General features: G+C 61.0%; 214 protein-coding genes, 14 tRNA genes and 1 pseudogene (2 of these 229 cut by a window edge). 126 read left to right on the forward strand and 103 right to left on the reverse strand.

Features of this window, described 5'->3' with window-relative positions; all coding sequences use genetic code 11:
* Both MRK42_RS05125 and mscL read right to left on the reverse strand, forming a co-directional pair.
* A protein-coding gene (locus MRK42_RS05125; protein WP_338611854.1) for a diguanylate cyclase crosses the window boundary here: on the reverse strand, positions 1–270 show its 5' end (the start). 1,269 nt of this gene lie to the left of the window's left edge; the window shows 270 of its 1,539 coding nt (coding positions 1–270); it begins with the start codon at positions 268–270; its stop codon lies beyond the left edge, outside the window.
* A gap of 167 nt (positions 271–437) precedes the next feature.
* Positions 438–851, reverse strand: a complete 414-nt coding sequence (gene mscL, locus MRK42_RS05130) for a large-conductance mechanosensitive channel protein MscL (RefSeq protein ID WP_026458293.1) — start codon at positions 849–851, stop codon at positions 438–440.
* A 275-nt stretch (positions 852–1,126) separates the two neighbouring features.
* Here mscL and MRK42_RS05135 point away from each other — a divergent pair, with 275 nt between their 5' ends.
* The 4 genes from MRK42_RS05135 to MRK42_RS05150 all read left to right on the forward strand — a co-directional run bounded on the left by MRK42_RS05135 (position 1,127) and on the right by MRK42_RS05150 (position 5,382).
* Positions 1,127–1,822 carry a disulfide isomerase DsbC N-terminal domain-containing protein gene (locus tag MRK42_RS05135; protein ID WP_354688917.1) on the forward strand — a complete coding sequence of 232 codons (696 nt, stop codon included), beginning with the start codon at positions 1,127–1,129 and terminating at the stop codon, positions 1,820–1,822.
* Entirely contained in the window at positions 1,785–3,515 is a 1,731-nt protein-coding gene (gene recJ, locus MRK42_RS05140) for a single-stranded-DNA-specific exonuclease RecJ (RefSeq protein WP_338611856.1), read from the forward strand. Before MRK42_RS05135 ends, recJ begins: the two co-directional genes overlap by 38 nt.
* Before the next feature lie 150 nt (positions 3,516–3,665).
* A complete protein-coding gene (locus MRK42_RS05145; protein WP_338611857.1) occupies positions 3,666–4,847 on the forward strand; it encodes a MerR family transcriptional regulator in 1,182 nt (393 codons plus the stop codon).
* A gap of 31 nt (positions 4,848–4,878) precedes the next feature.
* Entirely contained in the window at positions 4,879–5,382 is a 504-nt protein-coding gene (locus MRK42_RS05150) for an N-acetyltransferase (protein ID WP_338611858.1), read from the forward strand.
* A 93-nt stretch (positions 5,383–5,475) separates the two neighbouring features.
* On the opposite strand, the gene lnt is transcribed toward MRK42_RS05150, so the two are convergent.
* The 5 genes from lnt to miaB form a co-directional block, all read right to left on the reverse strand.
* Entirely contained in the window at positions 5,476–7,020 is a 1,545-nt protein-coding gene (lnt, locus tag MRK42_RS05155) for an apolipoprotein N-acyltransferase (protein ID WP_338611859.1), read from the reverse strand.
* Positions 7,021–7,152: 132 nt separating this feature from the next.
* The gene (gene corC / locus MRK42_RS05160) at positions 7,153–8,037 is read right to left on the reverse strand and encodes a CNNM family magnesium/cobalt transport protein CorC (RefSeq protein ID WP_026455931.1); all 885 of its coding nucleotides are present in this window, start codon (positions 8,035–8,037) and stop codon (positions 7,153–7,155) included.
* 99 nt (positions 8,038–8,136) lie between these two features.
* On the reverse strand, positions 8,137–8,601 hold the full coding sequence (gene ybeY / locus MRK42_RS05165; RefSeq protein WP_042025711.1) for an rRNA maturation RNase YbeY: 465 nt from the start codon (positions 8,599–8,601) through the stop codon (positions 8,137–8,139).
* Positions 8,598–9,641 carry a PhoH family protein gene (locus tag MRK42_RS05170; protein WP_042025710.1) on the reverse strand — a complete coding sequence of 348 codons (1,044 nt, stop codon included), beginning with the start codon at positions 9,639–9,641 and terminating at the stop codon, positions 8,598–8,600. The genes ybeY and MRK42_RS05170 overlap by 4 nt, the downstream gene beginning before the upstream one ends.
* A 55-nt stretch (positions 9,642–9,696) precedes the next feature.
* Positions 9,697–11,130 carry a tRNA (N6-isopentenyl adenosine(37)-C2)-methylthiotransferase MiaB gene (gene miaB, locus MRK42_RS05175; RefSeq protein ID WP_042025709.1) on the reverse strand — a complete coding sequence of 478 codons (1,434 nt, stop codon included), beginning with the start codon at positions 11,128–11,130 and terminating at the stop codon, positions 9,697–9,699.
* A gap of 263 nt (positions 11,131–11,393) precedes the next feature.
* On the opposite strand from miaB, the gene MRK42_RS05180 reads away from it, so the two are divergent.
* Positions 11,394–12,557, forward strand: coding sequence for an FAD-dependent oxidoreductase (locus tag MRK42_RS05180; RefSeq protein WP_338611860.1), 1,164 nt, complete (start codon positions 11,394–11,396; stop codon positions 12,555–12,557).
* A 115-nt stretch (positions 12,558–12,672) separates the two neighbouring features.
* Here MRK42_RS05180 and MRK42_RS05185 read toward each other — a convergent pair whose 3' ends face one another.
* Both MRK42_RS05185 and MRK42_RS05190 read right to left on the reverse strand, forming a co-directional pair.
* Positions 12,673–12,900 (reverse strand): DUF333 domain-containing protein, encoded by a 228-nt coding sequence (locus MRK42_RS05185; RefSeq protein WP_042072319.1) that lies wholly within the window; start codon positions 12,898–12,900, stop codon positions 12,673–12,675.
* A gap of 84 nt (positions 12,901–12,984) precedes the next feature.
* Positions 12,985–13,890: a LysR family transcriptional regulator gene (locus MRK42_RS05190; protein ID WP_338611861.1), complete on the reverse strand. Its 906-nt coding sequence runs from the start codon at positions 13,888–13,890 to the stop codon at positions 12,985–12,987.
* Between the two features lie 111 nt (positions 13,891–14,001).
* Between MRK42_RS05190 and MRK42_RS05195 the strand changes: the two genes are divergently transcribed.
* Together MRK42_RS05195 and MRK42_RS05200 are read left to right on the forward strand one after the other, a co-directional pair.
* A complete protein-coding gene (locus MRK42_RS05195) occupies positions 14,002–14,247 on the forward strand; it encodes a hypothetical protein (RefSeq protein WP_338611862.1) in 246 nt (81 codons plus the stop codon).
* Positions 14,244–14,894, forward strand: a complete 651-nt coding sequence (locus MRK42_RS05200; RefSeq protein WP_338611863.1) for an HAD-IA family hydrolase — start codon at positions 14,244–14,246, stop codon at positions 14,892–14,894. Before MRK42_RS05195 ends, MRK42_RS05200 begins: the two co-directional genes overlap by 4 nt.
* Before the next feature lie 243 nt (positions 14,895–15,137).
* Here MRK42_RS05200 and MRK42_RS05205 read toward each other — a convergent pair whose 3' ends face one another.
* Positions 15,138–16,586, reverse strand: a complete 1,449-nt coding sequence (locus MRK42_RS05205; RefSeq protein ID WP_338611864.1) for a diguanylate cyclase — start codon at positions 16,584–16,586, stop codon at positions 15,138–15,140.
* A gap of 248 nt (positions 16,587–16,834) precedes the next feature.
* On the opposite strand from MRK42_RS05205, the gene MRK42_RS05210 reads away from it, so the two are divergent.
* On the forward strand, positions 16,835–18,370 hold the full coding sequence (locus MRK42_RS05210; protein ID WP_338612434.1) for a diguanylate cyclase: 1,536 nt from the start codon (positions 16,835–16,837) through the stop codon (positions 18,368–18,370).
* Between the two features lie 199 nt (positions 18,371–18,569).
* Positions 18,570–19,055, forward strand: a complete 486-nt coding sequence (locus MRK42_RS05215; protein ID WP_338611865.1) for a YMGG-like glycine zipper-containing protein — start codon at positions 18,570–18,572, stop codon at positions 19,053–19,055.
* A gap of 59 nt (positions 19,056–19,114) precedes the next feature.
* Here MRK42_RS05215 and MRK42_RS05220 read toward each other — a convergent pair whose 3' ends face one another.
* The 5 genes from MRK42_RS05220 to MRK42_RS05240 all read right to left on the reverse strand — a co-directional run bounded on the left by MRK42_RS05220 (position 19,115) and on the right by MRK42_RS05240 (position 24,009).
* Positions 19,115–20,071 carry a D-2-hydroxyacid dehydrogenase gene (locus tag MRK42_RS05220; protein WP_338611866.1) on the reverse strand — a complete coding sequence of 319 codons (957 nt, stop codon included), beginning with the start codon at positions 20,069–20,071 and terminating at the stop codon, positions 19,115–19,117.
* A gap of 139 nt (positions 20,072–20,210) precedes the next feature.
* Complete coding sequence (locus MRK42_RS05225) at positions 20,211–20,963, reverse strand: DUF3530 family protein (protein WP_338611867.1); 753 nt, start codon at positions 20,961–20,963, stop codon at positions 20,211–20,213.
* A 121-nt stretch (positions 20,964–21,084) separates the two neighbouring features.
* Complete coding sequence (gene efp, locus MRK42_RS05230) at positions 21,085–21,651, reverse strand: elongation factor P (protein ID WP_225633183.1); 567 nt, start codon at positions 21,649–21,651, stop codon at positions 21,085–21,087.
* Between the two features lie 45 nt (positions 21,652–21,696).
* The gene (gene earP, locus MRK42_RS05235; RefSeq protein WP_338611868.1) at positions 21,697–22,872 is read right to left on the reverse strand and encodes an elongation factor P maturation arginine rhamnosyltransferase EarP; all 1,176 of its coding nucleotides are present in this window, start codon (positions 22,870–22,872) and stop codon (positions 21,697–21,699) included.
* Between the two features lie 93 nt (positions 22,873–22,965).
* Positions 22,966–24,009 (reverse strand): GMP reductase, encoded by a 1,044-nt coding sequence (locus tag MRK42_RS05240; protein ID WP_338611869.1) that lies wholly within the window; start codon positions 24,007–24,009, stop codon positions 22,966–22,968.
* 379 nt (positions 24,010–24,388) lie between these two features.
* On the opposite strand from MRK42_RS05240, the gene MRK42_RS05245 reads away from it, so the two are divergent.
* Positions 24,389–24,889, forward strand: a complete 501-nt coding sequence (locus MRK42_RS05245; RefSeq protein ID WP_338611870.1) for an ATP-dependent zinc protease — start codon at positions 24,389–24,391, stop codon at positions 24,887–24,889.
* An 88-nt stretch (positions 24,890–24,977) separates the two neighbouring features.
* Here the strand turns inward: MRK42_RS05245 and MRK42_RS05250 are convergent, their stop codons facing one another.
* From MRK42_RS05250 to MRK42_RS05280, 7 genes are all read right to left on the reverse strand, one after another.
* Entirely contained in the window at positions 24,978–26,417 is a 1,440-nt protein-coding gene (locus MRK42_RS05250) for an ATP-binding protein (protein WP_042025698.1), read from the reverse strand.
* Entirely contained in the window at positions 26,414–27,100 is a 687-nt protein-coding gene (locus MRK42_RS05255) for a response regulator (RefSeq protein ID WP_026457848.1), read from the reverse strand. The genes MRK42_RS05250 and MRK42_RS05255 overlap by 4 nt, the downstream gene beginning before the upstream one ends.
* Positions 27,101–27,221: 121 nt before the next feature.
* Positions 27,222–27,848 (reverse strand): tetratricopeptide repeat protein, encoded by a 627-nt coding sequence (locus tag MRK42_RS05260; protein WP_338611871.1) that lies wholly within the window; start codon positions 27,846–27,848, stop codon positions 27,222–27,224.
* Position 27,849: 1 nt separating this feature from the next.
* Complete coding sequence (locus tag MRK42_RS05265) at positions 27,850–28,683, reverse strand: SDR family oxidoreductase (protein ID WP_225633178.1); 834 nt, start codon at positions 28,681–28,683, stop codon at positions 27,850–27,852.
* Between the two features lie 28 nt (positions 28,684–28,711).
* Entirely contained in the window at positions 28,712–29,365 is a 654-nt protein-coding gene (locus tag MRK42_RS05270; protein ID WP_026457851.1) for an iron-containing redox enzyme family protein, read from the reverse strand.
* On the reverse strand, positions 29,362–30,879 hold the full coding sequence (locus tag MRK42_RS05275; RefSeq protein ID WP_354688918.1) for an AMP-dependent synthetase/ligase: 1,518 nt from the start codon (positions 30,877–30,879) through the stop codon (positions 29,362–29,364). Before MRK42_RS05275 ends, MRK42_RS05270 begins: the two co-directional genes overlap by 4 nt.
* Positions 30,876–31,547 carry a thermostable hemolysin gene (locus MRK42_RS05280; RefSeq protein WP_061475613.1) on the reverse strand — a complete coding sequence of 224 codons (672 nt, stop codon included), beginning with the start codon at positions 31,545–31,547 and terminating at the stop codon, positions 30,876–30,878. The genes MRK42_RS05275 and MRK42_RS05280 overlap by 4 nt, the downstream gene beginning before the upstream one ends.
* A 213-nt stretch (positions 31,548–31,760) precedes the next feature.
* Between MRK42_RS05280 and MRK42_RS05285 the strand changes: the two genes are divergently transcribed.
* From MRK42_RS05285 to MRK42_RS05295, 3 genes are all read left to right on the forward strand, one after another.
* A complete protein-coding gene (locus tag MRK42_RS05285) occupies positions 31,761–32,402 on the forward strand; it encodes a class I SAM-dependent methyltransferase (protein WP_026458782.1) in 642 nt (213 codons plus the stop codon).
* A gap of 66 nt (positions 32,403–32,468) precedes the next feature.
* The gene (locus MRK42_RS05290; protein ID WP_338611873.1) at positions 32,469–33,692 is read left to right on the forward strand and encodes a winged helix-turn-helix domain-containing protein; all 1,224 of its coding nucleotides are present in this window, start codon (positions 32,469–32,471) and stop codon (positions 33,690–33,692) included.
* Positions 33,693–33,790: 98 nt separating this feature from the next.
* Positions 33,791–34,540 (forward strand): hypothetical protein, encoded by a 750-nt coding sequence (locus MRK42_RS05295; protein WP_338612435.1) that lies wholly within the window; start codon positions 33,791–33,793, stop codon positions 34,538–34,540.
* Positions 34,541–34,607: 67 nt separating this feature from the next.
* Here MRK42_RS05295 and MRK42_RS05300 read toward each other — a convergent pair whose 3' ends face one another.
* From MRK42_RS05300 to MRK42_RS05310, 3 genes are read right to left on the reverse strand one after another with little or no spacing between them, the layout of a single operon-like run.
* Positions 34,608–35,732, reverse strand: coding sequence for a M20 family metallopeptidase (locus MRK42_RS05300; protein ID WP_338611874.1), 1,125 nt, complete (start codon positions 35,730–35,732; stop codon positions 34,608–34,610).
* A gap of 34 nt (positions 35,733–35,766) precedes the next feature.
* Positions 35,767–36,234 (reverse strand): YjiG family protein, encoded by a 468-nt coding sequence (locus MRK42_RS05305; RefSeq protein ID WP_026457021.1) that lies wholly within the window; start codon positions 36,232–36,234, stop codon positions 35,767–35,769.
* On the reverse strand, positions 36,231–36,962 hold the full coding sequence (locus tag MRK42_RS05310) for a nucleoside recognition domain-containing protein (RefSeq protein WP_042025688.1): 732 nt from the start codon (positions 36,960–36,962) through the stop codon (positions 36,231–36,233). The genes MRK42_RS05305 and MRK42_RS05310 overlap by 4 nt, the downstream gene beginning before the upstream one ends.
* Before the next feature lie 40 nt (positions 36,963–37,002).
* On the opposite strand from MRK42_RS05310, the gene MRK42_RS05315 reads away from it, so the two are divergent.
* Positions 37,003–37,230, forward strand: a complete 228-nt coding sequence (locus MRK42_RS05315; protein WP_156476441.1) for a hypothetical protein — start codon at positions 37,003–37,005, stop codon at positions 37,228–37,230.
* On the opposite strand, the gene frdD is transcribed toward MRK42_RS05315, so the two are convergent.
* The 7 genes from frdD to mscM form a co-directional block, all read right to left on the reverse strand.
* Positions 37,231–37,587 (reverse strand): fumarate reductase subunit FrdD, encoded by a 357-nt coding sequence (frdD, locus tag MRK42_RS05320; protein ID WP_026457019.1) that lies wholly within the window; start codon positions 37,585–37,587, stop codon positions 37,231–37,233.
* Positions 37,588–37,597: 10 nt separating this feature from the next.
* Positions 37,598–37,996 carry a fumarate reductase gene (locus MRK42_RS05325; RefSeq protein WP_026457018.1) on the reverse strand — a complete coding sequence of 133 codons (399 nt, stop codon included), beginning with the start codon at positions 37,994–37,996 and terminating at the stop codon, positions 37,598–37,600.
* A 16-nt stretch (positions 37,997–38,012) separates the two neighbouring features.
* Positions 38,013–38,747, reverse strand: coding sequence for a succinate dehydrogenase/fumarate reductase iron-sulfur subunit (locus MRK42_RS05330; protein ID WP_026457017.1), 735 nt, complete (start codon positions 38,745–38,747; stop codon positions 38,013–38,015).
* Positions 38,740–40,524: a fumarate reductase (quinol) flavoprotein subunit gene (gene frdA, locus MRK42_RS05335; RefSeq protein WP_026457016.1), complete on the reverse strand. Its 1,785-nt coding sequence runs from the start codon at positions 40,522–40,524 to the stop codon at positions 38,740–38,742. Before frdA ends, MRK42_RS05330 begins: the two co-directional genes overlap by 8 nt.
* Before the next feature lie 511 nt (positions 40,525–41,035).
* Positions 41,036–42,913, reverse strand: coding sequence for a methyl-accepting chemotaxis protein (locus MRK42_RS05340; protein ID WP_042072293.1), 1,878 nt, complete (start codon positions 42,911–42,913; stop codon positions 41,036–41,038).
* 132 nt (positions 42,914–43,045) lie between these two features.
* Entirely contained in the window at positions 43,046–43,753 is a 708-nt protein-coding gene (locus MRK42_RS05345) for a glycerophosphodiester phosphodiesterase family protein (protein WP_338611875.1), read from the reverse strand.
* A 28-nt stretch (positions 43,754–43,781) separates the two neighbouring features.
* Positions 43,782–47,054, reverse strand: a complete 3,273-nt coding sequence (gene mscM, locus MRK42_RS05350) for a miniconductance mechanosensitive channel MscM (protein ID WP_223380086.1) — start codon at positions 47,052–47,054, stop codon at positions 43,782–43,784.
* Positions 47,055–47,209: 155 nt separating this feature from the next.
* On the opposite strand from mscM, the gene MRK42_RS05355 reads away from it, so the two are divergent.
* Complete coding sequence (locus MRK42_RS05355) at positions 47,210–48,547, forward strand: MATE family efflux transporter (RefSeq protein WP_338611876.1); 1,338 nt, start codon at positions 47,210–47,212, stop codon at positions 48,545–48,547.
* A 63-nt stretch (positions 48,548–48,610) separates the two neighbouring features.
* On the opposite strand, the gene MRK42_RS05360 is transcribed toward MRK42_RS05355, so the two are convergent.
* Entirely contained in the window at positions 48,611–49,435 is an 825-nt protein-coding gene (locus tag MRK42_RS05360; protein ID WP_338611877.1) for a M23 family metallopeptidase, read from the reverse strand.
* 228 nt (positions 49,436–49,663) lie between these two features.
* Between MRK42_RS05360 and MRK42_RS05365 the strand changes: the two genes are divergently transcribed.
* Complete coding sequence (locus MRK42_RS05365; protein WP_124239839.1) at positions 49,664–50,440, forward strand: BPSS1780 family membrane protein; 777 nt, start codon at positions 49,664–49,666, stop codon at positions 50,438–50,440.
* Between the two features lie 46 nt (positions 50,441–50,486).
* Here the strand turns inward: MRK42_RS05365 and MRK42_RS05370 are convergent, their stop codons facing one another.
* The gene (locus tag MRK42_RS05370; protein WP_225633166.1) at positions 50,487–51,386 is read right to left on the reverse strand and encodes a LysR family transcriptional regulator; all 900 of its coding nucleotides are present in this window, start codon (positions 51,384–51,386) and stop codon (positions 50,487–50,489) included.
* A 123-nt stretch (positions 51,387–51,509) separates the two neighbouring features.
* Between MRK42_RS05370 and MRK42_RS05375 the strand changes: the two genes are divergently transcribed.
* The 4 genes from MRK42_RS05375 to oxyR all read left to right on the forward strand — a co-directional run bounded on the left by MRK42_RS05375 (position 51,510) and on the right by oxyR (position 55,957).
* On the forward strand, positions 51,510–52,370 hold the full coding sequence (locus MRK42_RS05375) for a Vmh family MBL fold metallo-hydrolase (RefSeq protein WP_338612436.1): 861 nt from the start codon (positions 51,510–51,512) through the stop codon (positions 52,368–52,370).
* Between the two features lie 84 nt (positions 52,371–52,454).
* Positions 52,455–53,093 (forward strand): DsbA family protein, encoded by a 639-nt coding sequence (locus tag MRK42_RS05380; protein ID WP_338611878.1) that lies wholly within the window; start codon positions 52,455–52,457, stop codon positions 53,091–53,093.
* A 168-nt stretch (positions 53,094–53,261) separates the two neighbouring features.
* Complete coding sequence (locus MRK42_RS05385) at positions 53,262–54,902, forward strand: methyl-accepting chemotaxis protein (RefSeq protein ID WP_026456064.1); 1,641 nt, start codon at positions 53,262–53,264, stop codon at positions 54,900–54,902.
* A gap of 155 nt (positions 54,903–55,057) precedes the next feature.
* Entirely contained in the window at positions 55,058–55,957 is a 900-nt protein-coding gene (gene oxyR / locus MRK42_RS05390) for a DNA-binding transcriptional regulator OxyR (protein WP_338611879.1), read from the forward strand.
* 47 nt (positions 55,958–56,004) lie between these two features.
* On the opposite strand, the gene MRK42_RS05395 is transcribed toward oxyR, so the two are convergent.
* On the reverse strand, positions 56,005–58,467 hold the full coding sequence (locus MRK42_RS05395) for a PBP1A family penicillin-binding protein (RefSeq protein WP_338611880.1): 2,463 nt from the start codon (positions 58,465–58,467) through the stop codon (positions 56,005–56,007).
* Between the two features lie 303 nt (positions 58,468–58,770).
* Between MRK42_RS05395 and tapM the strand changes: the two genes are divergently transcribed.
* The 19 genes from tapM (at position 58,771) to MRK42_RS05490 (ending at position 77,042) form a co-directional block, all read left to right on the forward strand.
* Entirely contained in the window at positions 58,771–59,835 is a 1,065-nt protein-coding gene (tapM, locus tag MRK42_RS05400; RefSeq protein WP_302056872.1) for a PilM family type IVa pilus assembly protein TapM, read from the forward strand.
* The gene (tapN, locus tag MRK42_RS05405; protein ID WP_026455955.1) at positions 59,823–60,398 is read left to right on the forward strand and encodes a PilN family type IV pilus biogenesis protein TapN; all 576 of its coding nucleotides are present in this window, start codon (positions 59,823–59,825) and stop codon (positions 60,396–60,398) included. The genes tapM and tapN overlap by 13 nt, the downstream gene beginning before the upstream one ends.
* Positions 60,395–60,991 (forward strand): PilO family type IV pilus biogenesis protein TapO, encoded by a 597-nt coding sequence (tapO, locus tag MRK42_RS05410; protein ID WP_026455954.1) that lies wholly within the window; start codon positions 60,395–60,397, stop codon positions 60,989–60,991. The genes tapN and tapO overlap by 4 nt, the downstream gene beginning before the upstream one ends.
* The gene (locus tag MRK42_RS05415; protein WP_042072277.1) at positions 60,991–61,524 is read left to right on the forward strand and encodes a pilus assembly protein PilP; all 534 of its coding nucleotides are present in this window, start codon (positions 60,991–60,993) and stop codon (positions 61,522–61,524) included. Before tapO ends, MRK42_RS05415 begins: the two co-directional genes overlap by 1 nt.
* Before the next feature lie 16 nt (positions 61,525–61,540).
* Complete coding sequence (locus MRK42_RS05420) at positions 61,541–63,754, forward strand: type IV pilus secretin PilQ family protein (protein WP_338611881.1); 2,214 nt, start codon at positions 61,541–61,543, stop codon at positions 63,752–63,754.
* A gap of 191 nt (positions 63,755–63,945) precedes the next feature.
* Entirely contained in the window at positions 63,946–64,464 is a 519-nt protein-coding gene (gene aroK, locus MRK42_RS05425; RefSeq protein ID WP_042025672.1) for a shikimate kinase AroK, read from the forward strand.
* A gap of 14 nt (positions 64,465–64,478) precedes the next feature.
* Positions 64,479–65,558, forward strand: coding sequence for a 3-dehydroquinate synthase (gene aroB, locus MRK42_RS05430; protein WP_338611882.1), 1,080 nt, complete (start codon positions 64,479–64,481; stop codon positions 65,556–65,558).
* Positions 65,551–67,110 carry an AAA family ATPase gene (locus tag MRK42_RS05435; protein ID WP_338611883.1) on the forward strand — a complete coding sequence of 520 codons (1,560 nt, stop codon included), beginning with the start codon at positions 65,551–65,553 and terminating at the stop codon, positions 67,108–67,110. The genes aroB and MRK42_RS05435 overlap by 8 nt, the downstream gene beginning before the upstream one ends.
* A gap of 70 nt (positions 67,111–67,180) precedes the next feature.
* Positions 67,181–68,053, forward strand: a complete 873-nt coding sequence (locus MRK42_RS05440; RefSeq protein ID WP_338611884.1) for a Dam family site-specific DNA-(adenine-N6)-methyltransferase — start codon at positions 67,181–67,183, stop codon at positions 68,051–68,053.
* 183 nt (positions 68,054–68,236) lie between these two features.
* Entirely contained in the window at positions 68,237–68,911 is a 675-nt protein-coding gene (gene rpe / locus MRK42_RS05445; protein WP_354688919.1) for a ribulose-phosphate 3-epimerase, read from the forward strand.
* The gene (locus tag MRK42_RS05450) at positions 68,898–69,566 is read left to right on the forward strand and encodes a phosphoglycolate phosphatase (protein ID WP_042025667.1); all 669 of its coding nucleotides are present in this window, start codon (positions 68,898–68,900) and stop codon (positions 69,564–69,566) included. The genes rpe and MRK42_RS05450 overlap by 14 nt, the downstream gene beginning before the upstream one ends.
* A gap of 42 nt (positions 69,567–69,608) precedes the next feature.
* Positions 69,609–70,613, forward strand: a complete 1,005-nt coding sequence (gene trpS / locus MRK42_RS05455) for a tryptophan--tRNA ligase (protein WP_026455947.1) — start codon at positions 69,609–69,611, stop codon at positions 70,611–70,613.
* A gap of 120 nt (positions 70,614–70,733) precedes the next feature.
* Complete coding sequence (locus tag MRK42_RS05460) at positions 70,734–70,949, forward strand: hypothetical protein (protein ID WP_026455946.1); 216 nt, start codon at positions 70,734–70,736, stop codon at positions 70,947–70,949.
* A 21-nt stretch (positions 70,950–70,970) separates the two neighbouring features.
* Entirely contained in the window at positions 70,971–71,552 is a 582-nt protein-coding gene (locus tag MRK42_RS05465) for an aminodeoxychorismate synthase component II (RefSeq protein WP_042025665.1), read from the forward strand.
* A gap of 276 nt (positions 71,553–71,828) precedes the next feature.
* On the forward strand, positions 71,829–73,046 hold the full coding sequence (locus MRK42_RS05470) for an aspartate aminotransferase family protein (protein WP_042025664.1): 1,218 nt from the start codon (positions 71,829–71,831) through the stop codon (positions 73,044–73,046).
* A 75-nt stretch (positions 73,047–73,121) separates the two neighbouring features.
* Positions 73,122–74,141 carry an arginine N-succinyltransferase gene (astA, locus tag MRK42_RS05475; RefSeq protein ID WP_124239825.1) on the forward strand — a complete coding sequence of 340 codons (1,020 nt, stop codon included), beginning with the start codon at positions 73,122–73,124 and terminating at the stop codon, positions 74,139–74,141.
* A gap of 70 nt (positions 74,142–74,211) precedes the next feature.
* Complete coding sequence (gene astD / locus MRK42_RS05480) at positions 74,212–75,681, forward strand: succinylglutamate-semialdehyde dehydrogenase (protein WP_338611885.1); 1,470 nt, start codon at positions 74,212–74,214, stop codon at positions 75,679–75,681.
* A gap of 64 nt (positions 75,682–75,745) precedes the next feature.
* Positions 75,746–76,543, forward strand: coding sequence for a DUF1338 domain-containing protein (locus MRK42_RS05485; protein ID WP_338611886.1), 798 nt, complete (start codon positions 75,746–75,748; stop codon positions 76,541–76,543).
* 238 nt (positions 76,544–76,781) lie between these two features.
* Positions 76,782–77,042, forward strand: a complete 261-nt coding sequence (locus tag MRK42_RS05490) for a hypothetical protein (RefSeq protein ID WP_223380099.1) — start codon at positions 76,782–76,784, stop codon at positions 77,040–77,042.
* A 64-nt stretch (positions 77,043–77,106) separates the two neighbouring features.
* Here the strand turns inward: MRK42_RS05490 and MRK42_RS05495 are convergent, their stop codons facing one another.
* Complete coding sequence (locus MRK42_RS05495; RefSeq protein ID WP_338611887.1) at positions 77,107–77,703, reverse strand: beta-phosphoglucomutase family hydrolase; 597 nt, start codon at positions 77,701–77,703, stop codon at positions 77,107–77,109.
* Between the two features lie 168 nt (positions 77,704–77,871).
* On the opposite strand from MRK42_RS05495, the gene MRK42_RS05500 reads away from it, so the two are divergent.
* On the forward strand, positions 77,872–79,236 hold the full coding sequence (locus MRK42_RS05500) for an MDR family MFS transporter (protein WP_338611888.1): 1,365 nt from the start codon (positions 77,872–77,874) through the stop codon (positions 79,234–79,236).
* Positions 79,237–79,308: 72 nt separating this feature from the next.
* Here MRK42_RS05500 and MRK42_RS05505 read toward each other — a convergent pair whose 3' ends face one another.
* The 3 genes from MRK42_RS05505 to MRK42_RS05515 all read right to left on the reverse strand — a co-directional run bounded on the left by MRK42_RS05505 (position 79,309) and on the right by MRK42_RS05515 (position 82,756).
* On the reverse strand, positions 79,309–80,448 hold the full coding sequence (locus MRK42_RS05505) for an MFS transporter (RefSeq protein ID WP_338611889.1): 1,140 nt from the start codon (positions 80,446–80,448) through the stop codon (positions 79,309–79,311).
* Positions 80,449–80,460: 12 nt separating this feature from the next.
* Positions 80,461–82,008 (reverse strand): ABC-F family ATP-binding cassette domain-containing protein, encoded by a 1,548-nt coding sequence (locus MRK42_RS05510; protein WP_338611890.1) that lies wholly within the window; start codon positions 82,006–82,008, stop codon positions 80,461–80,463.
* Between the two features lie 427 nt (positions 82,009–82,435).
* A complete protein-coding gene (locus MRK42_RS05515) occupies positions 82,436–82,756 on the reverse strand; it encodes a DUF1622 domain-containing protein (RefSeq protein ID WP_026456474.1) in 321 nt (106 codons plus the stop codon).
* A gap of 233 nt (positions 82,757–82,989) precedes the next feature.
* On the opposite strand from MRK42_RS05515, the gene MRK42_RS05520 reads away from it, so the two are divergent.
* Positions 82,990–84,663 (forward strand): molecular chaperone HscC, encoded by a 1,674-nt coding sequence (locus MRK42_RS05520; protein ID WP_338611891.1) that lies wholly within the window; start codon positions 82,990–82,992, stop codon positions 84,661–84,663.
* On the opposite strand, the gene MRK42_RS05525 is transcribed toward MRK42_RS05520, so the two are convergent.
* The 7 genes from MRK42_RS05525 to pnuC form a co-directional block, all read right to left on the reverse strand.
* Complete coding sequence (locus tag MRK42_RS05525) at positions 84,660–87,431, reverse strand: J domain-containing protein (RefSeq protein WP_338611892.1); 2,772 nt, start codon at positions 87,429–87,431, stop codon at positions 84,660–84,662. The two genes, MRK42_RS05520 and MRK42_RS05525, sit on opposite strands and share 4 nt — an antisense overlap.
* A gap of 3 nt (positions 87,432–87,434) precedes the next feature.
* Entirely contained in the window at positions 87,435–88,184 is a 750-nt protein-coding gene (locus MRK42_RS05530; protein ID WP_338611893.1) for a DUF1266 domain-containing protein, read from the reverse strand.
* A gap of 75 nt (positions 88,185–88,259) precedes the next feature.
* Positions 88,260–89,180 (reverse strand): alpha/beta hydrolase, encoded by a 921-nt coding sequence (locus tag MRK42_RS05535; protein ID WP_338611894.1) that lies wholly within the window; start codon positions 89,178–89,180, stop codon positions 88,260–88,262.
* An 86-nt stretch (positions 89,181–89,266) separates the two neighbouring features.
* A complete protein-coding gene (gene yqfB, locus MRK42_RS05540; protein WP_338611895.1) occupies positions 89,267–89,593 on the reverse strand; it encodes a N(4)-acetylcytidine aminohydrolase in 327 nt (108 codons plus the stop codon).
* Between the two features lie 31 nt (positions 89,594–89,624).
* Positions 89,625–90,296, reverse strand: a complete 672-nt coding sequence (locus MRK42_RS05545) for a Crp/Fnr family transcriptional regulator (protein ID WP_042025642.1) — start codon at positions 90,294–90,296, stop codon at positions 89,625–89,627.
* 104 nt (positions 90,297–90,400) lie between these two features.
* On the reverse strand, positions 90,401–91,126 hold the full coding sequence (locus MRK42_RS05550) for a nucleoside phosphorylase (protein ID WP_338611896.1): 726 nt from the start codon (positions 91,124–91,126) through the stop codon (positions 90,401–90,403).
* 3 nt (positions 91,127–91,129) lie between these two features.
* A complete protein-coding gene (gene pnuC / locus MRK42_RS05555; RefSeq protein WP_026457987.1) occupies positions 91,130–91,846 on the reverse strand; it encodes a nicotinamide riboside transporter PnuC in 717 nt (238 codons plus the stop codon).
* Between the two features lie 260 nt (positions 91,847–92,106).
* Here pnuC and MRK42_RS05560 point away from each other — a divergent pair, with 260 nt between their 5' ends.
* A complete protein-coding gene (locus MRK42_RS05560; protein WP_338611897.1) occupies positions 92,107–93,939 on the forward strand; it encodes an SLC13 family permease in 1,833 nt (610 codons plus the stop codon).
* 166 nt (positions 93,940–94,105) lie between these two features.
* Here MRK42_RS05560 and MRK42_RS05565 read toward each other — a convergent pair.
* The 15 genes from MRK42_RS05565 to lolB all read right to left on the reverse strand — a co-directional run bounded on the left by MRK42_RS05565 (position 94,106) and on the right by lolB (position 102,414).
* Positions 94,106–94,189 (reverse strand) — tRNA-Leu (locus tag MRK42_RS05565).
* 7 nt (positions 94,190–94,196) lie between these two features.
* Positions 94,197–94,273 (reverse strand) — tRNA-Met (locus MRK42_RS05570).
* Positions 94,274–94,312: 39 nt separating this feature from the next.
* A tRNA-Gln gene (locus tag MRK42_RS05575) sits at positions 94,313–94,387 on the reverse strand.
* A 44-nt stretch (positions 94,388–94,431) separates the two neighbouring features.
* Positions 94,432–94,508: transfer RNA gene (locus MRK42_RS05580), tRNA-Met, on the reverse strand.
* 39 nt (positions 94,509–94,547) lie between these two features.
* Positions 94,548–94,622, reverse strand: a tRNA-Gln gene (locus tag MRK42_RS05585).
* A 41-nt stretch (positions 94,623–94,663) separates the two neighbouring features.
* Positions 94,664–94,738, reverse strand: a tRNA-Gln gene (locus MRK42_RS05590).
* A 146-nt stretch (positions 94,739–94,884) separates the two neighbouring features.
* A tRNA-Gln gene (locus MRK42_RS05595) sits at positions 94,885–94,959 on the reverse strand.
* A gap of 8 nt (positions 94,960–94,967) precedes the next feature.
* A tRNA-Met gene (locus MRK42_RS05600) sits at positions 94,968–95,044 on the reverse strand.
* Between the two features lie 713 nt (positions 95,045–95,757).
* The gene (gene ychF / locus MRK42_RS05605) at positions 95,758–96,849 is read right to left on the reverse strand and encodes a redox-regulated ATPase YchF (RefSeq protein WP_026457962.1); all 1,092 of its coding nucleotides are present in this window, start codon (positions 96,847–96,849) and stop codon (positions 95,758–95,760) included.
* Between the two features lie 61 nt (positions 96,850–96,910).
* Entirely contained in the window at positions 96,911–97,501 is a 591-nt protein-coding gene (gene pth / locus MRK42_RS05610; protein ID WP_026457963.1) for an aminoacyl-tRNA hydrolase, read from the reverse strand.
* A gap of 201 nt (positions 97,502–97,702) precedes the next feature.
* Positions 97,703–99,691: a bifunctional metallophosphatase/5'-nucleotidase gene (locus tag MRK42_RS05615; RefSeq protein ID WP_338611898.1), complete on the reverse strand. Its 1,989-nt coding sequence runs from the start codon at positions 99,689–99,691 to the stop codon at positions 97,703–97,705.
* Between the two features lie 101 nt (positions 99,692–99,792).
* The gene (locus tag MRK42_RS05620) at positions 99,793–100,740 is read right to left on the reverse strand and encodes a ribose-phosphate pyrophosphokinase (RefSeq protein WP_026457470.1); all 948 of its coding nucleotides are present in this window, start codon (positions 100,738–100,740) and stop codon (positions 99,793–99,795) included.
* 171 nt (positions 100,741–100,911) lie between these two features.
* Positions 100,912–100,986 (reverse strand) — tRNA-Gln (locus tag MRK42_RS05625).
* Between the two features lies 1 nt (position 100,987).
* Positions 100,988–101,836: a 4-(cytidine 5'-diphospho)-2-C-methyl-D-erythritol kinase gene (gene ispE / locus MRK42_RS05630; RefSeq protein WP_338612438.1), complete on the reverse strand. Its 849-nt coding sequence runs from the start codon at positions 101,834–101,836 to the stop codon at positions 100,988–100,990.
* Positions 101,836–102,414, reverse strand: a complete 579-nt coding sequence (gene lolB, locus MRK42_RS05635) for a lipoprotein insertase outer membrane protein LolB (protein WP_338611899.1) — start codon at positions 102,412–102,414, stop codon at positions 101,836–101,838. The genes ispE and lolB overlap by 1 nt, the downstream gene beginning before the upstream one ends.
* Before the next feature lie 126 nt (positions 102,415–102,540).
* Here lolB and hemA point away from each other — a divergent pair, with 126 nt between their 5' ends.
* The 6 genes from hemA (at position 102,541) to kdsA (ending at position 108,037) form a co-directional block, all read left to right on the forward strand.
* Positions 102,541–103,800, forward strand: a complete 1,260-nt coding sequence (hemA, locus tag MRK42_RS05640) for a glutamyl-tRNA reductase (RefSeq protein ID WP_042025634.1) — start codon at positions 102,541–102,543, stop codon at positions 103,798–103,800.
* 51 nt (positions 103,801–103,851) lie between these two features.
* Complete coding sequence (prfA, locus tag MRK42_RS05645; protein WP_026456914.1) at positions 103,852–104,940, forward strand: peptide chain release factor 1; 1,089 nt, start codon at positions 103,852–103,854, stop codon at positions 104,938–104,940.
* A 61-nt stretch (positions 104,941–105,001) separates the two neighbouring features.
* On the forward strand, positions 105,002–105,853 hold the full coding sequence (gene prmC / locus MRK42_RS05650) for a peptide chain release factor N(5)-glutamine methyltransferase (protein WP_338611900.1): 852 nt from the start codon (positions 105,002–105,004) through the stop codon (positions 105,851–105,853).
* Positions 105,854–105,912: 59 nt separating this feature from the next.
* Positions 105,913–106,296: a SirB2 family protein gene (locus tag MRK42_RS05655; RefSeq protein WP_042072238.1), complete on the forward strand. Its 384-nt coding sequence runs from the start codon at positions 105,913–105,915 to the stop codon at positions 106,294–106,296.
* Between the two features lie 12 nt (positions 106,297–106,308).
* Positions 106,309–107,109, forward strand: coding sequence for a tetratricopeptide repeat protein (locus MRK42_RS05660; RefSeq protein ID WP_338611901.1), 801 nt, complete (start codon positions 106,309–106,311; stop codon positions 107,107–107,109).
* 73 nt (positions 107,110–107,182) lie between these two features.
* The gene (gene kdsA / locus MRK42_RS05665) at positions 107,183–108,037 is read left to right on the forward strand and encodes a 3-deoxy-8-phosphooctulonate synthase (protein WP_026456910.1); all 855 of its coding nucleotides are present in this window, start codon (positions 107,183–107,185) and stop codon (positions 108,035–108,037) included.
* Positions 108,038–108,176: 139 nt separating this feature from the next.
* Here kdsA and grcA read toward each other — a convergent pair whose 3' ends face one another.
* Complete coding sequence (gene grcA / locus MRK42_RS05670; RefSeq protein ID WP_042025630.1) at positions 108,177–108,557, reverse strand: autonomous glycyl radical cofactor GrcA; 381 nt, start codon at positions 108,555–108,557, stop codon at positions 108,177–108,179.
* A gap of 565 nt (positions 108,558–109,122) precedes the next feature.
* Here grcA and ung point away from each other — a divergent pair.
* Together ung and MRK42_RS05680 are read left to right on the forward strand one after the other, a co-directional pair.
* The gene (gene ung / locus MRK42_RS05675; protein ID WP_042025629.1) at positions 109,123–109,791 is read left to right on the forward strand and encodes a uracil-DNA glycosylase; all 669 of its coding nucleotides are present in this window, start codon (positions 109,123–109,125) and stop codon (positions 109,789–109,791) included.
* Positions 109,792–109,870: 79 nt separating this feature from the next.
* A complete protein-coding gene (locus MRK42_RS05680; RefSeq protein WP_042025628.1) occupies positions 109,871–110,422 on the forward strand; it encodes a hemerythrin domain-containing protein in 552 nt (183 codons plus the stop codon).
* Between the two features lie 101 nt (positions 110,423–110,523).
* On the opposite strand, the gene MRK42_RS05685 is transcribed toward MRK42_RS05680, so the two are convergent.
* From MRK42_RS05685 to MRK42_RS05695, 3 genes are all read right to left on the reverse strand, one after another.
* Complete coding sequence (locus MRK42_RS05685) at positions 110,524–111,348, reverse strand: helix-turn-helix transcriptional regulator (protein ID WP_338611902.1); 825 nt, start codon at positions 111,346–111,348, stop codon at positions 110,524–110,526.
* A gap of 11 nt (positions 111,349–111,359) precedes the next feature.
* Complete coding sequence (locus MRK42_RS05690) at positions 111,360–111,896, reverse strand: YbhB/YbcL family Raf kinase inhibitor-like protein (protein ID WP_338611903.1); 537 nt, start codon at positions 111,894–111,896, stop codon at positions 111,360–111,362.
* Between the two features lie 197 nt (positions 111,897–112,093).
* Positions 112,094–113,350 (reverse strand): adenylosuccinate synthetase, encoded by a 1,257-nt coding sequence (locus tag MRK42_RS05695; RefSeq protein WP_042072231.1) that lies wholly within the window; start codon positions 113,348–113,350, stop codon positions 112,094–112,096.
* A gap of 171 nt (positions 113,351–113,521) precedes the next feature.
* Between MRK42_RS05695 and MRK42_RS05700 the strand changes: the two genes are divergently transcribed.
* Positions 113,522–114,454 (forward strand): LysR family transcriptional regulator, encoded by a 933-nt coding sequence (locus tag MRK42_RS05700; protein ID WP_338611904.1) that lies wholly within the window; start codon positions 113,522–113,524, stop codon positions 114,452–114,454.
* Positions 114,455–114,519: 65 nt separating this feature from the next.
* On the opposite strand, the gene MRK42_RS05705 is transcribed toward MRK42_RS05700, so the two are convergent.
* Both MRK42_RS05705 and MRK42_RS05710 read right to left on the reverse strand, forming a co-directional pair.
* Positions 114,520–115,806 carry a TAXI family TRAP transporter solute-binding subunit gene (locus MRK42_RS05705; protein WP_338611905.1) on the reverse strand — a complete coding sequence of 429 codons (1,287 nt, stop codon included), beginning with the start codon at positions 115,804–115,806 and terminating at the stop codon, positions 114,520–114,522.
* 65 nt (positions 115,807–115,871) lie between these two features.
* Complete coding sequence (locus MRK42_RS05710; protein ID WP_338611906.1) at positions 115,872–117,017, reverse strand: PatB family C-S lyase; 1,146 nt, start codon at positions 117,015–117,017, stop codon at positions 115,872–115,874.
* Positions 117,018–117,201: 184 nt separating this feature from the next.
* Here MRK42_RS05710 and MRK42_RS05715 point away from each other — a divergent pair, with 184 nt between their 5' ends.
* Positions 117,202–118,374: an MFS transporter gene (locus MRK42_RS05715; protein WP_061475592.1), complete on the forward strand. Its 1,173-nt coding sequence runs from the start codon at positions 117,202–117,204 to the stop codon at positions 118,372–118,374.
* A gap of 4 nt (positions 118,375–118,378) precedes the next feature.
* On the opposite strand, the gene MRK42_RS05720 is transcribed toward MRK42_RS05715, so the two are convergent.
* Positions 118,379–119,269: a LysR family transcriptional regulator gene (locus MRK42_RS05720; RefSeq protein ID WP_026457839.1), complete on the reverse strand. Its 891-nt coding sequence runs from the start codon at positions 119,267–119,269 to the stop codon at positions 118,379–118,381.
* A gap of 107 nt (positions 119,270–119,376) precedes the next feature.
* On the reverse strand, positions 119,377–120,132 hold the full coding sequence (locus tag MRK42_RS05725; protein WP_338611907.1) for a YciK family oxidoreductase: 756 nt from the start codon (positions 120,130–120,132) through the stop codon (positions 119,377–119,379).
* Positions 120,133–120,353: 221 nt separating this feature from the next.
* On the opposite strand from MRK42_RS05725, the gene sohB reads away from it, so the two are divergent.
* Complete coding sequence (gene sohB / locus MRK42_RS05730; protein WP_201976888.1) at positions 120,354–121,361, forward strand: protease SohB; 1,008 nt, start codon at positions 120,354–120,356, stop codon at positions 121,359–121,361.
* Positions 121,362–121,553: 192 nt separating this feature from the next.
* Complete coding sequence (locus MRK42_RS05735) at positions 121,554–122,777, forward strand: MFS transporter (RefSeq protein WP_338611908.1); 1,224 nt, start codon at positions 121,554–121,556, stop codon at positions 122,775–122,777.
* Positions 122,778–122,781: 4 nt separating this feature from the next.
* On the opposite strand, the gene MRK42_RS05740 is transcribed toward MRK42_RS05735, so the two are convergent.
* Positions 122,782–123,864 carry a diguanylate cyclase gene (locus MRK42_RS05740; RefSeq protein WP_338611909.1) on the reverse strand — a complete coding sequence of 361 codons (1,083 nt, stop codon included), beginning with the start codon at positions 123,862–123,864 and terminating at the stop codon, positions 122,782–122,784.
* Between the two features lie 181 nt (positions 123,865–124,045).
* Positions 124,046–124,399: a DsrE/DsrF/TusD sulfur relay family protein gene (locus MRK42_RS05745; protein WP_338611910.1), complete on the reverse strand. Its 354-nt coding sequence runs from the start codon at positions 124,397–124,399 to the stop codon at positions 124,046–124,048.
* A 163-nt stretch (positions 124,400–124,562) separates the two neighbouring features.
* Between MRK42_RS05745 and MRK42_RS05750 the strand changes: the two genes are divergently transcribed.
* On the forward strand, positions 124,563–124,958 hold the full coding sequence (locus tag MRK42_RS05750; protein WP_042024771.1) for a DUF1090 domain-containing protein: 396 nt from the start codon (positions 124,563–124,565) through the stop codon (positions 124,956–124,958).
* Between the two features lie 56 nt (positions 124,959–125,014).
* Here the strand turns inward: MRK42_RS05750 and MRK42_RS05755 are convergent.
* The 8 genes and pseudogenes from MRK42_RS05755 to astB form a co-directional block, all read right to left on the reverse strand.
* Positions 125,015–125,095: pseudogene (locus MRK42_RS05755) on the reverse strand (ferredoxin); the annotation flags it as partial.
* A gap of 27 nt (positions 125,096–125,122) precedes the next feature.
* Positions 125,123–125,371 carry a YfhL family 4Fe-4S dicluster ferredoxin gene (locus MRK42_RS05760; protein ID WP_017787727.1) on the reverse strand — a complete coding sequence of 83 codons (249 nt, stop codon included), beginning with the start codon at positions 125,369–125,371 and terminating at the stop codon, positions 125,123–125,125.
* A 1-nt stretch (position 125,372) separates the two neighbouring features.
* Entirely contained in the window at positions 125,373–126,737 is a 1,365-nt protein-coding gene (yegQ, locus tag MRK42_RS05765) for a tRNA 5-hydroxyuridine modification protein YegQ (RefSeq protein ID WP_338611911.1), read from the reverse strand.
* 257 nt (positions 126,738–126,994) lie between these two features.
* Positions 126,995–127,276 (reverse strand): hypothetical protein, encoded by a 282-nt coding sequence (locus MRK42_RS05770; protein ID WP_042072218.1) that lies wholly within the window; start codon positions 127,274–127,276, stop codon positions 126,995–126,997.
* Between the two features lie 140 nt (positions 127,277–127,416).
* Positions 127,417–127,501, reverse strand: a tRNA-Tyr gene (locus MRK42_RS05775).
* A 31-nt stretch (positions 127,502–127,532) separates the two neighbouring features.
* Positions 127,533–127,617 (reverse strand) — tRNA-Tyr (locus MRK42_RS05780).
* A 31-nt stretch (positions 127,618–127,648) separates the two neighbouring features.
* Positions 127,649–127,733, reverse strand: a tRNA-Tyr gene (locus MRK42_RS05785).
* A gap of 242 nt (positions 127,734–127,975) precedes the next feature.
* The gene (astB, locus tag MRK42_RS05790) at positions 127,976–129,313 is read right to left on the reverse strand and encodes an N-succinylarginine dihydrolase (RefSeq protein WP_338611912.1); all 1,338 of its coding nucleotides are present in this window, start codon (positions 129,311–129,313) and stop codon (positions 127,976–127,978) included.
* 343 nt (positions 129,314–129,656) lie between these two features.
* Here astB and topA point away from each other — a divergent pair, with 343 nt between their 5' ends.
* Entirely contained in the window at positions 129,657–132,278 is a 2,622-nt protein-coding gene (topA, locus tag MRK42_RS05795) for a type I DNA topoisomerase (RefSeq protein WP_061475589.1), read from the forward strand.
* Between the two features lie 97 nt (positions 132,279–132,375).
* Positions 132,376–132,540 (forward strand): hypothetical protein, encoded by a 165-nt coding sequence (locus MRK42_RS05800; RefSeq protein ID WP_167335334.1) that lies wholly within the window; start codon positions 132,376–132,378, stop codon positions 132,538–132,540.
* A gap of 18 nt (positions 132,541–132,558) precedes the next feature.
* Here the strand turns inward: MRK42_RS05800 and MRK42_RS05805 are convergent, their stop codons facing one another.
* From MRK42_RS05805 to MRK42_RS05855, 11 genes are all read right to left on the reverse strand, one after another.
* Positions 132,559–132,912 (reverse strand): MGMT family protein, encoded by a 354-nt coding sequence (locus MRK42_RS05805; RefSeq protein ID WP_338611913.1) that lies wholly within the window; start codon positions 132,910–132,912, stop codon positions 132,559–132,561.
* A gap of 65 nt (positions 132,913–132,977) precedes the next feature.
* Entirely contained in the window at positions 132,978–134,531 is a 1,554-nt protein-coding gene (locus tag MRK42_RS05810) for a PAS domain-containing methyl-accepting chemotaxis protein (protein WP_338611914.1), read from the reverse strand.
* A 209-nt stretch (positions 134,532–134,740) separates the two neighbouring features.
* The gene (locus tag MRK42_RS05815) at positions 134,741–136,606 is read right to left on the reverse strand and encodes a beta-N-acetylhexosaminidase (RefSeq protein ID WP_338611915.1); all 1,866 of its coding nucleotides are present in this window, start codon (positions 136,604–136,606) and stop codon (positions 134,741–134,743) included.
* Positions 136,591–137,463: a BadF/BadG/BcrA/BcrD ATPase family protein gene (locus MRK42_RS05820; protein WP_338611916.1), complete on the reverse strand. Its 873-nt coding sequence runs from the start codon at positions 137,461–137,463 to the stop codon at positions 136,591–136,593. The genes MRK42_RS05815 and MRK42_RS05820 overlap by 16 nt, the downstream gene beginning before the upstream one ends.
* Positions 137,464–137,679: 216 nt before the next feature.
* Positions 137,680–139,395: a glycoside hydrolase family 9 protein gene (locus tag MRK42_RS05825; protein ID WP_338611917.1), complete on the reverse strand. Its 1,716-nt coding sequence runs from the start codon at positions 139,393–139,395 to the stop codon at positions 137,680–137,682.
* 104 nt (positions 139,396–139,499) lie between these two features.
* Entirely contained in the window at positions 139,500–140,492 is a 993-nt protein-coding gene (locus MRK42_RS05830) for an ABC transporter ATP-binding protein (RefSeq protein ID WP_338611918.1), read from the reverse strand.
* Positions 140,493–140,503: 11 nt separating this feature from the next.
* Positions 140,504–141,523 carry an ABC transporter ATP-binding protein gene (locus tag MRK42_RS05835; protein WP_338611919.1) on the reverse strand — a complete coding sequence of 340 codons (1,020 nt, stop codon included), beginning with the start codon at positions 141,521–141,523 and terminating at the stop codon, positions 140,504–140,506.
* The gene (locus tag MRK42_RS05840) at positions 141,520–142,440 is read right to left on the reverse strand and encodes an ABC transporter permease (protein ID WP_338611920.1); all 921 of its coding nucleotides are present in this window, start codon (positions 142,438–142,440) and stop codon (positions 141,520–141,522) included. Before MRK42_RS05840 ends, MRK42_RS05835 begins: the two co-directional genes overlap by 4 nt.
* Position 142,441: 1 nt before the next feature.
* The gene (locus tag MRK42_RS05845; protein WP_338611921.1) at positions 142,442–143,425 is read right to left on the reverse strand and encodes an ABC transporter permease; all 984 of its coding nucleotides are present in this window, start codon (positions 143,423–143,425) and stop codon (positions 142,442–142,444) included.
* Positions 143,426–143,543: 118 nt separating this feature from the next.
* The gene (locus tag MRK42_RS05850; RefSeq protein ID WP_042024783.1) at positions 143,544–145,229 is read right to left on the reverse strand and encodes an ABC transporter substrate-binding protein; all 1,686 of its coding nucleotides are present in this window, start codon (positions 145,227–145,229) and stop codon (positions 143,544–143,546) included.
* A gap of 415 nt (positions 145,230–145,644) precedes the next feature.
* Positions 145,645–149,076: an ATP-binding protein gene (locus tag MRK42_RS05855; protein ID WP_338611922.1), complete on the reverse strand. Its 3,432-nt coding sequence runs from the start codon at positions 149,074–149,076 to the stop codon at positions 145,645–145,647.
* Positions 149,077–149,325: 249 nt separating this feature from the next.
* Here MRK42_RS05855 and MRK42_RS05860 point away from each other — a divergent pair.
* Together MRK42_RS05860 and MRK42_RS05865 are read left to right on the forward strand one after the other, a co-directional pair.
* Positions 149,326–149,401: transfer RNA gene (locus MRK42_RS05860), tRNA-Gly, on the forward strand.
* 57 nt (positions 149,402–149,458) lie between these two features.
* Positions 149,459–149,532, forward strand: a tRNA-Cys gene (locus MRK42_RS05865).
* 52 nt (positions 149,533–149,584) lie between these two features.
* Here MRK42_RS05865 and MRK42_RS05870 read toward each other — a convergent pair.
* Positions 149,585–149,878: a hypothetical protein gene (locus tag MRK42_RS05870; RefSeq protein ID WP_042024785.1), complete on the reverse strand. Its 294-nt coding sequence runs from the start codon at positions 149,876–149,878 to the stop codon at positions 149,585–149,587.
* Positions 149,879–150,091: 213 nt separating this feature from the next.
* Here MRK42_RS05870 and MRK42_RS05875 point away from each other — a divergent pair, with 213 nt between their 5' ends.
* From MRK42_RS05875 to MRK42_RS05920, 10 genes are all read left to right on the forward strand, one after another.
* Entirely contained in the window at positions 150,092–150,292 is a 201-nt protein-coding gene (locus MRK42_RS05875; protein ID WP_042024786.1) for a YbfA family protein, read from the forward strand.
* A 222-nt stretch (positions 150,293–150,514) separates the two neighbouring features.
* The gene (locus MRK42_RS05880; protein ID WP_225633117.1) at positions 150,515–150,847 is read left to right on the forward strand and encodes a DUF6506 family protein; all 333 of its coding nucleotides are present in this window, start codon (positions 150,515–150,517) and stop codon (positions 150,845–150,847) included.
* An 18-nt stretch (positions 150,848–150,865) separates the two neighbouring features.
* Positions 150,866–151,678 carry a helix-turn-helix domain-containing protein gene (locus MRK42_RS05885; RefSeq protein ID WP_338611923.1) on the forward strand — a complete coding sequence of 271 codons (813 nt, stop codon included), beginning with the start codon at positions 150,866–150,868 and terminating at the stop codon, positions 151,676–151,678.
* 374 nt (positions 151,679–152,052) lie between these two features.
* Positions 152,053–152,316, forward strand: a complete 264-nt coding sequence (locus MRK42_RS05890; RefSeq protein WP_026457179.1) for a DUF2282 domain-containing protein — start codon at positions 152,053–152,055, stop codon at positions 152,314–152,316.
* A gap of 64 nt (positions 152,317–152,380) precedes the next feature.
* The gene (locus MRK42_RS05895; protein WP_338611924.1) at positions 152,381–153,223 is read left to right on the forward strand and encodes a DUF692 domain-containing protein; all 843 of its coding nucleotides are present in this window, start codon (positions 152,381–152,383) and stop codon (positions 153,221–153,223) included.
* The gene (locus MRK42_RS05900) at positions 153,216–153,968 is read left to right on the forward strand and encodes a DNA-binding domain-containing protein (protein WP_338611925.1); all 753 of its coding nucleotides are present in this window, start codon (positions 153,216–153,218) and stop codon (positions 153,966–153,968) included. Before MRK42_RS05895 ends, MRK42_RS05900 begins: the two co-directional genes overlap by 8 nt.
* A complete protein-coding gene (locus MRK42_RS05905) occupies positions 153,965–154,408 on the forward strand; it encodes a DoxX family protein (protein WP_338611926.1) in 444 nt (147 codons plus the stop codon). Before MRK42_RS05900 ends, MRK42_RS05905 begins: the two co-directional genes overlap by 4 nt.
* A 118-nt stretch (positions 154,409–154,526) precedes the next feature.
* Positions 154,527–154,940 carry a GNAT family N-acetyltransferase gene (locus tag MRK42_RS05910; RefSeq protein WP_338611927.1) on the forward strand — a complete coding sequence of 138 codons (414 nt, stop codon included), beginning with the start codon at positions 154,527–154,529 and terminating at the stop codon, positions 154,938–154,940.
* Between the two features lie 177 nt (positions 154,941–155,117).
* Entirely contained in the window at positions 155,118–156,413 is a 1,296-nt protein-coding gene (locus tag MRK42_RS05915; RefSeq protein ID WP_338611928.1) for a PAS domain-containing methyl-accepting chemotaxis protein, read from the forward strand.
* 151 nt (positions 156,414–156,564) lie between these two features.
* Positions 156,565–157,119 (forward strand): DUF3332 domain-containing protein, encoded by a 555-nt coding sequence (locus tag MRK42_RS05920; protein WP_026458250.1) that lies wholly within the window; start codon positions 156,565–156,567, stop codon positions 157,117–157,119.
* A 76-nt stretch (positions 157,120–157,195) separates the two neighbouring features.
* Here the strand turns inward: MRK42_RS05920 and MRK42_RS05925 are convergent, their stop codons facing one another.
* From MRK42_RS05925 to MRK42_RS05950, 6 genes are all read right to left on the reverse strand, one after another.
* The gene (locus MRK42_RS05925; RefSeq protein ID WP_338611929.1) at positions 157,196–158,254 is read right to left on the reverse strand and encodes an FUSC family protein; all 1,059 of its coding nucleotides are present in this window, start codon (positions 158,252–158,254) and stop codon (positions 157,196–157,198) included.
* Positions 158,255–158,318: 64 nt separating this feature from the next.
* Entirely contained in the window at positions 158,319–160,064 is a 1,746-nt protein-coding gene (locus tag MRK42_RS05930) for a bifunctional molybdopterin-guanine dinucleotide biosynthesis adaptor protein MobB/molybdopterin molybdotransferase MoeA (RefSeq protein ID WP_338611930.1), read from the reverse strand.
* On the reverse strand, positions 160,061–160,705 hold the full coding sequence (gene mobA, locus MRK42_RS05935; RefSeq protein ID WP_223380146.1) for a molybdenum cofactor guanylyltransferase MobA: 645 nt from the start codon (positions 160,703–160,705) through the stop codon (positions 160,061–160,063). The genes MRK42_RS05930 and mobA overlap by 4 nt, the downstream gene beginning before the upstream one ends.
* Positions 160,677–161,372 (reverse strand): energy-coupling factor ABC transporter ATP-binding protein, encoded by a 696-nt coding sequence (locus MRK42_RS05940; protein WP_338611932.1) that lies wholly within the window; start codon positions 161,370–161,372, stop codon positions 160,677–160,679. The genes mobA and MRK42_RS05940 overlap by 29 nt, the downstream gene beginning before the upstream one ends.
* 43 nt (positions 161,373–161,415) lie before the next feature.
* On the reverse strand, positions 161,416–162,117 hold the full coding sequence (locus tag MRK42_RS05945) for an ABC transporter permease (protein ID WP_042024799.1): 702 nt from the start codon (positions 162,115–162,117) through the stop codon (positions 161,416–161,418).
* 55 nt (positions 162,118–162,172) lie between these two features.
* The gene (locus MRK42_RS05950; protein WP_042024800.1) at positions 162,173–163,003 is read right to left on the reverse strand and encodes a substrate-binding domain-containing protein; all 831 of its coding nucleotides are present in this window, start codon (positions 163,001–163,003) and stop codon (positions 162,173–162,175) included.
* A 251-nt stretch (positions 163,004–163,254) separates the two neighbouring features.
* On the opposite strand from MRK42_RS05950, the gene MRK42_RS05955 reads away from it, so the two are divergent.
* Positions 163,255–164,613, forward strand: a complete 1,359-nt coding sequence (locus tag MRK42_RS05955; protein ID WP_026457779.1) for a sigma-54 dependent transcriptional regulator — start codon at positions 163,255–163,257, stop codon at positions 164,611–164,613.
* A gap of 25 nt (positions 164,614–164,638) precedes the next feature.
* Complete coding sequence (locus MRK42_RS05960; RefSeq protein ID WP_201976912.1) at positions 164,639–166,792, forward strand: cache domain-containing protein; 2,154 nt, start codon at positions 164,639–164,641, stop codon at positions 166,790–166,792.
* 89 nt (positions 166,793–166,881) lie between these two features.
* On the opposite strand, the gene MRK42_RS05965 is transcribed toward MRK42_RS05960, so the two are convergent.
* Positions 166,882–167,748, reverse strand: a complete 867-nt coding sequence (locus MRK42_RS05965; RefSeq protein ID WP_026458090.1) for a helix-turn-helix transcriptional regulator — start codon at positions 167,746–167,748, stop codon at positions 166,882–166,884.
* Between the two features lie 75 nt (positions 167,749–167,823).
* On the reverse strand, positions 167,824–168,681 hold the full coding sequence (locus MRK42_RS05970) for a formate dehydrogenase accessory sulfurtransferase FdhD (protein WP_338611933.1): 858 nt from the start codon (positions 168,679–168,681) through the stop codon (positions 167,824–167,826).
* A 297-nt stretch (positions 168,682–168,978) separates the two neighbouring features.
* On the opposite strand from MRK42_RS05970, the gene MRK42_RS05975 reads away from it, so the two are divergent.
* From MRK42_RS05975 to MRK42_RS06020, 10 genes are all read left to right on the forward strand, one after another.
* Entirely contained in the window at positions 168,979–169,569 is a 591-nt protein-coding gene (locus MRK42_RS05975) for a hypothetical protein (protein ID WP_338611934.1), read from the forward strand.
* A 388-nt stretch (positions 169,570–169,957) separates the two neighbouring features.
* The gene (locus MRK42_RS05980; RefSeq protein ID WP_338611935.1) at positions 169,958–170,512 is read left to right on the forward strand and encodes a DUF3305 domain-containing protein; all 555 of its coding nucleotides are present in this window, start codon (positions 169,958–169,960) and stop codon (positions 170,510–170,512) included.
* Positions 170,505–171,071 (forward strand): DUF3306 domain-containing protein, encoded by a 567-nt coding sequence (locus MRK42_RS05985; RefSeq protein ID WP_338611936.1) that lies wholly within the window; start codon positions 170,505–170,507, stop codon positions 171,069–171,071. Before MRK42_RS05980 ends, MRK42_RS05985 begins: the two co-directional genes overlap by 8 nt.
* 104 nt (positions 171,072–171,175) lie before the next feature.
* A complete protein-coding gene (locus MRK42_RS05990) occupies positions 171,176–172,897 on the forward strand; it encodes a 4Fe-4S binding protein (RefSeq protein WP_338611937.1) in 1,722 nt (573 codons plus the stop codon).
* 8 nt (positions 172,898–172,905) lie between these two features.
* Positions 172,906–173,538 carry a molecular chaperone TorD family protein gene (locus MRK42_RS05995; protein WP_124240481.1) on the forward strand — a complete coding sequence of 211 codons (633 nt, stop codon included), beginning with the start codon at positions 172,906–172,908 and terminating at the stop codon, positions 173,536–173,538.
* A 77-nt stretch (positions 173,539–173,615) separates the two neighbouring features.
* On the forward strand, positions 173,616–173,819 hold the full coding sequence (locus MRK42_RS06000; RefSeq protein WP_026457913.1) for a transcriptional initiation protein Tat: 204 nt from the start codon (positions 173,616–173,618) through the stop codon (positions 173,817–173,819).
* A gap of 23 nt (positions 173,820–173,842) precedes the next feature.
* Positions 173,843–176,722: a formate dehydrogenase subunit alpha gene (locus tag MRK42_RS06005; RefSeq protein WP_216992801.1), complete on the forward strand. Its 2,880-nt coding sequence runs from the start codon at positions 173,843–173,845 to the stop codon at positions 176,720–176,722.
* A gap of 4 nt (positions 176,723–176,726) precedes the next feature.
* Positions 176,727–177,386, forward strand: coding sequence for a formate dehydrogenase FDH3 subunit beta (gene fdh3B / locus MRK42_RS06010; RefSeq protein ID WP_026457829.1), 660 nt, complete (start codon positions 176,727–176,729; stop codon positions 177,384–177,386).
* A complete protein-coding gene (locus MRK42_RS06015) occupies positions 177,383–178,354 on the forward strand; it encodes a formate dehydrogenase subunit gamma (protein ID WP_026457830.1) in 972 nt (323 codons plus the stop codon). The genes fdh3B and MRK42_RS06015 overlap by 4 nt, the downstream gene beginning before the upstream one ends.
* Before the next feature lie 244 nt (positions 178,355–178,598).
* Complete coding sequence (locus MRK42_RS06020; RefSeq protein ID WP_042024810.1) at positions 178,599–180,314, forward strand: NAD-dependent malic enzyme; 1,716 nt, start codon at positions 178,599–178,601, stop codon at positions 180,312–180,314.
* A 77-nt stretch (positions 180,315–180,391) separates the two neighbouring features.
* Here the strand turns inward: MRK42_RS06020 and MRK42_RS06025 are convergent, their stop codons facing one another.
* Together MRK42_RS06025 and MRK42_RS06030 are read right to left on the reverse strand one after the other, a co-directional pair.
* The gene (locus tag MRK42_RS06025; protein ID WP_338611938.1) at positions 180,392–180,733 is read right to left on the reverse strand and encodes an RT0821/Lpp0805 family surface protein; all 342 of its coding nucleotides are present in this window, start codon (positions 180,731–180,733) and stop codon (positions 180,392–180,394) included.
* The gene (locus MRK42_RS06030) at positions 180,730–181,902 is read right to left on the reverse strand and encodes a hypothetical protein (protein WP_338611939.1); all 1,173 of its coding nucleotides are present in this window, start codon (positions 181,900–181,902) and stop codon (positions 180,730–180,732) included. The genes MRK42_RS06025 and MRK42_RS06030 overlap by 4 nt, the downstream gene beginning before the upstream one ends.
* A gap of 305 nt (positions 181,903–182,207) precedes the next feature.
* On the opposite strand from MRK42_RS06030, the gene MRK42_RS06035 reads away from it, so the two are divergent.
* Positions 182,208–183,446, forward strand: a complete 1,239-nt coding sequence (locus tag MRK42_RS06035) for a uracil-xanthine permease family protein (protein WP_338611940.1) — start codon at positions 182,208–182,210, stop codon at positions 183,444–183,446.
* A gap of 116 nt (positions 183,447–183,562) precedes the next feature.
* Here the strand turns inward: MRK42_RS06035 and MRK42_RS06040 are convergent, their stop codons facing one another.
* Positions 183,563–184,009, reverse strand: coding sequence for a GNAT family N-acetyltransferase (locus MRK42_RS06040; RefSeq protein ID WP_338611941.1), 447 nt, complete (start codon positions 184,007–184,009; stop codon positions 183,563–183,565).
* Positions 184,010–184,160: 151 nt separating this feature from the next.
* Here MRK42_RS06040 and MRK42_RS06045 point away from each other — a divergent pair, with 151 nt between their 5' ends.
* On the forward strand, positions 184,161–184,661 hold the full coding sequence (locus tag MRK42_RS06045) for an SRPBCC domain-containing protein (protein ID WP_042024815.1): 501 nt from the start codon (positions 184,161–184,163) through the stop codon (positions 184,659–184,661).
* A 196-nt stretch (positions 184,662–184,857) separates the two neighbouring features.
* Here the strand turns inward: MRK42_RS06045 and glk are convergent, their stop codons facing one another.
* Positions 184,858–185,826, reverse strand: a complete 969-nt coding sequence (glk, locus tag MRK42_RS06050) for a glucokinase (protein ID WP_061475575.1) — start codon at positions 185,824–185,826, stop codon at positions 184,858–184,860.
* A 352-nt stretch (positions 185,827–186,178) separates the two neighbouring features.
* On the opposite strand from glk, the gene MRK42_RS06055 reads away from it, so the two are divergent.
* From MRK42_RS06055 to MRK42_RS06265, 43 genes are all read left to right on the forward strand, one after another.
* Complete coding sequence (locus tag MRK42_RS06055; RefSeq protein WP_167334817.1) at positions 186,179–187,033, forward strand: MurR/RpiR family transcriptional regulator; 855 nt, start codon at positions 186,179–186,181, stop codon at positions 187,031–187,033.
* 162 nt (positions 187,034–187,195) lie between these two features.
* The gene (pyk, locus tag MRK42_RS06060) at positions 187,196–188,635 is read left to right on the forward strand and encodes a pyruvate kinase (protein WP_026456067.1); all 1,440 of its coding nucleotides are present in this window, start codon (positions 187,196–187,198) and stop codon (positions 188,633–188,635) included.
* A 227-nt stretch (positions 188,636–188,862) separates the two neighbouring features.
* On the forward strand, positions 188,863–189,642 hold the full coding sequence (locus MRK42_RS06065) for a hypothetical protein (protein ID WP_354688920.1): 780 nt from the start codon (positions 188,863–188,865) through the stop codon (positions 189,640–189,642).
* Positions 189,643–189,791: 149 nt separating this feature from the next.
* On the forward strand, positions 189,792–190,175 hold the full coding sequence (locus tag MRK42_RS06070; RefSeq protein WP_224211297.1) for a hypothetical protein: 384 nt from the start codon (positions 189,792–189,794) through the stop codon (positions 190,173–190,175).
* Positions 190,176–190,298: 123 nt separating this feature from the next.
* The gene (fliE, locus tag MRK42_RS06075; RefSeq protein WP_026456070.1) at positions 190,299–190,616 is read left to right on the forward strand and encodes a flagellar hook-basal body complex protein FliE; all 318 of its coding nucleotides are present in this window, start codon (positions 190,299–190,301) and stop codon (positions 190,614–190,616) included.
* Positions 190,617–190,627: 11 nt separating this feature from the next.
* Positions 190,628–192,331, forward strand: a complete 1,704-nt coding sequence (fliF, locus tag MRK42_RS06080; protein WP_042024819.1) for a flagellar basal-body MS-ring/collar protein FliF — start codon at positions 190,628–190,630, stop codon at positions 192,329–192,331.
* A complete protein-coding gene (gene fliG, locus MRK42_RS06085) occupies positions 192,324–193,385 on the forward strand; it encodes a flagellar motor switch protein FliG (RefSeq protein WP_026456071.1) in 1,062 nt (353 codons plus the stop codon). Before fliF ends, fliG begins: the two co-directional genes overlap by 8 nt.
* 69 nt (positions 193,386–193,454) lie before the next feature.
* On the forward strand, positions 193,455–194,258 hold the full coding sequence (gene fliH, locus MRK42_RS06090; protein ID WP_354688921.1) for a flagellar assembly protein FliH: 804 nt from the start codon (positions 193,455–193,457) through the stop codon (positions 194,256–194,258).
* Between the two features lie 56 nt (positions 194,259–194,314).
* Entirely contained in the window at positions 194,315–195,646 is a 1,332-nt protein-coding gene (gene fliI, locus MRK42_RS06095; RefSeq protein ID WP_354688922.1) for a flagellar protein export ATPase FliI, read from the forward strand.
* Positions 195,647–195,671: 25 nt separating this feature from the next.
* Positions 195,672–196,112 (forward strand): flagellar export protein FliJ, encoded by a 441-nt coding sequence (fliJ, locus tag MRK42_RS06100; protein ID WP_026456074.1) that lies wholly within the window; start codon positions 195,672–195,674, stop codon positions 196,110–196,112.
* Between the two features lie 66 nt (positions 196,113–196,178).
* Complete coding sequence (locus MRK42_RS06105) at positions 196,179–198,143, forward strand: flagellar hook-length control protein FliK (RefSeq protein WP_354688923.1); 1,965 nt, start codon at positions 196,179–196,181, stop codon at positions 198,141–198,143.
* A 57-nt stretch (positions 198,144–198,200) separates the two neighbouring features.
* The gene (gene fliL / locus MRK42_RS06110; RefSeq protein ID WP_354688924.1) at positions 198,201–198,722 is read left to right on the forward strand and encodes a flagellar basal body-associated protein FliL; all 522 of its coding nucleotides are present in this window, start codon (positions 198,201–198,203) and stop codon (positions 198,720–198,722) included.
* Between the two features lie 7 nt (positions 198,723–198,729).
* Positions 198,730–199,800: a flagellar motor switch protein FliM gene (gene fliM, locus MRK42_RS06115; protein ID WP_042024822.1), complete on the forward strand. Its 1,071-nt coding sequence runs from the start codon at positions 198,730–198,732 to the stop codon at positions 199,798–199,800.
* Between the two features lie 49 nt (positions 199,801–199,849).
* Positions 199,850–200,242 (forward strand): flagellar motor switch protein FliN, encoded by a 393-nt coding sequence (fliN, locus tag MRK42_RS06120; protein ID WP_011705280.1) that lies wholly within the window; start codon positions 199,850–199,852, stop codon positions 200,240–200,242.
* Positions 200,243–200,354: 112 nt separating this feature from the next.
* Complete coding sequence (gene fliO, locus MRK42_RS06125) at positions 200,355–200,738, forward strand: flagellar biosynthetic protein FliO (protein ID WP_042024823.1); 384 nt, start codon at positions 200,355–200,357, stop codon at positions 200,736–200,738.
* On the forward strand, positions 200,725–201,474 hold the full coding sequence (gene fliP, locus MRK42_RS06130; RefSeq protein WP_042024824.1) for a flagellar type III secretion system pore protein FliP: 750 nt from the start codon (positions 200,725–200,727) through the stop codon (positions 201,472–201,474). The genes fliO and fliP overlap by 14 nt, the downstream gene beginning before the upstream one ends.
* A 27-nt stretch (positions 201,475–201,501) precedes the next feature.
* Entirely contained in the window at positions 201,502–201,771 is a 270-nt protein-coding gene (gene fliQ, locus MRK42_RS06135) for a flagellar biosynthesis protein FliQ (RefSeq protein ID WP_026457793.1), read from the forward strand.
* Positions 201,768–202,565, forward strand: a complete 798-nt coding sequence (gene fliR, locus MRK42_RS06140; protein WP_354688925.1) for a flagellar biosynthetic protein FliR — start codon at positions 201,768–201,770, stop codon at positions 202,563–202,565. Before fliQ ends, fliR begins: the two co-directional genes overlap by 4 nt.
* Positions 202,558–203,688, forward strand: a complete 1,131-nt coding sequence (gene flhB, locus MRK42_RS06145) for a flagellar biosynthesis protein FlhB (RefSeq protein WP_026457795.1) — start codon at positions 202,558–202,560, stop codon at positions 203,686–203,688. The genes fliR and flhB overlap by 8 nt, the downstream gene beginning before the upstream one ends.
* A gap of 107 nt (positions 203,689–203,795) precedes the next feature.
* A complete protein-coding gene (flhA, locus tag MRK42_RS06150) occupies positions 203,796–205,898 on the forward strand; it encodes a flagellar biosynthesis protein FlhA (protein WP_042072158.1) in 2,103 nt (700 codons plus the stop codon).
* 16 nt (positions 205,899–205,914) lie between these two features.
* Positions 205,915–207,339, forward strand: coding sequence for a flagellar biosynthesis protein FlhF (flhF, locus tag MRK42_RS06155; RefSeq protein ID WP_224211300.1), 1,425 nt, complete (start codon positions 205,915–205,917; stop codon positions 207,337–207,339).
* Position 207,340: 1 nt separating this feature from the next.
* Entirely contained in the window at positions 207,341–208,216 is an 876-nt protein-coding gene (locus MRK42_RS06160; protein WP_354689042.1) for a MinD/ParA family protein, read from the forward strand.
* Positions 208,209–208,928 carry an RNA polymerase sigma factor FliA gene (locus MRK42_RS06165; protein WP_042024829.1) on the forward strand — a complete coding sequence of 240 codons (720 nt, stop codon included), beginning with the start codon at positions 208,209–208,211 and terminating at the stop codon, positions 208,926–208,928. Before MRK42_RS06160 ends, MRK42_RS06165 begins: the two co-directional genes overlap by 8 nt.
* Before the next feature lie 111 nt (positions 208,929–209,039).
* The gene (gene cheY, locus MRK42_RS06170; RefSeq protein ID WP_026457229.1) at positions 209,040–209,423 is read left to right on the forward strand and encodes a chemotaxis response regulator CheY; all 384 of its coding nucleotides are present in this window, start codon (positions 209,040–209,042) and stop codon (positions 209,421–209,423) included.
* A 12-nt stretch (positions 209,424–209,435) separates the two neighbouring features.
* On the forward strand, positions 209,436–210,176 hold the full coding sequence (locus MRK42_RS06175) for a protein phosphatase CheZ (protein ID WP_026457228.1): 741 nt from the start codon (positions 209,436–209,438) through the stop codon (positions 210,174–210,176).
* 11 nt (positions 210,177–210,187) lie between these two features.
* The gene (locus MRK42_RS06180) at positions 210,188–212,389 is read left to right on the forward strand and encodes a chemotaxis protein CheA (protein WP_338611947.1); all 2,202 of its coding nucleotides are present in this window, start codon (positions 210,188–210,190) and stop codon (positions 212,387–212,389) included.
* A gap of 32 nt (positions 212,390–212,421) precedes the next feature.
* The gene (locus MRK42_RS06185; RefSeq protein WP_026457227.1) at positions 212,422–213,540 is read left to right on the forward strand and encodes a chemotaxis response regulator protein-glutamate methylesterase; all 1,119 of its coding nucleotides are present in this window, start codon (positions 212,422–212,424) and stop codon (positions 213,538–213,540) included.
* Between the two features lie 2 nt (positions 213,541–213,542).
* The gene (locus tag MRK42_RS06190; protein ID WP_042024832.1) at positions 213,543–214,280 is read left to right on the forward strand and encodes a flagellar motor protein; all 738 of its coding nucleotides are present in this window, start codon (positions 213,543–213,545) and stop codon (positions 214,278–214,280) included.
* Positions 214,281–214,282: 2 nt separating this feature from the next.
* On the forward strand, positions 214,283–215,200 hold the full coding sequence (locus MRK42_RS06195; protein ID WP_338611948.1) for a flagellar motor protein MotB: 918 nt from the start codon (positions 214,283–214,285) through the stop codon (positions 215,198–215,200).
* Positions 215,201–215,204: 4 nt separating this feature from the next.
* Positions 215,205–215,999 carry a ParA family protein gene (locus MRK42_RS06200; RefSeq protein WP_026456541.1) on the forward strand — a complete coding sequence of 265 codons (795 nt, stop codon included), beginning with the start codon at positions 215,205–215,207 and terminating at the stop codon, positions 215,997–215,999.
* On the forward strand, positions 215,996–216,862 hold the full coding sequence (locus MRK42_RS06205) for a chemotaxis protein CheW (protein ID WP_338611949.1): 867 nt from the start codon (positions 215,996–215,998) through the stop codon (positions 216,860–216,862). Before MRK42_RS06200 ends, MRK42_RS06205 begins: the two co-directional genes overlap by 4 nt.
* A 69-nt stretch (positions 216,863–216,931) precedes the next feature.
* Positions 216,932–217,420 (forward strand): chemotaxis protein CheW, encoded by a 489-nt coding sequence (locus MRK42_RS06210; protein WP_026456542.1) that lies wholly within the window; start codon positions 216,932–216,934, stop codon positions 217,418–217,420.
* Between the two features lie 18 nt (positions 217,421–217,438).
* The gene (locus tag MRK42_RS06215; protein WP_026456543.1) at positions 217,439–217,825 is read left to right on the forward strand and encodes a DUF2802 domain-containing protein; all 387 of its coding nucleotides are present in this window, start codon (positions 217,439–217,441) and stop codon (positions 217,823–217,825) included.
* 165 nt (positions 217,826–217,990) lie between these two features.
* Complete coding sequence (ccmA, locus tag MRK42_RS06220; RefSeq protein WP_201976933.1) at positions 217,991–218,626, forward strand: cytochrome c biogenesis heme-transporting ATPase CcmA; 636 nt, start codon at positions 217,991–217,993, stop codon at positions 218,624–218,626.
* Positions 218,627–218,630: 4 nt separating this feature from the next.
* The gene (ccmB, locus tag MRK42_RS06225) at positions 218,631–219,299 is read left to right on the forward strand and encodes a heme exporter protein CcmB (RefSeq protein WP_026456545.1); all 669 of its coding nucleotides are present in this window, start codon (positions 218,631–218,633) and stop codon (positions 219,297–219,299) included.
* A gap of 170 nt (positions 219,300–219,469) precedes the next feature.
* Positions 219,470–220,210: a heme ABC transporter permease gene (locus MRK42_RS06230; protein WP_026456546.1), complete on the forward strand. Its 741-nt coding sequence runs from the start codon at positions 219,470–219,472 to the stop codon at positions 220,208–220,210.
* A 2-nt stretch (positions 220,211–220,212) separates the two neighbouring features.
* Complete coding sequence (gene ccmD / locus MRK42_RS06235) at positions 220,213–220,419, forward strand: heme exporter protein CcmD (RefSeq protein ID WP_005298845.1); 207 nt, start codon at positions 220,213–220,215, stop codon at positions 220,417–220,419.
* Entirely contained in the window at positions 220,416–220,907 is a 492-nt protein-coding gene (gene ccmE / locus MRK42_RS06240) for a cytochrome c maturation protein CcmE (protein WP_026456547.1), read from the forward strand. Before ccmD ends, ccmE begins: the two co-directional genes overlap by 4 nt.
* A gap of 76 nt (positions 220,908–220,983) precedes the next feature.
* Positions 220,984–222,939 (forward strand): heme lyase CcmF/NrfE family subunit, encoded by a 1,956-nt coding sequence (locus tag MRK42_RS06245; RefSeq protein ID WP_338611950.1) that lies wholly within the window; start codon positions 220,984–220,986, stop codon positions 222,937–222,939.
* Complete coding sequence (locus tag MRK42_RS06250; RefSeq protein WP_026458715.1) at positions 222,936–223,466, forward strand: DsbE family thiol:disulfide interchange protein; 531 nt, start codon at positions 222,936–222,938, stop codon at positions 223,464–223,466. Before MRK42_RS06245 ends, MRK42_RS06250 begins: the two co-directional genes overlap by 4 nt.
* An 11-nt stretch (positions 223,467–223,477) precedes the next feature.
* Positions 223,478–223,957 (forward strand): cytochrome c-type biogenesis protein, encoded by a 480-nt coding sequence (locus MRK42_RS06255; RefSeq protein ID WP_201976935.1) that lies wholly within the window; start codon positions 223,478–223,480, stop codon positions 223,955–223,957.
* Positions 223,954–225,219 (forward strand): c-type cytochrome biogenesis protein CcmI, encoded by a 1,266-nt coding sequence (gene ccmI, locus MRK42_RS06260; protein WP_338611951.1) that lies wholly within the window; start codon positions 223,954–223,956, stop codon positions 225,217–225,219. The genes MRK42_RS06255 and ccmI overlap by 4 nt, the downstream gene beginning before the upstream one ends.
* Before the next feature lie 83 nt (positions 225,220–225,302).
* A protein-coding gene (locus MRK42_RS06265) for a VacJ family lipoprotein (RefSeq protein ID WP_338611952.1) crosses the window boundary here: on the forward strand, positions 225,303–226,006 show its 5' portion. Its footprint extends 106 nt past the window's final position; 704 of the gene's 810 nt are visible here — the first part of the coding sequence; the start codon lies at positions 225,303–225,305; its stop codon lies beyond the right edge, outside the window.

The raw sequence follows: 226,006 nt of genomic DNA on the forward strand, positions 1-226,006 counted from the left end.
CTTCATCTCCGGCGGGAGCATACCGTCATAGGCGGCGAGATCGGCCGCCAGAATGTTGAGCTGCTCTTCGACCGAACTCAGCGCGTTGTCCCACTGCTGGGTCGTGCTGCTGCTGAAAAACTCCATGCGATCGCGCACGACATTCTGTTGTTTGATGGCAAACAGGTAGAAGCTGCTGGCTGTCATCAGCAACAGGGGCAGGGAGAGCAACAGCAAATAGCGCAGAATGAAACCATGTTTCGGTCTGGTCTTCACTGTCGGGGATGTCATGGCGATGACTCCTGTAGATTTTGCATGTATTCGATCACGATGTGGCGCGAGAGCCGCGAGCGTTTAGCCCCAGGCTGAATTGTGCCGTAGTCTACGGTGTTGTGGCCTAGTGTCAGCAAAAAAACCGCCGAAAGGCGGTTTTTTGTACACACGACAGGGGCGGGTGCTTATTTCTCCTGCCGGGCCTTGAGCAGATCGCGGATTTCGGCGAGCAGTTCCTGATCCTTGGTCGGGCCGGCCGGTGCCGCTGCGGCTTCTTCCTCCTGCTTGCGCTTGAGGGTGTTGATGGCCTTCAGCCCCATGAAGATGGCGAAGGAGATGATCAGAAAGTCGATGATGGTCTGGAGAAACTTGCCATAGGCGATGACCACGGCCGGGGCCGATCCTTCCGCCGCCTTGAGAGTGATAGCCAGATCGCTGAAATCCACCCCTCCCAGGATCAGACCTATGGGGGGCATGATGACGTCGCCGACGAACGAGGAGACGATCTTGCCAAAGGCGGCCCCTATGATGATACCGACCGCCATGTCGATCACATTGCCTCTGGATGCAAAGGCTTTGAACTCCTGGATAAGACTCATTATTTCCTCCGAAACCGAACAAGATAGAGTGTGGATCGCGTGGGCGATCCGCATCAGGAAAACGGAGGCCACGCCGCGTTGTTCCTGTCGTCTTCTCTAGCTTGCTGAGGTTGCATCTCCTTGGCAATCGGGGAACGCGGATTTTTTGGTGCCAAGGGAGTATTAACAATCAAGCAAATAACGGATTGAATAACAGGTGCCATCCATATTAGTGTGTTGGATTCAATCATTTATGCTGCAAGAGTAAAACAGTGAAGCATTTTATATTGATGGCAATGCTTCTATGCACATTTGTTGCCTATGCCGGGGTGAACCCGCAAACCCTGAAGGAGACGGTCTCCAGCCGGTTGGGGGTGCCCGTCTATCTGGTGGATCGCACCCCGATCCCCGGGCTCTACATGGTGGGCACCTCTCAGGGCGTGCTCTATAGCGATGCCAACGGAGACTATCTGGTGCAGGGGGTCATGCTGGACATGACCCGCGACATGAAAAACCTGACCCTCTCCGGCCTGCGTCATCAAAGGCGCATGGCGCTGGCGCAGATAGGTGAGCCTCCCATGCTGCTTCGGGCAACGAAAGAGACGCACCGGATCACCCTCTTTACCGATGACGCCTGTACCGATTGTCGCCGGGCGCTGGATCAGTTGCCCCGCCTGCAGGAGTTGGGTGTCACGGTGCAACTGCTGCCGATCGTGTCGCCCGCCGGCGAGCAGGATCGGATCTCGCCGGAGCAGTGCGAGGCTGGCGCCTGGCGTCACCCCCAATTCAGTGAACATTTGCCAGTGGCGCGCTGTAGTGAGATCCTCTCCCACTATATCGGCCTGAGCCAGTGGCTCGGGATCAAGGCACTGCCGAGCTGGGTCCTGCCAAATGGCGACCTGCTGCGCGGTTATCAGAGCCCTGAACAACTGCTCAAGATACTGGATCACATCGATGCCCCTGCTAATCCGTCGTCGTCCGCGCGTGGATGATTCCCATCTGCCCGCCACCCTTCATCCCTTGCTGCGGCAAATCTTCGCCAGCCGTGGCGTAGCAGATCCCGCCCTGCTGGAGCGCAGCGCCAATCAGCTGCTGCCACCCCAGCGCCTGTACGGCATGGCGCAGGCAGTGCCGCTGCTGGCCGACGCGCTGACGGCGCAAAAGCGTATTCTCATCGTCGGCGACTTCGACTGCGACGGCGCCACCAGCTCGGCCCTGTGCGTGCTGGCCCTGCGCGCCATGGGGGGCCGCCACATCGACTTTCTGGTGCCCAACCGCTTCGAGTTCGGTTATGGCCTCACCCCCGAGATCGTCGAACTGGCGGTGGTCCGCGGCGCCGAGTTTCTCATCACGGTGGACAACGGCATCTCCAGCCTTGCCGGGGTGGCGGCGGCCAAGGCGGCCGGCATGCAGGTACTGGTTACCGATCACCATTTGCCGGGCCAGGAGCTGCCTGACGCCGACGCGATAGTGAACCCCAACCAGCATGGCTGCGACTTCCCCTCCAAATCGCTGGCCGGGGTCGGGGTTGCCTTCTATCTGATGGCGGCCCTCAACACCCATCTGCGTCAGAGCGGCTGGTATGAGCGCCAGGGGCTGCGTGTACCCAACGTGGCGGATTACTTGGATCTGGTGGCCCTCGGCACTGTGGCCGACGTGGTGGCGCTCGATGGCAACAACCGCATCCTGGTCCATCAGGGCCTGCAGCGGATCCGGGCCGGCCGCTGCCGCCCCGGCATTCAGGCGCTGGTGGACGTGTCGGGTCGGGATGGCCGCCGCCTCACCGCCGCCGATCTGGGCTTCGCGCTGGGGCCACGCCTCAACGCGGTAGGCCGCCTTGATGACATGTCCCTCGGGGTCGCCTGCCTGTTGTGTGACGACCTCAACCTGGCGCGCCAGCTGGCGTCCGAGATGGATAGCCTCAACCAGGAGCGCAAGGAGATAGAGCAGGGGATGCAGCAGGAGGCCCTCGCCACCCTGGAGCAGATCCGTTTTCGCGATGGTGAAGTGCCATCGGGGATCGTATTGCATCGGGACGAGTGGCATCAGGGGGTGGTGGGGCTGGTGGCCTCCAAGGTGAAGGAGAAGTACTACCGCCCCGTCATCGCCTTTGCCGAGAGCAGCGAGAGCGAGCTCAAGGGTTCCGGGCGCTCCATCCCCGGCGTGCACCTGCGCGATGCGCTCGAATTGCTCGATACCCGCCACCCGGGGCTGATGGGCAAGTTCGGTGGCCACGCCATGGCGGCGGGGCTGACCCTGCCCAAGGCCAATATCGAGGCGTTCGGTCGTGCTTTCGAAGCGGTCATCAGCGAGCTGGTGACACCTGAGCTGCTGACCGGGGTACTGCTCACCGATGGCGAGCTCTTGCCGGACGAGCTCAACCTCGAGCTGGCGGAGCTTATTCGCGCCTCCGGCCCCTGGGGTCAAGCCTTCCCCGAGCCGCTGTTTGACGGCGAGTTCGTGCTGGTGCAACAGAGGTTGGTGGGGGAGAAGCACCTCAAGATGATGCTGACGACCGACTCTGGCCATGCGGTGGATGCCATCGCCTTCGGGGTCGATTTGCAGCGCTGGCCCGATGCCTCAGTCAAGCGGGTGCGGCTGGTCTACCGACTCGATGTCAACGAGTGGCGCGGCAATCGCAGCGTGCAACTGCTGGTGGAGCATCTGGAGGCCGCCGGCCTCTGATCCCGTGAGTCTCTCTTGCTGCCGATGACGGCCACCTCAGGGTGGCCGTTTTTTTATGGTATGAACCCGGATTTTGCCGTTGACCCGTCTATTGCTTCACAGTTTAAGCTTCCCTTCATCGGGTCACGGACCCCACTGCGAGTCGCTGTCATGAAAATATCCGAACTGGCCAGGCGCTGCGGCCTGGCCCGCTCCACCCTGCTCTATTACGAGAAGTTGGGGGTGATTGCGGGCACGAGAGGTGCCAACGGTTATCGCCACTACGACGATGAAGATCTGCAGCGGCTGCGGATGGTGCAGGCCCTGCAGGCGGGGGGGCTCAGCCTCAAGCAGTGCCTCGCCTGTCTGGCGGGCGAGCTTGATCAGACAACGCTGGCAGCCCGGGTTAGGGAGCTGGATGAAGAGCTGGCGCGGATGCAACGCGCCCGGGATCTGCTGGCGGATCTCGCCGGTTTGCGTGCGCACTCCGGCGACGAGTTCAAGGCCTGGCAGTTGCAACTGCAGCGTGAAGCGCCAGAGGCCTACTTCGACTGGGTGATGAAGCAGGGATTCAGTGAAAAGGAACGCTACCACTTGCAGTGGCTCAGCAAAGACATGAATGAACATGAGCGCTACATCCGCGATTTCAAGCTGCTGCTAGACGACATGAGCTATTGGGGGCCGGGCGATAGCCTCTTCACCCAGCAGCAGTTTGCCGCGCTGCCCATGGCGCCTCGCCGGATCCTCGACATGGGCTGCGGGCGCGGCGCCGCCACAATGGCGCTGGCACAGGTGACGGATGCCGCCATCGTGGCCATTGACCTCGACGAGGAGGCGCTGGCCGCCGTGGCCAGATCGGCCAGCGCGGCTGGCTTTGAGCAGGTCACTACCCTGTGCGCCAACATGGCGGCGCTGCCGGTGGAGCTGGCCCCCGCCGACCTTATCTGGGCCGAAGGGAGCGCCTACACCATAGGGGTGGCCAATGCGCTCAAAGCCTGGCGGGCGCACCTTGCCGGCCCTGATGCCTGCATCGTGCTGAGCGACCTGGTGTGGCTGACGGACACGCCGCCAGAGGAGGCGTTGGCGTTCTGGCAGCGGGATTATCCCGCCATGCATACCCTGGCTGGCCTGCTGAAGACGGTGCAGGAGGCGGGGTATCGTTGCCTGTGGCACACCCAGTTGCCGCAAAGGGCCTGGCACAACTATCTGGATCCCATCGAGCGCAATCTGGCGCGCCATCGCGCTGAGCTGGGGGATAGCCCAGCCTGGCAGGATCTGAGCCGGGAAGTGGCCATCCATCGCCAGTACCTGGGCAGCTATGGCTATGTGATCTGTTGCCTGCAGGTGGCCTGATCATCCCATCAAGCGAGAGAGAAAGAACAACATGAACATAATTATTCGACCCGAAACGGATGCTGACTATAATGCCATCGAAGCGGTGACCGTGGCCGCATTCCTCAAGGCTCCCCATACCGATCACAACGAGCAGCTGATCGTGCGCGACCTGCGCCAGGCCGGGGCACTCAGTCTGTCGCTGGTGGCGGAGCAGGCGGGGCGGGTGGTCGGCCACCTCTGCTTCTCGCCGGTGACCATCACGGATGGCAGCCAGAACTGGTTTGGCCTTGGTCCCATCTCGGTACTGCCCGAGCTGCACGGCAAGGGGATAGGGTCACACCTGATGGCGGAAGGGCTGGCCGCTCTCGAGGAGCAAGGTGCGGACGGTTGTGTAGTGCTGGGGGATCCAGGCTTCTACGGCCGCTTTGGCTTTGAGCAGAACCCGGCGTTGGTGTTACCCGGTGTGCCACCCGAGTACTTTTTGGCCAGGTCGTTTGGTGCAGCCAGTGCCCGTGGTGAGGTGAGCTACCACCCGGCTTTCAATCAGGGATAACAAGACAGAATTGCGGTCAGCTGCCGCCGTGTCTGGATAAAAAATGAGGCGCCTTATGGCGCCTCTTGTCTATGGTACTTCCTTCACGCGGGATCAGCGCTCGCCGGCCCAGGGGTGAGCTTTGGGGCGCAGCGCCAGTGCCAGCACCAGCAGCAGGGCGATCAGGCCGTACAGGGGCCAGTTGCCAAAGCGCAGGTAGGGAGTCTCGCCATGGGCGGGGCGCACTTCGCTGCGCAGCACCGCCGCCTCGAACTGCGGGATCTGGCCGATGATGCTGCCGTCGATCTCGGTGACGACCGTGATGCCGGTGTTGGTGGCGCGTAGCAGCGGTCGGGCCAGCTCGAGGGCACGCATCCGGGCGATCTGCATGTGCTGCCAGGGACCGATACTGGTGCCAAACCAGGCGTCGTTGGAGACGGTCAGCAGGAAGTCGGTCTCTGGCGTGACATTGCGGCGCACCTCTTCCGGGAAGATGATCTCGTAGCAGATAGCCGCGGCGAACTTGAGCCCCTTGGCGATCAGGTTGGGCTGGATCGCATCGCCCGGACTGAAGGAGGACATGGGCAGGTTGAAGAAGGGGGCGATGGGGCGCAGCAGATCTTCAAACGGCACGAACTCGCCGATGGGCAGCAGGTGATACTTGTTGTAGCGATTCGGGTGGTTGTAGAAGTAGGACTCCTTGCTGTCCGCATCCTGAACTCCCATGCCGAGCACGGTATTGTAGAAACGCTGCTGCTCCTGGTCGTAATGAATGATCCCTGCCAGCAGGCCGGTCTCGTTCACCTTCATCGCCTTGTCCAGATTCTCCAGATAGGGGCCCATCTGCTGCTCGAGGGCCGGGATCGCCGACTCCGGCCAGACGATGATGTCGGCATCCTGATTCTCGCGACTGAGATCCTGATAGGTGCGTACCGTGGGGGCCAGCGCCTCCGGATCCCACTTGAGGGACTGGGCGATATTACCCTGCACCAGCGCCACCTTGACCGGCTCGCCCCGGGTGACCCAGTCAATCTGCATCAGGCTGTGACCACCTGCCACCAGGGCGGCGGGCAGCAACAGCCAGAAGGGAGAGCGGGACTTCCACACCATCCAGAGGGCGGAGCTGGCGAGCAGCAGCGCGAGCGTGATGCCCTGGACCCCCAGAATGGGGGCGAAGCCCTTGAGGGGGCCATCGATCTGGGTGTAGCCGAACCAGAGCCAGGGAAAGCCCGTCATTACCCAGCCGCGCAGCCAGTCTGCTACCAGCCAGAGTGCCGGAAAGGCGAGCAGCCAGCGGCTCCAGTGACGGCCGCCAAAGAAGCGGGCGAAGACCCAGCAGGCCAGCGCCGGATAGAGCGCCAGATAGGCGGAGAGCAGGGCCAGCAGCACGAAGGCGACCGGCAGTATGATGCCGCCAAATTCCGTCATGCTGACGTGGATCCACCACAGCCCCGGCAGAAACAGCCCCATGGCGTAGCCAAAGCCGCGCCAGGCCGCCTGGCTGGGGGTTGCCTTGTCCAGCAGGGCGTAAAGGCCGAGCAGGGAGGGGATCACCAGCGGCCAGTAGTTGAAGGGGGAGAAGGCGAAGACGGCGCAGGCTCCGGCTGCCAGGGCACTGATACTTAACAGGATTTTGGATGTCACGGGTGATGTTTTCACGGGTGATGGATGCTCGTCTTGGGCTGCTGGGTTGAATGGGCGGTATCTTACCCCGTAAGGCGGGTGACCGCGAGCCTGCAGATAGCACAACGCCCCGTGGTCGGGGCGTTGTTGGTATCATCCAAAGCGGCGTTATTGCGGCTCTGATTGGGCCACCGCGTGGTTCTCCGGGATCTTCACCTGCAATTGCTGCAAACGGCGCCGGTCGGCGTGCATCACCTTGAACAGGTAGCCATCCAGCTCGATCTCCTCGCCTTTCTTGGGCAGGTGGCTGAAGGCGTGCATCACCAGACCGCCCACCGTATCCACCTCTTCATCGCTGAACTTGGTGCCGAAGAAGTCGTTGAAATCCTCGATCTCGGTGAGGGCGCTGATGGAGAAGACCCGCTTGCTGAGACGACGGATCTCTTCGGGCTCGTCCTCGATATCGTCAAACTCGTCATCGATCTCGCCGACGATGAGCTCCAGTATGTCTTCAATGGTCACCAGACCGGAGACGCCACCAAACTCGTCGACCACGATGGCCATGTGGTAGCGCTCTTCGCGAAACTCCTTGAGCAGGCGGTCGACCCGTTTGCTCTCGGGCACGATCACGGTGGGGCGCAGAATGTTCTCGAGCTGCAGCGGCTCCTTGGCCAGATCGCCGCCGAAACCGAATGGCAGCAGATCCTTGGCGAGCAGTATACCCTCGACGTGATCCTTGTCTTCGTTGATCACCGGGAAGCGGGAGTGGCCGGATTCGATGATCACCGGCAGGATCTCGTCCACCGGCTGGGATTTCTCGATGGTCACCATCTGGGAGCGGGGGATCATGATGTCGCGTACGCGCAGATCGGCGATCTCCAGCACCCCTTCGATCATGTCCTTGGTGTCCTGATCGATGAGGTCGCGCTCTTCGGCATCGGCTATCACGTCTACCAAATCATTGCGGTCTTTTGGCTCGCCCTGGAAGAGTTGGCTGAGTTTGTCGAGCCAGGTTTTCTTCGGCGAGCCGGTACTAGGGTGATCGTCGGTCATTTTTTCTCTTGGTTACTCATTGAAGATACTGATGTTTTGTCTTTGCTATATGAGGATGGCCAACATCCGTTTCAAGCTGCCGGCCCGCCCCTTTCGCTATTACACTTCGTCGTTCAGATAAGGGTCGGCGTAGCCGAGTTCCTGCATGATGTCGCGCTCGAGCTGCTCCATCTCTTCGGCTTCCTCATCCTCGATATGGTCATAACCTAGCAGATGCAGACTGCCGTGCACAACCATGTGCGCCCAGTGAGCCTCCAGCGGCTTGCCCTGCTCACTGGCCTCTCGCTCCACCACCTGGCGGCAGATGACGAGATCGCCGAGCAGCGGCAGCTCGAGGCCAGGGGGCGCCTCGAACGGGAAGGAGAGCACATTGGTGGGCTTGTCCTTGCCGCGATAGGTGAGGTTGAGCTCGTTGCTCTCCGCCTCGTCGACGATGCGTACCGTCACCTCGGCCTCGGTCTGAAAGCCGAGGATGGTGCCGTCGAGCCAGCCCTGCAGCTGGGTTTCGCTCGGCAGCCCATCGGTGCTGGCACTGGCAAGTTGCAGATCCAGAGTCACGCTCATTGTTCGTTCTCCTTGCGGGTGTTTGCCGCGCTCTTCTCGGCTGCCTGAGCGGCATCGAATGCCTCGTAGGCTTGCACGATGCGGGCCACTACCGGGTGGCGCACCACGTCGGTGGACTGGAAGAAGTTGAAGGAGAGACCATCGACATTCTGCAGCACTTCCAGGGCATGGCGCAGGCCGGACTTGGCGTTGCGCGGCAGGTCGATCTGGGTGATGTCGCCGGTGACCACCGCCTTGGAGTTGAAGCCAATGCGGGTCAGGAACATCTTCATCTGTTCCGTGGTGGTGTTCTGGGCTTCATCCAGAATGATGAAGGCATCATTCAGGGTGCGACCGCGCATATAGGCGAGCGGCGCTACCTCTATGATGTTGCGCTCCATCAGCTTCTCCACTCGCTCGAAACCCAGCATCTCGAACAGGGCGTCGTAGAGGGGGCGCAGGTAGGGGTCCACCTTCTGGGAGAGATCGCCGGGCAGGAAGCCGAGCTTCTCACCCGCTTCCACCGCCGGACGGGTCAGCAGAATGCGACGGATCTCCTGACGCTCCAGGGCATCCACCGCCGCCGCGACCGCCAGATAGGTCTTGCCGGTACCGGCCGGACCAATGCCGAAGCAGATGTCGTGGCGCACGATATTGGCGATGTACTGGGCCTGGTTGGGGCTGCGTGGCTTGATGAGGCCGCGCTTGGTCTTGACCGTCACTTCCTTGCCATAGGGGATGCTCGGCGTCGGCTCGTCATCCTGCTCCAGCACCCGCGACTCCAAAATGGCCAGATGAACCATGTCGGGGGTGATGTCGGTCACCTTGCCCCCCTTGAGGGGCTGGGTCTCGACGTAGAGATGCTTGATGATGACGGCAGCTGCATCCACCTGGGCCTGCTTGCCCAGCAGCTGGAAGTGGTTGTCGCGATAGCTGATCTCGATGCCGAGGCGGCGCTCCAGCTGCTTGAGGTTGTCATCGAACGGGCCGCAGAGGCTGGCGAGGCGCTGGTTATCGGCGGGCTCCAGATGCAGATTCAGGGTCGAGATGTGTCGGCTCACGGTATCCTCGTCTCAAGGCGCTCCCCCTGCGTCCGGGCACAGGGGGAGGAGGGGATTAATGGGGAGTGAAGGCGGCCACGCCCAGCTCGTCCGGCACGTTGTCAGGACGACGGGCCAGGATCTCGCTCGGGGCGGTGGCGATGCGCAGGTTCATCTCGCTCTCGCCGCGGATGAAGGTGCCGCGCAAGGAGTTGGGCAGCACCTCGGTGATCTCCACGTCGGCAAAGCCACCGATCAGGGTATGCGGGCCTTCGAAGTTGACCACCCGGTTGTTCTCGGTGCGACCACACAGCTCCATGGGGTTGAGCTTGGAGGGCCCCTCCACCAGGATGCGCTGGGTGGTGCCCAGCATGGCGCGGCCAATCTGCATCGCCTGGTTGTTGATGGCGTGCTGCAGGCGGGACAGACGGGCTTTTTTCACCTCCATGTCGACATCGTCGGGCATGTCGGCGGCCGGAGTGCCGGGGCGCGGGCTATAGATGAAGCTGAAGCTCATGTCGAAACCGACATCCTCGATCAGCTTCATGGTGGCCTCGAAATCCTCGTCCGTCTCGTTCGGGAAACCGACGATGAAGTCGGAACTGATGGTGATGTCGGGACGGGCGGCGCGCAGGCGGCGGATCTTGGACTTGTACTCCAGCACTGTATGCGGGCGCTTCATCATGGTCAGGATGCGATCAGAGCCGCTCTGCACCGGCAGGTGCAGGAAGCTGACCACTTCCGGCGTGTCCTTGTAAACCTCGATGATGTCGTCGGTGAACTCGATGGGGTGGCTGGTGGTGTAGCGCACGCGGTCGATGCCGTCGATGGCCGCCACCAGGCGCAGCAGCTCGGCGAAGGTGCAGATGCCGCCATCGAAGGTTGCGCCGCGATAGGCGTTGACGTTCTGGCCGAGCAGGTTCACTTCGCGCACACCCTGCTGGGCGAGCTGGGCGATTTCGTAGAGCACGTCATCCATCGGCCGGCTCACCTCTTCACCACGGGTGTAGGGCACCACGCAGAAGGAGCAGTACTTGGAGCAGCCTTCCATGATGGAGACAAAGGCGGTGGCCCCTTCGGCGCGCGGCTCGGGCAGGCGGTCGAACTTCTCGATTTCGGGGAAGCTGACATCCACCTGGGCGCCACGGCCCTCCTGAACCTGTTTGATCATCACCGGCAGGCGGTGCAGGGTTTGCGGACCAAACACGATATCCACGTAGGGCGCGCGGCTGCGAATGGCGTCGCCCTCCTGAGAGGCAACGCAGCCACCCACACCGATCACCAGATCGGGCTTGCTTGCCTTGAGCTTCTTCCAGCGCCCCAGCTGGTGGAACACTTTTTCCTGCGCCTTTTCGCGAATGGAACAGGTGTTCAGCAGCAAGACGTCTGCCTCTTCGGGCTCTTCGGTCAGCGTGTAGCCATTGCTGGCATCCAACAGGTCAGCCATCTTGGACGAGTCATACTCGTTCATCTGGCAACCCCAGGTTTTAATGTGAAGTTTCTTGCTCATTGCTTCTCTTGACTGGTTTTGAAATCGGCATGGTCAAAGGACCGCGCATTTTACTCCGCAATCGGGGTGCTGACCAGTTAATATCCAGTCGCCATGGTGGCCGAAGTGGCCCATGCCGGTCCGGTAGTTCATCCCTTTCCCCTTGATTTGACGCGGCAATTCTCCATTTGCCTCACTGTTTCCGGCGCGTCCTTGCGTTATGATGCCCCCATCAGGTTCAGGCCCGCGTCATCGTCGGGCCACCCCTCTTCAGGAACAACGTTATGGAACACTGTGATATTGCCATCGTCGGTGCCGGCATGGTGGGCGCCGCCACCGCCTGCCTGCTGGCGGCCCAGGGCCTCTCGGTGCGGGTTATCGAGACCCGGCTGCCGGAATCCTACGACCCGGCGCAGCCGCTGGATCTGCGAGTCTCCGCCATCAGCCAGGCCTCGGTGGCGCTGCTGGAGCAAGCCGGCGCCTGGCAATACCTGCAGCAGATGCGGCTGTGTCCCTACCGCCGGCTGGAGACCTGGGAGCTGGACGGCTTCGCCACCCGCTTCAACGCGGCCGACCTAGGCCTGCCCCAGCTCGGCTACATCATCGAAAACCGGCTGGTGCAGCTGGCGCTGCTCAAACGGATGGAGGATTTTCCCAATATCCAGACTCATACCCCGGCGGCGGTGCTGAGCCTGCGCCAGAGTACCGACGATGTGATGCTGCAGCTGGACGATGAGACCACCCTCTCGGCGCGCTGGGTACTGGCCTGTGACGGCGCCGAATCCCATACCCGCAAGCTGGCCGGCATCGGCGTATCGCGATTCGAGTATCGTCAGCACTGCATGCTGATCAATATCGATACCGAATTTGCGCAAGAGGACATCACCTGGCAGCAGTTCACCCCGAGCGGCCCGCGCGCCTTTCTGCCGCTGCCGGGCCAGCATGGCTCCTTGGTGTGGTATGACAGCCCGGCCCGCATCCGGGCGCTGGCCGCCATGAGCAACGAGGCGCTGACCGCCGAGGTGCGTCGCCACTTCCCAGCTCGCCTCGGTGGTTTCACCGTAATGGCTAAGGGGAGTTTCCCGCTGGTGCGTCGCCACGCCAACGACTATCACGCCGGGCGGGTGGTGCTGCTCGGCGATGCCGCGCACACCATCAACCCGCTGGCTGGGCAGGGGGTCAACCTCGGCTTCAAGGATGTGGCCTGCTGGGCGGATTTGTTGCACAGTGCCGGTACCGGGTGGCACAAGCCCGAGCTGGTGACCCGTTATGAACGGCGCCGACGCCCGGACAACCTGCTGATGCAGTCGGGGATGGATCTCTTCTACGGCGCATTCAGCAATGAGATAGGCCCGCTCAAGCTGGCCCGCAACCTGGCCCTCAATATGGCGGACAAGGCGGGGCCGCTCAAGGAGATGGCGCTGCGCTACGCGCTGGGCCTGGTCTGAGACAGATTGGCAATAGATAGGTCGGGGCAGTTATCGCCAACATGGCCACAACGACAAGGGGGTCGGTTCTGGTGAACCGACCCCCTTGTGTATCAGGCCTGTCGTTGCTGCAAGATTACGGATGAGCCGCGCGATAGAGGGTCCACTCCTCGACCACCTGGCCATCCGGCAGATGGCAGTATCCCACGGCGCCATCGGCTTCCTGCTTGATGATGACCTTGCCTCCCTGCTCAGCGCAGTAGACCGAGGCCGGATTGGCCATGCCGACCGGGGCAGGCGCTTTCTCGCTGGCGCAGCCGGCCAGCAGCAGAACGGGTAGTAGCGCAATAACCGTTTTTATCATGTTGATCTCCCTTCATATGTTGACTGGGTACTTGCTGCCCCATCTTATGCCTCCCTCAGTGGCAAGGCAAAAGATGAGTCCGGCTTATCGTTTGGTCGCGGCGCAGACAGTCGGGTGAGCCTCCAGGACCAGTTGCAGGAAGCGATCCCGGATGGGATCGGCAAATTCCGGGTTCCACACCAGACTGATTTCCCACTCCGAATAGGGACCCGAGAGGGGGTAGAGGGTCACATCCGGGCCTGCGATGAAGCTGACGCTGCGCGGCAGTATGGCGTTGCCGATACCGGCGGAGACCAAGGCGACCAGGGTCTGGACATCTTCCGTCTCCTGGATCATGCCGGTCAGCCGGTTGGCGCCGAGGAAACCGGCGATCTGCTGGCTAAGGCCGGGGCAGCGATGGCCGACCATCTGCAACAACGGCTGGCTGGTCAGAGCCCGTTCGACGTCGAAAGTGGCCGGATCCGATCCCGTGACCTGGGTGGGAACGGCCAGCACCAACCGGTCGGTCAACAACCTGTGCTCCTGCAGTTGCGGCGCCTGGGGCCGACGCATGAAGCCCAGTTGCAGTTGGCCACAGAGCAGCTGTTCGTGCTGAATGGCGGAAGGCATGTCTTGCAGATGGACCATCACCTCGGGAACCAGCTGCCTGAAGCGGGCTACCAGGGAGGGGGCCAGCGCGAAGCTGGACAGTCCGAAACCTATCTTGAGTCGCCCGGCGATGCCGCCCGCCAGCGCCAGGGCATGGCGCTCGAATCCCTTGCCGTGTTCGACCAGGGCGTTGGCCTGGGTAAGCAACTGGGCGCCAAGGGAGGTCAGCTCGGCGCCGTGCCTGCCCCGGTGGAACAGGGTGCAGCCAAGGGCCTGTTCCAGCCCCTGGATCTGCTTGGTGAGGGCCGGCTGGGTGATGAAGAGCCGGTTGGCGGCCTCCCGGTAGTTGGCAGTCTTTGCCAGCATCACGAAAGCCTGCAGTTGCCTCAAGTCGAATTTCATTCCAGTTGGTTATCCAATATGGCGATTTATTGATTATAAATTATCACACCTCCTTGCTGTAATGGATGTGCGGCGGGCCTGTTGCCCGTCCGGCACACAAGGAGTCACGCCATGTCTAGCGAACGCTATCTGTTCTTAATCAAGGGATCCCTGGTGATGGCACAGCCACTGGCTGCCCCCGAAACGGGAGAGCTCTTGACGAGTCTGCTGCAACAGGGTTTTGCGGTTGGTCCCCTGCAAGTCTGGGCAAATAACGCCGAGCAGGCCCTCGCCTGCTATGAGCGAGCCGCCCAGCAGCGGGCCTTCGGCGATATCCTGGCGGGGGCCGAACCCGCCGTGGCAGGCGTTTTGTCATGAGCAGGCTAACCCTGCGGGCCGCTGCCCTGCTGCTGGACATGGATGGCACCCTGGTGCACTCCACCGGTGAGGTAGAGACGGTGTGGCGGCTCTGGTGCCGCCGCCACCGGCTGGCTCCCGAGCCCGTACTGGCCATCTGTCACGGGGTGCGCTCGCGGGAGGTGATCCGCACCCTGACCCCGCAGCTGGACCTGGCGCAGGAGGTGGCCCTGCTCGACGAGTTGGAGATCCATCACACCGGCCAGGCTGAGGCCCTTTCCGGCGCCCGTACCCTGCTGGCAAGCCTGCCGACTGAGCGTTGGGCGCTGGTGACCTCGGCCAGCCAGCGGGTGGCCCGTCATCGGCTGCAGAGCGCCGGCTTGGCGTTGCCCACCCTGCTGGTGGGGGCTGACGATGTGGTAAACGGCAAACCGGATCCCGAGCCCTATCTGCTTGCGGCAGAGCGGCTGGGAGTGGCGGCCGCTGATTGCCTGGTGTTTGAGGATGCACCGGCTGGCATCACCAGTGCCCTGCGGGCCGGTTGCACCGTGGTACAGGTGGGTGGGAGACAGTGGCTGGAGCCCGGCGTCAGTGCGCTGATCCAGGATTGGCGTCAGGTGAGCATGGTGGAGTCAGATGACGGCCTGCAGCTGACGTTGTTGACCTGAGCGGTCATAAAAACCCCCGGCGAACGGGGCAGGCAGAAGGGTAGCCTGTTGAGTGATGGCTGTCTGCTGTGTGGGAGACTTTGTCACCCTGTTGTTTGGATGGGGTTCCTGATGTCGGCCAGTGATGGATGTCTTTTGTCGCGCTCGCAACAAGCCTCCTTGGCTGAAGTTTGCGGAGAGCTCATGAGCTTCGCGCTTCCCAACACGCGATATTACCTGCGGGTGTGCCGGGTTTTGCCCGGCTCAGCGGCCATACTCCTGACTGCAGGTCGTGTCCTGATACCACTCTACCCGGTTGCGACCGTTGTGCTTGGCGCGATAGAGCGCCGCATCGGCGTGGGAGAGCAGCTGTTCCAGGTTGAGATGGCCGGGCTCCCGATAGGCGAGCCCTATGCTGACCGTGATCGTAACGGGGCGCATGGCCTCGTCAATGACTTGCAACTGCGCCACCTCGCTTCGCAGCCGATCGACCAGCTCCCAGGCCTGGGACGGCGGCACATCGGGCAGTAGCAGTGCAAACTCTTCGCCACCGAGCCGTCCGAGCAGAGTGCTGCCGGGCATCCCCTGGCTGATGGCCATGGTGAATGCCTTGAGCGCACGATCCCCCGCCTCATGGCCGTGGTTGTCATTGAGTTGCTTGAAGTTGTCCAGATCCAGCATGCAGACGGCGATCGGTTTATGTTGCTGATCCAGCTGCGCCAGCATTTGTTGGGCGCTCGGCCAGAAGCCTGCGCGATTGAGGGCGCCGGTCAGGTGATCGTGGTGGGCCATGTACTCCATCTGGCGCAGCAGGGTGTTGCGGGTCGCCATGATGCTGGCTGCCGTGAGAGGGGTGAGGCCGATCAGCATGATCCCGATCCGCACCGAGAACATCCAGTACTGGGTCTGGGCGTCGTGGTTGATGACGAGATAACCGCCGGAGATGGCAAGCAGGGTCAGGGTTGTAAAGCCGAGCGACAGCAGGGTGGTGGTAAAGAGCGAATAGCTGACGGCGCACCACAGCAGGGCAGGAACCGGGAAGGCGAGGGAGCCCGGACCCGAGACGATCTCCGCCAGCAACAGGGAGCAGATAAACATCAGCAAGGGCAGCACTCTTGCCCAGGAGACGTGCGGCAGCCACAGTGCCTTGAACCAGGTTCGTATCGCGCCGGCATGGGGCAGCGTCAGGAGCACCGGCAGTAAGGCCATGTAGTTGACCAGTTCGCTTGCAAACCAGAAACCCAGTCCGTGCAGCGAGCGGCCATTGAACAGGATGGGGTTGATCAGGGCGCCGACCAGTCCGGCGGCAAATGAGGCGGCCATGCTGATCAGCAGCAGGTAAACGATGGCGTTGGGGTGCCTGAGGCGCACATTATCCCTGCCCAGTCGTCGGTAGAGCAGATAGCCGACCCCGACTCCCACCAGGTTGCCCAGGGTCAGCAGGCCGGTTTTCAGCAGCGAGTCATCGGTGAAGAGGGCCGCCAGCAGATAACCGGCTATTCCGCCCAGCCAGCCGGCGGGTGAGGCCAGAATGGGATAGCGGATCATGATGCCGAGGAACACGGCGTTGGCGGGCCAGAAGGCGGCCAGCATGTCGGGAGGACGGGTGAAGATCCCGGCCAGTGAAAAGAGGCATATCAGGGTGGCCATACCCAAGAAGGCGCAAGGAGGGGCGCGGAGTAGGTCTATGTACGAGGGTTTTATCTCTTCCATGAGAGACTCCTGATGGCGACTTTGGCCATGGCGGTGTATGGAGATGGCTGCGAAAGAATCCATAAAAGCATAGAATAATCATTGCGTTAGGCAACTGTTGATTTCACTGTTATTTAGAGTGGAATGCTGATGCCGGTCAATGATTGATTGTATTTATTGCTTTTAGAATGAGGGTCTCTCCATGGTCATCCAGAGGTACATGTGTGAGTCTCGCTCCTCCCTGCAAACGGTATTACTTGCTGGTGCCCATGACCCTGCTGCTGGGTGGCCTGGTGCTCATCACGACACTGATATTGGGCGTGCAGGGGTTGCTGCGCGATATCGACAGGACGATCGCCAGCTATGGCCGCATCGCCGCCTCCATCGAAGCCACCCTGATCCATGAGATGATACAGGTCAGTGAGCGCCAGATTACGGTGCTCGACGATTCGCTGGACAGGGAGGCCATCGCCCGTGGCGAGTCGGCCCTGAACCCTTACTGGACCATAGCGCACCGGATCCAGCCCGATGATCACTTCATCTATTTCTATAACCTGCGCCATGATCGCATCGATACCTATCCCGCCTGGGAGCGTCCGCCGCAATTCAAGGCCACCGAGCGACCCTGGTATGCCGCAGTCACCCAGGCCGGGGAAGAGCCATTATGGCTGGGCCCCTATCCGGAATATGACACCAGAGTCCAGACCCTCACTCTGGTCAAACGGGTCATGGACAAGGAGGATCGCCTGCTGGGACTGCTGATGGTCGACATGCAGTTCGCATCCCTGCAGCGGGCGCTGCAAAACTCCCTGGGCGATGAGCAGGCGGTGGCCATCTATCTGACTCCTGCCGGCGGTGATGATGTCATCGTTGCCAGCAACCTCGACTTGCTTGCCCGGCGCGGGGAGAGGCCCGAGGGTATCTGGAGCTGGCCGGGCTTCGGCGTGCTTGGCAACGGGGTGCATCTCACTCATCCCTTGCAGGACATAGGATGGGATCTGCATATCTATCTCTCCGCCCCCCTCTTTCGCGCCATCCTCGGGGAAGATCTGCGGATGCTGGTGTTGCCCCAGCTGCTGCTTGCCGTCATCTGGCTGCTGAGCCTGCTCGTGCTGGTCAGGATCTTCCGGCTGGAGCAGCGTCTGGTGGCAGGCTCCCTCAGCGAGATCTCCCGGGATGTCAAAAGTGGCCGGCGCTTCCCCGGTCACAAGACCTGGTTTGTCGATGACAGCCTCTCCAAGGTGGATCTGGTCAGGGCCAATCTGCTGCGAGGACAGGATGCCCTGCACCACGACCCTCTCACCGGGATCATGAACCGTCGGGCGTTCGATGCCAGGCAACAAACCCTGCTGAAAGAGGGGCTGCCTCATTGGCTGCTCCTGCTCGATGTGGATTTTTTCAAGAACATCAACGACTCCCATGGTCATGCCTGCGGCGATCAGGTGTTGCGCCGGATAGCGGCTCTGCTGGCCGAGCAGTTGGGCGAGGGGAATGTCTATCGCTTTGGCGGGGACGAGTTTGCCGCCTTGCTGACCATGGAGCGGGCCGATCTGGAGGGGAGATTGCGGCAACTCTTCATCCGGGTGCGCAATCAGCAGTGGCGCGAAAAGCGGATCGCCGTCACTCTGAGCGCAGGGGGAGTCCACTATCCGGAGGAGCGCCACAACCTGTTCGAGCGGGCCGATGAGTACCTCTACCAGAGCAAGCGGCTGGGGCGTGATCGCTGGTCCCTGCCAGCACAGATCCAAAATGAGCAGAGTAACGCGGATAGTGCTGACAAATTCTGTCCGAGCGATGATGGCTAAATGCTCCCTGCCTGTCGGAGGACCTTGCCCCCAACCTCTTGCCAGCTTTCTGATAAAGTTATTTTTTTATTTAAATTCAATAAATTATAAACTCATTATCCAGTGCAAGAGAGGTATCTGTCGCTCTCCTGCGACACTGGCACATCCTGTCGTAAATCGTATAGTTCGGGAAAATTAATCAGCGTTGACAGGAGTATCCATGGGGATGAACAAGCGTGGCCTGAGTGCCCTGGCTCTGTTGGGTGGCTTGTTGTTGGGAAGTTCGGTGGCACACGCCTCCGAGACGCTCAACACCATCCTGGGGGGCGGTGCCGGCGGCGTGGCGGGCACCATGATCGGCAAGGAGCTCGGTGGCGACACCGGGGCACTGGTGGGGGCCGCCATTGGCGGTGCGGCCGGTGGTGCCGCAACAGCCAACAGAGGCAACAAGAATGAAGCCGCCCTCGGCGGCGCCGTCGGAGCGCTCGGTGGCGCCGCCATCGGCAAGAGCGTCGGCGGTGATACCGGTCGGCTGATCGGGGCCGGGGTGGGCGGTGCCAGTGGCTCGGCCATCGGTGCCAAGACGGGGGATGGCCACAAGAGCCGGGACCGTTATTACGACGATGATCACCATCATCACCGCCACGACTACAAGAAACACAAGAAGCACAAGAAACACAGATGGCACGATGACGACGATGATTGATGCCCATCCGGTGCGTGTGAATGAAGACGGGGCCTGCAGGCCCCGTTTCTGTTTCTGGCTCACACCAGCCGGTGTTGGCGCCGCCCGGCGGCGAAGGCGTTGATGTTGTCGATCAGCTGATCCGCGAGGCGCTGCATCGACTCCTCGCTGGCCCAGGCCACATGGGGGGTCAGGATGAAGTTGGGATATTGCAGGGCCTGCATCAGGGGGTGATCGGGGGGCGGCGGCTCGACACTCGCCACATCGAATCCGGCGCCGCCGAGGCGGCCGTTGGCCAGCGCCCGCAACAGGGCGGCTTCATCCACCAGACCGCCGCGTCCCACGTTGATCAGCAGAGCGCCCGGTTTCATCAGCCCCAGTTCCCGCTCGCCGATGAGGTTGCGGGTATAGGGGGTGAGCGGGCAGTGCAGGCTCACCACATCCGAGCTTTGCAGCAGGTCATCCAGCGGCAGCCGGTCGTCATCCGCGTTGCCTCCGATCTGGCTCTGGGCGTAACGCACCTCCATGCCTATCCCTTTTGCCCGCTCACCCAGCGCCTGGCCGAGCGTGCCCTTGCCGATGATGCCAAGTCGCTTGCCGTGCAGATCCGCAATGGGGTGATCGAAGAAGCAGAACTGGCCGCTCTGCTGCCAGCGTCCCTCCAGCAGCGACTGGCGCCAGGCAAACAGGTTGCGCGACAGGGCCAGCATCAGTGCCATGGCGTGTTCCGGCACTGAGGGACCCGAGTAGTTGCGGATGTTGCACACGCCGACGCCGGCGGCGCGGCAGGCCTCCAGATCCACGTTGTCGCTGCCGGTGGCCGCCAGCGCGATGAGCTTGAGTTGGGGCAGCCGGGCCAGCTCCCCGTCCCCGATACGCACCTTGTTGATGATGGCGATGCTGGCCTCCTGGAGCCGCTCGACCACCTGCTCTGGCGTCGTACTCGGATAGCTCTGCCAGTGATGGGGGAAGTCGGGATGGTGCAGGGTGATGCCTGCATCCAGGGTATCGCTGTCGAGAAACACAATCTGCTGCATGGTCCTTCCTGCCATGAACGGGGCCGAACGGTCATGATGCCAAAGAGGATGCAGCCAGAGCCAGTGCCGCGGGTAGTGAAGGGGGGCTTTCTGCGGCAGATGTGACCGTGCCCGCGCTTTGGCGTGCTGGGGGCTTGTGTTAGAGCCAGCCCAGGTGGTTGAGCCAACCCTGAATGCGGGTTGGCGTCTCCGCCAGTTCCATCAGGGCGTAGGGGCGATAGTTGAGCTTGTGGCTGCGACGGGTCTCGCTCCGGCGCTCTGCCGCCGCGAGCTGCGGCCATCTGCCGCCCTCTTCCTGATAGAGATCCAGGGTGGGGATGGTGGCCTGGGCCACCTGCTTGGCCAGGGTCTGGTTGCTCTGTTGATTGGGGAAGAAGCCGTCGAGCAGTACCAGCGCATCGGGGGCGGGCAACTGCTCGCTGGCGATGAGGTTGGTGGTCCAGGCAGCCCCTGTGCCCTGGGCCAATATCAGCTTGAAGCCGCCATCCTGCAGCTTGGCCTCGGCCAGCTTGCTGATCCGCTCGGCAAACTGCTTGCGAAAGGCGTCGCTGTTTTTCGCTTTCTTCTCGGCGGCCGGGTCGATCTCGGCCTGTTCTGGAGAGGGAAGCAGCAGCAGGGTATCGAAGCCCAGCAGACGAAGATCCCGGGTGAGTTGCCATAGCTGGCCGCTGCGTTGCCAGTCCGGCAGCAAGATGGCGAGCCCCAGATAGTTTTCGCTGTCGTGCTTGGCAAACAGCACCGTCTGCTTGTCGATGCGGGTGACGTCGGGCAGCCCTTGCCAGTCGCTCTCCTGCCAGTGATCGACGGGGGCGGGCGGCGTGACCTCGATGGCTTGCGCGCCATGGCTGGCCAGCATCGTCAGTAACAGCAGTGATAAGGATAATCTGGCCATAGTGTGCTCCCCCGGTTATCTGGGTTAGCGGCCACGGCGTCATTTTCTGAAGGTGCGAGCAAGGGGCAATAAAAAAGCGAGCCGGTGGCTCGCTTTTTTGCATCCAGTTCAAGGGGTCAACTTAGTTGACGCGACGCTTGAATTCACCGGTGCGGGTATCGATTTCGATCTTGTCACCGATCTCTACGAAGGCTGCCACAGACAGCTCGTAGGTGGAGCCCTTCAGACGGGCAGGCTTGGTCACTTTACCGGAGGTGTCGCCACGGGCAGCCGGCTCGGTGTATTCCACTTCGCGAACGATGGTGGTCGGCAGTTCTACGGAGATGGCTTTCTCGTTGTAGAAAGTCACTTCGCAGATGTCTTCCATGCCGTCTACCAGGTAGTTCAGCACGTCACCCAGGTTGTCTTTCTCTACGTCGTACTGGTTGTACTCGGTGTCCATAAAGACATACAGGGGGTCGGAGTAGTAGGAGTAGGTGCACTCTTTACGTTCCAGCTGAACCACGTCCAGCTTGTCATCGGCCTTGAAGACGGTCTCGGTGGCGCTGCCGTTCAGCAGACCCTTCAGCTTCATTTTGACCACGGCGGAGTTACGGCCGGATTTGTTGAATTCAGCCTTCTGGACCACCATCGGCTCGCTGCCGATCATGACTACGTTACCAGCGCGGATTTCCTGTGCGGTTTTCATGTAAAAAATTCCTGTTCGTGAAACGGACGGATAAAAACTGCCAGATTATATACGGCTTTCCAGAAATTTCACCAATCGTGTGACGAGATCCCCATCGTGCTGCAACTTCTGTGACCAGCTTCGCCCATGTTGCTGCCAAATGGCGCTATATCGTGGCCAGTTGGCCCAGAATACGCGGCAATCCTCGCCCCGATTGAGGGCGAGATTGAAGTCGCGCAGCCACTGGCCGCACTCGGCGGGCAAGTCTGCCAGATAGTGGTCGAGGAAGTGCGCCAGCTTGATCAGATGGGCCTCTTCCTCCTGTTGGTAGATGTGCCACAGGAAGGGGCGGGTGGCCCACTGGGCGCGCACGAAGGAGTCTTCCCCGCGCACCAGATTGAGATCGCAGCTCCACAGCAGCCGATCGTAGCCAGCCTGATCCGTCATCGGCAGCAGCTTGATGGCGAGGTTGCCCGAATGGAGCAGATCGCCCGCCCTGGCCGTAGGGATGGCATCTTCCAAACCTGCGCCACGCAGCACGTCGTGCAATGAGCGCCCCAGCGGCAGCAGCAAGGTGACCGGCGTGGCGCTCTGGCACCAGCTTTCGACCAGGCTCACCAGCGCCTCGCTCTCGTAGGTAAAGAGGCTGACTCTCAGCTCTCCCTTTTGCTTGGGTGGCAGACCCAGGCTCGCCCAGTAGGCGGCAAGGCCAGCTTCATCCTGTTGCCAGCGATCCCGCTCGGCCAGCAGCGCCCGCTCGCAGAGCAGGCCGCCGGTTCTGGCGCTAAAGCCCGGGAAGAAGAAGTATTTGTCGAGGCTCCGGTTGCCCACCCGCTGCGGGGAGGCGAGGCCGTGGCAATCCTCGACCCAGCTCTCGGCCGAGAGGTACTCCAGATTGATCCAGCAGGGGGGCGGGCTCTGCTCGGCCATGCGTTCGACAAAGGGGGCGGGCAGCTCACAGGCAAAGGCCTCGATGACGACCCTGGCCGGGGTGATGTCGGCGGGCAGGGTTTTATGCCAGTGCTGGATATGGATACCCTCGACCCACTGGCCGTCCAGCTCGGGGTTGAGCCCCGGGCAGATGCGGGCGAAGCTGGTCAGATCGTCCACCCAGAGCCGCACCGTACCATGCCCCTCCTGCTCCAGCTGGCGGGCGAGTCGCCAGGTGACGCCGATGTCACCGAAGTTGTCCACTACGCAGCAGAAGATATCCCAGTCGAACCGGGGTAGGGGGCTTGTCATATCGGGGATCCAGATGCAAAAAAACCGGTGCGCAGGGTAGCACACCGGTGGACAGGCTTCTAACCGTTAGCAGGTCGCGGGTGGTCTGGCAGATCACTCCTTGCCGTAGACGTTGTTCTCCTGCTCGCGCACCCGGATAAAGGTGGTGCGCTTGGTGAGCTCCTTGAGCTGGCTGGCTCCGACATAAGTGCAGGTGGAGCGCACGCCCCCCAAGATATCGCGCACGGCATTCTCCACCGGGCCGCGATAGGGCAGCAGCACTGTCTTGCCCTCGGAGGCACGGTATTCGGCGACGCCGCCGGCGTGCTTGTCCATGGCACTCGACGAGCTCATGCCGTAGAACTTCATGAAGGGTTCGCCATCCACATCGATGATCTCGCCGCCACACTCCTCATGGGCCGCCAGCATGCCCCCCAGCATCACGAAGTCGGCGCCGCCGCCGAAGGCTTTTGCTACATCCCCCGGGCAGGTGCAGCCGCCGTCGCCGACGATCTGGCCACCAAGGCCGTGGGCCGCATCGGCACATTCGATGATGGCGGAGAGCTGGGGATAGCCGACACCGGTCTTGACCCGGGTAGTGCAGACCGAGCCCGGGCCAATGCCCACCTTGACGATGTCGGCGCCGGAGAGGATCAGCTCCTCCACCATCTCGCCGGTCACCACGTTGCCCGCCAGGATGACGTGGTTCGGGCAGGCTTCACGGATTTTGCGCAGGAACTCGACGAAGTGCTGGGAGTAGCCGTTGGCCACGTCCACGCAGATGAAGCGCAGCGCCTCGGACATGGCGAGGATCTGGCGGGTCTTGACGAAGTCTTCGTCCGAAGTGCCGGTCGATACCATCACATGACCCAGCAGGGCCGGGTCGGTTTCGTTCACGAAGGTTTGCCACTGCGCGAGGCTGTAGTGCTTGTGCACCGCCGTCATCATCTCGAAACCTGCCAGGGCGCGGGCCATGGCGAAGCTGCCGACGGTATCCATGTTGGCGGCGATGACGGGCACCCCCTGCCATTGGGTCCGGGTGTGCTTGAAGGTGAACTGACGGGTCAGGCTGACTTGGGAACGGCTCTTGAGAGTAGAGCGCTTGGGGCGAAACAGGACATCCTTGAAACCGAGCTTCAAGTCTTCTTCGATACGCATTGCAAATTCCTTATTGAGCCTTGAGTGATGCGTCACTGTTGCAGTGGCAAATTTTCGGCAGGCACAAAAAAACCGGGGGTTTTCAGGGCCTCCGGTTTACAACAGTGTAGGCAAAAATCCCCCCGGAACAAGACTGATATTTCACCAACTGTTGTGGTAGCCTTTGGCGTCACAACCTGAGGTTGGCCGATGGTTTCATCCAAGGCTAACCCGGCGTTTCTCTTACCCCGCCATTTCCCATCGCCAGACATTGGTTGTCGCCTCGTCATCCCCCTCCGCCCTCCTGGGCTACCGCCCGGCACAAAGCGATGTCCCCTCGCAAGACAGTGTGATAAGTCTGGGCCTCACCTTGTGAAGATGAGACGGCTGAGGTTGTGGTATGAGCAAGTGGATAGCAGGCACGGCACTGATATTGGCCCTCTGCGGCAGCGCACTGGCGGCGCCGCAGGAAGGGTATGGCTGGGTGGAGAAGGGGCTGATCCTCCCCACCGGCGTGGCAGTCAAGATGAAGCTGGATACGGGGGCGCGCACCTCTTCAATGGATGCTCAGGATCTGGAGCAATTCACGCGCGATGGCAAACCCTGGGTACGCTTCTGGCTGCGGGTGACCGATGCCGACAGCGGCAAACAGGTATCCCGGCAGTTTGAACGGCCGGTGGAACGTCACGTGACGGTGCGCGGCGCCGGGGGCAAGGAGAAACAGAAGCGGCCGGTCGTGACCATGTCCGTCTGTGTGGGGAGCCGGATCTATGAGGGTTGGTTTACCCTGCGGGATCGCAGCAAGATGATCTATCCGGTGCTGCTGGGGCGCCGTATGCTGGAAGAGATGGGGCCGGTGGATGCAGGTCGCACCTTCACTCGCCAGCCGGATTGTCGCTAAATCTGCGCTGCCGATGTGCAGCCAAACAGATGTACAGCCAAACAGAGGGGCCGCAGCAAGCGGCCCCTCTGTTTATCTACCGAGTAATTTATTTGGCGCTGGCCGACAGCGGCAGCCAGAGACTCACTTCTAGACCCCTGTCCGGCAGGTTGTGTACATCGAGATCGGCACCATGCAGCTGGGCGATGCGCGAGACGATGGCCATGCCAAGGCCGACCCCGTCCCCCTGCTGGGGATTGACCCGATAGAAGCGCTCGCACAGCCGTGACAGGGCGTGGTCCGGGATGCCGGGCCCGTTGTCGCTCACATCCACTCTCACCCGGCTTCCCTCCCGCCGCACCTGCACCCGGATCTCGCCACCTGGCTGGGTGTAGCGCAGAGCATTGTCGATGAGGTTGCCAAACAGCAGCTCGAGCAGGGTGGCCTGCCCCATTACCCGCAGTGGCGTATCGCTCTCGAGCGACAATTGCTGATCCTTTTGCAGGGCGATGGGAGCCAGGGTCGCCAGGGTACCTTGCAGCAGGTGGCCTATCTCCAGTTCGACCAGCACGACCTCCTGCTGGTTGTCGATGCGCGCCTGGGTCAGCAGTTGGCGGATCAGGCGATCGCTGCGATCCAGGGCCTGCAGCATCTTGTGCAGCGACTGGCGGCGGCTCTCCTCATCGTCCGCCGCCAGGGCGTTTTCGCTGTGGATCCTGAGCACCGCCAGCGGGGTGCGCAGCTCGTGGGCCGCTTCGTTGGTGAACTGTTTCTCCCGCTCCAGGGTTTCGGCCAGCGCCTGCATCAGGCGGTTTATCTCGTTGACCAGCGGCGTCAGCTCCTGAGCGTCCGCCTTGAGGTTGAGGGGAGTCAGGTTGGCGGGGTGGCGCTCGCTGATGGCCTGGGCCAGCTGACGCAAGGGGGCCAGGCCATGGGTGATCAGCCACCACAGCAACCCCAGCAGGAAGGGCAGGGTGATGAGCAGCGGCAGCATGGCGAGGGTCGCCATCTTACTGGCCAGCTCGCTGCGCTCGTCATCCCGCTCCGCCACCACCAGCCAGGTTCGCTCCTCCTCGTTGTAGAGGGTGAAGGTGCGCCAATGGTGGTGATCCTTTTCCACCGTATCGAAGCCGCGGGTCAGAGTGACCAGCGGCTGGCGCGGGGCGCTAGGGGAGCTCAGCAGCAGATTTCCCTGCTCGTTCAGCAGCTGAAAGTAGAGGTTGCGTTCGAACTCGTGACCATAGGGGGTGATCTCCCTGTCCTCACCGGTGATATTGAGGCTCTTGTCTTTCTGCCAGCCATCGGGATTTTGCTGCTCCCACTCTTGATAGATGGTGCCATCCAGGGGGAGCGGCCCCTCCTGTGCCATGTAGCGGGCCAGCAGCTTGTTGGTGATGCGGGCCGACTGGGCAAGACGAGCGTCGAACAGCTCCTCCATCTCGTGGCTTGCCTCCATGTAGCCGATGAAGGTGCTGATGGTGAGGCTCACGCTCACCAGGGTCAGGATGCCGGTGAGCAGAAAGCGGCGAATGGAGCTCGAGCGTCTCATCGTGCCTGGGTCCGTCCTGCCTGATCGAGCTGGGGAATGATGTAGCCGACCCCGCGGATGTTGCGGATAAGGTCGCTGTAGAACTTCTTGCGCAGGTGGTGGATGTGAACCTCCACCGCATTGCTCTCGGCCCCTTCATCCCAGCCATAGAGGCTCTGCTGCAACTGCTCCTTGCTCAGCACCCGGCCGCTTTGGCTGAGCAGCTCCAGCAGCAGCTTGTACTCGTGGGGAGTGAGCTTGACCGCTTCCCCCTGATAGGTGACCTGCTGGGATTCGGGATAAATGAGGATGTCGCCATACTCCACCATCGCCTGGGCCTGCCCCTTGCTGCGGCGCACCAGGGCACGCAGGCGGGCGTTGAGCTCCTGCAGGGCGAAGGGTTTGACCATGTAGTCGTCAGAGCCTGCATCCAGCCCGATCACCCGATCGTCGAGGGCATCGCGGGCGGTGAGGATCAGCACCGGCAGCTGGTGTCCCTCCCGGCGCAGCTTGCGCAGCAGGCTGAGGCCGTCGATGTCCGGCAGGTTGAGGTCGAGGATGAGGGCGGCAAATTCGTCGCTCTTGAGGGCCGCCAGGGCGGGCAACCCCTGCTGCAACCAGTCCACCGTGTATCCGCTGTGGCGCAGGGCATCCTGCATGCCATCGCCCAGCATCACGTCATCTTCTACCAGCAGGATGCGCATCTCTCTCTCCATCACGTCAGGGAACAAGCCGGTTACCCGGCTTTACGACATAAACGACTCTGCCCACCAGTATGCAAGCTGGTGGGCAGAGTTTAAATAGCTGTCTGATCAGGCTGGCTTTTTACAGCTTGGCGAGGCGTTCGCGAATTTCGCTGCGGCGACCCTCGTCGGCCAGCTCGCGCCCCGGGCGGGCTGGGGCGGTCAGCGCCTTGTCCAGATAGGTTTTTGCTTCTGCCTTGCGCCCCTGATCGAGCAGGAAGTCGCCATAGAAGAAGTTGGGGTCGATGCCGGCGGGGTTGATAGCGAGCGCCTGCTTGAGCAGCTGCTCCGCCTTCTCGTCATCGCCAAAGCCGACCGGCCAGCCGGGCACCTGATAGTAGAGGGAGCCCAGGCTGGTGTAAGCCGAGCCGTCGAGGGCCTTGGGATCCTGCTTGAGGGCCAGCTCCAGCTTGGCCTTGGCCTCCTTCACCAGCCCGAGCGCCCCCAGGCCGCCCTTGGCGCCGGCCCAGGTGCTCTTGACGATGGCCGACCAGATCAGCAGATCGGTGCGAAAGGGCTCCTTGGCACTGGCCTGTTCGGCCTGGCCGCTCAGGGTCTCCAGGCAGCGCTCCTTGGCCTTGTCGACCTGCTGGTACTGGCAGACGGCCCATTGCTGCTGGATGGGGATCAGGGCATCGTCTGCCGCCTGGGCGCCGGCGGCCCCCAGCAGGATGGCTAGGACGCCGTATTTGCAAGCAATCCGGGTCATATCAGGACTCCTTCTTGGTCGGGATGGAATGGGGCAGCGCCTCGTGCGGCAGATGTCGGGCATAGCGTTCGATGATGGGCAGCTGCTTGGCCAGCGCCTTGTCGACGATGCCGGGCAGCAAGGCGTTGAGACGTACGAACAGCTGCTCCGGCCAGCCGAGCCAGCGGCGGCGGGTCTCGTTGCACAGGGCGATAACCGCCTCTTCGGCCACCTCCTGGGGGCTGTCGGTGTGGGTGCCGAGCTCGGCATTCAGATCAAAGGCGGCCTCCGAGTTGAGACGGGTGCGGGTGGCGCGGGGGGCAAAGTGCAGCACCTTGATACCGCTTCCCTCCAGCTCCCGTCCCAGCGCCTCGCTAAAACCACGCAGGGCGAACTTGCTGGCGCAGTAGACGCTGTAGCCGGGGTAGCCGATGCTGCCAAAACTCGACCCCACGTTCATGATGATGCCGGGTTTGCGCATCTGCGGGAGCAGGGTCCGGGTCAGCTGGATGGGGGCCTCGATGTTGAGCCGCAGCTGCCGTTCCACCTGTTCGCTGCTCTGATCCTCGAGCCAGGCAAACTGGTTGCAGCCTGCGTTGTTGATCAAGACGTCGATCCCCTCTTCCAGCAGGGGATGCTGCAGCAACCTGGCCCGCTCCTGGGACGATCCCAGATCGGCGATCAGCACCTGGTGGCGCTCCGGATGGGGCAGGGACTTTCGCAGCCGCTCCAGTGCCGGACCTCGTCGTCCGTTTAACAGCAGATGGGCCCCCTGGGCCGCCAGCTCCTGCGCCAGCTCTTCCCCTATGCCGCCGCTGGCTCCGGTGAGCAGTACGCGTTTCCCTTCAAGTTGCATAGTATGTGCTTCCTTCACTGTGGGCGGTTCACGCCCGGGCGGTCAGGTTGTAGAGCATCTCGCCATAGAGGCGGTAGACCACGCGGGCGGCATGGATGATGGCGGCCTGGTCGGCAGGGTTCTCCACCCGGTTCATCAGGGATTCGAAGAACTTGAGATGCTCCTGATCCAGGGCACCATGGGAGCTCAGGTAGCTCATCGCCTGGGGAGGCAGTCCGAGCCCGCTCTTGATCTGATCCGCCACCGTCAGGGCGATGGCGACGCTGGTTCCCTCCAGCACCTGCACCATGCCGAAGAAACCCATGGGATTGCCCCGCTGGATCTGGTCGTAGAGGAAGGCCACCATCAGCTCGATAGGCAGACCGGGCTGGCCGTGGCGCACCGCCTCGGCATCCCCGCCGCAGGCGCGGATGTCGCTTAAGATCCACTCCTGATGGCCGTACTCCTCCTCTATGTACTCCTTGATGGCCGCGCGTACCCACTCGTACTCCTGACCCAGCTTGCCACCAGTTGCCATCAGCAGGGGAACCGTGTGGCGCACGTGGTAATAGGCTTCGGTCAGGAAGGCGAGGTAGGTCTCGCGCTGGATGTCGCCACGGCGGCAAGCCTCGATGATGGGCGCATTGAACAGGTGCTCGCGCTCCTGGGAAGTGGCTTGTTGCAGGGTCTGGTAGAAGCTCATGCTGATTCTCCTGTGAGGCCTTCGCTGAGGCACTGGCTGATCTGCCGGGAAAAGTGTTGATAAATCTCGTTGCGACGGGGCCGACCGTTGGCGGTCAGCAGCCCGGGGGACTGATCCAGTGCTACCGGCAACCAGTGGTGCAGGCGAGCGTAGTCGGGCAGCCGGCTGTTCAGCTGCGCGATCTGGCGGGGCAGATCCGCTTCGCTGCCGGGCAGGGGTTGGATCAGCGCCACGTTGGCCGGCTGGCCGTCGCCAAAGACCACAATGCGGGCAATGGCGGGGCAGAGCTGGGCCTCGGCCTCTACCCACTCGGGGGAGAAGTTGCGACCAAAGGCGGTGATCTGGACATTCTTCTTGCGCCCGGTGATGTGCAGGTATCCATCCTCATCCAGGTAGCCGAGATCGCCGGTGGCGATGGTGGCGGCCTCATCGTGGGCGGCATCCCCATGGCCGAGATAGCCCAGCATGGCGTTGCCGCTCACCAGGATCTCGCCATCTCCGGCGATGGTGACCCGGCAGTGAGGCAGGGGGCGACCGACGCTGCCGGGCCTGTCCGCCTGCGGGTTGTTGAGCGCCACCACGGAGCAGCATTCGGAGAGGCCATACCCTTCATAGACGGGCAGACCGGCGGCGCGGGCGCGAGCGATCAGCTCGGGGGCCACCTTGCCCCCCCCGACGGCGATAAAACGCAGCCCCTGCAACTGGCGCAGCAGCGCCGGGTTGTTGCCGGCCAGCACCAGCAGCAGGCGCAGCAGCTCGGGCACCAGCACCAGGCTGTGGCTGGGCCAGCGCAGCAGCGCCTGGGCCAGCATGGCCGGGTTGAGGGCACTGGAGCCGGAGAAGCCGATTTCCCCGAGTGACGGGATGCGGCTGCAGGCATCGGTCAACAGGGGCACGTAGAGGCCGGTCAGGTTCTCGAGCAGGGTCGCCAGTGGCAACAGGGTGAGATGCTGCTCCACCCGGGCCGGGGCGACCCGCTCTGCCAGTGACTGGCAGACCGCCATCATCCGGGCCAGGGAGAGGCAGACCCCCTTGGGTTGCCCCGTGGTGCCCGAGGTGTAGGTGATCTTGGCGGTGCCTGCGGGCAGGGCCGGCGGGTTGAGCGGGACGTGCCGCCACAGGGGGATGGTCAGCTCGCCGGGCGTACCGTCGGCGAGGGAGGTCACCGTCAACACCAGGGGGGCGGCCGGGTGCCAGTCAGGATGGGCCGGGCCTACCAGGGCATCGGCGCCGCTGCTCTCGAGCAACCACGCCTGCTGGGCCTGGCTGAAGAAGTGGGGGACGGGGATCACCACGATTCCCGCCCGGGTGCAGGCCAGATCGATCAGCGCCCAGGGCAGGCCGTTATCCAGTTGCAAGGCCAGGCGCCGGATCTGCGCCTGTTGCAGCTCGTCGGCCAGGTGCAGGATCTGCTGCCACAGCTGGCGGTAATCCAGTTGCTGCCGGCTATCCATCAGGGCCGGCTGTGTCGGGTTCTGCTTCGCCGTGCTGGCGATGGCATCAAACAGCGTCATTGGGCGCACCTTTTATCACGAGCCATACGGCAGGCCTCTCGGGAGTCGTCGAACAGGGCGGGCATGGGGGCCAGCAGGTTGAGCAGCAGGCTGCTCTGGGCGAGCACCTCGCGCCCCTGATTGAGGTCACCCACCATCACTCTGGGCTGGCAGCGGTAGTATTCTCCCCAGGCGGCGGCATCTTCTCCCACCTGATGCGCCTGGGCGGGAGCCAGCTCCACCGGATCGAGGCGCAGGCGATGAAAGCTGTTGCGCAGCTTGGCGGTACCGGTGAACACCACGTAGTCGAGGGCGTTGTCACACAGCAGGCGACAGAGCGCGGCAAACATCAGGCGGGCATTGCCCGGCTCGCTGCAGGCCAGATTGCCCACCTCTATGATGCGCTGGCGCTCCGGGCGTACCCCGAGGCGGGTCTCGATGGCCGCCTCTACGGGGTGCTCCAGATATTGCTCCAGATAGAGCGCCCCCGCGCTGGCCAGGTTGAGACCACAGGCACCGACCAGCACGCCGTCGGCACGGTAGAGCCCAAGCAGGCAGGGCAGGAAATGGGGAATGCGGGCGTTGAATTCCTGGGTGTAGGCCGCCTGGATATAGGCCTGCAACGCCATGACCTGCTGCGGGGAGTCGGCCAGCATCAAGCGGTAGGGTGCCTGGATCTCTGTGGTCATGGAATGCTCCTTCTCTTGCGATGAGTTGAGCCTAAAAGGGCAAACTTAAGAAAGCCTTAAGGGGCGCAAAAAGTTGCCATGACCGGATGGCGGTCATGACGGCTGGCAAGGGCTGCTGGTCTCGATATGCAGTGGCCTGGCGGCGATAAAACAGTTGCCAGCGGCGGGGCGGGCAGGCAATCTGCCCGGCTGTCACTTGCCAGAGGTATCGTCATGTCATCCACCCCCTGCTGCCCCCTGTGTGCCAGCCATCAGGCCTACCCCCTGCCGGTGGCGGGCAAGCGTTATTACCGCTGCGAGCGGTGCGAGCTGGTCTGGCTGGATGCGGCGGAGCATCTGGATGCCGAGGGGGAGAAGGCGGTCTATGACGGCCATGACAACCGGGTGGATGATCCCCGTTATCGTGCCTTTTTGATGCGGCCCTTTGGCGAGGTGCTGGCCCGGGTGCCGACGCCTGCCAGCGGCCTCGATTTTGGCTGTGGCCCGGGGCCGGCCCTGATCGCCATGGGCCGGGAAGCGGGCTATGTGATGGCGGGGTATGACAAGTTCTACGCCGACGAACCGGCGCTGCTGGCACAGCAGTATGACTTCATCACCAGCACAGAGGTGATCGAACACATCGCCGAGCCACGGGTTGCACTGGATCTGCTGTGGCGCTGCCTCAAGCCCGGCGGCATTCTGGTGTTGCAGACCCAGCGGGTGCTCGGTGACGAGCGCTTCAAAACCTGGCGCTATCGCCACGATCCGACCCACATCGTCTTCTTCGCCGAGGCGTCGTTTCGCACCCTGGCGGCCAGCTGGCAGGCAGAGGTCGAGTTTCCCCACGCCGATGTGGCCCTGTTCACCAAACCCTGACCCCGCCATTTTCATTTGACGATGAGTTGGGCATGCTGATGATCTGATACCAAGGAGCGGTGATCCATGTCCATTCCCCATCTGTCGTTGCAGGATGCCCGTCATCTGCAACTGGCAGCCCAGGGCCTGCTCGCCCCGCGCCGCAGCAAGGCGCGCCCGGCGGATCTGCTGGCCACCATCCGCCGCATGGCGCTGTTGCAGATAGACACCATCTCGGTGGTGGCGCGCAGCCCCTATCTGGTGCTGTTCAGCCGGCTCGGACACTACGAACCCGGCTGGCTCGAGCAACTGCTGGCCGACGGCGACATTTTCGAATACTGGGCCCATGAGGCCTGCTTCATTCCCCGCGAGGATTACCGGCTGCTGCGTCATCGCATGCTGGATCCTGCCGCCATGGGCTGGAAGTTTTCGGCCCACTGGCTCACCACCCATCAACAGGACATTGACCGGCTACTCGAGCAGATCCGCCAGCAAGGGCCGGTGCGAGCGGCCGACTTTGCGCGCCAGGGGGAGAAGGGCAACGGCTGGTGGGACTGGAAGCCGGAGAAGCGCCATCTCGAGGTGCTCTTCACCGCGGGGCGTCTGATGGTGCGCGAGCGGCGTAACTTCCAGCGGGTCTATGATTTGGCAGAGCGGGTCATGCCCGGCTGGTGCGACGAGCGGGATCTGCCGAGCCCGGAGACGGCGCAGCGAGAGATGGTGCGTGCCAGCTGCCGGGCGCTGGGGCTGGTCAAGGCCGGCTGGGTGGCCGACTACTACCGGCTGCGACGTGGCAAATACGATGCCTTGCTCCATCAACTGGCGGATGAAGGGGAGCTGTTGCCGGTGCGGGTGGAGGGATGGCAGCATGGCGCCTTCGTTCACGCCTCGCTGGCTGACGAGCTGGCCAAGGCGCAGGCGGGCAGCCTCAGGGCGACCCATACCACGGCCTTGTCGCCCTTTGATCCTCTGGTGTGGGATCGCAGGCGGGCCCGCGAGCTGTTCGAGTTCGACTACCGCATCGAGTGCTATACCCCGGCGCACAAGCGCCAGTATGGCTACTTCGTGCTGCCGCTGCTGCATCGCGGCAAACTGGTGGGCAGGATGGATGCCAAGGCCCATCGCCAGCAGGGGATCTTCGAGATAAAGAACCTCTATCTGGAGGCGGGGGTCAGGGTGACCCGCACCCTGGCAGGGGAGCTGGGGAAGGCGCTGCAAAAGCTGGCGCAGTGGCATCAGACACCGATCCTGGCCTATGGCGATATTCCGCCCCCCCTGTTGGCGCTATGGCGCCCGGGGCAGGGGCTGTGAGGGTAGCACAGAGGGCAAGACGCTCTGCACTCAGGGGATTGGCACATGGGAGAAGAGGGATGAAGGGATTCTGGCTGCTGTCGGGCGTGATCCTTGCCATGCTGATGCCGGTCGCCTCGGCACAGGAGAGTGACGCGCCGGTGCGGATCTGCCTCGGCAATGGCAGTGAATGGCCTCCCTACACTTATTGGGTGCGCCACAACGGCGTGCCGGAACCCGAACGGCTGACCGGGGCAGCGGCGACCCTGGTGCTCGATGCCTTGCGCCAGAATGGCCTGTCTCACCAGATCCGCTACCTGCCATGGGCCAGGGTCAAGCAGGAACTGGTCGACTATGGCCAAAACGGCCTGTGCGAGCTGACCTGGGATGCCAGCTACAAGCCGGAGCTGGCGGCCCATGTTTACTACAGTGTTCCCCTCTATCACACCCGCCTCGGCCTCTTCTACCTCAAGCACCGCTTCCCCGAGGCACCGGATCTGGAGGTGGCCAGCCGCGGCCGGATGTGCGGTCTGCTCGGCTACAACTATGCCCCCTATGGCATCAACAAGAAGCTGCGGCGGGTCAAGCGGTTGCAGCAGGCACTCGACCTGCTGGCGCGGGGGCGCTGCGATTTTCTGCCAAATTCGGTCGAGCCGCTGCTAAGCGGCCTCAGCCTTGGCATCTACCAGAGCGAGCCCGGCTTGACCCATCTGCGCCTACCCAATCGCAAGGGGTTCTATCTGATCGTGAGCAAGGGATCGCCACGGGCCCGGGAGCTCATTACTCAGCTGGATCAGACGCTGGTGGCCTTTGAGGAGGAGGGGCATACCCGCGAGGTGATGGCGAAGTTTCTGCCGCCGCTGGAGTGACGGCGTCGCCGGATATAAAAAAGGCCAGCCGGTGCAAACCGGCTGGCCTTGGTCATGAATGTGGATATTACGCGGTCAGACGGGTCAGCACCTTCACCAGCAGCTCGATGCGCGGGGCAATGCTCGCCAGATCCAGATACTCCTCGTCACTGTGGAAACCGGCGCCGATAGGGCCCAGACCATCCAGGGTCGGAATGCCGAGGGCGGCGGTCAGGTTGGCATCCGAGCCGCCACCGACCTCTTGCCAGCGGATGGGCAGACCCAGATCCTGACCACACTCCTCCACGATGGCCATCAGGGCCTTGGTTCCTTCTGACGGCACCATGGCCGGTTTGTGAGCCTCGCGAGTCAGCTTGATGGTGACCCCTTCCAGATGAGGGTGCTCGGCCAGGGTCAGCAGCCGGTCGTTGACCTGGCTGTACTCCTGATTGTCCCAGAAACGCACATCTACCACGGCGCTGGCGTGGGCCGGCACTATGTTGGCGCCATTGCCCCCCTCGACGATACCGATGTTGAGGGTGGTGCCGCTCTCGAAGTTGGTGAGGGCATTGATGGCCAGGATCCAGTGACCCAGCTCGGTGATGGCGCTGCGCCCCTTTTGCGGCTCGTTGCCCGCGTGGGCCGCCTTGCCGGTGAAATCGAGGCGATAACGGGCCATCCCCTTGCGCGCCTTGACCAGGGAGCCGTCGGCACGGGCCGCTTCGGCCACCAGCACCTGACGGGCCTGTTTGGCTACCGAGGTCAGCCAGTCGCTGGAGTGCAGGGAGCCAATCTCTTCGTCCGGGTTCATGCAGACGCAGATGCTCAGGCTGTCGCGCACCTCGCGGGGCAGGGCGCGCAGGGCATAGACGATGTTGAGCAAGCCGGATTTCATGTCGGAGACGCCGGGGCCGTAGGCCCGCTCGCCATCGACGCTCATCGGGCGGGCGGCGGCGGTGCCGAGGGGGAAGACGGTGTCCATATGGCCAATCAACATCACATCGATCTGCTCGGCATCAGGCTGGTTGCGAATTTCCAGTCCCACCCCGGCTACCCCGCAGTCGACCCGCTTGATGTGCCAGCCACCCATGGCCTCGTATTTGGCGGCCATCAGATCCGCCACTGCGGTTATGCCAGGTTGGTGCAATGAGCCGCAATCCAGGTTGATGAGAGGGGCCAGCTCGGCCAGGTATTCATCCAGAGAAAAAGTCATCGGTTGCTCCACGTGTGTGGTTGTACGAAAAGGGTCAGAGAAGGATGTTCATCACCAGCATGGCGCCGAAGGCGTTGAGCACTGAGATGGCGACCATGATGGGGATGTAGCGCCCTTCGGTGCCGATGCAGCCGAGGATGCGGCCCATGTACTGCACCTGGGAGCCCATCAGGTAGATGGCGGGGGCCAGGATGGCGATGTGGGTACCGTTGAGGATCCCCTGATCGAACAGGGTGATGACCACGCCGACCGCGCCGCCCATGGACATCCAGGCGCCGATCAGCACGGCAGCTGCCTCACCGGGCAGACCGAACACCGCCATGATGGGAGAGAAGATGGCTCCCATGGCGTCCAGGGCACCGGTGATCTGCAGCGCCTTGATGATGACGAAGGCCATCAGCACGTTGGGGACGGTGGAGGTGGTGGCGATGACCCATCCCTTCTTGGCCCCTTCGACGAAGATATCGGTGACGATGGGTTTCTTGACGTTGGCCTGGCTCATTTGGCTTGCTCCTGGGTGCTGGGGGTCGTGGCGTGCTGGGTGTTGTCGCTGTTTTTGCCTTCGGTCAGGTTGAGGTAGACCCGAAACAGGTTGGCACCGACAAATTTGAAGGCAAACATCACCACCACGGCGAGACCGATGGAGGAGCTGACCGCCGGGCTGCCATCGGCCAGGGTCAGGGTGAACAGCACGGCGCCGGAGGAGAAGAAGTTGACTATGGTGGCACCGGCGGAGAACTGGAACATGGTGAAGACGTCGGTCTCGCGCTTGGTGATGAGCCCTTCATCCTTGAGCTGGCGGGTCATGGCGGCGCCGGCATCGGTACTCTGCAGGGAGGCGATCAGCGCCAGGCCCGTGTTGCCCGGGATCCCCATCAGCGGGCGCAGCAGCGGGGTTAGCAGCTTGCGGGCGGCATCCAGGGCGCCGTAGTGTTCCAGCACATTGATCATGCCGAGGGCGAACATCACGGTGGGGATCAGGGTCAGGGCAAACAGGAAGCCGTCGCGGGCGCCGTTGCCCCCCTTGCCGCGCATGTCGGTCATGGCAGTCTTGAGGCCGTCGCCGTTCTCGCTGACGCTCTGTACCATGGTGCCGAACGAACCGTTCAGTGTGGTGAAGTCGAACACTCCGTACCACTGGTTGGACTGCAACAGCCCCGAAAAGAAGACGATGGCGAACGCCAGTGCCAGGTAACTGCCTATCGTTACCGAGCGTGATTTGTCAGTCATGATTTAGCTCCATCTGAATAAATATTTAATCGCTCGCAGTATGAATGATGCAATTATCAGTAAATTGATGGCGGTCAAACTGGCGCACTGTCTTTGGTGTTTGTTGTGGTTTTATGTGATGGCGATCGTTGCTTTGATGGATAAAAATCCGGTTTTTACAGGGATTTTTGAATGGCGGCGTTATGTGGGTGGTATGACAGGGGCGCCGGATGGCGGAAAAGAAAAAACCGGGCGCGAGGCCCGGTTTGGTCATGCAAGTCGGTGGTGATTACTGGAATACCAGTACCATCAGCAGACCGATGGTGATGGCGGACACCAGGAAGGCGAAGCCATAGAACACATAGTGGTGCAGCTTGGTGGTGTGGATCCCCAGGTCATGCAGACCGTGGTAGATACGGTGCATGCCGTGCCAGATGGGCAGGGCGATGATCACCAGCAGGATGCAGGCACCCCACCAGGAGCTGGCGAAGGCGTGCACGCGATCGTAGCTCATGGTCTCCACGTCCATGATGCCCATGGGCACCAGCAGACCGGTAATGAGGACAATGACCGGCAGCAGCATGGCGACGACCATGCCGCCTGCACCAAACAGACCCCAGTAAATTGGTTCGTCAGAACGTCTCATTGTTTTCTCCTCAAGCCACGATGATCAGGACAAGCAGGGATACCACCGCCAGCGCCACATACTGGGCCAGCACGATCGGTTTCTCCGGCACCAGGTCTTCACCCCGGAAGATGCGCATGGCTTTCGGCGCCAGGGCAAACCAGGTCTTGGCGTGGAACAGGCAGGCCGCCAGGGCAATCACATGGAACAGGATGGCGATCGGGCTTTGCAGGGATTCCAGCCAGCCGTTGAACGCTTCCTGACCCTGTACCAGACGCATCAGACCCCACATCAGCACGACGGCATAGATGGAGACGAAGATACTGGTACCCTCGCGGATCATGTAACCGGTGTAGAAGGCATTCTTCAGCCACCAGTCTTTCTTCATTTCGCGGACGTAAGGCTTACGTTTGCTTTGGGTGTTGTTCATGGTCTCATTCCTGATCTCAATCTGGCTTGAACATGGCGATCATGTAGTCCTTGGCGCTCTCGACCTTGCCAAGCTGGATGGCTGCGGCCGGGTCCACGCCTTTCGGGCACACTTCGGAGCAGTAGCCCACGAAGGTACAACCCCAAACACCTTCGTCCTGGCTCAGGATCTTCATCCGTTCCTTGGACGCGCTGTCGCGGTTGTCGGCGTTGTAGCGATAGGCCAGAGCCAGTGCCGCCGGACCGGTGAACTTCTTGTTGATGCCATATTGCGGGCAGGCTGCGTAGCACAGACCGCAGTTGATGCACATGGAGAACTGGTGATACTTCGCCATGTCAGCCGGAGTCTGGGTGTACTCGCCATCGCACAGGCTGCGCGGCTCGCTCGGGATGATGTAGGGCTTGATGCTCTCCAGCTTCTCGATGAAGTCGGACATGTCGACCACCAGATCGCGCTCGATCGGGAAGTTGTTGAGCGGCTCGATAGTCATCTTGCCCGGCAGGTAGTCGCGCAGGAAGGTCTTGCAACCCAGCTTGGGTACGCCGTTGACCATCATGCCGCAGGAGCCGCAGATCGCCATCCGGCAGGACCAGCGGAAGCTCAGGGTAGAGTCCAGGTGATCCTTGATGTACTGCAGGGCATCCAGCAGGGACATCTCTTTGAGGTAAGGCACCTGGAAGGTCTGCATCCAGGGCTCGTTATCCTGCTCGGGACGGTAGCGCAGGATTTCAATTTCGATCATCTCAGCCATTCTTCTTAGCCTCGTCTTGTTTCTCACCCTCGGAACCGTACACGCGTTTCGCCGGTTGGGATTTAGTGATCTTCACATCGGAGTAATCGATGGTCGGGGCCCCTTCATCGTTATAGAAGGAGAGAGTGTGCTTGAGGAAGTTCACGTCATCACGCTCCTCATAACCGTCCAGACGCTGGTGGGAACCACGGGACTCTTTACGGTTGATGGCGGAGTGAGCCATGGCTTCGGCCACGTCCAGCATGTAGCCCAGTTCGATGGCGTACAGCAGGTCGGTGTTGAAGACAGAGGACTTGTCGTTGATCTTGATTTTCTTGTAACGGGCTTTCAGCTCGTTGATCTTGTCGATGGTGCCCTGCATCAGCTCTTCGGTACGGTAGATACCGACACCGGCTTCCATGGACATGCCCAGTTCGTTGCGAATATCGGCCGGGTTTTCGGTGCCGTCGATATCGAGCAGGGAGAGGTGCTGCTTGATGAGCGCCTCGGCCTTGGCGACCAGCGCTTGGGTGTTGCCGTGCTGCTGGGTGGCGGCAAATTCGGCAGCCTGTTCACCGGCCACTTTACCGAATACCACGATCTCGGAGAGGGAGTTGGAACCCAGACGGTTGGCACCGTGCAGACCGACGGAGGCACACTCACCGGCGGCGTAGAGGCCGGCCAGACGGGTGGCGCACTTGCCGTCAGTTTCGATACCACCCATGGTGTAGTGGGCAGTCGGACGTACCGGGATTGGCTCCTTGACCGGATCCACACCCACGTAGGCCTTGGCCAGTTCGCAGATGAAGGGCAGACGCTCTTTCAGGTACTTCTCGCCGAGGTGGCGCAGGTCGAGGTGCACCACATCGCCCATCGGGCCCTGGATCACGCGGCCTTTTTGCTGCTCTTGCCAGAATGCCTGGGAGAGACGGTCACGGGGACCCAGCTCCATGTGCTTGTTCTTCGGCTGGCCAACCGGAGTTTCCGGGCCCAGGCCGTAGTCTTGCAGGTAGCGGTAGCCATCCTTGTTCAGCAGGATGCCGCCTTCACCACGACAACCTTCGGTCATCAGGATGCCGGTGCCCGGCAGACCGGTCGGGTGGTACTGGACGAACTCCATGTCGCGCAGCGGTACGCCGTGACGATAGGCCAGGGCCATGCCGTCACCGGTGACGATGCCACCGTTGGTGTTGTAGCGGTAGACACGACCGGCACCGCCGGTAGCCAGTACCACGGACTTGGCCTGGATGAAACGGGTGATGCCGTTCTGGATATCGAAGGTCAGCACGCCCTGGACGCGGCCATCTTCCACGATCAGATCAAGGCAGAAATGCTCGTCGAAACGCTTGATGCTCGGGTACTTGATGGAGGTCTGGAACAGGGTGTGCAGAATGTGGAAACCGGATTTGTCAGCGGCAAACCAGGTGCGCGGGATCTTCATCCCGCCGAAACGACGGACGTTGGCCTTGCCATCCGGCTTGCGGCTCCAGGGGCAGCCCCAGTGTTCCAGCTGGATCATTTCGTTGGTGGCGTTTTCGACGAAGTATTCCACCACGTCCTGTTCACACAGCCAGTCACCGCCAGAGACGGTATCGTTGAAGTGGTTTTCCAGGGAGTCATCATCACGGACGACGCCGGCGGCACCACCTTCGGCAGCAACGGTATGGCTGCGCATCGGATAAACCTTGGAGATCAGCGCGATCTCCAGTTCCGGGTGGGCTTCAGCAATGGCGATTGCGGCACGCAGGCCACCACCACCGGCGCCGATGATGGCAACATCGGTCTTGATAATATCCACATCTGCCTCCTTAGGGATAGATTTGCTGGGCACGATTTTGCTCTATGAAAAAAATTCAAGTTTGATACAAGTCAAACAGCTTGGTTTTATTCCATTTTTACTAGTGATTTTTCTATCAAACACCCTGTTCCCTGGATGAAAATGTTGCAATTATCGCCGGTTTTCAGTGTTACTGAGCAATCGAACACACAGCCGCGAAAACTTTAACTACCGGATTGTACGTAGTTTTCTTTCAACAAAATGAGAATTACCTCTCTTTTTGGGTATCCGCAAAAAAGTTTTTAAGTTTTTTATTAAAAATGTTTATTGAGAATTATTACCAGTCACAATTTTGGATTAGTAAATCTAATTTATATTGTGGGTGTGTGACGAGGTGACCGGGTGTGATGCCGTCCCGGGAATCGGTAAGGGAAGGGGGAGAGGTAAATCTGGCTGGTATTGGATTAATCACTGAAAAATAAGGGCTATTATGAAATGAAAGGGGGCCGGTGTGGCCCCCTTTTTAGCGCATTCAGATGCGGAACATACCCACCTGATTGTTCAGTTCACCCGAAATATTTTTCAGTTGTTCCGAGAGATGACGCGAGCTGTCGGCGTCCACCGCCAGTTCGTCAGAGACATCTTTCACCGCCTGAATGTTGCGACTGACCTCGTCGGTCACGGCCCGCTGCTCTTCGGCAGCGCTGGAGATCTGGGTTGCCATGTCGGAGATCTGGTTGATCGAGAGGGTGATCTGCTCGAGCGCCTGGGTGGCGTTGTTGGCATCATCCACGCTGTTTTGCGCCAGCAGCTGGCCCTCGTGCATGGTGCTGACCGCGCCCTGGGTGTTGCGTTGCAGGGTTTCGATCATGTTGCGGATCTCGACGGTGGAGCTGTGGGTGCGTTGTGACAGCACCCGCACCTCGTCGGCCACCACAGCGAAACCACGACCCTGCTCACCGGCACGGGCAGCCTCGATGGCGGCGTTCAGAGCCAGCAGGTTGGTCTGCTCGGCGATGCCCTGAATAGTGGAGAGGATGGTGTTGATCTCCTGGGCGTTCTTCTCCAGTTCCTGAATGATGTTGGAGGCCTGCTCGACCTGGGTTGCCAGATCCGTGATGGAGCGCTGGTTACGGGCGATGACCTGCTTGCCGTGCTCGCAGCTGCTGGAGGAGGAGCGCGCCGCCTCGGCGGTCTGTTCGGCATTGCTGGCCACTTCCACTGCGGTTGCGGACATTTCGTGCACGGCGGTGGCAATCTGGGAGATCTCGTTCTGCTGGCGTGCCAGCCCCTGACTCGATTTCTCGGCCATGTTGTGGGAGGACCTGGCCTGCTGGTTGAGCTGGGTGGAGGAGTTGGAGATATCCTGCACCATGGTGTGGATCCGATCGATGAAGGTGTTGACGTGCTTGGCTACAGTTCCCACCTCGTCGTCCCGCTCGATCTTGATGCGGCGGGTCAGATCGCCATTGCCACGGGAGAGGTCGGCAATGGCCTCACCCAGGGTTTTCAGCGGTGCCAGGGAGCCGTGGATGGCCACGTAGGAGAAGCCGGCCACTATGATGATGGTGATCAAGCCTTGCAACAGGGCCGAGGTGACCATGCGTCTGACTGACTGATAGGCCACCGCATCATCCACCACTATGCCGTAGTACCAGTTGGTGTTGGGGATAAGGTTCAGGTCGAACACGCTCAGCTTGCCGCTGATATCCATCTCGGAGATGGTGCCGTCATTGGCAATCCGGTTGACGCCGGCAGCTGTCAGCTCGGGGGAGAGCTCGGTGGCCGGTTTCAGGGTCAGCGAGGTGTCAGGGTGGGCGATGATGGTGCCATTGCTGTCGATCAGCACGGCGTAGGTGCCCTCGGTGTTGACCGCCAGAATGTCGGAGACCAGACCGCTGATGGAGACGTCACCGGCGATCACCCCCTGGGTGTTGCCGCGCTGGAATGGCTCGGCGATGGTGATGATGAGCTGGCCCGTGGTGATGTCGGCATAGGGAGAGGTGATGGTCATCTTGCCCGCAGTCGTGGCGTCCTGATACCAGGGGCGCTTGCGGGGATCGTAACCGGCTGGCAGGTCGGTCGGTTTGCTCTGGATCATCCGGCCATCTGTGGTGCCCACATAAACCAGATCGAAGCCGCCTGCGTTCATGGATTGGGCGAGATGGCTGATGGGCTCGTCTTCCTTGGCAAAGGCTTCCTTGGTGGAGCTGACCATGTTCACCCTGGCGTCGAGCCAGCGGGAGATCCCCTTGACGTTGGCAGCAGAACTTTCGTCGATGAAGTTCCAGATCAGTCGTTGAGTCTCGCTGCGCAGTTGCGAGGTGTTGTACCAGACCTGCAGACCGGTGATCACCAGAATGATGACCCCGATGGCGAGGACGAGTTTGTTTTTGATCGACAAGTTCATAATTACATCCTTGTGAGCGTCAGTCTGAAGTAGGTGTATTGCGTTGTTATTGTTGTGAGCCAACTCTTATCGGCCGAGTTTGAACTTTTTGTATCCCGATCAGCTTTCTAAAGTTAGTGCTGATCGGGCGTCTTAGCCATCTACAGGGTCAGGGTGGCCGGATGGGATGAAGCGATCCGGACGATTGGTGAAAATACCGTCGACGCCCCACTGCGCCAGCCGCTGCTGATCGGCGAGATGATCCACGGTATAGACCAGCACCTTGAGCCCCCGTTGGTGGGCATCCTCAATCAGCATTTCGTCGACAAAATCCACATCGCAGTTGATGGACCAGGCCCCCAGGCGTTCGGCGAACAGGGCCAGGTTGAGGGGCAGGTTGGCAGTGAGGGCGCCGAGGCGGATCTCGGGCCGCAGGCCGGCAAAGCTGGCCAGCTCGGGGTGATGAAAGGAGGAGACAACCCACTGGGCGTTGGTAAAACCAAGCTCGGCCTCTGCCTTTTTGGTCAATGCCGCGACGGGCTTGGCGGTATTGGCCCCCTTGAGCTCGATATGCAGCTCGCAGCGGCCTCTGATCAGGCTCATCACCTGCCACAGGGTCGGGATGGGCTCGCCGTCACCGGCATCCAGACTCTGCAGATAGGCGCAGGATTGCTCGCTCAGTACTCCCTCGCCATTGGTACAGCGTTCCAGCCGTCGGTCATGGAAGACCCACAATTCGCCGTCAGCGACCTGCACGTCGATCTCGATGGCCTCAGCTCCCTGTGCCAGCGCCAGGGCGATCGCCTTGAGGGTGTTCTCGGGCGCCAGTCCGCTGGCTCCCCGATGGGCAATGATCTGCATGCTTGCTCCTTTTGCGTGCCGGGCCGGGTCAGCCCCGGGTCAGGTGAATGTCTATCTGCTGGTGGGGCAGGGTGAGCCCCTGCTGCTGCAGTTTATCCAGCACCAGCGAATGGACCTCGTGAGTGATGGGCATCCGGTGATCCATGTTGTTCACGTAGAGACGGATCTCGTAGATCAGCGCCGAATCGGTGAACTCGACCAAGAACACCTCCGGGGTCGGGCTCTCCAGCACCAGGGTCGATGCCTGTATCGACTCTTCCAGAATGCGCTGCACCAGCTTGGGATCCCGGGTCAGGCCGATGCGGATGCGCAGCTTGACCCGGGTGATGGCATCCGACAGCGACCAGTTGATGAACTGCTCGGTGATGAATGCCTTGTTGGGGACGATGATCTCCTTCCTGTCCCAATCCACTATGGTGGTGGCCCGGGTCTTGATCTTGGTGACGGTACCGGTCAGATCCCGGATGGTGACGGTGTCGCCGAGGCGGATCGGTTTTTCGAACAGTATGATGAGGCCGGAGACGAAGTTGGCGAAGATCTCCTGCAAACCGAAACCCAGGCCCACCGAGAGGGCCGCCACCAGCCACTGGGTCTTGGACCAGTCGATGCCGAGCATGGAGAAGCCGGTGAGGGCGCCTATCAGGATCACCAGGTACTTGCTGACGGTGGTGAGAGCAAAGCCGGTCCCCGGTGAGAGGCTCAGGTGCTGGAGCAGGGTTAGCTCCATCAGACCAGGCAAGTTGCGGGCCGTCACCACCGTCAGGATAAAGATGAAGGCCGTCATCATCAGATCCTGCAGGGTGATGGCGGAGAGCTGCTCGATGCCGCCTATCTTGTTGCTCACCTGCCACACCTCGATGTTGCTCAGGAAGCTGAAGGCGGAGTTGAGATCCGACCATTGCACCAGCAGCAACATGGTGAAGCCCAGCATCAGCAGGGTGCGGACCAGCCCGAGGGACTGGGCGCTGATGGTGTCGAGATCCAGCTCCGCCTCTTCCACCACATCGGGGATCTCCGAACTGAGATCGCTGTTGGGATCGTCCCGCTGGGCGAGGATCTCGGCCCGTTTGCTCTTGGCCCGTTCGAAGGCGAGGCGGCGGCGCTGGATCAGCATCCAGCGTCTGGCCAGGTAGTAGACGAGCAGGGCGCCGAGCCCCATCAGCAGACTCAGCTCCAGCTGCCTGAGCAGGGTGCGGGAGGTGTAGAAGTAGCCGAACAGGGAGCCGATCACCGCCAGCAGGGGGGCCAGCATCAGGCTGTTCCAGATAAAGTGGTGCAGCAGATGGGGCTTGCTCATGTCGCTCTGGCCCCAGGTCAGCGGCAGCCGCTCCCGGTTGAGGCGGGCGAAAAACAGCAGCAGCCAGAGGGCGCCGATGATGAAGGCCAATCTGCCGAGGGAGTCGTAGAAGGCGTGCTCCTGGTAGCTGTTCGCCATCCCCTGCACGAAGAAGCTCGGGATCAGCACCAGCAGCAGGGTACGAAATTGCCCCCAGACTCGCTGTACCCGCTCTTTGGACCAGCGGAAATGGTGGATCAGGATCCCTTTCTCCAGAGTGAGGTGGCGCGCCATCATCAGGGCCAGCAGCAGGAACCAGATCTCGCCAAGCCCCCGGCCCACCGCTACCGCGAAGGGATATTGCCAGACCCCCTCGAGCAGGCCGCGCACCATCAACACCATGGCCGGGAACGGCAGCGAGGCGATCAGGGTACGCAGTAGCAGGCGACTGGTGAGGCTGAACTTGTCCTGGGTGACCTTGCCGATGCGCGGCGCCACGTGTTCGCAGAAGCGGACCAGGTGACCGGCCAGCTTGAACCAGCTCCAGGCCAGCACCAGCAGGCCGAGGCCGGCCATCGTGAGGGTCAGGGGATTGTTCTCGGCGATGGCGCGGGGCAGTTGCAACCAGTTGTTCGGGTTGAAGGCCAGCGCCAGGGCGGCGGGGATGCCGAGGATGACCTGGGGGGTGAAGGGGCGCACGTCCGGTAGCCAGAACAGGTGGCTGGCGCTGAGCTCGCGGATCTCGTCGATCTTGCTGTTCTGGCGGCTGTAGAGCAGCTTGAGCCGGGTCTGCTCCTGGATCAGGGTATCGGAGGCATCGTTGAGACGGGTCAGCAGCTGGCGGCGGGCCTTGAGCAGGTTGTCGAGTACCGCCAGTTGCGAGCGATCCAGAGTCACTTCTTCGCCGGCCAGCAGTTGTTCGCGCAATTGGCGGGGATCGGCGAGGTCATCCTGCTCGGTCTCGTACTGGTATTTGGCCCTGCGGGCGTTGACGATGGCCGACTCCAGCTTGTCCAGCGGGAAGTAGGCGGGCAGATCCGCCAGCTTGCTGCGCAGGTTCTCGCCGTAGGCATTGCTGATCTGCAGCCACTCCAGCTGTTCGCGCACCGAGTTGACCAGCTCGTTGAGAGTAAACAGGTTCTTGTCGATGGTGCGCTGCTCGTCCTGAACCCGCTCTATCTCGTCTTCGAGACCACTGAGTTGCAGGGAGAGGGCCTGGTTCTGCTTTTGTTGCTCCAGCAGCAGCGGCATGTCGGAGGTGAGCTGTTTGCGCAGCCGCTCGCTCTCCGCCAGCGCCTGTTCCGTTTTCTCACGGCGCAGCTGGTTTTGCTGGTTCAGCAGGCTGGTCTGCCACTCATCCTCATCGGCGATGGCCAGGTTGAGCTCCTGCAGCTTCAGCTTGCCAAGATCGTTGCGTTGCTGAGCCGAGAGCTGCTCCAGCTCCAGCATCTGGATCCGGTCAGAGAGGCTTTGTTCCTTCATGCGGGTCACCAGCTGCTGGGCTTCCAGCAGCCGATCCGACTCGCTCCCCAGACTCAGGCGATCCAGCTGACTGCGAGTCAGCTGCAGCTGCTTGCGCAGGTCGTCCACCCGCAGGTGATACTCCTGGCCCGTGCTTTCGAGCTGATTGAGGCTGTCCATCACCCCCTGGCGCTCCTTGCGCAGGTTGAGCTGGCGGTTGTTGCTCAGGCCAATGGCCTGGCGCAGGGTCTCCTCCTTGAGGCGGGAGAGGGGAGGCCGGGCGGCGGGTTGATAGTTGTGCAGGCTCTCCTTGAGGCGGCTCGACTCCTGGGGATAGTCGATGAGGATCTGCTGGTAGGCCTTGCTCTGCTCCCGGTAGCGTTCGGCCTCTCGGGCAAACTGCAGTGCCTGCTGATAGCTCTCGCGCAGCTTCTGGTTTTCGGGGGTATCGCTTTTGGGAACGCTTTGCAGCAGGGCTTCGGCCTGGGTGACGGCGTCCTCGGCCCAGGCGGATGACAAGGGGACAAGACAGAACAAAAAGAGGGTGAGCAGGCGTTGCAACATGAGGCTCGTTTCTGGTCATGAAGGATGGCCCTAGCCTAAAGCAGTGAAGGGCGGTGGGTAAAGGTGGTTACCCTTAATGATTCATCACATAAATAACAGGAACTCATTCGGACGTTCCGCTATGATGCCGCCGCTTTCTCCTCTTTGAGCCGATTATGTCAGCCGTTGATCTGGGCACAGCCCCCCTCTCTCGCCTCTTCTGGCGTTACGTTACCCCGACCGTGGCCACCATGCTGGTCACCGGCATCTATGTCACCATAGACGGCATCTTCGTCGGCCATGTGCTCGGGCAGGATGGCCTGGCCGGTCTGATGCTGGCCTATCCCATCTGCGCTGTGCTCTATGCGGTGGGGGCCCTGATTGGCATGGGGGCCTCCTCGCTGGTCTCCTTCCATCTGGGGCGGAGCGACCCGGCCAGAGCGCGCCGTATCGTGGGCAACGCGCTGGTGCTTGTGGTGCTGGCTTCGCTTTTGCTCAGCGTTATCGGGCTGCGCTATGGCGGCCCCATGCTGGCCTGGATGGGGGCCGAGGGGGAGATCTTTACCGCAGGCCTCGCCTATCTGCAGGCTTATGCCTGGCTGGGCGGCTTTGCGGTGCTCTCGATGACGTTCAACTCGCTGCTGCGCAATGACGGGCGACCCGGCTTCGTCAGCCTCATCATGGTGCTTGGTAGCCTGATCAATGTGCTGCTCGACTATCTGTTGATGGTGGTGTTTCCGTTTGGTCTGGCTGGAGTGGCCACGGCTACCATGCTGGCCCAGGCGGTTACCGGTCTGTGCTGCCTGTGGCACTTCTTCACCCCCCGCAGCCAGCTGCGCATCGGTCTGGACAGCCTGCGCCCCGACCCGGCACTGATGGCCGACACTTTGAGGCTCGGTGTCTCCAGCTTTCTGATGTACCTCTATCTGTCTGTGGTGTTGGCGCTGCACAACAAGGCGTTGCTCTCGGTCGGCACCTCCCTCCATGTGGCTGCCTACGGGGTGATCAGCTACACCGAGGCCTTCTTCTATCTGGTGTTCGAGGGGATTGCCATGGGCATCCAGCCCATCGCCAGCTTCAACGCCGGGGCCGGCCACTGGCAGCGGGTGTTGCGCATACGCAATCTGGCGCTCGGGGTGACCCTGGGCATCGCCCTGTGTGGCATGGTGCAGCTCTACCTGTGGCCGGAGGCGGCTGTCTACCTGTTCGCCGGCGACAACGCGGCTCTGCTTCCGGTAGCGAGCCTCGGGATCTGGCTTTACTTCTGGGGCCTGCCGATGGAGGGATTGTTGCTGGTGGGGGCCACCTATTTCCAGGCCATCAACCGGGCCCGTATTGCCTCCCTGCTGACCGGTGGCAAGCTGGTGCTGATCGGTCTCTTCTTGTGGGGATTCTCCTCCTTGTGGGGTGTGCCCGGGGTCTGGCTGGCGCTGCCCAGTTGCAGCACCTTGCTGGTGCTGCTGATGTGGCGTGCCATGCGCGGGGAGGCCAGTGCTCACGGGGTGGCGAGCTAGCCGTAGTGATCGGATGGTAGACAACAAAAAGGCAGCCATTGGCTGCCTTTGTCGTCGTGGGGCTTAAGGTTTGAAAGCCCCGATAAAGATGGCGGGATCGACCCGGGTGTCGTTGAGGCTGACGTTCCAGTGCATATGGGGGCCGGTGGCACGACCGGTGGCGCCCACCCGGCCGACGATGCCGCCGCGGGGCAGGCTCTGGCCCAGCTTCACGTCGACCCTGGACATATGGCAGAACATGCTGATGAGCCCCTGGCCGTGATCGACGAAGACGGTGTTGCCGTTGAAGAAGTAGTTGCCGATGAGGATCACCGTGCCCGCCGCCGGTGACTTGATGGGGGTGCCGGCACCCACGGCAAAGTCGAGGCCGGAGTGGGGATTGCGCTCCTCACCGTTGAAGAAGCGGCGCAGGCCAAACGGGCTGGAGAGGGGGCCGTTGACCGGCTTATCGAACAGCAGGTTGCTGGGCTGGTTGGGGCTGAAAGTCTGGTAGGCGCGGGTCTGCTCCGCCAGCTCGCGGTTGATGCGCACCATGTCCTCGGCCAGCGGATTGACCTGGCGACCGTTCTTGAGCTTGATGTGCTGCTCGCGGTAGTGCTTGGGGGTGACGGTGAAGTTGAGGGTTCGACCATCATTTACCTGCAGCTGGTGGGCACCTGTCTTGCTCTTGAGGGAGATGCCGACGATGGCGATCCAGCGCTTGCCCTCTTCACGCACCACCAGCACCGGCTTGCCCTGATAGCGGGCAGTCGGTGCCTGCGCTTCACTGCCCAGCGGCACCACGGCGACACCGCCCGGCACCGGATGGTTGAGCAGACGGCTGATAAAGCCTTCGGCCAGTGCCGACTGGCTGGCCAGCAACAACAACAGACAACAAACAACTCTCATGACGATACCACTCGCGATCAAAACAGGGGGAAACGGAACTGCTGCAAGGGGCTGATTGTGCCTCGTTCCCACCGTGACGGCCAGCCTGTGAGCCTGCCCGTGCCGGTTTTGTGGCGCTGCTGCGTCAGGTTTGTGTGATGAGGGCAGGGCGTTGCCATTGAGTCGTATCCGCCCTGCCTCTAGAATCGGCATCCAGTACTGATGCCCACGATACACAGAGGAGATGACATGAACGGATTACCCACTTTGCGCACAAACCCGGCACGCCACCCGATCGGCCGTGGCTGGGTCTGGGTCCGCAGCGGGTTCGATATCTTCAACAAGGGGATGGGCGTCAGCGTGGCCATGGTGCTGGTCTGGTTTGTGGTCGGCATGGTGCTGGATCAGTTGCCGGCGGGCAGCCTCATCTCCCAGCTGCTTTATATGGTGTGGGGGGCAGGTTGGGCCGTGGTGGCCGCCCGGGGCTATAGGGGTGAGGCCCTCAACTTTGCCGATCTGTTTGCCGGATTTCGCCACAAGCTGACCCCGTTGATGCTGGGGGGCCTCCTGGTGCTGGGGCTGTTCAGCCTGATCGGACTGGTGTGTCTCGGACTGCTCTCCAGCTGGGGATTGCTTTCCGTGCTGAGCCAGGATCCAGAGACCATGGTGGTATCGCCCGGCCAGCTGCAACAGCTGTTGCTGGTGCTGCTGGTGGGCACGGCGCTGCTCATTCCGGCGCTGATGGCGGTGACCTTTGCCCCGGCCCTCATCTATTTCCATGATGTGGGCATTGTGCAGGCCGTGCGTCTGAGCTTTGCCGGCTGCTGGCGCAATATGTGGCCCTTCTTCTGGTGGGGGGCTCTGTGCGCCATCCTGCTGCTGTTCGGCGCCGCCTTGATGCTGGTCGGTCTGCTGGTGGTGATCCCGGCGCTCAACTACTCCATTTATGTGGCCTATCGGGATATCTTCCTCGATGAGAGCGAAGAGGCGCAACCGCCCGTCACACCGTTCGGCTTCGAAGCCTGATGCAAGATAAAGAAGGGGCCTCAAGGCCCCTTTTTCATTGTGGTGGTTACTCCTGCCAGAGAGGATCGTCCGCCATGCGCGCCACCAGAAAGTCGAGGAAACTGCGCAGCAGCGGCGACATCTGCTTGCGGGTTGCATAGACCCCGTAGACGCCGAGCCGCTTGGGCTGCCACTGGGGCAGCAGGGCAATCAGCTCGCCCCGTTCCAGATAGGGCTGCGCCGAGTAGCGGGGCTGCAGGCTGATCCCGGCGCCTTTCAGAGTCGCTTCCAGCAGCAGGTTGGAGATATTGGCGCTGAGGTTGCCGCTGACCGGCACTGACTCCGGGCCGTCCGGCCCACTGAACTCCCACAGGCTCTTGCCGAAATAGGTGTAAGTCAGGCAGTTGTGCAGCGCCAGATCCTGGGCCTTGTGTGGGGTCGGGTGGCGAGCCAGGTAGTCCGGGCTGGCGCACACCACAGAGTGGCAGGTGCCGAGACGGCGTGCTACCAGATTGGGATCCAGATCGTTGGTGATGCGTACCGCCAGATCGATCCGCTCCTCCACCAGGTTGACGGTTCTGTCGAGCAGCAGGATGTCGACGGCAGTGCCCGGATAGCGGGCCAGGTAGTCATTGGCCGCCCCCACCAGCAGCGCCTCGGAGAGGGAGTAACTGCTGGTGATCCGCAGCTGTCCCTTGGGGGCGTCATCCCCCCGTATGGCGACCTGCTCCATCTCCTCGCCCAATGCCAGCATGAGGCGGGCGCGGCCCAAGGTCTCTTCCCCCGGGCCGGTCAGGCTCAGACGCCGGGTAGTGCGGTGCAGCAGGCGTGCCCCCATCCAGTGTTCCAGTTCTGCCAGATAGCGGGAGACCATGGCCCGCGACATCTCCAGCTTTTCGCCTGCCCCGCTCAGGCTGCCCTGCTCCACGACGGTGACGAAGACCCGCAATGCGGTCAGTCGATCCATGTATGCCCCTCAATATGCTCGATATACGCAACAGTGATGCGCGTTACACGCTGTATTTGCAACTTAATCGTTCCAATAGACTGTGTCCATCCAATGACCCGAATGATGAATGAGGAAAACATGATGAACAGCACCCTGATCCGCAACCTGACCCTGGCCACCACCCTGTTGAGCGGCGCAGCCCTAGCCGGCCCTTTGAGCGTGACCGTTTACAACCCGGGCGAGCAGGGGATCTTCCCCGTCTCCTCCTCCCTGGTGGCGGGCGACAAGGAGGCGATCCTGATCGATGCCCAGTTTGACGTAGAGAATGGCCAGGCACTGGTGGATCTGATCAAACAGAGCGGCAAGAAGCTGACCACCGTCTACATCAGCGGCGGCGACCCGGATTTTTACTTCGGCCTGGAGCCCATCAAGGCGGCCTTCCCCGACGTCAAGGTGCTCGCCGATCAGCATGTGGTGGATCACATCAACAAGACCAAGGATGACAAGCTGGCCTACTGGGGCCCGATCTTGGGTAAGGGGGCCCCGAAAAGCCTGACCGTGCCCGAGGTGATGACCGCTAACCATCTGACCCTCGAAGGGCAGCAGATCGAGGTGCGGGAGATGAATACCCCGAATGCCTACCTGTGGGTGCCCTCCATCAAGACGGCGCTGGGCGGCGTGGCGGTATACGGTGGAGTTCACGTCTGGATGGCGGATAGTCAGACCAAGGCGGCCCGCACCGGCTGGGTCGAGGCCCTGAACGGCTTGTTGGCGCTCAAGCCCGAGCGCGTGGTGCCGGGCCACTTCCTCGGTGCCGAGCCCAAGGGTAGCGATGCAGTGACCTTTACCCGCGACTATGTGCAGCGTTTCGAGCAGGAGCTGTCGCAGGTCAAGCACTCAGGCGAGCTGGTCGAGCGTCTGCAGAAAGCCTACTCCGCCCTGCCGGTCGATGACGGCCTGGCCATCGGCGCCAAGGTCAATACCGGCGAGATGAAGTGGTAATACACCGAGCCGTTTCCCTGTGTTTTTTACCGGGTCCTGGGGCCCGGTTTTTTGATCCAGACGATATTCAAGGAAAATTACGCCATGAATGAACACACTCTCACTCTGCATTACGTCTATGACCCCCTCTGTGGCTGGTGCTATGGGGCCGCCCCCCTGCTGGCGGCCGCCGCAGGCATCCCGGGGATTGCCATCGAGCTGCATGCCGGCGGCCTCTGGCTGGGGGCTCGCCGCCAACAGATGGGGGTGGCGCTGCGTGACTATGTTCGCCCCCACGATGAGCGGATTGCGGCCTTGACCGGTCAGTCCTTTGGCGAGCGCTACTTCAACGAACTGCTGCTGCGGGAGGGGGGAATGCTGGACTCAGAGCCTCCCATTCGCGCCATTCTGGCGGTGATTGCCCTGGGGGGAGATGGACTTGCCATGTTGCACCGGATCCAGCAATCCCACTATCGGGACGGCATCTGGGTTGGTGCCCTCGCCACACTGGCCGCCTTGGCGGCGGAGCAGGGCATATCGCAAGAGGCATTTATCGGAGCTTTTCACCGCGCGGATCTGGTCGCTCATCTGGCGGATAGCCAGGGCTGGATAGACCGGCTGGGTGGCCAAGGGTACCCCACTCTCGGAGTGGAGCAGAATGGCCGGATCCTCGGCATTCGGGTCGCCGATTTTTACGGGGATCCGGAGAGTCTGCGCCGCCAGTTGATGGCCCTGATGCGCTGATCCCGCAGGCTCGATTCAGAGACGCGGAAGAGAGTTTTTTTCATGTGAAATAACATGATGGCAGAAGCGCTATGAGGGACTTCTGTTTTCTGCATGCGGGCTATGCTCTATATGACCATTTCCGGGAGATATTTCGGGAGTGAAGACTCATATCAAGGAAGCCCTCATATGTTCAAAAACATGTCTATTGGCCAGAAATTGAGTGCCGGATTCGCCATTCTGGCGTTGCTTGTCCTTGGGTTGGCCTGGTTTTCCAGCAGTCAGCTGGCGCGGCTTTATGATGATACCGAAACCATCACCAGCAACCTGTTGCCATCGACTCGTCTGGCCGCCCAGATGCATGTTTCCATTCTGGATGCCCGTCGCTCTGAACTGGCCCAGGTGATCGCCAGTCTCAACAAGGATGATGAGGAAGTGAACGAGCGGGCCCGTACCTTTGATCAGGCGAAACAGGAGTTCGAGAAGGCTATTCAGGCATATGGCGCCCTCACGTTCAGTACCAGCGAAGAGAAACAGGTCTATGAGCAGGCGAAGGCGGCCGGAGCCAAGTATTTTGCGGTGCATGACGAGTTAATGAAGGCTTTTGCCGCCGATGATCTGCAGAAGGTCAAGAGTTTGCGTCGTAACGAGACCCGGGTCGCATTGGAGGAAGTCGGAGCCAAGGCATTTCAGTTACGGGAGATCAATACCGAAATAGCCAACAAGATGACCCAGAATGTGGCTGCACTCTACAGCAGTGCCAAGACCATGAGCATCATCGTCAGCCTGGTGACCCTCGGGTTTGTGGTGGCGATAGCCTGGTTGTTGACGGGACAGGTCCGAAATCCAGTGATGGCACTGCTTGAGCAAACCCGCAAGGTGTCGGCGGGGGATCTCACCTCGCACCTCGACATGCATAAATTCAACAACGATGAACTGGGCACTCTGGCCAAAGGGTTTGGCGAGATGCAGGGCAATTTGCGAACCCTGGTCAGCGAAGTGTCGGGCTCTGTTGTGCAGCTGAGCTCCGCCGCCGAGGAGATAAGCTCGGTAGCCAGCCAGTCCGCCAACAACATGAATGCCCAGCAGCATGAACTGAACCAGCTGGCGACTGCGATGAACGAGATGCAAGCCACGGTACAGGAGGTTTCTCGCAACACCAGCGATGCGGCGAGTGCCGCCACCTCGGCCAGTGAAACGGCCGAGCTTGGCGCAAGAACGGTGAATGATTCCATCCAGCGCATCGAGCGGGTGGCCGGCGCCATCGAAAGCACGGCCGTGGTGATCCGCCAACTGGGGGATGACAGCCGCAATATCGGCATGGTGCTGGAGGTGATCCGCGGCATTGCCGAGCAGACCAACCTGCTGGCACTGAACGCGGCCATCGAAGCCGCCCGAGCCGGTGAACAGGGGCGCGGGTTTGCGGTAGTAGCCGATGAAGTGCGTACCCTGGCCAAGCGTACCCAGGATTCCACCTCCCAGATCAACACCATCATCGCCGAGCTGCAACAGCGCGCCGAGCAGGCGGGCACGACCATGATGCAGAGCCAGGAGCTGATGAATGCGACGGTCGCGACGGCCCGTGAGGCCGGTGAGTCCATCTCACAGATCAGTGGCTCGGTCAGCAGCATCTCCCACATGAACATCCAGATCGCCACGGCAACCGAGGAGCAGGGGGCGGTGAGCGAGGAGCTCAATCGCAACGTGGTCAATATCAGTCACGCTTCGGAGGAGGTCGCGGCCGGCGCCACCCAGATGGCGCAGGCGTGCAACGAGCTCAACCATCTGGCCACCCAGTTGCAGGATATGGTTCGCCGCTTCCGTGTTTGAGGACACATGAAGGCAAGCCCGGTTACCGCGAGGTAGCCGGGCTTTTGTTATCTGGAGATCGGGAACTTTCCCTTGATGACCTGGGGGCCATGCTTGTTCCAGAGGCCAATCTTGTGCATGCTGATGGCTCTTTTGCCAGTCAGGACTCTTGTTGTATGAATCTTCGCGATCTCGAATATCTGGTGGCACTGGATGAGGAGAAACACTTTCGCAAGGCGGCGGAGCGCTGCTTTGTCAGCCAGCCGACCCTCAGCGGCCAGCTGCGCAAGCTGGAGGATGAGCTGGGGGTGATCCTCATCGAACGCACTTCACGCAAGGTGCTGTTCACTCCGGCCGGTGATGCCATGGCGCATCAGGCCAGGCGGGTACTCAAGGAGGTGCGTGAACTCAAGAGCATAGGTCAGCACTTCTCCGACCCCATGTCGGGAGAGATCCATATCGGTTTCATCCCCACGGTGGGACCTTATCTGCTCCCTCGCATCATCCAGACTTTGCGTGAAAGCTTTCCCCAGCTCGAGTTTTATCTCTATGAAGAGCAGACTCACGTACTGCTGAAACGGCTGGAAGAGGGAGAGCTGGATTGCGTCATCCTGGCCGAAATAGAGGGGATGGAGGGATTTGGTGCCATCCAGCTCTACCATGAGCCGATGTGGTTGGCCGTCCCCAGCCACCACCCGGAGGCCCAGGCCAGACAGGTACCGCTCGGCAATCTCAAGGGCAAGAAGTTGTTGATGCTGGAAGATGGCCACTGCCTGCGGGATCAGGCGATGGGCTTCTGTTTTGCCGGTGGCATAGGCGAGGATCAGCGCTTCAAGGGCACCAGTCTCGAGACCTTGCGCAACATGGTGGCGGCGGGCAGTGGCATGACCCTGATCCCGCAACTGGCGGTACCGCCCAATCATGATGAGGGTGGGGTAAGTTACCGCCCGGTGATAGAGCCTGTGCCCGGGCGAACCATCGCCATGCTCTATCGTCACTACTCGGTGCGCCGGCCTTGTTTCAACGAGCTGGCCGCCCGCATCATCAAATTGATGGCTGGGCAGTTGACCAAATAAAAAAACCGGCAGCCAAGGCTGCCGGTTCTGTTTTTGCTATGCGGGGATCAGAAGATATCGTCGGTCGAGACGGGGCCTTCGCTGTTTGTGTTGTCACCACCATAGACCTGGTTGCCGTCCGAGCTGGGAGAGGCATAACGGGTCGGTTCTGTCCCCTCCTTGAAGTACTCATTCGTACCGCCACCAGCGGCCAGCAGGCCGGTTTCACTGTCGATCCTGACCGTCATAATCCCCTCTGGCACGGGCATCTTGTGCTCGGGTACTCCCTTGAGGGCAACTTTCATGAAGTCGATCCACATGGGTTGGGCAGTTCCGCCCCCGAACTCACCACGGCCAAGGCTGCGCTGATGGTTGTCAAAACCGATCCAGGAGGTGGCCACCAGCTCAGGGGTATAGCCGGAAAACCAGGCATCCCTGGATTCGTTGGTGGTCCCCGTCTTGCCGGAAATATCGTGACGCTTGAGGTCACGGGCAGCACGCCAGCCGGTACCACGCCAGCCATTACCACCCCAGATGGCGCTCGTCAGGGTGTCGGTGATGAGGAACGCGCTCTCGGCACTGATGGTGTGGGGCGCCAGCATGGGGGCAAGGGGCGCCGGATGAGCGTCAGAGCCGGGCTGTTGTGTTGGCTGCGACTCGGGCAGCAGAGCTGCTTGTTGTTCGCAATCGGCACAGGCAATCACGGGGTTGGCCTGATAGAGGATGTGTTCCTGGCTGTCGGCCACCTTGTCGATAAAGTAGGGGGTGACCAGGAAGCCGCCGTTTGCCAGCACAGAGTAACCGCGCACCACCTCGAGCGGAGTAAATTCGGCAGCACCCAGTGCCAGCGACTCATGCGGGGAGATGAAGTCACGCGGGAAGCCGAATCGGGTCAGCCCGTCGATGTAGGTATCCAGACCGATGGCGCGCATCAGGCGTACCGACATGACGTTCTTTGACTTGGCCAGCCCTATGCGAAGGGGGGTGGGGCCTTCATAGATGGCGGGCGAGTTTTTTGGTTGCCACATGGGGCCCTTGGACGGATCCCACTGGTTGATCGGGGCATCGTTGATCAGGGAGGCCAGGGTATAGCCGTGCTCCAGCGCTGTGGCGTACAGGAACGGCTTGATGTTGGAACCGATCTGGCGGCGTGCCTGATCGACCCGGTTGAACTTGGACAGCTCGAAGCTGAAGCCACCGACCACGGCCTCAAGGGCGCCATTTTTCGGATTCATGGCGACCAGTGCCCCGTTGACGTCCGGGATTTGCGCCAGCAGCAGCTCTTCGCCCTGCTCGCGAACCCAGATCTGGGCACCCACTTTCAGGACATCACGAGCCGATTTCGGTAGATAGCTCTGGCGATCGTCGGTGATGAAAGAACGGGCCCATTTGATGCCATTCCAGCCAAGTTCTGCCTCCTTGCCATTTTTCAATACCAGAGTGGCATTGCGATCCCCGAGCTTGGTCACCACAGCGGCCATCAGCGGCTCGTAGGTGGGCTGCTTGGCAAGGTGTGCCACTATCTGCTCATAATCCCAGGCCGGTTCACCCGCTTTCCACAACTGTGCAGCCGGGCCGCGATAGCCGTGGCGCATGTCGTAGTCAAAGACGCCGTCGATCAATGCCTTTTTGGCTGCCCGCTGACGCTCCGCGCTGACCGTGGTGTAGACATGCAGACCCATGGTGTAGGCATCTTCGCCAAACTGTTCCACCATCTTCTGGCGAACCATCTCACCGAGATAGGGAGCGTTGAGGGTCACCTCGGCGCCGTGATAACGAGCCTTGATCGGCATCTGGGATGCTTCATCAAACTGGGCACGGGTGATCTTGCCAGTCTCCAGCATCCGGCCCAGCACCACGTTGCGGCGAGCAAAGGCGCGTTCGGGGGAGCGGATGGGGTTCAGCATGGAGGGCGCCTTGGGCAGACCGGCAATGATGGCGATCTCGTCCAGCCCCAGATCCTTGACCTCTTTGCCAAAGTAGACCTGAGCCGCAGCCCCGACTCCGAAGGAGCGGTAACCGAGGGGGATCTTGTTGAGGTAGAGCTCGAGGATCTCGTCCTTGGTGAGGTTCTGTTCGATCCGCCAGGCCAGGAACACTTCCTTGATCTTGCGAACGAGCGTCTTCTCGTTGCTCAGGAAAAAGTTGCGGGCTACCTGCTGGGTAATGGTACTGGCACCTTGGCGAGCCTGGCCCGAAATGGCCCAGACAGAAGCAGCACGGATTATGCCAATCGGGTCAATCCCCGGGTGCTCATAGAAACGGGCATCTTCGGTTGCCAGCACGGCATCGATCATCTGCTGGGGGATTTCGTCAAGGCGCAAGGGAATACGACGAATTTCGCCATATTGGGAGATCAATTCACCATCGCGGCTGTAGACCCGCATCGGGGTCGCCAGCTTGACGTCACGCAGGGCGGTGACATCGGGCAATTGGGGTTTGATATAGAAATAGATACCGATGAGGCTGGCAACACCCAGCACTGCACCCAGCATCATGACAATAAACAGGCGAACGAGCCATTTCAGCATGGAAGAACTACCAATCGTCTTAAAATTAGCCAACGGGCGCAGAGTATAGCCCTTTTGCCATCTGGAATTCGAGGTTTTCCTGTGGCCAGCGACCCACCTAAGAAGGGAGGCGAGAGGTTAGCATTACGGGGAACAATAACCAAGAATGGGATCCCCCGGGCCAGAAAGCGAGGTGGGTCACTTTTCGGTATAAACTTTATGACATTGATACTTAGAGCATTTAGGATTAATCAACCCGTCCTCTTGTGACGAGTGTCCTACACTCAATTCGGGAACAGAACCCCATAACGCATGGATGTGTATATGTTTGGGCTATTTAGCAAAGGCTCCCTCCTCCCCTTGGTGGGCGTTGATTTTGGCAATCAGACCATCAAGGCCGTCACCATCAGCGGACGTCCCGGCAAACTGCACATAGATGCGGTGGCCGATATCGTTACCCCGAAAGGGACTTTGGTCGATTATCAGCTGCAGGATATCGAGCGGGTCAGCCAATCCCTCAAAAACCTCAAACGCCAGCTCTCGGGCCACAGCGACTATGCCGCCACGGCGGTGACGGGCTCCAACGTAATCACCAAGGTGATCCAGATTGATGCCAGCCTGAGTGATAAAGAGCTGGAAAATCAGGTTCAGCTGGAGGCCGAACAGATCATCCCCTTTCCCCTTGATGAAGTGAGCCTCGATTTCGAGGTGCTGGGCACTACCAGCAACAATGAAGATCGCCAGGATGTGCTGCTCAGTGCAGCCCGCACCGAGAGCGTCAATGGCCGGGTCAGCGCCCTTGCCGAGGCCGGTATTGTCGTCAAAGTCGTCGATGTGGGAGCCCATGCGTTGGGGCGTGCCGTGTTGGCCTGCTTGCCTGAGTTGAAGGAGAGCGATCGGCCGGTCGGGGTGATCGATATCGGTGCCAGCGCCATGACCTTCGCCGCTTTGGTCAAGGGGGAGGTGATCTACTCCCGTCTGCAGAACTTCGGTGGGGATCAATACAGTCAGGCGCTCTCCTCTTTTTATGGGATGGCGCTGGATGAGGCGGAGCAGGCCAAGATCAAGGGAACCCTGCCGGTCGACCACGAACTCGATGTACTGATGCCTCATATCAATGCATTGCTGCAACAGGTTCGTCGCAATATCCAGCTGTTTTGCAGCTCTTCCGGTTATCGCGAGATTTCGAAGCTGGTGATGACCGGTGGGGGCAGCCTGCTGCCGGGTCTGTCACTACAGGTGCAGGAAGAGGCCAATTGCGAGGTGTTGCACCCGGATCTGTTTGCCCTGTTTGGCAAACCCAAAGGGGAAGCCGAAGCGACCCACGGCGCTAAATATATGACGGCATTCGGGTTGGCTCTGAGGAGTTTCACGCCATGTCAAATATAAACCTGCTGCCATGGCGTGAAGCCAGGGCCCAGCGGCAGAAGAAAGAGTTTGGCGCCCTGCTGGGGGCATTTGTGCTGGTGACGGTGGCATTGGGATTTGGCGCCGACTGGTTGGTCAATCGTCAGGTCAGCGCCCAACAGCAGCGCAATCAGCGACTGGTGCAGGAGATGGCTATCCTGGATGCCCAGTTGGGCGAGATCCGCCTGCTCAAGGAGCGCCGCAAGGAGTTGATCGACCGGATGCAGTTGATCGAACAGCTGCAGATGCGCCGCAACCTGCCCGTCCGCCTTTTTAATCAGTTGCCCTCCCTGGTGCCCAACGGGGTTTACCTCAACACGCTCTCCATGCAGAACAACATCATCGATGTGAATGGCAAGACCGAGGCCTATGGTCGGGTTGCCAGCATGATGCGCCGTATCGATGGCTCGGGCTGGCTGAGCCAGTCGAAGATCAGCACTATTTTTGCGGCGGATGTCGCTCCCGTATCCCTGAGTCAATTCTCCATGATGTTTCTGGTGGCCAAGGCCTCCGCGACTGACGATGCGGCCAAGGAGGGCAAATGAATCTTCAGCAATTGAACGAGCTGGATATCAATGACATCGCCAGCTGGCCCAAATGGGCCAAAGGGATCTTCATCTTCTTTTGCTGTGCGTTGACGGGAGGCGCCCTCTATTACTATGTGATCGCCAATTCGCTGACCCTGCTGACCCAGGAGACCGACAAGGAGACCGAGCTGAAAGCCCAGTTTGAAAGCAAGGCGATGCTGGCGGCAAACCTGGGTGCTTACAAGGAACAAATGGTGACGCTCGAGCAGATGGTCGATACCCAGCTCAAGCAACTGCCCAATACCCATGAAGTGGCGGGCTTGCTGGACGATATCAGCTTTATCGCCACCGACAATGGTTTGAAACTCAACCGCATCAACTGGGAACCCGAGGTCAAGCATGAGTTCTCGACCGAGCTTCCCATGCGTATCGAGGTGGTGGGCAGTTACCACGAGATCGGCAAGTTCACCGCGGACATGGCGGCCTTGCCCCGTATCGTCATTCTCGACTCCTTTACTTTGGGGCAAAACAAGGATGCAGGGGATCTGATCTCGATGTCGATGCTGGCCAAGACCTACAAGTACAACGGCAAGACTGGGGAGGCGAAGTAATGAGACGCATCTGCTGGTTGTTGCCTGCCTTGCTGCTAGCTGCCTGTGGTGGCCAGGAGGACATGGACGCTTATGTGGCTCAGACCAAGGCACGCCCTCCCGTCCCTATCGAGCCTCTGCCAGAACTCAAACCCTTTTCTCCCATGGCATACCAGCAGAGGGAGCTGCGCAGCCCCTTCATGGCACCGCAGCCGGAGGCGGCTGGCGGGGGGGACAACAGTGCCAAACTGCAACCGGATTGTGCGCTGGTGGTGAAGGACCGTGAAAAGGAGATGCTGGAAAATTACTCCCTTGCCAGTTTGTCGATGCAGGGTTCTTTGGGCAAAACAGGGCAATTGTGGGCTCTGATCCGTACGCCGGATGGTCAATCGGTACGGGTAGGCCTCAACCAATATATGGGTCTGGATCAGGGGCGCATTATCAAGATCTCCGATACAGCGGTGGATTTGCTGGAAACCATTCCGGATGGGAAGGGGTGCTGGGTAACAAGAGAAACCCAGTTGGCCATGGCCAATATGCAAGAAAAACAATAATCAGGGACGAACAGCAATGAAAACAACAAGAGAGTGTGTAACCAAAGTGGCTCTGCTGTTTTGTGCCAGTGCCTTCTTCGGCCAGGCCTGGGCGGTGGCAACCCTGCAGGAAGTGAAGGTGAATCCCTTGCTTGCAGACCAGTTACAACTGGAACTCAGTTTTAGCGAGCCTGTCAGCGGTTTTACCGATCGCCTCTCCTACCAACCCAACCAGCTGTTGCTGCATGTGCCCGGTGCGGTGGGTGCATTGAAAGTGAACCCCTTGCCGATCCAGCGCCAGGGGGTTGACAGCATCAAGGTGGAAGGCAAGGGCGCCGGGCTCGACATCAAGATTGCTCTCGATCAGCTGGCGCCCTATCAGGTCAGGCAGCAAGGCAGCAAGTTGCTGGTGTCGCTGGGGGAGGGGGCATCTTCCTCCTCTCTTGGCAGCAATGACAGTGCATTGCTGGCACCCGCAGTCACCGCTTCGACGCCCGCTTCCTCTCCGTCGGCACTCATCAATACCCAGGTAGTCGCCAAGTCGATGCCGGCGACAGCGCCGGTGGCTGCCCCGACAGCCTCCAAACCCGTGCTCAACAGTTATCAGAGCAACGGCGGCGGAGCCTATTTCAACTCGGTAACCGGTGTGGATTTTCGCCGCGGCAAGGATGGCCAGGGTGAATTTCTGGTGACGCTGGACAACAGCTCGGCCGCCGTGGATGTGAGCAGCCGGGGCCAGACGGTGCTGGCTAAATTCCACGGCACCCGGGTGCCGGATGGCTTGCTCAATCTCATCAATGTGCAGGATTTCGCGACGCCGGTCTCCCAGGTGGAGGTGTCGCGTCAGGGCAACGATACCCTGTTTGAGCTGTCGGTGAATGGCCAGTTTGACTATCGCTACGATCAGGCTGACAAGCTCTTCATCATCGAGGTGAAAAAGCGTGCAGCTACCGCTGCCAAGCAGTATCAGGGCAAGCCCATCTCCTTGAACTTCCAGGATATTCCCGTTCGTACCGTGTTGCAGTTGATCGCCGATTTCAACAATCTCAACCTGGTGACGACCGATTCGGTCGGGGGCAACATCACTCTGCGGCTGGATGGCGTGCCCTGGGAGCAGGCCCTCGACATTATCCTGAAAGTGCGGGGGCTGGACAAGCGGCTGGATAACAACATCCTGCTGGTGGCTCCTGCCGACGAGATTGCGACCCGGGAGAAACAGCAGCTTGAGAGCCGCAATCAGGTGGCGGATCTTGCCCCGCTCTACACCGAATATCTGCAGATCAACTACGCCAAGGCATCCGAGGTGGCTGCCCTGCTGTCATCCGACAGTACCAAGCTGCTCTCCCCCCGTGGCGCCGTGAGCGTGGATGAGCGCACCAACGTGTTGGTGGTCAAGGATACGGCGGATGTGATCAGCAGCATCAAGCGGATGCTCGACATTCTCGACATTCCGGTCAAGCAGGTGGTGATCGAAGCCCGCATGGTGACCATAGATGATGGCTTTGACGAGGCCCTCGGGGTGCGCTGGGGGGTAACCAAGAACGACGGGCACGGCAACAGCACCTCGGGCTCAATCGAGGGCAACGATGGTTCAGGAAATGGAAGCCTTAATGATGCCGGAAATATCATTACCAACATGACTCGCCCCAGCGCCGATGACAGGCTGAACGTCAATCTGCCGGTGACCAATGCGGCCGGTACCCTGGCCTTCCAGGTGGCCCGTCTGGCCAATGGCACCCTGCTGGATCTCGAACTCTCTGCCCTTGAAAAGGAGAGCAAGGCCGAGATCATCGCGAGTCCCCGGGTCACCACGGCCAACCAGAAACCGGCGCTGATCGAACAGGGTACCGAGATCCCCTATGTGGAATCCTCCTCCAGCGGGGCGACCTCTGTCACCTTCAAGAAGGCAGTGCTGAGTCTGAAAGTGACGCCGCAGATCACCCCGGACAACCGCGTCATTCTCGATCTGACCGTGACCCAGGATACCAAGGGTGAAACCGTACCGACCGGCACCGGCGATGCCGTCTCCATCAACGCCCAGTCCATCACCACCCAGGTGCTGGTCAATAATGGCGAGACGCTGGTGCTCGGCGGCATCTATCAGCAGACCATCAAGAGCGATGTGACCAAGGTGCCGCTGCTGGGGGACATCCCGGGGTTGGGGGCACTGTTTCGCAAGACCACCAGCGAAAATAAAAAGCGCGAGCTGCTGATTTTCGTGACGCCCAAGATAGTGACCGACGCTTTCTGAAGGCTTTACATGTGAAGGTAAAACACATATAACCTTACGCCCCAATGAGGCTGGGGCGTAAGGGCTGCGGTTGCCAGTCCTGATTTCTATTGAGATAATCCCCCTCCTGATCCATCGCAAGATAAGGTTCATAGGTACCCCGATCCAGTATTTATCGGGGTCGTACAGTTTGTAATTACTAACGAAAAGACATGGCTGAGAAACGCAATATTTTCCTGATAGGTCCCATGGGTGCGGGCAAGAGCACCATAGGTAGACATCTGGCAGAACAACTGCATATGGAGTTTTTCGACTCAGATCATGAGATTGAGCGCCGCAGTGGTGCTGATATCAGCTGGGTGTTCGATGTTGAAGGCGAAGAGGGTTTCCGTATTCGCGAAGAGAAGGTGATCGGCGAGCTGTCGGAGCAGCAGGGTATCGTGCTGGCGACCGGTGGCGGTGCCATCAAGAGCCGCGAAACCCGCAACAAGTTGTCTGCCCGCGGGATCGTGGTCTATCTCGAAACCACTATCGAAAAGCAGCTGGCGCGCACCCAGCGTGACAAGCGTCGTCCCCTGCTGCAGACCGAAGAGCCGGCACGTGAAGTGCTCGAGCGTCTGGCAAAAGAGCGCAATGCCCTGTATGAAGAGGTGGCCGATTTTGTGGTGCACACCGACGACCAGAGCGCCAAAATCGTTGCCAATCAAATTGTAAAACTGATCGGTATGTAATCTAGAGGACGTCCATGGAACGGTTGAAGGTCGAACTGGGTGAACGCAGCTATCCCATCGAGATAGCCGCAGGCTTGTTGCAGCGCCCCGAGGTGCTGGCATCGGCCATTAAGGGAAAGCGGGTGATGATAGTGACCAATACGGTCGTCGCCCCTCTCTATCTTGAACGGGTCAGAGCCCTGCTGTCGGATTTTCAGGTAGAACACCTGATCCTGCCAGATGGCGAGGCCTACAAGAACCTGGCGACCTTTGAGCAGATCATGTCTGCTCTGCTTGAAACCAACCATGGGCGTGATACCACGCTGATCGCCCTGGGGGGCGGTGTGATAGGGGATGTGGTAGGCTTTGCGGCAGCAAGCTATCAACGTGGCATTCCTTTTATCCAGATCCCGACTACACTGCTCTCCCAGGTTGACTCCTCCGTCGGCGGCAAGACCGCCGTCAATCATCCCCTCGGCAAGAACATGATCGGGGCTTTCTATCAGCCCAGACAGGTCATCATCGACACCGAGTGCCTGAGCACCCTGCCTGCGCGTGAATTTGCCGCCGGAATGGCCGAGGTGATCAAATACGGCATCATTTGGGATGCCGAGTTCTTCAGCTGGCTGGAGCAGAACATGACCCGTCTGCAACGGCTGGACCCTGCCGCCCTCTCCTATACCATCAAACGCTGCTGCGAAATCAAGGCCGATGTGGTCGGGCAGGACGAGACCGAGCAGGGGGTACGTGCACTGCTCAATCTGGGTCATACCTTTGGTCATGCCATCGAAGCCGAACAGGGTTATGGCAACTGGCTCCATGGCGAGGCCGTTGCGGCCGGCACCATGCTGGCGGCCGACACTGCGCTGGCCAGGGGTGAGATGACCGAATCACAGGTGGCACGCGTTCGCGCCTTGCTGCTGGCGGCCAATCTTCCCATCAAGGCCCCGGCCGAGATGGATTTTGCCGCCTTCATTCGCCATATGCGCCGTGACAAGAAGGTCCTCGAAGGCAAGTTGCGCCTGGTATTGCCGGTGGGTATCGGCCATGCACAGGTGGTGGCCGATGTCTCCGATGCCGAACTGTTGGCGGTGATCGAGTCTGGACGTGACTAATAATAAGCTGCTTAAGCTTCCTTCCCAGCGGCAGCTGGTTGACCGGCTGCTGCATCTGATTGAATTCAATCACCCTTTCATTTTTCTCTCCGGCAAACCGGGCAGTGGTCGCGGCACTCTGTGCGAGACCCTGATCAGCCAGTTGCCGGAAAAGGTACGTGTCGTCAGCCTGATTGGCACGCCGGCCATGAAGATGGCGGATGTGCGTCAGCTGCTGCTGCCCCAGGTGGTGGCCCGTCCCCTGTTCAATCCTCAGGACGCGCTGGCAGACAGCTTCTTTCGCATGCTGGAGGGGGCCAAGCCGGCGACACTGCTGCTGATCATCGAACGGGCCGATGAGCTGCCCGCCGACGTGCTGGGAGAGCTGTGGGCCATCAGTCGTCACAACGACACCCTGGCGGCGCCGCACCAGCTGGCCATCCTGGTCTCGGGCAGTGACACCTGGTGTCGTAGTCAGCGGCCACTGCTCAAGGGACGCGCCATGCCGCCCCTCGAGCTGGAGGTCCAGCCTCTGAGTCCGCCGGAGCAACGCATCTTCTTGTACGAGAAGGCCAAGGAGCTCAAGATCCCGACAGCCCTCTTGCCCAAAGTGAAAGTGGAAGAGATCCTGACAACGGCAAGTGGACACCCGTCCACCATCATGCAGTTACTGGAGGATATCATGACCGACAGAAGGCCCAAGAAGCGTCAGGCAGAGCTGCCTGTCAAAAAGGTTGCCCTCTCTATTGCCGCGCTGGCGGCTGGCCTGCTGGCCCTAAGCTATCTGCTGCCGGCCCTGTTTGGTGGCGACACCTCCACCACACCTCAGGAGTCGACTCAAACGACGGCCCTGCCGCCTCCGGTTCCGGGCGATTCTCCCGTCACTACGGGGGGCGTTGATGACGGAGCCGCCAAGGGACAAGATGAGGGTGCGGCAACCAATCCCAACGCCGTGGTCAAGGATTGGCAGCCGGAGGCAAAAGTACTGCCCAAGTCGGTAGAGAGTGACACTGTCACTACCGAGTCCACCAACTATGAAGGGCGCCGGGTGGTGATCTCCGATGAAGTCGTCCAGAAGTTGATGACGGATCCCGGCGTGAGCGGTGCCCTGCCGACCGAGGTGGTCGACGAGCTGACCGGCAAGAGCACAGTAGCCAGCGGCGTCGTTGCCAGCGCGGCAAGCGGCGCACAGCAAAAGCCTGTCAAGGCAGCCGAGCCTTCGGCCACTACGAGCCAACCGGCCGTTCAACCGGCGGCTATGCCGGCTCCCAAGGTGGCCCTGACCCCGGTGGCGACCCTGAACAAGAAGGCACGCAACCACTACAGCATCCAGCTGATGGGGGCGAGCAACACCAAGGCGGTGGATCAGTTTGTTGCCGAACATGGTTTGTCCGGCAAGGTCTGGGTTTATCAGACCCAGTTCCGTGGCAGCCCCTGGTTTGTGGTGCTGCAGGGGGACTACGCGACCCTGACCCAGGCCAAGAGCGCGATCCGCAAGCTGTCGCCAGCCCTGCTGAAAGGACAACCCTGGCCCAAGTCGTTTGCTCAGGTACAAAAAGAGCTGAAGCAATAGCCTTGATACCGGATAAGGGGGTAGAATCATCCCCCTTTTTGGGTCTTGCCTTCTTACACACCGGATTTCCATGAAGAAAACACGCGCTTTTTTAAAATGGGCCGGGGGAAAATACTCCCTGGTTGAAGAGATCGCCGAGCGCTTGCCGGCCGGGCGTGTGTTGCTGGAGCCCTTCGTCGGGGCCGGGTCCGTGTTTCTCAACACCGACTACGACGCCTATGTGCTCAACGACATCAATCCGGATCTCATCAGTCTCTACAATCATCTCAAGCTGACGCCGGATAACTTTATTGACGAGGCGCGCAAGCTCTTTGTAACTGAACACAACCACAAGGCGGCCTATTACCGTCTGCGCACCCAGTTCAACCACACCGAAGACACCTTCGAGCGGGCATTGCTGTTCCTGTTCCTCAACCGTCACGGTTTCAATGGCCTGTGTCGCTATAACAAGAAGGGCGGTTTCAACGTGCCTTTCGGTTCCTACAAGAAGCCCTATTTCCCGGAGAAGGAGCTGTGGGCCTTCGCCGAAAAGGCGCAGAAGGCGACCTTCATCTGCGAAAGCTACGCCGATGCCATCAAGCGGGCTGAGGAGGATTGGGTGATCTACTGTGATCCCCCTTACGCGCCGCTCTCCACCACGGCGAGCTTTACCACCTATGCGGCCGGTGGCTTTACCCTGGATGATCAGGCGGTGCTGGCCCGTCTGGCGCGCCACACCGCAGCCCATAAAGGGGTGCCCGTGCTCATCAGCAACCACGATATCGAACTGACCCGCGAGCTCTATCGCGGTGCCCGTCTCGACGAGATCCTGGTCAAGCGCACCATCAGCCGTAACGGCGGTACCCGCAACAAGGTGGCCGAACTGCTGGCGCTTTATCCGCCCGGCATAGAACCCGAACAGGGGCATTACCCGAGCGACAGCGAGCTGCTGCCGCTGAGCTGATAAAACGGCGCCCGAGGGCGCCGTTTTTTGTTGGCGTTTTGTCATCCAACAAGGTGGCATTGGGATCGTGGAGAGGATGGCGGGAATGATTGCCCCCTTTCTCGGCCTTTCGAGTCGTTTTCACCGGATATTTACGCTAAAATTGCGCCGTTTTTTCTCCCTGGCTGCCAATGGATGATGCTGATGAAAGACTTTCTGATTGCCCCCTCGATCCTCTCCGCCGATTTCGCCCGTCTGGGTGACGATGTTGCCAAGGTACTGGCTGGCGGTGCCGACGTGGTTCACTTCGACGTGATGGACAACCACTATGTGCCGAACCTGACTATCGGCCCCATGGTCTGTCAGGCCCTGCGCGACTACGGCATCGAGGCGCCCATCGACGTCCACCTGATGGTCAAGCCGGTGGATCGCATCATTCCCGATTTCGCCAAGGCCGGGGCTTCCCTCATCACCTTCCACCCGGAAGCCTCCGATCATGTTGACCGCTCCCTCGGTCTCATCAAGGAGCAGGGCTGCCAGGCTGGCCTGGTGCTGAATCCGGCCACCTCTCTCTCCTGCCTCGAGTATGTGATGGACAAACTGGACGTGATCCTGCTGATGTCGGTCAACCCGGGCTTCGGTGGCCAGAGCTTCATTCCTGGTACCCTCGACAAGCTACGCCAGGTGCGCCGCCTGATCGACGAGAGCGGCCGCGACATCCGCCTCGAGATTGACGGTGGTGTCAAGGTCGACAACATCCGCGAGATCGCCGAGGCCGGTGCCGACATGTTTGTGGCCGGTTCCGCCATCTTCGGCAAGCCGGACTACAAGGCCGTTATCGATCAGATGCGTGCGGAGCTTGCTGATGTCCGTCGTTAATCGTGAATTTGATCTGGTGCTGTTCGACCTGGATGGCACCCTTATCGACAGTGCCGCCCAGCTGGCACTGGCGGTCAACCGTACTCTGGCCGACCTGGAGCTGGCCGAGGCCGACGAGGCGCTGGTGCGCACCTGGGTCGGCAACGGTGCCGACAAGCTGATCCAGCGGGCGCTTGCCCATTGCGAAGCCGATCCGGCGCTGTTTGCCAAGGCCCGTGCCCTGTTTGACGGTCACTATCAGGCTTGCCTGCTGCAAGGACTGGACATGTATGAGGGGGTGGAGCAGAGCCTGCGCCGCCTGCAGAAACTGGGTTACCGCCAGGCGGTGGTAACCAACAAACCGAGCCAGTTCGTGCAGCCCATTCTCGATGCCCTCGGCATTGCCGATTGCTTCGCACTCTGGCTTGGCGGCAACTGCGTGCCCCAGAAGAAACCCAATCCGGAGCCCCTGCTGCACGCCTGCCACGAACTGGGGGTGAGCCCGGCTCGCACCCTGATGGTGGGCGACTCCGAAAATGACGTGCTGGCTGCCAAGGCGGCCGGCATGAAGGTAGTGGGGCTCACCTACGGCTACAACTATGGCCGCCCTATCGCCGATTCCCATCCTGACTGGGTATGCGAGCAGTTTGCACAGCTCGATGCACTTTTGGTCTAATAGCGCAGCTGGGCTGGCTGAATAACAAGGATTACTACTCTCATGACTAAACCTATCGTATTGAGCGGCGCACAGCCCTCTGGCCAACTGACTATCGGCAACTACATGGGAGCCCTGCGTCAGTGGGTCAACATGCAGGATGAGTACGATTGCCTCTACTGCATCGTCGACCTGCACGCCATCACCACCCGTCAGGATCCGGTGGCCCTGCGCAAGGCCTGTCTCGATGCCGCCGCCCTCTATCTGGCGGTGGGGATCGATCCCAAGAAGAGCACCGTTTTCATCCAGTCCCACGTACCGCAGCACGCCGAGCTGGGCTGGATCCTCAACTGCTACACCCAGATGGGTGAGCTGTCGCGCATGACCCAGTTCAAGGACAAGTCCGCCCGTTTCGAGAACAACGTCAACGTCGGTCTGTTTGGTTATCCGGTGCTGATGGCGGCCGACATCCTGCTCTATCAGGCCAATCAGGTGCCGGTCGGCAACGACCAGAAGCAGCACCTGGAGCTGACCCGCGACATCTGCACCCGTTTCAACAACCTGTACGGCGAGGTGTTCACCATGCCGGAGCCCTTCATTCCGACCGAAGGGGCGCGGGTGATGAGCCTGCAGGATCCGACCAAGAAGATGTCCAAGTCAGACGACAACGAGGCCAACTTCATCGGCCTGCTGGAAGACCCCAAGCAGATCGTCAAGAAGATCAAGCGTGCGGTCACCGACTCCGATGATCCTGCCGTGGTGCGTTTCGATCCGGAGAACAAGCCTGGTGTCTCCAACCTGCTGACCCTGATGTCCGGGGTGACCGGCCGCTCCATCCCGGAGCTGGAGCAGCACTTCGAAGGCAAGATGTACGGTCACCTCAAGACCGAAACCGCCGAGGCCGTGGTGGCCTTGCTGGAGCCCATCCAGGCCCGTTTCCACGAACTGCGTCAGGATGAGACTCATCTGATTGCTATTTTGGCGGAAGGCGCACAAAAGGCGCGCGAAAGAGCTGAAAAAACCCTGACCAGCGTATATGATGTAGTCGGCTTCGTTCCTCGAGCCTGACATACTGGGAAGGTGTAGTAGAAGAGAGCTGGGTATTTGCCTGGCTTTCTTTATTTTCCCTGCTGTTAATTGTTTAATTATTTCCCTTTTTCAACCCGGGTTATTTCCCCAAGAGCAAGTATGTCCGTTCAATCAAATGTCTCCGTTGAAGAGCTGAGTGACAAGGGTCACTGGCTGCGTAAATTCCGCAAGGCTAAAAACCTCAATACCCTGCAACTGATGGTTTCCAATGCCATCGACAAGCATCACAAAACTCCCGCCATCGCTGCCGCCATCTATCTGGCCGAATGCCAGCGTGAACGGGAAATGGAACAGGGTCGTTTTCTCGACCGTTAATTCTCGGCCACTGGTTATCACATGCTGTTATTGATCGATAACTACGATTCCTTTACCTGGAACCTGGTGCAATATTTTGGCGCCCTGGGACAAGAAGTAGTGGTCAGGCGTAATGATGAGCTGACTCTGACCGACATTACGCAATTATCTCCCCGCTATCTGGTTATTTCTCCCGGCCCCTGCACGCCCAACGAGGCGGGTATTTCCCTCGCCGCTATTACCCATTTTTCCGGCCGATTGCCTATTCTCGGTGTCTGCCTTGGTCACCAGTCCCTGGCACAGGCGTTTGGCGCCCGCGTGGTGCGAGCCCGTCAGGTGATGCATGGCAAGACCTCGCTCATTCGCCATCGGGGCGAGGGGGTCTTCAAGGGGCTCAAGGATCCGCTGCGGGTGACCCGCTATCACTCGCTGGTGGTAGAGCAGGCAACGCTACCCGATTGCTTCGAGATCACCGCCTGGAGCGAGCATGCCGATGGCTCGTTTGACGAGATCATGGGGCTGCGCCACAAGACGCTTGATGTCGAAGGAGTTCAGTTCCATCCGGAGAGCATTTTGAGTGAGCAAGGCCACCAGTTACTGGCCAATTTTCTCGCTCGTTCGTAAAAATTCGTGATCACCCTCTCAGAATCGAGAGAAGGCAAAAAAAATTTCCCTGATAGTTTATTCACTGCCCCTCCTGCCCAAATTATCTCTTGCCAAGCCCCCTTGATACGTTATGCAATGCGGTTGCCTAAAATCTCAAGGCTAATCGAAGATTGTTCCCCATAGTCCGTTTTGTTACAGACTTTTTACTTTATTTCTGTGATAATCCCGTCACGTTTACACGGATTTAACTTTTGGGCGGTGGATTATTCTGCTGCCAGTTCGAAGGAGAGCTATATGTCAGAGTTGTTGGCAGTGACACGTGAAGTGTTTGATGAAGTGATGGTTCCCAACTATGCGCCGGCCAAGATCATCCCGGTGCGTGGTGAGGGGTCGCGTGTCTGGGATCAGGAAGGCCGTGAATATATCGACTTTGCCGGCGGTATCGCGGTCAATGGTCTGGGTCATTGTCATCCCAAGCTGGTCGACGCCCTGAAAACCCAGGGCGAGAAGCTGTGGCATCTCTCCAACGTGATGACCAACGAGCCGGCCCTGCGTCTGGCCAAGAAGCTGGTCGCCGCCACGTTTGCCGACAAGGTCTACTTCTGCAACTCGGGCGCCGAGGCCAACGAGGCGGCCCTCAAGCTGGCCCGTCGTTACGCCATCGAGAAGTTTGGTCCCCACAAGACCCAGATCATCGCCTTCCATCAGGGTTTCCACGGTCGTACCTTCTTTACCGTGAGCGTGGGTGGCCAGGCCGCCTACTCCGACGGTTTCGGTCCCAAGCCTGCCGACATCACCCATGTGACCTACAACAATCTGGAAGAGCTGGCTGCCGTCATTTCCGACAATACCTGCGCCGTGGTGATGGAGCCGCTGCAAGGTGAGGGTGGCATCATTCGTCCCACCGACGAGTTTGCCAAAGGGGTGCGCGAGCTGTGCGACAAGCACAATGCACTGCTGGTTTACGATGAGGTGCAGTCCGGTGTCGGTCGTACCGGTGAGCTCTACGCCTATATGGGCCTGGGCGTGACGCCGGACATCCTCACCAGCGCCAAGGCCCTTGGCGGCGGCTTCCCCATCGGCGCCATGCTGACCACTACCGAGATCGCCTCCTACCTGAAAGTGGGCACTCACGGCTCTACCTACGGCGGCAACCCGCTGGCCTGTGCCGTCGCCGAGGCAGTGCTCGACGTAGTCAACACCCCGGAAGTGCTTAGCGGCATCAAGCAGCGCGAGCAGCTGTTCCGCGACGGCCTTGAAGCCATCAATGCCAAGTACCGTTGCTTTAGCGAAGTGCGTGGCCAGGGCCTGCTGCTGGGCGCCGTGCTGAACGAAGACTACAAGGGGCGCTCCCGCGATTTCCTGCTGGCCTCCATCGATCAGGGGTTGATGGCGCTGGTCGCAGGGACCAACGTGGTGCGTTTCACTCCGTCTCTGGTGATCCCGGAAGCGGACATCAAGGAAGGGTTGGCCCGCTTTGAGAAGGCGGTTGCCCAGGTGGTTAACGCCTGATCCAAATTGAGGTGGGGAGTCCTCCCGGCTGGAGCCGGGGCCCCACCTGTCGTCAATGAAAGGGAGTTGTCATTTATGTTGGTTATCCGTCCCATCGAGCAAAAAGATTTTGCCGGGCTCAAGACCTGCGCCGTCGAGTCCGGCACCGGCATGACCTCGTTGCCCGTCAACGATGAGTTATTGCAGCGCAAGATCGATGCCTCGACCCAGACTTTTTCGGACAAACCGGCGGGCAAGGGGGATTGCCTCTACTTCTTCGTGGCCGAGGATCTGGAGACCGGCGAGATGGTCGGTACCTGTGCCATCGACGCCGCGGTCGGCCTGTCCCAGCCGTTTTACAACTATCACATCGGCAAGGTGGTGCACTCTTCCCCCAAGCTCGGTGTCTACAACGTGGTGGAGACCCTCACCCTCTCCAACGACTACACCGGCAATTCCGAGCTCTGCACCCTGTTTCTGCGTGAATGCGCCCGCGAGGGGCTCAATGGCCGCCTGCTCTCCAAGCACCGTTTCCTGTTCATGGCCGAGCACCCAGAACTGTTTGACGAAACCGTCTTCGCCGAGATGCGCGGCGTTTCGGACAGCGATGGCCACAGCCCCTTCTACGAGTGGCTGCAGACCCACTTCTTCTCGATGGATTTCCCCACCGTCGACTATCTGACCGGTATCGGCAAGAAGCGCTTCATCGCCGAGCTGATGCCCAAGTACCCCATCTACGTCAACTTGCTGAGCAAGGAGGCGCGTGCCGTCATCGGCCAGACTCACGAGAAGACCCGCCCGGCCATCAAGATGCTGCAGGACGAGGGGTTTGTGAACCGTGGCTACGTCGACATCTTCGACGCGGGCCCGGCGGTGGAGTGCGAGCTGAAGAACATCCGCAGTGTGCGCCGCAGCCAGAAGCTGCGCGTGCTGATCGGCGAGCCCATCGGTGGTCACCCTTACCTCCTTTGCAACACCCGCTTCGAGCAATACCGCGCCTGCTACGGCAATATCCGGGTCGATCACGACAAGCAGGAAGCCATCATTCCACCCAAGATGGCGGCGGCGCTCAAGGTGCAGGATGGCGACATGGTGCGAGCCGTCGATCTCGACTGATCCGGCTGGCGGCAATACCGAATATGAAACAGGCAGCCTCGGCTGCCTGCACACCACAGGGAGTGAATGGATGAGTCATTTAGTGCAGTTTATCGATGGCCAGTGGCTGGCCGGTGAAGGCAAGCCGTTCGAATCAAGGGATCCGGCCAAGAATGAAGTGATATGGCAAGGGGAGGCCGCCAGCCCGGCCCAAGTGGATGCCGCCGTCAAGGCCGCCCGCACCGCCTTCTACCATTGGTCTGATCTGAGCCTTGAGGCGCGTCTGGACGTTGTGCGCCGCTATGCCGACCTGCTCGGTGAGCACAAAGAAGCACTGGCGCTGACCATCGCCCGCGAAACCGGCAAGCCGCTGTGGGAGACCCGCACCGAAGTGGCGGCCATGCAGGGCAAGATCGCCATCTCCATCCGCGCCCATGACGAGCGCACCGGCACGGTCGAGAATCCCATGCCGGGTGCCAAGGCCTTCGTGCGCCACAAGCCTCACGGCGTAGTCGCCGTGTTCGGCCCCTACAACTTCCCAGGCCATCTGCCCAACGGTCACATCGTTCCGGCTCTGATCGCCGGCAACACAGTCGTGTTCAAACCCTCCGAGCTGACCCCCATGGTGGCCGAGGCCATGGTCGAGGTGTGGCAGGAGGCGGGTCTGCCCAAGGGCGTGCTCAACCTGGTGCAGGGTGAGGTCGAGACCGGCAAGGCGCTGGCGGGCAACCCCGGCATCGACGGTCTCTTCTTTACCGGCTCTTCCCGCACCGGCCACCTGCTCCATCAACAGTTTGCCGGCCAACCCGGCAAGATCCTGGCCCTCGAGATGGGCGGCAACAACCCGCTGATCGTGAAAGACGTGAGCGACATCGACGGTGCCGTTCATGCCATCGTGCAATCCGCCTTCATCACCTCCGGCCAGCGCTGCACCTGCTCGCGCCGCCTGTTTGTCGAGCGCGGTGAGCGGGGCGATGCCCTGGTCAAGCGGTTGGTGGATGTCGTCGGCCAGATCAGGGTCGGTCACTACGATGATGCGACTCAACCCTTTATGGGCGCCATGATCAGTGAGCGCGCAGCTTTGGGCATGGTCGAGGCACAAGCCAACCTGCAAGCGCTGGGGGGGGAGAGCCTGCTCACCCTCAAACATCTCGAAGCTGGTACCGGCTTCGTCTCCCCGGGCATCATAGACGTCACCGGCGTCGCCTCCCTGCCGGACGAGGAGTACTTCGGCCCGCTGCTGCAGCTCATTCGTTACGACGACTTCGATGCCGCCATCGATCAAGGGAACGCCACCAGCTTCGGCCTCTCGGCCGGCCTGCTTGGTGACAAGGAAGCGGACTGGCAGCACTTCTTCAAGCGCATCCGCGCCGGCATCGTCAACTGGAACAAGCCCATCACAGGCGCCTCCAGTGCCGCGCCGTTTGGCGGGATCGGAGCCTCCGGCAACCACAGGGCAAGCGCCTATTACGCCGCCGACTATTGTGCGTATCCGGTAGCCTCCGTCGAAGACAGCAAGGCGAGCATGCCGGAGCAGTTGTCTCCCGGCCTGAGTTTCTGACAATAACGAAAAAGGGGCACTCTTTGGGTGCCCTTGTCTGTACCCGCAATCAAAGGAAAGAGAGATGCAAAAGGATATCGATACCCTGTTCAGTCATCTGTGGGACAACTACATCAAGGTGACGCCGAGCGCCCTCAAGGTGCACGCCCTGCTGGGTGGCGGCGAGCCCATCATCAACGACCACGTGGCGTTTCGCACCTACAACTTGCCCAAGCTGGGGTTGGAGAAGCTGGCGGCCCACTTCCTGGCGCTCGGTTACGAGCAGAAGGGGGAGTATGAGTTCAAGGCCAAGAAGCTCTACGCCAAGCACTTTGAGCACAAGGATCCGGATGCTCCCAAGGTGTTCATCAGCGAGCTGAAGGTGGAGGAACTCTCCGGGCAGGCCCAGGCCATCATTCACAAGCTGGTGGATCAGGTGCCCGACCATCTGACAGACACCCATGCCTTCCTCTATGCCGGTGCCCCCTGGCAGGTCTCCTGGGCCGACTACCAGACCCTGCTGGCGGAGAGCGAGTACGCCGCCTGGATGGCTGCCTGGGGTTATCGCGCCAACCACTTCACCGTCAATATCAATCAGCTCAAGGAATTCGACACCATCCAGCAGGTGAATGCGGCGCTGAAAGCAGCCGGTTTCGTGCTCAACAGCGTGGGTGGCGAGGTGAAAGGGGACCCGCAGGTGATGCTGGAGCAATCCTCCACCATGGCGGACAAGGCCGAGGTGGCCTTCAGCGACGGTGTGCACACCATCCCGAGCTGCTTCTACGAATTTGCCCTGCGTTACCCGCAGGCCGACGGCACCCTCTACCCGGGTTTCGTCGAGGCGTCGGCCGACAAGATTTTCGAATCCACCAACGCCATGTAACGATGCTCTCGTCGCCCATGCGGCGATAGCCAGAGTGACATAAGCAACGCCTCCTTTCAGGAGGCGTTTTTATTGCTGGCGATAGAATGGGGACCGTTGTCGAGAATGGGAGAGAGGGAAAGGCTCCTGCAAGTATGTCCATTTTGTTGGCCAAATTGTGAAGGGGATCACCAATTGCGTCCCGGGCAGGGATGGGAAAAGGGGTAGAATGGCGCTTTCTTTTTAGGGGGGTCGTTCGATGCCTTATTATCATTTTTTCAAGCAAGGTCAGGCTCTTACCTATCTCGATGCCAATGCGCCCAGCTATGGTGACGAGCGTGGCCAGCTGATTGAGCAGGGTTTTTCTCCCCTTGCGGCCCCTACCTTTGCCGACAGCCCGGCAGCCGCCCTGGCGCAACTGCAAGGTCAGGAGGAGATGGAGAACGCGCTCGGGGCACATGACGACTTTTATGTGGCCAACACTCACCCTGCTACCATAACCGGCGTGTCGGGAGTCTGATCCCACCTTCCCGGCCAACAGCCGCTCTTTTCCTCGCTTGTGGGGAGCATTCGCTCAATCTGTACTATCGCGGATCCGGCTCTCCCTCAATCACCAGCACGGTTTCCATCCCCGCCGCCTTGCCGGCTTCGATCCCGATCCGGGTGTCCTCAAAGACCAGGCAGTTGGCCGGATTGACCCCAAGTTGTCTGGCCACCTCCAGGAAGGTGTCCGGATGTGGCTTGTGGTTACTCACATCATCGGCGCTCACCACCACCTGGATATAGGCATCAAGCCCGGTGCTCTTTAAGATCGACTCCGCCTGATTGCGCGGCGACCCTGTGCCAATGCCCATAGGTATCTTGCCGTGGCATTGCCGGACCAGCTCCCACATGGCAGGAAAGACGCTGACCCGGTCGATCTGTTCCAGATAGAGGGCAATCTTGCGCCGAGCGAAGGCCTCGACGTCGACCGTCAGCCCCTGCTGCTCGGCCAGCATGGCGATGATCTTGCGGGTTGGAATGCCACCATACTGGTAGAGCTGCTCGCGCTCGAAGGGGATGCCGAATTCGGCGCAGGTGAGCGCCCAGGCGTCCAGATGCAGGGGCATGGAGTCCACCAGAGTGCCATCCATGTCGAAGATCAGGGCGTCGTAATGAGCAAAGCTGTCGTAGGCATGCATGGTGGTTCCTCGGAGCAAATTGAGCAGACTAGCAGATTGGGCACGGCATGAGTGGGATCTGCTTCATGGTTGTGCGGAGGAGGGCCATTTTTGTCCTCTTGCTGATTTGTGTGACAATGATCCGTCCGTGATAGGCCGAGTTGGCCAGCCTGAATAGTGAGTCGTTCCATGTCCCCAAAAACCATCTTCTCGAGCGTGGCGTTGGTGATCGCCCTGGGCTCACTGGAAAAGAGCATAGTCACCACGCCGCTGCCCATGATAGGCGCCGAGCTGAACGCCGGTGCCGCTCTCACCTGGGTGGTCACCGCCTACCTGCTGGCAGCCACCGCAGTGCTCCCTCTCTACGGCAAGCTGAGCGATCAGTTCGGCCGGGTGCGAATGCTCAACATCGGTATTGGACTGTTTCTGACAGGTTCCGTCGCCTGTGCTCTGGCCCAGGATCTGCCGACCTTGCTGGCCGCGCGAGTGCTGCAGGGGATGGGAGGAGGGGGGCTTATCGCGCTCGCCTTCACCGTCATCGCCGACACCATACCGCCGCGGGAGGTGGGCAAATATCAAGGCTATATCTCGATGGTCTATGCAGTTTCGAGCATCGCCGGGCCCCTGCTCGGCGGCTACTTTACCGAGCAGCTGAGCTGGCGCTGGATCTTCTGGATCAACCTGCCACTGGGGGCACTTGCCCTCTGGCTCATCAACCGCAATCTCAAACAGCTCAATGTGCGTCGCCACAGCCGTTTCGACTGGAAGGGGGCGGGCCTGCTCATCACGGTCACCACCCTGACTCTGTTGCTGCTGTCTCCCGAAACCGCCCTGCCCGCCATCTGGCTGGCGGCCGCCCTGGCGTTCGCCCTGTTGTTGCTGATCCTGATCGAACGCCGTGCCCACGACCCCATACTGCCGGCCCATCTGGCGCGGCTGCCCGGTTATCTGGTGAGCGTGCTGCTGGCGATGCTCTCTCAGCTGCTGATGTTCGCCATGCTGGTCTATCTGCCCCTCCAGATGCAGTGGCAAAAGGGGATGAGTGCCAGCGAGAGCGGGGTGAGCCTGGTGATCTTCATGGTTTGCATCACCGTCGGGGCCTTCGTCGGTGGCAAGCTCATTAGTCACACCGGCCGCTACAAGCGCTTCGTGGTGATCGGGTTTGCCCTGGCGGCGCTGGCTCTGTGGCAAATCCACTTCGACGCCTGGGTCAGGCTGGCCCTCGGCTTTGCGGGTCTGGGATTGGGACTGGTGCTGCCTGCCCTCTCGGTGGTGGTGCAAAATGCCCTGCCACGGGAGGATCGCGGCATCGGCATGTCGTTGTTCAACTTTGGCCGGGAGCTGGGGGGCGCGGTCGGGGTTGCCATCTGCGCCGTGCTGTTCCATTCCGCCCTGCCAACGGGCACCAGCCACAATTTGGCCAGCCTGAGCCCGACCGTGCTGGCCCCGGGTTTCAGCACCACCTATATCGGCATGGCGCTGATCGCCAGTGCCGCACTGCTCATCACGCTACTGGCCCTCAAACGCCACGAGTTGGCCGACATGCACGCCTGATGGCAAGGCAATAGATAAAAAGGGCTCCCGCGGGAGCCCTTTTGTTATGGTGTCGGCACCAGGCTGTTGCACTCAGCCGGCCAGCCGCACCGGGCGCAGGGCGAAGATGGCCCCGCCAAACAGCAGCAGGGCCAGCAGGGCCATGGCCATGGGGCCGGCGCTGTAGGCAAAGCCGGCGACGGCGGACCAGAGCGCCACCCCGAGGTGCATCAGGGTCATGGCCAGCGACATCAACATGCCGCGCTGGGCCGGGGCGAGCTGGGCGATGTAGCCCTGCAGTGCCGGCGAGCCGATGCCGCCGGCCAGCGCCCACAGGCCCAGCGGCAGGGCGAGGCTGGCCAGGCTGTCGGCCGGATAGAGGTAGAAGAAGGCGCTGACCAGAGCGCACACCACCAGGGCGCCGCGCATCAGGGGGCGGCCGCTCTCCACATAGCCGGCCAGGCGCGGCATCAGCACGTTGCCGACCACGCTGATCACGCCAAGGGCGCCGTAGAGCAGCCCCACCGACCAGACGGGCAGCCCCTGACTGTCGTGCAGGTGCTGGCCGACCAGGTTGAACAGGCCGATGCCGCCCCCCAGTCCCAACCCCATGGCGAGCAGGGCGCCGAGCGCCCCCGGAATGGCCAGCACCGAGCCTTGCGGCGCGGGGGGCGTGCCGCTGGCATGAGCCTGCGGCGTGCGCGCCGTGAGCCAGGCCAGGGCCGCCGCCACGGCCCAGGCGCAGAGGCCGAGCACGATGAAGGGGGTACGCCAGCTGCTGAGCTGGGCCAGCAGGGCGCCCACCGCCGGGCTCGAGATCATGCCGAGGGTGAGCCCCGACTGCACCCAGGCGATGCGCTTCATGGCATCGGCCGGTACGCCGTCTGCCGCCATGGCGAAGGCGATGGGGAGCATGCCGGCGCTGGCCAGCCCGGTGATCACCCGGGTCGCCAGCCCAACCTCGAAGTTCGCCACCAGGCCGGTGGCCACCGAGGCGGCGCCAAACAGCAGGGAGGCCGGCAGCATCACCCGCAGCCGGCCGTGGCGATCCGACAGACCGCCGAGCAGGGGAGCGATGAGGGCCAGCGCCACGCTGTAGGCGGTGATGAACAGGGTCACCCGCTCCGGAGCGACCCCCAGCTCGGCGCCGATGGGGGCGAGCAGGGGGCCCAGCATCAGCTCGTCGGCTCCGACCAGAAATGCAATCAAAAACAGCAGTACTTTCAGTAACATAATATTTATTCCTTAAGCTTGGGTCGACACGGCGGCGAACTGCTGGATGTCCACCACCCGATCCGGCCAGTCGGCCACAAAGGCCGGTTCGTGGCAGACGGCGAGCACGCTGCCCGGGTAGTCGCACAGGGCCTGGCGCAGGGCGGCCTTGGTGCCGGCATCCAGGTGGGTGGTCGGCTCATCCAATATCAGCAGATGAGTGGGCTGCAGCGCCAGTCGGCACAGCTTGACCCGGGTCTGCTCACCGCCGCTCAGGGCACTGATGGGCTGGATGGCCAGCTTGCCGCCGATGCCAAGGCGCGCCAGCTGCTGGCGGGCACCCTTGTCATCCAGCCCGGGGGCGACGGCCTTGACCAGAGCCAGCGGGGTGGCCGCGGGATCGGGCCAGTGCAGCGCCTGCTCGAAGTAACCCGACTTGAGGCCGGGGGCCAGGGCCAGTTCACCGGCGAGCGGGGCGAGGCGGCCGGTCAGGGTGTTGAGCAGTGTCGACTTGCCGATGCCGTTGAAGCCGGCGATTACCACCTTCTCGCCGCGGCGCAACTGCAGGCTGAGCGGCGCCAGCAGGGGCTGGTGGTAGCCGATCTCCAGCTCGCTCGCGGTCAGCAGCTGCGGGTGGTCCCCCTGGGCGGCACGAAAGCTGAGGGTGACCGGTTTGGCCTGCTCGGGGGCGGCCAGTCGCTCGATGCGCGCCAACTGTTTCTTGCGGCCGTTGGCGATGCTGGCGTTGACCCCGGCCCCGTTCTTGGCGATGAACTGCTCGAGCCTGTCGATCTGCCGCTGCTGTGCCTGGTATTGACGGGCGTGCAGCGCCTCGGCGGCGCCCTTCTGGGCCAGCGCCTGGTCGAGGTTGCCGCGATAGGTGTGGATCTGCTGGCGGTCGATGTCGGCGATGGCGGTGGCGATGCGGTTGACGAAGGCCCGGTCGTGGGAGACCACCAGGAAGGCGCCGGGGAGGCGCTCCAGATAGCCTGCCAGCCAGTCGACGTGGGCTGTGTCCAGATAGTTGGTCGGCTCGTCGAGCAGCAGCACCTCGGGCGTGCGCAGCAGCAGGCCGGCCAGCATCACCTTGTGGCGCTGGCCGCCGCTTAGATTGGCGAGCAGGGTCTGCATGCCGAGCTGGGTCAGGCCGAGGCCGGCTGCCACCTCGTCGATACGCGGATCCAGCCGGTAAAAACCCTGGCTCTCCAGGTGCGCCTGCAGATCGGCCGCCCGGGCCAGCTGCCGCGGCCCCAGTTCGGGGTCGGCGTAGAGGGCCAGCATCTCGGCTTCCGCCTCATAGAGATCGGCGAACACCGACTGCAGGTAGCCCCGCAGGGTGAGGTGGCCATCCCGCGCGGCGTGCTGGTCGAGATAGCCCGCCTTGATGCCTTGCTGCCAGAGGATGTCGCCGCCGTCTGGCAGGCGCTCCCCCTGGATCAGCTGGAGCAGGGTGCTCTTGCCGGCGCCGTTGTGGCCGGTGAGGCAGACATGCTCGCCGGCGTTGAGACGAAAGCTCGCCTGCTGGTACAGGGTCTTGTCGCCGATGTGATAGGTCAGGTTGTGGATAGTGAGCACACTCATGGTTGTAACATCCATAAAAAACGGGGGGCAGGTACGCGACGTACCGGCCCCCCGTCTCAGCAAGGTGAAACGCTGCCAAATGGCAGAGACAAAAAGGCCGGCGATGAAGCATCTCGCCGGCCTGTGTCTCCTGTTTTCATCAGATGCGGGGCAGCCTCCCAAAGAGAGGGCATTCGCGCAGCTGATGAAGATTCAGTCGATGGGCTCCGGGCAACACTTCATCGTGTTAGTGCACGGAGCACAGCCTCCTGACCGAGCATTTGAACAGGATGTACAACATTGAAAAACGGTCCAACAAAAATTCTGGTCGCAAAATACCCAGCTTGCGCCCGCACGTCAACCCGTGATCTTTTTCGCCGCCATACTCGTGGCGGCAAGGTTTGTGGCCAGCGCCAGGCTTCATCCCGACAACCGGCGCGCCGCCATATCAGGCTTTCTGCTGCTCGCGCTGCTCCTCGAGTTCCTTGCCGAGGAAGTAGTTGAGAAAGGTGCGGATCACCGCGATCACCGCCAGACGGATCAGCTCCTCCTGGCTCGGGGCTATGGTGGTGGCCAGGATATCGGCGGCGAGCTGGAACTCCAGCGCCAGAATGAGCCAGCTGCCGAAACAGAGGCGAATGCGGGGAAAGCCGGGTTCATGATCCCGCACCCGGGCCGCCAGCCAGAGGGTTTTGCCAAGGCCGATGACCACGCAGGCCACCGAGATAAGTTCGAGGGAAAACTGAACCAGCTCCACGCCGTGCAGCATGCCCTCCTTCCACTGGGCTAACGCCAACCAGTCTGTCACTTGGCATCCTCCTGATAAAAACGAGTCCCATGTTATTAACATATTGATCCATAAAGGCCAAATGCGTGTGGCTCGGAAATGGACAATGAGGATGAGCAAAAGGGCTCAAAGATAGAGTTCCACTTGACTGCGAACAATCTCCATCGCGACAATCCAGATTCTGAAATGGACTCAACATACGTAGAGGTATCGTCATGACAGCGGTTCCGACGCCGGCCATCGGCATCGATCTGGGGACAACCAACAGCGCGATTGCCGTGTGGCGGGAGGGCAAGGCCCACCTTATTCCCAATGCCCATGGGGAGGAGCTGACGCCATCGATCGTCTGTATCGGTGAGGACGATACCTTGCTGGTGGGCCAGGCAGCAGCCACCCGCCTGTTGACTCATCCCTCCAATACCGCCTCCCACTTCAAGCGATTTCTCGGCAGCGAGCGGCGCTACCGGTTGGGCAAGGAGCAGTACAATCCGACCGAATTGTGCGCCTTGATACTGGGCAGTCTGAAGGCGGATGCCGAGGCCTGGCTTGGCCACGGGGTACGCGAAGTGGTCATCTCGGTGCCAGCCTATTTTGGCGATCAGCAGCGCAAGCAGGTGCGGCTGGCGGCCGAGCTGGCCGGGCTCGATGCCGTGCGCCTTATCAACGAGCCGACGGCCGCCGCCATGGCTTACAGCCTGCACGAGCAGTACAGCCGCCGCTTTCTGGTGTTTGACCTGGGGGGCGGCACCTTCGACGTGACCGTGGTGGAGTATCAGGATGGCATCATGGAGGTACGTGCCTCGGCGGGGGACAACCGGCTCGGTGGTGAGGACTTTACCCAGGATCTGGTCGATGCGGTGCTTGGCAGGCTCGACATCGATCGCGGCGAACTGACGCTCTCCCAACTCGGGCAAGTTTATCTGGCCTGCGAGCGGGCCAAACGTCATCGCAGTGGTAGCGGCCTTGAGGTCGAGCTTGGTGCGGAGTGGAACCGGACGCTCGGGTTTTCCGAAAGCGAGCTGGCCGACATCTGGCGCGAGACCCTCAACCGGCTGCGCAAGCCGCTGAGCCAGGCGCTCTCCGATGCGCGCCTGCGGCCCGACGAGGTCGACGAACTGATTTTTGTCGGTGGGGCGAGCCGCCAGAGCGAGGTGCAGCAAACAGCGGTGCGCCTGCTTGGTCGCTTTGGCCGCCACGAGCTGGATCCGGATCGGGTGGTCGCCATGGGGGCCGCTATCCAGGCAGCCTGCCGCCTGCGCGACAGCGCGGTGGAGGAGCTCATCATGACCGACGTCTGTCCCTTCACGCTGGGTATCGCAGTCAGCCAGGGTGACCAGCACGGTATCTTCAGTCCCATCCTGGAGCGCAATATAGTGGTGCCGGCCTCACGGGTAGAGCGCTACCACAGCTGCCATGAACAGCAGAGCTCGGTGTGCATCAGCATCTATCAGGGGGAGCGGTTCTGGGTGCGCGACAACTTGCATGTGGACGATCTCGAGATCCCGCTGCCGACCGGCAAGGGCATTCAGGAAGTGGACGTGCGCTTTAGCTACGACATCAACGGCATGCTGGAGGTGGACGTGACCCTGGTGAGTTCGGGTGAGCAGTTCCAGAAGGTGATAGACAGAAGTCCGGCAGGCGTAACCGAAGAGGGCAAGCGGGAGAGTCGCGAGCGTCTGGCCCGTCTCAAGCAGCATCCGCGCGATGCGTTGCCCAATCTGACCCTGAGCGAGCGATTACAGCAACTCTATGAAGAGAGCATCGGCGACGAGCGGCGCCAGGTCGAACAGTGGCTGCTGCAGTTTGAGCGGGTCCTGGCCAGCCAGGACCCGCAAGTCATCAACTCGTTCCGCCAGCAGATGAACAAACTGCTCAAGCAGTGGCACTAGTCGAGGATGTCGCTCAGCGACATCCTGCCCTGCTTGTAGAACTCCCTGGGCCAGCCACGGCGCAGTGCGCCCGGTCTTAGCCGGCTGCTCATGACGAGGTGGCCGAGCCACAGGGGGACCGCCAGCCAGGCGCTGTTGATGTAGAACGCGATGGCTAGCCAGATCAGGCTCCAGATCAGATAGTTCCGACTGGTACGCGGACGTGTCTGGGCCCGGCAGATATGCCACATCAGATAGAGATTCATGAACAGCATCGCCGCCATATCCAGACCGAGGGAATAGTATTCCACCCAGTAGGGTGAGCCGGAGGCGAGGACTTCGCGCAGGGATGGTTCCAGTGGAAACACGAAGTAGGGCAGGATGGCGGACAGTATGCTGACGAACATCAGCTGTGCACCGCTTTGTAGCCTGAAACGCTTTCTGGCGTGTGCCCTGTCATGTTCAAGCTGGGCGTTGAGCTTGTCCTCCAGATAGCCCTGCACCAGAGAGCGCACCTCCTGCTGGGCTGGTGTGAAGTCGTCCCGTTGCTTGTAAAGCGGGTCGAGATGACGGGCCTGAAAGCCATTTCTGCCAAAATCATGAGCCAGCATGGCCAGGGCATAACAGACGGGATAGACAAACTTGGCCGCCGCGTCGTTCGGGTGGTGTTTCTCAAGTTCTTCCAGCGTGGTGATATTGTCGGGGTCCTGTTGCAGGTAAGCGTAAATCAGCGACTCTTCGGCGTAGGGGTAGACTTCCAATGCCAATCCCTGTGCCTGGCGCAGTTTTTCGAGCCGTTCGCGCAGCGGTGTCAAAATGTAGCCATAGGACTCGTTGCTTGCCTTGTGGCTAAGCAGCAGGTTCCACAGCACTATGGTGCAGGCCAGATCCGGTTCGTTATCCAGTCGTCGGTCGATCAGGGCTGCCAGGGCGGGCAGTTCGTTCAGGCGGGCGCGTTCGAGAAGCGCCTCGTCGCCGACATCGGAGCGTTTGAGGAGTTCGGTCTGGTTGCGCAGCTCCAGCGACAACACGTACTGCTGCGACCAGCGGGCGCAGGCGTCCATGATGGCTGCCTGGTATAGGGTGGGCTGGGCACAGAGACGCAGGAGGGTGGAGAGCGGCGTGTCCTCTTGACTGGTTGGCAGTGAGCCCATCGACTGGCGAATGGCGTCGAGATGCTGTTTCGGCGTCCAGGGCCGGGCATAGTAGAACTGCGCCCAGCGAAAACAGCCGGGCCAGCTCTCGCCCTGCCAGGCATCGCTGAGCACCGTATCGCTGTAGTAGCGTTGATGGGAGAGACGGGCGCCCAGATGCATCCCCTGCATCATCCGCTCATCCCATCCTTCATTGTTGGCGCGCTGGGCGATGGCCTTGAACCAGGCGTCGGGCAGCAGCGGATAGCGGCGCAGGCACTCGAGCCACTGCTCCGGCGTTGCGCAGGCAATCTGTTCGGCACTGGGTGGCGAGGTGGCGAGCCAGTCATCGCTGCCATAGCGGGCAAGCAGTACGTCAAGCAGGGGCAGTGCTGGCCGCTCGGCCAGTTTGCGGTGAGCGTGGCGTTGCAGCAGGCGTGCGAGGTACTGCCAGCCGCCCTCGGCCTCGGCCAGCTCGGGCTGTGTCAGTGCCGCTTCCAGTGCCTGCCAGGTGCCGTATTCGCTGTGCCACCAGAGGCGGGCCAGGGCACCGCGTGTGCCGGGTAGCGCGTCCAGCGCCAGGGCGGTGAGCGGCATATTGTCAAACCCCAGCATCTGGTCGTGCAGCCACTCTTCCACGGGGTCCGGTTGCTGCCAGGGCAGCATCAGCCACTGGGGCTCCCAATAAGCGCTGCGCGAAGTGGGCCACTTCTGGGCGGTGGCAAATGCCTGCAGCCAGCGGGACAGCGCCTGATCGCTGCCCAGGTGCCACTGGATAAGGTGATTGGCGAGCAGCGCCTCGTGGCCCTTTTCTTCCAGTGCCCCGGCAACCTGCATCACCAGCTGTTCCTTGCCGCAGCGCAGGCTGGCGTCGGAGAGCAGGTGCCAGTCATCTTCGCTGAGGTGATCCTGCTCGAGCAGAGCCAGGGTGAGCGCAAGACGGTGGGTGGCATCGCCGTCAGTGCCAGCGGCATGGAGCGCGCGCAGCTGCAGCCGGAGCAGAGCCGGGTGATCACCGACGATGGGCAGGGCATAGTGATAGATGAGCCCCAACACGCCGTTGCGATCGCCGGCCTCGAGCGATAGCAGCAGTGGCTGATAGAAGGCCAGCACGGCGCGCTGGCGGGCATGATCCAGGGTGGCAAGCCACTCCAGAGGGGCTGCCAGCTGCGCCTGACGCCACCAGTCGAGAAACTCCCCCTTCTTTTGCATGTCGCCGGCGAGGCGCAGCAGTGACGCCCAGTCGAGCGCTTGCCAGAGCCGCTCGATCACCGGTGCCGGCAACCATTGCCATTGAAAGATGCGTTGCAGTACCTCGTCCGACAGCTGGCTCTGCTGGACCAGCGAAAGCGATTGCAGCGATGTCTGCCACTTATCCCACTCGGTCATGACAAAGCGCCGGCTGGCATCGCCAAGCAGTTCAAACAGGGTGGTCAGTTCAGCGGCGTCGGCCGGACGAACCAGCTCGGTCTGTGGCTCAGAGTCGTCACTCATGGATGGACGCGGCCGGCTGGCCTCTTCATAAGCATCACGCAGCAGGCGGAAGCCTTCGGGATCGTCTTCCGGGTGGCAGTCACGCAATTTGATATGGTAGGCGCGCTTGATGGCGGCCAGATCGTCGGTCTCTTGAAGCCCGAGTCGTTGCCAGATATCCATGATTTATTCCTGCGGCTCGCTGTTGAGGAGGTCAATGAGGCTTTGGGGCTGCTCTATGTCGGGTAGGGGGACCTCGTACCAGCTCTGTCCGTGGATCGGGTTCTCCTTATCCCTGAGCGCATCGGCCAGCATTGTCCTCATCTCCCTGGCAATCCAGCCGTGCAGCAGAGCCTGGGCGGCTTGCTCCGGCTCCCCCTCTTCATGACTGAATTTCCATAGGCAGCGGCCGGCATACCAGGCCTGGGTGTACTGTTCCCAGGAGTGGTAACGCCGACGAGCCTGGTGGGCGAGATGGTTGTGGATAAAGCCGAACTCCTCCTCGCTGACCCAGCCAAAACGCAGCCCCTCCCGGGTGAGGTACGAGGCGCGCCCATAGTCCCATGCCTGCACACCATGGGGGCCGATATAGGGGGCGGTACGAGCCACGAAGTCGAGTGAGGCGCGGTGACGCGGCGAGGTTGCGCGCTCTCGCATGGCTTGCCACTGGCTCGGTTGCAGGCAGTGAAAGGCGCCGTACTCCTCGAGCATGAGATGCCCGTGACAGTCGCCAAAGGCCAGCTGACGGACCTGCCGGTGCAAGTCGAGACGATTCTCAATGCCCCAGTCGTCGGCGAGTGCATTCCTCTCCTCCAGGCCATCTCGCAGGGAGGTGGGTTTGAGATACTCGCGCCACTCGGTCTGGAAGGCGATCTGCGGCGAGGTCAAAGTCAGCCACCATCTTTCGTGGGGAGCAAGGTTGGCATTATTAAGCATGGTCGGAAGCTAGTCGCGTTTGGAACAAGCTGTAGACTATAAAGTCGGACCAAAATGGATGCAATTGCAGCTGTTTTATAACTCCTTTATCAGTGCCGCGAGCCGGGCGATAAGTTGGCGAGCCGCCGGACTGACTCCTGCCAGCTGGAAGAAACCATGAATCACTCCGAGTTGCCGTTGGCAAGTGGCGCTCACTCCTGCTTGCAGCAGCTTGCGATAGAGGGCCTCTCCTTCGTCCCGCAGGGGATCGTATTCGGCGGTCACTATATGGGTCGGTGGCAGGCCTTGAAGGGCAGGGTAGTGGAGCGGACTCGCCTGCAGATCGCTGGCGGGCAGTTTGCCCAGATAGGCCTGAAAACCGCTTAACAGCATGTCGCGGGTGATGAGGTAGTGGTCACCGAATTGGCGATAGCTTTCGCTCTCTCCCAGGGCATCGAGCATCGGATAGATTAGGATCTGGGCGGCCGGCAACGGGGCGCCTCTCTTCTTGAGGCGCAAGGTGGTCACGAGGGCAAGATGGCCGCCTGCACTGTCCCCGGCGAGCACGATGCGGTTCGGGTCTCCCTGCCACTTTGTGATATCCCCCATGATGGCAAGGGTTGCCGCCAAGGCATCATCATGGGCGGCCGGATAGGTATGCTCGGGGGCGAGGCGGGTGTGTATGGCAAACACCAGCGCATTGGCCCGGTTGCACAACATCCGCATCTGGCGGTCGTGGGTTTCGAACTCTCCACTGACAAAGCAGCCGCCATGAAAGTAGATCAGCGCAGGAGAAGGGGAGCGTGAGGGAGCGACGGGCTGATAGAGGCGGATGGCATAATGCTCTGCCTGCCACTCTTCGATGCAGCCTACTTCCTCCCGTTCGCCACCCAGTTCGGCAGAGGCGAGGTAGCCTGCTCGCCTCTCTTCCCAGCTCAGATCACTCGCTTTGGGGCAACCCGCTGCAATGAAGTCTGCCACCATGGCTGCAATGGCCGGTTCAAGTTGTTTCTCCATGATGCACAATGCCTGTATATAAAAACAGGCATTGTGCGCTTCCTATTCGGGAGCACAAGTGAAGCGGCATGCGGCGGTTCACAAAATCAGGCTTCAACCAGTTTGAATTCAATTACATAGAGTGGCGGCAGCTCGGGATAGATGGCGCGGATCACCTCTTTCAGTTCGGTCAGGGTCATATTCTCCTGGCGGGCGTGTGCCTCGCTCAGGGCGTCGAAGGCCACCGGCATGACTGAGAGTACCTCTATGGTGCCAAACGGCTGGTGCTCCGGGTTGGTGAAAAGAGCGAGGTGCTGGCCGGGTTGCCAGCCCGCTTCGCTCTCGTCGCGGATGGTGATGGTCTTGCGGCCCGCCTGGATATCAGTCACGAAACGGCTGAAGAAGGTGAACTCGGGGTAGCAGGAAACAGACATGGGGACTCCGATGGTGAGTAACAAATAAAGGTCAGAGGTCGAGATAGGCGCGCAGCTTGTCGAGATCGGCGATGGCGGGGCCGTCGGGCCCCTCGCTCAGGATCCCCTGCTCGATCAGCTCCTTGAGAGCGCGGCGATAGACCCGCTCCGTGGTGCCGAAACGCGCCGCCTCACGGGCCCGTTTGCGCGACCCCAGCATGGGGGTGCGCTGGCGCTCGCGCCATAGCTCGAAGGCGATGTTGTAGGCGATGGGGTGCAGCAAGCGGCTGGTGGTGATCTCCAGGGTATCCAGGTAGTCACTGGCCAGGGCCGAAGCGAAGAAGAGGGTCAGTGCAGGTTCGTCCAGCAGCCGCTGGGCCAGCTTGTGAGCGCAGATCACGCTGGCATCCAGCTCGGTCTCGGCCACCACGCTCCACTGCACCGGGGTGGCGCTGAAGAACTCCATCTCGCCGAAGATCTGGTGATGGCAGGCGATTTCCCCGAGCTGGAAGATGCGCCCCGAGTGCACTGTGCTGTTGAGGGAGACTCGCCCACTCTCCACCAGATAGAGGCATTCGCTCTGCTCCCCCTGGCACATGATGGGTTCCCCCGGCAGATAGCGGCGCAGATGCAGGCTGCACTCGGCCAGCGCCGCGGCAAAGCGGGGTTCGAGGGCCTTGAGTTCGGCGTGAAAGCGCCCGATGGGGTAGGGCTGTCGCTGCATGGCAAACCTGATGAACCGGATGAAGGGGCATGAGGCTAGCAAGAGCGCGGGCCGGATACCAGCCCGCGTCAGGCGGGATGTGCCGCAGTTAACGGTTTGCGGCGTTATTGCACCAGTGCCTCAAGGGCGGCGGTGGCGGCGAGCCGCTCGGCAGCCATCATGGCCTGCTCGGCGCTGGCGTAGTCGCCCACCCCCTGCTGCACATCCTGTTCGAACGGTACCACGTTGCAGAGCACGGCGGCGACCCGCACCTGGCGAAGTCGTCCCACCGTCAGGAGCGATGCGGTCTCCATGTCGGCGCCGAGCACGCCCCGCTGATGCCAGTAGCGGCACACTGCCAGCTCGTCATCCCGGTAGAAGCTGTCGTGGGAGCGAACCAGCCCGTGCCAGTGGGGGTGGCCGCTGGTGGCGATATGGTCGAGCAGGGCGGCTTGCAGCCGAATATCGGCGCAGGCGGGGTACTCGGCGGGCAGATAGGCCAGGGAGGCGCCGTCATGACGAATGGCCCCTTCCACCACGATAAGATCCCCCAGCGCTATCTTATGCTGCAGGGCACCGGCGGAGCCGACCCGGACTAGAGTGCGAGCGCCGGATTGCACCAGCTCCTCCAGGGCGATGATGGCAGAAGCCCCGCCGATGCCGGTACTGCAGACGGTAATGGCTTGCCCCCGGTAGTGACCGTTGATCAGGCGAAATTCCCGATGCTGGCCGAGCGATTCGCACTGCTCTAGCTGGCTGGCGATGCGGTCGACCCGGGCCGGGTCGCCGCACAGCACCACCCGTTCGGCAATCTGATCCGGGCGGCATTGCAGATGAGGTAACAGGGTCATGGCTCAGGCCCCTTGTTGCTGGCGTTTGGCGGCCAACACCCAGAGGCGGGTGCCGTTGGCGGCGATGAACAGCAGGATCAGATACTCCAGGGACATGGCGTAGACCCCCTGGGCGGCGTAGATGCCGACGCTGATGATGTTGATGACGACCCACAGGATCCAGTTTTCCACGTACTTGCGAGTCATCAGGATCTGGGCGACCACGGAGAGCACCGTCATGGTGGCATCCCAGAACGGGAAGGCGTCGGGCTGTGGCTCCGGCAGCGTCAGACCGGCGCCGAAGGCGTTGAGCAGGGAGACAGAGGTGCGCGCCAAGGCGGCAAAGACAGGGTCGATATAGCGGGTCAGCAGGGCGATGGCCAGAACGCTTACCAGCGCAGTGGCGATGAGCTTGGGTTTGCTGAGCCAGCGGATCTGCAGGTGGTCACCCTGATCGTTGGTCGGGCGGGTCCAGGCGTACCAGCCATAGAGGTTGGCGCAGAAGAAGAACAGTTGCAGCAGCAACAGGCCGTAGAGCTGGATCTGGAAGAAGATGATGGCGAACAGGGTGACATTGATGAGACCAAACAGGTAATTGATGGTCTTCTCCTGGCTGGCCAGCCAGATGCAGGCCAGGCCGAACAGGGTGCCGATGGCCTCGATCCATGACATGGCGTAGCCACCGCCCAGGGGGATGGTCACCAGGGTGTGATTGATACTGAACCACTCGAATATGCTCATTTGCTTGTCCTTGGCAGTGTGGAATGACGCGAGGTGGCCATTCTAGGGCCGATGCGGATCGCGGGGCAGGACTTTTGTCCGCCCCCGGCTTGCGTCATATCAAAGAAATCGCCAGTGATGTCCCTATTCAAGCTTTGATGAGTTATGGCTCATCAGGGGCCGGGGTTTATTGATGTGCAGCAAGACGATAGCGCTCAGGCTGTGGTCTGATAGAGTCCACTCTTCGGGAGGATAAACCGGGCGGTAAAAAGGAGGTGTCATTGAATTCCGAGTTGATCTGGGTGCTCTGCCTGCTGGCCGGGGCTATCTATCTCTTCATGACCAACAAGGTGCGCATGGATGTGGTCGCCCTCGGTGTGGTCATCCTGTTCGTGCTGAGCGACACCCTGACTCTGCAGGAGGCGCTGGCGGGCTTCAGCGACCCCAACGTCATCCTGATCGCCGCCCTGTTCGTGGTGGGGGAGGGGCTGGTACGCACCGGCATCGCCTATCAGGTGGGTGACTGGCTGGTGAAAGTGGCGGGAAACAGCGAAACCCGCTTGCTGGTGTTGCTGATGGTGGCAGTGGCGACTCTCGGTGCCGTGATGAGTTCGACTGGCGTGGTGGCCATTTTCATTCCCGTGGTGCTGAGCGTGGCGAACCGGATGGAGATACCGGCGGGCCGGCTGATGATGCCGCTTGGCTTTGCCGGCCTTATCAGCGGCATGATGACGCTGGTGGCGACGCCCCCCAACATGGTGGTCAACAGCGAGATGATGCGCCATGGCATCCACGGTTTCACCTTCTTCAGCTTTACCCCCCTCGGGGCCCTGATTCTGGTGTGCGGCCTGGGTTACATGTTGCTGGTGCGCGGCTCCCTGGTGCGGCAGGGGGAGTCCGGCGTCAGCAAGGGGCCGGGGCGGCGGACCCTGCGCGATCTTATCCGCGATTATCGCCTGACCGGTCGGGCTCGCCGGCTGGGGCTGAGACCCGATTCCCCCCTGATTGGCCATACCCTGGACGAGCTGCAGCTGCGCGCCCGCTTTGGCGCCAACGTCATCGGGGTGGAGCGCTGGCGCAAATTCCGGCGGGTGATGGTGCCCGTCTCCGGCATCAGCGAGTTTCAGGCCCGGGACGTGCTGCTGATCGACATGTCTGATCCCGGGGTGGATGTCCGTCACTTCTGCAGCGAGGCGCGGCTCGAACCCATGATACTGCGCGGCGAATACTTCTCGGATCAGGCGCGGGAGGTGGGTATGGCGGAGGTCTCCCTCATCCCCGAATCCAATCTGCTGGGCAAGAGCATCCGCGAGGTGGCGTTTCGCTCCACCTATGGCCTGAGTGTGGTGGGGATCCGCCGCGACGGGGAGGCGCTGGCGGGCAAGCTGGTGGACGAGCCGCTGTTGATGGGGGATACCCTGCTGGTGTTGGGCAACTGGAGCCATATCCGGCAGTTGCAGACCCATAGCCGCGATTTTCTGCTGATGGGGCTACCGGCCGAGGTGGACGAGATGGCGCCCGCCCGCAGCCAGGCCATTCACGCCCTGATCGCGCTCGGGGTGATGATACTGCTGATGGTGACCGATCCCGTGCCAAACGTGATTGCAGCCCTTATCGCCTGCCTGTTGATGGGCAAGTTCCGCTGCATCGACATGGAGAGTGCCTACAAGTCGATCCACTGGCCAACCCTGATCCTTATCGTCGGCATGCTTCCCTTTGCGCTGGCACTGCAAAAAACCGGTGGGGTGGATCTTATCGTCGATGGTTTGATGGCGCTGGTGGGCAACATGGGGCCCAGGGTTATGCTGGCCAGCCTGTTTGCCCTGTGCGCCGTGATCGGGTTGTTCATTTCCAACACGGCGACGGCTGTGCTGATGGCACCCATTGCGCTGGGGACGGCCCAGCAGATGGGGGTTTCGCCCTATCCGTTTGCCATGACCATTGCCATTGCCGCCTCGGCAGCCTTCATGACGCCGGTCTCGTCACCGGTCAACACCCTGGTGCTGGGGCCGGGCAACTACAGCTTCGCTGACTTCATCCGCATCGGCGTTCCCTTCACCCTGCTGGTGATGGGGGTGAGCGTGGTGGCGATCCCCTGGTTTTTCCCGTTCTGAACTGGAACCTGAACGATGGCGGCCTGCGGGCCGCTTTTTTATGGGCAAGCCGGACGATGGGCGTAGTGAAAATCGAAAAGGAGAAAAGAGAGAACTGGGGGGGGAAGAGGCAAATGCCAGATACAAAAAAACCAGCCTGAGCTGGTCTGTTTGATGACGCTTTCAATGGTGCGGAAGGAGAGACTCGAACTCTCACGCCTAGGGCGCCAGAACCTAAATCTGGTGCGTCTACCAATTTCGCCACTTCCGCAAATTGATGGTGGCTATGACGGGATTCGAACCTGTGACCCCCGCATTATGAGTGCGATGCTCTAACCAACTGAGCTACATAGCCGTTTGTTATCGACCACCTAAGTGGAAGAGAACAGAAAAATGGCTGGGGTACTAGGATTCGAACCTAGGGATGGCGAGATCAAAACCCGCTGCCTTACCGCTTGGCGATACCCCAACAGCGTTCTTCACAATCATGAGATTGAAAGGAACATTTTAAAATGGTGGCTATGACGGGATTCGAACCTGTGACCCCCGCATTATGAGTGCGATGCTCTAACCAACTGAGCTACATAGCCGTTTGTTATCAACCACCTGAGTGGAAGAAAACAGAAAGATGGCTGGGGTACTAGGATTCGAACCTAGGGATGGCGAGATCAAAACCCGCTGCCTTACCGCTTGGCGATACCCCAACAGTGATGCCTGACAGAGACTATCAAACATCTTTAAAAAATGGCTGGGGTACTAGGATTCGAACCTAGGGATGGCGAGATCAAAACCCGCTGCCTTACCGCTTGGCGATACCCCAACAGTGATGCCTGACAGAGTCTATCAAACATCTTTTAAAGATGGCTGGGGTACCAGGATTTGGACCTAGGCACATTGATGAGTTCAAAACTCATCATGGCTTACCTCAACCTGTCACCGACACTTATATGCCGACAACTGAAATAATGGCTGGGGTACTAGGATTCGAACCTAGGAATGGCGAGATCAAAACCCGCTGCCTTACCGCTTGGCGATACCCCAACTAGAGATGGTGGCTATGACGGGATTCGAACCTGTGACCCCCGCATTATGAGTGCGATGCTCTAACCAACTGAGCTACATAGCCAACCTTGCTTCCGGTGAGTCGTTACCTCGTCACCGTGCGGGCCGAATTATGCGTATCTGGCTCTGGGGCGTCAACCCTTTTTTTGCCAGAAAAACTCAATTTGAGTGCGTTTGACCAGTTATTGGCCTCTGTTGCGCAAAAGCCCAACAATCTGCATTTTTTTAAATCATTCCCACTCTTTCGGTAAGCAGGATACAGTAAAACTCGGGCGTGGAATTGCTGCACTGTCATGAGGTTAGGGTGAAGAGAGCGAGCTTGCAGCCATTTGCCATGGATTCTGTCGTCACAATGATCATTCTCCATGAGTTGCATCGTTTAAAATCAGCCGTTTGGTGCCTCCGGCTGGAAGATAAATGCGCTTTGTATCGGGTTGCTGGAGGCAAATATGCTGTGAGGCCGTTTTTGCCTGCTTCAATCGAGCAGAGGGGGAGGGGATTTTCGCTGCTCCTCTGGGCAAGGTAATAGAGGGCTCAATGGCAGGGGGAGCGGACTCCGTGCTGGCCTGCTGTTGGATGTCGCGCTCATCCGTAGGGCCGTCCTCACAGTAAACGCAAGGTAGCAGGGGTTGCTCAAGGGGCTGGGGGATAGGGAGGATGGAGAAGAAACAGGGGGAATCGCTAAAGAAGAAGCCCATCCGTTGCCGGATGGGCTTCTGGTTGTCTGCCGTATCACCTTGGTCCGGGCCTGTTGACCCGTGGCAAAGGTAAACGCGATTAGACGTTGAACAGGAAGTTCATGATATCGCCATCCTTGACGATGTAGTCTTTCCCTTCGGCGCGCATCTTGCCCGCTTCCTTGGCGCCCTGCTCACCCTTGTAGGTGATGAAGTCTTCAAAGGCGATGGTCTGGGCGCGGATAAAGCCCTTCTCGAAGTCGGTGTGGATCTTGCCTGCCGCCTGCGGGGCAGTGGCGCCGACCGGGATGGTCCAGGCGCGAACCTCTTTCACACCGGCGGTGAAGTAGGTCTGCAGGTTCAGCAGCTGGTAGCCGGAGCGGATCACCCGGTTCAGGCCCGGCTCTTCGATACCCAGATCCGCCATGAATTCGGCGCGGTCTTCATCATCCAGCTCGGCGATGTCCGCCTCGATGGCGCAGCAGACTACAACCACGACCGCGTTCTCGGCGGCGGCGATTTCACGCACCTTGTCCAGATAGGGGTTGTTCTCGAAACCATCTTCCGCCACGTTGGCGATGTACATGGTGGGCTTCAAGGTCAGGAAGTTGAGGTGGCTGACGGCGGCCAGCTCTTCCTTGTCCAGCTTCATGCCGCGGATCATCTGACCGTTTTCCAGGGCCACCTTGATCTTCTCCAGCACTTCCACTTCCAGCTTGGCATCCTTGTCGCCGCCTTTGGCCCGCTTGGCCTGACGGTGGATGGCGCGCTCGCAGGCATCCAGGTCGGAGAGGGCCAGCTCGGTGTTGATCACCTCGATGTCGTCGGCAGGGGAGACCTTGCCGGCAACGTGAATGATGTTTTCGTCGTCGAAGCAGCGCACCACGTGGCCGATCGCTTCGGTTTCACGGATGTTCGCCAGGAACTGGTTGCCCAGACCTTCGCCCTTGGAGGCACCGGCAACCAGACCGGCGATGTCCACGAATTCCATGGTGGTTGGCAGGACACGCTGGGGCTTGACGATCTCGGCCAGGGCATCAAGACGGGGATCCGGCATCGGCACCACGCCAGTGTTCGGCTCGATGGTGCAGAACGGGAAGTTGGCGGCTTCGATACCGGCCTTGGTCAGCGCGTTGAACAGGGTGGATTTGCCTACATTGGGCAGGCCCACGATACCGCATTTAAAACCCATGGATTGTTACCTTACTTGATGGATGCTGTAAGGGACGCCCGCAGGCGGCCCGTGTCATGCTTTATTCGGCCTTGAAGCTGTGCAAGCGGTTCATGGCCTTGGTCATATCTTGTTTGAACAGGATGTCGGTGGCGCGCAGGGATTCATCCAGCGCGGCATCGATCAGGTTCTGTTCGCTGCTCGGTGCCTTGGTCAGCACGAAACCGGCAACTTGCTCCTTGGCGCCGGGATGACCGATCCCGAGGCGCAGCCGGAAGAAGTTATTGTTGTTGCCCATCTTGGCGATGATGTCCTTGAGGCCGTTGTGGCCGCCGTGGCCACCACCCTGCTTGAACTTGGCGATGCCGGGGGGCAGGTCAAGCTCGTCGTGGGCAACCAGAATGGCTTCCGGTTCAATCTGATAGAAGCGTGCCAGCGCGGCGACCGCCTTGCCCGAGAGGTTCATATAGGTGTTCGGGATGAGCAGTCGCACATCCTGCCCCTCGACCTGGATACGGGCTGTGTGGCCGAAGAACTTGGGTTCTTCACGCAGGCTGGCATTGTGCCAGCGGGCCAGTTGCTCCACGTACCAGGCACCCGCATTGTGGCGGGTCTTGGCATACTCCGGGCCGGGATTGCCCAGACCCACGATCAGTTTGATTTGGCTTGTCACGCTTGATGTCTTCACTCGCAGCTGTCCTGGGTACCCTACCCAGGGCAATAGGACGCAATATTCTAGCCGCCGAGTGGCGATCACTCAACCGATGTGCACGGGGTGCCCATGAAATGGCGGGATCTGCCCGCGATTTGGCGGCCAACGTTTGGCAAACGGGCCTCTTGCAAGAGGCCCGTGCCGATTCATCTCGTGGCGCCTTTATTTGGCGCGCAGCAGGGTGACCGTCTCCTCGTCTAGGGCGGTCAGGTTGGGGCGAGCCTCGCGCACGTACTGCACGAAGGAGGCGGCATCTGTGCCGCAATCCACCCCTTTTGCCTTGCAATCGAGCGCCTTGCCGTCGGCATAGATGGTATTGAGCCGCTCGCCGCTCTGCTCCACCTTGAGCACCGGGAAGGCGGCCAGCTTGCCGTTGACGCTGGCGATGTCGACCCGTTCGCTCTGCTGGCGCTGGGCATCGGCCAGGGCCTGCCAGCCATCATTGCCGTTGGCGCTGTAAGCATTCATTACCACCCGGTAGCGCTGGTCATCCATCAGATCCTGCCACTGGCCATCGGCCGTCTGGTATTGCAGTTGGGTGAGGGTGCCCGCCTTGCCTGTCTCTGTCTCCTGGAAGGTGTAACGCAGGTGGCCGCCATAGGGGAACTTGCCGGCGTGGGCGCTGGCGGGCAGGGTGGCAGTGATGGTTTCGCTCAAGAGGGCACGCACATCGGCACCGGTCAGGCTCAGCACCGCGAGCTGGTTCTTGAACGGCAGCAGGGTGAGGGCACTGTCCCCTTCGCGCCATTCGCCGGCCGGCAGATCGGCGCGCACGCCACCCACCGCCACCAGGGAGAAGTCCACCGGACCACCGGTCAGGGCTTGCACCGCCGGGGTGTTGGCCCAGTAATACTGCCCTTCGGCGACCAGGGGGGCGACATCCGAGCCGTGGCTGTCGCTGCCGTTGTCGCCGGGGCGACGGGCATTTTGCAGCTGGGCGGGGATGGTGCCGATCACCGGGCCATAGGCTTTATCCAGTGCCGGTTTGTAGTGGCTGTCGATGATGCCGCGCAGGCGCGGATCCTCATCTACGGTCACCAGGTTGGGCTGGTTGTCGATGAACTGGCTAGCCTTTTTACTGCCCTGCTTGTCGAGGGGTTGGCTGCGGGCCGGATCGGCGAAGAAGTCGTGGCTGGCCAGCAGGCTGTTGTTGCCCTGGCAATCCTGCACCTGCCCCTGGCTGTCGAAACTTACCTGGGCCAGACCGATGGCCTGGGCGTAGGAGCCCGCCTGCACCACGCAGGTCTTGCCGATGCCGTCCGGATTGGTCACCAGCTTGGCGTACTCGCCGGTTTTGCCCCAGCCGATATTGCGAAAATCGCCGAGCAGGCTGTGGGAGTGGCCGCCGACGATGGCATCAATACCGTTGACCTTGGCCGCCAGCGCCAGATCCCGCTCGTTGCCGATGTGGGTCAGGGCGACGATCTGGTGAATGCCTTTGGCCTGCAGCATGTCGACCGTGGCCTGGGCCGAGGCCACTTCCTTGTCAAAGCGCAGTTTCCCCACGTTGGGGGCGATATTGCCCATGTCTTCCAGCACCAGTCCCATCACGGCGACCAGTTGCTTGCCTTGCGGCAGGTTGTTGAGATCGGTGACCGGGCTTTTCTGGTTGCCGTCGAAGGCATAGACGACAAAGGGCTTGAGATTGCTGACCTTGCTCAGGGCCGGATCGTCACGGGTATCCAGGTTGGCAGCCAGCACCGGGAAGTTGACCCCCTCGATGAAGCGGGCCAGCTTCTGGTTGTCGAGATCGAATTCGTGGTTGCCGAGCGCCATGGCATCAAGGCCGAACTGGCTTAGCAACTCGGCGTTGGCCATCCCCTCGTTGAGCTTGAAGTAGCCGCTGCCCTGCCAGGCATCGCCGCCGTGCAGCAGCAGCAGGGGCTGGTTCTTGGCCAGCGCTTCGGCCTGGTAGGCCTTTGCCATGGTGAGCAGGCGCGGATAGCCGCCAAAGCGGGTGTAGAGGGTGTCCGTCTCCTCGTCCTTGTTGAAGATATGTCCCGTCAGCTCGGCGTTGACCGGATCGAACTGGGAGTGGGTGTCGTTCATGTGTGCCAGGGCCAGCACGAAGGGCTGGTTCTCTTTGGCTGGCTGACAGGCGAACAGGGCGGAGGTGAGGGTTGCGAGCAGGAGAGGACGCAAGCAATTCATGGACAAATCCTTAATCCTGCCGGGGGCAGGGTAGTACCAGATATCAGGGTGCTAGAAAGACGAAAACCGCCGGTAGGCGGTTTTCGTTGATACAGCATCCATCAATGCTCGAACATGGCAGAGATGGACTCTTCGTTGCTGATGCGACGAATGGCTTCGGCCAGTACGGTCGAGAGGGTCAGTTGCTTGACCTTGCCAACCGCCTTCATCTCCGGGGTGAGCGGGATGGAGTCGGTGATGATCAGTTCGTCGATCACGGAGTTCTTGATGTTGTCGACGGCGGAGCCGGAGAAGACCGGGTGAGTCGCGTAGGCGAATACGCGCTTGGCACCACGTTCTTTCAGGGCTTCGGCGGCCTTGCACAGGGTACCGCCGGTGTCGATCATGTCATCGACGATGATGCAGTCGCGGCCGGCAACGTCACCGATCAGATGCATGACCTGGGAGACGTTCGGGCGGGGACGGCGCTTGTCGATGATGGCGATGTCGGTGTCATCCAGCAGCTTGGCGATGGCACGGGCACGGACCACGCCGCCGATGTCCGGAGAAACGACAACAGGGGCCTCGAGGTTCTTGGACTTCATGTCTTCCAGCAGCACCGGGCTACCGAACACGTTGTCTACCGGAACGTCGAAGAAGCCCTGGATTTGCTCGGCATGCAGGTCAACGGTCAGCACGCGATCCACACCGACGCTGGAGAGGAAGTCGGCGACAACCTTGGCGGTGATGGGCACACGGGCGGAGCGGACGCGGCGGTCCTGACGGGCATAACCAAAATAGGGGATAACGGCAGTGATACGGCCAGCTGAAGCACGACGCAGTGCATCCACCATGACGATCAATTCCATCAAATTGTCGTTGGTCGGGGCACAGGTGGATTGAATGATGAAGATATCGCCACCACGTACATTCTCGTTGATCTGTACGCTGATCTCGCCGTCGCTAAAGCGACCTACGGCAGCATTGCCGAGTTTGATAAACAGGCGATCTGCGATCTTCTGGGCTAGTTCCGGCGTTGCGTTACCAGCAAACAGCTTCATGTCAGGCACGGTTTGAAACCTCGGGGTTGCATCCAGTATGTGGGGGAGTCTGAAATCAGACCCGGATCGTTTGGGGGCAAACGATTTATCAAGATAACGAGCAAGATGTCTGCCGCAGTGAAACGGAGCACTTCAGGTCGGTGGGCGAGCACGACATCGCCCACGCTTCCTCGCTCAAATTGGCTGGGGTACTAGGATTCGAACCTAGGAATGGCGAGATCAAAACCCGCTGCCTTACCGCTTGGCGATACCCCAATCATTTGAACTGTTGCAAAGTGACAAAGAGTGGTGATATGTTCTCGCCCTTGGCGACAAACCCATCCAGCCCCTTCGGCACTTTGGCCAACACTTCCCGAGCAGTCACTTCGTCTTCAAACTGAGCAAAGACGCAGGCTCCTGTGCCCGTCATTCTTGACGGCGCGTATTCTAGCAACCAGCCGAGCGCATTGGCAACCTCGGGGTAGCGCTTTTTCACCAGTAATTCGCAATCGTTTTTCCACTCCCCTTCCAGCAGATTGTGCAATGCCATCTTCGGGGTATCTCTCGGCAGGTCCGGATCCTGGAACACGGCCGCGGTCGCCACATGGCAATCTGGCTTGAGCACCAGATACCAGGCAGAGGGCACTTCGACGGGTTGCAGCCGCTCGCCCACTCCCTCGGCAAAGGCGGCTCTGCCGCGCACGAATACCGGCACGTCGGCCCCCAGCTGGACGCCGAGATCCGCCAGCTCGTCTTCGCTCAAACCGGCCTGCCAGAGATGGTTGAGGGCCACCAGGGTAGTGGCCGCATCCGATGAGCCGCCGCCGATGCCGCCGCCCATGGGCAAGACTTTTTCCAGCCGGATATGCGCTCCCTGCGGGCTCGGCAGTTTTGCCTGCAGCAGGCGGGCGGCGCGAATGATGAGGTTCTGTTCATCGGGTACGTCGGGAATGGCCGGGCTCAGGGTCAGCAGATTGGTGCCGGGGAGCGGGTCGAATTCCAGCCAGTCGCCGTGATCGAGGAAGATGAACAGGGTCTGCAGTTCGTGATAGCCGTCCGGACGACGGCCATTTACGTGGAGAAACAGGTTGAGTTTGGCCGGTGCCGGCCAGCGGGTCGGGTTCATCAGCGAGCGAGAGTCCATTGGTTGATCTGAAGCTTGAGGCGGCTGCCCTGGCCGGTCATGGTGAGCTGGTGTGGCAGACGGTAGCCATCCTGATCCCGATAGTCGCCATAGGCTATCTGCCACTGACCGTCACGGATGCTGGCCAGGCTGGCGTCGGGATTGAGCTCGAATTCGGCCTGGCCCGGCAGCCCCTTGATCCACTCCGGCAATCCGGCGACCGGGATGTGCCAGCCGGTGAGCTGATAGACCAGCGCCTCGGCATCCTGGCTCTGGTGGCGGTTGCCATCGCTGTCCAGCAGGGTGATCTCGCCCTTGTTGCGGGAGAGCTCCAGAATGCTGGTGCCGATCAGGCTGGTGAGGTTGAGGCGATAGTCATCGCCGTCCTGCTGCCAGTTGAGGCGGGCGCTGCCCTTCTGCTGGGGGGTGATGATGGCCATCTTGCCGGAAAGCTGCCAATGGGTCAGCTGCTCGAGCCGGGTACGCTCCTGGTTCCAGTTCACCTGGTCCCGCTGGGGCTGGGTGGTGGCACAGCCGCCGAGGATCAGCAGGCAGGCGAGGGTGAAAATACGTAGCAGCAAGGCAAGGCTCCAGAGAGGGGAATTTGCCACAGTATACGGGGCGGCCGTATTGCTTTTAAAGACTTACCCTTTCTCGTACAATTGGCAGCCTTTGCACCCAGCGTATGAAATGACCGTCGCCCACTCATGAGTTTGCTTGCCCTCGGAATCAACCACAACACCGCCAGTGTCGCCTTGCGAGAAAGGGTCGCCTTTGGCCCGGACTGCATCGATCGCGCCCTGCGTGAGCTGGTGAGCCAACCCGGCGTCAGCGAGGCGGTGATCGTCTCCACCTGCAACCGGACCGAACTTTATTGCAATCTGGACGGGGAGCAGCAAGAGGCAGTATTGCGCTGGTTGCAGCAGTTTCACGGGCTGGATGCGGCCGAACTGGTCAGCGCCATCTATCAGCACCATGACGAAGAGGCGGTGCGCCACCTGATGCGGGTGGCCTGCGGTCTCGACTCCCTGGTGCTGGGAGAGCCGCAGATCCTGGGGCAGATCAAGCAATCCTACGCCCATGCCCAGCAGTCGGAAGCGATCAAGGGAGCGCTGGAGCGCCTGTTCCAGAAGTCCTTCTCGGTGGCAAAACGGGTGCGTACCGATACCGAGATCGGGGCCAGCGCCGTGTCGGTAGCCTTCGCTGCCGTCAGCCTGGCGCGGCGGATCTTCTCCGATCTCTCCCAGACCAAGGTGCTGCTGGTCGGCGCCGGCGAGACCATCGAACTGGTGGCCCGCCATCTGCGCGAGCAGGACGTCACCCAGATGATGGTGGCGAACCGCACCCTGCAGCGGGCCCAGACCCTGGCGGCCGAGTTCGGCGCCCAGGTGATGACCCTCGAAGAGATCCCGGATTACCTGCACGAGGCGGACATCGTCATCAGCTCGACCGCGAGCCCCTTGCCCATCATCGGCAAGGGCATGGTGGAGCGGGCCCTCAAGGCGCGCCGCTTCAAGCCCATGTTCCTGGTGGATATCGCCGTGCCGCGGGATATCGAGGCCGAGGTGGACGAGCTTTCTGACGCCTATCTTTACACCGTGGACGATCTGCAGGGGATCATCGAGCAGAACCTCGAGACCCGCAAGCGGGCGGCCGCCGAGGCGGAACTCATCGTGCAGGAAGAGCGCGACGAATTCATGGGCTGGTATCGCGGCCAGAATTCGGTGGATCTCATCCGCGACTATCGTCAGCACTCCCAGCAGGTCGCCGACGAGGAGCTGCAGCGGGCCCTGCAGGCCCTGGCCCAGGGCGAGAGTGCCGAGCAGGCGCTCAAGGCGCTGGCCCATCGCCTCACCAACAAGTTGATCCACGCGCCGACCCAGGCCCTGCGCCAGGCGGCCTCCCAGGGTGACGAGAGCGCCCTGTCCCGGTTGCGCCAAGCGCTGGGGTTGTCACAAGAGTCATAGTGTTCGGGCGGCCAGCCGGTCGTCCTCTCCTCCATTGAGATTGCAAGAGTTATGAATCCGTCACTGATCAGAAAGCTGGAAGGCCTCATCGAGCGCCACGAAGAAGTACAGGCCATGCTCGGCGAGCCGGACGTGGTCTCGGATCAGGAGCGTTATCGCGCCCTGACCCGGGAATATGCCCAGCTGGAGGATATCGTTCACGCCTTCCAGCGTTTCCGTCAGGCCCAGGAGGATCTCGAGACCACCCAGCTGATGCTGGAGGAGGAGGATGCCGACCTGCGCGAGATGGCGCAGGAGGAGCTGCCGGTCGCCAAGGCGGCGCTGGAGGCACTGGAGCAGGAGCTGCAGGTGATGCTGCTGCCTAAGGATCCCAAGGATGACAACAACTGCTATCTGGAGATCCGCGCCGGGGCCGGTGGTGATGAGGCGGCGATCTTCGCGGGCGACCTGTTTCGCATGTATTCGCGTTTTGCCGAGCGCCAGGGCTGGCGCGTCTCCATCGTCAGCTGCAATGACGGGGAATATGGTGGCTACAAGGAGGTGATCGCCAAGATCGATGGCGAGCACGTCTACGGTCGTCTCAAGTTCGAGTCCGGTGGTCACCGGGTGCAGCGGGTGCCGGAAACCGAATCCCAGGGGCGAGTACATACCTCCGCCTGTACCGTCGCCGTACTGCCCGAGGTGCCGGAGGCCGAACAGATCGAGATCAACCCGTCCGAGCTGAAGATCGACACCTTCCGCGCCTCCGGTGCCGGTGGTCAGCACGTCAACAAGACCGACTCCGCCATTCGCATTACCCACCTGCCGACCGGCCTGGTGGTGGAGTGCCAGGACGAGCGCTCCCAGCACAAGAACCGCGCCAAGGCGATGTCGGTGCTCTCCGCCCGTCTGCAGGCGGCCGAGGATGAGCGCCACCGCGCCGCCGAGCAGAGTACCCGTCGCAACCTGGTGGGGTCGGGGGATCGCTCCGAGCGCATCCGCACCTACAACTATCCCCAGGGGCGTCTCTCCGAGCACCGGATCAACCTCACCCTCTATCGCCTCTCCGAGATCCTGGAAGGGGATCTGGACTGCGTCATCACCCCGCTGGTGCAGGAGTATCAGGCCGATCAGCTCGCTTCCCTGGCCGAGAGCAATTGATGCAAATGCAGATCCGGCAAGCTCGCATTCAGAGTGGGACGAATAAGGTGGGGGGAAACTGATGCAAATCCAGCAAGCCCGCGCCCACATCATGGCGACCCTGGCGGGGGGCGAATCTCCCCGCGCCGATGCCGATGTGCTGCTCTGCCATCTGCTGAAGTGCCGGCGCAGCTACCTGATGACCTGGCCCGAGCGCGAACTCGATGCCGCCCAGCAGGCGACCCTGCAGGGCTGGCTCGTCCGTCGCCTCAATGGCGAACCCATCGCCCACCTGGTGGGGGAGCGGGAGTTCTGGTCGCTGCCCCTCAAGGTGAGTCCGGCGACCCTGATCCCGCGCCCCGATACCGAGGTGCTGGTCGAACAGGCGCTGGCACGGTTGCCCGACGGCCCCTGCGCCCTGCTGGATCTGGGCACCGGCACCGGCGCCATTGCATTGGCGCTCAAGTCCGAGCGGCCCGATGCCGATGTATGGGCGGTGGACAGGATGGCGGATGCCGCGGCCCTGGCCCGCGAGAACAGCGCCGCGCTGGATTTGCCCATCACGGTTCGCGACGGCAGCTGGTTCGCGCCGCTTTGCGATCCGCTCTTGGGTAAGGCCCCCCGTTTCGCGGTGATTGTCTCCAACCCGCCCTATATCGACGGCGCCGATCCTCATCTCGAGCAGGGGGATGTGCGCTTCGAACCCCGTTCGGCCCTGGTGGCCGACGAGGCGGGGCTGGCGGATATTCGCCACATAGTGGCCGAGGCGCCTGGCCATCTGCTGGCGGATGGCTGGCTACTGCTGGAGCATGGCTGGGAGCAGGGCGCCGCCGTGCGTCAGCTGCTGCTGGCGCGTGGCTATCGCGCCGTGACCACGGTGCGCGATTACGGGGACAACGAGCGGGTAACCCTGGGCCAGTGTCCGGCCTGCTAAATCCTTTACAACCGGTTTGACGAGTCGCTGGGTGATGACCCAGCGGCCAAGGATTGAATATGTATTTTGTGCTCAAGCATCTGCACCTGACCCTGATTGCCGGGGCCGTGCTCTTGTTCATGGTTCGCTTTTACTGGGTTCAGGCCGGCTCTGACCGGGCCTATAGTGCCCCCGTGCTGAAGGTGAGCGGCCTGCTCAATGGCCTGGTAGTCCTCTCGGGCGTGCTGCTGTGCATGGTGCTGGATCTCAACCCCTTCAACAACGGGACTCCCTGGCTCAGCGAAAAGCTGATGGGCATCCTGGTGCTGGTGTTTCTGGCCGCCATGGCGTTGCGGCTGGCCAAAAGCAACCTGGTGCGCTGGTGCTCCTTTCTCGGAGCACTGGGATGGATCTATTTTATTGCCAAGCTGGCACTGCTCAAACAGGCGAGTTTGTTCGGTTAAGGCATGAAGACGATGTTACGTATAGACGAATGGACCGACTTTGAAGCCCATGATCTCACCGAGCTGGCGCTGGCGGTGAGTCATGAGGTATATGGCTCGGCCGGGCAGGGGCTGCGCGAGCTGGACTTGCTCGAGGAGTGGCTGGATGAACAGATAGCCGAGGGCACCTGCGACGAGGTGCGCCAACAACTGCTGGAGGGCTTCTACCACAGCCTTGGCTTTTACGGCGACTGGCAGGGTTATTTCTCGGCGCAGAACTGCGACATCAACCAGGTGCTGATGCAGCGCAAGGGGATCCCGGTCAGTCTCGGTATCCTCATCATCCAGCTGGGACGCAAACTCGGGCTGGATGTGGAGGGGATCTGCTTCCCCGGTCACTTCCTGGTGAGCTTTGCCGGTGGTGAGGGGGAGGTCTATGTCGATCCCTTCACCGGTGACGAGCTGACCCTGGCCCGTATCGAACTGCTGCTGCGCGGCGCCCTGGGTGATCTGGCAACCCTGACCCCGGACTATTTGCAGCCCTCCGGTCAGTGGGAGATCATCGAGCGGCTGCTCAACGTCAGCAAGGGAGCCCTGCTGCGGGAAGATCGCATGGCCGAGGCCCTGCGCTGCAGTGAACTGCTGCTGCGGATGAAACCCGGCGATCCCCTGGAGACGCGGGATCGCGGCTTCATCTACGAGCAGCTCGATTGCCCCCGCCAGGCGGCGGAAGATTTTGAATATTTCATTGAACAATGCCCGGATGATCCGGTGGCAGATGTGCTGAAGGCGCAGCTGGCCGCGCTGGATCTGACTCCCAAGCCCCTCCATTAAGGAGGCCTGGGAATTGAAACAGAAGAATATCAAGGCCGGTGTGCCCAAGCCTCTTCACTTAAGGATGCCCGAGATGGAACAGAAGAATATCAAGATCAACCAGATCGACGTCGCCAACGACAAGCCGTTCGTGCTGTTTGGTGGCATGAACGTGCTGGAATCCCGCGACATGGCGATGGCGGTGTGCGAGAAGTACGTGGAAGTGACCAGCAAGCTGGGCATTCCATTCGTGTTCAAGGCGAGCTGGGACAAGGCCAACCGCTCCTCCATCCACTCCTACCGCGGTCCGGGTCTGGAAGAGGGGATGAAGATCTTTGAGGAGCTGAAAGCGACCTTCGGCATGCCGGTCATCTCCGATCTGCACGAGCCGTGGCAGGCCAAGCCGGTGGCCGAGGTAGTGGATGTCATCCAGCTGCCCGCCTTCCTGGCGCGCCAGACCGATCTGGTGGAAGCCATGGCCCGCACCGGCAACGTCATCAACATCAAGAAGCCGCAGTTCCTCAGCCCAAGCCAGATGAAGAACATCACCGACAAGTTCGAGGAGTGCGGCAACGATCGCCTGATCCTGTGCGAGCGCGGTGCCAACTTCGGTTACGACAACCTGGTGGTGGACATGCTGGGCCTGGGCGTGATGAAGAAGAGCACCGGCGGCTACCCGGTCATCTTCGACGTGACTCACTCCCTGCAGTGCCGCGACCCTCTGGGCGCCGCATCCGGTGGCCGCCGCGAGCAGGTGACCGAGCTGGCTCGTGCCGGCATGGCGGTCGGTCTGGCGGGTCTGTTCATCGAATCCCACCCGGATCCGAAGGTGGCCCGCTGTGATGGCCCGAGCGCCCTGCCGCTGGAGAAGCTGGAAGGTTTCCTCAAGCAGATGAAGGCTATCGACGATCTGATCAAGGGTTTCGAGCCCCTCGATACCTCTGCCTGATACTGGCAATGGATAGCAAAAGGCCCCGCGATGCGGGGCCTTTTTGTTTGGCGAGTCTGGCTTGTGGCCATGAAAAACGGCCCCCGGGGACCGTTTTTGAGGGCAGGCTGTGCAGCCCGCCGTCACGACAGAGTGTGGATCACAGGCTCTGGGTGAAGGTACGGGTTACCACGTCACGCTGCTGTTCCGGGGTCAGGGCGTTGAAGCGCACTGCGTAGCCGGACACACGGATGGTCAGCTGCGGGTATTTTTCCGGGTTGGCGATGGCGTCTTCCAGGGTTTCGCGACGCAGCACGTTGACGTTCAGGTGCTGGCCACCTTCAACGGCCGGCTCGGCCTGAACCGGCAGCTCGCGGTATTCGAACTGGCCCAGCTCGGCGATCTGGACTTCCTGATCGGCAGCGAAGGCATCGCCTTTGGCGCAGATGCAGCGAGCCTGTTGCTTCTCTTCGTCCAGCAGCCAGAAAGAGTTCAGCAGAGCGGTGTTGGCGGCCTGGGTGATTTGAATGCCTTTGATCATGGTATGACTCCTCAATGGGAAGCGGATCCGACTGTAAGGAAATTACCCTGATGTAGTTAAGCTACCGCGAATGTCGATGGCTTAAAGGGGCCTTGCCTTACACCTTTACTTTGATGGGGTCATATATACCACGGTGGGATTATTACGAAAATTGATCCAAATCAATAAAATCCCACTTAGCTTGCGCCAAGTAGGATTAAATTATTGAGTTGAATCAAAAATAGGTCATTTTTCTGATTTCGTAAGATATCCAAATCATACATCTTTTATCTATTTAATCTAGTAATTTAACTACATGTTTTATCTTGTTTTTAAGATAAACGGGTAGCCGGCAGATGACTGATGGAAAGGAAATTGACGGTGAAGGAAACGGTTGCAGCGCGCGACTCCATCTGCAGCGGTTACCAGGGAGAAAACCCGATATATCCTGATCGGGTGGGCCTGTGTGTGGTGGTGTCATGTGATCGCAGGCAAGTGATGCTGTCCATTATGCCTTGTCGCGGTTGCGTCTTGCGGGCTGGCCCCCTATCCTGAGCCCTTCGCCGTATCAAGTGAGGAGTTCGGGGTGCTGACCTGGAGTGATGTGATTGGCTCGGAAAAAGAGCAGGACTATTTCAAGAGTACGCTGGCGACGGTGCGCAGTGAGCGGGAAGCGGGCAAGGTGATCTATCCACCCGCTGCCGATGTCTTCAACGCGTTCAAGCTCACCGAACTGGATCAGGTCAAGGTGGTGATCCTGGGTCAGGATCCGTACCACGGCCCCAACCAGGCCCATGGTCTCTGTTTTTCCGTGCTGCCCGGGGTGCGCACCCCGCCCTCACTGGTCAACATCTATAAAGAGATGCAGCGGGATCTGCCAGGGTTTGTCACACCGGATCACGGCTTTCTCGAATCCTGGGCCAAACAGGGGGTGCTGCTGCTCAATACCGTGCTGACGGTGCAGGCCGGCCAGGCCCACTCCCACGCACATCTGGGCTGGGAAACCTTCACCGACCGGGTGATCGAGCAGATCAATGCCAGCTGTCAGGGCGTAGTCTTCCTGCTCTGGGGCGCCCATGCCCAGAAGAAGGGGCGTTTCATCGACCGGCAGCGCCATCACGTGCTGACCGCCCCCCATCCCAGCCCGCTTTCTGCCCACCGTGGCTTCATCGGTTGTGGCCATTTTTCCGAGACCAACCGGCTGCTGGAACAGCAGGGCAAACAGCCCATCCAATGGAATTCAGTCTGCGGCTGACTTGATTGAGTGCAAAGTTTGGCCGGCAGATGACCGTATACTCAGGGAAGTGACAGTTTATTTCAGCGAAGGAGTGCCTATGTTATCCAGTCTGCACAAGGATCATCTCAACATCGCCCGGCTACTTGGGCTGCTCAAGCACAAGCTGGCAGCCATTCAGGCCGAGCAGCCCATCAGCTACTTTCTGATCCGCGATGTCATCGACTATCTGCGGGAGGTGTCTGACAAGTACCATCACCCCAAGGAAGACATGATCTACGAGTACTACCTCAAATACCGGGTCGTGGAGGGGGAGGTCGCCAATCGTCTGCAGGAGGAGCACGCCAAGCTGCTGGAGGCGGGCACCGAACTCAAGGAGATGGTGGAGATGATCCTGATGGATGCGGTGATCCCGCTCGACCAGTTCACCGGCAAGCTGGAACGTTTCGTAGCGCTGCAGGAGGCGCACATGAACTACGAGGAGGGGGTGATCTTCCCCCTGCTGCGGGACACCCTGACCGAAGATGACTGGCGTCATCTGGAGCAAAACTGGCAGAACCGTGCCATCGGTGATCCCCTGTTCGGGGCCGAGGTGAGCCAGAACTTTCAGGCGCTGGCCCAGCGTCTCTCGCTGCCTCCGGTGAGCGTGTAATAAGGCCAGATTGCACCATCAACAAATAGATAAACGGCAAAAGGCCTCCATCCGGAGGCCTTTTCATATCTGGCAAACACCCTGCAGCTTGGCCATTTCGACTACCCATGTGCTAGCCGGGGGCGTCTTTCTCGGGGCCGGATTGCGGGGGAGGGACAGGTTTGTCGATATTGGTGCGGGGTCAGGCCGAACTCCTGCTTGAAGCGGGCGGCGAAGCGACTGGGGGAGTCGTAGCCGCAGGCGAGGGCAACCTCCAGCGGGGTGAGGGATTGCTGCAGCAAGGTGAGGGCATGGCTCATGCGCACCTGGGCCAGCAGTTGGCGAAAACTGCGACCTTCACTGGCCAGCTTGCGCACCAGGGAGGCACGGCTCATGGCGAAGTGGGGAGCAACCCCCTCCAGGGTATGGTCGGCGCCGGGCTCCACGCCGAGATAGCGGGCCAGCCGCTCCCCCAGCGTCATGGTGCGGGCCGGATAGAGCAGATCGAGGGCCCGGGCGGCGTGCAGTTCGGCATAAAAGCCCTGTAGCAGCTCGGCCTGGGTTGCCTCGCTCACTCCCCGCTCGGCCATGGTGGTGACCAGCTCGAAGCAAAATGCCAGCCCGGGGGTCACCTTTACCCTGGGTTCTCGCTGCCCCTTTGGAGCCGCGGCGGTGGCCGATAGCCAGGCATCGGGCGGCGGCGCCAGCAGAGTCAGGGCATGGGAGCGAAATGTGCCCTGCTCCGGCTGGTTGACGAAGGTGAGCTGGTGGCCCGCCGGGATCAGCAGCCAGCTCCCCCTGTCAAACGTCAGGCGCCGCTCTTTCCACCACAGCTGTTTGTTCCCCTGTTTCACCCAGATGAGGGTTGGGGCATAGATGAGCACCCGGTGCAGGGGCTGCTGGCGGATCCCGAGGTAGTGCTGCTGTTGCAGCAGGGGCGTGCTCATCCGTCGGGCTCCTAGTGGGTGACGAAGGTGGCGGTCAGGGTAGCCTTGCCAAGGGCCATGGCGTTGAGCTGGTAGCCTACCATGGCGGGCGGGGTATCTGCCTTCACCTCCAGATCCTGGGGTAGGGCCCAGGCGGTGAACTGGTAGCGGTGCATGCCGTGGCCTGCGGGCGGGCAGGGGCCGCCGTAGCCCTGGCTGCCGAAGTCGGTTCTCAGCTCCAGCCCCTGCTTGAGCTTGCCGGAGGCGTTGGTCGGCAGCTCGCTCTGGCTGGCCGGCAGATTGACCACCAGCCAGTGCCACCAGCCGCTGCCGGTGGGGGCATCCGGATCATAGGCCGTGATGGCGATACTCTTGGTGCCGGCGGGCAGATCCTGCCAGCTCAGCTGGGGCGAGCGATTCTCGCCGCTGCAACCAAAGCCGTTGAAGCTGAACACCTTGTCCATCGGCTGGCCTTCGCGGATGTCGGTGCTGCTCAGGGTCATGGCGCCGGCAGGCAGGGCGGCCAGACAGAACAGGGGCAGCAAAGCGGAACGCAGGGGTAATCTCATAAGGTGACTCCTCGTGTGGTAACGGGTTCACTTTAGCCAAACAGGGATAAATGGAAGTCACGTAACGGCTCAATGAGGCGTTATCCAGGCCATTATATGAGTCGATATGTTGTTTGTGAGATTAGTGAGGGGGAAGAGAGAGATAAAAAAACCGGCATCCAGGATGCCGGTTTTTATGTGCCGAGAGGGCGGGCGACTTAGCGCAGGATCATCTCGTCACGACCCGGGCCGACGGAAACCATCGGAACAGGTACGCCGAGCAGCTCTTCGATGCGCAGCACGTACTGCTGGGCAGCCTTGGGCAGCTCTTCGAAGGTGCGGCAGCCGCTGATGTCTTCGCTCCAGCTCTCCATCTGCTCGTAGACGGGCTTGAGGGCGGCAGTTTGTGGCCAAATCGGGTTTTCGGTGTGGGCACCTTCGTAAGCCACGCAGATCTTCAGATCCGGCAGACCGGTCAGGCAGTCCAGCTTGGTCAGGGCCACTTCGGTGGCAGCCTGCAGCTCGACACCGTTTTTGGTGGCGACGGCGTCGAAGTAGCCGACGTCACGGGGACGGCCGGTGGTCGCGCCGAACTCGTTGGTGATCTTGCGGAACTCGTCCTGGTTCTCCATGGCGGTCAGCAGGGTGCCGGTACCGACGGAGGAGCTGAATGCCTTGGCCACGGCGATGACGCGCTCCGGGCGCAGACCCGGCAGGCCGCCACCGATGCCGGCGTAGGCACCGGAAACGTGGGAGGAGGTGACCCAGGGGTATTCGCCGTAGATGAGGTCACGGCCGGCGCCCAGCTGTGCTTCGAACAGCAGGGTCTTGCCTTCGGCCTGCAGGGCCTTGAGCGGCATGCTGACGTTGCAAACGGCGTCGATCCAGGAGGCGGAGACTTCCAGCAGCCAGTCGGCCATTTCCTGGGCGGTCTGGGCAAATTCGAAGTCCGGATAGAGAGCCTTCATCTGCGGCAGTTTCCAGTCCAGCATGAACTGGATGCGCTCGACCAGCACGTCCGGCTGTTTCAGCCAGCCAACCAGGATCGCTTTCTTCATGACGCGATCGCCGTAGGCGGGAGCAATGCCCTGACGGGTGGAGCCATAGGCACCGTCACCCAGACGCTGCTCTTCCAGGGTATCTTCCAGTGCGTGCAGCGGCAGGCACAGGGTGGCGCGGTCAGAGATGGCCAGCTTGGGAGTGATGCCGGAGGCTTTCACTTCGTCGAGTTCGACGGTGAGCTTCTCGGGGCTGATCACCATGCCCGGGCCGAGCACGACCAGGCAATCCGGGTTGAACACGCCACTCGGGACCTGGTGCAGCTTGAAGGTGCCAAGATCGTTGACCACGGTGTGGCCGGCGTTGTTGCCGCCCTGGAAGCGAATGCTGGCACCGGCTTGGCCTGCCAGATAATCCACGATGCGGCCCTTGCCTTCATCACCCCAGTTGGCACCTACGACTACGATAGACGACATGACTCTTTCTCCTAAGACGTTAGGCATCCATCCTAGGAGCCTGATGTGGATTAGAAAAATTAATTATCTTTATAATTCCGATAATAAAACCATATAATTGTGGCCGTTTTAGCGGCAACTGCTCACTCTGTTGCCGTGCAAAACCCCGCGAGACGGGAGTTGAGGAGTCACATGCTGGATATTCACTGGCTGCAAACCTTTGTCACTCTGGCCCGGTTGCAGCACTTTGGCCAGACCGCCACCGAGCTGCACATGACCCAGCCCAACGTCAGCCTGCACATCAAGCGGCTGGAGCAGGCGACCCGGGTACGACTCATCGAGCGCAGCCCGTTTCGCCTGACCCAGGCGGGGGAGCGACTGCTGCAAAGCGCCGAGCGCGCCATCGCCGAGTTGCAGCTGTGCCAGTCCGACCTCAATGCGCTCAATCAACTAAGCCAGGGGACGCTCGCCATCGCTGCCAGCGACATCATCTCCCGCCTGTTGCTGATTCAGCCGTTTCAGCGCTTCAAACGGGAGTTTCCCGGCATCGACCTCACCCTGTTCAACACCACTTCAGATCAGGCGGCGGAGCTGGTCAAGGCGGGCAAGGCGGATCTCGGCTTCGTGATGGCGCAAAAGCGCAGCGAGCCGCTCTTCTATACCGAGCTGCAACAGGTGACCTGGTGCGCGCTGGGTCACGGGCTGGCCCGTTGGCAGGCGCGGGCGCAGGCCGGGGTTGGGGGGGATGAGAGAAAGAGCGATCCCCTCGATGAGCCGACCCTGATCCTGCTGGGGCACGACACCCGCACCAGGGCGCTTATCGACCCCTCCCTGCCGCTGCTGGGGTTGCCCCCCTGTCGCATCATGGAAGTTGGCAGCGTGGATGCCCAGCTGGATTGGGCCGAGGCGGGGTTTGGCGTGGCCATAGTGCCCGACTTCTCGCTGCACCCCAGGCTCAACCTGACCGCTCCCGTCACCAGTCTGACCGATTTTCCCGGTACCAGCCTGGGTTACGTGGTGCGCCAGAACCAGGTGCTGTCGCGGGCCATCAAGCAGTTGCTGGTCTGGGTGGAGGAGGAGATCCAAAAACCCAACCCCTATCTGGCGCGGGAAGCCTCGCAGTGATGCGAACGTCATAAATCAAAGGGGCAGCTGCGGCTGCCCCTTTGATTTTGTTGGGTTTGCCCGTTTCAGGGCTGCGACGGCGTCGTGTCGCCGGCGGCCGCTTCCGGCACAGATTCATCTGCTGGAGTCGTCCCTTGCGCCGCGCTGGTGGTTGCTTGTTCCCTGTTATCCGGTGTGACGGCCTCTGGCGGCGTCGCTGCCGACACCGTATCTGGTGATTCGGTATTCGGGGTTGCCGCATCCGGGGTCGCCCGGGTTGGTGAGGTGTCGCTGGCGGGTTCGGTGGCAACGGCGGCGCTGGCGACATTGTCTGCGTCGGCAGGGGGTTCTGTGGTGGCCGGTTCGGGAGTATCCCTTTTCGGGGCATCCTGCAGCGAATCATCCGGCATCAGCAGTTCAGGGGCCAACGGCAGGGGCTCGGGCGCCTGATCCGACATGCCGGCATGGAGGGGCAGCTCGGTCTGCGCCTGCAGACGCTCCACTGTGATCTTGCTGAGGGCCGGGTGCAGCCGGCTGAACTGCTTGACCCGTGCCAGCAGGGTGTCGCGCACGGTGCGCACTATGGGATCCGGCAGGCTGGCCAGCGCCACCAGTTCGGCGCTCATGCCGATGTTGTTGATGGCGGTGATCTGCCCCGGATAGAGGTTGGCAGCGATGCGGCTGCGCTGGTAGTAGGGATGCTCCTTGAGCAGGCGATCGATCTGCTCCCCTTCAATGGGGATGAGGCGCACCTTGCAGCGGCCGGCCAGATCGCCGATCGCCAGGCTGGGGTGCCCGGCGACGATAAAGGCGGCATCCAGACTGCCATCGCACAACCCCTCCAGCGGATCCCGGCCCGGGGTGAGCTGATAGGCGGCAAACTGGCCGGAGTGCCACCCCATGGCGTTCATCAGGGCCTGGCTGGTAGTGGGCTCGCCGGCGCCGGGTTCACCCGGATAGACCCGCTTTCCTTCGATATCCGCCAGGGTGGTGATGCCGCTGGTGGGGCTGGCCAGCAGGGTCAGCGACTCCTGATAGAGGCGAAACAGACTGCGCAGTTTGTGGTTGGCGCCTTGTCCGCTGAAAGGTCCGGTACCGTGCAAGGCGTGGTGGAGGATATCGGACTGCACCAGCGCCAGCTGCACGTCCCCCTCTTCCAGCGCCTTCAGGTTGGCCAGAGAGCCGTGGGTACTCTGTACCGTGCAGCGATCGCCGCGCAGGGCATGGTCTGCATTGAGCACCCGACAGATGGCGCCTCCGGTGGGGTAGTAGACGCCATTGACCGGCCCTGTACCTATAGTCAGCGCCTGGCTGGTGACAGGCAGCAGGGCGCAGAGGGGGAGCAGAAGGTGACGCAAGATCCGTAAATGCATAGTTGACCGTCAACTGGGGAGTGGGATGAAAGGGATGGGCCATGCCCATCCCGCTTGCTGGGGTATCAGGCTTTGCCGCGACTCAGGATCGCTTTTTCCATTCGGGCCAGCGCCTTGGTCAGGGTGGCACGGGTACAGCCGAAGTTGAGACGCACGAACTGGCCGTCGCCAAACTGGGCGCCCGGCGAGAGTCCGACCCCGGCCTGCTCGAAGAAGGCGATGGGATCATCGAGCCCAAGGCCACTGACGTCGAGCCAGGCCAGATAGGTGGCCTGATGGTTCGCCAGGGTGACACCGGGCCAGCGGGCGACGGCCTGTTCGATCAATGCCAGGTTGGCGGCCAGATACTCGATCTGCTCGCTGAGCCACTGCTCACCGCCCTCGTAGGCGGCCTCGGCTGCCACGAAGCCCAGCAGGTTCACGTCGGCGCTGATGCCGCGCATTGCCTGCTGCAGCTTGAGGCGCAGACGGGCATTGGGCACCACGGCAAACGAACAGCACAGACCCGCGATGTTGAAGGTCTTGCTCGGGGCCATCATCACGGCCGAGCGTTCGGCGGCGTCCGGGCTGATGGCGCCGTAGGGGATGTGGCGGGCGTTTTTATCCAGCAGCAGGTCGCAGTGGATCTCATCGGAGCAGATCACCAGATTGTGGCGCGCGGCGATGGCGTCAATGGCCAACAGCTCCTCGCGGGTGAAGACGGTGCCCCCCGGGTTGTGGGGGTTGCACAGCAGCAGCAGATCGGCGGAGGGGGCCTGACGCTCCAGCTCCTCCAGATCCAGCACCCAGCGGCCCGCCTCTTCCACCATGGGCACGGTGAGCAGGGGACGGTCATTGAAACCGGGAGCCTGCAGGAAGGGGTAGTAGACCGGCTTGGGGGTGATGATGCCACGGCCATGCTGGCTCCAGGCCTTGCAGGCGAGGTTCAGTCCCGGCACCACGCCGGGCAGGAACACCAGCCACTCTGGTTGTATGGTCCAGCCGTAGCGGGTTGCCAGACGTTCGATGATGAGTTCGATCAGGCGGGGCGAGGGGCGTGAATAGCCGAAAATGCCGTGGGCGACGCGCTGGGTGAGCGCCTCGATGACGGCGGGAGGGGCGGAAAAATCGGTGTCGGCAACCCACATGGGCAGCACGTCCTGACCCTTGTACTTGTCCCATTTCAGGCTCATGGTGCCACTGCGGTCTATTTCCCGATCAAAATCAAACATGCGAACTCCTTGTGCTGGCCGGATGGGCTTTCACTCTACGGGGTCGCGGCCTTGCTCGCAAGGCGCAAGCGGCGGGAGGCCAGCCTTGAGTCGGTTGTTGATAATGGCATAAGATGACTGGCGCTATTTTGAACGGCGATAGTCGTGAATCCCTTCCTTACATTCTCCAGCCAGTGGTAATGCTATGAGCTTGTCGATAGCGGCGGTTAAGCGCCCGGATCCCGTTTCCCTCTCGTTTCTGGCCGTGACCTTCATGACCGGGGTCGCCGTCGCCCTGCAGGTGCCGACCCTGAGCCTGTTTCTGGCCGAAGAGGTGCAGGTGCGCCCGTTTTTGGTGGGGGCGTTCTACACCGTCAATGCGGTGATCGGCATCCTCATCAGCCAGTGGCTCGGCCATCGCTCCGACAACAGGGGGGATCGCAAGCAGCTGATCCTGCGCTGCTGCTTCGCCGGCGTGGCGCTCTCCTTGCTGTTTGCCTGGAACCGCAACTACTGGCTGCTGGTGAGCCTGGGGGTACTGCTCGCCAGTCTGGCCGCCACCGCCAGTCCCCAGTTGTTTGCCCTGGCGCGGGAGTATTCCGACAGCCGCAACAAGCGGGCCGACATGTTCAGCTCGGTGATGCGGGCCCAGTTTTCCCTGGCCTGGGTGATAGGGCCGCCCATCGCCTTTGCCCTGGCCATCGGCTATGGCTTTGAACTGATGTACCTCGCCTCCGCCCTGGCCTATCTGCTCTGTGCCCTGGTGGTGTGGCGCTGGCTCCCCTCACTGCCCCTGCCTGCCGCGAGCAGTGACCAGGAGCGGGTGAGCAGCTGGCGGGATCCGGCGGTGCGCGCACTCTTCATCGCCTCCACCCTGATGTGGACCTGCAACAGCATGTACCTCATCAACATGCCGCTCTACATCACCCGGGAGCTGGGGCTGGACGAGAAACTGGCCGGCATCCTGATGGGCACGGCGGCGGCGCTCGAAATTCCCTTCATGCTGCTGGCGGGTTACTACACGACGCGGCTGGGCAAGCGCCCCATGATGCTGCTGGCGGTAATGGCTGGCGTCGCTTTTTACGGTGGACTGGTGACCCTGTCCGGTCAGTACGCCCTGATTTCGCTGCAGCTGTTCAACGCCATCTTTATCGGGATCGTCGCCGGGATCGGTATGTCCTACTTTCAGGATCTGATGCCGGGGCGGGCGGGGGTGGCGACTACCCTGTTTGCCAACAGCATACGGACCGGCTCCATCATGGCGGGGGCCATCGCCGGTACGGTGGCGGAGCTGTGGGGTTTTCACGCCGTCTTCATGGTGGCGCTGGGATTGGCGCTGACGGCGCTCGCCGCCTGCTGGCGGGTACCCGAGGTCTGAGGCTTCAGCCCTCTTGCCGGGCGTCGCTCTGGTATTCACTGCGCAGGCAGCGCAGCAGCAACTCGGTGGCGGGGCCCAGGGAGTCGGGAGAGAGGGTCAGCAGATAAGTATAAAGATGGCGCTCGCCGCCATTTTCCAGATCCAGCTGTACCAGGGATCCTTCGCTTAGTTCGCGTTCCACCAGATGGCGCGGCAGCCAGGCATAGCCCAATCCCTGATGCAGCATGGCGATCACCTCGTGGTAGTGGGTTGCATTCCAGCCGGTATCGTCTGCATCGTTCCAGTCCACCGAGCGGTGAATGGGCGGATGCAGGCTGATCCGGTTATGACCGGTCAGGGCATCGTTGCCCAGTGGTTGTGGCAGCGTGGCCAGGGGGTGATGGGCGGCGCACAGAGGTAGCAGGCAGATCTCATCGAGCAGCAGACCGGTGCGATCGCCGGGCAGGTGCTCTGAAATCATCAGATCGCCGGGTTGCAACGCATTGAAGTGACAGTGAATACGCTCATGCAGGTTGACGCGGCAGCCGCGGCTGCGGGGGTAGAAGTGGGCCAGTGCCCGGTAGAGCCGCTCCCTTGGCTGCAGCGCCGAGACGTAGAGGTTGATCTGCGGCTCCCACTGGCGCTCCAGGTTGTTGGCCAGGTTCTCCAGCTCCTCCACCTGCTGGCTCAGCTGGCGGGCACGCTTGAGGAAGATCTCCCCCGCCGCGGTCAGCACCGCCTTGCGCCCGCGCACCTCCAGCAAGGGCACCCCCAGACTCTGTTGCAGCTTGGCGACTGCATGGTTGAGGGAGGACTGGCTCTTGTTCAGGGCTTCTGCGGCCTGGGCGTAACCACCACAATCGACCACTGCCTGAAAGATCCGCCATTGCTCAAAGGTGCTTTTGGGACGAAACATAGTTCAACCTGGTTGGGATGGAGTTGCCGGGGAAATCACACAGGGGGCCGTGACCCCCTATGGAATTTAACCCCTGCAACAAGTATGGCTCCGGATATTGTATTGATTTATTTGGGTTGGGCCACGAAGGTCTGGCCGGTTTGACCACGACTGTCCGGCCCCATCAGATAGAGATAGAGCGGCATCAGGTCGGCCGGGGTCTTGAGGGTCTGCGGATCTTCCGCCGGGAAGGCGCTGGCTCGCATCCGGGTGCGGGTGCCACCCGGGTTGAGGCTGTTGACCCGCACCTGGGTGTTCTCCAGCTCGTCCGCCAGCACTTCCATCATGCCCTCGACGGCGAACTTGGAGATAGCGTAGGTGCCCCAGTAGGCTCGTCCCTTGCGCCCCACGCTGGAGGAGGTGTAGACGATGGAGGCATCGCCGTGCTCCTTGGCGGTCTGGCGAATGAGGGGCAGCAGCGCCTGGGTCAGCAGGAATTCGGATTTGACGTTGACCTGCATCACCTCGTCCCACTCCTTCTCCTGGATGTGTTCGAACGGTGACAGGGTTCCCAGCAGGCCGGCGTTGAACAGCACGCCATCGAGGCGACCAAACTGCTGGGCAAAGGTCTCGGCCATGCCGCGATAGTGGGCGGCGGTGGCCCCTTTCAGATCCACCGGAACGATGGCGGGCAGGGGATAACCGGCGGCTTCAATCTGGTCATACACGGCCTCGAGCTTGGCGCTGGTGCGGCCGAGCAGGATCACGGTGGCGCCGTGAGCGGCGTAGGTGAGGGCCGCCTCGCGGCCGATCCCGTCTCCGGCACCGGTGACCAGAATGACCCTGTCCTTGAGCAGATCGCGGGGTGCCTGATAATCGAGCATGACAACTCCTGTTAACAAATTCTGGGCATAAGTGCATGGCAATCGGGGGCAAGTGTACTGATCCGGGCGCCTGTTTGGCCAGTCGATGACAAGAAAAATGTGAAGAAAATAGAGAGGTTGTGTTGGTCAAGTTGGTTTTTTGACGCGCTGGCCCAGAGTTTTTGCGCCGCTCCCGCAAACTCCCTAGAATGTGACAAAACCGATCCCTTCTGGAGTCCACAGTGACATTTTTGACCGAATATGGCCTGTTTCTGGCCAAGACAGTGACCTTCTTGCTGGCCATCGGTGCCATCATCCTGATGATCGTTGCCAGCCGTCAGCCCAAGGCGCGTAAGGGGGAGCTGGAGGTGACCGATCTCTCCGCCGAGCTGGAGCGTGGGCGTTTTCAGCTCAAGAGCGCCCTGGCCGGCAAGGCGGAGCGCAAGTTGCTGGAGAAGCAGCAGAAAGAGGAGCAGAAGCAGCGCGCCAAGGCTGGCGATGAGCGTAGCCGTCTGTTTGTGCTCGATTTCCATGGCAGCATGGATGCCAAGGAGGTCGCCTCCCTGCGCGAAGAGGTGAGCGCCGTGATAGGTGTGGCCCAGCCCGGTGACGAGGTGTTGCTGCGACTCGAGTCCGGTGGTGGCGTGGTGCACGGGTATGGCCTTGCGGCCTCCCAGTTGCAGCGTCTGCGCGACAAGGGCATCAAGCTCACCGTGGCCATCGACAAGGTGGCAGCGAGTGGCGGCTACATGATGGCTTGCGTGGCGGATCAGATCCTGGCTGCTCCCTTTGCCATCGTTGGTTCCATCGGGGTGATCGCCCAGATGCCGAACTTCAACAAGCTGCTGAAAAAGCACGATATCGAATTCGAGATGCACACTGCGGGTCAATACAAGCGCACCATCACCATGTTCGGTGAGAATGACGATCTGGGGCGCGAGAAGTTTCGTGAGGAGCTGGCCGCCATCCACGAGCGCTTCAAGGCGTTCGTGGCCGAGCACAGACCCGCGCTCGAGATCGACAAGGTCACCACGGGCGAGCACTGGCTAGCGAGCCAGGCCAAGGGGCTGGGACTGGTGGATTCCCTCTGCACCAGCGATGACTATCTGCTGGCGCAGGCCGGTCACCACAAGGTGGTGGGCATTCGCTATCGCAAGCCCAAGAGCCTGACCCAGAAACTGGGTCAGCAAGGCGCGCAGGCGCTGGAAGCGGGCCTCGGCCGCCTCTGGCAGCAGAGTCCCTGGCGCTAGCTCGGGTGCTTTGCGTGTGCGTCTGAGGGACGGACACGCGGGCCAACCAGCAGGCCAGTCGGAGAGATCCGGCTGGCCTCTCTTTTTATTGAGGGAAAGCTGGGAATGAAGTTGCCTCCATTGAATCCCCTTGCTACAACTGAACGCTTTCCCCTCTTCATCGTTGCCCCCGTGGGGCAGGGAGCATAGGCCATGCAATGGAGCACCTTCAGGCAATTTACCCCTCTGGTCTGGATCGTCATCCTGGGTACCTTCATGGTGCGTACCAGCTACTACATGGTGTGGCCGTTTCTCTCCATCCTGCTCTATCGGGACTATGGGTTGTCGGCCACCCTGATAGGTTTGCTGCTGGGGGGCTCGATGGCGCTTTCGACCCTGGTCAGCTTCTACGGCGGCTGGCTGTCGGATCGCTTCGGGCGGCGCAACATTTTACTGGCGGGCTGTCTGGTGGCGATGCTCTGCTTCGGGCTGCTCGGCTTCTCCCACGCCGTCTTCTGGCTCGGCGTCGGGGTGATGGGCAGTGGCCTGGCATCAGGGCTCATCGATGCCCCCGGCAAGGCGCTGATGGCCGACAGTCTGGCGTCGGCCAAGGCGCGGGAGCTGGCGCTGCATCTGCGCTACTTCCTGCTCAACCTGGGGGCGGCACTGGGGCCGCTCCTGGGGGTGACCCTCGGCATCAATGCCCAGCAGGAGACCTTCGTGGTGCTGTCGCTGAGTTATCTGCTGCTGGGGCTGGCCTTTGTCTGGGGGTTTCGTCAGGTGGCCGCCACCGGCAAGTGCAGCATGGGCGGCCCGGGTCTGCGCGATGCCATCAGGGTATTGTTGGCGGATCGGGCCTTCCTGCTGCTGGTGATGGTCAACCTCCTGATGGTGCTCATCTATTCCCAATACCACTCGCCACTGGTGCAGTATCTCACCCGCGCCGGCATGCCCGAGGTGGCGGAACTGGTGGCCCTGCTGGTGACCACCAATGCCTTGACTGTGGTGCTTCTGCAGTTTCCGCTGTTGCGGCTGCTCTCCCGCTGGCCAGTGCGGGTTCGGTTGCATATCGGTATGGCCCTGTTTCTGGCCGCCCAGCTGCTGTTTGCCATGGGGGATCCCCTGGTGCGCAGCCACTGGTTTGCGGCCGTGCTGCTACTCAGTCTCGGTGAAACCATCCTCTTTCCGCTGCTCAACGTGCTGATCGATCAGATGGCGCCCGGCCACCTCAAGGGGAGCTACTTCGGGGCCAGTGCCCTGGCGGGGTTGGGCGGTGCGGCGGGAGCCTTGCTGGGGGGCTGGATCATCGAGCGGTGGAGCGGGCAGTGGCTCTACCTGCTGATGACCCTGCTCTGTGTCGTGACCTTCATGCTCTATGAATGGGGAGCCAGGTTGCAGGGGCGCAGGCCGTCGTCCCCCGTGCTGGAGCAGGGTTAAGAGATCAGTGGGTGTTGCCCGGGGTGACCTCCTTGAGCGCCTTCTTGGCGGCATACATGCGTTCGTCGGCAAGGCGGATGAGACTCAGGCCATCGTCGTAGCGCTCCGGACCTGTCTGCACTATGCCGATGCTGAGGGTGATGTCTTCCAGCTGTTCCTTGAGAGTCTTGGTGAGCCGCTTGAGGTAGATGTCGCGGGCCTGTGATTCGCTGCAGTTGGGCAGGATCAGGCAGAATTCGTCCCCGCCATAGCGAAAACAGCTGTCTTCGGTGCGAGAGACTTTGCGAATGCAGTTGCCCACGACCCGCAGGATCTCGTCCCCCCGCTGGTGCCCCTCCGTGTCATTGATTTGCTTGAAGTTGTCTATATCGAGATAGGCGATGGCCACGGGCTCGGCCCGGCGCTGGCAGGTGCGCAGGGTCAGTAGCAAGCGCTCCTGCAGATGGCGCACATTGAGCAATCCGGTCAAGGCATCGGTGCGATTGAGCTCCTCCAGCTGCTGGGTACGCTCGCGCACCTTCTCCTCCAGTAGTCTGGCGTAGTTGTCCGATTTCTCCTTGGAGGATTCGATCTCCGATACCAGGCTGCGGATATAGGTCTCGAATACCAGAGTGATGTCGAACAGAAACAACTTGTCGAGAGCGGTCAGCATGGCGACGCGATCCGCCTCTTCGCTTATCTGGTCGAAGATGTCTTCAATGAGCAGCGCCTTGAGGGTGTTGATGGCGGCAAGGTAGAGCTTGGGTTCCACCCCTATCCGCTTGTGTACCAGTCCGATCCGCAGCCGGTTGTTGACGTACTCCAGATCGTAGAGGCCGCTGAACAGGTCGAGGATGTAGCGGCGCTGGGCCGTGCGCAGCCGGGTCAGGGTATCGGCGTCGCCGATCAGCAGGGCAATCTCGGTGATGGCAGTTTGTTGCTGGTAGAACTGATCCACCAGGGTATCGATACGGGGTTCTATATTGCCGTGATAGCTGCCGAGCAGGTTGGCATCCCGTTCGGTGAACAGCAACAGCGCTTTGCGATGGGCAATTTCGAATTCGGTGATGCGCATCTGTTCGAGCAGGGTCTGTTCGGTTGGATTCATTGTTGTCCTCTGTCCATGGCGACGCCGTCGTCCGGCGGGGAATGCGGTGCAGATAAAGCTGTGATGGCAATTGATATTGTAGTCAGTTGAATGAGAAGGGGCCTTAATGACCCCCAAACTATGAGGGCCATGGTGTGGACTATGAGTCGATGGAGGATAAAAAGTAATTAAAAACAGAGCATTAGAAAGTAAGGACCTTGTCGGCGGCGAGCGTCCACTGGGCCAGCATCGGCAGGGTGCCCACCTCGATCCCTTCGATGAGCGGCAGCGCCGTAATGCCGCGCGCATCGGTACAGGTTTTGCACAGCCGTATAATCACCCCCTGGGCCAGCAGGATCTCCAGCATCTGGCGCAGATTGTACCCCTCGGCCGGGGCCTGACCCGCGAGGGCTGCGCTCACCGCATCCGACATCAGAAACAGTTTCAATGTGGCGCCACCCTGTTCATTGAGGGCGATGACCAGTCGCAGGGCATTGAACAGGGATTCACTGCCGTAGGGGGCACCGTTGGCGATTACGACAATATCTTGCTTCATAACAGACTCCAGTTCTTAAAGAGCGACATTGTAGAACCTACGGGAGAGGGATGGCGTGACTCAGTACAACTTCTGTCGCACCTGTTTCCCGTCGTCTTGACCCGGCCCCGGATCGAGGTTTTTATGGGCAGCTCGAAAAGCAGATATAACCGGGTGGATCCTGATGTGGAAGATGATAGGTGCGAGCCTGCTGTTGCTGGCGGGCCAGGCCTATGGCAGCCAGGCTGTCGGCTGCAAGGCTCGTTTGAAGGCGGTCGATGAACAACTGGTTGAGGCTAAAGCTCAAAAAAATGGCGACAGAGTAGCTGGGCTGGAGCGGGCAAAACGCAATATTCAGGCCTACTGTAGCGACGAAGGGCTTTACCGGGAGCAGCAACAACGGGTGGCAAAGATGCAGCAAGAGGTGGATGCGTATCTGAGTGAATTGCAACAGGCGCGTGTTGCCGGCAGACCTGACAGGGTAGCCGACAAGCAGGGTAAGCTCGATGCCTCCCAGCTTCGCCTGCTGGAGGCTGAACGCGAGCTGCTGGCGCTGCAGCAGCTGATTGGAAAGTCCTGAGCAGTAGCCGAAAGACACAATGAACAAGGCCGGGATATCCCCGGCCTTGTTGCATTCTATTGCCTGTGCATCCGCACAAACTTTTCTATCAGCTGATCTTCGGTCTCCACATGGGCGGGGTCCCGGATGATGCAGTCCGTGAATTGCAGACGCTGATGAAGGCGTTACTGCCGGTGCATCCGCACGAACTTCTCCATCAACTGATCTTCGGTTTCCACATGAGCTGGATCCCAGATGATGCAGTCGATAGGGCAGACGCTGATGCAGGTCGGCTTCTCGTAGTGACCGACGCACTCGGTGCAGCGACTGGGGTCGATCTCGTAGATCTCCTCACCCAGGCTGATGGCCTGGTTCGGACACTCGGGATCGCACATGTCACAGTTGATGCACTTGTCGGTGATGAGCAGGGACATCTCAGGCGGCCGAGTGGGGCTGACGGGTGTCCTCGCGCTCGCCGAGGTTGCGCAGCAGGATGCCGTAGTTCACGTCCACTTCCTTCGGTACCGGCACGTAGACCACGTGGCCGTTGCCCGGCGCTGTGTCGATAAGCTCGCCCTTGCGGTTCTGCATCTGCTCCAGATTGAAGCTGAGGTTGCCCTGCGGGGTCATCAGCTCCAGGCTGTTGCCCACCAGGAACTTGTTCTTCACCTCGACTTCCACCATGTCGCCGTTGCGACCGGTGATCTCGCCGACGAACTGCTGGGTGTCGGAGACGGAGTAGCCGTAGTCGTAGTTCTGGTATTCGCTGTGGTTGTGACGGCGCAGGAAGCCCTCGGTGTAGCCACGGTGGGCCAGGTTTTCCAGGGTGCCCATCAGGCTGCGGTCAAACGGCCGGCCAGCTACCGCATCGTCGATGGCCTTGCGATAGACCTGGGCGGTGCGCGCGCAGTAGTAGAAGGACTTGGTACGGCCTTCGATTTTCAGCGAATGGACGCCCATCCTGGTCAGGCGCTCAACGTGCTCGACGGCGCGCAGATCCTTGGAGTTCATGATGTAGGTGCCGTGCTCGTCCTCGAACGCGCTCATGTACTCGCCCGGGCGGTTGGACTCCTCCAGCAGCACCAGCGCATCGCTCGGCTTGCCCATCCCCAGAGTCGGATCAACCTTCTGCACGGCGATCGGCTCCTGGCGGTGGACGATCTGGCCCACCTCGTCTTCCTTGCCCTCGTGCACCTTGTACTCCCAGCGGCAGGAGTTGGTGCAGGTGCCCTGGTTGGGGTCGCGCTTGTTGATATAGCCCGAGAGCAGGCAGCGGCCGGAGTAGGCCATGCAGAGGGCGCCGTGGACGAACACCTCGAGCTCCATCTCAGGCACCTGCATGCGGATCTCCTCGATCTCGTCCAGCGACAGCTCGCGAGAGAGGATGGCACGAGTCAGGCCCATCTGATGCCAGAACTTGACCGTGGCCCAGTTGACCGCGTTGGCCTGCACCGAGAGGTGAATGGGCATGTCCGGGAAGGCTTCACGCATCATCATGATGAGACCGGGGTCGGACATGATCAGCGCATCCGGGTTCATCTCCACCACGGGGCGCATGTCGCGGATGAAGGTCTTGAGCTTGGAGTTGTGGGGCTGGATGTTGGCCACCACGTAGAACTGCTTGCCGAGGGCATGGGCCTCGTTGATGCCGAGCTGCAGGTTCTCGTGATCGAATTCGTTGTTGCGTACCCGCAGGCTGTAGCGGGGCTGGCCGGCATAGACGGCATCGGCGCCATAGGCGTAGGCATAACGCATGTTCTTGAGGGAACCTGCGGGGGAGAGCAATTCTGGTTTAAACATGTCGGACTCTTATATCTGATTGCAAATCAGGACGGCGCCACCTGATGGCGTCGTATGGGTTGAGCGGGGCTCGAGCAGCTTCTCGATGCACCACGACCCGGCGGTGTCTCCATGCTGCACGTTCACAGGGGAGGCACCGGATACACGGGGTGCGAGATTGTACTCGTCCCTACGTCATCATGCAATTTAGCAGGGGACGCCGGGAAGGCGCGAGCTGGCATGCTTGCCGCGTTCTGGGGATAGATCCTGGGGGCAGATCAGTGAGCGAGGTGCACTCGGGGAAAGTGGCTGTTCATGAAGTGGCGGGGGACGCGGCCATTGCCGGCCTTGGCCAACCATTCCCAGTTCAGCTTCGGGGAGCCCGCCTTGAAGCGCTGGTAGGCAACCCCCTGATGCACCGTCAGGAACAGGGTGGTAGGCAACCCCAGCTTGTTGCTGTAACGCACCATCAGATCCCCCTGATAGCGGCTGACCCTGAGCTTGAGTGCCTGCAATGTGAGTCCGTTGGCATGACCATCCTGGTCCCAGACTTCAAACATGATATGAAGACTCCAATGAAGATGTATCCACGATGCGCAATAGCCAGGGTTTTGACAAGTGTCAGATCTGACAGCAAGCAGAGGATAGGCGAGGAGCCAAAAGGCGAAAACCCGGCGCAGGGCCGGGTTTTCTTGAATGATGGTGGAGGGAGAAGGATTCGAACCTTCGAAGGCAGAGCCGTCAGATTTACAGTCTGATCCCTTTGGCCGCTCGGGAACCCCTCCACAGGGGCACTACACAAATTGTTCAGGAAGATGGTGGAGGGAGAAGGATTCGAACCTTCGAAGGCAGAGCCGTCAGATTTACAGTCTGATCCCTTTGGCCGCTCGGGAACCCCTCCACGGGGTATTTTCCTGATTGTTGCACTTGAATGGTGGAGGGAGAAGGATTCGAACCTTCGAAGGCAGAGCCGTCAGATTTACAGTCTGATCCCTTTGGCCGCTCGGGAACCCCTCCCCAAGTGCGAGGCGCATACTAACAGATCCTTGGGCTTTGTGAACCCCTTGTGCACCCTTCTGGCGGTAAAAAGTGACTGTTCGCCGATTTTTTGATACATCCCGCTCAAATTTCATGCTTATCAGCAAGTTGTGTGCTGTTTTTCTGCACAATGCGCATCGGTTACCTGTTCTGCGGGAATGAAAAACAGCATAAAAAAACAAGGCCGCCCTTAATCGGCGGCCTTGTGCTGCGAGGCAGGCTCAGCGCTGGAACGGGTAGACGGAGCCGAGTTTGAGGATCTGGGTCAGCTCGTCCAGTGCATTGCGGGACTCCAGCACCAGGGCCGGATCCCGCAGATCGTCCAGGGTCAGGCGATCGCGATAGTGACGCTCCACCCAGGCGTCCAGACGGGCGAACTGGGTATCGTTGATGAGACAGGCCGGATTGACGGCGGCCAGTTCCTCGTCATTCATGGCGACCCGCAGTCGCAGGCAGGCGGGTCCGCCGCCGTTGCGCATGCTCTGCTTCACATCCATGTAGTGCACCTGCTTGATCGGGGTGCCCTGGGTCAGCAGCTTGTCCAGATAGACTGACACCGCCGGGTTGTCGCGACACTCGGTGGGAGCGATGATGGCCATTTCACCCGAGGGCAGGGTCAGGATCTGGGTGTTGAACAGATAGGATTTAACCGCATCCAGAACCGAAACTTCCGCAGTCGGCACCTCGATGAAGTGCAGCTCTCCCTCGCCAAACTTGGTGCGCACCTCGGCCAGCGCCGATTCGGTATTGAGGAACGCCTGCTGGTGGAAGAAGAGCACGTTCTGGTTGCCCACCGCGATCACGTCGTTGTGGAACACCCCCTGATCGATCACATCCGGGTTTTGCTGGATGAACACCACGCTCTCGTCACCAAGGCCATGGAGGCGGGCGATGGCCTGGCTCGCTTCCAGGGTCTGACGGGCCGGGTAGCGCTTGGGCGCGGGGTGGGAGAGATCAAAGGCGCTGCGACCGTAGACGAACAGCTCGACCCCCGCCTCGCCATAGGCGCGGCACAACCGGGTGTGGTTGGCGGCCCCTTCATCGCCGAAGTGATCGTTTTCCGGCAGGTGGAGGTGGTGGCTGAAGTGGCGCTCGTTGTTGAACACGGCGCGCAGGATCCGGCCGGTAACCTCGGGCTCCAGGGAACGGTGGAATTTGTTGGTCAGGTTGGCAGGGGTGAAGTGGATGCGGCCATCCTGGGTGTCGGCACTCGGTGATACGGTGGCGGCGTTGGCCGTCCACATGCTGGAGGCCGAATAGCAGGCCGCCAGTACGGCAGGGGCCTGTTTGGCAGCCTGTTCCAGCACTCTGGCATCGTTGCCGGTAAAACCTAGGCGGCGCAGGGTGGCGAGATCCGGCCGCTCCTGCGGGGCCAGCACCCCCTGGGTCATGCCAAGTTCGGTCAATGCCTTCATCTTGCGCAGCCCTTGCTTGGCCGCCTCCTTGGGATTGGAGGCTTCCTGGGCATTGCTTTGGGAGGCGACGTTGCCGTAGGAGAGGCCGGCGTAGTTGTGGGTCGGGCCGACCAGACCGTCGAAATTGACCTCGAAGTGCTTCATTGAGTACATCCTTTCGATTTTTATGATGGGTAGCGGTTCCTTCCGCGCGCAATGCGTCGGGGTGGGGCCATTATAAAGAGATTTTATGTTTTTGTAACAACCCGATAACCATCCTCTGTTTTTATGTCGTTTCAGATATAAAAAGAGGAGCGGTATGGCAGAAAATTGAAAAAGCGGTTGCGTCTGGCCCGCACCCTTCGCATTAATAAATAAAGAAGCATGGTAGTTCGGGCTGGTCTGGCAAATTTGTTCACAAGATTGCTTTTTCTCGTCAAATCTCTTATACAGCCCCACAAAACCGCACACCAACCCCGTCGGGTGCAATGAGGATAATAGTTACAGCATGGGCAAATCACTGGTCATAGTGGAGTCTCCGGCCAAGGCCAAGACGATCAACAAATATCTGGGCAAGGACTACGTGGTGAAATCCAGCGTCGGTCATGTTCGCGATCTGCCTACCAGCGGCAGTGCCAGCACCGAGCCCAAGAAACCTGTCATTCGCGGCATCAAGTTGAGTGAATCCGAGAAGGCGGCCAAGGAGCGCAAGGCCCTGTTCGCCCGTATGGGTATCAATCCGACCGCGGGCTGGCAGGCCAACTACCAGATTTTGCCCGGCAAGGAGAAGGTGGTCAGCGAGTTGCAGAGTCTGGCCGAGAAAGCCGACACCATCTATCTCGCAACCGACTTGGATAGAGAGGGGGAAGCGATCGCCTGGCACCTGCGCGAGATCATCGGTGGCGATGACAGCCGCTACAAGCGCGTGGTGTTCAACGAGATCACCAAGAGCGCCATCCAGGAGGCCTTTGCCCAGCCGTCCGAGCTCAACATCGATCGCGTCAACGCCCAGCAGGCCCGTCGTTTCCTCGACCGGGTAGTGGGTTACATGGTCTCTCCGCTCTTGTGGAAGAAGCTTGCCCGCGGCCTCTCCGCCGGCCGGGTGCAGTCGGTCGCGGTGCGTCTCATTGTCGATAAAGAGCGCGAGATCAAGGCCTTCGTACCGGTCGAATTCTGGGATCTGAACGCCGATCTGCTGACCGGTGATAAAGCCGATCTACGGATGGAAGTGGTCAGCCGCAATGGCGCCGACTTCAAGCCGGTGACCCAGGCCGAGACCTTCGCCGCCGTGGCCGCCCTGGAAGGGGTCGACTACAAGGTGGTGAACCGGGAAGACAAGCCGACCGGCTCCAAGCCGTCCGCTCCCTTCATCACCTCCACCCTGCAGCAGGCGGCCTCCACCCGTCTGAGCTTCGGGGTGAAGAAGACCATGATGATGGCCCAGCGTCTCTATGAGGCGGGTTACATCACCTATATGCGTACTGACTCCACCAACCTCAGCAAAGAGGCGGTCGACGCGGTGCGTGAATACATCGGCGAGCAGTATGGCGCAGCCTATCTGCCGGCCGAGCCGAATCTGTACGGCGCCAAGGCCAATGCCCAGGAAGCCCACGAGGCGATCCGTCCCTCCAGCGTGCAGGTGACTGCCGAGATGCTGGAAGGGATGGAGCCGGACGCCATGCGCCTCTACGACCTCATCTGGCGCCAGTTTGTGGCCTGCCAGATGACACCGGCCCAGTACGACTCCTCGACCCTGACCGTCAAGGCGGGCGAGTTCGAGCTCAAGGCCCGTGGTCGCACCCTGCGCTTCGCCGGTTGGACCAAGGCACTGCCCCCCATGGGCCGCAAGGGTGAAGACAGCCAGCTGCCGGCGGTAACCGTGGGCGAGGTGCTGAAACTGGTCAAGCTGGATCCGCGCCAGCACTTCACCAAGCCGCCCGCGCGCTTTACCGAAGCGGCGCTGGTGCGCGAGCTGGAGAAGCGCGGCATCGGCCGTCCTTCCACTTACGCTTCCATCATCTCCACCATCGTCGATCGCGGTTATGTGCGGGTCGAGAGCCGCCGTTTCTTCGCCGAGAAGATGGGGGAAATCGTCACCGACCGTCTGGTTGAGAACTTCGTCGAGCTGATGAACTACGAGTTCACTGCCAAGATGGAAGACAAGCTCGATGGCATCGCCGAAGGGAGCCTGGAGTGGAAGAAGGTGCTGGATGCCTTCTACGCCGAATTTACCCAGGAGCTGGCGCAGGCTGACAAGGCACCGGAAGAGGGGGGCATGCGTGCCAACCAGATGGTGCTGACCGACATCGATTGCCCGGATTGCGGTCGCAAGATGGGCATTCGCACCGCCACCACCGGCGTCTTCCTCGGCTGCTCCGGTTATGCCCTGCCGCCCAAAGAGCGCTGCAAGAAGACCATCAACTTGGTCTCCGCCGACGAGTTCGTCTCCGCTACCGATGGTGACGAGGCCGAAACCGATGCCCTGCGCGCCAAGCACCGCTGCGGCGTTTGCGGCACTGCCATGGATGCCTACATCATCGACGACAGCCGCAAGCTGCACGTCTGTGGCCGTAACCCGGATTGCGACGGCTACGAAATAGAGAAGGGCCAGTTCAAGCTCAAGGGCTATGAAGGGCCGAGCATCGAGTGTGATCGCTGTGGTTCCGAGATGCAGCTCAAGAACGGCCGCTTTGGCAAGTACATGGGCTGCACCAACGAGACCTGCAAGAATACTCGCAAGATCCTGAAAAATGGCGATATCGCACCGCCGAAAGAGGATCCGGTGCCGCTGCCCGAGCTGAAATGCACCCAGTCCGACGCCCACTTCGTGCTGCGTGACGGGGCGGCCGGTCTGTTCCTGGCGGCCAGCAACTTCCCCAAATCCCGCGAAACCCGCGCGCCCTTGGTGGAAGAGCTCAAGCGCTTCAAGGATCGCATCTCGGCCAAGCACAAGTACCTGGCTGAAGCACCGCAGACCGACCCGGACGGCAACCCCGCTATCGTGCGCTTCAGTCGCAAGACCAAGGAGCAGTACGTGATGAGCGAGGTCAACGGCAAGGCGACAGGCTGGACCGCCCACTACGACAACGGCACCTGGCAACAGAGCTTGCCAAAAGCTAAGAAAGCCTGATGAGCAAGAGGCCCCGATACGGGGCCTCTTTGTTTATTGGAGGCGATATACTGAGAGCCGGCTGCAAGGAGTGCAGCGTTGGAACAAGGAGGTTGTGATGGAGATTAGCGAGATCCGTCCGGGCATGAATTATCTGACCCGGGAAGGGACAGCTTATGTGCTGGAAGTGGACAGGCAGAGCCTGCTGGTGCTGGTGCAGCGCGAGGATGAAACCATTCCGGTGCAGGTGCGCAGCGATGCCATCCTGGCCCTGCTGGAGTAGTGTCGCCCCGTCGTCTCGTCAAAACGGTAACAGAAAGAGCAGCTCGGCGAGATCGGGCTGCCACTGCCACTCCCGCATCCTGACTCGCCCGCCTATCACCACGACTCCCTCCTCTTGCAGGCGCCCGGTCTGCTCTGCAAATCCGTTAGATCCTTTTGGCAGCGAAATGGTGCCGCCGGCCCCTATCACCCTGTGCCAGGGCAACACCTTGTCGGTTTCCCGCAGCACCTTGCCCACCAACCTGGCGCGCCCTGGCAGGCCGGCCAGATCGGCGACCTGACCGTAGCTCGCCACCTTTCCCGGCGGGATCAGGGCGATGATGGCCTCGATACGGGCGACCTTGTTGGTAGGCAAAGTGGCGGTCATGGACATGGTGTCAGGTTCCAAAAAAGCAGAAGCGCCATTGTGGCGCTTCTGCTGCTTGCCTGACAAGCCGCTCAACCAAAGGTCTGGCTGATCCGCTTGAGCTGCTTGGCCCGTTCCAGCAGTTGCTGGCTCGATGCGTCCACGCACTGGATCTGCTCGCTATTGGCCCGGGAGTACTGGGAGATCTGGTTGATGCTGCGGCTGATATCTTCCGCCACCGCCTGCTGCTGCTCGGCGGCGGCGGCGATCTGGGCCGAAAACTCCGATACCTGCTCAATTTCATCAAGTACGTCGTGCAGGCTGCTGGAGCCCTGGCGGGTCATTTCGGCACAGCGCCGGGTCTGTTCCAGATTGCTCTGCATCATGACTTTCCACTGTCCCAGGGTTTGCTGGATCTGGGTGATGCTGCCCTGGATCTGCTCGGTCGCCTTGTGAGTGCGGGTCGAGAGGGTGCGTACCTCGTCGGCAACCACCGCAAACCCGCGCCCCTGCTCGCCGGCGCGTGCCGCCTCGATGGCGGCGTTGAGGGCCAGCAGATTGGTCTGATCGGCGATGCCCTGGATCTCCACCATCACGGTACCGATCCGCTCAGACTCGCTGGCCAGCTCCACGGCGGAGTGGAAGGCCTGCTCGGCCTGGCGAGTGAGCTGTTCTATCTGCTGTTCGGTCTGGCCGAGCTGTCGATCGGTATCCATGCAGTGGTTGCGGGCCTCGCTCACCTGCTGATTGGTATCCTGGATGTTGCGGGCGATCTCTTGGGCTGTGCTGGCCATCTCGGTCATGGCGGTGGCCATCTGCTGGGTCTGGGCATCCTGCTCCGTAATGTCGTGATAGGCCTGGTGGGAGGCCTGTTGCAGGTTGGTTGCCAGGGTTTGCAGCGGATGGGTGGCATCATTGACCCGCCCCAGCACGGTCCGGATGCGGGCCTGCCACATCTTGAGGTGGAAGTCGGCGATGGCGCCGGGTTTGTCCCCCGAATAGATGAGCCGGGTCAGGCTGTCATATTCGTGCTCCAGCTGACGCAGGTAGCGGGGCAGGGCGAACAGCTCGCGCCAGTAGGCGACGGAGAGGAGCAGCAGGGGCAACAACATCCACAAAGCACCCAGCCAGCCCTGCCAGTGGACGGCCGCCGCCAGGATGGCCAGCAGCAGGGCGGGCACCAGCAGATGACGCACCTTGGTCAGCGGGACGTTCAATTTGGCATGACCCTGTTCGCTTCTGAGCAGGTTGCGATAGGTGAGGGTGGCAATCTCCTTGTGACGGGGATCCGGCCGGGTGCGTACCGACTGGTAGCCGCAGATCTGATCCCCTTCGTAGATGGGAGTGACATAGGCGTCGACCCAGTAGTAGCGGCCATCCTTGCAGCGATTTTTCACCATGCCGCGCCAGGGTTTGCCCTCCTTGAGACGCAACCACAGATCGGCAAACGCCACCTTGGGCATATCGGGATGACGCACCATATTGTGATTCTGGCCCAGCAACTCTTCGCTGCTGTAGCCGGCGATCTCGCAAAAAGCGGGGTTGGCGTAGGTGATCACGCCGCGAAGATCAGTCGTGGAGACGAGCTGCACATCGGCAGGAACGTCCACTTCGCTATCCACTGTGTGGATCTCTCGGTGAGTCATGATCATGCACCCCTTTTGTTATTGATAATGAAGTTTTTTAAGTGTGGCATATCCGACCCGGAGTGCTTCTTTTCCATATGAAGGGTAGGGTGGTTTCGTTGGGCGCCGAATTTTGTCAGGATATGGTGAGAAAAGGTAGAGGAAAGTTGTATTTTTGTTGGTGGTTTATAAAAAAAGGCGGCCAGCAGGCCGCCCAAAAAGAGACAACATTACCTCTGTGGCATCCTGTAGCGCACCTGCTGCTGGTCGAGGATCTGCAACTGTCCCGGCAGACGGGCAGCGAAATGATCCCATGCCTTGTGGGCCGGATTGCTCCAGGCCACTTCGGCAGTCGCCAGCATGCGCGGAAACAGCATGTAGTCGAGACGATCACGGGAGGTGATCAATTCTGACCACAGGGGGCTCAATACCCCGAGGATGTTATCGTTGGCATGGAAATCTGCCGGAGCCGGGTCGCATGCGTAGACCTGCTCCAGATTAAGGGTGCCCGCCCAGTAGAGGCCAGGCTCGTGAATGTCCTGGCTCCAGGCCAGATCGAGATAGAGATACTGGGCCGGCGCCATGACCACCGGATAACCGGCGGTGGCGGCATCGAGCCCTGCCTGGAAGCTGGTCCAGGCGAACACGGCGGCATCCCGGCTCACCTTGTCGCCATGCAGTATCTCCTCCCAACCCAGCATCTGCTTGCCCTTGCCGGCCAGATAGCGCTGGCAGTGGCGCAGCAAATGGCCCTGCAGCTCGCGGCACTCCTGGTATCCCTGTTGTGCCATCAGTCGCTGGCAGGCCGGGCTGTCGGTCCAGACGCCGGTTGGCACCTCGTCTCCGCCCATGTGTACCTGAGGGCCCGGGAACAGCTCGCACACCTCGTCGATCACCGTCTCCAGGAACTGGTAGGTACCCGGCAGCGCCGGGTTGAGCACGTTGTCGTCGAAATGCTGTACCGACAGGTAGCGGGAGCGATCCTCTTCCTCAGTCAGCAACTCGGGCAGTGCCTTGATGGCCGCATGGCAGTGACCCGGAATGTCGATCTCCGGGATGATGGTGATGCCGAGCCCGGCGCCGTAGGCCACCAGTTCGCGCACTTCGCTCTGGGTGTAGTAGCCACCGTAAGGTTCGGGGCCGCCGCTCAACTGGGGATCCACCGCCAGCCCATGGCCCCGCCAGGCACCCTGTTCGGTGAGCGCCGGGAAGGCCTTGATCTCGAGGCGCCACCCCTCGTCATCGGTGAGATGCCAGTGGAAGCGGTTGAACTTGTAGAGACTCATCAGCTTGAGCAGACGCTTGATGGTCGCGGTGCTGTGAAAGTGGCGGGCGCAGTCGAGAAAGATGCCGCGAAAGCCAAAACGGGGGGCATCCTCCAGCTTGACGCAGGGCAGGCTCTCCCCGTGTTGCAGGTACCACTGGGCCAGGCTGACCAGACCGTGACGCCAGCCCGCCTCACCCGCTGCACTGATCACTATCTCCTCTGGCGTGATGGCCAGATGATAGGCCTCGGGGGGGAGGGGGGCCTCGATGAGGCGGATCCCGGCATCGTGATCCTGATCCAGGGCCAGCCCGGTGAGCTCGTTGAAGTGGGCCAGCAGGGCGCTCAGGTTGCCCGGTCCGCTGACGTGGGCACGCTCCGCCAGCCTGAAATTCCCCTCCAGCAGGGCGAGCTGGGCCGGTTGCGGTACTATGCCGCACAGGGGCTCCACCGGTGGCAGGTCGGGTTCACTGACGGCGGGGGCATCCAGCGCAATATCCTGCCCGGCCAGGGTGACAGGCTGCAGGCTGGCGCCCGTGGCGGCCTCCGGCAGGCTCAGGAAAAATCCCTGCGGCATGTCGGAGAGCCGCTTGATGGGGGTATTGCGGCAGCAAAAAGTCAGCTCGCTGTTGCCCCCTTGGGGCGCCAGCACCTTGTAACTGCCGCTCTGGCGCTCAAGCCGGCCCCCCTGTACCGACGCGGGGTCGATGTGACGTGCCAGGCAGAAGTGGAGCTTCCACTGGGCGTCTGGCAAGTGAGACAGATTGAACTGGAACCAGACATCTTCGCCATCACGTCGGACGACCTGGGTGTGGATCAGGGGTGTAGACATGGATATTCCTCCGATTGGGCAAACAGGATGGCGCCGTCAAGGGCATCGGCCTTGGGGGTCGCAAGGTTGAAACGGGCGAGGCGGGGGGCGAGACGCATGCCGATGCCACCAAGCAGGGCGATCCGGTGCGCGCCAAGCTGCTGCATGCCATCCAGCAGCTGCGCCAGCTGGGTACAGGTTTCGTCAAGCAGCTGGCAGGCGAGCTCGTCGCCATCGCTGGCGGCATCAAATACCCAGGGGGCGAAGTGGCCATATTCGGCCGGGATGGCGCGAGCCGCCCAGCGCACCACCTGGGCCTGATCCCGCTTGAAGTGATCCATCAGTCGCACCGCCAGGGTGCTGGGGGGCAGAATGCCGTCGTGGCAGAGCAAGGATTGCTGGAGGGCACGCAGCCCCAGCCAGGCACCGCTGCCGAGATCCGAGATGGGAAAACCCCGCCCCGAACAGGTGCGGATCTGCCTGCCCTGATAAATGAGGCCGGCCGAGCCGGTGCCGGCGATGAGGATGGCCCCCTCCTGGCCGCCGAAGGCACCGAGACAGGCGCCGAAGGCATCGGAAGTCAGCTTGACGCTGGCAAAGGGAAAGGGCATGGCCAGCATGGCGTGATAGCAATCCGCCAGCTCGGCGGAGGCGAGCGCGAGGCCCACTCCCATCTGCTGTTCGCACTCGGGGCCAAGTCCGGCCGTCTGCCGGGCGCTGGCGATGGCTGCCAGTACGTTGGCGTGGGCATGCAGGATGCCGAGCTCCAGATTGGAGCCGGCGGCCCGTCCCTCGCCCAGGAGTTTGCCCGCCCGGTTGCGAATACGAGCGCGGGTGTGGGTGCCACCGCCATCTACCCCGACCCAGTACTCAATCATGGTGACCTCCCAGCACGCTCTGCCAAGTGATGGCTAGGGCGAACCAGGCTGGCTGTATGGAGAATCCACGGCTCTCCCCAGTACCAATGATGCTTGAGCCGAGCTCAATCATGGTGGCCTCCCTGCACGCTCTGCCAAGTGATGGCCAGGGCAAACCAGGCTGGCTGTATGGAGGATCCACGGCTCTCCCCTGTGCCAATGATGTTCGAGCCGAGCTCAATCATGGTGGCCTCCCTGCACGCTTTGCCAAGTGATGGCCAAGGCGAACCAGGCGGCGTGGGGGATCCACTGCTCGCCCCAGCGCCAGTTTTGATCGAGCCGCTCCTTGTACTCTTGCGGAATAAAGGCGACGTCAGCCTCGTCGTCGAAGCCGGCGGTGATGCCGTTGCAGATCCCGCCCTGCGCATTGGGGTAGCCTGCGGTGTAGCTCGGGTTGTTGATGCCGTGGCCCGCCAGCATGCAGGCATTGAAGGGGTTTTGTCCCAGGATCCAGTCGAGCTGGTGCTGACCGAAATTGAGCAGGAGCTTGCGCTGGCGAGGCAACTGGGTGGCGGCGGCAAAGGCCATGGTGGCTAGAGAGGCCAGTCGGGCGTTCTCCCCCTGCCACCAGTAACCGGATTCGTTGTGGTGGGGCATAAAGAAGCTGATACGCGGCACTTCGCCAACCCCTTTCACATACTGGCGAGCGAGGGAGAAGGGGTTGCCCGCCTGGGCGCACAGCGCCAGCTCGGCGGCCAGTGCCTGCTCGATCACGCTCTGCACAGCGGCCTTGCGCTCCCGATCCGGTTCTACCCCCAGGTATTCAAGCAGCGCCAGCACCGGCAGGCCCGCCTCGGCGGCGTGGTAGTAGGGACGCGAGCCATCCTGGTTGGCGGACCAGTAGTGGCCGAGATCCGGGTGGCAGTGCTGGCGGGCGCACAGCTTGCCGGCCCGATCCCGCGCCTCGCCGAGCCACTCGGGCCCCAGCGTTTTGGTCAGCTCGACCGCCGCCAGCAGGGCGCAGTAGTCGTCGATGATGTTCTCGCAGCCATCGTCCAGATAGGCGTGGTTGTGCTCGCGCAGGTGCAGGTAGCCGCGCCGCGCCGCCTCGGCATAGCCGCTTGCATCGATATCGCCGCTGATGCTCTCGCGCGCGGCCCGGGCTAGGGCGGCGATGGCCATGCCCCCGCCCTGACGAAAGCCCGCCTGCCAGTCGGCGGATTTGATCCCCTGCTGGGTGGCGTAGGCACACAGTTCCCGCTGCTCGGGATCCTTGCTCCACTTGTCGAACAGGGTCATGTAGAAAAAGCCGTTCTCGTCCTGCATGCGGCAGAGGAAATCGGCGCCGTGCAGCGCCTCGTCATTGAGTCGCTTGCACAGGTTGATGCCGTCGATGTCGCGACGTGTCGCCAGCAGCTCGCGGCACTTGAGCAGGGCCCACACTACCATGGGGGTCTGCTGGGGATTGAGGTAGTTGGCGTAGGAGAGGTGGCTCAGATACTTGCTCATGTCACCGCTGGCGTCGAACCAGCCGCCGTGCACATCCCGGCGCTTGTCAGTACCAAACAGGCGGGCGTTGCGGTCGGCCCGATCGAAGGTGCCGCTGGCGCGCTGTCCCTTGAAATAGTGAATGACATCGGAGAGGCAACGGCTCGCCAGCAGATCGGGGCCGATGGCAAAGCGGGCGGAGCGTACTATGCCCTGGGCGGTGATCGCCTCCAGCCGGTAGTGACCGGGCTCCTTGCAGGGGGAGAAATCAGCTTTCCAGTAGGTCCGCCCCTGCCACCCATCCACCCGACCGGCCGGTTGCAACGGGGTTTCAAACAGAGTCTGGCCATCATTGAGGCGCTGCAGCCGGACATAGCCGCCAAGATCGTGAGGAGAGCTGGTTTGCAGCAGGGCGATCTTCTGGGCGTCGCAGTCGTAACCCACCTGATTGATCAAAAGTTCCATCAAGGTTTACTCCAAAGGTTCTGCGGTCGGGGGGAAGCATGGCCCAGGGCCAGAGTCCCCGAATCGAGGCAGGCCGGGCAAGGCTGCCCGGCCAGGGTGGCACATCATTCGTACAGGTAGCAGCGGACAAAATGGTTGCTGGCAAGCCGGGTGATGGGGGGCAGGCTCTCCTTGCAGCGGGGCATGACCTGGTTGCAGCGCCCGGCGAACGGGCAGCCGCAGGATTCCGGCGTCCAGAGCGGGATCTCCCCCTTGCGACCCCCCTCCAGCTCGGCGTGGATGCTCTTCTCGGGATCCGGCACCGCCGAGATGAGCAGCTGGGTGTAGGGGTGCTGGGGGTGGTGCAAAATTTCGTCCACCTCACCCCACTCCACCATGTGGCCCACATACATCACCGCCAGATCCTCGGCCACGTAGCGAGCGGTGGCGATATCGTGGGTGATATAGAGCATGGAGACGCCGAGCTCGTTCTTCATCTGCTCCATCAGGTTGAGAATGCCGATGCGAATGGAGACGTCGAGCATGGAGGTGGGCTCGTCCGCCAGCACCACTTCCGCCTCCACCGCCAGGTTGCGGGCGATGTTGACCCGCTGGCGCTGGCCGCCGGAGAGCTGGTGCGGGTACTTGGCCGCCGTCGCCTTGGCCGGGGTCAGCCCCACTTTTTCCAGCAGGGTGTAGACCATCTCCGGCAGATCTTTTTTGTCGATCACCTTGCTGTGCAGCAGCAGGGGACGGGCGATGTGGTGGTAGATGGTGTGGGTCGGGTTCAGTGAACCGAACGGGTCTTGCCATACCATCTGGACGCTCTGGCGATAGTCGAGCAGGGCGGTGCCCTTGTTGAACTCCTCCAGATCCCGGCCGCGATAGAGGATGCGACCGGCGCTCAGCTTGTACATCTTGGCGATGATCTTGGCGATGGTGCTCTTGCCGGAACCCGATTCACCCACCACTGCCAGGGCGCGGCCCCGGTGCAGGTTGAAGGTGATGTCGGAGAGGGCCCGCATCTTGCCACTCTTGATGGCATTGGAGTTGATGGGGAAGTCCTTATAGAGGTGCTGGACTTCGATGATGGGGGCATCGGTGTTGGCGATTTGCATGACAGACATCCTTAACAGCCAGCGGCCTTGTCCAGATAGAACACGGGCTCTTGTTGTTCATCCTGCACCTCATGGAGGTGGCAGGCAGTTTGTTGACCGGGACGGATCTCGGCCAGCCGGGTGTACTCCTGGCGGCAGCGGTCGTGCACCTTGCTGCAACGGGCCTGGAAGCGACAACCGACTGGCACCTCAAGCAGGTTAAGCGGGGTGCCCGGGATCCCCTCCAGCACCTTCTTCGGCCCGTGCAGGGGCGGGAAGGAGTTGCCGAGCCCTTTGGTATAGGGGTGCAGCGGCGCGGTCAGGATTGCCTTGGACGGGGCCACTTCTACCAGCTCGCCGGCGTACATGATGCCGATGCGATCGCAGAACTCGACCATGAGTGAGAGGTCATGGGTGATGAAGAGGATGGAGAAGTTGAACTTCTCTTTCAGCGCATAGACCTTCTGCAGGATCTCCCGCTGCACCACCACGTCCAGCGCCGTGGTCGGCTCGTCCATGATGAGCAGCTCGGGATTGAGGGCCATGGCGATGGCGATCACCAGTCGCTGGCGCATGCCGCCGGAGAACTGGTGCGGGTAGTCCTTGAGCCGGCTCGGGTGGATGTCGACTATGGTGAGCAGCTCCTGGGCGCGTTTTATCGCTTCGTAACGGGTCATGCCCCGGTTGTGGGCCAGCAAGACGTCGCAGAACTGCTCCTCCATGCGCAGCACCGGGTTGAGCGCATTCATGGCGGACTGGAACACCACAGAGACCTGGCGCCAGCGGTAGGAGCGCAGCCGCTCGTCACCGTAGTGGAGGATGTTCTCCCCCTTGAACAGGATCTCGCCGCCACTGATGTAGGCGGGCGGCTTGTGCAGTCGGGCCACCGAGAAGGCGACGGTGGACTTGCCGCAGCCCGACTCGCCGGCGAGACCGAAGATCTCGCCCTGCTTGATATCGAAGCTCACCGAGTTGACGGCGCGCACGTCGCCGTTTTCGGTGATGTAGTCGACGCAGAGATTGCGTACCGACAGCAGGGGTTGCTGGTTCATGCTGTCTTCTCCTGTGTTGTGGCAACCGGCGTGGTGACCGGGGCCGCGAGTTTCTTCCAGCGGCTCAGTCCTTTGTGGGAGCGCAGCTGCGGGTTGGCGATTTCATCGATGGCGAAGTTGAGCATGGCCAGACCCGCGCCCAGGGTAGCGATGGCAAAGCAGGGGGCCAGGATCTCCCACCAGGCGCCGATCAGGATGGCGCTCGAGGTCTGGGCGTTGTAGAGCATGATGCCCCAGCTCACCACGGTGGGGTCGCCCAGACCCAGGAACTCCAGGGTCGCCTCGGTGACGATGGCGTAGATGATGGAGCCGATGAAGCTCACCCCGATGATGGAGATGAGATTGGGCAGGATCTCCACCAGGATGATGCGCCAGGCCGGCTCCCCCAGCACTTCGGCGGCGATGACGAACTCTTTCTCCCGCAGGGCCAGGGTCTGGGCCCGGATGACCCGCGCGCCATAGGCCCAGGAGGTTAATCCTATGATGACGGCAATCACCGTCGGTGACGCCTCCCCGATAAAGCTCGCCAGTACCAGTAGCAAGGGGAGGTTGGGGATCACCAGCACCACGTTCATCAGGAAGGTGAGGCACTCGTCCACCAGGCCGCCGAAGTAGCCGGCGGTGATGCCGATGGCGACCGCCAGGGCGCAGACCAAGAGACCCGCGCTAAAGCCCACCATCAGGGAGACGCGCGCCCCGTTGGTGAACTGGGCCCAGATGTCGTGGCCCATGCGGGTGCTGCCCATCACGAACTCGGCACTGGGGGGCTGGTGGGGGCGTGCAACCCGCTTGGTCGGCTCGTTGCTGGCCAGCAGGGGGGCAAAGATGGCCATCAGTACGAAGGTGACGACGATGGCGAGGCCGAAGGCTGCCTTCTTGTTGCCCAGTAAAATCTTGAGAATGGTCGGCATACGCATCTTATTTGCCTCCTGTACGCAGACGGGGATCCAGGAAGACGTAGAGCACGTCGGCCAGGAAGTTGAAGCTGAGCATGGTGATGGTCATGATGAGCAGCTGCCCCTGAATGAGCGGGTAGTCACGGGCCAGAATTCCCTGATAGAGGGTCAGGCCCAGCCCGGGGTAGTTGAAGATCACTTCGGTGATGAGGGAGCCACCGATGACGAAACCGAGCGCCATGGAGAGGGCGGTGACGCTGGGCAGGATGGCGTTGCGGGCGCCGTAGTTGAAGATCACCCGGTTGCTGGAGAGCCCCTTGGCCTTGGCCATGGTGATGTAGTCTTCGCCCAGCAGGTTGATCATGTTGTTGCGCATGGTGATGAGAAAGCCCCCCACCTGCACCATGGCCAGGGTACCGACCGGCATGATGGCGTGGAACAATATGCTCTTGATGTGCTCCCAGCCCCAGTCAGGCTTGATCTCCGGACTGTAGGCGTAGCCGATGGGCAGCCACTCCAGGCTCACCCCGAACAGGAAGAGGGCGAGCAGGGAGACCACCACCGGGGGGATGGCCTGCATCACCAGGGTGAGCGGCGAGAGGATGCTGTCCATCCGGCCACCGCGATACCAGGCGGCGAAGATGCCGACGATGGAGCCGATGGAGAAACTCAGAATGGTGGAGGTGCCCACCAGAAACAGGGTCCAGCCGATGGCGCGACCCAGCACGTCAGAGACCTGCTGCGGGTAGAAGCGCACCGAGGTGCCGAGATCCCAGGTGAAGACGCTCTTCACATAGGTCAGAAATTGGGTGCCGATGGGGCCATCCACGAAGCCGAAGGTGGCTTTGAGGGCCTCCAGGGCGGCCGGTTCCATCATGGCGCCGGCGCGGGCAAACATCACGGAGACTGGGTCGCCTGGCATGGCGCGGGGTAGCAGGAAGTTGATGGTGGCGGCTACCAGGAAGGCAACCAGATAGAAGGAGAAACGTCTCAGTATGAATCCCATGATAGTACCTTTTACTGCAAGCCTGCCCCGCATCGGGTATAGCTACCCCAACCCCGACAGAACCGGGAGAAAGGGGGATGAACGGGGAAGAGGGCCCCCCGCAGGGGGCCGGGATTGATTAGCTGTTTGGCTTGAGGGACAACACGTGCAGCAGACGCTCGGGTGTGTCCGGGTGGAGCTGGGGTTTGGCAACCGGGTTGTCGGCACTGAACCAGCCATTGAAGCGCTTGGTGCTGTACTCGTACCAGGTCGGGTTGTTGAATACCGGGATGATGGTCTGGTTGGCACCGACCTTCTCCTGGATGGCGAACATGATCTCCTTCTGCTTGGCCGCATCGGCGGTCTGGGTGAAGTCGTCGATCAGCTTGTCCAGTGCCGGATCCTTGTAGCGGGGGGCCGCGAAGCGGTTGCCACGCTCACCCATGTTGCGGGAGTGGAACGCGGTCTCGAAATACTTGTGCGGGTTGGCACCGGCAAAGTAACCCTGCAGCGCCACGTCGAAGTCGCCGGTGATCAGGTTCTCGGTCCACACGGTGGCTTCCGGGGTGGCGGTCTTGGCATTCAGGCCCAGTGCCTGCAGCCCTTCCACGCCGATCTGGACGGTATTGACCCAGTCGGTCCAGCCGTTCGGTACCAGCACCTTGAACTCGATCTTCTTGCAGCTCGGGGTGTCGAGGAACTTGTCGCCGTCACAATCCTTGTAGCCTGCTTCCTTCAGCAATGCCTTGGCCCCTTCCAGATCGAACTTGTTGTACTTGCCGTACTTCTTGTCCACTTCCGGGTTGTTCCAGGAGTCAAATGCCTTGCCAAGGCCTGACGGGTATTCGTTGACGGTCGGGTAGCCGTAGCCCGCGATGTCCACCATGGACTGGCGATCCATCGCCATGGAGAAGGCGCGGCGGAAGTTGATGTCGTTGAAGGCTTCGTGGTTGCCCGGATTCTTGGTCTGGAAGTTGACGTTGAACGCCACTGTGCCGGAGGCCGGGAACCAGTATTTGTTGTTCTTCGGATCGTTGCCGACGTAGAGACGCTCGATGTCCGGTACGAAGGAGCCGAACCAGTCGATGTCGCCCTTCATGACGGCGGCCAGCACCTGGTCGTTGGTGGCCATCTGCGGCATGCGGATACAGTCGATGGCGAGATTGTCGTTATCCCAGTAGTGCGGGTTGCGGCACTGGGTGTAGAGCTGGGCGGAGAAGTTGTCCACCTCGGTGAACGGGCCGGTACCGACCGGCTTGTCGTTGGTGAAGGCGACCGGGTCTTTCACCGACTTCCACTGGTGCTCGGGCACGATGGGCACCAGCACTATGTCGTTCACCACGTTGGTGTTGACCTCGGTCAGGTCGAAACGGACCTTGTTGGGGGCCAGCTTCTCGACATTCTTGATCTGGGTCCAGATAGAGCGCTCATCCAGGGCCTTGTTGGCCTTCACCAGATTGAAGGAGAACAGGATGTCGTCTGCATCAAAGGCTTCGCCGTCAGACCACTTCACCCCGTCACGCAGATCGAAGGTGACGGATTTGAGGTCATCGCTGAACGCATAGTTGGTGGCCAGACGATAGACAGGTTTGCCACCCTGCATATCGTTGAAGATCACCAGCGGCTCATAGATGAAGTGACGGGTGGTGTGCAGCAAGCCCGCTTGCAGGAAGGGGTTGAAGTTCTTGACCCAGGCGGTTTCCTGTTGCGCGACCATGGTCAGCACGGTTTTGTTTTCTGCGGCCATGGCGTTGCCGGCGGCGCCGGCGAGCATCATGGTGCCCAGCATTACAGCGGTAGAGATTTTGGATACTTTGGCAAGCATATGTTTTCCTTTCTTATTTTTTGGCATTCCTGAGGGATTCGCCTTGTTTTGTGTGAGCACCGGCTTCGCATGCTGAGGAAGTCGGCCCTCCATGTTGGTCGGGCTGTGCACCCTTGTCGTTCTGTTTTCCAACGCTCTTAGCAAAACAGAGTTAACAGGAAAACAACAACTATTGATTTCGTCGTTTTCGTAAAAATTGACGGGGTTACGTCAATTTCGTCAAAACACGTTTTTATCTGATTAATATCATATGGTTATGTTATTTGGTTTCGCGTAAAAAGTGCCCGTTGCCAGGCCGGTTATGACAATTTTGTGAATTGGATCCGCTCGCTGTGGCGGTGTGGGCGGAACCTTTAATTTGTGCAAAAAAGAAACGGGATGGGCCGGTGTGAGCCGGCTCACATCCCGTCTTCCATCACGGCTTGCGATTGGCCAGCTGGCGCAGGGTCTGGGCGCTGTGTTGCAGCTGCTGGCGCTGCTGTTCGTTTAGCGGGCAGTGCCCCAGCACGAATTCCGTGGTGGCCACGACCGTCTTCCAGCGCGGGGATTTTGGCAGGGTATCCAGGCTCAGGTACTTGTCGAGGGTACGGGTCTGCGGGCTGGATCTGTCCATATAGACTCGCCACAGCTTGCTCTTCTCCGCCAGCACAATCTTGCCCTTGCCGGTGCCCTGCTGCCAGGCGTCCAGCGTCAGCTGCATGGTCTCGACCAGGGCGCGGCGCAGGGGCTCGTCATCCTGTTGGCGAATAAGGTTGTCCGCCAGGGAGCGGAACTCGCCGCCGAGCCGGCTCAGCTCGCCAAGCAGTTGATCGTCCTCGATGATGGCCTGGCGTGACAGGTTCTTGAGGGCGTTTTCCAGCGCCATCACCCGGTTGTCATCCTGGCGCTGGCCTGTGCTGAGGGTGAGGGCGATGGCCGCCTGTCCCCCCAGACTGATGGGCAGGGCGCGGGCGTTGAGCCTGTCCTCGACCCCCGCCACCAGGAAGGTCAGATCCCGCTCGCCGGCCGGTTCCGGCCACTGCTGCTTGAGCGGGCTTGCCAGCCACTCGTCGAGGGCATGCCCCTCCATGGCTTCGGGCTCCTGGCCCAGCAAGCCGGCCAGCACCCGGGAGGCAAACAGCACTATGCCCTGCTGGTCGATGAAGACCATGGGGTCGGCCCCTTCCCCGAGCAGGGTCAGCAGCCGCTGCTGATCCTGATGGAGCCGCTCCTGCAGGGTGAGGCGGTGCTCTATCTCTTGCTTGAGCAGGCGGTTCTCCACCAGAGAGGCGCGCCCCGCCTTGGCCTCCAGCAGCGCCTTGACCCGGGCGAACAGCTCCTCCTTGCAGAAGGGTTTGACCAGATAGTCGTTGGCCCCGGCGCCAAACCCCTCTTCGATATCCTTGGGCTGGTTGAGGGCGGTGAGCAGTAGCACCGGCAGCTTGTCCTTGGGGTGCTGTTCGCGCAGCCGGCGGCAGACATCGAAGCCGGAGAGGGTGGGCATCATCACGTCGAGCAGCACCAGATCGACGGGCTCCCGGCCCAGCTTGGCCAGCGCGTCGTGGCCATCGCCGCTCGGCAGGATGCGGTAGCCACAGGGTTGCAGCAGGTGGCGCAGGATGTGCAGGTTGATGGGCTCGTCGTCCACCACCAGGATGAGGGGGGCATCCTGCGGGGGCGGGGGCAGATCCTCGCTATCCCACTCAGGCAGGATCAGGGGCTGCTGGCGCACCAGCTGGTGCTCAATCTGGCGATTGCCCTGCAGCTGGCCGGCGGTCTGGCCGATGGCGAGCGGCAGGGTGAAGGAGAAGGTGGAGCCGACGCTTGACTCGCTTTCTACCAACAGTTCTCCGCCCATCAAATGCACCAGCTGGCGGGTGATGGAGAGGCCAAGGCCGGCCCCCTGCTTGCCTGCCTCCGGGCTCATCTGCACCAGCGGCTCGAAGATGTGTTCCAGATGTTCCGGTGCGATGCCGATGCCGGTATCGGTCACCTTGATGCGCAGCATCTGCTCCTCGACGACCGCACTCAGCACCACCTTGCCCTGAGGCGTGTATTTGATGGCGTTGCCCACCAGGTTGTAGAGCACCTGTTCGAGGCGCTGCTCGTCGGCCAGCACAGGTGGCAGCTCGGCGGGGCTGATGTCCACCAGGGTAAGGGGCTTGGCCTGCACCAGATGCTGGCAGAGATCCAGCACCAGCCGGATGACCCCTTTCGAGGAGACGGGCTGGGGGTGGATCTCCAGCTGGCCGTAGCGCATCTGGTGGTAGTCGAGCAGATCATCCACCAGTCGGGCCAGACCGTCGGCACTCTTGATGATGAGGCCAAGCTGTTTCTGCTGGCCTTCGGTCAAATCCTGCTGGCTGGCGAGCATGGATTCTGCCATCCCCTTGATGCCGTGAATGGGGGTGCGCAGCTCATGGGAGGTGTTGGCCAGCAGCTCATCCTTCAGCTTGTCGGCCTGCTGCAGGCTGAGGTTCTGCCTGTGGGTCAGCTTGACCTGCTGTTGCAACTCCTGGGTTTGCCGCTCGATGAGCTCGATCTTCTCCTTGACCGAACGCTGCATATGGCGAAACGACTGGGCCAGCCGGTCGATGTCGTCGTCGGTGCGGGCGATGGTGATGGGGTGATCCAGGGCGCCATCGGCCACTTGCTCCGCCGCCGCAGTTAAAGAGCGCAGCTGCGCCGTGATGGAGTGGGAGAGCCAGCGGGAAAAAAGGATGAGCAGCAGCAGGGAGCCCGCTCCCAACAGGACCACCAGTGCTTCGAGCTGGCGGATGGGGGCATAGGCTTCCCGGGTCGAAATCTCGGCGATAAAGGCCCACTCGGTATCGAATACCTTCACCTGGGTGTAGGCGGCCAGCACCTCGTCTTCATGGTAGGAGAGAAACTGGCCAACTCCCTGCTCGCCGGAGAGGGCCTTGGTGACGAGGGGGGTCTGCAGTGGCCGGAAGTGGGGGCTGAAGCTGTTCTCGACGCTGAACTCGGGGGCCAGCCAGGCATCGGCGCGCATCCGTTTGTCGGGGCCGATGAGGATGGTCTCACCGGTCTCCCCCAGTCCTTCCCGTTCCGCCATGATCTGGTTGAGCTTGTCCGGCAGCAGCTCGAAGATCACCACGCCGCGCACATAGTCGTACTGCATCACGGGGGCAGCCAGGTAGGCGACCACCTGGCCGGTCAGCTCGTTGCGACCAAAATCGGTGAACTCGAAGATCTGTTGCGGCTTCTGGCCGCCGTCGAGGCGACGCTTGATCTTGGCGAAGGTCTGGCCGAGGCCGCTGCCCTGATAGGGACCGGAGAGCAGATTGGTGGCGAAGTTGACCTGTTTGGTGACCGAATAGACCACATCACCATTGAGGTCCACCAGAAAGATGTCGCTGTAGTCGGATTTGCGCACCATGTCGGCATAGCCGCGGTGAAAGCGCTGGTGGACCCGGCCATACATCTCGTCGGCCAGGATCAGGGCGCTGATGGAGGGCTCGGTATTGACCTTGGGGTCCGGTTTTTGCAGTTGATCCCAGGATCCGGGCACATAACGGGACTGGGCCCGGGTACGCGCCTCCTGGGAGCTGGTACCCAGCTTTTCGAAGGCGCCGGTAAAGCCGTAGAAGCGGCCGATACTGTTGCCCGCGAAGTCCTGCTGGGAGAAGTTGATGATCTGCTCTTTGAGGTTTTTGAAGTAATCCTCGAGCTGACTCTTCTTGATGTTGCGAACGGAGACCAGATGGTTGGAGGTCTGGGTGGTGAGATCCTTGCCGTGGCTGTAGAGGAAGAAGAGAGTGATGACCAGGAAGGGCACCATGCCCAACATGAAAAAAGCCAGCATTAACCGCGGTCTGAGTCCACGCAGCGTGAAGATCCATTTCATCTTGTGATTTTCAATTGAGAATCCGGTTACTAAGCTGTGCCAGTCTCGAATGAAAGCATAATCATTTCAATGGCTTTATCCCAAATTCGCTTGTCTGGTCACAGCCTGACGGGGAAAATTTCAGCAACCCGTTTAAACCCTGAGCAAACAGTCGCAGGCGGGGTTAAAAGTGCGAAAAAAGGGTTGTGCTGACGCTCGGGGTACGTATAATGCGCCTCGTTGTCAGGCAACTGGCACGAAAGCAGTGACGCGGGAATAGCTCAGTTGGTAGAGCACGACCTTGCCAAGGTCGGGGTCGCGAGTTCGAGTCTCGTTTCCCGCTCCAATCTTCCATCGCACCAACGATGGATATCACTCTCAAGACAATCAGTCTTGTCAGCATGGCGCGTTAGCAAAGCGGTTATGCAGCGGATTGCAAATCCGTTTAGTCCGGTTCGACTCCGGAACGTGCCTCCATCTTCTTCCTGTCTTATCTTTATCGCACCATGCCGCGATAATCGATCCAAGCTCAATACCCTTGTTGCATCAGCAGCTGTTCGCAGCCCATCTGCTTCCACTCGCGCTGCAGGTAGTGAGTCACCTCCGTCATATCCTGTCCCCGATATTGAAACTGTATGTCTGCCCTGTGCGCATCTATATCCGCCATTCGCTGTTTCAGGGTGCCGCATTGCCATACGCTGACGGCGGGAGCGCCCTTGTAGGCGAGCTCGATGGCGTCATCCCGGTTCAGTTGCCACTCCTGCCACTCTGACCAGAGCAAGATGCCCATGATCCCAATCATCACCACTTCTGCGGGTTTCATCGTACCAACTCCATTTTGACGACCAGCATATTAACTCTGGTCAAGGGTGGCTGTTTTGTCAGCTTTTGTTGCTTTTAGGTTAAGCAATGTAACTTAATTCCAATTTGTCATTTATGGTGCATTAATTGAGAAAAAATGAACAAATTGATGTAGTAATCCTACAAATTGTGGAGTAATCTTTACCCAGTGGTCTTACCAGTGAGGCGTCATATCATGTTTCATCCTTATTCCCTGACTCAGATTATTCTTCGTCGCACCTTTGTGCTGCTGGTTGGCATCCTGGCGTTTCCCGTGATGTTGTTTCGTCGCGATCGTGCGCGCTTTTACAGCTATCTGCACCGGATCTGGAGCAAAACCAGCACCAAGCCGGTATGGCTCAAGATGAGTGAGCGGGGCAACCGGATCTTCTACTAAGGCCCCACCTTGATGACAAAAGAGACAGCTTCGGCTGTCTTTTTTGCATTTATGGCCTCTGGAAGCGCAAATAGCCTCCAAAAGGGCGAAATGAGGTCTGTATGGCGCCCTTGAAGCGTTTGGATCTATGTCTGGTAGAGGCGTGCGAGTGGCGCAGCGGTACAATCCGGCCTGCGGGATCCTGGGTAGAGTGGCGACTCATTCATCCGAGGAGCTTTTTATATGTCCGATATTTTCAAGGCCGCATTCATCTTCGTCGCCCCGGGGGCAGATCCTGCCGAGCACACCTCCTGGGTCAAGACGGATAAGGTCCATGTGAAGACGATCGCCGTGCCCGATTACCAACGAGGCTGTGAACTGCTCGATGAGCTCTATCGGGAGGGGATCCGGGCGGTGGAGCTGTGCGCCGGGTTCGGCCACCTGGGGGTTGCTGGTATGGTCGAGGCGGCTGCAGGGCGCATGGAGATCGGCGTGGTGCGCTTCGATCGCCATCCCTGTCTCAATCATGTCAGCGGTGATACCCTCTTCCTGTCCGCGTCTGAACCGAGCCAGTGAGAAACATCGCCTTCCATCATGCAGTGCCGTAAATTTCAGCCCGCTCCCGATCTGGCTCCCTGGTTGGCGCAAGGTTGGGAGTGGCGCCTTGACCAACACCAGCCGATGCCGGAGATCTTCCCCGGCACCGGAGCCGAGATCCTGTTCAATCTGGGGGATCCCCTTACCATCACGAGCCTCTCGCCATCAGGTTTGCCCCGCACAGTTGCCGTGGCCACGGGGGTGGCCGTGTTGCTCTGCCCGCGGCATGTACGCCTGCGCTTTGCCGCCCATGGTCAAATTCATCTGCTGGGGCTGCGGCTGCGCTCTTCGGCCTGCTTCGACCTGTTTGGCGTGCCTATGGAGCATCTTTGCGATCAGGTGCTGTCGCTCGATGAGCTGGGGATTGTTGCCCCTGAGGTTGAGCCCTTGGTAGAGCAGGGGCATGGGGCATTGGGCCACTGGCTACGCCAGCGAGTCGCAAGGCGCTTGGAGCGGGATCTTGCGCTGGTGCGAGCCATAGAGCGGCTCTATTACGGCACGCCGGCGACCGAGTTGCAGCAGCAACTGGGGATGAGCCTGCGCACCTTTCAGCGGCGCTTGCGCAACCATGTCGGGGTGGATGCCCGCTATTTTCTGCGCACCGCCCGCTTTCAAAGAGCGCTGCGCCAGCTGCTATCGGGCGCTCCGTCGCTCGATACCCTGCTGGAGCAGGGGTATTGCGATCAGTCCCATTTCATCAAGAGCTGTCACTTCTTTACCGGTCGCTCGCCCGGGCAACTGCTCACCCTGGAGCACAAGCGTCTTAACCACTACAACCCGCAAGTAAACCGGCTGGCCGGTTATCTTTGAAAGCGCTGATCGTTCGGTGCTTTCCCGTATGTGTCATCTTGCCCGTTCGTTTTACCTTGTGACCTTGTCACCTCTATTCGCACTGCGCTTGCCAGGATGTGCTGGCAGACCCGTTTTGGGATGGTCGGGGATGCCGTCCTATTTACCATCCCGGTGGTAATGCCAGCACCTTGGGGGCCGCTTTCTTGTGAACGGCCCGGAGCAATGAGAAATCAGCATATTCCTTTTAAAACAGCGTGTTGCTTATTGTGTTTTTTGTAGATGTCTTTGTTTTGCATTTTTTTTGAAATCTTTTGCCCGCCACGCCGGTTCTATTGCAGGTAACCGGTCACGACAGGCTGGAGACATCACACTCAACAACAAGGAATAGCAACATGAACGTTAAAAAAAGCACTGCCATTGCCTCTGCCATGACTGGCTTGCTGGTACTCGGAACCCAGTTCATCGCGGCCCCGGCGATGGCGGCCGAGGCAAAGGAGAAATGCTACGGCGTGGTCAAGGCCAGCAAGAATGATTGCGCCACCAAGACCAGTTCTTGCGCCGGTACGGCCAAGGAAGACGCCATGGGTGATGCCTTCGTGGTGATGCCAAAAGGGCTGTGCGAGAAGCTGGTCGGCGGTTCGCTGCAACCCAAGTAAGCGCCATGCGGCAGGGGGCTTCGGCCCCCTGCGTTTTCTCTGGCAGGTGAAAGCGAGTGTTGCCATGAATCCTTTGATTGGAATCGGATTGAGAACCCCCCATTACGACGGGATCCGGCAGACACTGCCGGCAGTCGGCTGGTTGGAGGTTCACAGTGAAAACTACTTCGAGCGCCACAGCCACGGCTTTCAGGTACTAAGCGAGCTAGCCGGGCACTATCCTGTCAGTCTGCACGGGGTTGGCATGTCCCTGGGCTCGGCCGACCCGCTCGACCGGCGCCACCTTGAGCAGCTTGCGGAGCTGGCTGCGATCATCAAGCCGGTCAGGGTGTCCGAGCATCTGAGCTGGGGCAGCATAGACGGGCGTTATTTCAATGACTTGCTGCCAGTGCCCTATACCCGAGAGGCGCTGGCCAGGATGAGCGACAAGATCCAGCAGGTGCAGCAGACCCTGGGCTGCCAGCTGCTCATCGAAAACCCTTCTTCCTACCTGCAACTGGCGGGCGAGATGAGCGAATGGACGTTTCTGGCCGAGCTGCAGCGGCGCAGCGGCTGCGGCATCCTGCTCGATCTCAACAATCTCTACGTCAGTGCCTTCAACCACGGCTTTTCCTGTGACGACTACCTGGCGGCCATCGACCTCGACACAGTGGGCGAGATCCACCTGGCCGGGTTTACCGAGAAAAAGCTGCCCGAGGGCTCTCTTTACATAGATACCCACAGCGCCCCCGTGGTTGCCCCAGTCTGGGAACTTTACCGCGATATTTGCCGCCAGCGGGCCATTCCGACCCTGATCGAATGGGATTTGGCAATCCCGCCGTTGCCGCAATTGTTGGCAGAGGCCCAACGGGCCAGCGACATACTGGCGCAAACCGTGACGGCCGCCCGGGAGGTGTGTCATGGCTGAGCTGGCGCAGGTGCAACAGCTGTTTGCCGAGGGCCTGCTGGGGGAGGCGAAGGGGATTTCGCCCCATATCTCGTCGCGGCTCTTTTCGGCCGAGTCGGTACTGCAGGTTTATCGCAACCACTTCATCCTGAGCCTTGGCGAGGTGCTCGCCAGCAGCTACCCCGCGGTCAAGGCCATGGTGGGGGAGGAGTTCTTTGCCGCCGCTGCCCGCGGTTTCGTGCTGGCCGAGCCGCTGGAGGAGGGAAGCGTGATGCATTATGGCGCCGGTTTTGCCGACTGGCTGGCCGCCTTGCCGACTACAGCGGCCCTGCCCTGGCTCGGAGAACTGGCCCGTTTCGAGTGGTTGCTGGAGCGGGGGAGTCTGCTCCCGCTCGACTCCCGTAGCTGGCCCGCCGACCGTATCGCCAGCCTGAGTGAGCGCGACTGGGAGAGGCTGGTGTGCCTGCCTGCCAGCGATCTGTTGCTGATGGCGAGCGATTATCCGGTGCTGGATCTCTGGCAGATGGCCATTCATGAGGGGGCGGAGGTGATTGCGCTCGATGCGCCGGCCTGGCTGGCGCTCAAGAAGCAGCCTGACTGCCGGGTCATGCCGCTGTCGCTGGCCGCCGGTGAGTGGTCCCTGTTGCAGGGGTGCCTCACGGGCCGGCGGTTGATTGAGCTGCTCGAAGACGATCCCGGGGCGAGCGAACATCTGGCTCGCCTGATCACCCTTGGCCTGCTGGTCGACGTGGAGGTGTTGCCATGATGGCAAAGAAATGGATGCCGATCGCGCTGGGCGATCGGGAGTTACCCGGCTGGCTGATCGGTGTCGTGCTGTTGCTGGCCAGATGCTGGGTGGCCCTGGTGTTTTTCAACGCCGGCTGGCTCAAACTGACGAGCTGGGACTCCACCCTCTATCTGTTCGAGTTCGAGTACCAGGTGCCCCTGCTGCCCTGGCTGTGGGCGGCCTGGCTGGGCACGACGGCGGAGCTGGTGCTGCCGCTGTTTCTGCTGGCCGGCTTGCTGACCCGTCCGGTTGCCCTGCTGCTGTCTGGCTTAAACATCATGGCGGTGATCTCCTATCCGGCCTTGTGGGCCGGGGGCTTTCACGATCACCAGTTGTGGGGCTGGATGTTGCTGACGCTGGTGATCTGGGGAGGCGGCAGCCTGAGCCTGGATAGCTGGCTGAGCAGACGCAGGGGGTGACCCTTCTCACAATTCTGCCATGACAAAGGGCGCCATCAGGCGCTCTTTGTCATGATGGCGCGGGCGAAAGAGGCGCCAGGCAAGAGCGGCGGACATTCCCGCTTTGGTGAGGCTGCGCATGGCGCTGTTTTGCGAGGTGGGGGAGCTCATCTCACCCGACGCGGATCCTTCTCTCTTTCACGCCACCTTGGATTATTTCACCCGTGCCAGTGAGGAGGGGTGCGCCCTCTCCTGGGTAGCTGAGTTCGATCATCAGATAGTGGCCGCCGGCACCCTGGTGTTGTTCGTGCGCCCGCCCTATCCCGGCAATCTGGCGGGCAGGGAGGCTTATCTGCTCAACATGTATACCCTGCCGGCGTGGCGAGCACGGGGGATCGCCACCGCTCTGCTCGACGCCATGACGGCCCATGCCCGGGCAATGGGACTTGGCAAGGTGTGGCTGCATGCCAGCGATGCCGGGCGCCCTCTCTACGAGCGGATCGGTTTTGTTGCCAATCCGGCCTATATGGAGTGGCAATCGCCCGCAATATGAGGTATCAAGCTCCCCCTTGTTTCCCGTGGCGCTGGCGGTTGGCACGACCTTGCAGGCAAGGTACCGGGGTGAGGGGGTGACTATGCTCATGGAACAAACTGCCACCCTCTTCTCTATCCATTGCGATATCCACTGAGTGGTTTGGCCGGGTGGGGCCAGTCTGGAGGATAATTTTCGATGTTCAATAGCAAACTGAAAGCCGAGCTGCAGCAGTGCCGGGAGCAGCTGCTGGAGCAGCAGGGATTTTTCGAGGCGGTGCATGGCAGCGTGGCCACCATCACCTTCACGCCGGAGGGCACTGTGCTGGCGGCCAACGATCTCTTCCTCGACGTAATGGGTTTTGCCGAGTCAGAAGTGGTCGGTCAGCATCACAAGATGTTTTGCGACAACCAATATGCCCAGAGTACCGAATACCAGCAGTTCTGGGCCGAGCTCAAGCAGGGTCGCACCCGTTCCGGGGTATTTATGCGCCTCAACCGGCGGGGTGAGCCGGTGTGGCTGGAGGCGACCTATTTTCCGGTCAAACTGCGGGGTGTGGTGACCCGGGTGATCAAGATCGCCAGCGACGTGACCGAGCAGCAACTGAAGCTGCAGAGCCAACAGGCGGTGGCGTCGGCCCTCGAGCGCTCCCTGGCTGTCATCGAGTTCTCCCCGCAAGGGGAGGTGCTGACTGCCAACAGCAATTTCCTGCACACCATGGGCTATACCCTGGCGCAGCTCAAGGGCAAGCATCACAGCCTCTTCTGCGACGATGCGTTCTTGCGCGAGCAGCCCCATTTCTGGGATGAGCTGGGCCGTGGCCAGTTCAAGTCCGGCCTCTTCTGCCGCCTGAACAGCCAGGGTGACAAGGTGTGGCTGGAGGCAACCTACAACCCGATCCTGGACGAGCGGCGCAAGGTGGTGAAAGTGATCAAGTTTGCCAGCGACATCACGGAGCGGATCAACAAGAGCCACGCCGTGCGCGAGGCCACCATGCTGGCCCATGATGCGGCGCACGAGACCCTGAGCTGTGCCGAGCGGGGAGCGAGCCTGCTCTGTGGGGTAGTCGATACCTCGAACCTGATCGCCAGCCAGCTTGCTCACAGCATAGAGCTCATCAATCGGCTCAACGAGCAGTCGCGCAGCATAGAGGCCATCGTCGCCACCATCAGCAGCATTGCCGATCAGACCAATCTGCTGGCCCTCAACGCGGCCATCGAGGCGGCCCGGGCCGGGGATCAGGGGCGAGGCTTTGCCGTGGTAGCCGACGAGGTTCGCCAGTTGGCGGCGCGCACCTCTCTCTCGACTGACGAGATTGCCAAGGTGGTGCAGAACAACCGCGATCTGACCAGCCGGGTCACCGCCGAGATGAGCGGGGTGGCCGATAGCGCTGAACTTGGAAAGCAGCAAGTCGGCGAGGTCAACCAGGTGATGAGCGAGATCCGCCGGGAGGCGAACAACGTCTCCCGCACCGTCTCGGATCTCGCCATCTGATCCCGTCTCCGGATTGAGGGCTGGCCAAAAAAACATCGGTCAGCCCCTCAATCTGAACGCCTCCTGTATCGCCTCCTGATTGAGAATTGTCCTCCTGCCATGGCTTGATTAGGCTTGCGTCCTCATTAATCCGGAGCAGGAGAAGCACAAGATGGCGTTACAACGCAAAGGGCGGGCAATGGCCCTGTTGGCAGTGGTTGCAACCATGGGGCTGAGTGGCTGCATGGGGCAGATGGGTCTGTCCGGCATGGTGACCAAGGGCAACCTGAGTGTGGTGGATAACCGCTACGGCCGTGCCGGCGTCTTCATCCTGCTCTCCCCTGTCTATGGTCTGGCGGCCACCGCCGATCTGTTCGTGTTCAACACCATCGAATTCTGGACCGGCAAGAACCCCATCACCGGCAAGTCGCCGGCCCTGGTGGATCAGAAGCTGGATGCGGTGATCAAGGTGAACCAGCATCTGGACTCCTCCCTCAAGACGGTGCCGCTGGCCATGCTGCCGCAAGGGGTGAGCGAGGTGGAGATAAGCTATCTGGACGAGACCACCGCCCAGATGGAGGTGCGCTATCTGGATGGTCGCAGCAGCATGATGCGCGGTGAAAAGCGCGGCGAGCAGCTGGATATCTACTTCGATGGCCGTCTGGTGTCGACCCTGAGCCAGGCCGAGCTGGAGAAGATGAGCGCTGCCCAGAAAGCCGCCGCCTGATCCCGGCACGAGCCGACAAGCGGGCACCGAGCCCACCAAAAAACGCCCCGCTGTTGCCGGGCGTTTTGCATGGTGACTAGCGGGTCTGCTTGCGGTGGGGCGGGGTGAGGATCAGCCCCAGCAGGCGGCGCAGATGGGTGAGCTGTTCGGTCAGCTGGACATTGAGCCAGAGGTAGCCATTGATGGCTGCTTCGTCGTTGGCGGGCAGGGCTATCTCGCGAGCCACCTGGTGCAACCGGGCGATGGCGGCCTCGGCGCCGCGGCCATCGCCGCTTTTCACCATCAGGGAGAGCTGGTGGAGCACCTCCTCGGTGGCCTGGTGACAGGTCTGCAGCTGGGCCGTGCTCTGCATCAGAAAGTGGCTCTGGCGATCGTTCCAGTAGGTGTTGGCCAGCATCTCCAGGGTGCAGAGCAGGTTGCGCATGCTGGTCTGCACCGCCTCGAACAGCGGGGCACCGAGGCGGGTCTCCTTGGCCGCCGGAGCCAGCAGGGGGCGCAGCCCGACCATGGTGGCCAGCAGCTTGGAGTGACTCTGCTTGAGCCTGGGTCGCTCCAGCACGTTGGGGGAGAGGTGGGTGTGATAGAGGCGACCGGATTGCTGCAGGATCTGGTGCATCTGCAGTCGCCAGTGGCTGTAGGCGCGCTGGGGGTAGATGCTGCAAAACAGCAGCGCCAGCAGGGAGCCGAGCACCACGTCGCCGCTGCGCCACAGGGCGGTCTGGATCTCCCCCGGCTGGGCCCCGATGGTGACCGCCAGGGTGATGCCGATGAGCAGTCCCACATAGGGGCGTTTGCCCAGCGCCAGATAGCCGCACAGGAACATGATGGCGCCGCACCAGGCCAGGGTCAGCGGCAGGGAGTAGATCTCCAGATAGAGCGCCACCACCCCGCAGCTGGCGCCGAAGATGGTGCCGATGACCCGTTGCAGAGCGCGGGCCAGCACATTGCCCCAAAAGGAGATGGGTCCCATCACTACCACCAAGGTGATGAGGGGCCAGGTGCTTTCGGGCAGTTCCAGCTCGCGGGTCAGCAGGAAGGTGAGCATGAAGGCGAGCGCAATGCGCAGGCCGTGGACGATGCGATAGTGGCCATAGACCAAGATGTCGAGGCGGGAGAGGGGAGTATCAAGACGCACTGTCAGTCTCGTATCAGGTTGATGGCGGGGCCCGGCTCCTCCCTGCTGCGGGCCCCGCAATTGTTCAGGCCAGTCGGCCCTGGAGCGGGTGGATCCAGACCCGTTCCCCGATGGCGATCCCGGGTTGGGAAGGTACGATTTCGATGAGGCAATTAGCCTCGGCCATAGAGCTCAGGATGCCTGAGCCCTGGGGCCCTGTGGTGCGTACCCGAAGCTCTCCATTGCCATCCTGATGGAAGACGCCGCGCAGGAACTCGGTGCGCCCCGGTCGGCTTTTCATCCGCTCGCTCGCCAGGGCTGACAGGCGCAGCGGTTGCCAGCTGCGCCCCTGCAGGCGGGCGATGGCGGGCTCGACAAACTGCAGGAAGCAGATCATGGCCGCCACCGGGTTGCCCGGCAGGCCGAAGAAGGGGGTATCCCCCAGCTTGCCAAAGGCCAGCGGGCGGCCGGGGCGCATCTGGATGCGCCAAAAATCAATTTGGCCCAGCTCTGCCAACACCCCCTTGATGTAGTCGGCGTTGCCCACCGAGACCCCCCCCGAGCTCAGCACCAGATCGGCACTGGCGGCCGCCTCGGCGAGGCGCTGGCGCAGCACGGCCTGATCATCGGGGATGATGCCAAGATCCATCACCTCACAGCCGGCGCCGCGGATCTGTGCCATCAGGGTGAAGCGGTTGCTGTCAAAGATGTGGCCGGGGGCGAGCGTTTCGCCCGGGGCCTGCACCTCGTCCCCGGTACTGAACAGGGCGACCTTGAGGGGCGTGCGCACCGGCAGGGCGGCCTGACCCAGGGAGGCCGCGAGCCCGAGCTGGGGGGCGCCGAGGCGGGTACCGGCCGGGATGGCGACGGCCCCTTTGGCCAGATCCTCTCCGGCCTGGCGTACGTTCTGCCCCGCCTTGATGGGGGCCTGAATGGTGACCCAGCCATCGGCCATCACCGTCTCTTCGCGCATCACCACGGTGTCGACTCCGGGAGGCACGGGGGCGCCCGTCATGATCTGCACCGCCTGACCCGCCAGCACCGGCTCGTGGCGCTGCTGGCCTGCCAGCACTTCCCCCACCAGTTGCCAGCGGCCGGCGGCGAGATCGTCACTGCGCAGCCCCACCCCGTCCATCGCCGAGTTGGCGTGGGGCGGCACATTGATGGGGCTCACCAGATCGGCGGCCAGCACGGCACCGTGGCACTGCGTCAGCGGCGTGAGGGTGCTGCCATTGCTCGGCGTCAGGGCCGCCAGTATGGTGTCGCGGGCGGCTTCGACCGACAGGAAGCCGTTGCCGGCACCCTGCTCGCGGGTCTGGCAGCCTGCCAGGTAGTCGCATACGAAGTCGGCGATGGCATCGAGATCATTGATGTCGAGCCTGGGCAGGGTGGTGTCTGCCGGTTGATCGCTCGCCACGGCGATGATGTCTCTGTCGTCGGGGAACAGCAGAGGCTTGCCGATCGCCGCCCGGTGCAGCTCTATCTTGGGGAAGTGCTCGTGTTTGAACCCTTCCACCAGCAGCAGATCGAGGCTGGTCTGATCGAAGCTGGCCAGCAGCTCGCGAAAATCGGCCTCTGCCAGCTCGGTCTCAATGATGCGGGCATGGCGGCGGCGGGAGGCGACCATCATCTGGTTGGCCCCTGCCTTGCGCAGGCGGTGGCTGTCCTTGCCCGGCTGATCGATATCGAAGTCGTGGTGGGCGTGCTTGAGCACCCCGAGGCGCAGGCCCCGTGCCACCAGCAGGGGGATCAGCTGTTCCAGCAAGGTGGTCTTGCCGGTCCCGCTCCAGGCGGCGAAGCCGAGCAGGGGGAGGGTCGGGGCTGGGGTCATTGGGCGGCTCCTTGTTGGGATTCGGTGGCCGGGGTCAGCAGGCGCGTCTCGTAGGCGGCCAGTTCGGCCGGACTGTTGAGGTTGATGAAGGCATCCGGCTGATCGGCAAAGCTCACCACCGCCATCTGGTGGCGAGCGAACCAGATATCTATCTTGCGCTCCCCCTCGGCCAGGGCCTGGCTGAGGGAGGGGAGCAGGGATTTGTGCAGCAGGGCCACCACAGGTTGCAGCCAGTCGCCGTCATGGGCCACCACCAGTTCGGTGGTCGGGGTGAGGGCGGCGCGAAAGCGGCTCATCAGATCAAGGGGCAGGGCGGGGCCATCGCAGGGGACGAACAGCACCCAGTCGTGACGGGCGGCGGCCAGGCCCACCTGCATGCCCGCCAGCGGGCCCAGATAGTCGTTGTTGTCATCACTGATGACGGGGGCCAGCGCCTGGTAGCGGGGCTGGTTGCGGTTGGCGTTGATCAGGATCTCGTCGACCTGGGGGCGCAGCCGGCACAACACGTGGTCGATGAGGGGACGGCCCGCCAGCTGGACCCATCCCTTGTCTTCGCCCCCCATGCGGGTGGCGCGGCCACCGGCCAGGATCACGGCCGAAACGGGGAAGGGGTCAGAGTGGGGTTCGCTTCTTGAAGTCATGTCGCTCGATGATTTTTAAAGGGGTGGTCTCTTGCAGTTGACCGCGAGCGAGAGTCCACTCTCGCTCGCACAGATCGGTCAGGGCGTTGCTCTGGTGGCTGATGACCACCAGGCCGCAGCCATGTTCCCGCAGATCTTGCGCCAATGCGGCCATCAGGGCAACCGAATGTGTGTCCAGGTTGGCGGTGGGTTCATCCATCAGCAAAAAGGCGGGTTGCAGCGCCCAGGCCCGGGCCATGGCCAGACGCTGGCGCTCGCCGCCGGAGAGGATGCTGATGTGCTCCCGGGCCAGCCCTTCCAGCTCGACCCGGCGCAGCGCCTCGAACACCCGGATCTCGTTCTCCGCCTGCTTGCCAAGCGCCCAGGCGATGTTGTCGTGCACGCTGCGATCGAACATGTAGGGGGTCTGGTGCAGATAGGTGACCCGGCCGGGGCCCACGTCCCGCTTGAGCAGCTGGTTGAGCCGGCGCTGCCAGCGGCCGGGCAGGTTGGTGTGGCCCCGGGTGGGGCGCAGCAGGCCGGCCAGGATCTTGAGCAAGGTGGTCTTGCCCACGCCGTTGGCGCCGTGCAGCCAGATGGTGTCCCCGCGGGCGATGGAAAGCCGCTCGATCTCGAACAGCTGGCGTTCGCCAAAGCACATGGAAAGGTGATGGGCGGTCAGGGCCATGGGCGGGCTCCGTCAGCGGTCAGCAACAAGGGGAACCTCTTTCTCAATTCTTCAGATAGCTGTGGCCGCGACAGGCGGTCAGCAGCAGGTTGAGCAACAGCGCCAGACTGAGCAGCACTATGCCGAGCGCCACCCCCTGGGTAAAGGCGCCCTTCTGGGTCTCCAGCGCGATGGCGGTGGGGATGTTGCGGGTAAAGTGGAGAATATTGCCTCCCACCATCATGGAGCAGCCCACCTCGGTGACGATGCGGCTGAAGGCGCCGATCACCGCCGCCAGCAGACCAAAGCGGCATTCGTGCATCAGGCCGAGCAGCGCCTTGGGCCAGGAGACCCCCAGGGTGAGGGCGGTTTCCCAGGCGCGGCGATCGCTCTGGATAAAGGCGGCGTGGGCCATGGTGGCGATGACGGGGAAGGCGATCAGCATCTGGCCCACTACCATCGCCTGCTGGGTGAACAGCATCTTCCAGTCGCCGAAGGGGCCGGCCCGCGACAGCAGCATGTAGAGCAGGAGGCCAATCACCACGGTCGGTACCGATTGCAGGGTATTGATGCAGGAGAGCCAGAGCCAGCGGCCGGGCAGCGGCAGGTAGGCCAGCGCAAAGCCCAGCAGCAGGGCCGGCAGCAGCACCAGCAACAGGGCGAGCCCGGAGACGGAAAACGAGACCCCCACCACCTGCCACAGTTCGCTATCACCGCTGAACAGCAGGGCGAGGGCCGCCAGAGTCGTGTCGAGGAGCGTCGGCATCAGCGCGCTCCCCGACAGGGGGGCAGAGCCCCCCTCATATCACACAGGGAGGTCATCACTTCCCGTTGGCATCGGCCACGAACAGGGCCTGACCGGCCACCTTGAAGTCACCGATCAGCTTCTGGCCGTGGTCGGAGACCAGCCAGTTTTGCAGGGCACGGGCGCCGTCGGTGTTGAGGTCGGGATAACGGGCCGGGTTGACCAGGATCACCTGATAGGGGTTGAACAGACGCTTGTCCCCTTCCAGCAGCACGGCGAGATCCAGCTTGCTCTGGTAGGCGAGCCAGGTACCGCGGTCGGTCAGGGTGTAGGCGCCAAGCTCGGAGGCCATGGTGAGGGTCGGGCCCATGCCCTGGCCGATGGATTTGTAACCGGCAAACTCGGGTTTGACGTCAGCGGCCTGCCACAGGGTCTTCTCCTTGATGTGGGTGCCGGACTCGTCACCGCGGGAGATGAAGGTCTGGCCCTTCTCCTTGATGGCCTGCAGTCCCTTGGCGGCATCCTTGATCTGGCCGAGACCCGCCGGATCCTTGATCGGACCCACGATAACGAAGTCGTTGTACATCAGAGGGGTTGGATTGATGCCAAAGCCGGCATCGACGAAGGCCTTCTCGGCGGAAGGGGCGTGGGTCATCACCAGATCGGCGTCGCCGTTTTCCCCCATCTTCAGGCTCTGGCCGGTACCGGCGGCCATCACCTGCACCGGGTAGCCGGTCTCGGCGGTAAATTTTGGCAGCAGCCAGCCCAGCAGGCCGGACTGTTCGGTACTGGTGGTGGTGGCGAGGCGAACCGGCGGTTTCGGGCTCTCGGCCTGGGCGGCCGTGGTCAGCAGCAGGGCGGCGCACAGGGAGAGCGCGGCACGTTTCAAATTGGCATTCAGGGTCATGGTGATGCAACTCGTTCGGGTGAATGGGAGGCCTCTGACTAGCAAACAGGGTGCCAAACATGTTCCACGCCCCCCTTTTTTCATCTTTTGCTGAGTGAAAACAGCAGTTTATTGTATCTTTTCAGATTATTTGACGGGCGTTATTTACTAATTGGTATTGGTGCTTCGTTCCGGGTAGGACAAAATGTCTCACTCGCGTTCCGACTATCGGGACATTCTCCGACCTTGAGTGCATTTGAGGAATTTTTTTCATGACAGCCCCGCTCAACCGCTGGTCCGCCCTCTCCCTGCTCATCGTGGACGATGAACCCGGCATGCGCAGCTTTCTGGCCAAGGCACTGGCCAAGCGCTTCGCCCAAATCGAGACGGCCGCCAGCGTGGAAGAGGCCGAAGCCCTGCGCAGCCGCCTCCATTTCGATCTCATCATCGCCGATATCCGATTGCCGGGCCGCTCCGGCATTGAGTGGCACGAGGCGGTCGATCCCGGTACCCGCCGCAGCGACATCATCTTCATGACCGGCTTTGGCGACATGGAGACCGCCCTCAAGGCGCTGCGTCTCGGTGCCAGCGATTTCATCCTCAAGCCGTTCAATCTGGAACAGATGATCCAGGCGGTGGACCGGGTGATCGAGCGCCGCCAGATGGAGCGGGAAAACCTGTTGCTGCGCCGGGAGGTGAGCAAGCTCTTTCCCCCCACCCTGATCGGTGACAGCGCCAAGACCTGCGAGCTCAAGACGCTCATTGCCAGGGTGGCTCCCTCCAACGCCGCCGTACTGGTGGAGGGGGAGTCCGGCACCGGCAAGGAGCTGGTGGCCAGGGCCCTGCACCAGCTATCCGGCCGCATGGGGGCCTTCGTACCCCTCAACTGTGCGGCCATCGCCCCCGAGCTGCTCGAAAGCGAGCTGTTCGGCCATGTGCAGGGGGCCTTCACCGGCGCCCGCAAGGGGCGCGACGGTCTGTTTAGGGTCGCCCATCAGGGCACCCTCTTTCTCGATGAAATTGGCGAGATGCCGCTCGCCATGCAGGCCTCCTTGCTGCGGGCGCTGGAGCAGAAGGCCATCCGTCCGGTCGGCGCCGAGCGGGAACTCGCGGTGGATGTGCGCATCGTGGCCGCCACCAACCGCAACCTGAAGACAGAGGTGGATGCCGGGCGGTTTCGCGAGGATCTCTTCTACCGCCTCAACGTGGTCGCCCTGCAGGTGGCGCCCCTGCGCGAGCGGATCGACGACATCCCGGCCCTGGTACACCACTTTACTCGCCAGCTCACCGCCGAGATGGGGATGGGGTCGCTGAACTGGACCCACGAGGATGTGGTGGCCATGCAGGCTTATCCCTGGCCCGGCAACGTGCGCGAGCTGCGCAACCTCATCGAGCGCTGCCTGCTGCTCGGCAAGCCCCCCGCCGAGTATTGGCGCAGCAGCCAGCCTGACAGTGCCGCCGGCAAGGGGGAAGAGGGGTATCCGCTGGAGTGGCCGCTGGCTGAGGTGGAAAAAGCCCACATCCTGCAGGTGGTGGCAAGCTTTGATGGCAACAAGTCGGCCGCCTCCCGGGTACTGGGGGTAGCGCGCAAGACCCTGGAGCGCAAGTTCAAGGAGTGGGCCATCGAATGATGTTGCAGACTGGCAGGGCGCTGCCATGAGGTGGTCCCGACTCCCGCGCTGGCTGCGCACCAAGGTGCGCTGGCGCCTGCTGCTGCTCACCTCGGTGCCCATCATGCTCACTCTGGTGGGCCTGATGGGGCTCACCCTCTACTGGACCCTCACCTACAGCTGGCAGAACCTGCTCACCAATGTGCGCGGCGATCTCGGGGTGGCCCATCACGCGGTGCGCGTGCAGCAACAGCGCCAGGCCGAGCACCTGGAGCACCTGCGTGATGCCTGGACCTTCCAGACCAAGCTGCGCCAGAACCCGGCAGAGCTGCAATCCTGGGTGATGCCGCTGGCGGCCAACTACGACCTCGATTTTCTGCACCTGCGCACGGGGGCCGAGCTGGATCAGCTGGCCCCGAAACAGCGGGCCACCCTGAGCACGGGGCGCAGCATCAGCCACTTCGTGGTCTGGTCGCGGGAGCAGTTGCTGGCCCACTCGCCGGCCCTGGCCAGCCGCGCCGTGCTGGACAGGGAGTACAGCGCCGCCAACGGCCAGGAGACCCGGGGGCTGGTCAGCCTGACCCTGACGCCCGTGATGGCGCGGGATGGCTCACTCTGGGCCGTGCTGGAGGGGGGCGAGCTTATCAACGGCAGTACCCGGCTGGTGGACGAGCTCAAGAGCCAGGTGTTTGCCAAAAATACCCTGCCGGAGGGGAGCATAGGCACTGTCACCCTGTTTCTCGGCGATCTGCGGGTCAGCACCAATGTGCCCGCCAGCAGCAGTCGCCAGATAGGGCGGGCGCTCGGCACCCGGGTCTCGGCCCCGGTGCGCGAACAGGTGCTGGAGCGGGGGGAGGTGTGGATCGATCGCGCCTTCGTGCACGACGCCTGGTATGTCTCTGGCTATGAGCCGCTGCTGGGGGCCAATGGCGAGCGGATCGGCATGCTCTATGTCGGCTTTCTCGAGTGGCCCTTCATCCGCACCTACCTCACCAACCTGCTGGAGCTTGGTTCCGGCGTGGTGTTGCTGCTGCTGATCTCGGGCCTGTTGGTCTATCGCGGCGCACGGGATCTCTTCACCCCCATCGAGCGGATGCACCGGGTGGTACGTCAGGTGCAATATGGCAAGTCGGCCCGGGTGGGGCCGCTGGCGCTCGATCCCGATCACGAGCTGGCCCAGCTGGGACGCCAGTTTGACGCCATGCTGGACCGCCAGGAGGCTCATCAGCAGCAGATGGCCCGCAGTGCCGACGAGCTGGAGCAGAAGGTGGCCGAGCGCACCCGAAGCCTCGAGCAGAAGACCGCCGAGCTGGAGGAGCACATCCATATGTTGACCCAGGCGCGCCAGCAGCTGCTTATCAGCGAGAAGCTGGCGGCCCTTGGCGAGCTGTGCGCCGGGGTGGCCCACGAGATCAACAACCCGCTCGCGGTGATCCTCGGCAACGTGGAGCTGATGAAGCTGGAGCTGGGGGAGGCGGCCGAGCCCGTCAGCGAGGAGCTGGCGCTGGTGCTGACCCAGATCGAACGCATTCGCGCCATCACCCGCAGCCTGTTGCAATACTCCCGCCCCGGCGATTACGAGACGGCGCCGGTGTGGCAGCACCTCAATCCCATCATCGAGGAGAGCCTGACCCTGGTGCGCTCCGCCCTGCGCCAGCAACAGGTGGAGCTGGTGGCCGATCTGCAGGCCCAGCAACCCATAGAGGCGGATCGCCAGCAGCTGCTGCAGGTACTGATAAACCTCCTGGTCAACGCCAGCCACGCCCTGGGCGAGCGGGGCCAGATCCGGGTCGAGAGCCGTGACTGGCACAGTGAAACGGGCCAGTTGCTGGGGGCCGAGGTGCGAGTCATCGACAACGGCAGCGGCATTGAGGCCGCCATCATGGACAAGATCTTCGACCCCTTCTTCACCACCCGCGCCACCGGCACAGGTCTCGGGCTTGCCCTGAGCCACCGCATCATCAGTCGCTGGGGCGGGGAGCTGTTGGTGGACTCCACCCCGGGAGAGGGGAGCTGCTTTACTATCCGCTTGCACAGCCATGCCCTGCTGCCCGCCGGCCGCGAGCCAGACCAGCTGGAGGGGTGGCGCATCGCGCTGGGAGCGGAAGGGCGTGAGCCCGATATCGCCGGGGACGAGCCGGCCGCAGGGCAGGCAGGTTCACCAGAAGGCGGGCCAAGGGAAGGGCCAAAGGAAGGGTAAGCGTCTTTCACTCCATCAAACAGACGGGCCTGCCAATCTGGCAGGCCCGTTTTCATGGTAGGGGCAAGGGAGGGTGAGAACCGCTTTACCTACTGCGGGCTCCACACCAGCTTGCCGGTCTGGGTCAGATCGTAGCCGCCTAGGCGGGAGGCCAGCTCGCGTCCCTCGGGGGATTGCAGCCAGCCGATGAGTTGTTGCAACAGGTTGCGAAAGAAGACCCCCTGCGGCATCACCAGATCGAAACACTCCTGGGAGAGCGGCATAAACTCCAGGCCAAACTCGGTCGCCGTGCTCTGGGCCCCCGGCCCCACGTCGGCATCGCCGCGACTGATGGCGGCGGCCAGCTCCCGCTCGCTGTTGACCTGCACTGTGCTCTCAATTCGGGTCAGGGACTCCCCCTGGGTTTGCAGCCACTCAAACAGGGCCCGCTGGCTGCCGGCCCCCTCTTGGCGCAGTGCCCAGCGCCACTCCAGGGTTTCTCGAGCCTCCCTCGGTCTGGCTCCGCGTCGCAGTACCAGCCCCTGGGCGCGGCGAAATCCATGAACGATCACCCATTGGCGATGGCCCTGATACTGCTGCACCAACGCCGGGTGGCGCAGGTGGGCTTCTTCGGCCTGACCCCAGTGGATGGCGCACAGATCCACATGGCCGCGGGCCAGCATCGCCAGTCCCTGGCGAGTGCCGCAGGGGGTGTATCCCACCAGCGCCTGGGTGCCAAGCTGCTGGGCCAACCGGCTGCTGGCATAGTGCAGCAGCACGTCGTCCGAGCCTGCCAGCAGCAGCCGGTCGTTCATCACCCCCTCGTGGCAGCTGCCGAGCAGCCAGCGATCCAGCAGGGATCGCGGAAACAGCCACTTGCCGGTGGCCTTGGTGGCGGGGATGCGCGCCTCGTTGGCCAGCTGATAGACCTTCTTCTCGTTGAGATCGAGGTATTCGGCCACCTGCTTGACGTTCATAAACTCATTCATGGTTCAGTCCATCAGCCTGTTGTATGGCGGGTAGAAAGCGAAGTTGCGCATGGTCAGCCGGGCTCAATCCCGCTGGCCACGGCCGGACGGCCCCTGGGGCAGCACCGGCGGTTTGTCATCCAGCACCAGATGCTGCTGGCCGGTAAAGACCTGGAAGTGGCGCCCCTTGGCGCGGGCAACCATGGTGATGCCGAGCTGGCGGGCGAGATCCAGCCCCATCTGGGTGACGCCGGAGCGCGACAGCAGCACAGGGATCCCCATCTGCGCCACCTTGATCACCATCTCGGAGGTGAGCCGCCCTGTGGTGTAGAAGATCTTGTCGGCGCCGGTATCGCCCGCCATCCAGAGCTCGCCGGCCAGGGTATCCACCGCATTGTGGCGGCCCACGTCCTCGACAAAGGAGAGGATCTCGGCTCCGCGGCAGAGGGCGCAGCCGTGCACGGCGCCAGCCATCTTGTAGGTTTCGTTATGGGCGGAGAGCGCCTTGAGCAGGGCGTAGAGGGTGCTCTGTTTAAGTTCGGGCGCAGGCAGCACCACCCCTTCGAGTTTTTTCATCACGCTGCCATACATGGTGCCCTGGCCGCAGCCCGAGGTGACCGTCTTCTTCTCCAGTGACTTGTCCAGATCCTCGGCCTGCTGGCTGCTGACCACGGCGGCGGCCTCGCTATCCCAGTCGACGATCACCGATTCGATGGCCGAAATATCCTCGATAAAGCCCTGGTTCTTGAGATAGCCCAGCACCAGCGCCTCGGGGCGGGCCCCCAGCGTCATCAGGGTCACTATCTCCTTCCAGTTGAGGTAGACGGTGAGTGGGCGCTCACAGGCGATCTGCTGGGTCTGCAACTCCCCCTGCTCATTCATCACCTCGACGGCCATGGTGAGCTGGGCGGCAGCATTGCTTTTGATAAAGGTCGGTGTCATGGGGCCCTCGTGACCGGTAGCTGGGATCTAAGGAGAGGGATTAGCAAGATTTGTTCCAGATTAATGCAGGAGGATTAGCAGCAGGGGATGGCGGACAAAATATAATTATTCAGATACTGTGAAGTTGTGCATGCATGATCACATTCTGATAGTGAAGTAAATATATAAGCTTTTCTTTGGTAAATTATAGAGTTAGACTTTGATTATAAATTCAGTAACAAGTGTAAAGCAGCCAAGTATTATGAATAACTTGCGCACTTTCAATTGCAGCATGGTTTGTCACGGAGGAAATGATTAATGGGATTGCACGTACATTCTTTAAATAACATTCCCAAAAGCGAAAATCGTGACTACCTTGTTTATCTTTTGGAGTATGGTTGGCATGAGCCATTGGCTGAAGCGCTAGATAAAAACTTTCTTCAGATGGCTGGTGTAGCGGCAAAAAATAGAGCTGTGGTTATTAAAGGAACTGAGCTGGCTCATTTTGAAAATGAAGTGTTTTCTTGGCATCAGATTAATAATCAACGAGGTGAGGATGTTCTTCCAGCCATACTGATAACAAATGCTCATCCATCTTACTTTATGGATAATAATCAAGGATATAAGCGTCACAGTGGTTTATACCGAGAATCAGTTAATGGTGACCTGAAGCTTATCTTAATTCCGTTAAAGAAATTCTGCTCGAACACATCCGATGTTGTTTCACTAATAGAAAGGTTGTTCTCTGACATTGAGGGTGGGAAGGACCTTTCTGAGTTCAAAATTGCAAAAGAGGTACAGAAAGGCATAGGGTCAGCAATTGTTGATGCGCTAATTCTTGAGCCAAATATATCAGGTGTGGGTTTTAGCTTTAAGAAGTTGACTAGTTATTTTGGCAAAGATGGATAATGTTTTTATCCCATATATTGGGCTAAATTGTAGGTTGGTGCTGAACGAAGTGAAGCCCAACGTTTACCGCGAGCAATTTCCAAAGGCAATAATCGGATAATTCGGCCTTATTTGATTATTGCCATTCCCTCGAACAAGCACTGGCGGATTGGTTTTACGCCGCATGTTGGGCTTCGCTGCGCTTAGCACCAACCTACGCCCGCGCCAACCTACGTCCTGCACGACGTCTAACCAGCATCAAAGCCCCAATCAACCACCAAACTCGCCTTGGCCCCACTCTTGCTATGTTTTCTCCCATTAAGGCCGTGGCCGCCCTGATCTGCCCGCCGAGATTGCCCCCAAGCAAGGGCGAAACAAGGGGGGAGGGCGGCCCGGCAGAGACCTTCTGATGGGAGTCGTTACCGTGCAAGACACAACCAATACCTTGTCCCACCAGCGCTGGCTGCGGGTCGAATTGCAGGCCATCGACAGCCAGGTTGGCCGCTGGCAGAGCCGCCGTTTCGAGATTGCGGCGCTCCACCCCGCCGAGCCTGAGGCCGCCGGTGCCTTGCCCCTCACCCTGTTTCGCGACGAGCGGGGGGATTATCGCTTCAACCTGAGCTCCGGCGCGCCGCGCCTCTTTGTCACTGGAACCCGTGTCGATAATGACTTTGTCGCCGATGGCCTCACGCTGAGTCAGACCGTGGCCGCCGCCTATATGGATGGCGAGCGCCAGGTGCTCTCCTGCCCGCTGCCGGAAGCGCTGCAGGCCTGGACCGAGGCCTTTATTGGCCGCCACGGCGAGCTGCTGGAGGCCCGTCGCAAGGGCAAGAAGGGCAAGGGTCGGGCCCAGGATCAGCTGGGGGTTGATGGCGCGCCCCGGGGCAACTGCGGCGCTGTCGAGGCCACAGGCCCCGATGGCCGCGAGCATGACGACGACGTCGGAAGCCGCTCCCATGAGTGAGTTTTTCAAGCGCTGGTCAGCCCGCAAACGGGAGGCGCAGCAGGCCGCAAACGAACAGCCGCAGCCGCTCGATATGGAAGGTGTATCTGCGTCCAAATCCGACCTTGTAGAGCCGAGCGCATTAGAAAATACGCCACCTTCAGCTGAAGTAAGCACTGACAAGGGGAGTGCCCCTTGCGCCGGTTCCAATCCCGCCGCCGCGCCTTCCACCGCCGTATCGGACAAACCCGCCTTGCCGGACAGGGAGGCGCTGCGCGCCATGTTTCGCAGCCATCAGCCCGATGGCCTCGATGACTACACCCAGGATTTCAGCCAGCCCGAGCTGCTGCCTGCCGCCCTGACTGCGGGGCTGCGCAACTGGCTAGTGGCCCCTGCCTCTGAGCAAGATGCCGACCAGACTGAACCCTCGCCAACCACGCCGGGTGAGGAGGCGGATGACACAGCTTCACTCGTAGCGGCGTTGCCACAAGACCATGACAAGGGTCGGGACATTTTGACTAACGAGGTGGGACAAAATGTCCCTACCAATAAGGCGGGAATGGAACCTCTGGGATCCTGACTCCCTGTCAGTCACTTTTTTTCCGGGGGAGTTGGCTCGTCTCTTGCTCTCCCGTGAGACCAACAAGCACACCATCCCATGAGGTGGTGCGCACAGGAGTGCATGTGAGCATCGAACAATACAACTCAAGCCTGAGCCCCGCCAGCGCTGCGGGGAGCAATGAGCGAGCGCGCGCCTATGCCTTGCGCCACACGGTCAAGACCGACAACCTGATCCCGGCCACTGTCTCCTATCAGAGTCAGGGCCGCCTGCTGCTGGTCGGGCCGGAGGATCGCATCCGCCGCGCCGCCAGCCTCTTGCCGCAAGGGGCTGTGCCGACTTTGCTGGTGAGCGAACAGGTCCATGACGCCGGGGCGGCGGATCTGGAGGCCATCTTCGCCGCCACCGCCTCCCTTGAGGCGCTGACCCTGCGCGAGCCGGCGCTCAAGGGGTATCTCGGCCAGTTTCAGTTGACCGGTCTTAACGGTCAGGGGGAGCGTATCTCTTTGGCCGAGCTCTGCTTTCAGGCCCAGGCCGCCGATGGCCACGCCAGCTTCGATCTGGTGGCCGATCTGGGGGCGACACCGCTGTTTGCCCTGGAGCGCCCGCCCGTGGGTTATCAGTATCTGGCGGATGATGCGGGTCTGGCGGAGCAGCTTGGCGAGCTGTGCGCCCTCACCGGGGTGTTCGACAAGCCGCGCTATTTTCGCCTCGATCCGGAGGCGTGTGCCTTCACCGCCCGTGGCGTGCCCGGTTGCAGTCGCTGCCTCGATGTCTGCCCGACCGATGCCCTCAAACCCATCAATGGGCGCATCCAGATCGATCCGCATCTTTGTCAGGGCTTTGGCAGCTGCGCCTCCGCCTGCCCGACCGGGGCGATCGCCTATCACCAGCCCGATGCCAATACCAGCGGCGACTATCTGTTTCGCCTGCTCAAGCACTATCGGGAGGCGGGCGGCGAGCATCCCGTGCTCTTGATTGCAGGGGAGAGCGAGCGCAGCGACGTTGAGGCAAGCCTTGCCGCCCTGCCCAGCCACTGGCTGCCGGTCTGGGTGGAGGAAGTCGCGAGCCTCGGGCTCGAGAGCTGGCTGGCGGCCCTGGCCTATGGCGCCAGCGCGGTGCGCATTGCGCTCGGTGACGATACCCCGGCCAGCGTGCGTGCCCTGGTGGAGCGGGAGTTGGCCAGTGCCGCCGTGCTGCTGGCCGGCGCCGGATTGAGCGGGGAGCGCATCGCCATCCACTCCCTGCAGGCGGTGGTGCAGGCGAGCGACCAGGGGGCGGCCAATGTGGCCGGCTCCTTGCTGGACAAGCCGCTCAAGGGGGAGAAGCGGGAGACCCTGTTTGCCGCCTTCGACGCCCTCTGGCAGGCCAACGAAGGGGGCCGCGAGTCCCTGGCGGTGCCCCACGGCGCCCCTTATGGCGCAGTGGCACTGCAAGAGGCGGATTGCACCCTCTGCATGGGCTGCGTGGCGGTCTGTCCGACCCGCGCCCTGCATGCGGTGGGTCACGAGCCTGGCCTCAACTTTATCGAGCAGGACTGCATCCAGTGCGGCATGTGCGAGAAGGCGTGCCCCGAGCAAGCCATCGCGCTTGTGCCGCGTCTGCAGCCTGTGCCCGAGGCGCGCCGCGCCGTGCAACACCTCAAGGCGGAAGAGCCGGCCTGCTGCATTCGTTGCGGCAAGGCGTTTGCTCCTGCCTCCCTCATTCGCCGCATCCAGCAAAAACTGGCCGGTCACTCCCACTTCCAGAACGAGGCCGCCAAGCGGCTGCTGATGTGCGAGGACTGCCGGGTCAAGGATGTGTTTGAAGCCATGGCGGCGGATCCCGCTGCCCAGCTCAAACTGTGAGGGCCAATATGTATCAGCAACAAGATGACAACCAGAGCACCCTGCCCATGACAGATGCCATGACCCCTCTCGAGAGCAACAGCGCCGAGCTCTATGCCCTGCTGGCAAGCCTGTGGCGCGCCGCCCCCAAGGGCGAGCAGTTGCAGTGGCTGCGTGACCTTGAGCCGGTTCCCGGCCCCTTTGCCCGGGGCCTCGGGCTGGTGCAGCTCGCCGCCAGCAGCCACGACGAGGGCACCCTGGCCGAGGAGTATCAGGATCTCTTTATCGGTATCGGCCGGGGGGAAATCGTCCCCTTTGCCTCCTGGTATCTCACCGGCTCCCTGATGGAGCTGCCGCTCGCGGTGCTGCGTGCCGATCTGCAATCCCTGGGCTTCGAGCGCCAGAGCGGGGTGTGCGAGCCCGAAGATCACCTGGCGGCCCTGTGCGAGGTGATGGCGGTGCTGGTCAGCGAACAGCACCCGGAGCGCAACCGCTTCTATGAGCGCCACCTCGCTCCCTGGGTGATTAAGTGCTGCCATGATCAGCAAAAGGCCAAGGGAGGCTGTTTCTACCGTGCGGTGGGGTTACTTGCCGAAGATTTCTTCAAGCTGGAAAACGAATTGCGCCTGCCGTTTGGCGCCCGGGTGGTTACTCGCCCATAACCATATGACAGATACCGTTCGTAGCAATGTCGGCCCCCGGGCCGGCCATAACAAAAACAAGAGTCGGAGAGAACAAGATGAGCGATGACAAGCTGCAAGATCCGTCACGACGCAACCTGATCAAGGGTGTCGGCGTGGTCGCCACCATAGGGGTATTGGCCGGTGCCACCGGCCGGGTGGTGGGTAAAGAGGTGCTCACCCACGACACCGAGCCGGACAAGGGCTATCGGGAGACCCCCCATGTTCACGACTTTTATCGCACCCTGCGCGGCACCGACTGAGCCGGCTCAGTGAAGGAGATCTTATGAAACTGACGAAACGTGCCGAGCCGGCAACTTCCGCCGATCAATCCAGTGCCGCCACCTCCCGTGGTCAGGGGCTGACCCGCCGCGCCTTTATGGTCAACTCCGGTCTGGTGGCCGGTGGTGCCGTGGCCGCCGGTTGGCTGGCACCGGCCATGATGCAGCGAGCCGAAGCCAAAACCGTGGCCGCCGACGTGCCGGTCGAGGTGAAACGCACCATCTGCTCCCACTGCTCGGTGGGCTGCGGCGTCTATGCCGAGGTGCAAAACGGGGTCTGGACCGGTCAGGAGCCGGCCTTCGATCACCCCTTCAACCTCGGCGGTCACTGCGCCAAGGGGGCTGCCCTGCGCGAGCATGGCCACGGCGAGCGTCGCCTCAAGTACCCGATGAAGCTGGTGGGCGGCAAGTGGCAGCGCATCAGCTGGGATCAGGCCATCGAAGAGGTGGGCAACGAGGTGCTGCGTCTTCGCAAGGAGTCCGGTCCGGACAGCATCTTCTGGCTCGGCTCCGCCAAGCACTCCAACGAGCAGGCCTACCTGTTTCGCAAGATGGCGTCCCTGTGGGGCACCAACAACGTGGATCACCAGGCGCGCATCTGCCACTCCACCACGGTCGCCGGTGTGGCCAACACCTGGGGCTATGGCGCCATGACCAACAGCCTGAACGACATGCACAACAGCAAGTCGATCATGTTTATCGGTTCCAACCCGGCGGAGGCCCACCCGGTCGCCATGCAGCACATCCTGCTGGCGAAAGAGCGCAACGGCTGCAAGATCCTGGTGGTGGATCCGCGCCGCACCCGCACCGCCGCCAAGGCGGACATGTACCTCTCCCTGCGCCCGGGCACCGACGTGGCCTTCATCTGGGGCATGTTGTGGCACATCTTCAAGAACGGTTGGGAAGACAAGGAGTTTATCCGCACCCGCGTCTTTGGCATGGACGAGGTGCAAAAAGAGGTAGCGCGCTGGACCCCGGCGGAAGTGGAGCGGGTGACAGGCCTCAGTGAAAAAGAGGTCTACGGCGCCGCCAAGCTGCTCTCCGACAACCGTCCGGGCTGCGTGGTCTGGTGTATGGGCGGTACCCAGCACACCACCGGCAACAACAATACCCGTGCCTACTGCATCCTCGAGCTGGCTCTTGGCAACGTGGGCAAGAGCGGTGCCGGTACCAACATTTTCCGCGGCCACGACAACGTGCAGGGTGCCACCGACTTTGGCGTTACCTCCGACTCCCTGCCCGGCTACTACGGCCTGGAAGAGGGGGCCTGGAAGCACTGGGCCCGGGTGTGGGATGTGGACTTCGAGTGGCTCAAATCCCGTTTTGATAACAAGGCCTACAACGGCAAACTGCCGATGAACAACAACGGTATTCCGGTCTCCCGCTGGGTGGATGGGGTGCTGGAGAACGCCGACCTTATCGAGCAGGGCACCAACATTCGCGCCATGTTCTACTGGGGCCATGCGGTCAACTCCCAGACCCGCGGTCCCGAGATGAAGAAGGCGATGCAAAAGCTCGACATGATGGTGATCGTCGACCCGTACCCGACCGTGGCGGCGGTGATGAACGATCGCACCGACGGCGTCTACCTGCTGCCGGCCACCACCCAGTTCGAGACCTATGGTTCCGTCACCGCAACCAACCGCTCCATGCAGTGGCGCGACAAGGTGATCGAGCCCCTGTTCGAGTCCAAGGTCGACCACGAGATCATGTATCTCTTGAGCAAGAAGCTGGGCTTTGCCGATGAGCTGTTCAAGCACATCAAGGTGGAGAACAACCAGCCGCTCTTGGAAGACATCACCCGCGAGTACAACCGCGGCATGTGGACCGTCGGTTACACCGGCCAGAGTCCGGAGCGCCTCAAGGAGCACCAGCAGAACTGGCACACCTTCCACAAGACCAGCCTCAAGGCCGAAGGTGGCCCGGTCAGCGGCGAGATCTACGGTCTGCCCTGGCCCTGTTGGGGTACCCCGGAGATGAAGCACCCCGGCAGCCACATCCTCTATGATACCAGCATCCCTGTGTCAGAAGGGGGCGGCGGTTTCCGTGCCCGTTTCGGTCTCGAATATCAGGGTGTCTCCTTGCTGGCCGAAGACTCCTGGCCCAAGGGTAGCGAGGTGGAGGACGGTTATCCCGAGATCACCGCCGATCTGATGAAGCAACTGGGCTGGTGGGACGAGCTGACCGAGGCCGAGAAGAAGGAAGCCGAGGGCAAGAACTGGAAGACCGACCTTTCTGGCGGTATCCAGCGCGTCGCCATCAAGCACGGCTTCGTACCGTATGGCAACGCCAAGGCACGCTGCGTGGTGTGGACCTTCCCGGATCAGGTGCCCAAGCACCGCGAGCCGCTCTACACCCCGCGCCGGGATCTGTTGGCCGACTACGCCACCTGGCCCGATGCCAAGAGCCTGTGGCGCCTGCCGACCCAGTACGCCTCGGTGCAGGAAAAAGATGTCAGCAAGGAGTTCCCCATCATCCTCACCTCCGGCCGTCTGGTCGAATACGAGGGGGGCGGTGACGAGACCCGTTCCAACCCTTGGTTGGCCGAGCTGCAGCAGGAGATGTTCGTCGAGATGAACCCGGCGGATGCCAACGATGTCGGTGTGCGCGACGGTCAGGATGTCTGGGTCGAGGGGCCGGAAGGGGGCCGCGTCAAGGTGAAAGCCCTGATCACGCCGCGGGTGAAGCCTGGCCTTGCCTTTATGCCGTTCCACTTCGGCGGTCATTTCGAGGGCAAGGATCTGAGATCCAAATATCCGGAAGGGTCAGACCCTTACGTACTGGGCGAGTCGGTCAACATAGTCACTACCTATGGTTATGACCCGGTTACCCAGATGCAGGAGACCAAGGTCACCCTGTGCCGTTTTCGTAAAGTAGGAGCCTGATCCCATGGCCAGAATGAAATTCATGTGTGACACCAAGCGCTGCATCGAGTGCAACGGCTGTGTGACGGCGTGCAAGAACGAGAACGATGATGCCCTGGAGTGGGGCATCCAGCGTCGCCGGGTGGTGACTCTCAACGATGGCCTGCCGGGAGAAACCTCCATCTCGGTGGCCTGCATGCACTGCACCGACGCCCCCTGCATGGCGGTCTGCCCAGCGGACTGCTTCTACCACACCGACGACGGCATAGTGCTGCACAACAAGGATCTCTGTATCGGTTGTGGTTACTGCCTGTTCGCTTGCCCGTTCGGGGCGCCCCAGTTCCCGAAGACCGCCGCCTTTGGCGATCGCGGCAAGATGGACAAGTGCACCTTCTGCGCCGGTGGCCCGGAGGAGGATCACAGCGAGGCGGAGCGCCAGAAGTACGGTGCCAACCGTATCGCCGAGGGCAAGCTGCCCATGTGTGCCGAGCTCTGCTCCACCAAGGCGCTGCTGGCCGGTGACGCCCAGGTCATCTCCGACATCTTCCGCGAGCGGGTGGCCTATCGCGGTGCACCTCACGCGGCCTGGGGCGGGGATGAGCAGGATCTGTTCCACGACGCCAGCAAACCCCGCGATGGCAGAGGCAAGGGGCTCAAGCTTGGCAAGCAGGAGGGCGGCCAATGAGACACTGGCTGACAGCGCTGCTGACAGCCTTGCTGCTGTTCAGCGCGCCTGGCTTCGCCGATGCCCAGAAGGAGACGATCGGCTTTGCCGGTGCCGACTACTGGCGCGCGGTGAAGGACGGGCAGGAGGGAACCACCACCTCCCGCTCGCCGGAGCACGGGGTACTCATCTCGGTGCCGGGTCAGCTCTGGTTCGAGGTGAAGACCAAGTGGGTATCGCCGCTGGGTGCCATCGCCATTTTCGGGTCGCTCGCCATGTGCGGCCTGATGTACTGGGTGGTGGGGCCGACCAAGCTCTCCAAACCCAGAACCGGGCGCAAGCTCAAGCGCTGGAGTAGGATGGACAGGGCCCTGCACTGGACCACGGCTGCCATGTTCTTGACCCTCTCGGGGTCGGGGCTGGCCATCATCTACGGCAAGTATTTCATCAAGCCGGTAGTGAGCATGGGAGTGTGGGAGAACTGGATCTGGTTCGCCAAGGTGTTCCACAACTACGTGGGCCCGCTCTTCTTCCTCTGCCTGCTCGGGGTGCTCATCAAGTGGTTCCGCCACAACATCGTCAATATGGTGGATGTGCAGTGGTTCCTGAAATTTGGCGGCATGCTGGGCAAGCACAAGGGGAGTCATCCCTCGGCGGGCTTCTCCAACGGCGGCGAGAAGGCGATCTTCTGGCTGCTGATCTGGTTTGGCGGCATCGTGGTGGCGACCGGGCTGTTTCTGGACTTCCCCATCTTCGGCCAGCTGCGCCGCCAGATGGAGTGGGCCAGCTTCATCCACATCGTCGGGGCCCTGATCCTCATCTGCGGCTTCATTTTCCATATCTATATGGGCCTGTTCCAGCTGGAAGGGGCGCTGGAGGGGATGGTGACTGGCGAGGTGGACGAGACCTGGGCCAGGGAGCACCACGATCTCTGGTATGAAGAAGTCAAACACAAGCTGGATGAGCCCAAAGAGGGCAAATCCAGTTAAACAGACGTTGTTTAAACAGGGGCGCTGCGGCGCCCCTTCTTTTGCTCTCCATCCGGGGAAACAAGGCCATGTCGGTCTGCTGGTTGGATAGTGCGGCACAACTTTCTCGCCCTGGCCCCTGGCAGGAGGGCAGGGGTATGCCCAAGCTCACAAAATCGAATTGATAAACGTCATATGATTGATTTCATTATGTGTCTCGCTCTCCTGCCGAACGGCAACTTCATGTAAATCAACGAGAATGACTATGGCTACCGGACAATATCTGCTGTGGAAAGACGCACAGGGACAAGATTTTCGCCCCGTTGCACTGACAGGCACCGATCTGCTCAATGATCGCAATCTCAACAAGGGCACCGCCTTTACCGAACAGGAGCGGGCCGACTTCGAGCTCGACGGCCTGCTGCCACCCCAGGTGCAAACGTTTGAAGCCCAGCTGGAGCGGGTCTACCAGGGCTTTCTGAGCGCCTGCAACGATATCGAGAAGTATCAGAACCTGCGGGCATTACAGGATCGCAACGAGACCCTTTTCTATGCCCTGCTGTCGCGCCATGTGGAGGAGATGACCCCCTACATCTATACCCCGACCGTGGGCAAGGCGTGCCAGGAGTTCAGCCACCGCTTCCAGAAGCCGCGCGGCCTCTACATCACCCCGAAAAACGTCGAGGACATGGGCTCTCTGGCCCGCCATCTCGATGCCAAATCCGTGCGCATTATCGTCGTGACCGACAGCCAGGGGATCCTGGGGATCGGCGATCAAGGGGTGGGCGGCATGGGCATTCCCATCGGCAAGCTCTCCCTCTACACCTTGGGCGCCGGGATCCATCCCGCCTGCTGCTTGCCCATCGCGCTGGATGTGGGTACCGACAACCAGGCGCTGCTCGATGACCCCATGTATCTGGGTCAGCCTCACAAGCGCATTCGCGGCAAGGAGTATGACGACTTCATCGACAAGTTCGTGGCCGGGGTCAAGCGCCACTTCCCCAATGCCGTGTTGCAGTGGGAAGACTTCAGCAAGTCCAACGCCTTCAACAATCTTTCCCGTTACCAGCAGTCGCTGCCTTCCTTCAATGACGATATCCAGGGCACGGGGGCCGTGGTGCTGGCCGGTATCATAGGGGCGGTCAAGGCCAAGGGCGAAAGCCTGGGTCAGCAGAACTATCTGGTCTATGGCGCCGGTGCCGGCGGGGTCGGGGTGGCGGATCAGATCTGCGCCGGCCTCATCCGCGAGGGCATGGATCCTCAGGCGGCGCGGGATCGCATCTATATCCTGGATACCCAGGGGCTGGTGTGTGACAACCGTGAGGGGCTTGACGAGTACAAGCGCCGCTATGCCAAGCCGGGCCTGTTGCTGTCGGGCTGGGACACCGAAGTCCCCGGCAAGGCGAACCTGACCGATGTGCTGCGCCATGTGCCCATCACTGTGTTGCTGGGCACCAGCGGCGCCGGTGGTGCCTTCAAGGAGCAGCATATCCAGCTGATGCTGACCCATTGCGAACGCCCAATGGTGTTCCCGCTCTCCAATCCGACCGCCAACTGCGAGGCGCTGCCGGAGGACATCTATCGCTGGAGCAAGGGCAAGGCCATCGTCGCCACCGGCAGCCCGTTCAAGGATGTGCACTATGAGGGGCAGGATTACCGGGTGGGGCAGGGCAACAACGTCTTCATCTTCCCGGGGGTGGGGTTGGCGGCCATCGTCAGCCAGATCCGCGAGATAAGCCCCGACATCTTCACCACAGCCGCCTTTGCGCTGGCCGAATGTGTGAGCGAGGTAGATCTGGCGCAAGGGGCGGTTTATCCGCGCATTCGCGAGCTGCGCAGCATCTCGGTGCACGTGGCGACCGCCGTGCTGAAAGACATAGTGCGCAAGGATCCCGGCCATCCGCTGATCGGTCAGGATCTGCAGCAGCATATCCTGAGCCACATGTGGGAGCCGGTCTACCTGCCCTATCGCCGGGTGTGATCCGGGCAAGCTTGAAATGAAAGGGGGTGGCCATGGCCACCCCCTTTGTTTTGATACCCAGGCTGTCACCGGCGCGGTCAGCTGCGCAGTGGCAGCCAGTGCCCTGCCTTGCTGCGACAAGCGGTGTCCTGCCACTGCTGGCTGGCTTGGCCTATGTAGAGCTGCTCGCGGTAGTCGCGGCACCAGAGGCCATTGGGGTGGCGAAAGGTGCGCAGCGGCGTGACGCTGCCCGAGTGGCGGTTGGTGGGGTTGAACCAGGTGAGACTCTGGCCCTTGGGACGGGTTTGCAACGCCTCGGCCAGCGCCTGGTTGGCCAGCGCCACGTCCTGCTTGTCCATCTGATGGTAGAGCGGGGCCGACTGCTGGGCGGCACAGCCGAACAGCCACAAGGAGAGGCAGATCAACAGATAACGGTTCATGGTTGCTCCTTACTGTTGAACCCTTGCTGGATCAGCGCTTGTTCCTGCGCATCGGTCAGGGTCTGGCCGCGATCGTCTACCGTGCCGTCCCCCCGCAGCTTGTTGCCGTTGGCATCGACGGTGTCTACCCCGTTGTCGTCGACTGTGCCGTCGCCCCGGATCTCGTTGCCGTTGGCATCGATGGCATCCACGCCGTTATCGTCGAGACCGCTGTCATCCAGGCCGTTGCCGAGGCCACGACCACCGCCATGACGCTCACCGCCGGCGTGACGATCACCTCCGGCATGTTGTTCTCCACCGGCATGGCGATCTCCTCCTGCATGTTGTTCTCCACCGGCGTGTTCACCCTGACCATGGTCATCGCCGCCATGGCTACTGCCGCCGCTGTTGCTGCCACCGCCGCTGTTGCTGCCACCGCCGCCGTCGCTGTCACCGCCGCTGTTGCTGCCACCGCCGCTGTTGCTGCCTCCGCCGCTATCGCTGTCACTGCCGCCACTACCACTGCTGCTGCTTCCACCACCTCCGCTTCCACTTCCACCCCCACCGCTATTGCCATCGCCATCCTTGTTGTGAACGATCAACTCATTGGCGATATAGCTGTGGCTGCCATCAAGGATCAGATTGAACAATGCCGTGGTGGGCGGGGCGTCAATCCAGCAGAGGGACTCCACCAACAGCAGGGCGGGCTGCGGGGCCAGCGCTAGGTTGCCTGCACTGCCGGTTTCCGACCAGCCCAGCAGTCGCATGCCGGTAAAGAGCGGCAGCACGGCGAGGGTCGGGTTTTCGGAGCGGGTCATGGCTGGTGCGATGGCCGCCCAGCCGCGGGTAGTCAGGAAGGGGTGCTCGGCGGTGAAGAAGGGGGCCAGCTGGTTGAGCCCGTAGAGCCTGCGCTCCCCCAGTAGTACCCGTTCGACCGCCAGGATGCGGTTACTGCGGCCATATTGATCCCGCACCCGTTCACCGGCCTGCAGGGTTTCGATGGGACGCTCCTCCCCATCGGCCATCAGGATGCGGGTGCCGGCCACGAAACAGGACTTGGCATAGGCCTGATTCACCTGCCACTGATGGTGGCTGAAGTCATAGCTGTACGGGGTGGCAAACAGGGCCAGGGCGATGGCCGAACCCACCAGCAGTCTGCGCTGGCTGGGTTTGAAAGCGGGCAGTGACATGGGGGACTCCTTGTCCGGCTGGGTTCACGTCATCAAGTATAGGGCGGGCTGATGGAGGGGCAGGGGAGCCATTGACAAACAAAACAGCATAGAAAAACGATTGGCGCCGGCCATAAAAGTGCGTAAAATCGCTTCCTCGATGCTTGTAGCAACGAATCCCGCCTAAAAAGCCAGTTTCATGCCCTCCCCAAGCAGTAAAAGGTAACAAATGACACCAATTAGCTCATTCAGTGCCTTGAAAAAGTCTTGTGATAACTGAAAAGTGTCAAATATCCCTGTCAGTTATCAAAAAATTAAGGACATCCATGTTTTCCTTAGTCAAGCAAAGCGTCGCCGGGCTGCAAATCCTGTTTGTCGCCTTCGGTGCCATGGTTCTGGTGCCCCTGCTCACCGGACTTAACCCCGCCATGGCCCTGCTTGGCGCCGGTGTGGGAACCCTGCTGTTCCAGCTCTGCACCCGCCGTCAGGTTCCGATTTTCCTCGGTTCCAGTTTCGCCTTTATCGCTCCCATCATCTATGCCACCCAGACCTGGGGTCTGCCCTCCACCATGTTCGGCCTGTTTGCCGCCGGTTTCATGTATTTCATCCTGGCTGCCATCATCCGGGCTCGCGGCATGGGGTTTGTGCACAAATTGTTGCCGCCGGTGGTGATTGGCCCGGTGATCATGGTGATTGGCCTCTCCGTCGCCCAGGTTGCCTGCAACATGGCGATGGGCCGTGCCGGTGGTGAACAGGTAGTGCCTGCCACCACGGCGCTGACGCTGGCGGGCATCTCGCTGGCAGTGACCCTGATTGCCGCCGTGTTCTGCAAGGGCTGGATCAAGCTGATCCCCATCCTGTGCGGTGTGATTGCCGGCTATGTCTCTGCCGTGCTGATGGGCCAGGTGAGCTTCGATGGCATGGCCAATGCCCCCTGGCTGGCGTTGCCCCAGTTCGAAACTCCCGAGATCAACTGGGCTGCTGCGCTGTTCATGCTGCCGGTGGCCATCGCCCCCTGCATCGAGCATATCGGTGGCGTGCTGGCCATCGGCGGGGTGACCGGGCAGGACTACACCAAGAATCCCGGTCTGCACCGCACCCTGGCCGGTGACGGTATCGGGGTTTGCTTCGCCGGCCTTATCGGTGGTCCTCCCGTCACCACCTACGCGGAAGTGACCGGCGCCGTGATGATCACCCGCAACTTCAACCCGGTCACCATGACCTGGGCCGCCGTGTTCGCCATCATTCTGGCCTTCTTCGGCAAGTTCAACGCCCTGCTCACCTCCATCCCCATGCCGGTGATGGGCGGTATCATGCTGCTGCTGTTCGGATCCATCGCCGCCATCGGTCTCAAGACCCTGGTGGAGTCCAAGGTGGACCTGGGTATGTCGCGCAACATCGCCATCGTGGCCGTGACCCTGACCGTGGGTGTCGGTGCCCTGGAGATGAAGATCGGTGACTTCGCCCTGGCTGGCGTGGGTCTGGCGTCCGTTGCCGCCATCCTGCTCAACCTCATCCTGCCCCAGCACTCCGAAGAGGGTGCCATGGAGTCCGCCAAGGATTGAGTGGCAACTTGATTGTTCGCATTGAAGGCCACCCTTGGGTGGCCTTCTTTATTGATGTGCTCCGGGGAATAATCAGGAGCGCCATAAAAGATGAGAGGCAAGAAGACGTCGGTCAGTCAGGCTTGCCGGGTGTCTTCTGGCCAGGGGGCGACCAGTTTGCACCAGGGGCCGGTTATCTCGCAGTGTCCGGTCTCTTCGGTCGTCTGCCATCCCAGGCGATGATAAAACGCCACGGCTGCAGTATTGCGGGTCGCCACCTTGAGACTGGGTTGGCGCCGCGCACTGGCCAGGCCCTGTTCGAGCAGGGCTCTCCCTATCCCCTGACCGTGCCAGTCTGCGCTGACATAGAGGTGATGCACAAAGTCATCGGGTTGCCAGATGGCAATGAAGCCACACAGATATCCCCCTCGCTCTGCCACCCAGATGGTTTCTCCCTGGGTCTGGGTTGCAAAATCGTCTGCTCTGAAGCAGGCTAGATCGACCCAGTGAAAGGTGTCCCGACGGCTCTTGAGAAACAGGTTGGCAAGATGATGCCTGTCTTCTGGTGCCATGAGTCGGATCATGATGATCTCCCTGTTTGAGGTGGTTGAGCGCTGGCAATACTTTGCAGCACGAGGCAGATAAGAAGGGTGTGATTAAGCGCTGTCCATTGTCTTTGCCCTGAGGCTATACTGCCGGAGTCCCCTGTATGGATGGCTTGAGGATCGCTGATTTATGGAAAATAAACAGATAGAAGGCAACATTTTTGTTCCTGCTCACATCGACGATGTCTGGCATGCCTGGACAACCGAGAGCGGTCTGCGCAGTTTTCTTGCTCCCGAGTGCCTGATGGTGGCGGAACCGAACGGTCCTTTCGAGATCTATTTCAGGCCAGATGCCCCACTGGGAGAAAGAGGCAGCGAAGGGTGCAGGGTGATGGCGGTCATGCCCTATGACCTGCTCAGCTTCAGCTGGAATTTCCCACCTTTTCTGTCTCATATCCGCCAGCAAAAAACCCAGGTCAGCCTGCGTTTCGTGCCCGAAGGGCAGGGTACCCGGCTCTATTTCCTGCAAACCGGCTGGGCCAATGATCCTGACTGGGAGCAGGGCTATGCCTATTTCAGGGAGGAGTGGCTGGAACTCAGCCTGCCAAGGTTGCAGTACCGGTTTACCCACGGGCCCATCGACTGGAACAATCCCCCCGACAAATCCCAGCTCAAATCCCTGGCCCAGTAAGCCGGACATAAAAAAAACCGGCCAAAAGGCCGGTTGAAACAGTTCAGGCTTGTCAGGTGACAAACGTAACCAGTGGATGAGAGAGGTTTCCACTCCATGTGAAGTCCTGCCCTCTTGATTACGTGACGTCACTTTATGTCATGGTCACTGAATCGAGGCTGAACCATGGCGTGATCCTTGCGGTGACAGGCTTTGCTCAGATCTTGAGTCCCATCGACTGGCGCAAATAGGCTCCCGCGCCGAGCAGTCCCGGACCCTCATGGGTGATCAGAAATACCGGGATATCCTTGAGGTAGGATTTGAAACGCCCCTTGTCTTCAAACGCCACCCGAAAACCCGAGCCGGTAAAGAACTCCTGGAAGCGCGGCACTATGCCGCCCGCAATATAGACGCCGCCAAAGGTGCCCATGTTGAGTGCCAGGTTGCCGGCAAAACGGCCCATCAGCACGCAAAACAGGCTCAAGGTGCGGCGACAGTCCAGGCATGAGTTGGCCAGGGCGCGCTCGGTAATGTCTTTCGGCGCCAGTGCTTCGGGTTCGCGACCATCGGATTTCACCAGGCCGCGATAGAGATTGACCAGCCCCGGGCCAGAAAGGAAACGCTCGGCCGAGACATGACCCAGTTCGCCACGCATCACCTGCAAAACGGCGTCCTCCTCTTCGCTGTTGGCGGCAAAATCCACATGCCCCCCTTCGCCCGGCAGGCTCAGCCACTGCTCACCCGCCTTGACCAGATGGGCCACGCCAAGGCCGGTACCAGCCCCATAGATGGCGATGGGCTTGCCTGCCACGGGGGCCTCTCCGCCCAGCTGGATGCGATCTTCTTCCGGCAGCACGGGAACGGCCATGGAGACGGCGGTAAAGTCGTTGATCACCAGCAGGCGCTCAAGACCGAGATTGGCTTGCATCTCTTTGATGGAGAATTCCCAGCTGTGGTTGGTCATGGCGACCCAGTCACCATTGATGGGGCAGGCGATGGCGATGCAAGCCTCGCTTACTTTTGCTGCGTGTTCATCCAGATAGAGGCGTACGACGGCTTCGAGAGAGGGGTGGGCAAGACCTGAATAGGTTTTTGCCTGGGAGATAGTGCCGGTGGCCAGCTCACACAGGGCCAGACGCGCATTGGTACCGCCGACATCGCCGACCAGCGCATGGGTATGCTGCATAACAACTCCTTCGTTACAGGCTTCGGACGACCGTTGGCGTCCCGAGATTATTGTTGGATTGTGACGAACCATTCTATCCGAGCTCGGCCCCGCTCACCCACCGGAACGGCACAAACGTGCGCCTGCTCACAGTGTTGTTGCTTTGCAACATTTGTAAGCGCTTTCAAGGCAAGGTGACGTTTTGTAACGAAAAGTACGAAATAATTAGAGATGAGTCATACTTTGTATGGCAGGTGTTAGTTGCGATAACCACTTGTCTTGTATAGTCATCAGGTTGATTGGAAACCTGCTTAGCCGTAAGTTGAGTGCAAAGACACTGAAGCTAAATTACAAAAAATGCCTGGTGGTGATGATGAATACCCTTGATAAAATTACAAACAACTTGGAAAGTTTCAGTAAATCAGAACGCAAGGTCGCCGAGGTGATCCTGGCGTCTCCCCAAACTGCCATTCACTCCAGCATCGCCGCCCTGGCCAAAATGGCCGACGTCAGTGAACCGACCGTCAACCGTTTTTGTCGTCGTCTCGATACCAAGGGTTTTCCCGATTTCAAACTGCATCTGGCCCAGAGCCTGGCCAATGGTACACCCTATGTGAACCGTCACGTAGAGGCGGAAGATGGCCCCGATACCTATACCGCCAAGATCTTCGAATCCACCATGGCTTGCCTGGATGCGGCCAAAAACAGCCTGGATATCTCAGCCATCAATCGCTGCGTCGATATCCTGACCCAGTCCAAGAAGATCAGCTTCTTCGGCCTTGGCGCCTCTTCGGCCGTCGCCCGCGATGCCCAGAACAAATTCTTCCGCTTCAACATCCCGGTAGTGAGCTTCGATGACATCGTCATGATGCGCATGAGCTGCATCAACAGCTCAGAGGGGGATGTGGTGGTGCTCATCTCCCACACCGGACGCACCAAGGCGCTGGTCGAGATTGCCGCGCTGGCTCGCGAAAACGATGCCACCGTCATCGGCATGACCGCCAAGGATTCGCCGCTGGCCCGCGAGTGCAACCTGGTGCTCTCCATGGATGTGCCGGAAGACACCGATGTCTATATGCCGATGGCTTCCCGTATCGCCCAGCTGGCGCTGGTTGATGTGCTGGCGACCGGTTTCACCCTGCGCCGGGGGATGAAGTTTCGCGAAAACCTGAAAAAAGTGAAAGAGGGACTGCGCGAATCCCGCTTCGATACACCGCACTCTTCCTGAGTCGTCGGGGGGTGACCCCCGGCTGTCTATGCCACCCTGCTTTGGTGTAGTATTGTAATTTAATAACAAAAGCCACCCAGATGGCTGGCAAACGGATGCCTGTCGGCATCCGCTTGATGGGGCAGAATTTCAAGTCATATCAACTTCATATTGGAGTCTTTCATGCCTAGACGTACAAAGATTGTAACCACACTCGGTCCGGCTACCGATCGCGAAGGGATCCTGGAAGGGATCATCCGCGCCGGCGCCGACATGGTGCGGATGAATTTCTCTCACGGCACTCCTGAAGATCATATCCAGCGCGCCAACCAGGTGCGTGACATTGCTGCCAAACTCGGCCGCCACGTGGCCATCATGGGTGACCTGCAGGGCCCGAAAATCCGTGTTTCTACTTTCAAGGATGGCAAGATCTACCTTGCCATCGGTGACAAGTTCGTGCTGGACGCCGCCCTCGGCAAGGGTGAAGGCTGCCAGGAGCAGGTGGGGATCGACTACAAGAGCCTGCCTAATGACGTGGTGCCGGGTGACATCCTGCTGCTGGACGACGGTCGTGTGCAACTGAAAGTCGAACGTGTCGAAGGTACTCGCATTCACACCACAGTGACTGTTGCCGGCCCGCTCTCCAACAACAAGGGCATCAACAAGAAAGGGGGCGGCCTCTCCGCGCCGGCTCTGACCGAGAAAGACAAGGAAGATATCAAGACTGCCGCCCGCATGAATGTGGACTACCTGGCTGTCTCCTTCCCCCGCTGCGGCGATGACCTGCGCTACGCCCGCGAGTTGGCCCGCGAAGCCGGTTCCAACGCCAAGATCGTGGCCAAGGTCGAGCGCGCCGAAACTGTCGCCACCGACGAGGCGATGGAAGACATCATCCTTGGCTCCGATGCCGTCATGGTGGCTCGTGGCGATCTGGGCGTCGAGATCGGCGACCCCGAGCTGGTGGGTGTGCAGAAGAAGCTGATCCGCTACTCCCGCCGTCTGAACCGGGTGGTGATCACCGCGACCCAGATGATGGAGTCGATGATCAATGCGCCGCTGCCGACCCGTGCCGAGGTGATGGACGTCGCCAACGCCGTGCTGGATGGCACAGATGCGGTGATGCTCTCCGCCGAAACTGCCGCCGGCCAGTTCCCCATCGAGACAGTGACCTCCATGGCAAGCGTCTGCGTGGGCGCCGAGAAGCACCCGAGCCTGAACGTTTCCAACCACCGCATGAGTTACACCTTCACCTCGGTGGAGGAAGCCGTCGCCATGTCCACCATGTATGCGGCCAACCACCTGGAAGGGGTCAAGGCGATCGTGGCGCTGACCGAATCCGGCACTACCCCGCTGCTGATGTCCCGCATCAGCTCCGGTCTGCCGATCTTCGCCCTGTCACCGCACAACAAGACTCTGGCCTGGACCAATCTCTACCGCGGTGTCACCCCTGTGCTGTTTGACGGCGACGAGACCAAGCCGGTCTATGAAGTGTGCCGCGATGCGCTGGACGTGCTCAAGGCCAAGGGGCTGCTGCAAAGCGGCGACATGGTTCTGCTCACTCACGGCGACAAGATGGAAACCGTCGGTAGTACCAACACCTGCAAGGTGATGATGGTCGAATAAGGCCTTTCATCCGCCAAGGCAACCAGAAAGCTGTTCACCGCGAGGTGAGCAGCTTTTTTTATATTCGTCTGCCGTACCGGTTACGAGGACCCATTGGCGAAGAGGCCGGGGATATAATGTGGCTCTCTGGCCTAAGCGGCACCCCACGGCTAAAACATGGTATGGTTTGCTGTCACAGCTGAAGACAGATTGCTTGTTACACCGCGAAGCATACGAGGAGATCTGGCATGAATCCGGGTAAAAAATGGGTGATGGCCCTGTCGCTGGGGCTGGTGTTGTCACCGGCTCACGCGGACTGGGCCAAGTTGAAAGAGGCGGCGTCCGATCTCGGCACTGTGGTCAGCGAGACCAGCAAGGAGGTCTGGCAGGATGTCAGCGATTTCTCCAAAAAGAGCTGGGCCTCCGTCTCCGCCTGGGGCGAGGATGCCTTCAATACCGCCGGGGTCTGGACTGACAAGAGCATCGCCACCGGCAAGGAGTGGCTGGCGGTCGCCGACAAGAAGCTCGACGAGATGCTCGAACCCGAGACCCCGGAAGAGGCGCGCCTTGCCCTCAACACCATGGCCGATACCGCGCTGGTGAGGTTGTTCAACGAGCAACCTTCGGCCAAGTTGCTGTTTGACAAGGCATATGGCTATGCGGTGTTCGATTCGCGCAAGTTCTCCCTGATGCTCCATACCAACCAGGGGGCCGGGGTGGCAATCGATCGCACCACGGGCAAGCACACCTACATGAAGATGTTTGGCGCGGGTATTGCCGCGGGTCTGGGAGGCAAGTTTTACCAGCAGGTGATCCTGTTTGAAGACAAGGCGCGGTTTGATGCCTTCGTCACCCAGGGATGGGAAGCGACCTCGGAAGTGGGGGCCGTGGCCGGCAAGGAGAGCGCCGAGCTCACCGCCAAGTACAACGGTGGCATGGCCATCTACCAGATCGGCGAGAAGGGGTTGCTGCTGGACGCCAATATTTCCGGCTCCAAATACTGGATAGACAAGGATCTGACCCAGTGATTGCGCAGGCTTTGAGCAACCGCATCTTTTTCTTCGCTCACAGTGAATTGTTGTCTGTTTAAATGACGCAACTTGCAGTAAAAAGAGGGCCATCGGCCCTCTTTTTCATGGGCGCAAGCAGGATTTGTCAGCAGAACAAGGAGAGTGGCATGGCACAAGCAGCAGAACAGGGCGGGATGGACGCGGCCCCGAGCTGGGACAAGCAGAGCGTCTATCTGCGTCTGCAGGATGGGATCCCCATGGCCTTCTGGGTCAAGGGGGAGCAGGTCTCTCCCCTCGAGCCCAGCCCTGAAGGATCGCAATATCGTGGGCATTTCGGCTGGGGGCGTGCCGATGAGGCGACCATGGCCCTGGCGGATGCCATCGTTGCCAGGCTGGTGGTGGAGAGACTGATCCCTCCCGAGCTGGCGGCGAGCCGCGCGGGTTACCTTCACAACGAAGTGTTGGTCAAGCTGCCCGCCGGGGAACACTACGATCTGCATCTGAGCTATCTGAGGCTGTTGTTGGGCGAGGGGGCCGTGCCGCGGCCGTGACTGGCGCCGGTTCGTCATCGCCCTCTGCGACCACCCATTCCCCTGGCTTGAGGGCATTTTTCCTAATTGGCACTTTTATTGCTTGGAGCCTGTCAGCGTCAATGATTTGTCTGGGGATGAAAAATGGAAATTAGTGCAAGCAGCCTGATGCAAGAGATGCAGGCCCTCAAGATTGAGGCAGGCGCCACACCGCTGACACAACCCGGTCGCCAGGTGACTTCCGATTTTGGCCAGTTGCTGCAGCAGGCACTTGGCAACGTCAACGAATTGCAAGGGGCTGCCAACGATCTGCGCACCCGTTTCGATATGGGTGACAAGTCGGTGGATCTGTCGGAAGTCATGATCGCAGGCCAGAAGTCCTCCATTGCCTTCGAGGCAACGGTACAGGTCCGCAACAAGATGGTCGATGCCTACAAGACCATCATGAACATGCCAGTGTAAGGATTTGAATCGTGGCTACTGACCAAAACGGCGAACTGCTGATGAACGATGAGGGCACCGCCGCCCTCGATGAAAATGAGCAGAAGAGTTCGGCGCTGGGCTTCTTGTCCAACACCGACGTGCTGCGGCAAATCACCCTGATCCTGGGGCTGGCCATCTGCCTGGCCATCGCCGTCTTCATCCTGTTGTGGGGCAAGGAGCCGGACATGCGTCCCCTTGGCACCTACACCACCCAGGAGCTGGTCAAGACCCTCGATTTTCTCGATCAGCAGAAGATCCCCTATCAGGTAGATGGCAAGAGCGTGCTGGTCAGCGCCGAAAACTACCCCAGCATCAAGCTGGCCCTGACCCGTGCCGGTCTGGTCAATGCGAGCGACATGACCAATGACGGCGAAGATATTCTGCTCAAGGATTCCAGCTTCGGCGTCAGCCAGCGGATGGAGAGCGAGCGCCTGAAATTGAGCCGCGAGCGTCAGCTGGCCAGCGCCATCGAGCAGTTCCAGAGCGTAGCCAGTGCCCAGGTGCTGCTGGCCATCCCCAAAGAGAACGTGTTTGCCCGCAACGAGCGCAAACCCAGCGCGACCGTGGTACTCAAGCTCAAGGGCGCCGCCCTCAATCAGGGGGAGGTGGACTCCATCGTCGACATGGTCGCCTCCGCCGTGCACGGCCTGGTGCCGACTCGCGTCACTGTGACCGATCAGAACGGTCGTTTGCTCAACTCCGGTTCCCAGGATCCTGTCTCTGCCCAGACTCGCAAGGAGTTTGCGATGCAGCAGAAGCAGGAACTCGAATACAAACAAAAAATTGACGCCATCCTGATCCCGGTGCTTGGCGCTGACAATTATACGGCGGAGGTCGATCTCTCCCTCGACTTCTCCCAGCAGGAGCAGACCCGCAAGACCTACAATCCCGACTTGCCGGCGGTGCGCTCCGAAATGACTCTGGAGGAGAACAGCTCCAGCGGCAGCAACGGCGGCATCCCGGGGGCCCTCTCCAACCAGCCGCCTGCCGCCTCCAATATTCCCGAACAGGCGACCGGTGGCGAGTCCGGCTCCGCCGCCTCGGGTCGCTCCCGCAAGGAGGCGACCCGCAACTTCGAACTCGATACCACCGTCAGCCACACCCGTCGCCAGATGGGGGGCATTCGCCGCATGACCGTCTCGGTCGCGGTGGATTACAAGTCGGTGACCGGTGCCGATGGCAAGGTCACCCGCGAGGCGCGCACCCAGGCCGAGCTCGATACCCTGCGCCGTCTGCTCGGCGGTGGCCTTGGCTTTGACGTGACCCGGGGTGACACCCTGGAAGTGGTCGCCATTCCGTTCAACCGTCCCGAGCTGGAAGTGGTGGGTGAGCCGCCGCTCTACGAACAGCCCTGGTTCTGGCGCGCAGTGCGCATCGCTGCCTCCGTGCTGGTCATCATCGTCCTTATCGTCACCGTGGTGCGCCCCATGCTCAAGCGCCTGCTCTACCCGGATGCCAAGCCAGAAGGGGAGCTGGATTTCGACAACCACACCGTGCTGGGTGGCGACGACGAACTGAGCCTGTTGGCAGCCCAGGCAGAAGCCGAGCCCGTGTTTGGACTGCGCGATGGTCAGCTCAAGCTGCCTGATCTGCACCGGGATGAAGACTTGCTCAAGGCGGTCCGTGCGCTGGTGGCGAACGAACCGGATCTGGCCGCTCAGGTCATTAAAGAATGGGTAACCAAAGATGCCTGAAGAGAATAAAAGCCAGGTCACCGGCAACGATATCACCGAAAGCCAGCGTCTGATCCTGGATCAGATGTCCGGCATGGAGATGGCGGCGGTGCTGATGTTGAGCCTCAACGAGGAGGATGCCGCCCAGATCTTCCGCCACCTCGAGCCCAAGCAGGTGCAGCGGCTCGGCATGTCGATGGCCTCCATGTCCGACTTCAGCCACGATCGGGTGGCGGCGGTGCACCGCCAGTTTATCGACGACATCCAGAAGTACACCAATATCGGTATCGGCAGCGAAGACTTCGTGCGCAAGGCCCTGGTGGCGGCCCTTGGCGAAGACAAGGCGAGCAACCTGGTGGATCAGATCATTCTGGGCTCAGGTGCCCGCGGCCTCGATTCCCTCAAATGGATGGATGCCCGCCAGGTGGCGAGCATCATCCAGAACGAGCACCCGCAGATCCAGACTATCGTGCTCTCCTATCTCGAGCCCGAGCAGTCCGCCGAGATCCTGAGCCAGTTCCCGGAGCAGGTGCGCCTGGATCTGGTGATGCGTATCGCCAACCTGGAAGAGGTGCAACCGGCGGCGCTGCAAGAGTTGAACGACATCATGGAGAAACAGTTCGCCGGTGCGGCGGGCGCCCAGGCAGCCAAGATGGGCGGCCTGAAGGCGGCAGCCAACATCATGAACTATCTGGATACCAACATCGAAGGCCAGCTGATGGACTCCATCCGCGAGTCGGACGAGGAGATGAGCCAGCAGATCCAGGATCTGATGTTCGTGTTCGAAAACCTTATCGATGTGGACGATCGCGGCATCCAGACCATGCTGCGGGAAGTGCCCGGCGATCTGCTGCAACGGGCCCTCAAGGGCTCCGACGATCAGATGCGCGAGAAGATCTTCAAGAACATGTCCAAACGGGCCGCCGAGATGCTGGCGGACGATCTGGAGGCCATGGGCCCGATCCGGGTCTCCGAAGTGGAGGCGGCCCAGAAGGAGATCCTCTCCATCGCCCGCCGTCTGGCGGATGCCGGCGAGATCATGCTGGGCTCCGGTGGCGGCGACGAGTTCCTCTAAGCCATGATCAACAAGTGGTATGGTGATGGCGGGCCAGCAACTGGCCGCGACGAGGAGCGCTGCTGAAAGATGAACAACAAACTGCGTGGCTATGTGCGCCCGGACAACGATAACACCCAGGTAGAGACCTGGGGTTGGCCCGAGATGGAGGTCGAGTCCGAAGTCGAGACCAATGCGCTGGGACTCTCCCCTGACTGGTACCAGCAGGAAGAGGAGGTGGTGGAGCCGGAGCCCGAACAGGAGCCGACTCCCAGCATCACCGCCGAGGAGCTGGAGGCCATTCGCCAGGCCGCCTGGGAAGAGGGGATGGCCGAAGGGCGTGAGGCGGGATTTGCCAAGGGGCTGGAAGAGGGCAAGCTGGAGGGCTTGCAGCAGGGGCATGCAGCCGGCCTCGAGCAGGGACGTGAGGAGGGGCTGGCCATGGGCCGCGAGCTGGTGGAGCAGGAGATAGCTCACTGGCAGGAACTGGCCTCCCGATTGGCCAATCCCCTGAATGAGCTGGATCAGGCCGTGGAGCAGCAGCTCATCGCCCTGGTACAACAGCTGGCCCGTGCGCTGATCCGCCATGAGGCCGAGACCTCGCCCCGCCTGCTGCTGGAGGCGCTCAAAGAGGGACTGGCCCTGCTGCCCGCCGCCGAGCAGGGGGTCACCCTGATGCTCCATCCCGACGATGTGGTACGGGTCGAGCAGGCGTTCGGGGCCGAAGAGTGCGCCAAGCGCCACTGGCGACTGCAAAGCGATCCCACCCTCTCCCCCGGCGATCTGCAGCTGGCGACCGAACTCTCCAGTATTGATCTGACCCTGGCTGGGCGTATTGATCAGCTGCTGCGCAACTTTCTGCGGGACAATGCATCCCGGGATCCCCATTCATGACAGCGTCCGGGTTGGCTGAAGCCGACCCGGGCGTTTTTCGTATCAGAGGAGGCCAGATGAGCGGCTCGTTGCTCAATCGGTTGCAAGGGTACCGGGTTCGCGATAGCGCGCCCAAACCGCCCGTCGCCGGAAAATTGACCCGGGTGGTGGGGCTGACCCTGGAAGCCATAGGTTGTCGCGCCGCCATCGGGGCCCTCTGTCGCATCGATACCCTGGATGGCACTCTGGAAGCGGAAGTAGTCGGCTTTTCCGGCGATCGCCTCTATCTGATGCCGAGCGAGCAGCTCAAGGGGGTGATCCCGGGAGCCCGTGTGGTGCCCATCATCGAGGAGCACGGCATTCCGGTCGGCATGAACCTGCTCGGCCGGGTCATCGATGGCATCGGCCAGCCCCTCGACGGCCTCGGTCCCATCCTCTCCTCCCACTCGGTGCAGTTCGCCCAGCATCGCATCAACCCGCTTTCCCGCCGTCCCATTCATCAGCCGATGGATGTGGGGGTGCGCGCCATCAACGCCGTGCTGACCGTGGGTCAAGGCCAGCGGATGGGGCTGTTCGCCGGCTCCGGCGTCGGTAAATCCGTGCTGCTCGGCATGATGACCCGTGGCTCGGTGGCGGACGTGGTGGTGGTGGGCCTCATCGGTGAGCGGGGCCGGGAGGTAAAAGAGTTTATCGAGGAGATCTTGGGGGAGGAGGGGCGTGCCCGCTCCGTGGTGGTGGCGGCCCCTGCCGATGCCTCGCCCCTGATGCGCCTCAAGGGGTGCGAGACGGCGCTCGCCATCGCCGAGTATTTTCGCGATCAGGGGCTCAATGTGCTGCTGCTGATGGATTCGCTCACCCGTTATGCCCAGGCCCAGCGCGAGATCGCACTGGCGGTGGGTGAGCCCCCGGCGACCAAGGGGTATCCGCCCTCTGTGTTCGCCAAATTGCCGGCGCTGGTGGAGCGGGCGGGCAACGGCAGCGACGGCCAGGGCTCCATTACGGCGTTTTTTACCGTGCTGACGGAAGGGGACGATCTGCAGGATCCCATCGCCGATGCGGCGCGAGCCATCCTCGATGGCCATATAGTGTTGTCGCGCGAACTCGCCGACTCGGGCCACTATCCGGCCATCGACATCGAGAAATCCATCAGTCGGGTCATGCCCATGGTCACCTCGCCGGAGCACATGGAGCTGGCGCGTACCCTCAAGCAGTTCTACTCCCTCTATCAGCAGAACCGGGATCTCATCACCATCGGCGCCTACAGCCAGGGCTCGGATCCCCGCATCGACCGCGCCATCATCCAGAAACCCTATCTGGATCAGTTCTTGCAGCAGGGCATGCGCGAGGTCATCCACTATGACGATGGCCTGCAAGCCTTGCAGATGGTGGCCATGCCGCTGATGCGCTGACGACGGATGAGGGGAGAGAGCGGCGATGAGTAAAGGGTTGGTGTTGCTGGCCGAACGGCTGGTCGAGGCCGAACAGCAGTGTGCGCTGGCGCTGGTCAAGGCGCAGCAGGATCTGAAGCTGTTCATGGATCAGCAAAACGCCCTCAACCAATACCGCCAGATCTATCACCAGCAGTGGACCGATCGCGGCCTGCAGGGGATCAGCGCCCAGCAAAATACCCAGTATCACGCCTTCATCAACAAGCTCGAACAGGCCGCCACCCAACAGAGCGAAGGGGTGCAGCAGGTGCGCCAGGCGCTGGAGCAGCGGCGGGAAGCCTGGCTGGCGGCCCAGCAGCGGCGCAAGGCGGTGGAGCTGCTGCTGGAGAAGCAGGCCAGCCGCGAGCAGCAGAAGGCCCAGCGTCAGGAGCAGAAGATGCTGGATGAGTACGCCATACTGAGGCGTTTCCATCAATCTGGCCTGTAACTTGCTTTGAACTGAACATTGCCGGTAGCCCTGACGTGGGCACCTCCAGAATTCAGGGATCCCATCATGATGCAGACAGTGTTGACACAGGCGCCTTCGACTCTGACGAATGGCTTGGAAAATGCCTCCCTGAACGGCGTGGCGGAAACCGGCGGCAGCGATGGCGGCAACCCGTCCGGACAGAGAGGGGATTTCGCCACCGAGATCGCCAAGGTTCAGGGGACGGGCTCGGCGCCAGAGCGCGTAAAGAGTGCCCCCGAGGCTTCTTCTTCCCAGACAGCCAAATCTTTGGCGACCGATGAGGTGTCGTCCGAGGTGGAGGCTGCCGGCTCTGACAAACCCGCCAAATCCGATAAATCCGACACGAAAGCAGAGGATCTCCCCGCCAGCGATTTTCTGCTCCGTCTGCAAGACTCCCTCAAGCTCGACACCACCCTGGTCACGGCGCCGGCGGTGCCCTTGCCTGCACAAGTGGTGGCGGAACAAGACGCGGCTATCGACCCCGCTTTTGTGGCGAACGGCAATCTCTTGCCGCAAGAGGGGGAGGGTGACGTGCTGGCCGATAACGACGGGCTCTCGTCATCAGCGGGCAAGCTGGCCCATACCCTGGCTGCCAAAGGCGGCGAGACGGCCCAGTCGGCTTCAAACGCCATGCCTTCCTTGTCGTCAGCCCTGACGGAGGGAAGCCTGCCTACCGCGTCCTTGGCGGATGAAGCCGAGGCTGTGCAGTCCAAGATGGTCCCGGCAGATGAAGGAAAATCCATATTGGCTGATGCCGTATTGGAGGGGGAAGATGACAAGGTCTCTCTCAAGGATGATCCGCGACTTTCTGGTGCCGTGAAAGGGGACAAGCCCCTCTCCGCTCAGGAGCGTCTGGCCCAACTGGCTGGTCGCCTGCCCGGCGAGGAGCAGACGCCTCCCCTGAAGCAGGGTGAGGCGGTGCAGGGGAAAGAGGGCGAAGAGAGCAAGAGCAAACCCGACATTCCCCCCATGGCGAGCAAAGTGCCATCTGCTCAGGCTACGACCCAGCAGGGGCCGGCCGCGGCGGCCAGGGCGTTCGGTGAAGGTATCAAGCAGCCTGATGCCAGCGTACAAGTCAGCGCCTCCGAGGCTCGGAGCAAGGGAGAGGAACCCGCACAGAGTGGCCAGCAGGCCGCACCCGCCAATTCAGCCAACAGTGATGCCAGCGCGGCCAAGGCAGCCAGCGCCGCAGTGCCGAGCAGCCCGGTGGCCGCCAGCGATGCAGGCACCACACCCCCTGTGATGACGGCGTCGCAACAGGTACTGGCTCAGGCTCAACCCCAGGGGCCCCAGGCACCGCTGTCGACCATCTCGGCCGGTATCCAGCAGATGGAGGTGACAGGTAGCAGCGAGCTGCGCAAGGCGATGGCCCAGGAGGTGAAGCAGAAGGTCGCCGAGGCGAGCAAGAGCCGGCCGGGCGCCGCCTCCGCCAGCACTGGCAATGACGCCCAGAGCGTGCAGCCGGGGCAGGGTAGCCAGCCGCAACCCCAGGTAACGGAGAGCAAGGGGCCAACCATGCCGGAGGCCGGCGTGCGCCGTGAGCCGCAATCCTTGCCCCATCTGAACCTGGCCAGCAAGGATGCTCCCGCCGAGCTGCACCAGAAGGTCAATGTGATGCTGGCGGACAAGCTGCAACAGGCGGAGATCCAGCTCGACCCCCTCGGCCTGGGCAAGATGAAGATCCAGATCCAGATCGGGGCCGATAGCCAGGCCAACGTCCATTTTGTGGTACAACATGGTCAGACCCGCGAGATGCTGGAGCAGACCATTCCCCGGCTGCGCGAGATGCTGGCCGGTCAGGGTATCCAGCTCGGTCAGACCCAGGTGCAGCAGCAGGCGCCCCAGCAGGGTCAACAGGGGCAGCAAGGCTTCAGTGGACAGGGTCAGCAGGGCCAACAGGGTGGCCAGTCAGGCGCTTCCGAGGGACAAGGTGGTGTCGAGGTGGCGAGTTCCGGCCGAAGTTTGCTGGCGGAATCGACAAACGGTTCCGGAATTGATTTCTATGCTTGATGCAATCCCGAGTAAGTTTATGATACCGAACAAGTTTGAGACTAGGGTGGACAAGGGATGGCTGACGATAACGAACTGACGCTAAAAGACCCCGCTGCGGGCAAGAAAAAAAAGCTGATCATTATCATTGCCCTGGCCGTCATCTTGCTGGCCGGTGGCGGTGCAGGGGCCTGGTTTATGCTCTCCGGCTCTGACAAACCGGCAGAGGGTGTGCAGAGTGAGCAGGCCGATGGCGCAGCGGCGAAGGATGCGGCGCCCCAACCGTCACTCTATGTCGGTATGCCCCGCCCCTTCGTGTTCAACGTGGCGGGGGCGCAGCGTGATCGACTGGTGCAGATCAAGATCCAGCTGATGGTGCGCGGCACCGCCGACGAGGCCCTGGCCAAGCAACATATTCCACTGATCGAAGGGACCCTGCTGCGGGTCTTCAGTGCCGCACCCGCCGAGCAGTTGATGACCTTCGAAGGCAAGGAGAAGCTGCGCAAGGATTCACTGGAAGAGTGCCGTCGGGTGCTCAATGACCTGGTCTCTTCCCCCGTTATCGAACAAGTGCTGTTTACCGGCTTTGTAATGCAATAGGTGAAGCGTGAGCGATCTGTTAAGTCAGGACGAAATTGATGCCCTCTTGCACGGTGTCGATGATGTCGAAGAGGAAGAGATAGGGGCGGCGGGGGATCCCGGCGTTGCCCAGTTTGACTTCTCCTCCCAGGACCGCATCGTCCGTGGCCGGATGCCGACCCTGGAGCTGGTGAACGAGCGTTTCGCCCGCCATATGCGGATCAGCCTGTTCAACATGATGCGCCGCACCGCCGAGGTCTCCATCAACGGCGTGCAGATGCTGAAATTCGGCGAGTATGTCCACACCCTGTTCGTGCCGACCAGTCTCAACATGGTCCGCTTTCGTCCCCTCAAGGGCACGGCGCTCATCACCATGGAGGCGCGGCTGGTCTTCATCCTGGTGGAGAACTTCTTCGGTGGTGACGGTCGTTACCACGCCAAGATCGAGGGGCGCGAGTTCACCCCGACCGAGCGACGCATCATCCAGATGTTGCTCAAGCTGGTCTTTGAAGATTACAAGGATGCCTGGGCGCCGGTGATGGACGTGGGCTTCGAGTACCTCGACTCCGAGGTGAACCCGGCCATGGCCAACATCGTCAGTCCCACCGAGGTGATCGTAGTGAGCTCGTTCCACATCGAGCTGGACGGCGGCGGTGGCGACTTCCACGTCGCCATGCCCTACTCCATGCTGGAGCCCATCCGCGAGCTGCTCGATGCCGGTGTCCAGAGCGACAAGGGTGACACCGACGTGCGCTGGAGCAAGGCCCTGCGCGACGAGATCATGGACGTCAAGGTGGAGCTGAGGGCCAAGCTGCTGGAGACAGAGCTCACCCTGCGCGAGCTAATGGAGCTGCAGCCCGGTGACATCATTCCGGTGGAGATGCCGGAGAACCTGCTGGTGTTTGTGGAGGATCTGCCCACCTTCCACGCCAAGATGGGTCGCACCAAGGACAACGTGGCGCTCAAGATCACCGACAAGCTCAAACGCCCGGAAGGGGTCAAGACAGAGATGCATCTGGTGACCCGGGGCGGTGTACGCATCGATGGAGAAGCCGAGCTGGAAGAGCTCGAGCGCAGCATCGAAGATCAACAGCCATAATCGGCCCCTGAAGCGATTCAGGGGTCACGAAGTAGCATAAGGAACCAAGATGAGCGGAACTGATGAAGAGGATCTGATGGCGGATGCCTGGGCTGCCGCGCTGGAGGAGCAGGTAACGGCGGAAGCCAAACCGGCCCCCCTCGAGGAGCTGAAGGACGATGCGCCAATCAGTGCCGAGGAGCGGCGCAAGCTCGACACCATTCTGGATATTCCGGTCACCATCGCCATGGAGGTGGGCCGCAGCCAGATCAGCATTCGCAATCTGCTGCAGCTGAACCAGGGCTCCGTAGTGGAGCTGGATCGCGTGGCGGGCGAACCGCTGGACGTGCTGGTCAACGGCACCCTGATCGCTCACGGTGAGGTGGTGGTGGTGAACGACAAGTTCGGTATCCGTCTGACCGATGTCATCAGCCAGATAGAAAGGATCAAGAAGCTCAAATGACAAGATTCATTGTGTCGCCGATATGGGCTCCCCGGATTCTGACCAAGAAGTGCGGCATCCCTTCTGTGTTGGCCGATGCCATCAGCCAGATTGAACGGATCAAGAAACTCAAATGATGCGCCTGCTCCTGTTACTGCTGTTGCCCTTGCCCGCGCTGGCCGACGTCGGGGGGGCGGCCAATCCTCCCAGCCTGAGCTCCTGGCTGCTCTCCAGCCTGATGGTGATCGGCCTCATCCTGGTGCTGGGCTTTCTGCTCAAGAAGAGCAAGATTGCCAACGCCATGGGGGGCGGGCAGATGCGGGTCATCGCCAGCCTGCCGGTCGGCTACAAGGAGAAGCTGATGGTGGTCAAGGTGGGCGAGCAGCAGCTGCTGATCGGGGTCACCCCGCAGCAGGTCAATTTCCTCTATCGTCTGGAGGAGCCGCTGGACGAGAGCCAGCCCCAGGCGTTTTCCCAGCAGCTCGGCAAATTGATGGGCAAGCATGAACAAAGCTAACTGGATCTGGCTGCTGGTCGGCCTGCTGTCACCCCTCGCCATGGCCCAGGATGGCGGCATGTCGGCGGTGACCGTCAAGACCATGGCGGACGGCAGTCAGGAGTACAGCCTGACGCTGCAAGTGCTGGCCTTGATGACGGCGCTCTCCTTCTTGCCGGCCATGGTCATCATGATGACTTCGTTTACCCGCATCGTCGTCGTGCTCGGCATCCTGCGCCAGGCCATCGGTCTGCAGCAGAGCCCCTCCAACCAGGTGTTGATCGGCATCGCCCTGTTCATGTCGTTCTTCATCATGTCGCCGGTGCTGGATCGCATCAACAACGAGGCGCTGCAGCCCTATCTGGCGGAGACCATCCAGGCCAAGGAGGCACTCGAGCGAGCCCAGTTGCCCATCCATCAGTTCATGCTGGCCCAGACCCGGGTCAAGGATCTCAATACCTTCATGGAGATCGCCAACGTCCAGGTGGCCAAGCCCGCCGACGTGCCGCTGCGGGTGCTGATCCCGGCCTTCGTCACCAGCGAGCTCAAGACCGCTTTCCAGATCGGCTTCATGCTGTTCCTGCCGTTTCTGGTCATCGACCTGGTGGTGGCCAGTATCCTGATGGCCATGGGTATGATGATGCTCTCCCCGATGATCGTCTCCCTGCCATTCAAGCTGATGCTGTTCGTCATGGTGGATGGCTGGAACCTCATTCTGGGATCGCTGGCCAACAGCTTCGGACTGGGTGCCGGCTAAGCCGGCCAAGCGCAAGGAGCCCTGCATATGAGTCCGGAAACCTTTGTCGACGTCTTTCGTGAGGCGCTCTGGCTGGTGAACATCATGGTGAGCGCCGTAATCCTGCCCAGCCTGTTCGTTGGCTTGATGGTCGCCATCTTTCAGGCGGCCACCTCCATCAACGAACAGACTCTGAGCTTCCTGCCCCGTCTCATCGTCACCCTGTTTGCCCTGGGGGCGGGGGCTCACTGGGGCCTGCAGAGCCTGATGGACTTCTTTATCCTGATGGTCAGCCAGATCCCCGAGGTGGTGGGATGACCTACACAACCGCTCTTATCATGGAGTGGTTGTCTTCTATCCTTTGGCCACTGGCGCGGGTGAGCAGCCTCCTGATGGTGATGGCGGTGTTCGGCAGTCGCCTGACGCCGGCGCGCGTGCGCATGGGACTGGCGCTGGTCATCACCTTTCTGATCTCGCCGCTACTACCCAAGATGCCACCGGTCGAGCTCTTCTCCGTCGGCAGTTTTCTGGTGCTGGCCCAGCAGCTGCTCATCGGTGTGGCGCTGGGTCTGATGACCCAGTTTCTGATGGAGAGTTTCGTGATGGCCGGCCAGGTCATCGCCATGCAGACCAGCCTGGGTTTTGCCACCCTGGTGGATCCCATGAATGGCCAGTCGGCCCCCGTAGTGGGCCAGTTTTATCTGATGCTGGCGACCCTGGTCTTTCTCGCGGTGGATGGTCATCTCATCATGCTGCGCCTGGTGATCTTGAGTTTCGAGACGCTGCCGGTGTCGGATAGCGGGCTGTCGCTCCCCTCCATCCGGACCCTGATCGGTTTTCTCGGGGTCATGTATCAGGCCTCTCTGGTGATGGCGCTCTCCGCCATCGTTGCGCTGCTCCTCATCAACTTCGCGTTCGGTGTCATGACCCGGGCGGCGCCCCAGCTCAACATTTTCAGCATCGGCTTTGCGGTCAGCATGATGTCGGGTCTGCTGATCCTCTGGCTCACCATCGGCGGCTTCCTCGGTCATTTCGATACCATGTGGGAGAGGGTGCAGGAGGTCAGCTGCGAGCTGATCGGCACCCAGTGTTTCGGAGGCACCCATGGCTGATACCGATCAGGAACGTACCGAACAACCCACGGGCAAACGACTGCAACAAGCCCGTGAAAAAGGGCAGATTGCACGCTCCAAGGAGCTGGGAACCGCCAGCGTGCTGCTGGCGGCCGTGTTCGGATTGCTGATGATCAAGGCTTCCCTGGCGACCGCCATGATCAAGGTGTTGACCATGGGCTTCACCTTGGATCGGGATCAAGCCTTCGATCCCGCGGCCATGATCGCCATGGTGCCGGCCCTGTTGTCGGAATTGATACTTCCCTTGGGGATGCTGTTTGCGCTGGTGGCCATCGCCGCCTTCGTCGGCAACATCTTGATGGGGGGGATGAACTTCTCCACCGAGGCCATGATGCCCAAGTTCAGCAAGCTGAGCCCCATCAACGGCTTCAAGCGGATGTTCGGCGTTCAGTCCCTGATCGAGCTGGTCAAGTCCATCGCCAAGGTGGTCTTCATCAGCCTGTTTGCCTGGTGGATGCTGTCGAGCCAGTTCAACCACCTGCTCAACCTCTCCCTGGAGGGATTCCCCGGCGGCATCATAGATGCGCTGGAGCTGTTTTTGTGGATGCTCATCATCCTCTGCTGCGCCCTCATTCCCATCGTGGCCATCGACGTGCCGTTCCAGCAGTGGAACCACATGCGCCAGCTCAAGATGACCAAGCAAGAGGTGAAGGACGAATTCAAGGACAGCGAAGGCAAGCCCGAGGTGAAGGGGCGGATCCGTCGTCTGCAGATGGAGATGGCGATGCGGCGCATGATGGGGGAGATCCCCAAGGCCGATGTGGTGATCACCAACCCGACCCACTATTCGGTGGCGCTCCAGTATGAGGCGGGCAAGCCCGGTGCAGCGCCCAAGGTGATCGCCAAGGGGACTGACGAGATTGCAATGAAAATTCGGGAAATTGCGCGGGAATACGAAATCCCCATCATGCCCTCTCCCGAACTGACCCGAGCCATCTACCACTCTACCGAGCTCGGGCGCGAGATCCCGGAGGGGTTGTTTGCCGCAGTGGCCCAGGTGCTGGCCTATGTCTTCCAGCTCAAGAAATTCCGCCGTGGCCAGGGGCGTCGTCCGCAACCGCTGGCCAAGGATCTCCCCATCCCGCCTGAATATCGCAAATGACAAACTTCTGACGTCGTCAAAATAAAATCATTCAAAATCAATACATTGAATTGTTGGCTCAATGTTTGCTTTAATTTGCCATCTGCGAGTTGAAATTGAGAATGGCGATGGAATTCAAGGCATCATTGGGCCGCTTAAAAGAGTACAGAGGGCTGCTTGGCAAAGGGTTTGGCACCCCCTTGCTGGTGCTGGCATCCCTTGGCATGGTGGTGCTGCCCATCCCGCCGCTGATGCTGGATATCCTCTTCTCCTTCAACATCGCCCTCTCCATCGTCGTGCTGCTGGTGGCCGTTTATACCCGCCGTCCGCTGGAGTTCGCCGCCTTCCCGACCGTATTGCTGGTAGCCACCCTGTTGCGACTGGCCCTCAACGTCGCCTCCACCCGGGTGGTGCTGCTGGAAGGCCATAACGGCAGCGCGGCGGCCGGTCATGTGATCGAGGCCTTCGGCAACGTGGTGATCGGTGGCAACTATGCGGTCGGCATCATCGTCTTCCTGATCCTCATGATCATCAACTTCGTGGTGGTCACCAAGGGTGCGGGACGGATCTCTGAAGTTAGTGCCCGCTTCACCCTGGATGCCATGCCCGGCAAGCAGATGGCCATCGATGCCGACCTGAACGCCGGCCTTATCAATCAGGAAGAGGCGAAGAAGCGCCGTCAGGAAGTCACCCAGGAAGCGGACTTCTACGGCTCCATGGATGGTGCCTCCAAGTTTGTGAAAGGGGATGCCATCGCGGGCATCATGATCCTCTTCATCAACATCCTGGGTGGTTTCATCATAGGGATGGCCCAGCACAATCTGACCTTCGGCGAATCGGCCGAAATCTATACCCTGCTCGCCATCGGTGATGGCCTGGTTGCCCAGATCCCTTCGCTGCTGCTCTCCATCGCCGCCGCCATTATCGTGACCCGCCAAAATACCGATCAGGACATGGGCACGGCCGTGCTGGGCCAGCTGTTCGATAATCCCAAGGCGCTGATCATCTCTGCCGCCATCCTGCTGATGATGGGCCTGGTGCCCGGTATGCCGCACTTTGCCTTCCTGAGCCTGGGCGGCCTGGCGGCACTGGGGGCCTGGTGGCTGCTGCGTCGCGAGAAGCTGGCTGCGGCCAAGGCGGCCAAGGGCGAGCTGATGCCGGCTAGCGCAGAGCAGCCCCACGAACAGAAAGAGCTGAGTTGGGATGACGTAATGCCGGTGGACATCATCGGTCTCGAGGTGGGTTATCAGCTCATCCCGCTGGTGGATCGCAATCAGGGCGGGGAGCTGCTCAACCGGATCAAGGGGGTGCGCAAGAAGCTCTCCCAAGAGCTGGGCTTTCTGGTGCCGGCGGTACATATTCGCGACAACTTGGATCTGGCGCCCAACCAGTATCGCATTACCCTGATGGGGGTCAGCACCGGCGAGGCCAATGTCTACTATGACAAGGAGATGGCCATCAACCCGGGTCAGGTCTTTGGTCAGGTGCAGGGGATTGCCACCCGGGATCCCGCCTTCGGGCTGGAGGCGGTGTGGGTCGCCAAGGAGCAGGTCTCCCATGCCCAGACCCTGGGCTATACGGTGGTGGATACCGCCACCGTGGTGGCGACGCATCTGAGCCAGATCCTTGCCAACCATGCGGCCCTGCTGCTGGGTCATGACGAGGTGCAACAGCTGCTCGACATGATCGGCAAGCATCAGAGCAAGCTGGTGGAAGGGTTGGTGCCCGAGGTGATCAGCATGGGCAACCTGGTGAAGGTATTGCAGAATTTGCTCAATGAGGGCGTGCCAATTCGCGACATGCGCACTATCCTGCAGACCCTGGTCGAATACGCGCCGCGTAGCCCGGATCCGGAAGTGCTCACGGCCGCCTGCCGGATTGCCCTGCGCCGCCTTATCGTCCAGGAGATTGCCGGTCCCGATCCCGAGCTGCCGGTGATCACCTTGGCTCCAGAGTTGGAACGTATATTGCATCAATCACTGCAGGCAGGTGGTGGTGATGGAGCAGGGATTGAACCTGGCCTGGCGGAGCGGATGCAGCGCTCGCTGGTGGAAGCCACACAACGGCAAGAGCTGGAAGGTCAGCCGGCCGTGCTTCTGACATCGGGGATCTTGCGCAATACCCTGGCCAAATTTGTCAAGAATGCCATTCCTGGATTACGTGTTCTGTCTTATCAGGAAGTGCCTGACGACAAGCAGATTCGCATCGTCAGTGCGGTGGGACAGAACTAGTTAGCGGAGACGACGGGTGAAGATTAAGCGGTTTTTTGCCAAGGACATGCGAACGGCTCTGGCCGAGGTCAAGGAGACTCTCGGGCCCGATGCCGTCATCATGTCCAACAAAAAGGTCACCGGTGGGGTGGAGATAGTCGCGGCTGTCGATTATCAGTCCCAGGTACCGGGGCCCAAAGATGCGCCAGTTCGCCGTCAGTTGAACGATGAGAGCGTCAATATTTCGTCTGCCGCGCGGCAGATGAATCGCCCCGAACCTGCCCAGCCTCAGGGGCAGAACGAACATTATGCCGATACCCTGGCTGCCCTGCTGGCCCGCCAGCAAAAGCTCAAACCGGCCAGCCAGGCACCGCTTGGTGGCCAGCAGTCCGCCGGTCTGGCGGCGGCCAGTAGTGCTCCCAAAACCCTAGCCGAACAGGGACAGTGGGGAGCGGCTCCCGAGCCTGCCAGGCCCAAGCCCCGGATGGCGGCCGGTGGGCGTTCTTCTCAGCCTGCCCAGCGGGATCAGGAGATGGAAGGGATGCGCAAGGAGATGGCCAGCATCCGCAAACTGCTGGAGCACCAGATCTCCGGACTGATGTGGCAAGAAGTGGAGCGCCGCGAGCCGATGCGGGCCTTGCTCATCAAGGAGCTCAAGAAAATGGGCTTTGATGACGCTTTTGCTGATCAGCTGGCAGGCATCATCCCGGAAGACATGCCCATTCATCAGGCGATGGCCCAGCTGGCCGAGGTGCTCACCGCCCAGCTCAAGATCAGCGAAGACGAGATCTTGCGCCAGGGCGGGGCCGTGGCCCTGCTTGGCCCGACCGGGGTGGGCAAGACCACCACCATCGCCAAACTGGCGGCCCGTTTTGCCATGAAGTATGGCGCTGAGCAGGTGGCGCTCATCACCACCGACAACTACCGGATCGGTGCCCATGAACAGCTGCAGACCTATGGCCGCATCATGGGCTGCCCGGTTCGCCAGGTGCGGGATGCCGAGGAGCTGGCCAATGCGCTCTATCAGTTCCGTCATCGTCGCCTGGTATTGATCGATACCGCCGGGGTTGGCCAGCGGGATGTGCGGTTGACCGAACAGCTCGATACCCTGGTCAAGAATGCCAAGGTACGGATCCGCAACTATCTGGTGATGTCGGCGACCTCGCAGCGCCGGGTGATGCAGGAAGCAGTAGACCATTTCCGGCGGATCCCGCTCAGCGGCTGCATACTTACCAAATTGGATGAAAGTCTGAATCTGGGCGAAGTGATTAACGTGTGTATCCAGAACGCCTTGCCGATCAGTTACATCACTGATGGCCAGCGGGTTCCGGAAGATATTCAGGTTGCCGATGCGGCGCAGCTCGTCGGCGCGGCCATGGGTTCGCTGGAGCGAGAAACGCAAGAGCCCTATTTCTGGGGCGCGGGCTTTGGCGAAGCCGAAGATTCGGAGTTTTATGAGTAACATGTATATGGATCAGGCAAGTGGTCTGCGCAAAATGCGTCAAAACAATCGAGTGAAAGTGATCGCCGTGTCCGGCGGCAAGGGTGGCGTGGGTAAAACCAACGTGACACTGAACGTGGCGGGTGCCATGGCGGCACAAGGCAAGCGGGTGATGGTGCTGGATGCCGACCTGGGTCTTGCCAACGTCGACGTCATGCTGGGGCTGAGGGTGCATCGCAACCTCTCTCACGTATTGGCCGGCGAGTGCACCATAGACGACATCATCGTTGAGGGGCCCTACGGCATGATGATAGTGCCGGCGACCTCGGGTACCCAGTCCATGGTAGAGCTTACGCCGGTGCAGCATGCCGAGCTGATCCGTGCCTTCAGCGAGATGAAGACCCAGGTCGACGTGTTGCTGGTGGATACCGCAGCCGGTATCTCTGACATGGTGCTGAGTTTCACTCGTGCGGCCCAGGACATCATGGTAGTGGTGTGTGATGAACCCACCTCCATCACGGATGCCTACGCTCTCATCAAGATCCTCTCCAAGGAACACGGGGTGTTCCGCTTCAAGGTGGTAGCCAACATGGTGCGCAGCCTGCGGGAAGGACAGGAACTGTTCGCCAAGCTGACCCGGGTGACGGATCGCTTCCTGGATACCTCACTCGAGCTGGTGGCCTGCGTGCCTTATGACACCAACCTGCGGGCTGCAGTGCGCAAGCAGAAGCTGATTGTCGAGGCGTTTCCGAAGTCGCCGGCCGCCCTGGCCTTCCGGGCCCTTGCCAACAAGGCCGCCAGTTGGCCGGTGCCGAACCACCCGGGCGGTCACCTGGAGTTTTTCCTAGAAAATCTGTTGCAAAAACCGGCCACCACACAGGAAGGTTCCCGTGAATAAAGCCCAAGCGTACTTGCGTCATCAGGATTCCTATGCGCTGGTGGAGCGTCACGCTCCCCTGGTCAAACGGATAGCCCAGCACTTGTTGGCTCGCCTGCCAAGCAGTGTCTTGCTGGATGACCTGATCCAGGCAGGTATGATTGGGCTGCTTGAAGCCTCCCGCAATTTTGATGGCAGCAAGGGCGCCAGTTTTGAAACCTATGCCGGGATCCGCATCCGCGGTGCCATGCTCGACGAGATCAGGCGTGGTGACTGGGTGCCTCGTTCCGTGCATCGCAACAGCCGGGCGATAGCCGAAGCCATCGAGAATGTGGAGCAATCGCAGGGGCGGGATGCGCGTGACACCGATGTCGCGGCCCATATGGGGGTCTCGATCAATGAGTACCACGCCATGTTGCAGGATGTTTCTTGTGGAAAAATTATCGGTATCGAGGATCTCGGGGTCAGTGAAGATGTGATCGGGCAGCCCGATGATACTCCTGCCGGATCCGGATTCGATGAATTGGCCGCAGAACGATTTCAGATTGAATTATCCGAGCAAATTGGTCGCCTGCCAGAGAGAGAAGCCTTGGTTCTCTCTCTTTACTACGACGAAGAGCTGAATTTACGCGAGATTGGCGAGGTTTTGAGCGTCAGTGAGTCCCGGGTGAGCCAGATCCATAGTCAGGCAATGCACCGACTGCGCGCCCGTTTGCGAGATTGGCATCTATAAGTGTCTGTACTGGCTACACTGAGGTGAAACACTAAGGCATAATCCGCAGGACACAACCCGTTTTTAGCATCATGTAAGTGAGCCGCCGAGGCGGCTATTTAGGAGGGAATTTTGGACAAGAACATGAAAATCCTCATTGTTGATGACTTTTCAACGATGCGCCGGATTATCAAGAACTTGCTGCGCGATCTGGGATACAACAATACCCATGAGGCGGATGATGGCAATACCGCATTGCCGATGCTGAAAAATGGTGATTTCCAGTTTGTGGTAACCGACTGGAACATGCCCGGCATGCAAGGTATCGACCTGCTCAAGGCCATTCGTGTCGATGACAAACTCAAGCACCTGCCGGTATTGATGGTAACGGCGGAGGCCAAGCGTGAGCAGATCATCGAAGCCGCTCAGGCTGGGGTCAATGGCTATATCGTCAAGCCTTTCACTGCTGCGACGCTCAAGGAAAAGCTCGATAAAATTTTTGAACGCATTGGCTAAGGGGTGGCAGGGATGATGGCCAAAACGAGAGCAATGATTTCGCTCGACCAGGCAAGGATGCTTGTTGCTCATCTGGAGCAAGGCGAATTTGAGTTGGCCGACGATTTGCTTGCGCAAGTGTGTGCCCCCAATGCCTCCGATCTGTTCGACAAGGTCGGTCAGCTGACACGACAACTGCACAATTCCCTGCAAGAATTTCGTCTCGATCCCCGTATTCCCGATCTGGCTACTCACGAAATTCCGGACGCGCGGGAGCGCCTCAGTTACGTCATCGACATGACGGACAAGGCTGCCAACCGCACCATGGATGCCGTAGAAGCCAGTTTGCCGATAGCGGATCGCCTCAACGACAATATCCAGCTGGTGTTGCCAAACTGGAATGCATTGATGTCCCGTGACATGAGCGTGGGCCAGTTCAAGGCGTTATGTCACCAACTCGATGATTTTATTAAGGCTTCTGAGGCTGATGCCGATAAATTACGGCAACTGCTGACTGAAATTCTGATGGCACAAGATTTTCAGGATTTGACCGGGCAGATGATCCGCAAGGTCATCAAGCTTGTTCAGGAAGTTGAAACAAAATTAATAGAAATGCTGACCATGTTTGGTGAAGCCTCTGCCGAGCATTCAACTCGTAGCCTTCCTGTCAACGGGATTGAAGCAGAAGGTCCCATCATGAACCCGGAAGCGCGTTCCGATGTGGTTAATGGTCAGGATGATGTGGACGATCTGCTGTCTAGCCTGGGATTCTAATGGAGTGACGCATGGCCTTCGAAGTTGATGAAGACATACTGCAAGATTTTTTGGTCGAAGCCTCCGAAATATTGGAACAGTTGTCTGAGCAGCTGGTCGACTTGGAAAAACGGCCAGATGACAAAAACCTGTTAAATGCTATCTTCCGCGGTTTCCATACCGTGAAAGGGGGCGCCGGGTTCCTGTCGCTGGGAGAACTGGTTGACGTATGCCACGGTGCGGAAAACGTCTTTGATATTTTGCGCAACGGCAAGCGTACCGTCACCGCAGAGCTGATGGATGTCATTCTGCAGGCACTGGATGCGATCAACGTTATGTTTGCCCAGGTCCAGAATCGCGAAGCACCAAGCCCTGCCTCCGACGATCTGCTCCATGACCTGCATGAGCTGTGCAAACCTGAAGGGGAAGAGCAGTTGATCACTTCGGGTGGTGGTGCTGCGGCAGAACCGGAACCCGTAGTAGAACCTGAGCCCGTCATGGCTTCAGAGCCTGACGTCGCGGCTCCCATGGTTGACGATAATGAACCCGCACCGGTCAATGGCGGTGGTTCAATAGATGAAATTTCTGCGGACGAATTCGAACGTCTGCTGGACGAGTTGCATGGTGTCGGCGGCGCACCGACCAAGGTCGTTTCGGCCTCGGCCCCCGCTCCCGTTGCCAGCGATTCCGGTGATATTACCGATGATGAGTTTGAAGCTCTGCTGGATCAGCTTCATGGCCAGGGCCAGCATATTGGGGCGCCAGATATCAATCCGTTGAAATCGGTTCAAAAGGAAGTCGATGAACTGATTGATGATGACGAGTTTGAGCGCCTGCTGGATGAGCTGCATGGCCGCGGCCAGGGGCCGCAGAGCACAATGGCATCTGCAGCCAAGACCTCTTCACCTGTAACATCATCGGCGGCGCCTGCACCTGCTGCACCGACACCTGCTCCAGTCGCCAAACCGACTCCAGCCGCTCCGGCAAAACCGGCCGAGACGTCCGCTAAAGCAGCACCAGCGCCTGCGAAGGCGGCGGCGCCGGCTGAAAACAGCGCGGTACAAAGCGATACCACGGTACGAGTCGACACCAAGACCTTGGACGTCATCATGAACATGGTGGGAGAACTGGTGCTGGTGCGCAACCGCCTGGTGAGCCTGGGGATTGCCAGCAATGATGAAGAGATGTCAAAGGCGGTCGCCAACCTTGATGTCGTGACTGCCGACTTGCAGGGGGCGGTCATGAAAACCCGCATGCAGCCCATCAAGAAGGTGTTTGGCCGCTTCCCCCGGGTTGTGCGCGATCTTGCCAGAACCCTCAAGAAAGAGATCGAACTGGTGATGGTCGGCGAAGATACCGACCTGGACAAAAACCTGGTTGAGGCGCTGGCGGATCCGCTGGTGCACCTGGTGCGCAACTCTTGCGACCACGGCGTCGAGATGCCGGATGTGCGCGAGAAAGCGGGCAAGCCGCGTCAGGGCACCATCACCCTGAGCGCTTCCCAGCAGGGAGATCATATCCTGCTGTGTATCGAAGATGATGGCGCAGGTATGGATCCCGAAAAACTCAAGTCCATCGCCATCAGTCGTGGTGTGCTTGATGCGGATACCGCTGCTCGCATGAGCGATAATGATGCCTATAACCTGATCTTTGCCCCCGGTTTCTCGACCAAGTCGGAGATTTCCGATATTTCCGGTCGCGGGGTCGGCATGGACGTGGTGAAGACCAGCATCGTCAGCCTCAACGGCTCCGTACATATCGATTCCACTTGGGGCAAGGGCACCCGTCTTGAGATCAAGGTGCCACTGACGTTGGCTATTCTACCGACCTTGATGGTTGAGGTTGGAGAACAGACCTTTGCACTGCCCCTTGGTTGTGTGAACGAGATTTTCCATCTGGATTTGAACAAGGCCAACATGGTCGATGGTCAGCTCACCATCATAGTGCGCGAGAAAGCTATTCCGCTGTTCTACCTGCACAAGTGGTTGGTGCGGGGGCCCAACAAGCGTTCCCGTCAGGATACCGGCCATGTAGTCATCGTCCAGATCGGTACCCAGCAGATCGGCTTTGTGGTCGACAGCCTGATTGGTCAGGAAGAGGTGGTCATCAAGCCGCTGGACAATCTGCTGCAGGGGACGCCGGGCATGGCAGGGGCCACCATCACCAGTGATGGCGGTATCGCCCTGATCCTGGACGTGCCGAGTCTGCTCAAGGCATATGCGCGTAGACATTAATCACCCAGCTCCGAGGAGTTAGAAAAATAACAATGGCAGTCAAGGTATTAGTTGTCGACGACTCGAGCTTCTTTCGCCGTCGAGTGAGCGAAATCATCGCTCAGGATCCCATGCTGACGGTGATCGACACGGCCCAGAATGGCCGTGAGGCGGTCGAGAAGGCGATGTCACTGCGTCCTGACGTGATCACCATGGACATCGAGATGCCCGTGATGGATGGCATCAGTGCGGTGCGGGAGATCATGGCCAAGTGCCCGACTCCCATTCTGATGTTCTCCTCACTGACCCATGAGGGTGCCAAGGCGACGCTTGATGCCCTGGATGCCGGTGCGCTCGATTTTCTACCGAAGAAATTTGAAGATATCGCCCGGGATAAAGATGAGGCGGTCAGGTTGCTGCAACAGCGGGTAAAAGAAATCTCCCGCAAGCGTTTCATGATGAGTTCGGCAGCACGCCCGAAGGCCCCCGAGCCTGCGACTCGCAGCCCGCTGGGCGGGGTTGCTCCGGCTCGTGGCATTGAACGTCAGGCGGAGCCGACCCGCGCAGCTCCCGCTGTGGCGTTCAAACGCAGTGGCAAGAGCTACCAGCTGGTGGCCATAGGTACCTCGACCGGCGGGCCCGTTGCTTTGCAAAATGTCCTGACCAAGTTGCCAAAGGATTTCCCTCATCCTATTTTGCTGATCCAGCATATGCCGGCGACCTTCACCGCCGCGTTTGCTGCTCGTCTCAATGGGTTGTGCCAGATTGGCGTCAAGGAAGCCGAAGATGGCGACGTACTCAAACCGGGACATGCCTATCTGGCGCCGGGTGGCCGACAGATGCTGCTGGAAGGCCGAGGTGCCGGCGCACGCATCCGGATTGTCGATGGCAATGACAAGGTCAACTACAAGCCTTGTGTCGATATCACCTTTGCCTCCGCCGCCAAAACCTATGCCGACAAGGTATTGGCCATCGTCCTGACCGGGATGGGTGCCGATGGCCGGGATGGCGCACGCCTGCTCAAAGAGCAGGGATCCACCATCTGGGCTCAGGATGAAGCGTCCTGCGTGGTGTATGGCATGCCCCAGGCCGTTGCCAAGGCAGGCATCGCCAGCGAATCACTCCCTCTGGACAAGGTGGCTCAGCGTATTCTGGTCGAGTTGGGGCGCTGATCATGGGCCTGCTCGGTCTGCTCCTTGCGCTGGGAGCCATTGCCATTGCCCAGGTTTGGCATGGTGGCTCCCTGCTCACTCTGGTTGACGGACCCGCGTTTCTCATCGTGGTGGGCGGCACAATCGGTGCCGTGACACTGCAGACTCCCGCAAAATACATCATGCTTGCCATCCGGCAGACGTTATGGATGTTTTCCCCGCCCCATCAGGATCTCGCAACCCAGGCCGAGCGGTTGCAATCCTGGGCTGCATTTGCCCGGCAACAGGGATTGTTGGCGCTTGAGAACCAAGCGGAGCAGGAAGAGGATGAATTTACCCGTCTGGGGCTCGGCATGATAGTCGATGGGGTCTCGACGGAAGATATCCGCATGTTGCTGGAGGCGGATATCGATATCGAACAGGAACGCAACGAGCATGCCGCCAGAGTGTTTGAAGCCATGGGGGGATACAGCCCGACTATCGGCATCATAGGTGCCGTCCTTGGGCTTATCCAGGCCATGTTTCATCTGGAAGAGCCGTCAGCGCTGGGGGCGGGCATCGCGGTTGCGTTCGTGGCGACCATCTATGGGGTGGGGTTTGCCAACCTGATTTATCTGCCGCTCGCCAACCGGCTACGGGCTTTTCATTATCATTACGCGCTGTTCCAGGAGCTGACCCTGGAGGGGTTGATTGCCATTGCCCATGGTGAAAACGGCCTGCAGGTTGAACGGCGCCTCAGGGCCTATCTGAAAGGAGAGTAGCCATGCGCAAGCGCTATCGGTTGCACTTGCAGGGGCGTGAACACCTCGATCGCTGGCTGGTCTCCTATGCCGATTACATGACGCTGATCTTTGCCCTGTTCGTGGTGCTCTACTCGGTCGCGCTGGTCAACAAGGACAAGTATCGCGCCGTCATCGATGGCATGAGCCAGGCATTCAGTGTCATGCAATCTCCCAAAGATGGTTTGCTGGAAGGACAAGGGGATTCACTGCTCTCCAACCCCGTTTCTGCGGCCCCCTCCATTCTGGATGGCGCCACGGCGCCAGCTCCGTCGCTTGCGCCTATCTCGGGGGTGCCGGTACTGCAGGATGGTACCACGCTGGCCAAGCTCGACCTGCAACTGCAGGAGAACATGGGCTCTCTGGTGGACGCGGGGATCGTCAAGCTGACCCGGGACGAGAACTGGTTGACCATCGAATTGAGTGCCGGGCTGCTGTTTGGCAGCGGCAGCGCCTTTTTGGGCACAAATGCGGCGCCCGTCATCAATACCATTTCAAGTATTCTCAAACCGGTCGATAACTATGTGAGAGTCAGGGGTTATACAGATAACCAACAGATTCATAATGAAATTTTTCGTTCAAACTGGGCTCTCTCTGCCGCCAGGGCCGAAGCGGTACTCAATGGGCTGATTGCCAATGGCATCGCGCCCGAGCGGCTTGCTTTCGAGGCATATGGCGAGTTCTCTCCGTTTGCCGACAATGGTAGCGAACAGGGGCGAGTGCAGAACCGCAAGGTAGTGGTGGCAGTATCCAAGTTTGCATGGGTACCGCCCGCTCCGGCCAAGGTCTCGCCGGTGACCGTTGAACCCGTGCCAGAGGTTCAAAAGGCGGTGGATGCAGGAGAGGTCAGGGTGATCGCCTTGCCCGGTGGCGGCATACGTATAACAACAAGGCAGGATTGATACAGTGATTGTTTGGACGGTTGCCAACCAGAAAGGCGGGGTGGGAAAAACCACCACAGTGGTCTCGCTTGCCGGGATCCTGGCCCAACGTGGCCAACGAGTGCTGCTGATTGACACCGATCCGCATGCCTCTCTGACATCTTATCTGGATTATGATTCCGATCGCCTGGATGGCACTCTCTATGAACTATTCCAGTCGGTGAAGCCGACAGCCGAACTGGTCAATAAACTGACACTCAGGACCAAGTTCGAGAATATCCACCTGTTGCCGGCCTCCATCACGCTGGCGACCCTGGACAGAGTCATGGGCAATCGAGAAGGGATGGGGCTGGTGCTAAAGCGGGCTTTGCTGCGCATTCAGGATCAATACGATTACGTGTTGATCGATTGCCCGCCCGTGTTGGGGGTCATGATGGTCAACGCGCTGGCGGCCTGCGATCGCATTCTGGTGCCGGTCCAGACCGAATTTCTCGCCCTCAAGGGGCTGGAGCGCATGATGAAGACATTCGAGATCATGCAGCGCTCCAAGCGGGACAAGTTCCGTTATACCGTGATCCCGACCATGTTTGACAAGCGGACCCGTGCCTCCCTGATGACCCTGAAATCGATCAAGGAGCAATACGGTGATGCGGTGTGGAACGCGGTGATCCCCATCGATACCAAATTCAGGGATGCCAGCTTGCTGCATATTCCGCCTTCCATCTATTCACCTGGCAGTCGGGGAACCTATGCCTACGAGACACTGCTCAACTATCTCGATGCTCTTGAACGGCAACGGGCGCAGGAGGTGATGGCATGAGAGACACCATTCAAGTCCGTGCAATGGACGACTATTTCCACTCCTTGCTGCTGGATGAAGCTCTCTCGCTGGATGAGGCCGACGAGCCTGAGCTGGCTCCCGTGGTGCAACTGCAGCGCCAGAGCGTAGTTGAACCACAGGTCGAGGCCGCTCCTTATCTGGAGGCGGATGCACGCCTGGCCCAGTTGAGTGAATTGCTGGCGCAAGTGGGTCAGGTGCAGTTCGAAATTGACGCCCTGTCCCATGAAGAACCCGTCAGCGAGCCTCTTGAAATCGTCGCCGAAGAGTCCTTGCTGCCCGTCGAACCTGCCTGGCCTGAAGAGATGGTGGCTGTCGCAGAACCTGTGACCACTGTCATCACCGAAACGGCGGTGGAGCTTGCCCCCGAGCCGGTTCCCGAGCCGGTCAGCTGGCAGAATATCGACAGCGGCAATGAGTTTCAGGCCCTGTTTTTCGAAGTCGCCGGGGTGACCTTTGCGGTTCCCCTGACCGATCTTGGCGGGATCCACCAACTAGGGGAGGTGACCTCCCTGTTTGGTCAGCCATCCTGGTACAAGGGGTTGATGACTTCCCGCGAGCAGAAGATGAATGTGGTCGATACGGCTCAGTGGGTCATGCCGGGTCAACATCTTGAGATGGACGAATACAAGTATTTGATTATGCTTGGGCAATCCCCCTGGGGTCTCGCCTGCCATCATCTCAGGGGAACCGAGCTGCTGCACCGGGATCAGGTAAAATGGCGCCATCAGGCGGGCAAGCGCCCCTGGCTGGCGGGCATGGTCAAAGAGAAAATGTGTGCCCTGCTGCATGTCAGCGAATTACTCCTGTTGCTGGAGCGCGGGGTAAACATAGAAGGTCGCTGATAACTTCTGCAGTCGAGTTGTTTTATTGCTAGTTTTTAGCAGTAGACGTTTATATAAAAGGAATAAAACATGACAGAAAAGCGCAATATTGCACAGAATCTGGCCGAAGATGAAGTGCTGCAATGGGTAACCTTCCAACTGGAAAACGAGACCTACGGCATCAACGTGATGCAGGTTCAGGAAGTGTTGCGCTATACCGAGATCGCGCCTGTGCCTGGAGCTCCGGATTATGTGCTCGGTATCATCAACCTGCGTGGCAACGTGGTGACTGTCATCGATACCCGTTCCCGCTTCGGTCTGCCGTCCGGGGATGTCAGTGAAAACTCCCGTATCGTCATCATTGAGGCTGAAAAGCAGGTGATCGGCATCATGGTGGACAGCGTGGCGGAAGTGGTTTATCTGCGTTCTTCCGAGATCGATGCCGCACCTGCGGTAGGGACCGAAGAGAGCGCCAAGTTCATCCAGGGTGTGAGCAACCGTGATGGCCAGCTGCTGATCCTGGTCGATTTGAACAAGCTGCTCTCCGATGAAGAGTGGGACGAGATCGGTTCTCTCTAACAAGAAGGTGATGTTTTGATCATTGAGATTGTTGCCTTGGGGTTGTCCCTGATTGCACTGGCGTTTGCCTGTTTCATCTGGTTCAGGAGCAAACGAAGCAAGCAGGAGTCCGAGGCCAGCGTGGCGGCGCTGCAGGGCCAGCTCGAGAGTCTGCGCAAGCAGATGATGGAGCTTCATACCGGGGCCATCGGCATGGGCCAGCGACTGCAGTCGGTGGAAGGATCAATGCAGCAGATCAACGATCGTCAGCAGGAGCTGACCCTGCAGGATCCGGAACGCCGGCTTTACAGCCGTGCCGCCAAGATGGTCGAGCTGGGCGCCGATATCGACGAGGTCATGAGCGAGTGCGAATTGCCGAAGGCAGAAGCTGAGCTCCTGATTTCATTACGAAAAGGGCGCTCTTGATGAGTCAGGAAGGCAACTGCCTTCCTGATTTGTTTTGGCCATTTTTCTAAGCGTTTGTGGCGCGATCTTCGCCACAAATCCTGCTGATTATTGGCATCTTTGAAAAGACCCCCTCCAATACTGTGTTAATATGCAGACCGCTTCTTTCCACCTGACAACATCCTCATGCTGCTTCAAGTCAACAATCTTAGCTGCGTGCGTGAAGATCGCACCCTGTTTGAACATCTCTCCTTTACGGTAGCGCCTGGCGATCTGCTGCAAATCGAAGGTCCGAACGGAGTCGGCAAGACCAGCTTGTTGCGTCTGCTGACCGGGTTGTCACAGCCATTTGCCGGCGAGGTGTGCTGGAACGGAGAGAACATTCGCCACTGCCGCGATGAATATCATGCCAATCTGCTCTATCTGGGCCATCATGCCGGGGTCAAGGCGGCATTGACACCGTTTGAAAACCTCAAGTTTTATCAGCAGTTGCATCACCCTCAGCAACAGGACAGCGACCTGTGGCAGATCCTGGCCCGGGTGGGACTTGCCGGTTTTGAGGAGAATCCAACTGGCCAGCTCTCGGCCGGTCAGCAGCGCCGGGTCGCCCTGGCCCGCCTGTGGCTGTGTGACAAGCCATCACTCTGGATCCTGGATGAGCCGTTTACCGCCATCGACAAGCAGGGGGTCAAGGTGCTCGAGCAACTGTTCCTGGCCCATGCGGAGCGGGGAGGCATGGTGATCCTGACCACCCACCAGGATCTCACCCTGATGCAGGGACGTTTGAAAACCCTGTCGCTGACCCCTCTGTTGCAGGAGTAAGCTCATGCTGCGCGCCGTTATGCACCTTATTCACCGTGAACTGCTGATCGCCTTGCGCCAGCGCTCCGATATTCTCAACCCGATCTGGTTTTTCCTGATCGTCATCACCCTCTTTCCCCTTGGCATAGGGCCGGAGCCCAAGTTGCTGGCCCGTATTGCTCCGGGGATCATCTGGGTGGCGGCCCTGCTGGCGGCCATGCTGTCGCTGGAGCGGCTGTTTCGCGATGATTTCAGCGATGGTTCGCTGGAGCAGATGATGTTGATGCCTCATCCGCTCGGGCTGCTGGCGCTGGCCAAAGTGGTTGCTCACTGGCTGTTGACCGGTTTGCCCTTGCTGCTGATCTCCCCCTTGCTCGCCATCTTGTTGTCGCTGGACATGAACACCTATCTGGCGGTGGTGGCGACCCTGGCACTGGGTACTCCAGTACTGAGCCTGCTCGGCGCAGTCGGGGTGGCCCTGACTGTCGGTCTGCGCAAGGGCGGTGTCCTGCTCAGCCTGCTGATCCTGCCGCTCTATATTCCGGTACTGATCTTTGCAACATCGGCCATCGATGCGGCTGGAATGAGCTTGCCCTATGGCGGCCAGCTCGCTATTTTGGCCGCCATGCTGGTGGGGGCCCTGACCCTGACCCCGCTGGCGGTCTCGGCAGCCCTTCGGGTCAGCCTCAACTGACTTCACAGTTAGTCAGATTGCAGAAGTCCCGAATGGGACGCTGTTTGAAAAAATTAAGTTGCGGTGGATCAAGGAGAGGCTCGCTTATCGCTTTCGGGGTATTTGATGTAAACCCGTGACAGGTATGGTAGGCCTCGCCAAACGATTAATAACAAAAGGTTTTGTGAGCTATGTGGAAATGGTTGCACCCTTACGCCAAACCGGAGCGGGCCTACCAGCTGGCTGGTACCCTGTTGCCCTGGTTTGCGGTGATTAGTCTGCTCTCGTTTATCATCGGCACTATCTGGGGATTGGCATTTGCCCCCGCCGATTATCAGCAGGGGGATTCTTTCCGGATCATCTATATCCACGTGCCTTCCGCGATCCTCTCCATGGGAGCTTACTCCACCATGGCCGTCGCTGCCTTTATCGGACTGGTATGGCAGCTGCGCATGGCCGACATGACGGTGGCCGCCATCGCGCCGGTCGGGGCCGTGTTCACCTTCATCGCGCTCTTTACCGGCGCCGCCTGGGGCAAGCCCATGTGGGGCACCTGGTGGGTATGGGATGCCCGCCTCACCTCAGAGCTCATCCTGCTGTTCCTCTACCTTGGTGTCATCGCACTCTACAACGCCTTCAGCGACAAAGTGCTGGCTGGCCGCGCCGCCGGTATCCTGGCACTGGTGGGGGTAATCAACCTGCCCATCATTCACTACTCGGTGGAGTGGTGGAACACCCTGCACCAGGGCGCTACCATCACCAAATTCGACAAGCCCTCCATTTCGGCCGAGATGCTGTGGCCCTTGCTCATCATGATCCTGGCATTTGCCACCTTCCTTGGGGCCCTGACCCTGATGCGTTTTCGTAACGAGCTCTTGATGCGGGAGTGGCATCGCCCCTGGGTCAAAGAGATTGCCGAGCAGGAGAAGTAAGCATGCACTTTGCCTCTTTCAGTGACTTTCTGGCGATGGGCGGCTACGCCTTTTACGTCTGGCTCTCCTTCGGCCTGACCCTGCTTTGCCTGGTCGGTATCGTCATTTCTACCCGTATGAAAACCCGCAGCCTGCTCGGCGAATTGCGCAGCAAGCAGGCACGCGAGGCCCGTCGCAAGGCGGCCCAGCAGATGGAGAACACCCTATGAACCCGAGACGAAAAAAACGCCTCACCATCATCCTCGCCATCACCCTGGGACTGGCGACCGTGAGCGGCCTGGTGCTCTATGCCCTCAGCCAGAATATCGATCTCTTCTATACCCCGAGCGAATTGGTTGAAGGGAAAGGACCGGACAAGATCAAGCCGGAAGAGGGGCAGCGTCTGCGTATCGGGGGCCTGGTGGTGCCCGGTTCGGTGAAGCGGGATCCCCAGAGCCTCAGGGTGGCCTTCCAGCTGGTGGACAACGGCGGCCATCTGGTGACGGTCGAATATGACGGCATCCTGCCGGACCTGTTCCGCGAGGGGCAGGGCATCGTCGCCCAGGGCACCCTCAAAGATGCCACCACGGTGGAAGCCTTCGAGGTACTGGCCAAGCACGACGAGAACTACATGCCGCCGGAAGTGGCGGAAGCCACCAGCGGCATGCACTACAAGCCGGAATATACCGACGCGCAATTGAAGGGCTCCAAGCAATGATCCCCGTCGCTTTCGTTTCATCGTTTCGTCTCCGTGCCCCTGTCAGGGGCACGGCTCACCAGAAAGGAACCCGTCCATGATCCCGGAATTAGGACAGTTTGCTCTGATCATGGCTTTTGCCACCGCCCTGTTGCTGGGGAGCTACCCGCTGCTTGGCGCAAAATGGGGCCGTCTTGGCATGATGTCGGCGGCTCGCCCGCTCGCCTATGCCCAATTTTTGCTGTTGCTGTTGTCGTTCCTCTGCCTGACCTGGGCTTTTATCGACAATGATTTCACCGTGCAGTATGTGGCCACCAACTCCAACAGCCGCCTGCCACTGGCTTATCGCATCTCCGCCGTGTGGGGCGCCCACGAGGGCTCCCTGCTGTTGTGGGTGCTGACCCTGGGGGGCTGGACCGCGGCCGTTGCCCTGTTCAGCCGCCGTCTGCCGCTGGATGCGGTGGCGCGTGTGCTCGGCGTGCTCGGCCTCATCTCGGTCGGCTTTACCGCCTTCGTGCTGTTCACCTCGGATCCCTTCACCCGCACGCTGCCCTACTTCCCGGTGGATGGGCGCGATCTCAACCCGCTGCTGCAGGATCCTGGTCTCATCTTTCATCCGCCCATGCTTTATATGGGATACGTGGGCTTCTCGGTCGCCTTCGCCTTTGCGATTGCCTCCCTGATGACCGGGCGCCTCGATGCTACCTGGGCCCGCTGGTCCCGTCCCTGGACCATGGCGGCTTGGGTCTTCCTGACGCTGGGTATCGTGCTCGGTTCCTGGTGGGCCTACTACGAGCTCGGCTGGGGGGGCTGGTGGTTCTGGGACCCGGTAGAAAACGCCTCCTTCATGCCCTGGCTGGCGGGGACCGCACTGCTCCATTCGCTGGCGGTGAGCGAGAAGCGCGCCACCTTCAAGGCCTGGACCGTGCTGCTGGCCCTGTCAGCCTTCTCCCTGAGTCTGCTCGGCACCTTCCTGGTGCGCTCTGGCGTACTGGTGTCGGTGCATGCGTTTGCCTCTGACCCGACCCGCGGCCTGTTCATTCTCGGCTTCCTGCTGGCGGTGATTGGTTCCTCCCTGCTGTTGTTCGCCTTCAAGGGCTCCCATGTGAAGAGCCACGGCAAGCACGAGCTGTGGAGCCGCGAGACTCTGCTGCTCGCCAACAACATCATGCTGGTGGCGGGTCTGCTCACCGTACTGCTGGGCACCCTGTTGCCGCTGGTACACAAGGAGCTGGGACTTGGCAGCATCTCCATCGGGACGCCCTTCTTCAACCACATCTACAGCTGGCTGATCATCCCGTTTGCCCTGCTGCTGGGGGTTGGCCCGCTGTTTCGCTGGCGTCGTCAGGAGCTTGGCGAGCTCAAGAGCAAGGTGATCCTGGCCCTGCTGCTGAGTCTGGCGGCCGCCTTCCTGTTGCCGCTCGCTTTTGCCGAGGCATTCAAGCCCTGGGCTGCGGTGGGCATTGGCCTGGGTGTCTGGATCATCGTCACCAGTGCCCAGGAAACCTGGGCCCGTGCCACCCACAAGCACAGCTTTGCAGTCGGCGTGCGCCGCCTTGGCAACAGCCACTGGGCCATGATCCTGGGTCACGTGGGCCTTGCGGTCAGCATCATCGGCATTGCCTGTACCCAGAACTACAGCATCGAGAAGGACCTGCGGATGCAGGCCGGAGACAGGGTGCAGTTTGCCGATTACGAGTTCGTCTTTACCGGCATTGCCGAAAAGAACGGCCCCAACTACGACGGCTTCAAGGGCGTGCTGGAAGTGCACAAGAACGGCAAGCATGTCGGTACCCTCAAGCCCGAGAAACGGGTCTATACGGTGAGCCGCATGCCGATGACCGAAGCCGCCATTGATGCCGGCGTGACTCGGGATCTCTATGCCGCGCTCGGCGAGCCCCTCGACAACGGGGCCTGGGCGGTGCGCATTTACTACAAGCCATTCGTTCGCTGGATCTGGTTCGGTGGCGTCTTCATGGCCATCGGTGGCGTGCTGGCGATGCTCGACAAACGCTACCGCTTCGGCCGTCGTGAAGAGGAGGTGAAAGCATGACTCGCAAGACCTGGCTGTTTCTGATCCCCTTCGTGGTCTTCCTGTTGGGGGCCGTGTTCCTGTTCAAGGGGCTCTACTCCGATCCCACCAAGCTCGAATCCGTGATGGTGGGCAAGGAAGTGCCCGAATTTACCCTGCAGGACATCTACGATCTCGACAAACGGTACGATCGCAACATCTTCAAGGGGCGCCCCATGCTGCTCAACGTCTGGGCGACCTGGTGTCCGACCTGCTACGGCGAGCACACCTACCTCAAGCAGCTGGCGGGGCAGGGGATCACCATCGTCGGCATGAACTACAAGGATGAGCGGGACAAGGCGATCAAGTGGCTGGAAGAGCTTGGCAACCCCTACCAGATCAACCTGTATGATCCCGATGGCATGCTGGGGCTGGATCTGGGGGTGTATGGCGCGCCGGAAACCTTCTTCATCGACAGCCAGGGGATTATCCGCTACCGCCACGTGGGGGACATCAATCCCCAGAACTGGGCCTCGACCCTCAAACCCATCTTTGATGCCATGAAGTGAGGGCGCCCCGGATGAGAGTATTGATTGCATCCCTGTTGTTGCTGCTGGGTCTGGGCGTGCAAGCCCCGGCCATGGCTGCCATCGATGTCTACACCTTCGACAACGACAATCAGGAGCAGGTATTTCGCGAGCTGACCAAGGAGCTGCGCTGCCCCAAGTGCCAGAACCAGGACATCGCCGATTCCAACGCCGGGCTGGCCAAGGATCTGCGTGACAAGACCTACCAGATGGTGCGCGAGGGCAAGGACAAGGAGGAGATAGTGGACTACATGGTGGCCCGCTATGGCAACTTCATCCTCTACAATCCGCCGCTGATGGCCTCCACCCTGATCCTCTGGCTTGGCCCTCTGCTGGTCATCGTTATCGGCCTCGTCGTGGTGGTGATGCGCAGTCGCCGTCCCCCCGTGGCCGACAAGCAAGTGGATAATCACCTGAGCGAAGAGGAGCAGCGCCGTCTGGCCAAGCTGCTCAAAGAGGAAGAGAAACAATGACCGCCTTTTGGATAGTGATCGCGGCTCTGCTGGTGCTGACGAGTCTGGCGCTGGTACTGCCACTGTGGCGCGGCGAGGGCAGGCAGAGCATCAGCCGTTCGGCCCTCAACAAGCAGCTTTATCGTCAGCGTCTGCTGGAAATTGGCGAAGAACGGGAACAGGGGGTATTGGCGGAGGAGCCGGACTCGCTGGTCGAACTGCAGCGCAGCCTGCTGGATGATATTCCCGACGTGGAGCAGACCGCCAGTGGCGGCAAGAGCCTGATCTGGATCCCTGGCGTGCTGGTGCTCCTCATCGTGAGCCTGGGGCTCTACTACAAGCTGGGCGCCTGGCAGGAAGTGGCCCGCTGGCAGGATGCCAGCAGCCGCATCGGCGAGCTCAGCAATCGCATTCTGGTGGAACGCAATGCCGAGGTGACCGAACAGGATCTGCTGGACTTTACTCTGGCCCTGCGCACCCGCCTCAAGGATGAACCGAACGATTACCGTGGCTGGCTGCTGCTGGGTCGCCTGTCACTGGATGGCAACGATCCCGAGATGGCCCGCGAGGCGCTGGCCCATGCATATGATTTGGCGCCCCAGAAAGCCATGGTGGCGGTGCCTTACGCGCAGGCCCTGATGATGACCGGGGATGAAGCCCAGGCTGATAGTCTGCTGAAGGCGGCTATTGCCGAGGAGCCGGGCAATATCGAGGCGCGTTCCGTCTATGCCTTCATGGCGCTGCAAAAAGAGGATTTCCAGACCGCGCTGGCGCGCTGGCAGGAGATGCTGCCGCTGATGGAAAAAGGGACGCCTCGCTATGTGATGGTGGAGCGCTCCATGGAGTACGCCAAGGCGCAGCTCAAGGCGCGTGGTATCGCGGCGGCGCCAGCTGCCGAATCTGCCGGGCAGGCGCAGGCTTCCCAGAGCCAGGTGAAGGAGGGGGAGTTCCCCCTGCACATCACCCTGGCCGAGGGCATTCAGTTGCCGCCTGATGCCCATCTGTTCGTGTTTGCCGTGGTGCCCAACGGGCCGCCCATGCCCATCGCGGTGAAGCGTATCGCCGATCCTGCGCTGCCCATCACCCTCTCCCTCGGAGACGGGGATGCCATGATGGAGGGGAGCAAGCTGGAAGCCTATCCCGAGCTGCAATTCAAGGCGCGCCTCTCCCGTGGTGGCAACGTCATGAACAAGGAGGGGGCCTTCGAAGGGGTCTCTGCAACAGTCAAAACGGCGACTATCCCATCAGCGCCGATTGACATCCGTATCGATCACGCCCTCTAATATACCTCTCTACCCGGCTCCCATCATGGGAGCCGGGTTGCCTATAATTCTGATTAATCAAAATAAAAATCTAGGACTTCCATATGTATCTGCGTTCAGGGGCCGTGCTGGCAGCCCTCTTGATAACAGGTTGTGCCGGCGGGCCGCCCAAGCCCGGCCCCGAGAGCCTGGATCTCGATCCCGGTATGAATGTGCCGGGAGCAACCAGTACGGCGGCTGATCCCCGCGATCCCTTCCAGGGGGCCAACCGGGCGATGTGGGCGGTCAACTACGACGTGCTTGAGCCTTATGTCGCCCGTCCCGTGGTGCATGCCTACGCCAACTATGTACCCGAGCCGGTCAAGGTTGGCATCGAAAACTTCGTGGAAAACTTCAACGAGCCGAGCAGCATGGTCAACCACCTGCTCTCGGGCGATCTGAAGGGGGCGGGCACCAACCTGGGGCGCTTTACCCTCAACACTACTGTGGGTCTGCTGGGTATCTTCGATGTGGCCAAACACGCCGGGCTTGAGCGCGACAAGCTGGAGCTCTCTACCGTGTTCGGGCGCATGAACATTGGTGAAGGGGCCTATGTCATGGTGCCCGTCTATGGCCCCACCACCACCCGCGAGATAGTGGGGGATACCATAGACGTGCTCTACTTCCCCTACGCACTGCTCACCTTCCCGCTCAAGGTGGCCCACTGGGCGCTGGATGGACTGGGCTCCCGTGCCAAGCTGATCGATCAGGAGCGGATCATCGACAACGCACTCGACCCTTACGCCCTGACCAAGGACTTCTATCTGCA

It is taken from the genome of Aeromonas sp. 19NY04SH05-1, assembly GCF_040581895.1.
Lineage (GTDB): Bacteria > Pseudomonadota > Gammaproteobacteria > Enterobacterales > Aeromonadaceae > Aeromonas > Aeromonas enteropelogenes.

Excerpts from the sequence above, each read along its gene's own strand:
- ybeY (WP_042025711.1), bottom strand. The coding sequence starts at position 8,601 with ATGAGCGTGACTCTGGATCTGCAACTTGCCAGTGCCAGCACCGATGGG.
- MRK42_RS05315 (WP_156476441.1), top strand. The coding sequence starts at position 37,003 with ATGAATGATGCAATTATCAGTAAATTGATGGCGGTCAAACTGGCGCAC.
- MRK42_RS05285 (WP_026458782.1), top strand. The coding sequence starts at position 31,761 with ATGTCATCCACCCCCTGCTGCCCCCTGTGTGCCAGCCATCAGGCCTAC.
- MRK42_RS05740 (WP_338611909.1), bottom strand. The coding sequence starts at position 123,864 with ATGAATCCAACCGAACAGACCCTGCTCGAACAGATGCGCATCACCGAA.
- MRK42_RS05830 (WP_338611918.1), bottom strand. The coding sequence starts at position 140,492 with ATGCAAATCGCCAACACCGATGCCCCCATCATCGAAGTCCAGCACCTC.
- MRK42_RS05275 (WP_354688918.1), bottom strand. The coding sequence starts at position 30,879 with ATGACGCTGTTTGATGCCATCGCCAGCACGGCGAAGCAGAACCCGACA.
- astA (WP_124239825.1), top strand. The coding sequence starts at position 73,122 with ATGTTGGTTATCCGTCCCATCGAGCAAAAAGATTTTGCCGGGCTCAAG.
- MRK42_RS06055 (WP_167334817.1), top strand. The coding sequence starts at position 186,179 with ATGAATACCCTTGATAAAATTACAAACAACTTGGAAAGTTTCAGTAAA.
- fliL (WP_354688924.1), top strand. The coding sequence starts at position 198,201 with ATGGCTGACGATAACGAACTGACGCTAAAAGACCCCGCTGCGGGCAAG.
- MRK42_RS05490 (WP_223380099.1), top strand. The coding sequence starts at position 76,782 with ATGCCTTATTATCATTTTTTCAAGCAAGGTCAGGCTCTTACCTATCTC.
- MRK42_RS05460 (WP_026455946.1), top strand. The coding sequence starts at position 70,734 with ATGTCCGTTCAATCAAATGTCTCCGTTGAAGAGCTGAGTGACAAGGGT.
- fliH (WP_354688921.1), top strand. The coding sequence starts at position 193,455 with ATGAACAACAAACTGCGTGGCTATGTGCGCCCGGACAACGATAACACC.
- MRK42_RS05615 (WP_338611898.1), bottom strand. The coding sequence starts at position 99,691 with ATGAATTGCTTGCGTCCTCTCCTGCTCGCAACCCTCACCTCCGCCCTG.
- MRK42_RS05710 (WP_338611906.1), bottom strand. The coding sequence starts at position 117,017 with ATGTTTGATTTTGATCGGGAAATAGACCGCAGTGGCACCATGAGCCTG.
- MRK42_RS05355 (WP_338611876.1), top strand. The coding sequence starts at position 47,210 with ATGTCAGCCGTTGATCTGGGCACAGCCCCCCTCTCTCGCCTCTTCTGG.
- ccmD (WP_005298845.1), top strand. The coding sequence starts at position 220,213 with ATGCACTTTGCCTCTTTCAGTGACTTTCTGGCGATGGGCGGCTACGCC.
- fliO (WP_042024823.1), top strand. The coding sequence starts at position 200,355 with ATGATGCGCCTGCTCCTGTTACTGCTGTTGCCCTTGCCCGCGCTGGCC.
- MRK42_RS05760 (WP_017787727.1), bottom strand. The coding sequence starts at position 125,371 with ATGTCCCTGCTCATCACCGACAAGTGCATCAACTGTGACATGTGCGAT.
- MRK42_RS05680 (WP_042025628.1), top strand. The coding sequence starts at position 109,871 with ATGTTATCCAGTCTGCACAAGGATCATCTCAACATCGCCCGGCTACTT.
- MRK42_RS05750 (WP_042024771.1), top strand. The coding sequence starts at position 124,563 with ATGTGGAAGATGATAGGTGCGAGCCTGCTGTTGCTGGCGGGCCAGGCC.
- MRK42_RS05200 (WP_338611863.1), top strand. The coding sequence starts at position 14,244 with ATGAGCAGGCTAACCCTGCGGGCCGCTGCCCTGCTGCTGGACATGGAT.
- tapO (WP_026455954.1), top strand. The coding sequence starts at position 60,395 with ATGAATCTTCAGCAATTGAACGAGCTGGATATCAATGACATCGCCAGC.
- MRK42_RS06245 (WP_338611950.1), top strand. The coding sequence starts at position 220,984 with ATGATCCCGGAATTAGGACAGTTTGCTCTGATCATGGCTTTTGCCACC.
- MRK42_RS06175 (WP_026457228.1), top strand. The coding sequence starts at position 209,436 with ATGATGGCCAAAACGAGAGCAATGATTTCGCTCGACCAGGCAAGGATG.
- fliG (WP_026456071.1), top strand. The coding sequence starts at position 192,324 with ATGCCTGAAGAGAATAAAAGCCAGGTCACCGGCAACGATATCACCGAA.
- MRK42_RS05545 (WP_042025642.1), bottom strand. The coding sequence starts at position 90,296 with ATGCAGCGACAGCCCTACCCCATCGGGCGCTTTCACGCCGAACTCAAG.
- ccmB (WP_026456545.1), top strand. The coding sequence starts at position 218,631 with ATGCTGCGCGCCGTTATGCACCTTATTCACCGTGAACTGCTGATCGCC.
- MRK42_RS05135 (WP_354688917.1), top strand. The coding sequence starts at position 1,127 with ATGCTTCTATGCACATTTGTTGCCTATGCCGGGGTGAACCCGCAAACC.
- MRK42_RS05940 (WP_338611932.1), bottom strand. The coding sequence starts at position 161,372 with ATGGCCCTGACCGCCCATCACCTTTCCATGTGCTTTGGCGAACGCCAG.
- fliN (WP_011705280.1), top strand. The coding sequence starts at position 199,850 with ATGAGCGGAACTGATGAAGAGGATCTGATGGCGGATGCCTGGGCTGCC.
- MRK42_RS06000 (WP_026457913.1), top strand. The coding sequence starts at position 173,616 with ATGAGCGATGACAAGCTGCAAGATCCGTCACGACGCAACCTGATCAAG.
- MRK42_RS05690 (WP_338611903.1), bottom strand. The coding sequence starts at position 111,896 with ATGAGATTACCCCTGCGTTCCGCTTTGCTGCCCCTGTTCTGTCTGGCC.
- MRK42_RS05465 (WP_042025665.1), top strand. The coding sequence starts at position 70,971 with ATGCTGTTATTGATCGATAACTACGATTCCTTTACCTGGAACCTGGTG.
- MRK42_RS05415 (WP_042072277.1), top strand. The coding sequence starts at position 60,991 with ATGAGACGCATCTGCTGGTTGTTGCCTGCCTTGCTGCTAGCTGCCTGT.
- prfA (WP_026456914.1), top strand. The coding sequence starts at position 103,852 with ATGAATCCGTCACTGATCAGAAAGCTGGAAGGCCTCATCGAGCGCCAC.
- MRK42_RS05700 (WP_338611904.1), top strand. The coding sequence starts at position 113,522 with ATGCTGGATATTCACTGGCTGCAAACCTTTGTCACTCTGGCCCGGTTG.
- MRK42_RS05450 (WP_042025667.1), top strand. The coding sequence starts at position 68,898 with ATGTCCGTCGTTAATCGTGAATTTGATCTGGTGCTGTTCGACCTGGAT.
- MRK42_RS05510 (WP_338611890.1), bottom strand. The coding sequence starts at position 82,008 with ATGAGTGTGCTCACTATCCACAACCTGACCTATCACATCGGCGACAAG.
- MRK42_RS05805 (WP_338611913.1), bottom strand. The coding sequence starts at position 132,912 with ATGTCCATGACCGCCACTTTGCCTACCAACAAGGTCGCCCGTATCGAG.
- MRK42_RS05530 (WP_338611893.1), bottom strand. The coding sequence starts at position 88,184 with ATGCTTAATAATGCCAACCTTGCTCCCCACGAAAGATGGTGGCTGACT.
- MRK42_RS05250 (WP_042025698.1), bottom strand. The coding sequence starts at position 26,417 with ATGAGACGCTCGAGCTCCATTCGCCGCTTTCTGCTCACCGGCATCCTG.
- MRK42_RS05950 (WP_042024800.1), bottom strand. The coding sequence starts at position 163,003 with ATGACCCTGAATGCCAATTTGAAACGTGCCGCGCTCTCCCTGTGCGCC.
- MRK42_RS06180 (WP_338611947.1), top strand. The coding sequence starts at position 210,188 with ATGGCCTTCGAAGTTGATGAAGACATACTGCAAGATTTTTTGGTCGAA.
- MRK42_RS05845 (WP_338611921.1), bottom strand. The coding sequence starts at position 143,425 with ATGGGATTCATACTGAGACGTTTCTCCTTCTATCTGGTTGCCTTCCTG.
- aroK (WP_042025672.1), top strand. The coding sequence starts at position 63,946 with ATGGCTGAGAAACGCAATATTTTCCTGATAGGTCCCATGGGTGCGGGC.
- MRK42_RS05485 (WP_338611886.1), top strand. The coding sequence starts at position 75,746 with ATGCAAAAGGATATCGATACCCTGTTCAGTCATCTGTGGGACAACTAC.
- MRK42_RS05325 (WP_026457018.1), bottom strand. The coding sequence starts at position 37,996 with ATGAACAACACCCAAAGCAAACGTAAGCCTTACGTCCGCGAAATGAAG.
- MRK42_RS05150 (WP_338611858.1), top strand. The coding sequence starts at position 4,879 with ATGAACATAATTATTCGACCCGAAACGGATGCTGACTATAATGCCATC.
- MRK42_RS06160 (WP_354689042.1), top strand. The coding sequence starts at position 207,341 with ATGTATATGGATCAGGCAAGTGGTCTGCGCAAAATGCGTCAAAACAAT.
- ccmE (WP_026456547.1), top strand. The coding sequence starts at position 220,416 with ATGAACCCGAGACGAAAAAAACGCCTCACCATCATCCTCGCCATCACC.
- MRK42_RS05360 (WP_338611877.1), bottom strand. The coding sequence starts at position 49,435 with ATGAGAGTTGTTTGTTGTCTGTTGTTGTTGCTGGCCAGCCAGTCGGCA.
- MRK42_RS05190 (WP_338611861.1), bottom strand. The coding sequence starts at position 13,890 with ATGAAATTCGACTTGAGGCAACTGCAGGCTTTCGTGATGCTGGCAAAG.
- MRK42_RS06185 (WP_026457227.1), top strand. The coding sequence starts at position 212,422 with ATGGCAGTCAAGGTATTAGTTGTCGACGACTCGAGCTTCTTTCGCCGT.
- MRK42_RS05440 (WP_338611884.1), top strand. The coding sequence starts at position 67,181 with ATGAAGAAAACACGCGCTTTTTTAAAATGGGCCGGGGGAAAATACTCC.
- ispE (WP_338612438.1), bottom strand. The coding sequence starts at position 101,836 with ATGAACCCGACCCGCTGGCCGGCACCGGCCAAACTCAACCTGTTTCTC.
- MRK42_RS05945 (WP_042024799.1), bottom strand. The coding sequence starts at position 162,117 with ATGCCGACGCTCCTCGACACGACTCTGGCGGCCCTCGCCCTGCTGTTC.
- MRK42_RS05180 (WP_338611860.1), top strand. The coding sequence starts at position 11,394 with ATGGAACACTGTGATATTGCCATCGTCGGTGCCGGCATGGTGGGCGCC.
- MRK42_RS05930 (WP_338611930.1), bottom strand. The coding sequence starts at position 160,064 with ATGACCCCAGCCCCGACCCTCCCCCTGCTCGGCTTCGCCGCCTGGAGC.
- MRK42_RS05985 (WP_338611936.1), top strand. The coding sequence starts at position 170,505 with ATGAGTGAGTTTTTCAAGCGCTGGTCAGCCCGCAAACGGGAGGCGCAG.
- MRK42_RS05195 (WP_338611862.1), top strand. The coding sequence starts at position 14,002 with ATGTCTAGCGAACGCTATCTGTTCTTAATCAAGGGATCCCTGGTGATG.
- MRK42_RS05205 (WP_338611864.1), bottom strand. The coding sequence starts at position 16,586 with ATGGAAGAGATAAAACCCTCGTACATAGACCTACTCCGCGCCCCTCCT.
- MRK42_RS05520 (WP_338611891.1), top strand. The coding sequence starts at position 82,990 with ATGACAGCGGTTCCGACGCCGGCCATCGGCATCGATCTGGGGACAACC.
- MRK42_RS05980 (WP_338611935.1), top strand. The coding sequence starts at position 169,958 with ATGGGAGTCGTTACCGTGCAAGACACAACCAATACCTTGTCCCACCAG.
- MRK42_RS05420 (WP_338611881.1), top strand. The coding sequence starts at position 61,541 with ATGAAAACAACAAGAGAGTGTGTAACCAAAGTGGCTCTGCTGTTTTGT.
- MRK42_RS05265 (WP_225633178.1), bottom strand. The coding sequence starts at position 28,683 with ATGCAACTTGAAGGGAAACGCGTACTGCTCACCGGAGCCAGCGGCGGC.
- pyk (WP_026456067.1), top strand. The coding sequence starts at position 187,196 with ATGCCTAGACGTACAAAGATTGTAACCACACTCGGTCCGGCTACCGAT.
- MRK42_RS06205 (WP_338611949.1), top strand. The coding sequence starts at position 215,996 with ATGAGAGACACCATTCAAGTCCGTGCAATGGACGACTATTTCCACTCC.
- fliJ (WP_026456074.1), top strand. The coding sequence starts at position 195,672 with ATGAGTAAAGGGTTGGTGTTGCTGGCCGAACGGCTGGTCGAGGCCGAA.
- hemA (WP_042025634.1), top strand. The coding sequence starts at position 102,541 with ATGAGTTTGCTTGCCCTCGGAATCAACCACAACACCGCCAGTGTCGCC.
- grcA (WP_042025630.1), bottom strand. The coding sequence starts at position 108,557 with ATGATCAAAGGCATTCAAATCACCCAGGCCGCCAACACCGCTCTGCTG.
- MRK42_RS05835 (WP_338611919.1), bottom strand. The coding sequence starts at position 141,523 with ATGAACCAGCAACCCCTGCTGTCGGTACGCAATCTCTGCGTCGACTAC.
- MRK42_RS05500 (WP_338611888.1), top strand. The coding sequence starts at position 77,872 with ATGTCCCCAAAAACCATCTTCTCGAGCGTGGCGTTGGTGATCGCCCTG.
- tapN (WP_026455955.1), top strand. The coding sequence starts at position 59,823 with ATGTCAAATATAAACCTGCTGCCATGGCGTGAAGCCAGGGCCCAGCGG.
- MRK42_RS05535 (WP_338611894.1), bottom strand. The coding sequence starts at position 89,180 with ATGGAGAAACAACTTGAACCGGCCATTGCAGCCATGGTGGCAGACTTC.
- ccmI (WP_338611951.1), top strand. The coding sequence starts at position 223,954 with ATGACCGCCTTTTGGATAGTGATCGCGGCTCTGCTGGTGCTGACGAGT.
- MRK42_RS05245 (WP_338611870.1), top strand. The coding sequence starts at position 24,389 with ATGAGCAAGTGGATAGCAGGCACGGCACTGATATTGGCCCTCTGCGGC.
- MRK42_RS05855 (WP_338611922.1), bottom strand. The coding sequence starts at position 149,076 with ATGAAATGGATCTTCACGCTGCGTGGACTCAGACCGCGGTTAATGCTG.
- fdh3B (WP_026457829.1), top strand. The coding sequence starts at position 176,727 with ATGGCCAGAATGAAATTCATGTGTGACACCAAGCGCTGCATCGAGTGC.
- MRK42_RS05470 (WP_042025664.1), top strand. The coding sequence starts at position 71,829 with ATGTCAGAGTTGTTGGCAGTGACACGTGAAGTGTTTGATGAAGTGATG.
- MRK42_RS05915 (WP_338611928.1), top strand. The coding sequence starts at position 155,118 with ATGTTCAATAGCAAACTGAAAGCCGAGCTGCAGCAGTGCCGGGAGCAG.
- MRK42_RS05745 (WP_338611910.1), bottom strand. The coding sequence starts at position 124,399 with ATGAAGCAAGATATTGTCGTAATCGCCAACGGTGCCCCCTACGGCAGT.
- yegQ (WP_338611911.1), bottom strand. The coding sequence starts at position 126,737 with ATGTTTAAACCAGAATTGCTCTCCCCCGCAGGTTCCCTCAAGAACATG.
- MRK42_RS05900 (WP_338611925.1), top strand. The coding sequence starts at position 153,216 with ATGGCTGAGCTGGCGCAGGTGCAACAGCTGTTTGCCGAGGGCCTGCTG.
- MRK42_RS05955 (WP_026457779.1), top strand. The coding sequence starts at position 163,255 with ATGACAGCCCCGCTCAACCGCTGGTCCGCCCTCTCCCTGCTCATCGTG.
- MRK42_RS05515 (WP_026456474.1), bottom strand. The coding sequence starts at position 82,756 with ATGCTGCACGGCGTGGAGCTGGTTCAGTTTTCCCTCGAACTTATCTCG.
- MRK42_RS05385 (WP_026456064.1), top strand. The coding sequence starts at position 53,262 with ATGTTCAAAAACATGTCTATTGGCCAGAAATTGAGTGCCGGATTCGCC.
- miaB (WP_042025709.1), bottom strand. The coding sequence starts at position 11,130 with ATGAGCAAGAAACTTCACATTAAAACCTGGGGTTGCCAGATGAACGAG.
- MRK42_RS05960 (WP_201976912.1), top strand. The coding sequence starts at position 164,639 with ATGAGGTGGTCCCGACTCCCGCGCTGGCTGCGCACCAAGGTGCGCTGG.
- rpe (WP_354688919.1), top strand. The coding sequence starts at position 68,237 with ATGAAAGACTTTCTGATTGCCCCCTCGATCCTCTCCGCCGATTTCGCC.
- fliE (WP_026456070.1), top strand. The coding sequence starts at position 190,299 with ATGGAAATTAGTGCAAGCAGCCTGATGCAAGAGATGCAGGCCCTCAAG.
- MRK42_RS06255 (WP_201976935.1), top strand. The coding sequence starts at position 223,478 with ATGAGAGTATTGATTGCATCCCTGTTGTTGCTGCTGGGTCTGGGCGTG.
- MRK42_RS06105 (WP_354688923.1), top strand. The coding sequence starts at position 196,179 with ATGATGCAGACAGTGTTGACACAGGCGCCTTCGACTCTGACGAATGGC.
- MRK42_RS05880 (WP_225633117.1), top strand. The coding sequence starts at position 150,515 with ATGTCCGATATTTTCAAGGCCGCATTCATCTTCGTCGCCCCGGGGGCA.
- MRK42_RS05395 (WP_338611880.1), bottom strand. The coding sequence starts at position 58,467 with ATGCTGAAATGGCTCGTTCGCCTGTTTATTGTCATGATGCTGGGTGCA.
- MRK42_RS05300 (WP_338611874.1), bottom strand. The coding sequence starts at position 35,732 with ATGACTTTTTCTCTGGATGAATACCTGGCCGAGCTGGCCCCTCTCATC.
- MRK42_RS05800 (WP_167335334.1), top strand. The coding sequence starts at position 132,376 with ATGGAGATTAGCGAGATCCGTCCGGGCATGAATTATCTGACCCGGGAA.
- astB (WP_338611912.1), bottom strand. The coding sequence starts at position 129,313 with ATGAAGCACTTCGAGGTCAATTTCGACGGTCTGGTCGGCCCGACCCAC.
- MRK42_RS05340 (WP_042072293.1), bottom strand. The coding sequence starts at position 42,913 with ATGAACTTGTCGATCAAAAACAAACTCGTCCTCGCCATCGGGGTCATC.
- MRK42_RS05840 (WP_338611920.1), bottom strand. The coding sequence starts at position 142,440 with ATGCGTATGCCGACCATTCTCAAGATTTTACTGGGCAACAAGAAGGCA.
- MRK42_RS06030 (WP_338611939.1), bottom strand. The coding sequence starts at position 181,902 with ATGTCACTGCCCGCTTTCAAACCCAGCCAGCGCAGACTGCTGGTGGGT.
- ychF (WP_026457962.1), bottom strand. The coding sequence starts at position 96,849 with ATGGGTTTTAAATGCGGTATCGTGGGCCTGCCCAATGTAGGCAAATCC.
- MRK42_RS05310 (WP_042025688.1), bottom strand. The coding sequence starts at position 36,962 with ATGACTGACAAATCACGCTCGGTAACGATAGGCAGTTACCTGGCACTG.
- MRK42_RS06250 (WP_026458715.1), top strand. The coding sequence starts at position 222,936 with ATGACTCGCAAGACCTGGCTGTTTCTGATCCCCTTCGTGGTCTTCCTG.
- MRK42_RS05380 (WP_338611878.1), top strand. The coding sequence starts at position 52,455 with ATGAATGAACACACTCTCACTCTGCATTACGTCTATGACCCCCTCTGT.
- MRK42_RS05505 (WP_338611889.1), bottom strand. The coding sequence starts at position 80,448 with ATGTTACTGAAAGTACTGCTGTTTTTGATTGCATTTCTGGTCGGAGCC.
- MRK42_RS05815 (WP_338611915.1), bottom strand. The coding sequence starts at position 136,606 with ATGTCTACACCCCTGATCCACACCCAGGTCGTCCGACGTGATGGCGAA.
- mscM (WP_223380086.1), bottom strand. The coding sequence starts at position 47,054 with ATGTTGCAACGCCTGCTCACCCTCTTTTTGTTCTGTCTTGTCCCCTTG.
- MRK42_RS05870 (WP_042024785.1), bottom strand. The coding sequence starts at position 149,878 with ATGAAACCCGCAGAAGTGGTGATGATTGGGATCATGGGCATCTTGCTC.
- MRK42_RS05290 (WP_338611873.1), top strand. The coding sequence starts at position 32,469 with ATGTCCATTCCCCATCTGTCGTTGCAGGATGCCCGTCATCTGCAACTG.
- flhB (WP_026457795.1), top strand. The coding sequence starts at position 202,558 with ATGGCTGATACCGATCAGGAACGTACCGAACAACCCACGGGCAAACGA.
- astD (WP_338611885.1), top strand. The coding sequence starts at position 74,212 with ATGAGTCATTTAGTGCAGTTTATCGATGGCCAGTGGCTGGCCGGTGAA.
- MRK42_RS05725 (WP_338611907.1), bottom strand. The coding sequence starts at position 120,132 with ATGCTCGATTATCAGGCACCCCGCGATCTGCTCAAGGACAGGGTCATT.
- MRK42_RS05330 (WP_026457017.1), bottom strand. The coding sequence starts at position 38,747 with ATGGCTGAGATGATCGAAATTGAAATCCTGCGCTACCGTCCCGAGCAG.
- MRK42_RS05365 (WP_124239839.1), top strand. The coding sequence starts at position 49,664 with ATGAACGGATTACCCACTTTGCGCACAAACCCGGCACGCCACCCGATC.
- glk (WP_061475575.1), bottom strand. The coding sequence starts at position 185,826 with ATGCAGCATACCCATGCGCTGGTCGGCGATGTCGGCGGTACCAATGCG.
- MRK42_RS05995 (WP_124240481.1), top strand. The coding sequence starts at position 172,906 with ATGTATCAGCAACAAGATGACAACCAGAGCACCCTGCCCATGACAGAT.
- MRK42_RS06210 (WP_026456542.1), top strand. The coding sequence starts at position 216,932 with ATGACAGAAAAGCGCAATATTGCACAGAATCTGGCCGAAGATGAAGTG.
- MRK42_RS06040 (WP_338611941.1), bottom strand. The coding sequence starts at position 184,009 with ATGATCCGACTCATGGCACCAGAAGACAGGCATCATCTTGCCAACCTG.
- MRK42_RS05975 (WP_338611934.1), top strand. The coding sequence starts at position 168,979 with ATGGGATTGCACGTACATTCTTTAAATAACATTCCCAAAAGCGAAAAT.
- MRK42_RS05495 (WP_338611887.1), bottom strand. The coding sequence starts at position 77,703 with ATGCATGCCTACGACAGCTTTGCTCATTACGACGCCCTGATCTTCGAC.
- MRK42_RS05345 (WP_338611875.1), bottom strand. The coding sequence starts at position 43,753 with ATGCAGATCATTGCCCATCGGGGAGCCAGCGGACTGGCGCCCGAGAAC.
- earP (WP_338611868.1), bottom strand. The coding sequence starts at position 22,872 with ATGACAAGCCCCCTACCCCGGTTCGACTGGGATATCTTCTGCTGCGTA.
- MRK42_RS05255 (WP_026457848.1), bottom strand. The coding sequence starts at position 27,100 with ATGCGCATCCTGCTGGTAGAAGATGACGTGATGCTGGGCGATGGCATG.
- MRK42_RS05715 (WP_061475592.1), top strand. The coding sequence starts at position 117,202 with ATGAGCTTGTCGATAGCGGCGGTTAAGCGCCCGGATCCCGTTTCCCTC.
- MRK42_RS05305 (WP_026457021.1), bottom strand. The coding sequence starts at position 36,234 with ATGAGCCAGGCCAACGTCAAGAAACCCATCGTCACCGATATCTTCGTC.
- MRK42_RS05720 (WP_026457839.1), bottom strand. The coding sequence starts at position 119,269 with ATGTTTCGTCCCAAAAGCACCTTTGAGCAATGGCGGATCTTTCAGGCA.
- trpS (WP_026455947.1), top strand. The coding sequence starts at position 69,609 with ATGACTAAACCTATCGTATTGAGCGGCGCACAGCCCTCTGGCCAACTG.
- MRK42_RS05655 (WP_042072238.1), top strand. The coding sequence starts at position 105,913 with ATGTATTTTGTGCTCAAGCATCTGCACCTGACCCTGATTGCCGGGGCC.
- recJ (WP_338611856.1), top strand. The coding sequence starts at position 1,785 with ATGCCCCTGCTAATCCGTCGTCGTCCGCGCGTGGATGATTCCCATCTG.
- MRK42_RS05660 (WP_338611901.1), top strand. The coding sequence starts at position 106,309 with ATGTTACGTATAGACGAATGGACCGACTTTGAAGCCCATGATCTCACC.
- mscL (WP_026458293.1), bottom strand. The coding sequence starts at position 851 with ATGAGTCTTATCCAGGAGTTCAAAGCCTTTGCATCCAGAGGCAATGTG.
- MRK42_RS05825 (WP_338611917.1), bottom strand. The coding sequence starts at position 139,395 with ATGGAACTTTTGATCAATCAGGTGGGTTACGACTGCGACGCCCAGAAG.
- kdsA (WP_026456910.1), top strand. The coding sequence starts at position 107,183 with ATGGAACAGAAGAATATCAAGATCAACCAGATCGACGTCGCCAACGAC.
- MRK42_RS05735 (WP_338611908.1), top strand. The coding sequence starts at position 121,554 with ATGCAATGGAGCACCTTCAGGCAATTTACCCCTCTGGTCTGGATCGTC.
- MRK42_RS05270 (WP_026457851.1), bottom strand. The coding sequence starts at position 29,365 with ATGAGCTTCTACCAGACCCTGCAACAAGCCACTTCCCAGGAGCGCGAG.
- MRK42_RS05910 (WP_338611927.1), top strand. The coding sequence starts at position 154,527 with ATGGCGCTGTTTTGCGAGGTGGGGGAGCTCATCTCACCCGACGCGGAT.
- pnuC (WP_026457987.1), bottom strand. The coding sequence starts at position 91,846 with ATGAGCATATTCGAGTGGTTCAGTATCAATCACACCCTGGTGACCATC.
- MRK42_RS05260 (WP_338611871.1), bottom strand. The coding sequence starts at position 27,848 with ATGACCCGGATTGCTTGCAAATACGGCGTCCTAGCCATCCTGCTGGGG.
- MRK42_RS05370 (WP_225633166.1), bottom strand. The coding sequence starts at position 51,386 with ATGGATCGACTGACCGCATTGCGGGTCTTCGTCACCGTCGTGGAGCAG.
- flhA (WP_042072158.1), top strand. The coding sequence starts at position 203,796 with ATGGAATTCAAGGCATCATTGGGCCGCTTAAAAGAGTACAGAGGGCTG.
- fliQ (WP_026457793.1), top strand. The coding sequence starts at position 201,502 with ATGAGTCCGGAAACCTTTGTCGACGTCTTTCGTGAGGCGCTCTGGCTG.
- MRK42_RS05820 (WP_338611916.1), bottom strand. The coding sequence starts at position 137,463 with ATGATTGAGTACTGGGTCGGGGTAGATGGCGGTGGCACCCACACCCGC.
- MRK42_RS05685 (WP_338611902.1), bottom strand. The coding sequence starts at position 111,348 with ATGAGCACGCCCCTGCTGCAACAGCAGCACTACCTCGGGATCCGCCAG.
- prmC (WP_338611900.1), top strand. The coding sequence starts at position 105,002 with ATGCAAATCCAGCAAGCCCGCGCCCACATCATGGCGACCCTGGCGGGG.
- ccmA (WP_201976933.1), top strand. The coding sequence starts at position 217,991 with ATGCTGCTTCAAGTCAACAATCTTAGCTGCGTGCGTGAAGATCGCACC.
- tapM (WP_302056872.1), top strand. The coding sequence starts at position 58,771 with ATGTTTGGGCTATTTAGCAAAGGCTCCCTCCTCCCCTTGGTGGGCGTT.
- MRK42_RS05965 (WP_026458090.1), bottom strand. The coding sequence starts at position 167,748 with ATGAACGTCAAGCAGGTGGCCGAATACCTCGATCTCAACGAGAAGAAG.
- MRK42_RS05810 (WP_338611914.1), bottom strand. The coding sequence starts at position 134,531 with ATGACTCACCGAGAGATCCACACAGTGGATAGCGAAGTGGACGTTCCT.
- MRK42_RS06230 (WP_026456546.1), top strand. The coding sequence starts at position 219,470 with ATGTGGAAATGGTTGCACCCTTACGCCAAACCGGAGCGGGCCTACCAG.
- frdD (WP_026457019.1), bottom strand. The coding sequence starts at position 37,587 with ATGAGACGTTCTGACGAACCAATTTACTGGGGTCTGTTTGGTGCAGGC.
- MRK42_RS05885 (WP_338611923.1), top strand. The coding sequence starts at position 150,866 with ATGCAGTGCCGTAAATTTCAGCCCGCTCCCGATCTGGCTCCCTGGTTG.
- MRK42_RS05905 (WP_338611926.1), top strand. The coding sequence starts at position 153,965 with ATGATGGCAAAGAAATGGATGCCGATCGCGCTGGGCGATCGGGAGTTA.
- mobA (WP_223380146.1), bottom strand. The coding sequence starts at position 160,705 with ATGACTTCAAGAAGCGAACCCCACTCTGACCCCTTCCCCGTTTCGGCC.
- MRK42_RS06065 (WP_354688920.1), top strand. The coding sequence starts at position 188,863 with ATGAATCCGGGTAAAAAATGGGTGATGGCCCTGTCGCTGGGGCTGGTG.
- MRK42_RS05225 (WP_338611867.1), bottom strand. The coding sequence starts at position 20,963 with ATGGCCAGATTATCCTTATCACTGCTGTTACTGACGATGCTGGCCAGC.
- MRK42_RS06190 (WP_042024832.1), top strand. The coding sequence starts at position 213,543 with ATGGGCCTGCTCGGTCTGCTCCTTGCGCTGGGAGCCATTGCCATTGCC.
- MRK42_RS05770 (WP_042072218.1), bottom strand. The coding sequence starts at position 127,276 with ATGTTTGAAGTCTGGGACCAGGATGGTCATGCCAACGGACTCACATTG.
- corC (WP_026455931.1), bottom strand. The coding sequence starts at position 8,037 with ATGACCGACGATCACCCTAGTACCGGCTCGCCGAAGAAAACCTGGCTC.
- MRK42_RS05890 (WP_026457179.1), top strand. The coding sequence starts at position 152,053 with ATGAACGTTAAAAAAAGCACTGCCATTGCCTCTGCCATGACTGGCTTG.
- fliI (WP_354688922.1), top strand. The coding sequence starts at position 194,315 with ATGAGCGGCTCGTTGCTCAATCGGTTGCAAGGGTACCGGGTTCGCGAT.
- yqfB (WP_338611895.1), bottom strand. The coding sequence starts at position 89,593 with ATGTCTGTTTCCTGCTACCCCGAGTTCACCTTCTTCAGCCGTTTCGTG.
- MRK42_RS05280 (WP_061475613.1), bottom strand. The coding sequence starts at position 31,547 with ATGACCACAGAGATCCAGGCACCCTACCGCTTGATGCTGGCCGACTCC.
- aroB (WP_338611882.1), top strand. The coding sequence starts at position 64,479 with ATGGAACGGTTGAAGGTCGAACTGGGTGAACGCAGCTATCCCATCGAG.
- MRK42_RS06070 (WP_224211297.1), top strand. The coding sequence starts at position 189,792 with ATGGCACAAGCAGCAGAACAGGGCGGGATGGACGCGGCCCCGAGCTGG.
- MRK42_RS05215 (WP_338611865.1), top strand. The coding sequence starts at position 18,570 with ATGGGGATGAACAAGCGTGGCCTGAGTGCCCTGGCTCTGTTGGGTGGC.
- fliR (WP_354688925.1), top strand. The coding sequence starts at position 201,768 with ATGACCTACACAACCGCTCTTATCATGGAGTGGTTGTCTTCTATCCTT.
- MRK42_RS05550 (WP_338611896.1), bottom strand. The coding sequence starts at position 91,126 with ATGACCCTGTTACCTCATCTGCAATGCCGCCCGGATCAGATTGCCGAA.
- MRK42_RS05220 (WP_338611866.1), bottom strand. The coding sequence starts at position 20,071 with ATGCAGCAGATTGTGTTTCTCGACAGCGATACCCTGGATGCAGGCATC.
- MRK42_RS05850 (WP_042024783.1), bottom strand. The coding sequence starts at position 145,229 with ATGCTTGCCAAAGTATCCAAAATCTCTACCGCTGTAATGCTGGGCACC.
- efp (WP_225633183.1), bottom strand. The coding sequence starts at position 21,651 with ATGAAAACCGCACAGGAAATCCGCGCTGGTAACGTAGTCATGATCGGC.
- MRK42_RS06035 (WP_338611940.1), top strand. The coding sequence starts at position 182,208 with ATGTTTTCCTTAGTCAAGCAAAGCGTCGCCGGGCTGCAAATCCTGTTT.
- MRK42_RS05875 (WP_042024786.1), top strand. The coding sequence starts at position 150,092 with ATGTTTCATCCTTATTCCCTGACTCAGATTATTCTTCGTCGCACCTTT.
- MRK42_RS05895 (WP_338611924.1), top strand. The coding sequence starts at position 152,381 with ATGAATCCTTTGATTGGAATCGGATTGAGAACCCCCCATTACGACGGG.
- MRK42_RS05210 (WP_338612434.1), top strand. The coding sequence starts at position 16,835 with ATGACCCTGCTGCTGGGTGGCCTGGTGCTCATCACGACACTGATATTG.
- MRK42_RS06025 (WP_338611938.1), bottom strand. The coding sequence starts at position 180,733 with ATGAACCGTTATCTGTTGATCTGCCTCTCCTTGTGGCTGTTCGGCTGT.
- oxyR (WP_338611879.1), top strand. The coding sequence starts at position 55,058 with ATGAATCTTCGCGATCTCGAATATCTGGTGGCACTGGATGAGGAGAAA.
- MRK42_RS05240 (WP_338611869.1), bottom strand. The coding sequence starts at position 24,009 with ATGCGTATCGAAGAAGACTTGAAGCTCGGTTTCAAGGATGTCCTGTTT.
- MRK42_RS05920 (WP_026458250.1), top strand. The coding sequence starts at position 156,565 with ATGGCGTTACAACGCAAAGGGCGGGCAATGGCCCTGTTGGCAGTGGTT.
- MRK42_RS06045 (WP_042024815.1), top strand. The coding sequence starts at position 184,161 with ATGGAAAATAAACAGATAGAAGGCAACATTTTTGTTCCTGCTCACATC.
- topA (WP_061475589.1), top strand. The coding sequence starts at position 129,657 with ATGGGCAAATCACTGGTCATAGTGGAGTCTCCGGCCAAGGCCAAGACG.
- MRK42_RS05375 (WP_338612436.1), top strand. The coding sequence starts at position 51,510 with ATGAACAGCACCCTGATCCGCAACCTGACCCTGGCCACCACCCTGTTG.
- MRK42_RS05145 (WP_338611857.1), top strand. The coding sequence starts at position 3,666 with ATGAAAATATCCGAACTGGCCAGGCGCTGCGGCCTGGCCCGCTCCACC.
- MRK42_RS06005 (WP_216992801.1), top strand. The coding sequence starts at position 173,843 with ATGAAACTGACGAAACGTGCCGAGCCGGCAACTTCCGCCGATCAATCC.
- MRK42_RS05695 (WP_042072231.1), bottom strand. The coding sequence starts at position 113,350 with ATGTCGTCTATCGTAGTCGTAGGTGCCAACTGGGGTGATGAAGGCAAG.
- MRK42_RS06195 (WP_338611948.1), top strand. The coding sequence starts at position 214,283 with ATGCGCAAGCGCTATCGGTTGCACTTGCAGGGGCGTGAACACCTCGAT.
- fliP (WP_042024824.1), top strand. The coding sequence starts at position 200,725 with ATGAACAAAGCTAACTGGATCTGGCTGCTGGTCGGCCTGCTGTCACCC.
- MRK42_RS06020 (WP_042024810.1), top strand. The coding sequence starts at position 178,599 with ATGGCTACCGGACAATATCTGCTGTGGAAAGACGCACAGGGACAAGAT.
- MRK42_RS05705 (WP_338611905.1), bottom strand. The coding sequence starts at position 115,806 with ATGCATTTACGGATCTTGCGTCACCTTCTGCTCCCCCTCTGCGCCCTG.
- MRK42_RS05970 (WP_338611933.1), bottom strand. The coding sequence starts at position 168,681 with ATGACACCGACCTTTATCAAAAGCAATGCTGCCGCCCAGCTCACCATG.
- MRK42_RS05295 (WP_338612435.1), top strand. The coding sequence starts at position 33,791 with ATGCTGATGCCGGTCGCCTCGGCACAGGAGAGTGACGCGCCGGTGCGG.
- MRK42_RS05185 (WP_042072319.1), bottom strand. The coding sequence starts at position 12,900 with ATGATAAAAACGGTTATTGCGCTACTACCCGTTCTGCTGCTGGCCGGC.
- MRK42_RS06015 (WP_026457830.1), top strand. The coding sequence starts at position 177,383 with ATGAGACACTGGCTGACAGCGCTGCTGACAGCCTTGCTGCTGTTCAGC.
- MRK42_RS05525 (WP_338611892.1), bottom strand. The coding sequence starts at position 87,431 with ATGGATATCTGGCAACGACTCGGGCTTCAAGAGACCGACGATCTGGCC.